This window comes from Leptolyngbya sp. 7M, from assembly GCF_018128485.1.
Genome location: NZ_CP070897.1, coordinates 804,457 through 1,035,142 on the forward strand (window position 1 = coordinate 804,457; position 230,686 = coordinate 1,035,142).

The following is a 230,686-nucleotide window of genomic DNA, read 5'->3' on the forward strand; positions in this document are numbered from 1 at the left end:
ATATTACGTTCTCCCATCCGATGGTGGCTGTAACCTCGCAGGAAGAAGCCGCGAAAACGGTTCCGGTTGAACTCAGTCCACAAGTTGATGGACGTTGGCGATGGCTTGGCACTCGGACATTGATGTTCGATACGGACAAACGCTTTCCTATGGCGACGGAATTTGTTGCTAGAGTGCCTGCCGGAACGCGTTCGGTCACAGGTTCGGCACTTCAGCGTGATTTTGTATGGAGATTTTCTACACCGCCGCCAAAAGCCATTCAGATGTTCCCGAGCAGCGGACAAACCACGCGACGCGACACCTTGATATTTGTTGCGTTCGATCAGGCGATCGATCCCAATTCGGTCATCTCCTCGATCACTGTCCGGTCAGGAAATGCGAAGATACCTGTCCGCCTAGCGACTCAAGATGAGATAGATCGTGACGGAAGCATTTCGTATTACTCGAAACAGGCTCAGCCGGGACGTTGGATGGCTTTTCGAGCTATCACAAAAGACGGACAAACTGACGACGCATTGCCTGGTGCGTCGCAGATAACAGTTACGATCGAAAAAGGAACAGCCTCTGCCGAGGGACCTTTGAAGACCACGGAAGCCCAAACATTCAGCTTTCAAACGTATGGGCAAATGCGGTTTATAGATGCAAAGTGCGGTTGGCGCACTGATAAAGAATGCTCACCGTTCGATCAGGTAATGATCCAGTTCTCTAATTCAATTGATAGCTCCGCGTTCAAAAAGGAGATGTTAAAGATAGAGCCAGCAATAGACGGGGCAAACATATATCCTTCAGGAAATTACATTTACATTCAGGGAGTAAAAAAAGGAAGGACGACATACAAGATCACGATCGATGGTTCCTTACCAGACGTTTTTGGGCAGACGCTTGGCCGCCCGGTGAACGCAACAATAAGGACTGGTTCGGCCGATTCCCAGATGTATTCGCAAGGCGGATCTATGACCGTAATGGATCCAACTGCAAAGCCTGCATTTTCCATTTACTCGACAAACCATTCCAACGCAAAAGTACGGATGTACCGCGTACGGCCGCAGGACTGGAATGCCTATCAGAAATTTGTTCGTTATCTGAATTATGAAGACGGCAGCCGTCCTGCAATGCCGGGAACGCTGATATCCGATTCGGTTATCCCGATCAAGAATATCGCAGACGAATTAGTAGAAACGCGCATAGATCTGGCTGCTGCATTGAATGGCGGCTATGGAAATGTCGTGCTCGACATTGAGCCTGTGGTACGCCGGGATAAGTACGACCGGACACGCATCGTAACTTGGGTTCAATCAACCGACATCGGTCTTGATGCGTTTGTGGACAACGAGGAACTTGTCGGATTTGCGACGGAACTTGCGACTGGAAAGCCGCTTTCCGGCGTCGAGTTGTCTATCTACCCCAACGACGGCGTTGCTGCTGAACGTTCATCTAACACCGGCGAAACAGGTACCAGCTTCTTTGGGGCCGTTTGGAATTGGATTTCCGGCTGGGGAAGCGCGGACGCGCATACCTATTCTGTTGGCTCCGATGGATCTCGAGTTGAGATGGAGAGTGTCGAACCCGCGCAGTCAAAACAAACCGGAGCAAATGGTGTCCTTCGGCTGAAGTTATCGGAGAAGGCCTCCGATAAAGGCCAAAACATTCTGATAGCTCGTCGCGGACGGGACATCGCTTTCTTGCCAGAGGATTCAGATTATTTTTGGAGGGACTACGGTACATGGCACAAAAAGGCCCAATCAGATAGCTTGCGTTGGTTCGTGTTTGATGATCGAAAAATGTACAAGCCCAAAGAAGAGGTATCAATAAAGGGCTACATCCGAAGACAGACCGCAGGCAAACTAGGCGATATAGAACCTCTCGGTGATGCTGCAGCAGGTATTACGTGGACTGCTCGTGACCCACGCAATAATGAGATAGCGAAAGGAACGGCAGACCTTAATGCCTTTGGAGCTTTCGACTTCAAATTCAAGCTGCCGGATAACGTCAATCTAGGCTATGCAAACGTGTTTATATCGACCAAGACCTCGCTCTTAGGTGAGAACTTTACACATCAGTTCCAGATACAGGAATTTCGACGGCCCGAATTCGAGGTTTCGGCTCGCGTAGAGAGCGAATCTCCGCATTTTGTGGGAGGCAAAGCAGATCTTTCGGTAGAGGCAAAATATTATTCCGGTGGCGGGCTTGCAAATGCCGAAACAAATTGGACGGTTACCGCGACACCGACAACTTATACACCACCAAATCGAAGCGAGTTTATTTTTGGAACATGGGTTCCTTGGTGGCGCGGCTGGAATTATTACGGCGGGCCCTCTGCACCGAGTACGACGCAATACTTCAAAGGCGTTACAGATGATAGTGGCAAGCATCTGCTGAAGATAGATTTCGAATCGGTTCGTCCGCCAAGACCCTATTCCGTCTCTGCCTCTGCATCCGTTCAAGATGTGAACCGCCAGACCTTTGCCGGAAGGACAAGCCTTTTGGTACATCCGGCCGATCTGTATGTCGGTATTAGAACGCCTCGGACGTTCGTGCAAAAGGGCGCGACATTTGATGTTGAAACTATCGTAACTGACATCGATGGCAAGCTCGTCGCCGGACGGGAAGTTGAGATCAAAGCGGTCCTTAAAGATTGGAGATTTGATGAAGGTTCGTGGAAAGAGGTTACGGTCGATGAACAGATGTGTACCGTAAGGTCAAATGACGCAGAGCCCTCTACAAAGAAGGTCGCGAAATGCCTTTTTAATGCAAAGGCCGGTGGACGTTATATCGTTACTGCAACCGTGATGGATGACCGCGAGAGGTTTAATGAAAGCGAATTTACCGTATGGGTGCCTGGCGGGAAGACCGCACCAAACCGAAATGTAGAGCAAGAACAGGTACAGATCATACCCAGCAAGGAGAATTACGAGCCGGGTGAGGTAGCAGAGCTTCTTGTTATTGCACCATTCACTCCGGCGGAAGGGATCTTGACGCTTCGCAGGGACGGTATTGTAAAGACGGAGCGCTTTTCGATGAAGGATTCGTCAATTACCCTGAAGATTCCGATCGATGAGAAATATTTGCCGAACATACATGCTCAGGTTGATCTTGTCGGGCGATCGGAGCGGTTGCCTGAAGTAGGAACTGACGGCAAAACGAAAACTGGACCGAACGCGGACAAGCCCCTGATGCGTCCTGCCTTCGCCACCGGATCGATGAATCTTCCTGTTTCTACCGCGTCGCGAAAACTTTCGGTAACGGCAGAGCCTCAGGATGCAACGCTTGCTCCGGGCGGCACTACCAAGGTCTCGGTCAATGTTGCTGATCATCGGGGAGAACCAGTAGCCAACAGCGAAGTGGCAATAGTTGTCGTGGATGAAAGTGTGCTTGCTTTGTCCAACTACAGCATCTCTGATCCCGCAGCGGTGTTCTATTCCGGTCGGGGTTCTGGGGTGACCGATTATCATTTGCGGAAGGATGTGCTTCTCGCAAACCCGGAAGACGTAAAGCCGCCTCCGCCAGTTGGGGATGTTGCATATGCTTCAGGCGCAGGAGAGGGCCGCGCTCTTCCTACAGCCGCGCCAGCAAAAATGATTCGATCTGAAATGGCACGCGAGGCAATGATGGACGCGGCCTCATCAGAAGATGCTCGAACTGGTGATACGCCGATAGAACTTAGGCAGAATTTTGACGCTCTTGCGTTTTGGTCACCTTCTGTGCGAACAGACGCAAGCGGAAGAGCGATAGTTGACCTGAAGTTACCCGACAATTTAACTAGATACAGGATAACTGCTGTTTCGGTCGATCAGGGTAAACGGTTCGGCAAGACCGAATCAAACATCACAGCCAAAAAGCCGCTCATGGTTCGCCCCTCGGCTCCACGGTTCATGAACTTTGGTGACAAGATCGAACTTCCCGTAGTTGTTCAGAATCAGACCGACCAGGATATGGCCGTAGATATCGGCATACGAGCCTCCAATGCCGTATTGTCCGGCAGCAGCGGCAAGCGTGTTTTGGTCAAGGCGAATAGCCGTGAAGAGGTCCGCTTCCCGGTATCGACGGAAAAAGCCGGAACGGCGAGATTCCAATTCGCTGTAAGTTCCGGAAAGCATTCGGACGCTGCGGAAATATCATTGCCCGTGTGGACTCCCACAACGACCGAGGCATTCGCGACTTATGGTTCCACCGATGCAAATGGAGCTATCTTTCAGCCCGTTCAAACTCCGGGTGAGGTCTGGAAAGACTTCGGCGGTTTAGAAGTGACAACCAGCTCGACCCAGCTCCAAGAGCTGACCGATGCATACATCTATCTTGCTCGATATCCGTATGCATGTTCCGAGCAGATCTCTTCGCGAATGATCTCTACAGCCGCATTGCGCGATGTTCTCATGGCATTCAAGGCCAAAGATATGCCAACGCCGCAAGAAATTGAGTCTCAATTCGCACGTGATATTCAGGTTCTGCAGTCACGTCAGCGTAACGACGGAAGTTTCGGACTTTGGAAACGTGACCGCGAGCGCTATGAATATCCGTTCCTGACGATCCATGTGGCTCACGCACTCGGACTTGCGAAAGCTAAAGGTTACAAGGTGCCGGATGAGATGCTTAACCGGACAAGGCCATATCTTAAGGACATAGAAAGCAAACTGCGCGATCAGTGGTATATGAGCTCTCCGCAGGTTCGTTGGACCATCTCCGCTTACGCTCTTTATGTCCGGAATCTTGTCGGCGATCGGGACGCCGGAAAGGCCAAAAAGCTGCTTGCCGAAGCAACGATCGAGAAGATAAATTTCGAAGCTCTCGGCTGGGTGCTTTCGGTTCTTGCGGACGACACGGGGTCCGTCGAGGAAGTCAAGCAGATCGTCCGTTTCCTTATGAATCGAACTGCCGAGACGGCGGCACATGCTAATTTTGTTACGAACTATGCCGACGGCGGTTGGTTGATAATGCATTCGAATCGACGTGCTGATGGCGTTCTCTTAGAAGCATTGATCAAGACGATCGGCAAGGGAAGTATGTCTGCGGCATCTGAAGACCTCGTGCCGAAGCTTGTTCGTGGGCTTCTTGCACATAGAAAGAAGGGGCATTGGGGTTCGACTCAGGAAAACGTGTTCATACTTCTCGCTCTGGACAAGTATTTCAACACATTTGAAAAGGTAACACCGGATTTTGTTGCAAAGGTCTGGCTAGGTGGGACGTATGCCGGAGAGCAGTTATTCAAGGGCAGGTCTGTTGATTCAAATGAGCTGACAATACCTATGTCATACCTGGTCGAACAGGGCGGGACATCGAATCTGATCATCGATAAACAAGGACCAGGTCGGCTCTATTATCGGATAGGTATGAAATATGCGCCTAAGGATCTAAAGCTTCAGCCGGCTGATTACGGTTTTACGGTGCTTAGGAAATATGAGGCCGTGGACAATGCTGATGATGTAAAACAGAATTCAGACGGGAGCTGGACGATAAAGTCCGGGGCACGAGTCCGTGTAAGGTTAACAATGATCGCACAGGCACGACGCTATCACGTTGCACTTGTCGACAACCTGCCTGCAGGGCTTGAGATACTTAATCCTGCTCTTGCAGTAACAGAAGCGGTCCCGCCTGACGCCGGCGGCACTACCGGTGTAGTTGAGGTCGGGGCTCCTTCGATCGGAAGGAACTATATCTGGTGGCGGCAATATTGGTTCGAACATCAAAATTTCCGCGACGAGCGAGCCGAAGCGTTTGCTTCTCTTCTCTGGGAAGGCGTTTACAACTATATATATGTTGCGCGTGCGACCACGCCCGGGCAATTCGTTGTCCCGCCCGCTAAGGCTGAGGAGATGTATCATCCGGAAACCTTTGGCCGAACCGGAACAGACATTGTTAGGATTGAATAGCTCTTTTAAGAATTTTCAATGACCACATCTTGCTATGCCATGTTCTAGGTAGTTGAAGTAAGTGTTGTGGGATTTGCAGGGAGACTATTCAAGTTGGGCCCAGACCGTAATGCTCTCGCGGTCTGGGCCGTTGTATTATCGATTCTCGAGCTTTCTATTAAGGCTACTGGATCCGGATATTGACCGTTATCGTAAGCGGTTTATCAGTGTTGTTCTGTACTTGGATAGTGTGATCCCCGTTCTTTGTTAGCCTGGCCAGAAAGTTGTTTATACCGTGCGTTACACTGGCATCATCTAGGAGCATCAATGAGGCGTCGTCTGAACTTACTGAAACAACAAGTTCCTGTCCGGCTCGCGCGCCAACTACGAAGCGTTTGCCTTCATCGCCCGGGATAGTTACAGTGAAGGTCTTTCCGGAGGTTCCGCGGGCGAATGTTACGCGTTCTACCGGATAGATCTCGCGGCGTGATGGAATGCCGATCCTGATCAAATTCTTTCCCGAAAGCCTATATTTGGAAGTGACTATATATTCAGGACAGCAGGCTCCACCCCACTCTCCGGTATCGTTACTCTCGATCACAAGTTGGCGGTTTACGACCTTAGCCGACCTCAGTCCCCCGTTCGCTCTATCGCCGCCAGGAAATCGAGCGATCAGTTCAGGCTTGCCATTTCGCACACCAAAAACATAGCCTTCGGTGAAATTTCCTGTTCCGCCCGTATTGCAGACGGCAATGATTACGGCTTCTTCCACACCATCGCCCGTCAGATCACCGTATTCTGGGGCATAAACCTTGAAATAAAAGCGGTCCACATAACCGTCCTCTTCTTTCTCATAAGAATATTCGCCGTCCTCGACCGTAACGTTCTCTGATTCGTCGCTTGCGCACGTAGCCGGATAGGTGAAGTTCTTAAAATCCACACGGCGAATGGCCGATTGTGACGTCACGGTCATTGCCGCTAAGAGAATGATCGAGAATGTTATTAGTGAGCGCATAGGTTAAGCCTCCGACGGCGTTCCGCCGCCCCCGTGGTATGCATCGTGCAGCTCCACCGGATTTTGCGACTTTCTCCTGAGCCGCATATTCAGGAATTCAACGAACACTGAGAATGCCATTGCGAAGTAGATATAGCCCTTCGGTATGTGCATATGAAGTCCTTCAACGACCAAAGTAAAGCCGATAAGTAAGAGGAAAGCGAGCGCAAGCATCTTTATGGTCGGATGACGTTGGACAAAAGCTCCGATAGAACCGGCGAATAGCATCATCGCAATGATTGAAACAACAACCGCGGCTACCATTACCGGAACCTTATCGACCATTCCGATCGCAGTTATCACCGAATCGAGCGAGAAGACTATGTCAAGCAAACCGATCTGGACGATGACCGCGCCGAAGGAAGCATAAACCTTTCGGATAGCATGACCTTCGGCCCCTTCGAGAGAGCCATGGATCTCATGCGTGGACTTTGCGATAAGAAAGAGTCCGCCGATGATCAGGATCAGATCTCTGCCCGAGACCTCCTGTCCAAAAACTCCAAAGAGCGGCGTCGTCAACCCCATTACCCATGACAGCGAAAAGAGCAGTACTACACGCATTATCAGAGCCAGCGAGAGTCCGATGAACCTGGCGCGTGGCTGCTGATCCGGTGGAAGCTTTCCCGCCAGGATCGAAATGAAGATTATGTTATCAATACCGAGCACAAGCTCGAGGAGTGTGAGTGTCGCAAAGGCGATCCAAACGTTAGGATCGGCAAGCAGTTCCATCTTGTTCAGTCTCCATTAGTACAAAGAGAAATTCGGACTTTTTGAGTTGTAACTCTGCAACATATGAAATGCAAGCGAAAATAGGGTTTTGGGAAAAATTATTTAACCTTACATGGGCTCGCAGCGGAACGGTCAGCGGCTTGGCGAGCCTGTATGTTCTGTGTGCGGCTGGGTCTAATGATGTCGGTAATACAGGTCTCGGCAGATGTGATCTTTGCGACGATCAGGTAAGACGTAGTTTTAGACGAATCCTCGGGATCCTCGCTTACGTTCAATCGAACGATCAATGCAATGGGTTTCTTGTTCTTTATTCGCCATTCTGCACGCGGTCCGAGGTATGAGAATGCGCTGAAGTGATTCCAAAATTGAAGCTCGCTGACGCCGCCATTCGGATCGACAATGTCCACGCTTTGCCTAAGATCGCCTTCCGTGACGTAGAGTTTGTATCCTGCTATACCACGACATTCACCCTTGTAAGAGCCGCCTTCGTCCTCGTTTAGTTCCAGCGTTTTACATTTCATATCAACGAGGTCAGTGTACTGACTGGTAACCTGAGCATCCGCCGCCAAGGCGATGGTCAACAGAAGAATAGATAGGAACAGGGGCCGGATAAAATGCATCATTTTGATCCCGATGTGTTACGCGAAACCCACCACCACGCGATAATGGAAAGGATAAGAAATTGGGCTATGGCTGCCGGGATGCCCGGCGCCATCGCAGCAGCGATGTATTCTCCGAAAGGCTGTTCGACCGAGCGGAAAAGGAAAACATAGGAAAGAAACACGAGCCTTCCAATAACTAGCGATATTGCGGCGGCCAAGAACCAGTTCAATTTGAAAATTTCCCGGGCGAAGCCTGCTGCGAAGCCATAAGCTGCGAGTTCGACGGTCATCGCCGGCAAAATGTGGGGCAGCGGCATTCCGGATATCAAATAGCTAGTCACCGGAGCGAGCAAACCAATTACCAAACCCGATCGCCAACCGTAACAAAGCCCCGCAAGTATCACGGGCCAGTGCATCGGAAGAATGCTGCGCACCGGAAGACCGAGTATATGCGAGGCAGCAGGCAGTAAAAACGATGCAAGTGCTAAAAGCGCAATGTGGACAACTGCAGAGCTTGCCGAAATAGTTGGAAGCACATAAATGTTTGATCGTTCGGCGGTGTCGGTTGGTCTCATAATTAGCAGATTGTATCGCCGGAATGCGGATTCGTCTAATTCTTCCTACCAGAATTTCAATCTACCTTGAATACCACTTTTCCACCCACCAGCGTCGCAACTGCGCGGCCCGTAAAGTTCCAGCTATCGAATGGCGAATTGCGTGATCTTGACCGCGAATCCGAATTACGGTAAGTCCATTCAAGATGTGGATCGATCAACGTAATGTCAGCAACTGAACCGGGCTTTAGAGTTCCCCTGCCTTCGAGGCCGAAGATGCGTGCAGGGCTGGCAGAACACATCTCGACGAGTCTTTCAAGCCCGACGATTCCTTTGTGAACCAATTGATCGAACGCAAGACCGACGGCGGTTTCCAGGCCGGTGATGCCGAATGGCGCACGATCGAATTCAAGAGCCTTCTCATCGTGGTGATGCGGGGCATGGTCAGTCGCGATAGCGTCGATCGTGCCGTCTTTAATGCCTTCGATGACTGCTTCCAGATGCTCTTCCGATCGCAGTGGCGGGGCCATTTTGTAATTGGTGTCGTAGCCTTCGACGTATTTGTCGGTCAACGTGAAATGATGCGGTGTTACCTCGCAGGTAACGTTGATACCCTCATTCTTCGCTCGCCTGACGGCCTCGATCGCACCTTTTGTCGAAACGTGCGCGATGTGAACATGAGCTCCGGTCTCTGCCGCCAGCAGAATATCGCGGACCGCGTCAATATCTTCAGCAAGAGCTGGCATTCCTTTGAGACCAAGCAGAAGCGATACTCGGCCTTCATGCATAACGCCGCCGCTAGATAATGATTTGTCCTCACAATGATCCACCACCGGCAGGCCAAAATCTTTTGCATACTGCAATGCTCGCCGCATAATACCGGCGTTCGGTAGATGACCAGGTCTGCTGATGAAGCGACGATCGTCACGCCGGCTTGGTAATTTGAGTAAGGATGCTTAGATAGAGATTATGTTAGCAATCAGTTTGATGAGAATGGGGGCGAAGGGCAAACCGTTCTATCGCCTTGTGGTAAAGGAAAAGCGTTCGAAACGCGACGGCAAATACATCGAGAACGTCGGAACATATAATCCGATGACGGATCCGGCCGAAGTTGTCTTAAAACACGACCGGATTCAGTACTGGATCGGAGTTGGAGCTAAACCGACCGAAACGGTAGCGAGTCTGATAAAGAACAATCCGGCTCAGATCGCGGAATAGTTCTGTGTTCTAACGGTCGCTGCCTTGTATATGCGTTTGAATGGCAGCTTTTACTGGCTTGTTCCGAGCAACTGCTCGGATTCGAGCAAGATCAATTGATGAAAGAAGCCCTTGAAACGATCGTAAGGTCTCTTGTTGGTTCGCCCGACGGAGTAGAACTGTCGGAAAGCGGCGACGGAAAGAACGTTAAGTTTCTCCTTCGTGTGGCTCCGGAGGATTATGGCCGTGTGATTGGTCGCGAAGGCAGAACTATAAAGGCGATTCGCAGCATCCTCTTTTATGCCGGCCAGAAACAGGGAAAACGCTTTCATCTGGATCTGATCGAAGATTAGAACTACAGAATAAATGGAAGATCTGGTGGCAATAGCTCGGATCGCCAGGCCACATGGCCTTAGAGGTGAGTTGCTGGCAGACATTTTGACCGATTTTCCCGAACGTTTTGAGGGACTGAGAAAGGTCACGGCCGTGATGCCGGGAGAAAGGAAACGCCAGCTTGAAATTGAGAGCTTTAGATATCGAAATGAGCGTATCCTATTGAAATTTTTGGGCATCGACCGGATCGAAGATGCCGAGGAGTTCAGGAACGCAGAGATCTGCATAACCGAGAACGAAACGGTTGCTCTTGACGACGACGAGTTCTTTGACTGGCAACTTGAAGGCTGTAAGGTATCCGGGATCGATGGGGATTTGATCGGTGAGGTCTCCTCTGTAATGAGGACAGGCGGGACCGAAGTGCTGGTAGTAAACGGAGCGAAGGAATACTTGATACCATTCGCAGCAACGATATGCGTAATGGTGGATATTCCGAATAAGCTCATCACTGTAGATCCACCGGAGGGCTTGTTAGAGTTCTAGGTTCTGCATAGACGACCTTTCTTTGGTTATTTTCGCACAGGCAGAGCTCTGACGTTCAGAATGCGGATCGACATTCTTACAATTTTCCCCGAATTTTTCGGGCAGGTCTTTGATTTTGGAATAATCCGCCGTGCTCGGCTTGCGAATATCGTGGAGATAAATGTCGTAGACATTAGAGAGTTTGCGACAGATAAACACCGGATGACCGACGACAGGCCTTTCGGGGGCGGCGATGGGATGGTGATGAAGGCCGAGCCGATATTTAACGCGATCGAACATCTGTTGGGCACCTCTGAACGAAAAAGTTTCCCGGTCGGCACCCGAGTTGTTTTACTTTCTCCACAAGGAAGACCTCTGAAACAAGCCGGTGTTAGAGAACTTGCTGATTCTACATCGTATCTTGTAATGATCTGTGGCCGATATGAAGGGGTTGACGAAAGGGTGAATGAGGCTCTTATTACAGATGAGATCTCGATCGGTGATTATGTACTTTCTGGTGGCGAACCAGCGGCGGTGGTGTTGGCCGACGTGGTCATTAGGCTTCTCCCAGACGCATTGGGGAGCGCGACTTCTGCTGAGAATGATTCATTCTCAAACGAATTGCTCGATTGTCCGCATTATACCCGGCCGGCAGAGTTTAGAGGAATGAGAGTTCCTGATGTACTTTTGAGCGGCGATCATGCCGAGATTGAAAAATGGCGCCGGCGAATGGCTCTCGAGAAAACAAAAAAGAATAGACCAGATCTATTAATAGGAGAAAATGGTGAAATGTGAGTCGGGCACGGTGTCCGGCTGACCTCTGGCCGAAAATGTTATGAACCGTTTAGATTCAATTGAGAAAACGCAGCTGCGGGATAATATTCCCGCGTTCCAAGCGGGCGATACCGTTAAGGTACACGTCCGGATAAAGGAAGGAAATAAGGAACGTATCCAGGTTTTTGAAGGCATTGTGATCGCTCGCAAACACGGCGGAGCGCGCGAATCCATTACCGTCCGTAAGGTCAGCTTTGGTGTTGGCGTTGAAAGGATATTCCCGCTACACGCTACGGTGATCGATCATATCGACGTTGTACGGCGAGGTAAGGTCCGACGGGCAAAGCTTTATTACCTTCGTAACTTACGAGGAAAAGCCGCCCGCATCAAGGAAAAAGACACAAGAAATAAGGCTCAAGCTGCCAAGTAGTTTTTACGGATATTATGAATTTAGGGCGTCGTGATTTCGTTGCAGCTTGGTTTGCAGCGGGCGCTTGCGCCCTTTTCCAGCCAGCGGGCAAAGCAAACGCTATGGGTAATATGTATGGCCTGATCGGCAAGATGATCGCCGTAGACGGAAAACGTGATGCATTGAGCGCTATCCTGCTCGAAGGCTTGGATAGCCTGCCGGGATGTTTGAGCTACGTCGTCGCAAACGACCCTAAGGACAAGAATGCTGTTTGGATAACCGAAGTTTGGGACTCTAAAGAGAGCCATGCAGCATCGCTTCAACTTCCTTCCGTTCAGTCGGCCATCGCAAGGGCACGTCCAATGATCGCAGGTTTTGGTGAACGATTTGAAACAGAACCACTAGGGGGCCTTGGCCTATCTAAAGGCAAGTCGTGATAAGATCACACTGTGAATGGATTTAAGCTAAAAGCCGATCGTTTTGATCTAACGATCGGCTTTGGTTTTGAAGAACAGGCACTTCTGGAAGGCTTCTGTCTTATTGCAGGGGTTGACGAAGTAGGACGCGGCTGTCTTGCAGGCCCGGTCGTCGCGGCCGCCTGTATCCTTGATCGATCAAAGTCAGTACCCGCTGGGCTCACAGATTCAAAAAAACTGAGCGAAAAGCGAAGAACTGAAATCGCCGCAGAACTTCGCGAATCAGCAATATCGTACGCCATCGGTGTGGTAGAAGCTGAGGAGATCGACCGCATAAATATCCTAGAAGCAACAAAAAAAGCAATGTCTATTGCTGTCAATTCCCTTTCACCGGCACCAGATCATTTGATAATCGACGCTCTGCATCTACGTGAGATTAATATTCCCCAAAAGGCCATTATAAAAGGAGATTCCATTTCCTATTCTATCGCTGCGGCCTCTGTAATAGCTAAAGTATATCGCGATGAGTTAATGTGCTCATTAGACCGAGAATTTCCTGGGTATGGTTTCGCCAGACACAAAGGCTACGGCACTTCGATCCATTTTGACGCTATTCGAAGACTTGGACCGACTCCCCTGCACAGAAAAACCTTTCGCGGGGCACAGCCAGCTATTTATACAGACATCCCAAAGCTTAACAAGTGACAAGTGCACCTCATGCTTGTTATCAGGTTTACTTGCGAACATCAGATCTATCATAAACTCTCGAATATGTGCTATCCGAATGATAGATAGAAGAGCTATACAACCCTGGCCATACCTTAGGGTTTGCAGACATTATATTTGCGGAACAGAAAAGTAATTATTCTACTCTGGCTGACCTTTACAGCCAGGGCCGTAAAGTGCGGGCTGCTTTGTGCTAATGATTGGGTAGTTCTCTGCCTCTTTATTGATCTCAAGCCAGGGCAGGTACTCTTCCGGGATCGACATATCCGAAAAGATCGCCTCGACCGGACATTCAGGAAGACAGGCATCACAATCTATGCAAGTGTCAGGGTTTATCAAGAGCCGATCCGGCAATTCATGGAATGCCTCTACGGGGCATACGGCAGCACAATCGGTATACTTACACTCAACACAAGGTTCGGCAACGATATAAGTCATATTCGATACTCTTGGAGCCTTATCTCTAACAGAAGCGGGCTCATTCTGGGTCGATCACGTAATTGCGAGCATCATTTAAGACGTACTCGACTCATCGAAATCAAAGTAAAACCGTAATATTCAAAGGAATACTTGTCAAACCCTCGCGAACAAGTGTTAGAATGCCATCATCAACAGTTCTAATTAAACCGATAAGTCTGGTTCAAAACAAATGACAAATTCAAGAGCTGAGCGCGAATTGGCGCTCGATTTTCTCCGCGTTACAGAAGCTGCCGCCATCGAATCGGCAAAAACTATGGGACAGGGCGACCGAAAGCACTCTGACCATGTCGCCGTCGAGGCAATGCGCGAGGTTATGGATTCCGTACCAATGCGGGGTCGGATTGTAATTGGCGAAGGTGAACGAGACGAAGCCCCTATGCTTTACATAGGGGAAGAGGTCGGCGGAGGGAATTTTTCTGACGAGGCCCGTGCCGAGTTCCCCGAAGTGGACATTGCGGTCGATCCGCTCGAGGGCACAAACCTCTGCGCTTTAGGCGCAAATAATGCGATAGCTGTCCTGGCCGCCTCGGAACGTGGTGGATTGCTGAATGCTCCCGATATATATATGGACAAGATAATAGTCGGGCCTTCTTGCAAAGGTGCCGTCGATATCGAAGCTCCGGTCGCCGACAATCTCAAGAATATCGCTCGCAGGCTCGGTCGAGATGTTGAAGACCTGACTGTTATTTGCCTTGATCGGCCTCGTCACAAACAGTTAGTTGCAGACGTACGAGCCGCAGGTGCCAGGATACGGCTTATCTCAGACGGCGACCTTTCTGCCGGGATATCGGCGGCGGTTGCAGGAACGAATATTCACGCACTAATGGGAATAGGCGGAGCCCCCGAAGGAGTTATTACGGCTGCCGCGATGAAGTGTTTGAACGGCGAGATCCTAGCAAAGTTTGTATTCGATCCTGAAAGGCTCGGCGTTGATAGAACCAAGGTTCCGCCAAAGGAAGAGGCAATTGAGCGAATAAAGGGAATGGGCATCACAGATCCGGATAAGATCTATGATACGAACGATCTGGCACCGGGCAGGAAAGTTATCTTCGCTGCTACGGGCGTCACCGATGGATCCCTGTTACGCGGTGTTAGATTCTTTGGGGAAGGAAAACGTACCCATTCCGTAGTTATGACAACAGACAATAAGAGCATTAGATTCGTGGATACCGTACATGTGGAAGGTGGCCCGGATGCGGTTATTCGATTCTAGGGCCGTATTTGTCATCTGATCGGTCAAAGAGAATTCCCCGTTGACCCCTTAGAAGTTATATGAATAGGAGGACTTGATGGCAGTAAATACGGAAGCATTGAATGCTAGGGCGTCGGTTGCTCTTGAAACCGGACAAGCCTTGACTAAAGGCGGGAAAAAGATCGTTTTGACGGCACCGTTGACCGAGGCGATCGACCACGCAGGCTATTTCATTCAAATGGCAATGGCGTCGCTTCCTATTTGGCTTGAAGGCATACTAAATCGCAAATATCCGAAATGGCGCGAAGTTGAACGCTACCAGGACGGTTCGGCAAAGTATATGCCTGCTGGAGTTCGCCTTGTCGAAACTTCGCTCGAACGTGTCTATTCGAAAGATGATATTGTTGCGTGCTATCCGGAGGACCTAGACAAATTCATCGGCCCCGAAACCCGTGTTGTTGCAGTATCCACCCACAACCCGCTTGGCGTAACCTTTGCCGCCGGTGTGTATACATCCATATTCGGCTCATCGAAGATGCCGATAAATTCACATTATGCGCGGCAGCTGTTCGCGCAGATCAAGAACAATAAGTATCGGAACAGCTTCAAGGTCATAGTCGGCGGTTCGGGCGGGTGGCAGATCATACAGACAGATATGTATGAGGAGCTCGGCATCGACTGCGTAGTAGAAGGACGCAGCGAATCGCAGGATACGATCGATCTATTCGAAAAGGCGATTCGCGGTGAGGAACTCCCGAAAGAGATTACCGTTGTCCATCCGAAAGAACGCGACGCAATACTTTTCCCAGATACTCGGACGACTTTTGGAGTCGTTGAGATGACCACAGGTTGCGGCCGCCGCTGCAAATTTTGCGTTCCCGACCTTAATCCTCAGATCGACCTTCCGAAAGAAAAAATAATGGAAGCTGTCCGGGCGAATGTTCGCGAAGGAAACAAACAGATCTCGTTGGCAACCGAGGATATGTTCATTTGGGGACAGGTGCATACCGATACGCCATTCTACTTCCCTAACCGCGAAGCACTGGTGGACCTTTACAGATCCGTAGTGGAAACGCCGGGTGTTGAACAACACGTTTTGAGCCACTCAACTATCGCACCTGCTGTCGTGGATCCAATAATGATCAAACAGCTCTCAGATATTCTATTGCCAAAAAGCCCGATACATTTCCCGTACCTTAGTTCGCATCCTGAAAAGAAAGCTTTAGCTCCGCTAATCGGCCTTGAGACAGGCTCCGTCCGTATGGCGAAAAAAATAATGCCCGGCAAGGGAGTTCCGTTCCCTATCGAACATTGGCCAAGCGTTGTTCTGGAGGGCCTGAAGGTATTGAACGAGAACAACTGGTTCCCGGCGATGACCTTGATCGTTGGAAATCCGGACGAGACTGACGAAGACATTAGAGAAACGCTTGACCTTGTTTACGAAATGGAGCGTCGTGGTCTTTTTGCGTTTCTTATCCCATCTATATTCACACCGCTCCACGACACTCGCATGGAGATGGAAAAAGGCGTTACTCAAACACGCGAACTATCGCCGCTGCAATGGCAGTTGATGATGAAATGCTGGAAGATGAACCTTCGCCCCGGACAGTATAGTTGGTGGGGGCCAACAGCATGGCGGATCGGCTCGTTGGGAATGTGGCTTTATAAACTGCGAAAGCTGAACGGTCCCAACTTTACTTATCCGTTGCTTATGTTCTCTGGTGCGTTAAGTGAAAGGCGGCTGGAGAAAATGGGCAAGATCTACATCGGAAAGCCATTGAAGACTCTAAGCCGAGCGGACCTTATCAAGACCGTAAATCCGAAGATGTGGAAACATTTCCGTGCTGATTGCGGCGATCTGCCCGAGGAGGAGAAGCAGAACTCAGAGATCAGCCGTTCGGCGATAAATTAGACATCGGATCAATTCGGAGCTAGAAGAAGTAGCTCTAAATTCATCTGTTTTGTGAAATGACAGACTCGCAACCATTTGTATTGGATCTAAGTCAGGTGGGTGCCGGCGACGTAGCCATCGTTGGCGGAAAATGCGCTTCGCTTGGCGAGCTTTTTCGTGAACTAACGGCGCACGGCGTTCGAGCGGTAGATGGGTTTTCGACCACTAGTCACGCGTATAACACCTTACTTGATACGGACAACCTTCGCGGGCGTTTGCAAAAACTGCTCAAGGGGTTGGACGTTAACGACCTGGACGAGCTTGCGCGTGTCGGCAGCGAAGCCCGCCGCATGATGATGGAAACTCCGTTCCCTTCCGAGGTCGAGACCGCGATAATTGACGCATACAAACGGCTCGGCGACCGAATCGGCAAACGGGCGTTTGAGGTTGCGGTGCGGTCCTCGGCAACCGCTGAGGACTTGCCGGATGCGTCTTTTGCCGGACAACAGGACACGATCTTGAATGTTCGCGGCGAAAAGCGTCTGATCGAAGCGTGCCGCGAATGCTACGCATCGCTCTGGACTGACCGTGCGATCTCTTACCGAACCGCGAAAGGATTCGATCATTTCGACGTCGCTTTGTCGATCGGCGTGCAGCCAATGGTTCGTTCGGATGCGGCGTGTTCGGGCGTTATGTTCACGCTAGATACTGAAAGCGGATTTCGCGATGCGGTCGTCATCAATGGTGCCTGGGGATTAGGTGAGGCCGTAGTCCAAGGAATGGCAACCCCGGATGAATGGATCGTTTTCAAACCAACTCTCAAACAAGGTTTCCGGCCGATCGTTACGCGCAAATTGGGCGTGAAAGAAGTAAAGATGGTATTTCACGACGACGGCACTGGGACAATGGTCCGGCCGGTCGTCGAATCGCAGCGAAAGCGTTTCTGCCTCGCCGGATTTGAAGTGCTTCAACTTGCAAATTGGGCCTGCGCTATCGAGGATCATTACTCGGCCCTTGCCGGAAAACATCAGCCGATGGACATCGAATGGGCGAAGGACGGCATCACCGGCGAACTCTATATTCTTCAGGCACGACCCGAGACTGTTCATACTCAAAAGACGGAGAATTTCATTGAGACCTACGAACTGACAGGAGCACATGGAGCACCGCTAACGTCGGGTGTTGCAGTTGGGCAGAAGATCGGACAGGGCAAGGCACACGTCCTGCTAGACCCGTCAAAGCTGAATACCTTCAAAGAAGGCGAGATCCTTGTTACAACCATGACTGACCCGGCTTGGGAGCCGATAATGAAACGTGCATCTGCAATCGTTACCGAACGTGGTGGTCGCACGTGTCATTCGGCGATAATTAGCCGCGAACTTGGCATCCCCTGTATTGTCGGAACTGGCGATGCTACCGAAAAGATCCGGAACGGCAGCGACATAACTGTTTCGTGTGCCGAAGGAGATGTCGGGAATGTGTATTACGGAAATATCGATTTCCGGGTAAAGAAACTCAAGATTACGGACACCGCCCGGCCGCGAACACAGATTATGATGAACGTCGGCGATCCCGACCATGCATTCATGCTTTCGAGATTGCCAAATGACGGCGTGGGTCTTGCCCGGCTTGAGTTCATTATCAACAATCATATCGGGATTCATCCGATGGCTTTGGTAAATTATCCAAACCTCAAACATCGTGACACGATCGAAACGATCGCAGCTCGCATTCTCGAGGAAGATCCCAAAGAATTTTTCGTTCGTTCATTAGCGGAAGGCGTCGCTCGGATCGCGGCCGCTTTCTATCCGAAGCCGGTAATTGTCCGAATGTCCGATTTCAAATCAAATGAATACGCAATGCTGATCGGCGGACGCGAATTTGAGCCTGAAGAGGAGAACCCGATGATCGGTTTCCGCGGAGCGTCTCGATATTACGACGACCGTTATAAGGCAGGATTTAAGTTGGAATGCTTGGCCCTACAGCGAGCCCGCGAAGACATGGGCTTGACCAACATCAAGCCAATGATCCCATTCGTAAGGACAGTCGAAGAAGGAGCAAAGGTCATTGCCCTAATGGCGGAATACGGTCTTGTTCAGGGTGAGAACGACCTTGAGATATACGCAATGTGCGAACTGCCGGCAAATGTCGTTTTTGCCGATGAGTTTCTAAAGGTATTTGATGGTTATTCGATCGGTTCAAATGACCTGACACAGCTTGCCCTCGGACTTGATCGTGATTCTGAGATGGTCGCCCATTTGTTCGACGAAAGGAATGGCGCGGTTGAGAAAATGGTCGCGATGGCCATCGATGCCGCCAAACGTGCCGGTAAGAAGATTGGTATTTGCGGCCAGGCTCCTTCTGATTATCCTGAATTCGCCGATTTTCTTGTCGAACGAGGGATCAATTCCATCTCACTGAATCCTGACACGGTGATCCAAACAACACAGCACATACTCGAAACAGAAAGCCGCACGGCCAAGGCAAGCGGAGCCGAACAATAGGAGCAGAGCCCGAACCATCATGAAGACGTTAAGTAGCTCTGCTTCTTCAAATTTCAATGTCAGCGAGTCCGCTATTAAACGACAAGCAAAGATCGTGTGGCTGGTCGCTCTTTTTGCTACGCTCATATGGCTGGTCCTGATTATTGCTCCTGCCCTGCTTAGGGCTCTCGATCTCAGTCCTGGAGCCGATGCCATTTTTGCCTTTTTCGGATCGCTTTGTCACCAAATACCGGAGCGTTCTTTCTATCTTAGCGGCCAACAGCTTGCGGTTTGTTCGCGTTGTTTCGGTGTATATTTCGGATTGTTCGTCAGCTTGCTGATCTATCCTCTTTGGAGAGTAATAGATGACATAGAACCGCTTCCCCGCAAATGGCTGCTGCTTTCTGTTCTGCCGATGTCGCTCGATTGGTCGCTTACGATCTTCAATATATGGGAGAACAATCACGCGTCTAGATTTATTACGGGCATGATCCTCGGCGGGGCATGTTCGATATATATCCTTCCGGCATTGGTAGAGATCTTCCGCAATCTATCGTTTTCTCGTCGTTGAGCTGCTTGAACGTTTTGCGTCCGAACATTCGTTGACTATCCGGCGTATTAGTAGGAAAATTGGAGAAACGGTTAACGATGAAGTTTGATAAGGAAACCGCGATCGAAAAAGCTAAAGGCGACCTGGCTAGTAGGCTTGGTGTAAGGGCTTCGGAGATCTCGGTGGTATCAGCGACCTCAAAAGAATTTCCCGACATGTCGCTCGGAGCCCCCGCAGAGGGTGAATTTGCAGCGCAAATGATCGCAAGCGGTTGGGAGATCCGGCTTGCCCATAACGGCAAAGAGTACGATTACCGCGGCGATAAATACCAATTGCGGCTTCGGGGGTTCAAAGGCAAGAATTATCTGATCGCGGGCTGAACCTAAGGTGTTTGGCGATAAGGAGTTGACGGCAATGAATAAAAGCAATATTTGGATACATCTGACAGTGGCGATAGTACTTGTAACATTTGCCGCGATCTTAGGACAGATAGACCGTTGGCGTGCCGCATTGCGTTCGATCAATACCGAAACGCAGAAAACCGTTCAAAAACCAAAGACTGTAAGACGTTCCGGTACTCAGGCCGAACCCGAAGTACTCGTCAGGTTCAAACCTCACGTTTCTTTGACCGAGAAACGCAAGATAACCGCAAGATTGAATGATCGCATAGAAGACCGGATCGAATTAGTGCGGGGAATGGTGGCCATAGACGACCTTGACGATGCCGATCCTTCGAAGGTCGCTGCTGAATATTCAGCTATGACTGAATTTGTCGAGTATGCCGAGCCAAACTATGAGATTAAGCCGGAACTTCCCGCGTTTCGAGAGGTTTTGCGCAGACCGGCAGATCAAGACACTCCGGTAAATACGCCCAATGATCCTCACTTCTCGGATCAATGGGCACTTTACAATTCTGGACAGAATGGTGGGAAAGCAAATGCTGACGTTTCGGCTTTGAAGGCGTGGCAAAAAAACCGTGGCAGTAAAGATGTTGTGGTCGCGGTACTCGACACCGGCGTTGACTACACCCACGCCGACCTCGCCGCAAATATGTGGTTTCGGCCCGAAACTGTCCCGTCTTACGTCGACGCTGAGCTTGGGACGTTCAATGATAGACGTGGATTTAATGCCGTTGACAATATCAGCGACCCAATGGACGATAATGGCCACGGCACGCATTGTGCCGGTGTCATCGGTGCCGAGGGCAATAATGAAATAGGCATCGCCGGCATAAATTGGAATGTCCAGATCATGCCGCTCAAGTTCCTCGGACGCGGAGGGTTCGGTTCGACCAAAGATGCGATCGAGGCCATAAACTATGCTGTGGATAGAAAAAAGAATGGCGTAAATGTCCGCGTGATAAGCGCTAGTTGGGGGTCAACCCAATATTCAAAAGCACTTGAGGACGCTATTCGTGCCGCTGGCGATGAAGGAATTCTTTTCGTAGCCGCTGCCGGAAATAATTCCGGGGATAACGACAAACGTCCGCATTACCCATCAAACTACGACCTGCCGAATGTGATCAGTGTTGCAGCCTTGGACAGCAGTGATCTGCTCGCATCTTTCTCGAATTTTGGTGCAAAGACGGTCCACGTCGCGGCCCCCGGTAAAGAGATTGTTTCTACCTGGCTAAATGACGGCTTCCGTGAAGCTTCGGGAACATCAATGGCAACACCTCACGTTGCGGGTATCGCCGCCCTGATAATAGCAAATGAGCCGGAGATCTCGGTCAAAGACCTTCGTGAAAAAATACTCAGTTCCGTCGATCGGATCGACGTGTTAAACGGCCGCATCTTTTCAGCAGGCCGCATAAACGCAGCAAAGGCTCTGGGTCATTGATCTAGTTTTAACCATCTCATTCAATCACTCTACGAAATGGGGCGTTCACCTAAGTGCGGGAACGCCCAAACTTTTTCAGCTAATCCCACAACTCACTCTAACCCCACTGATCGCAACATTTATAGAAATAGAGAGATTTTCATCCGGGATTGGCACGGGCATTGCCCTATACGCATACGGGCAATGGCATTCCATTGCGAGATTTTCAGTAAGGGGAGTACGAATATGAATAAAGTTAAAGGTTTTGTAGCAGTCAGCATTTTCTCGCTGGTGGTTTTGGTATTGCCTTCGGTCGCTTCAGCACAGTGGTTTCCGGGTGGTAATGACCCCTATTATCGCGGTGGACAGGACCGAGATCTTCGTGACGTCGCACGCAGATTAAAGGATGATGCAAGAAACTTCGAGCGTCTTGTTGAGAACGAGACCCGCTACAACGACCGAAATCGCAACCGCGGAAGATGGGGGAACTGGAGCAACAATAACGCTAGCCATTTGAGATCGCTTGCAAATGATTTCCGCAGAGCAGCGGATCATTTCGGCGGTGATGGTCGTGGCGTGAACGTCAACGTTGACGGCGGCGATAACAAGGATAACGTCGTCGGAAGTCTTCTTCAAAATTTCTCTTACGAATCAATTCAGGAGTTTCAGGTAAGCCAGCACCGATGGGGAGCTGACCAGGGCCGCGCCGTTGGTGGTGTGGTAAACGTGGTCACGAAAAGCGGAACGAACAGGCTCCGCGGTTCGTATTTTATGAACTTCCGGCACGATTCGCTTCAAAGACGCGACTTTTTCGATAAATTGAACAATCGTGACAATCCGAATTTCGAACGCCAAGAATTCGGCGGAAGCTTTGGCGGTCCGATCGTTAAAGAGAAGGCCTTTTACTTCTTCTCACTCGAAAAATTCCGTGAACGGCAGATCGTCCCTATCTTTGGTTCCGTCGCCAATGATATTCAGATAGTTGCGAATGCATTTCCGAACATATCGTTCGATCCGGAGATCCCAACACCTTATGATGACATAATGCTGACCGCCAAGATCGATCACAAGATAAGCAGCCGTCAGAGTATGTTCTATCGCTATTCATGGCAGGACAACGAATCTCCGAACGATCAGGTAGCGAATCCGCACAGAACGAATTTGAGCGGCGGAAACATCACCTCCAACAAACTGCATAGTTTTGTTGTGAATCATCAGTTCAATTTTTCGCCGAATGCTCTGAATACGTTCATTTTCCACTTCCAGGATTTCGTGAATGAGATACTTCCGAATCCGGCAGGTGTCGGGCTTACACTCAACTTCCCAGGCGGCATCACGTTTGGACAGAACGTCAATACGCCGCAGTCAACAAAAGAACGAAAATTCCAGTTCCGTGACGATATTAACTGGGTAAAGGGGAATCACACGATGAAGTTTGGTGTGAACTATATCCACACCAAATTGGACGGATATTTCTTCTTTGGAACGCAGGGTTATGCCCTAACCTTTAGACAAACCCCAAGCGCGATCTTGGCTGGTGGAGGATTCAACAGGCCGGATCTACTCCAGACCCTTCAGTACAGCGACGGTGCAAGTTCCCACCTGCAAACGATCGACCAATTGGCGTTCTATTTCCAGGATGACTGGAAGATCACTCCGAGATTCACCCTAAATCTCGGACTTCGCTGGGATGCGAACATCGGAAACCTCCCTGCTCAGGACAAGAACCGAACTATGATCATCCTAAGCCAGTTGAACCATCCTCTGGCCAGGGCATTGACGCAAGATCAGGACAAACTCCGTCGCAGAACACCAAGCTGGAACGAATATCAGCCGCGTTTCGGTTTCGCCTGGGATCCATGGGGAGATACGAAGACAGTTATCCGAGGTGGTTACGGAATATTCTACGATCAGTTATTCCAAAATCTGACGTTGTTCTCGGATGTTCAATCGCAGCCGTTCATCTTCCAGCCATCTGTCAATCTGTCAAGGCCGTGCGGTCCCACTGTTGACCCCTGCCTTCCTCAGACATATGCGTTGTACAACGTTATCTATAATGGAAGTACGACTGGACTTCCACAGCCTCCCCCAGGATTTACTTATAACAATCTGGCCGTAGGAACTGTTGGTCGTATCAACGATCCTGACGCAACAGAGCCTTATATTCAGAAATGGTCGATCGGCTTCCAGCGTGAGATCACACGAAATCTGTCGATCTCAAGTGACTATGTTCATACGCTTGGGCTGTTCGAGCCTCGCTTTCTGAACGTCAATCCGGAGATCGACAGGGTTTGTGATCCGAACTTCCCTGGTGCCCTTCAAACTAGTAATCCGGCATACGCGACAACTTGTCCTCGAGGAAATGCGACGAGAGTTCTGGATACCGCTTTCCTGGCTGCGGGACTCCCGGCAAACCGCTTGAATCAGATCAATATGTTCGCAACGAACAATCGATCTATATTCGACAGCCTTACGACCACGCTGAAGTACAGGACATCAAAGATGCTTCTTAACTTCGCCTATGTGCTTGCCAGCTCCCGAAGCTGGGGCGGGCAACCGACGGCTTCCTATTCTGGCAACGGAATTGTCGTAACTCCGGAGAACCAATTCAAGCCTGAAGAGTTCGGACCAACAAGGATCGATGAACGCCACCGAGTAGTTCTTAACGGTGTGTTCAGTTTGCCTTATGGCTTCCAGCTTTCGCCAATAATGCAGTTCGCGACCGCAAGGCCATTCTCAGCAATTGCAGGTATCGACCTCGATGGTGATGGATTGGCTGCAGTTGATCGACTTTGCGGCGGTGTTGACCCGGCCACGATCTTCCCTCTAACATTCCCGACCGTGAATGCGACGGCGATCAGGGCTCTTAACCCCGTCGGCTGCACGCAGGCACAGGTCAACAGCGTGCGAAAGGGATTTGTTCCGGATGGCTCGGGCGGATTCGAAGAGCGAAGCGGTAATTTCTTCAACTTCGACCTCCGTGCATCAAAGAACTTCAAGTTCGGCGAGCGGTTCGGACTCTCGACGTATATCGACCTGTACAACCTGTTCAACTATGAGAACTTGTCGTTCATGTCGAGAATTGGCCTAACCACGCCTGCAGCGACCGGAACCGCCGGAACCTTCCTCAGGCCGCAGTCATTGTTTGGCCCGGGATTTGGCCCACCGGTCGGACGTCCCCTTACGGCACAGCTCGGATTCAGATTTACTTTCTAGAATGATCTGTATCTGACATTTGGTGAGGCGTTCCTTTGGGGACGCCTCTTTCTAATTTTAGGGAAAGATGCAGCCGTATATGAGGGTACTCAGTCTGCGTTCCGCAGTTCATCTATTATTAGTATGTCCTCCACCAACAATTCATGCAGATAATCAGCGGCAAGGCGATGCGGCATAATGACGTCTGCATCGGTCTGCGTGCTCAACAGCTCAAAATCCTTCTCTAGTACCGCCGTCAAGATTATCCGACCTTCGTAATTGTGCTCTTTGAGCGTGTTGTAAAGTGTTAGCGAAAATGAACTGTCCGGCACGGTACTTATTATGCATTTGGAAGAATGGAATGGAAGATTCTCCAAGATGTCCGGATCCTCGATGTCGCCATACACTATTGCACGCTCACGTTCTTGCCAAGAGCTGACTACTTGAGGATCAAAATCAACGCCCAAAAACCGAAGATCGGCGTAGGATTCTAGCTTTGATGCGATAGAACCACCGAAACGGCCGAGCCCGAAAATGATCACATCGTAATCGCCTTCCTTCTTAAGCGGGGACATTTCACGATAGGGTGTCGAGCGTTCGAATACGGATAACACCGGTGACAGTAGTTCGTAAAGCTGATTTGAATACAGGATCATATACGTTGAAACACCGATCGTTATCAACCCGACAAGGGTTATAAGCCCAACTATCTCCTCATTCAAATGCCCGACCTGCAGTCCAAGCCCTGCGAAGATCAAGGAGAATTCGCTGATCTGTGCCACAGTAAGTCCTGCCAGAAAAGAGGTCCTCTTCCGATAACCCATCAATCCCATTATTACGAGAACGATAATGGGATTTCCTACCAAAACGAAAAGAGAAAAAAGTATCGCCGCTGGGACCTGTGCACCGATCACCGCCATATTAAGGTCCGAACCCAGCTTTACGAAAAAGAACAGAAGAAGAAAATCACGCAGGCTTACCAGCCGGCCGCTTATCGACTCCTTATACGGTGTCGTTGCAAGACACACACCCGCAAGGAACGCCCCAACTTCGCTGCTAAAACCGATCAGTGAACTAAATGATGCTAATGAAACCGCCCAAGCGATCGAGAACAATGTGAGGAGTTCCTGTGACCGTGCTAAAAACGTGCCGATCAATGGGATTATCCACTTGATCATTACGAACGTGATCAGCAATAGAACGCCGCCCGAAAGCAGCGTGCTTCCAATATCAGCGGCCAAGTTCGAACCTTCATTCCGCCCGATCGTCGATAGAACGATCATCACAAGTATTACGACGATATCCTGCACTATCAGAAATCCGATCGCTATCTGCCCATGAAGCGAATCGATCTCTTTCTTATCTGAAAGAAGTTTGACAATGATGATGGTGCTTGAGAACGTGAGGGCGACCGCGATGTAAAAACTGTGCAGATGCGAGAACCCCAGAGCGATCCCGATAAAATATCCGATAACGGAGGTAAATATGACCTGTCCCAAACCGGTCATCGCCGCGATCTTTCCGGTGGATCGGATCAGTCTGAGGTCCAGTTTCAGCCCAACGATGAACAGCAGCAATGAGATCCCTATCTCGGCAAGAAGATGGATGTTCTCCTTTGAATGAACGATGTTAAGCGCAGAAGGACCAACAATTATGCCAAGTGCTATGAAGACAACGATCAACGGTTGACGCAAAAACTGACCTGCCGCTCCCAGTATAGCCGCGAGAAAGAGTATCAAAGCCAATTCCAGGAAAGGACTTCCTGAAAATATGAGTTCCCAATTCATACTTTTTTGTTATCAGCGTTACGAACGGCTATTCGCTAAAGATCTGCGTCAAAACGTATCAGTCGGTTTAGATTCTAATATATCAGATATTGGCCCAACGTTTCGGAACATTGATTTTCTTTGGAATTACGGTAACAATGTTCGCGTTCAAACATTCACCAACGGAGGACAATAAATGAAACTATTCGCACTCGGTCTGCTCGGTATCGCACTTGCATTTTGCGGTATTACGGAAAGGCTTCAGAAAGGTATAGCGGACGTCGCTGATAAAGGCTCTAATTCCAGTAACACTTCGAGAACTAAAGACGATGACGTAAGCGCGGAAAAGGCAGAGATGACACCTGCGCAACAGGCGATCGCCGATGAGGCAACTGAAGTTAAATGGGCCGAACAGGAGATCACGTTCAAACTTCCAAAAGGCTGGAATAAAATGGACGTAAGAAAAGAATCCTTCAATTATGGCTCTCCGGCGACCGGTTTTCTTATCGCCTCCGTTTCGGTAATGGCCTCCGACTTCCCGTCCGATGCGAGCATCAAGGCTTACTATCAGAGCGCTCTCGAACAACTGAAACAAGGCAAATACGAGAAGGTTCGTTGGTTGGAGATCGACGGGATCAAAGGGGTCGAATGGGTCGAAGCCCCGCCCGAGGATAAAGATGGGATCCGCCGATTTCAATGGGTTGCCTATCGCAACTATCAGGGACAGAATCAATACCTGAACATCATCCAGTCAACAAAAAACACAAACTTTGACAAGCAGCGTGATGCCTTTGCCGCGATCTTGTATTCGATGAAGATCCCCAAAGGCTAGCAAAGAATCAAATAAATCTAAGGCCTGCCAAAACGGGCCTTTTTGATCATCACTTAACGGACTTCCGGAGAAGAATTTGAAGTATATTGCTCAGATTGATGAACTGTCGATATGCGGAACAAAACATCTGCGACATCGTGCCTCATATTTGTCGGCAGCTCCAACCTCAACACGATTCTCTGAGCCTTGAGTACGTTGGGAGTAGTTAGCAGTATTTCCGCAGCGTACGCAGATGGCGTGCGTTTTCGTGATGAACTCGGCAATACACAAAAGTTGGGGCATCGGTTCAAATGGCAGCCCTCTGTAATCCTGATCAAGGCCCGCGATGATCACACGTTTTCCGCTTCCGGCAAGGTCATTAGCGACCTGTACAAGACCCGGATCAAAGAACTGCCCTTCATCGATCCCAACGACCTGCGTTCCGTCTTCAATGGCTGCCATTAATTCATCGGACGTTGCAACCGCAACAGACTCGTGACGGTGTCCGGAATGGGAGGCGATATGTTCGACCGAGTAACGCTCATCGATCCGCGGCTTGAACACCTGAACTTTCTGCCTAGCTATACGGGCACGATTTAGGCGGCGGATCAGCTCCTCTGATTTACCGGAAAACATCGAACCAACTATCACCTCGATCCATCCGGTACCGTTCTGCCGGTTCCGGCGACGCTCTTCACTGTCGTCGAAAACAAATTCTTCGATCATAAAATGGAGATCTTATTGTTTAAGAAAATGAGATATTAACACGACGAAGCCGCCGTTGCTAACTAACGCATCGGCGGCTAAAAAAGTGATGACGATAACTTTACATTATCCGAAGATCATTTCCGGTCATGGACGAAGGAGCTTCAATTCCGATAATGCCAAGCACAGTTGGGGCTACATCGGACAGCGTGCCGCCATCCCGCAATTTTGTTGATCTGTTTGAGTGGTCGATAAGGTGAAATGGAACTGGATTTGCGGTTGCAAACCTGTCCACGTCTCCGTCTATAGTTAACATAGATTCGCAATTCCCATGGGTTGATGTTATCAACGTGACTCCGCCAAGTTGGCGCATTCGATCTACAATTCCGCCAAGACAAGTATCGATATACTGGACTGCTTCTACTGTGCGATCGATATTTCCAGTTTCAGCAAGCAGCCCCGGCGCCGGGAAGTTTGCGATGAAAACAGCCTGCGGGTCAGTTTTGGCAACACGCGTCAACGCATCCGTTATCTTGAATGATCGCATCTCTGGCTCTGATTCACGGTCGAACATCCGCTCCGAACGCGGAACCTGAATATGCATTTCGACCGGGTTCTCGCCGTCTCTGCGGCCATTGAAAAACATCGTAACGTGGGCGAATCGGTCCGGCTCGCTGATTCGGTAATTATGGATATCAGCCTTAGAGAAAACCGACCCGAGATCACCTTCCCGCGGCAATGGCGGAAACATTGTTTTAAGACGAAAATCTGGATCGTATTCCGTAATACACACTGCATCGATACGAGGTTTTATCAACGAAGAGCTTTCCCCAAGTTCAGGAACTGCGATCGAACGAACCAATTGCCTCATTGTGTCCGCGCGATGATTGAAAAATACAACCAGATCGCCGTTCCCTATTGTTGCGACCGGAACGCCAGGCTCGCGTTCGATAACTATCGGAGCAATAAATTCGTCGGTTATCCCACGCAAAAACGAGCTTCGAACTGCCGAAACGGGATCGCTTGCCCGTTCTCCTTCCGCGTGTACCATCATCGTAAAAGCTCTGGCAGTTCGTTCCCAGTGCTCGCTATGATCCATTCCAAAATGGCGTCCGCATATCGAAGCGATCCGTCCGAGGCCAATGTCGGCCATCTTTACCTCTAATGCTTCCAGATATACGTCGGCAGTTCTCTGAGGAACGTCCCGGCCATCAAGGATAGCGTGAACATAGACCTCTTTGACCCCGATATTGCGAGCAGCACGGAGCAGTGAATAGAGCGTGTCGGAAGATGAATGCACATCGCCATCACTAACAAGCCCTACGAAATGGACTTTTTGGTCATTTGCACGTGCGGATGAAAGTGCTCCTGTGAGAACTCGATTTGAAAAGAATGATCCATCGGTGATCGATTCGCGAATCCGTACGGCATCTGTTTTTACGACGCGGCCGGCACCCATATTTATGTGGCCGATCTCTGCATTTCCCGGGATCGAATCGTTCAATCCTACTGCTCGGCCCGAAGCCTCAAGAATAGTAAAAGGAAATTCATTACGAATGGCATCGTAATAAGGCGTGTGGGCTGCCGCTATGGCGTTTCCACGGGTTTCATAGGTAAAACCCCAGCCATCAAGGATTATGAGCGCAAGTGGACGTTTGATCGTCTGATTCATTGGGTTGGAAGTGAACTTTTATTCGGAAATTTCGAAAGTGTCCTAAACCGAGTGTGTTGGGATCATCAGCCGACGCATGCAGGATCGGCTCAAGATAATTATAACCGAAATGCAGAGTGTTCGCGCAACTATTTATTAGTATGCATTGGGCGCAGTTTTCTCCATCCAGCGTTCCGGATGACGCAGCGGAGCGAATTCGAATTGCTCGTACAGCCCGTGAGCGTCCGCAGTTGCCAATATCCAGCGGCGAAGCCCTTGTAATTCCGGGTGTTCGATGATCTTTTGCATCAGCACTTTACTTAGCCCTTTGCCTCGATATTCTTCGACAATAAAAACGTCGCCTAGATAGGCAAAAGTTGCTTTATCGCTAACAACGCGTGCAAAGCCGATCTGCCGATCGTCGTCATAAACGCCAAAGCATATCGAATGTTCGATAGCTGTTCGCGTTTGCTCAAGGGTGCGCTCCTTAGCCCAATAAGATTCCTCTCTAAGAAATCGATGTATCATATCGACTTCCAAACGATCCTTACTTTCATCGATCTCGATCGACATAGTGTCCTAATATTTGCAAATACTATAGCGAACATCTCCGAAGTGCCTACCTATTGTTCAGTCACCTTCTTTGACTTCTTTGTCCCTGCTGCCGCCCGATCTCAGTACTAGTGGCAGAATGTGAGCTATCGGAGCTGATAAAATGCTTTGCGCCCGGGATAGCGGGCCGAATCTCCGAGATCTTCTTCAATACGAAGAAGCTGATTGTATTTGGCGATGCGGTCGCTGCGGCTAAGGCTTCCGGTCTTTATTTGTCCGGCATTGGTAGCGACAGCCAGATCAGCAATAAATGTATCTTCGGTCTCGCCCGAACGATGCGAGATAACGGCCGTCATTCGATTCGTTTTCGCTAGCTCAATGGCGTCAAGCGTTTCGGTCAGCGTTCCGATCTGATTTACTTTGATCAGGATCGAATTTGCCGCACCTTCTTCTATACCTTTCTGCAAAAACTTTACATTTGTCACAAAAAGATCGTCGCCGACAAGCTGCACACGATCGCCGACCGAATCAGTCAATGTCTTCCACCCATCCCAATCGTTTTCGGCCATTCCGTCTTCGATCGAAATTATCGGATATTTGTCGCACCAATCCGTCCAAAATGCTGCCATCTCTTCGGACGAAAGCTCACGTTTGTCCGATTTCTTGAAAACATATTTTCCATCTATGTGGAACTCGCTAGTTGCCGGATCGAGCGCCAACATCACATTATCGCCCGCTGAATAACCGGCCTTGTCGATCGCTTCAAGTATCGTCTCTACGGCTTCTTCGTTTGATTTTAGATTCGGAGCAAAACCGCCTTCGTCGCCAACACTGGTCGAATACCCGCGAGACTTTAATACACCCTTCAAATTATGAAATATCTCAGCTCCCATTCGAAGAGCGTCCGCAAATGTTTCGGCACCAACGGGCATCACCATAAATTCCTGAAAATCTACGTTGTTGTCCGCATGTGCGCCGCCGTTCAAAATATTCATCATCGGAACCGGCAGCATCTTTGCGTTCGCTCCGCCGATATACCGATAAAGCGGTATTTCAAGCGCCGCCGCTGCTGCACGAGCGTTTGCCAAAGAAACAGCAAGAATGGCATTTGCACCAAGATTTGCCTTGTTCGAACTTCCGTCAAGGCCGATCATTGTCTCGTCAATAAGCGTTTGATCGAGACAATCCAAACCCTGGAGTTCATCATTTATCGCTCCATTCACGTGCTCAACCGCCTTCAACACGCCTTTTCCCAGATAACGAAGCTCATCACCATCGCGGAGTTCAACGGCTTCATTTTCTCCCGTAGAAGCTCCGCTGGGCACCGCTGCCCGGCCGGTCGTTCCGTCTTCCAATATCACCTCGGCTTCGATAGTCGGATTCCCTCTCGAATCCATTATTTCCCGTGCCCACACCTGTTCGATCAATGACATTTATGTTCTGCTCCAAATTAGATTTCGACCAAACCTGTATTTTACTTAAAACCCCGACAATAACAACCAAAGCCAAAAACCATCACGGAGCAAGCGCGCGCGTGCACTGGGCTGCCCGAACTTCTATTGTGGAAATGGGGGGGGATTAATAGGTCCGTAGCAGGCAACCTATGAAGATTCAATCGAGCGAGTCGCTATTTTTTCTTTTGTTTACTTTTAAGCGCGTCGAGCTGCTTTTTCGATTCGTCCAGCTTCTTCAATGAGGATTCAAGAAGGCCGAGCGAGAGACGCAGCCGGCTATGGCGCGAACTAATGTCTTTCATCGACGAGAATATCGCCATATCATCCGCTTCCAGCAGATCCGCGCTCAGTGAAACATAGTCTTCCATTGGAGCCCAATCCTTTTCCGGCAGCAGATCGGGATTGTCGTTGTCCGCTTTGTTTATGTGCTTGATCGCATTTCGAAACATAAGCTGGGATTCGGTTGGGGTTGTCTTCAGGTAAAATTCTGCTAGATCCAGATAAAGACGCGCCGCATCGTGCGAAGGAATTTCTATCGAATCCAATTCCTTTTGCATTTCATTCAGGTGTTCAATATACGTCTCTTCATCCTCACCTATTTTTTTATTCAATACCGCTCGCTTACGCACAAACGGTCGAAGCCGTTTTGGTACATCGTTTACGAACCTAAATGACGAAGGAATATCACCCACTTCAAACGCCGCAATAGCCGCACCGGATGCCGCCGAAACACGCCAGTTATCCCAACCGATCGGCGAGATCTCCTTATAAGCATCACCATCAAACCCATCGAGTAGCGATATCATCTGCTCGTATTTCTTCGCTTCAAGCAACTGCAGAAATACCTCCCGATAACGATTGATCTTCATGTCCGGACTTTTCGCCTCTCTCGCCGACTTTAACAATTCGTCAACTGTGTTCGGCACGTTTTCAATGTTCGCAGCGGTCCGCTCCCGATAATCCGGATGAAGGTTGGCGGTACAGACAAGAAGGAGTTCGCGGAACCGGGATAAGAGTTCCGGAAGGTATTCGCCAACTCGTCCAACTAAAAACGGGCCATAGTAAGAGATCGAGCATGCACGCGGATTTGTGTCACGCGTCGACACCGCAAATTCCAGTTTCCCAATAAAAGCGGTTAAGGCTTTTCGTTGCAAAATCGGTGAGAACGACTTTCCTTTATTTGATTCGGCTATGAACCTACTAAGATTGAAAAGCATTGTATCGCTTCCATACAAAGAGCTTTTACTAGCGGCGGCCAGTGCGACATTAAAAAGCTCTTCAGCGTAATCGGAGTTTTGCAAATTGAGATCGATCACTAACTGCGGCAACGAAAGTGCAAAACCAAATTTCAAGGATTCTTTCCCAATATCCAGTGCGAAACGAGGGTTAAATACGACGACCTCTAATCCAACTGCGGTATAAATATCAGCGAGCTTAGCATTTGGTTCGGCCTTTCCCGTAGCTGTATCGAGAAAGGTTTTCTCAAGTTCCTTAAGAATCCTTTGCGCGAATTTCGCATCTAAGCCAGATATAACTCGAAAGGTATTTGGGAAGTCGGATAGCTGCTCGTTAAGTTCGTTCTTCTCAGCGGACGATATGCCGTCGAGCAACTGCTTTCCCGCTCGGTCCAGATAAAGCCTTGCTTTAACCTCATCGAATTTCCACCAGATTTTTGCAAGATAGGCAATATACAAAGAACGCCGCCCCACGGGCAAAGACGCCGTATCGACTAGGCTCGCGTCGCTAATGTCGTCCACTCGGTTTTTCCACGATTGTACTTGGAGTTCAAGTTTCTCTAATTCTGAGAATTGAGGGGTCGTCTGCCCTTCAGCCATCAAGGTCGTCAAGCACGTCAAAATCATAAAAAGGCTCGTGCTCAATGGGAATGTGACCGTTTTTTTCATACACATCCTAAAAAAAGAATTAACGGGCAAGAATGCGACCAGTTTTAAGCCTGACGAACGAACTGCCATTCGTTCGTCAAGCCGATGCACTGACAAGAAGCCACTTAATCCAGAATCGGGACTTTCGGCTCGCACTTCTCAGTGGTTAAATTACAGTTTCCGCTTTGGCAATGATTGTCTGAACAGCAGGCACAACCGTTGGGTCGTGGCTGCTGAGCTGGACAATTAGCCCCTGGGTCGGCACAGGCAGAGACAGGCCGTTCCGGCATGAACCAGACGCCTACTAACATCAAAGTTAACGCAAACAAACGAAATACTTTCATCTATCCTCCCTTCTATTCTAATGGTGTCTCGAGAATATGCCTATATTTTTTTTACTAGGCCGACTAAATGGATTTGATAATTGACTATGACGAAATAGATCTAAGGACTTCCCGTTCCTTTTCCTTTGAAAGTTGCCCGATCCAGAAGTTTGTTACTTTGCCGCTTGCGTCAGTTAAAATGATCGTCGGAGTGCCATCAACTTCAAGTTCCTCAAGAGGTGCAAATAATACCGGCAAGGAATCAAGACCGAACTGCTTTAGATAGATCTCCGCCTCCTCGGTCTTCGGAGGAAAAACAGCGATAACATTGGTCTGCTGATCACTTCCGGCCCTGAGAATCTCTTTATAGAACTCCATGCTGCCCTCACAGAACCGACACCCCTTCATAAGAACAAGAAGAACATTCTTTTTGCTTGCTGTTGGATCGAATCCCTGAATATAAATAGCTCGTCCTACCGTTGGCGCCTTTCTGTCATTTGCGTTTGGCAGCAAGTACCTGTTAGCCAACACACCAATAAAAGCAATAGCGACAATAACCGTTAGAACATTGGCGAGAGTATCAAGTAGAGTTTTTCTCTGAGTCGGGATGCGTTTTTTGTATTGGGTGCCCCTGTCTTCTGAGGAGCCTTAGAATTATTCGCGGGCGCTTTAGCAGTAACTTTTGCTGCATCCTTTTTTGCCGTGGCCGCAGTCTTAGCTGCAGGCTTTGCGGCAGGTTTGGCGACGGGTTTCTTTGTCTGAGCAATGCCTGGGGCGGCAAACGCCAAAGAAAGATATATCGCAAACAACAATGCGTTAGCCAAACGCTTTTCGGGACGCATAAAATTCATGGTTTACCTCAAGTTATGGTTGCAAAACTAAAGATTTTCGAGGAGACTGTCGGTCCCGCAGGCAGAACATTTTTGGGCGAGACCTTGCGTAATTGCTAAGCGACACTATAACATTCGTTGATACCGTCCGCAAGTAAAAATTAAGCGCTTGCATAACAGATCCGTCCGGATGAACTTTTTCAATACATTTCGCGGGAGATTGCTGATAGTTTTCGCGTGGTTGCTTGTGGCGACGCTCGGAGTTCAGTTCTACCTGAATCTGAGAACACAGCGGGAGAATATTGAACGTCGCGAACGCCAGGAGCAAGCCCTCGTAGCAGCGTTTGCCGTCGGTGTAAGCGGCATTACTTCTCGTGATGAATACCTTGAAGACCTGATCGCGAAGCCCGGGCAGACATTTCTGGATGAATCTGCACGCGAACGCATCCGCGACATCATAATAATCAACGAACGGTGGCAAGTAGCTGACAGCCTTGATCCTGACCACTTTCCCAGGTCTGATGCGGAAGGGAACGTTGTCTTCAAACCGCTTTCCGAAGTTTCCGGGCTTCCGCCTTTGATGGAGTCAGGCAAGCTCGGTGAAGACCTTGCACGATTCCCGAACCGACCTCTTTCGGAACGTTCCGAGTATGATGATGAGGCTCACGCAATTCCCATTGAAACAAGCGATGGCCGTTACTATGTAATGGTCATTTTAAAGAACGATAAGCGAGAGGCCGCTTGGCGAGCTGCGGAGCCGCTTCTTTATACACTATGTATTTTTCTTGTTTCGACCGCCATAACCTTCATCCTTGTTTGGCGATTTACCCGTCCGATAACTGATCTGGCCGCCGGTGCAAAGCGTATTGCCGAGGGCGATCTAGCGTTTCGCGTTCCCAATCAAAGCAATGATGAGATGGGTATGCTGACGCAGCGATTCAATGAAATGGCCTCTGAACTCGAAAAATCGCGAGAACTGCAAGAACAGCTCAGACAGGCAGAGAAGAGCGCCGTAATAGGCAGGCTTGGTTCGGCGATCGCTCACGAGATAAGAAATCCTCTCAACTACATAAATCTTACGCTGGACCATTTGAGGTCAAAACTCGCTCCGGAAGACCCTGAAAAACAGGATGTTTTTAGGAAACTCGTCTCACAGATCAAGGATGAGGTTGCAAGGATAAATCAACAGATATCAGATTTTCTTAACTATTCGCGTCCGGCGAATGTGAATCTACGGCCCGTTGCAGCTCGGGAGGTAATCGCCGATTCACTTCGTATCATCGAGGGGCAGGCAGAAGAAAACGGCATTACGATAGGCATCATTGAGCACGAGGATGTTCCTCAGATCTTAGGAGACCCCGAATATTTACGTTCCGTGTTCAACAATCTTTTTATCAATGCACTGCAGGCAATGGGAGCTGAAGGCGGTAATCTTACTGTTAAGATAACGCGAGACGACCACGACGATATGGTTTCATTTGAAATAGCCGATACAGGTAGCGGCATAGCGGAAGAGAATCTGACAAAGATCTTTGAGCCTTATTTTTCAACAAAAGAAACGGGCACCGGATTGGGCCTGGCCATCGTCCAAAAGATAGTGGAGGTCCATAATGGATCTATCGAGGTTTCTTCGGTTGTGGGCGAAGGCACGCGATTCACTGTTAAGTTGCCTTCAGCAAAACATTAGTAAAGCAAATACGGAATATTCAGGCGGTATAGATCGACCACGATCACTAAAATATGGCACGTAAATCAATACTCGTCGTTGATGACGAAAAAAACCAACGAGAGATCCTTGAAACTATCCTTTCTGGAGAGGGTTACGATGTAACAACGGCAAGCTCGGGCGAAGCGGCAATGAAGTTTGTGGAGTCGCGAAGGTTCGATCTTGTTCTAACAGACCTAAAAATGACTGGAATGTCCGGTCTAGATCTTCTCAAGGAGCTTACGAATTTTGACAGATCGATCATCGTTATATTATTGACGGCCCACGGGTCGGTAGATTCTGCCGTGGATGCCTTGCGATTAGGAGCCTTCGATTACCTTCAAAAACCTTACGACAGCGAGAAACTACTGGAAACGGTGTCGCGCGCTTTGAACAAGCTGACCGCGCTTGATACAGAGATCGTTTCAGTCTCGCCGGAAATGGATAAGGTAAAGAAGCTTATCCTTAAGATCGCCAAGTCGAATTCGACCGTTCTGATCCGCGGCGAAAGCGGTACTGGAAAGGAATTGATCGCGCGTTCGATGCATAAGAACAGTCTGCGGGGAAACGAAACTTTCCAGGCTGTGAACTGCGCCGCTATTAACGAGAATCTCCTGGAATCTGAATTGTTCGGCCACGAGAAAGGTGCATTTACAGGAGCTGTCGGTGAAAAGAAAGGGCTTTTTGAGATCGCCAATAACGGAACGCTTTTTCTCGATGAAATAGGCGAACTCGACATCGCTCTACAGGCCAAGCTCCTTCGCGCCTTGCAGGAAAAGGAGATCCGTCGCGTCGGCGGTGTCAAAGAGATCCCGGTTGACGTGCGTGTGCTTGCGGCGACTAATCGGGATCTGCTAAAGATGACTGAAGAAAAACGATTCCGCGAAGATCTTTACTACCGTTTGAACGTGCTTTCAATAGAGATCCCGCCCCTTCGCGAACGACGAACGGACATCCCTGCATTGATAGAATATTTTGTGAAGAAACACACGCGCGGATCCGATCGAAAGATCGAGATAGATGCGTCTGCGAGAGAATTGCTCGAAAATTATCATTATCCCGGCAATGTCCGCCAGCTAGAATCGGCCATCGAAAGGGCGATATTGCTTTGCGAAAATGATCGAATTACGAGCGACGATCTTCCACCCGAAATGGTCCCGACCGGACGTGTCCCAAGCTCTTCAGAGAATGGTGATGAGTTGTTCAAATTGCCGCCCGAGGGCGTCAGCTTTGAGGACGTTGAAAAGAGCCTGATTATGCAGGCAATGGAACGAACCGACGGGAACATCACGAAATCTGCCAAGCTGCTAGGCCTCACCTTCAGGACGCTACAGTATCGCCTGGAAAAATTCGGTATAAAGAAGGATCAGACCGAAAATGAGGAAGATGGAGATTCTTAGAAGTCAACGAGCCCTCGTCGACCGGAAGCAGTAACTATTGATTCTTTCAAAAGATGATGCTATAACGCCAGCATTATGAAAAACGGAAGATCTATGTCTGGCCTCTTTGGGGCTTTCGTGTTGGTATTCGCTTCTGTAGTAGCGACCGCACAGGACGCAGTCGTTCGTTCAGATGGATCACCGGACAAGGCCCGACGAGCCGCGTTCGTTCCGATAACTGAAGTTCCGTCTCTGCTTGCGACTATAGTAGTCAATAACAACGGTGATGCTACGGATGCCACGCCCGGGGACGGGGTGTGCGAAACGGTGACCGGCAACGGCGTGTGCACACTGAGAGCTGCTGTTGCCGAAGCGAATGCTCTTGCTGGTAACGACGTGATCACCTTCGATCCTTCCGTGGCATTGATCCAGATCAACGGGCAGATCGCCATAAGCTCAAATTTGTCGATCGTCGGGCCGGGTCCGAATCTTCTCACAATCCAAAACACAGCTCCACTAGCTACGACGAGCAGGATATTCAATATCACGAATTTTGTCGTAGGTATCCATGGAGTTACGCTTGCGGGCGGCATCGTAACCGGAAACGGCGGTGCTATTCAGAATACCGGCACACTGACGATCACGAGCTGCGTGATCCGAAACAATAGCGCGAATGGGTCAACGGGCATCGGCGGCGGGATACGCAGCACAAATACCCTTCGTTTATATAATTCTGTGCTCCACGATAATTCTTCCGCTGCGAGCACGAGCGGCGGCATCAGTTTTGCCGGTGCAACTCTTGAGATACGAAACTCAACCATCCGCAATAACACATCTTTCGGCAACGGCGGCGGAATGAATATCTCGGCGACATCCTCCGTTTTGATCCGAAATTCGACGATAAGCAATAACACTGCGGGTGCGGCATCCGGCGGATTATTCTTGAATCGAGGCGAGATCGTGAACTCGACGATCAGCGGCAATACGGCGAACGGATCCCTTGCGACCGAAGGCGGCGGAGGCATCCGGATCCAGGCCGGGGCGAATACTGTGGCTATAATTTCCTCGACCATTACCAACAATTCAGCTCCGAATACAGCTGCCGGTGCTCGGGGCGGGATCTGGCATGAAACCGGAACACTGACGCTTTCAAATACGATCATTGCAGCCAACGTAACTCAAGACATTCAGCGGGATGGGACCGGAGTTATCACAAATAGCGGCCACAACCTGATCGGCAGAAATACAAGTGTAACTACGGAATTCCCTGCCGGACTTCCAAACGGAACGAATTATGTTGGAACATCGAAATCACCGCTAGATCCGCTTCTTGGTTCACTGGCAAACAATGGTGGCCCCACATTCACACATCTGCCTCAAACAGGGAGTCTGGCGATCGATAACGGTGTAGGGAACGCACTTGCGGGAGACCAACGCGATTTTATCCGTACCTTTGACGTGCCTGGAGTTCCAAATGCTCCTTCGGGAAATGGAACAGATATCGGTTCGGTCGAGGCACAGAGTATTCCGCGGCCTGCTGCAGTGTCAATATCAGGCTCTGTCGTAGACACTGCTGGTATCGGGATCCCACGCGTGCTTTTGGTGATGACTGATCCCAATGGCAACTCTCTTTCGGCGATAACGAACAACTTTGGCCGATTCACCATCTCAGGTCTGAACACCGAAGAAGTTTATGTCATATCGGCCTATGCGAAGGAATTACTGATATCGCCGTCTGTAATTCTTCTGCCGGGTCTTGCTGAGATGAATTTCCAATTGAATCGCTAATCGATGGCAGAACAAGCGTTATTGTTCTGACGTAATTCACACAGGAAATTACACCGATCGGAAAGTGGGGAGGCAATATAATGGAGTGGTTCTCAACTTTGACCCTTGCACTCGGTTCTGCGTGGACCAGCGGCATCAATCTTTATGCCACCGTGTCAGTTCTTGGCCTTCTCCAAAAATTCGGCTCGGTCAAACTGCCCGGCGGACTTGAGGTTCTTGATAATTGGTGGATCATCGGCATCTCTGGTTTTCTTTATACAGTAGAGTTTTTTGCTGACAAGATCCCATATGTGGACAGCGTCTGGGATGTCGTACATACATTCATCCGCGTACCCGCCGGAGCGATCGTAGCCTATGCGGCTGTTTCTGAAATGGATCCGAGTATTTCGATCCCGGCGGCTCTTGTTGGCGGCGGTTTTGCCTTTGCTTCACACGGAACAAAGGCAGCAGTTCGCGTCGGAGCCAATCTTTCACCAGAACCCGTTTCGAACTGGCTGCTATCGCTTTTTGAGGACGCGATAGCCTTTATAGGCACGCTTCTGTCGGTTTTCGCACCTGTCATAATTGCGATCGTGCTCGTATTGTTCGCCGTCTTCTTTTTCTGGTTCTTCCCAAAGATATACCGGGCATTTCGCAGAATGATCAATGCGGTCAAAGCATTTTCGCGCGGAGAAGGATTTAAAGAGATCGCACGCAAGGCGGGTTGATCTTGCGCGTTCAATACCAGACCGGATACTTTCCGAGCGAGGTGATGTTATGAGATCTCTTCTCACTTTTTTCTTTATTTCATTGATATTCATAACATCTTGTGGTGGCGGCTCTGAGGTCGCGATCCAAGATGGCTCCTCATCAGCGCCCGAGTTTGCACGAACTTCCGAAGATCCCGGAGACGCTGGCGCAAGGCAGGCGCCGGAAAGTTCACGAAGCGTTTCGCTAGATACGTCTTTGCAAACATCGCCTACGGCAAGAAAGGTCATTCGGAATGCAGAACTAACCCTCGAATCTGACGATCCGGAAAAGACCCAGAAACAGGTGTCGGCCATCGCCGAATCAAAGGGTGGTTTTGTTACCGAAACTCAGCAAAGCAGTAGCGACAGGCGGGGCACTGCAAGAGACACGATCCTGGTTTCGTTGAGAGTTCCCGCGGACAAGTTTGCCGAAACTGTTGAAGAGACACGAAGAACGGCCGGGCGGGTCGTTTTTGAGAACATAAAAGGCCAGGATGTTACAGAAGAATTCATCGATATCGAGGCACGCCTGAAAGCCCATCGAGCGCTTGAGGACCAATTCCTTGAAATAATGAAACGTGCGAACACTGTTGCTGACGCATTGAATGTCCAGCGTGAACTGGCGAATGTTCGTGCGGAGATCGAGAAGATCGAAGGCCGAAAGCGCTTCCTTGAAGATCAGGTAAGCCTTTCAACGATAAAGCTACGAATCCAAACGCCGGCAGCGATCTCGGCAAGCGGAGCAGATTTCGGCCAAAGACTGGTCGAGGCTGTCAGCACCGGTTTCGATGCGGCACTCGGTTTTGTGCTGGGAATGGTTACAGTAGTTATCGCTCTTATCCCGTTCTTGGTTTTCATTTGCTTGCCGATACTGCTTGTGCTTCGGTATTTTTGGAAGAGGCTGAAGCGAAGACGGACCGCCGCGGCGATCATAAAAGACGAACTTGTCGAAGTCTCGGAATGATATGGATCACATTTTCAGGGTAATGGCAATCGTGCTCGCCTGTATCGCCGTTTATCTATACTGGGTCGGGAGCAGCGATGGGCTTTACTTTGCGATCGTACTTGCATGCGTAGCATTCTTTCTGGGGATTCGGGTACAGGTCAAGCGCCGCAATGATGAGCGTCAAGGCTCCACTTTGGCCGATCAGGATAAAACATCAGGCTAAACAAGCACTATTTTCTCACAAATCAAATCTCTATTTCACTATTTGACCTCCTTTGGTGAAGCAACCGCTTCAGGTTGTCATCATCAGATTATAGAGACCGACCGCTAAATTTATTGAGACCTTGGCGTTCGGCCTGGCTGGCAATTTCGAATCAATTATTTGTCTGGTGGAACATGGATTGATAGGCTGATACTTCACTATCATCTCGGTGCTGAACTGTGGTTTGTTCTTTTTCCGTAAAAGGAGAGTAGGTATGCGCGGACTTACAGAAAAAAGAGATACGATCCTTGAAGTTCTCCGTAAGCGGAGTGTTTCAGAGATCCGTGCGTCAATAAGCGATCTGGCCCCGAATGAAATAGCTTCGCTCATACCGACGATCAGCACACCCGAAGATCGGGCTTTGCTTTTCCGCGTTCTTCCGCGAGAGATCGCAACAGAAACCTTTGAGTACCTTCCACATCGTGATCAAAAAGAACTCACCGAATCGCTTGCGAACGAGGAGGTTGCATTGATCCTTGAATCAATGGCTGATGACGACAGGACTCGGTTCTTCGAGGAATTACCGAGCGGGGTTGCGCAGCGTCTGCTTTTACTTCTTTCCGAATCGGAGCGTAGAAAGGCCACATTGCTTCTTGGTTATCCAGAGGATAGCGTAGGCCGGCTTATGACGCCGCACTATGTAATGGTGCGGCCGCATTGGACGGTCCAGCAAGCGCTCGAACACATAAGGAAGTTCGGTAAGGATAGTGAGACGCTCACGATGGTATATGTCGTGAACGAACGTGGGGTTCTGATCGATGATATTAGAATGCGGCTATTTTTGCTTGCTTCGCCCGAAACACGCGTTACCGATCTGATGAACAATCGATTTGTGGCACTAAAGGCCACCGATTCACAGGAAGACGCGGTATCTGTTTTTCGTGAAGCGGACCTGCCGGCATTGCCGGTAACGGATGCAGACGGAGCCTTGATAGGAGTTGTTACGGCTGACGATATCCTTGACATAGCCGAACAGGAAGCGACTGAAGACATCCAAAAATTTGGCGGTTTGGAAGCTCTTGAGCTTCCGTATGTTGAAACCCCATTCCTATCCCTGATAAAGAAAAGAGCCGGTTGGCTGGTGATCTTGTTCATCGGCGAAATGCTCACTGCATCCGCCATGGGTTACTTCGAACATGAGATAGCACAAGCCGTCGTTCTTGCACTGTTTGTACCCCTGATCATCTCATCAGGTGGTAATAGCGGCTCGCAGGCGGCCACGCTTGTCATACGTGCAATGGCTCTAAAGGAGATCTCGCTACGCGATTGGTTCTGGGTCATCCGGCGGGAGATCTTTTCAGGGCTTTCATTGGGAATTATCCTAGGAAGCATAGGGTATCTTCGGATCACGTTATGGCAAAAGCTGGGATTCTTCAATTATTCGGAACACTGGCCGCTAGTAGCCCTGACCATATTTTTGTCTCTGGTCGCGATCGTCATGTGGGGAACCGTTTCGGGCTCGATGATACCGTTCGTTATGCGGAGGGTTGGTTTGGATCCCGCGACGTCCTCAGCTCCTTTTGTTGCTACACTGGTAGATGTAACAGGGATCGTCATCTACTTTTCTATAGCTGCCATTGTGCTTCGCGGAACATTGCTTTGAGATGATATCCGATCTTGAACAGTCCAAAGCAGGGCATCCAAAATATTCTGATGGGCATCATTTTTATTTAATAGTAGTTCCTTGTATCTGATCAAAAATAGAGATTTCTTAATCATGCTTATTCGAAAAGCTTGTTTCCCTTTAACTTGTGTGATCGTCTTTCTCTGCTCTGTCTTACTGGGATTTGGCCAGATTCGCCCAGAGGCACCACCGAGAACCGATGGTGGCGAAGTGATCAAGAATGAATCCGCAACGCTGGAAAATTCGCTACCAAAGATAACTAGCGAGGCGGAATTCATCTCGATCGCGCGCACTTTCCATCCGAATACGCCATATTCGCTACCTCACGCAATGTTCGTATTGGATAGGAAAGAGGACAAGCTTTACTTCGTCAACTCACAGCGATTCCGCTTTCACAAGGACTTTTTGTTAGGCACTTATCTTGTCCCCCGAGGGGCTGATGTATTCAAGCCTGTCTATATCGATGAGGACCGGAGGTTCATCGTCGGTACGGTCGCTTGGCAACGAACCGTAGATAAATACACTTGGGAGATATGGGAGGGCGATATGGCCACGGCGGAACATTTGAAACTTGCTGATGAGGCGATCAACCGACATTTTTTCACGAAGGTATATTACAAGCCGAACTCGTCAAGACAGGAGGATATCTCCTCACAGATAAAGCTGGATCGTGTTCTGGTAAGCGAGATCAACGCCGGCCAGGAATATCTCGCGCTTAATCCAGGGAAGGCCGTCGGCCGAGTTCATATAATCGACAAACTGGATGATACCGTAGAGATCGGCGATAACGAGATTATCGTTCTTAATGAACTTCCGATGTCGCTTCCGCCGGTTCGCGGCATAATTGTTACTAAGCCATCATCACCGCTTTCCCACGTAAACATCCTTGCAAAAGGTTGGGGCATCCCGAATGTGTATATCAAAGATGCGGATAAGCTATTTCGTGACAAGCACACTTATGTATGGGAGCTTGATGCTACGCTGACCGAATATAAATGGCGTCCGATAGATGACCCGAACGAACTTGCTGTCAGGTTCGCATCGCCGAATCAGCAAGTGGCACCGAGCGATCTGAGCGTTACACGACTGACCGGACTCAAGGAAATGCGAGCGAAGGATAGCATTCTTTTCGGCGCAAAGGCAGCGAATCTTGGCGAGATAATAAATGCAAGGATCCCTGGTTTTACCGTGCCGGATGGATTCTCAATTCCATTCTATTGGTACGACAAATTCATGCGGGACAACGGCCTCGATGACGAGATCGAAGATCTTATGGATGACTATGATTTTGTCCATAATCCCCGATATCGCCGTCAAAAGCTCGAAGAATTTCGAAAGAAGATCCAGGCAGCCAAGATGGATCCCTTGCTTGAACGTCAGATCTATACGAAATGGCGCACCCAGCTTGGATTGCGTCCTGTATTCGTTAGGAGTTCGTCAAACGCGGAAGATCTTCCTAATTTTTCTGGTGCCGGACTTTACTCAAGTGTCTTCAACGTACGAACGCGTGCCGCTCTGATGAACGGCGTAAAGAAGGTTTGGGCGTCGCTCTGGAATTTTGAGGCTTACGAAGCTCGCGTGCGCAACTATGTGGATCAGGAAAAGGTCTTTATGTCGGCACTGATCCAAGTCGGCGTTGATATGGAACGCGGCGGGGTAATGATCACTAAGGATCCGTTTGATCGTGACAACTCAGAGCCTATCTTCATAAGTTCTGTCTGCGGACACAATTCGAATGTTGTCAACAACAAGGGAATGCCTGAGCAGTTGATCTACCTTCCGGAGCTTGACACGGTGTCGGTCATCACTCTCTCTGACCAAACAAGTGCCTTGCGTTTCAGCCTCGCCGGCGATATGAGGCAGGTCAATGACAGATGTGCAAACGCTCAAGGCCGGGTGGTGTCGGATGCAAACGCACGTGCTCTTGCAGAGATCGCAATGCGCATCGAGAAGGCATTTAGTGGTGTTCCGCAGGATATAGAGTGGGGAATGATCGGCCCTCGGATCTACATCGTGCAAACGCGTCCTTATATTGACGGCAAATGAATTTGCATACCAACGGCTAATTTGCGAATAATCTTCATATGATGAAGCTATTTGTCTTAGTATCATTAGCCGCGATTATTGCGGGATGTTCTAACAATACGGCTCGAACGGGATCTAATTCTCACGAACCCGTACGTGCCGAAAAACTCCAGTCAACAACCGTTCACACCACAGAGGGACAAGCCACGCCGACCGGAGCGAATGAAAAAGCGGCCGCCGCGGCAGATGAAGCAAAGGGCGGGAAATTCTCTGCGGGCGGGAACCCGATCGATACGGAGAAATTTGATAAGGCGATCTCCGAAGCAGAATCAGAGTTGGAAAAAAAGCCCAATGAATCAAGTGCGAAATTGGCCGCCGCAAACGCTTATTTCGAACGTGGATTCGCACTTACGGAAGCTAGGCAATATGCCGCTGCTCTTGCGGATTACAGAAAAGCGCTCAAGATCGATCCAAACCACGAAGAGTCCAAAAAATGGGAGCAACAGATCATCGGCATTTACAACATGATGAAGAAGGAATACCCAAAACCAGGCGAGGAGCCACCACCTTTGCCCTACAAGAAAGGCTCTTAAAATAAAGCTCAAGAACGATCGATCATAGACATTACCGGTTCGATGATTTTGATTTTTCGGGCCGGTAAATTATTTTAAAGAGTTCGGTTACAGCCCGATATTTAAACCGGACCTGTGGGGCATTTTTAGGATTATGGCTATTTCGGCAAACGATATAAGAAAAGGTATGGTGATCCTTCACGAGGGAGCACCTGTAAAAGTAATGGAATTTCATCACCATACGCCCGGAAATCTTCGGGCAATGGTGCAGGCACGATTACGCAATCTGCTTACCGGAAATTCTTTTGAATTTCGCTTTCGTTCGAACGACACGCTCGAAAAGGTAACGCTTGACCAGCAGAAAATGGAATATCTCTATTCAGATGGCACACACCATCATTTTATGAATCAAGAGAATTTTGAGCAGGTCGCATTGACAGAAGACGAACTCGGCGATGCCGCTCAATGGTTAATGCCGGGCTTGATAATTGAGGTAGAGTTCTATAATGGAACGCCGATAGGCGTCACGCTCCCTGCCTCAATGGAATTGACGGTAACCGAAACCGAGCCGCAATTAAAGGGAGCGACCGCCTCAAACTCGAACAAACCGGCAACGCTCGAGAACGGCGTAACATTGATGGTCCCGCCGTTCATATCGGAAGGCGAAAAGATCCGTGTAAACCCGGCCGAAGCGCGCTATATGGAACGGGTAAAATAGTTTGGATGGTTGCGAAAGTCTAAGAGGCCTGTAAAGTCATAAATGATAGACTTTCCAGGCTTCTATGCTTTCCGGACCTGCGGGATGAATGTTTTTTGTTTATTCAATCCTTCTAAGCTTGGGCTTTGCGGTAATGTCGCCGCTCTTCTTTTTGCGGCGTGAAAAATACGCATCAGGATTTTCAGAAAGGCTCGGAAATTACCCGGAATTCATACACGATGGCCGGAAAGTTATCTGGCTACACTGCGTTTCAGTAGGCGAGACCAATGCAGCCAGGTCTTTGGTAGACCAGCTCTGGTCCGAGCTCCCGGATCACCGGCTAATCGTTTCAACCACAACAAAAACAGGCCAAGAACTAGCGAAAAAGGTATTTGCAGAACATTGTCCATAAAACGGCGCAGAATGCTTTTTGAGAGTTTCGGAAATCAACCCAATTTAGGCATTTAATCAGTTTAAGGTCAAAAATTGGCCAGGAGGAAAGTGATGCCCGACAGAAAAGTGTGGAAAGCATCTGAAATTGAAGACGTTTTTCGTACTCTTCATTTATCTATAGGTTCGGCCTCGTCGTTCACGCAATTCGAAGCTGCAGAGGTTGCCGGTAAAGAAGTGCTTATTACCCGACTCTCGGATAGTTCAAATCCCCCACCGACCGGGAGAATGCCAGATGCCGACTTGGAAAGATCTTTTAACTGAGGTTCAAGCGGCTGGAAGCGTTTATGACGTCGTTCGACGCAAATACCTTCGAAGCTATACCGAACTCACAAATAGAAACGTAATCATATATTATTCGGGCTGGCTTCAGAAAGCTAGCCTTGCAAATCACGGATACGCCGGCTTCGGTGTTAACGACACTGACAAGAACGGCTTCATGGCGGCGATTCATCAACTGGATAGGTCGCGAGGTCTCGATCTCTTTCTCCATACCCCAGGCGGAGATACTGCTGCAACAGAGTCGTTGGTCGATTATCTTCGATCCATGTTCGACTCAGATATTAGAGCGATTGTCCCTCAAATTGCAATGTCTGCGGGTACGATGATTGCTCTTTCGGCCAAAGAAGTTGTCATGGGGAAGCATTCGTCACTTGGTCCAATTGATCCTCAAATCGGTGGCATTCCAGCGCATGGAATTCTAGAAGAGTTTACCAAAGCCGCAGAAGACATTTCTGCGAACCCAGCTATGATTCCGCTTTGGCAACCTATTATAGGTCGATATAACCCTACGCTAATTGGTGCCTGTCAAAAAGCAATTCAGTGGTGTGAAGAACTCGCAAGGGAATGGCTTGTAACAGGTATGTTTTGCGGCGATAAAGACAGAGTTACTAAGGCGAATACGATCATCGCCGAACTTGGCAGTCATTCGCTGACAAAATCACATGCACGTCACATTAGCAAAAAGAAAGCCGAAGATTTAGGTATTAGGATTGTATCGCTTGAAGACGATCAGGGTTTACAGGATGCTGTTCTGTCGGTGCATCACGCGACGATTCAGACACTATCAGCTACTCCTGCGTGCAAGATAATCGAGAATCAGCTTGGTGTTGCTTACGTAGAGACAGTCGGAAGATAGCCTAGACAACTTCGAGATCCGTATCAAATTCATCCAAACTGATGAACTCGTCCTCGCCATTTGCCAATGCGTTCTCACGGTTTGCCAGATAGCCGCGGTGGCATTCCGGAGCTTCGCTGTTGACGTTTCGCTCGGTCATACGCAAATTATAACATCGAGCCCAAATCTACCACCCCAAAATACAAGCAAACATCAACGGGGCGATGATCGAGGCGTCGCATAGATTCTTGCTACTTCGCCTTCAATTCTACCATGAGATCATAGAGGCTTTTGATCTCGATATCGTCGTTAGTTGAGTACGAATCAGCCTCGGCATGGACAACGATCTTTCTCGCAGGCCGAATGTCATTGCAAGCCTCGTGAAATCCGCGAGCGAGTGCGGCGGCGGGGTTGCGTTTGACTTCGATCGCCCACTTTTCTTTTCCGCCAAACGCGAGAAGAATATCGATCTCGGCTCCGCCCGCAGTTCGGTAATAAAATGCTTCGGCACCGAAAGGCAGCACCGACATTATGTTTTCCAGAACGAACCCTTCCCAGCTTTTTCCGACAATTGGGTGGCCCAATAGCTCGCTGAGATCACCAATATTCAGCAGAGCGTGCGTGATGCCGCTGTCGCGAACAAACACTCTGGGTGACCGAACCAGGCGCTTCTTGATGTTAGCCGTGTAGGGCTGTAGCTTTCTGATGAGCAGAAGGTCAGCTAATAGATCGACGTATCGGCTTACGCTTACATTTGATATCTCAAGAGACGTTCCCAGCTTGGATAGATTGATGTTTGTTCCCTGAGAATGAGCGAGCATCGTCCATAAACGTTCGAGCGTGACCGCCGGAATGCGCGGTCCGAATATTGGCACCTCGCGTTCAAGGTAGGTTTTGATGAAATCTCGCCGCCACCGAAGGCTGGCTTTGTCGCTGTCAGAAAGCAGGCTTTCGGGGAAGCCACCGCGAAGCCAAAGGCTATTCAATTCGTTCAACTCACTCGGAGCATCCAAGAACTCATCGGCACAAACCGGAAAAAGTTCGAGGTATGATATTCGTCCAGCGAGGCTCTCAGATGATTGGCGAAGCAGGTCGATCGACGCTGAGCCTAAGAATAAAAAATGTCCGGCCTTATTCCCGCGTCGCCTCTCGGCGTCGATCAGACCGCGGATCTCCCTAAACACCTCCGGCAGCCTCTGCACCTCGTCCAATATGATCAGCTTGTCCCGATTCTCCCGATGGAATGCTGCAATATTTTGGACTTTCTGGCGGTCGATCGAGTCTTCCAGGTCAAGATACACCGATGGGATCGATTCACTTATCGCAAATGCCAAGGTAGTCTTTCCGACCTGCCGCGGGCCCAACAACGCGACCGATGATGCATTTCGCAGCCGCTCGATCAGTTCTGATTGTAAGTTCCGCTCGATCATCTATGCAAATCTAACATAAAATATTAAATTTGCATACATAATTACCGCCCCAAAATATAAGCAAACATCAGCGGGGCGACAATCGAGGCGTCGGATTCGACGATGAATTTGGGTGTTGAGGCTTCGAGTTTGCCCCAGGTTATTTTTTCGTTGGGGACGGCGCCGGAGTAGCTGCCGTAAGACGTTGTCGAATCTGAGATCTGGCAGAAGTAGCCCCAGACGGGCACGTTCTCGCGCTGCAGGTCCTGGTGGAGCATGGGCACGACGCAGATCGGGAAATCGCCCGCGATACCGCCGCCGATCTGGAAAAATCCGATCGAGGCGTCTGCCGATTCGCGGGTGTACCAATCGGCGAGCATCGTCATGTACTCGATGCCGGTGCGCACCGTGTGGACGTTCTCGACGTCGCCGGTGATGACGTGGCCGGCGTACATATTGCCCATCGTCGAATCTTCCCAGCCGGGCACGACCATTGGCAGATTTTTCTCCGCCGCGGCGTACATCCAACTGTCTTTCACATCGATCTGGTAATACTCCTCGAGCGAGCCGTTACGCAGCACCTGATACATGAATTCGTGCGGGAAATAACGCTGTCCCTCGGCCTCGGCACGCGTCCAGACCTCGACCATCGCTTTCTCGAGCCGCCGCATCGCCTCGTGTTCCGGAATGCACGTATCGGTGACGCGGTTCATATGCCGTTCGAGCAACGCCTGCTCGTCCTCGGGCGTCAGATCGCGGTAATGCGGCACGCGTTCGTAAAAATCGTGAGCGACGAGATTGAACAGATCTTCCTCGAGGTTCGCGCCCGTACAAGAAATGATATGCACCTTGTCCTGCCGGATCATCTCCGCGAGTGAAAGCCCGAGCTCCGCCGTGGACATCGCACCCGCGAGGGTGATCATCATCTTTCCGCCGGCTTCAACGTGCCGCTTGTACGCCTCCGCCGCGTCAACGAGCGCCGCCGCATTAAAGTGCCGATAGTGATGCTTTATGAATTCAGTGATCTGTCCGTTCATATGTATTTCGCCCGCAAAAGAAAAACGCGAATAGGCAATTATACCTATTCGCGTCGTTTTCGTGCATTTCGCGGGCTGTTCGTTCAAAACGCTTCGCTGAAGCTGACCTCGCCGGCGACGGCGACCTGGTAGGCAGCGACGCGGCGTTCGAAGAAGTTCGTGAGTTCCTGAACATCCTGCAGGTCCATGAACGAGAACGGGTTCTTTGCTTTGTAAACCTTCGGGATGCCAAGCATGGCGAGCCGTTGGTCGGCGATGAATTCGAGATATTGCTTCATATCCGCGACCGAAAGGCCGGCGACGCCGCCAGAAAGAATGTCCTCGGCAAACTGTATCTCGCACTCGACCGCTTCATCAAGCATCATTGCGACCTGGCGTTCCATCTCAGAATCGAAAAGGTCCGGTTCTTCCGAACGAACCTTCTTGACCACCTCAAAGGCAAAGTTCATATGTGCGGACTCATCGCGAAAGACCCAGTTCGTACCCGACGCAAGCCCATGCAGCAGGCCCTTTGACCGCAGAAAATAAACATAAGCGAACGCCGCAAAGAAAAAGAGTCCCTCAATGCACGCCGCAAAACAGATCAGATTGAGCAGAAACTTGCGACGGTCCTCTTTCGTTTCGAGCGTGTGCAGATCATTGATCGAATCGATCCACTTCAGGCAGAACTCGCCCTTTTTGCGGATAGAGGGAATGTTTTCGATCGCGGCAAAGGCAGCTTCGCGTTCCTTGTGCTCCGGAATGTAGGTGTCAAGCAGCGTCAGATAGAACTGCACGTGCAATGCCTCTTCATAAAGCTGCCTTGAGAGGTACATCCGCGCCTCAGGAGCATTGATGTGCTTATATAGATTCAGCACCAGGTTGTTCGCGACGATCGAGTCGCCTGTCGCAAAAAAAGCAACCAGCCGGTTGATCAGGTGCCGTTCGGCCGGCGTCATCTTCGCACGCAGATCGGTCACGTCCATCGAGAAATCGACTTCCTCGACCGTCCAAGTGTTCTTGATGGCGTTCCGGTACATCTCATAGAAGTCCGGGTATTTCATCGGCCGAAGTGTGAGGTTAAATCCTGGATCTAACAGCATATTTTCCCCTTCAAATGAACATTCGTATATGTTAGGGCTGGGTTTATTTGACCGGTGCGGTCGTTATGAAGCCCTTGTTTATCTTTATCTGGTCCGCATTGGCGATAGGTGCATAAAGAGCTTTGCCGTTCGAACTATCTATCCTGAATTGCTCAAAGGTATAGTTCGAGGCTGAAAGCTTATGTGTATGTCCGTCAAACGACGTCTTTAAGCCGGTCAGTGATTTATCCAAGCCGCTTACGACCAGTTTTGAACCCGCCATCTCTTTCTGGAGTTGATCGACCTTTTTTTCTAATTCCTGCACGCGGGAAAGTAAAGCGTCATTGCCCGCAGGTGCCGCTGCACGCTGGGCCTGCGACGTAAAGGAAGTTGAGACAAGGGCGGTTATCGCTACCGCCAAGCATAGTACGAGCGTAAAGAGCAGATTCCTCATCTTTTTGACCTCCGTTTTCGAATTACTGACAAGCTTCGCACGCCTCAGGGTTTTCGAGCGAACATGCCAGAGCCTCCGCATCTGTATATTCTTTTTTCATTTCAGCCGGCACGAGATCCGAGACCTTGTAATCGGCAGTCACCTGATTGATCTTTGTTGCGGGCCGCGAACGCAGATAATAGGTCGTCTTCAAACCTTTCTGCCAGCAATACATATACATCGACGAGAGCTTGCCGATCGAAGGGCTTTCCATAAATAGATTCAGCGAGCCGGATTGATCGATAAACGCACCGCGGTCGGCCATCATATCAATGAGCGAACGCATAGGTATCTCCCACGCCGTGCGGTAAATTGCACGCAGCTCCTCTGGGATCTCGCTGATGCCCTGTATCGAGCCCTCCCCGAGCTTTATCTTTTGGCGGATCTCTTCCGTCCACAGCCCGGCGGCCTTCAGCTCATTTACCAGATATTTATTGACCTGTATGAAATCGCCGCTTAGCGTTTCGCGTTTGAACAAGTTCGAAACCTGCGGCTCGATACATTCATAAGAGCCGGCGATCGCAGCGATCGTCGCGGTCGGAGCAATTGCGATCATCAGCGAATTCCGGAGACCGTTCGCTTTTATCTTTTCGCGAAGCGCATCCCAGCGTTCGGTGTCCTCGGGAACAACACCCCAAAGATCGAATTGCAAAATACCTTGGGCGGCTCGTGTTTCCGGAAATGCCGGGTGGGCTCCTTTTTGACGGGCAAGGTCGCAAGAGGCATCAAGAGCCGCATAGTAGATCTCTTCTTGGATCTTTGCAGATATCTTCCGTGCCGGTTCGGAGTCGAACGGCAGCTGCATTTGAAAGAACACATCCTGCAGTCCCATTACGCCGAGCCCGATATTGCGCCAACGCATATTAGAATCTTTCGTGCTCGGTATGGCATAGAAGTTCAGATCTATTACGCGGTCAAGCTGCCGCACAGCGAGACGGACATTGTGCCGCAGCCGTTCGAAATCAAATTCTGCATCGCTGACGTATCGGGCGAGATTTACCGACCCCAGATTACAGACCGCGGTCTCATTTTCGCTTGTAACCTCAACGATCTCCGTACAGAGATTAGAAAGATGGATCACATTGCCGGCGTTTGCCGTTTGATTGGATTTTTTATTGCAGGCGTCCTTGAACGTCATCCAGCCGTTGCCGGTTTGAGCAAGCGTTCGCATCATCTTGGCGTAAAGCTCGCGAGCCTTTACCTGCGACTTGAAAAGTCCCTCAGCTTCGGCTTTCAAATATTCTCGCTCAAATTCTTCGCCGTAGATATCAGGAAAATGCGGCACGACCTTCGGATCGAACAGCGACCACATCTCATCCGCCTCGACACGACGCATAAAAATATCAGGGATCCAGTTGGCAATGTTTAGATTGTGGGTCCTTCGAGCCTCATCGCCGGTGTTGTCGCGGAGCTCAAGGAAATCTTCGATGTCAGCGTGCCATGTTTCAAGGTAAACACAGGCGGCGCCCTTTCGTTTGCCACCTTGATTTACGGCAGCTACCGATGAATCAAGCGTTTTCAGCCACGGAACGATGCCGTTCGAATGGCCGTTAGTTCCGCGGATAAGTGAACCCTGTGCACGAACGCGGTGATATGCGATACCGATGCCGCCGGAGAACTTCGAAAGCATCGCAACATCAGAATATTTCTTGTAGATACTCTCAAGACTGTCCTGCGGACTATCAAGCAAAAAGCAAGAAGAAAGCTGTTCGTGCTTTGTGCCGGAATTGAACAGAGTCGGTGTCGACGGAATATACTCCAGCGATGAGAAAAGATTGTAAAGCTCGATCGCCTCTTGCGGCGTTTCGGAGAGGCCGCAGGCTACGCGCATCCAGAAGAACTGCGGGGTCTCGATAACATCTCGCGTTACCGGATTCTTCAGTAGATAACGATCGTAGAGTGTGCGTAGGCCAAAAAATTCGAACAGATCGTTGCGGGTCTGGTCTATCGCGTCATTTAGCTTGCGGCTATTCTCCGAAACGAAATTGACGACACGTGGGGCGATGAGCCCTTCGCGTACGCCAAATGCGATCGATTGCGAAAATGAATGGATCTCCTGATTGCGGACCTCTTTTTCAATATATTGATTCAAAAGCCGAGCAGCTAACTTTGAATATTCGGGCTCTTCAAAAATCAGGCTTGCGGCAGTCTGAATGGAAAGCTTGTCAAGTTCCTTTGTCGTCGCTCCATCGTAAAGTCCGCTGATCGTCTTGGTCGCAATCCGCATGCTGTCAACATTCGGAAGTCCCGGGCAGCAGCGTGAGATCGCTCGCACGATCTTATTGATATCGACCGGCTCATGCGATCCATTGCGTTTGGTCACACGCATCTGCGTTTGTGCGGTCTCTTCTCTTCGGGCTGCGGCGGTTGAGGTTCCGGTAAGCATTTCCATGGTAAAAAAATCTCCCAAACTGATTAAGTGTGGATTTTTGAGGCCAAGAATCCCTTGAGCCCTATTGTCGTCTTTTGACGGCCAGCCGGCTCTGTTCCGCAATCCCGCCGTAAAGTTGCGGCGGGATCTATTGCGTGTGGATTTTTATGGGTTAGTTCGGGCCTTGAGCTAAGGCTTTCTTCCTAGTAACGAGCGTTCCTTCATGCACCAGATATTGTATGCAAGCCGCATTCGTTTTCGTTCCCCATTACTTCTTCGGGGCAATTAAGGCGTTTTGCCTTCGAAAAACTTTTCAATCCCAAAATCCTGTGCGCGTCCTAAGTGGATATAGACTATATTGTGTGCGAAGCGATTTGTCAACACTAAATCTAGTGGTTTTATGTTAAATTTATAACTGTTTTTACCACAACATTTAACGCGCCGCGTGTAACGTAACTTATTAACGAATGCATGTCTTTTCGTAAGTATTTGTTAACACAATATGTTGTGGTAGGCTAATGCGGCAACACCTATCGATTTTTATCCTCGGTCAAGGGGTCCGAATGCGGATCGGCCGGCGGTTGACCAGCCATAAATGTTTCATGTCAGAAGAAGCTGGGCGAAATATGTGTGCACTCAGATTACGCCATGTGTTCGAATGTTGAAGCAACAATGACAACAACTGACGCGATCGATTCGCACTTTCTAAGAAACATTTGGCATAATCCTACTTTCGATCCGCCATTCACGTATGACCGATCACCCAATGACACACGACCAGATCTTGGAGCATTTTAGGAGTGCAGGTGCATTGCTCGAAGGCCATTTTCTGCTTTCAAGCGGGCTGCACAGCCGAAGCTATCTTCAATGTGCACTTGCTTTACAGTTTCCCGCAGATGCGATGAGGTTCGGCCGAATGATCGCCGCGAAGTATCTGGATGACAACATTGAAACGGTCGCCTCGCCGGCGATCGGCGGCCTTATTATCGGTTATTCGGTTGCTGCGGCATTGAATATAAGATTTCTTTGGACTGAAAGGCAGGAAGGGGAAATGACCCTCCGTCGTGGTTTCACGCTAAAACCCGGCGAACGGATCTTGGTAGTAGAAGACGTCATAACGACGGGCGGCTCAACGCGGGAATGTATTGCGGCATTGAAAGGAGGTGGAGGTAATGTGGTTGCAGCCGCCTCGATAATTGATCGTTCGAACGGTGTCGCAGACGTCGGCGTTCCTCGAACGGCACTGGTCGAGCTCGATGTGCCGACCTATACCGAAGAGCAGTGTCCGATGTGCTACGCAGGCGACAGCCCTTACAAACCCGGGAGCCGTACGGCCGCAAGATGAAAAGACGCTGCTGTTTCCTTTCAATGGACGATCTGGCAGGTTATGTCAGCGATGATGAACTTGCGATCAACCCCCTCAATGATCTCGGATGGGAGGTGTCAACGATCTCTTGGCGCGATCCGACAGTTGGCTGGAGTCAGTTTGAAGCAGTAATTGTAAGGACGCCGTGGGATTACCAGGAACAGCCTGAAGAATTCTTACGCGTATTGCGGCTCATCGAAGACTCTTCCGCAAGACTCGAGAATCCCATTTCGATAATTGAATGGAATCTCGATAAAAAGTATTTACGTGATATTGAGCATAGAGGTGTTCGGATAGTGCCGACCATCTGGAGTGACGATTTAGTTTCTGCAGAGCGGTTTGTTGAATGGAAGCGAAAGCTTGCCTCAGATGAGCTAATAATAAAACCGACGATCAGCGCAACAGCAAAAGATACGTTCCGACTGGCAGAGTTTGATGAACACTTGATCGACTTGTTCGAGGCACGCAGTTTTATGGTTCAGCCTTTTGTTCGGCAGGTCATCGAAGAGGGCGAATTTTCGCTTTTTTATTTCAACGGCATCTACAGCCACACTATTCTGAAATCTCCCAGGAAAGGTGATTTTCGGGTTCAGGAAGAGCACGGTGGCCTGATATCTGCATTCAACCCGGAACCGAAAATGCTTAGAGCCGCAGAGATGATCAACGCGCTGATCAACCCAACTCCGCTCTATTCGCGAATAGATCTTGTCCGATGTGATGACGGCGGATTCGCATTGATGGAACTTGAGCTGATCGAACCAGCACTATATTTCCGGATGGACGAACGTTCACCCTATCTTTTCGCGCAAGAGTTTGACCGACGAATGAATGAACTATAAGCTCCTGATCCAATACGACGGTACGGATTTTCACGGTTGGCAGGTGCAGGCCGGCGATCGGACGATCCAGGGTGAGCTCGAACGCGTAATAGGGACGCTTGATAACGGTCCGGTCAAAGTCTTTGGGTCTGGGCGGACCGATGCCGGCGTTCACGCTGAGGGCCAGGTCGCAAGCGTTCAGATGCGGAAGACCTTCGAACCCGACCAACTTAAGAAGGCAATAAACGGAAATCTTTGGCGAGATATTCGGGTTATGAATGTTGAACGCGTACCGGACGACTTCCATGCCAGATTTTCGGCGATCAGTAAGACTTACGTCTATCGGATCATGAATGCCCCGGTGATGTCGCCGTTCTGGCGCCGTTTTGCTCATCATGAGGGGAAACCGCTGGATATTGCCGCGATGACCTTGGCCTCAAGATCAATGCTTGGTGAACACGACTGGACGGCATTCGCGTCTGCACAGGCTGACGGCGATAATCGGGTCAGAAATATTACCGAGATAGCGATCGATTCATACTGGGACGAACGGGCCAACGGGATGATGATAGAAATGCGCTTCACGGCCAATGGTTTTTTGCGTTATATGGTGCGTTCGCTTGCCGGAACATTGATCGAGGTAGGGCAGGGGAAAATGGATTCTGATACAATTCAAACTGCTATCGTCAGCGGTGACAGAACCCTTGTCGGAAAGACGGCTCCGGCACACGGACTCACATTGGCAAAAGTTTATTATTGACCGCTTAACCTAATGCTGGTGTATCACATTGTCTTGAAGGAAGATTTGGAGCGCCAGCTTGGAGCTCCGTCCTTTGTTGCTGGGAGTCTTGAAACTGAGGGCTTTATCCATTGCAGTTTTCAAGATCAGATCGATGCTGTGCTTCGGCGGTATTTCAACGGATATGCGAAGGTTATGGTCCTGACCATCGAGACGGATCATTTAACATCGAGGCTCATTGAAGAACCCTCAACCGGTGGCGAGATCTATCCGCACATCTATGGGCCCATAGATAGAGCGGCTATAGTCTCTGTAGAAGAACGGCGGCTTATTGCTTCACGATAGCGATAAAGAAAGAGCGAACTGCCTATTACTCTGTTTCAGTATGCATCCGAACTTTGAAGGCAAGATCGATCCCAGAACACGTGAAGCCAAGCTGCTGGCGTCGATCGATCTTAAACGCCTTCCGCGGCACATCGCCGTGATAATGGATGGAAACGGACGATGGGCAAAGATGCGCGGCCGTCCGCGTATTTTTGGGCACAGGGCCGGGGCGGAATCGGTCCGTTCGATCCTAGACACCTGTACACGGCTTGAGATCGAGGCGGTAACACTTTACGCGTTCTCCACTGAAAATTGGAAGCGGCCCAGATCGGAGGTATCGGGGCTTATGTCGATGCTCAAGAAGTACATTCGCAGCGAACTCCGTGAGGTGAAAGCTCATAATATCCGCTTTCAGGCTATCGGAAATATAAGCGGCTTGGCCGCGGACGTTCAGAAAGAGATACAGTGGGCAACTGAACAAACCGCAGGGAATTCAGGTACGGTTTTGAGCGTCGCGTTGAATTATGGCGGTCGGCTTGAGTTGGTAGAGGCAGCGAAGAACGCAGCGGCACAGCTGGTCGCGTCTGGGAGAGGTCTAGACCAGCTTTCCGAAGAGGACATCGAACGCAATCTCTACACCAAGGGCCTGCCGGACGTAGATCTTCTGATACGTACAAGCGGCGAGATGCGAATCTCGAATTTCCTGCTGTGGCAGATCGCCTATTCCGAGATCTACGTTACGCCGACCCTGTTCCCAGATTTCCGAAGGTCTGAGATCTTTGAGGCAATAATTGACTTCCAAAAGCGAGACAGACGTTACGGCGGCCTGAAGGAGGCAGCGAATAAATGAAGACACGCCTTCTGACCGCGGCCGTTGCCCTCCCTATCTTGCTCGGTTCAATAATACTCCCGCTCTGGATACCTGAAAGTATCTGGCTTTTTGTGTTTATCGCGGTATTGGCAATTGCTGCCGGTTTGTTCGAGTTCTATTCACTCACCAAGAAACTAGAGTTGAAAGCCGATGCTTCGGTTGGATACCTTGGAGCGACGGCACTGCTGGTCGCCTTTATTTTTGACGCTCCATCAAAGGCTCCTGATCTTTTGATGATTGCGATGGCATTGTTTATTGCTGCGGTGCTTGTAACGCAAACTTTTCGTTTTCAAAAGGACTTCACAAAAATGCTCACCGGGATAGGGGTAACCATTCTGGGAGTTTTTTATCTTTCCTTCCTTGGAGGGTTTCTGATAGCAACGCGTGTTGGCTTTGAACATGCTCCGGGCGTTTCGAGCAAATTGCTCCTGTTCTTCCTCGTAGTATTGTTCGGCTCAGATTCCGGAGCTTACTTCAGCGGAAAGGCTTTTGGTAAGCACAAATTGGCCCCAAATTAGACGGGAGACTTCGGGTTGTCAACCTTGATCTTGCGGTCGATCCCACCCATTGCCGCTCTGGCGTCCGCGGCGGAGCATTTCCCGTAATTCGAGGAGATGATCAGCGAGTTTCTGCAAGGCTTCAATTTGTTCTGTATCAAGTTGACGTCCGGCTCGGACGGTCCTAGAGATCTCATCGAGCGAGACGTCATCATCAAATAGCCCCGGAGATTCTATTTCAAGGTTCTCTAGTTCCGCTTCCTCAGGTTCCGGGCGAACTATCTTAAGTTTCGGTGCCTCAGAACGCATTTCCGCCTGCAGCTTTTTACGTGCGCCGGCAATAGTGTAGAGGTCATCATAGAGAAGCTCTTTGATCCTGAGCGATATCTCAACGTCTTTACGACGATAGCTCCGCTGACCGCTGCGATTCTTTTGCGGAGACAGTTGCGGAAACTCAGTCTCCCAATATCGGAGAACGTGAGCCTGAACGCCGACGATCTCACAAACTTCGCCGATCTTGAAATATAGCTTCTCCGGAATTGCGACAGCGGCCTGCCCCATTTCTGCCTCTCATTAAAGTGGATTGTGGTGTTACCCGAGCTATTCTATGTAATAATTCAACTTGTGTCAATATACTTAAAGTAATGAATGAATTTGAGTTCATCAACCGCATTAAGAAAAGCCACAGACTCGGCAAGATCGGAGACGACTGCGCAGTGTTGCCGATGAACGAACAGTTCGATCTTCTCTTAACTGCGGACATGCTCGTCGAAGATATTGACTTCCGAATAGAATGGACCAGGCCTGAATTTTTAGGACATAAAGCACTTGCCGTGTCCATCTCAGACGTAGTTGCAATGGGCGGTGCTCCAACGTTTTCTGTGCTTTCGATCGGTGTTCCAGAAAAACTTTGGAAAAATTCCTTTTTAGAAAGCTTTTACGCCGGCTGGCACATGCTTGCAAAGCAGGTCGGAGTCGAACTCGTTGGCGGCGACGTTTCACGAACCCCGGAAAGGCTTGTTATAGATTCGGTCGTTCTTGGCAAGGTCGAGAAAGAATCTGCGGTGTTACGAAGCGGTGCCAAACCCGGCGATAAGATATTTGTTTCCGGTTCGCTGGGCGGGGCTGCCGGTGGATTAAAACTGCTGGAAACAGGCCTTCGCCCTGGAATGGCCAACGCGGGGTGGCAAGAAAAGCTGATGAAGCGCCAGCTTTCCCCGTTTGTGAGAGTTGGTCTTCTTGCACGAATTCGAGAGCTACAGGCAACCTCAATGATCGATATAAGTGATGGGCTTTCATCAGATCTGGCGCATATATGCAGATCAAGCGGTGTAGGCGCGATCTTGTTTGCTGATAAGATCCCCGTTGCTCCGGAACTTGACCATCTACCCGGCACGACTGAGGATCATCTTGAATTAGCCTTACACGGAGGTGAGGATCTCGAATTGCTCTTTACCTCTGGGGCGAACGAAGAAATGATCGAAGCCTCCGATCGATTTACCTGTATCGGCGAGATCACCGAAGAACCTGAAGTGATAAAGATCCTGCGTTCGGGCAGGATAGAAACTTTGGGACCCAAGGGGTTTCTGCATTACGATTGATGCCAGACCTAACTCTGGTCACGACCGAGCCGGCTTAAACACAGTTCTCCACGCACTTAGATCACGGAATGCGAGTAAAAAAATTTAGATGCATACAATGCGGTGGACCAAAGATAAACCCGTATTCGACGCCGTATATAATGTGCGATTTTTGTGGATCGTTCACTGACATTGATTTTGCAATTGGTATGGAGACCTGGGCTGCGGATCACCAAAAGACGATGCACTACCAAGCGCGAAAGTTCGACCTCATGCAAAAGTCACAGGCGGCATTAGCTCTCGGAGACCGCCAAAAATATTACGAATTTCAACGGGAATTCTGGGACATATATTATCGAACCTTTCCGCCCTATCTACCTCCGACGATAGATACGCCTGAAAAATATGATCTTTACCTTGAGGTGTGCGCCGTCTCCAGTGTTGATTCTGGTTTCGATCCGAAGTGGCAAAAGTATGGATTGCATCAGCAGCAACTCCAGAATAGCCTGCGATATGTGAGTATAAACGGCCAGACCAAGGTCGAAACAATAAGCTTTTTCGCCCTCGCCGAGTTCTTCATACGAATAACACGCGAAGGGATGCGTGCATTTTATGAAGACCCTCGCTACACAGTGATGCACGAACTTTTACCTGAACCTGTGCATTTCAAGATGAAAACCTCGATGTTCGTACAGGCTTGGCTTCCTTACCTGTCAGATCAGGACGCTGATAGGCTTCTTAAGATGCTTGGATTTTCGAATGAATTCGAAGAGATAGAACGCCCTCCGGGCATAACTATCGATTGCGAGATATGCCAGGCAAAGCTTTTTGCTCCGGATGGAGCTTACAAGATATTCTGCGAAAGATGTCGAAAGACCTCTCGCGTCCGCTCACAATTCTTTTGTATGTCTTGCGGCTCGCCGAACGACGTTTCCGAGAATCCGGCAAAACCCATCGTATGCTCGATGTGTGGAATTGCGAATCGCATAGTTCATCCTTATTTCGGCCGTTGAGACCGCTTCAGCTTGTAGCCTTTATATCGGCGATAAGCTCATCCTTATCTTCGGGTGAGATCATTATCGCTTTACCGTTCGTGTATTCGATACGGACGCGATCTAGCGAAAGTGCCGGACTCGATAATGGGTTATTAGTAAGGGTGATACTGTGCATCTCGTCAACCGGCACCCGCCACCTGAACGGCCCGCTTTTAATGGTCAGGATCTTTCCATCCAAAACGTAATGAGTGCCGCACAAGATCCAAATGATGAAAAGGCTGAAAAATATTGTGATCGCGGCAGACCAAAGATAACGCCAACCACCAGCAGCGATGGCCGAAACCGTCGCGGCAACTGAGATAAGAATGCCTGAGCCTAGTATAACCTTCAGCCACCCATCAACTTTTGACCGATATATCTTTGTCATCGCAAACTTATACCAAGATGCACTGCATATCGGAAACTCTTAAGTTAAAGCAGTGTCGCTGTTGCGGAAAGTAATGCTCTAGGTAGCTAGACGCATTCAAGACCTTTTTCCGGCTTTGGCGAGACGTCCGCCGAGCCAAGCCATCGGAATGTACGCAAAGATCAGATCCAGCGCGTTGTACCACATCGGAGCTCCAAGCATTGATGCCGCGGCGATCCCGCCTAACAGAAAAAAGCAGCCGACCACCATCCCAACTAACATCTTTCGTTCCACAGCGATCATCGCGGCTGTCAATGCCCCAACAAGCGTGCCGATCGAATGAGCTAAGAACGGAAAAATAAAATGTTTGGCTTCGAATCGTGACATTGCGGCCCGGAGACCTTCCATGGTCTCCACATTCACGCCTTCGGGCGGCGGCACCACCATCGGGCCGACCATTACCAGAGCCATGTTAACAACGCTGCCGATAATGATCCCGACAATAACCGCAAGAATGTTTCTTAACATATTAAGTCTCCTGCATTTGAGCTAACGGATACTCAAAACCTGCCTTAATAGGTTTTTCGATAAGAGCGTGCAATTTATACACTCAAACAAGTTTCTGTGCAAATGCGGCAAAAGCAGGGCACTCAAATATATGGATCTGATAACTACATCAATATATGGCGTTAAATTTTGCTTAACGTCAATATATTGTGCTTGCCTAAACTACTGCTTTGATATTACATTACACGTTAGAGGCAGAGTTTCGTAGATTCTTTGATCCATTGTCCGAATATCGAAAGGAGGAGTAACGCTTGCTATCAGGAAGGGTATTGCTTTTGAACTTTTCTTACGAGCCGCTCGGTACGGTCGGTGTCGCGCGCTCTGTATGCCTTTATTTTCGCGGCGCGGTCTTCATCGAAGAATATGACGGGGACAATGTGCTTCGCTCCCCTTCAACAAGTTTTCGCGTGCCATCAGTAATTCGTCTGCGACATTACATAAATGTCCGCCGCAACCGTCGGGAGACGACGATGAAGCGTGCTCGAGTTTATATTCGCGACCGTTATCGCTGCCAGTATTGCGGCGAACACAAGCATGCAAAAGACCTAACGCTCGACCACATTCTGCCCCGTGCTCAGGGCGGCGAGAGCACTCCCGCAAATCTGGTTACGGCGTGTGTCAAATGCAACCAGAGAAAGGGCAACCGAACTCCGGAACAGGCCCGAATGCCTTTACTTACCTCGCAGAAGCTCCTTCGGCTTGGTCTCGATCATGTTTTGCTTTGTCATTACGCAGAATCACGTCCGGAGTGGAAGAAATACCTGTTCATTGATGACCACGTTGACGAGGAACAGATCGTCCGGGTTGCAGCCTGATCGTTCTTTAGGCTAAACTTTATCTTTATGGCGGCTGGTCAATGATGACCAGCCGCTTTCGTCATTGGACGGGTTTCCTGCTCGTGCGGGACTTCCGGTGGATAATGGAGCGGATCGGGTATTTTCCCGTTCCGTTTTTTGATTGCGTGAATAACTATGTCAAGAACATACAATACGATCGAAGAAATTGAAGAACTTGTGCGTTCGTTCGAGGAGGCAACTATCGAACGGGATAAATGGAAGCACGCCGAACATCTCGTCGTGGCTTTATATTATGTCGAAAAATACGGCCTCGTAACCGCAACGGAAAAAATGAAAAATGGCATCCTGAATCTGCTTAAGAACGGATTTGGCCTCGACCTTTCAAAGGAAATGCCCTATCACGAAACCCTAACAATATTTTGGATGCGAACCGTGGCAGATTTTAATACCTCAAGACCCGATATTCCCCTTCCGGCAAGGGCCTATGAACTCCACACAAATTATCATAAAGACCTTCCCCTTAGACACTACACACCGGAACGTCTATTCTCTGATGAGGCCCGATATCGGTTTATCGACGGAGACATTTAACTTCATTGATCCTCGATCGACTCTAGATCCAACTCCCAAGTTTCAGCAACTAGATCATGACCAAAGCTATTGTGTGGTTCGCTGTTGATCAGCTTATATCCTTCTTTGGTATAGATATGGCGTGCGGCCAACAAAGTGCTCTGAGTCCAAAGTGTGATCTTTTTGTATCCGGCCGAACGTGCAAATCTTGTACATTCATTTACTAGTCGCCTGCCAATGCCAAGACCGCGTGCCTTTGGATCAACTATCAACAGTCGCAACTTTGCCGTCTCTTGATCCCTCTTCACTAGAAATACACTTCCAACATTTTCTCCATTCTTTTCTGCGATCCAGCATCGTTCTCGAACCGGATCGAAATTCTTGATAAAATCGGCAACTATTTCCGCGACAAGGCCTTCGTAAGTTTCATCCCAGCCATATTCTTTTTTGTATAATTCACCATTAAACTGAATCACCCAACCGTAGTCGCCCGCCTGAGGCTGCCTTATCAGATAGGAATTTATTTCCTCCCTGTCCCGTGTCAGCAACCTCTCGATCAAATGCATTGCGCCGATCAATCTTCTTTGTTCCGAAGGCAAGAGAGTGTCCAGCAGGTCCTTGATTTGTGATTCCGATGCCGAATTGATGATCTCGAATTCCTTTCTGCCTTTTGACGTTAGACCCAAATGAACATTTCGCCGGTCTGATTCATCTCGTTTTTTTGATAGCAGGCCCTTTTTTTGAAAACCGGTGATTATACGGCTCAATTGCCCTGCGTCCATTTCGAGTTCCCGACTCAGTTCTGTTGTCGTGGGGGCATCTCTGTTCGCGAGCTCCCATAAAACCCTTGCTTCTGTTAGCGACAGCGAGGCTGAGTAAGTATGCTCCTTCAAGAAACCAAACTGCTTGGTGAAGAATCTGTTGAATTTTCTTATCTTTTCAACGTTAGAAGAGTTTTTATGCATCATATTATTTGTCATTATCAATGATATTGTTGACTATATCAAATATATGATAACTTAAACTTCTTTTTTGATTTCTTTGAGTTAATTGGTAATCATAAACTTTTATATAAATTCTATCGGGATCTGCTCACCTATGCTGAGATTTTTTAATACTTTAACCAGACAAATTGAGGATTTTCAGCCTATCGAAGACGGCAAGGTGCGGATGTATATCTGTGGGCCGACAGTGTGGAATTTTGCACACATCGGCAATTTCCGGACGTTTGTTTTCGGTGATATTCTGCGGCGGTACCTTAAATTCAAGGGCTACGAACTGACGCATGTAATGAATCTGACCGACATCGACGACCGGATCATCAACGAAGCGGCAGCGAGAAATATCTCGATAGATGAATTCACCGCACCATATACGCAATATTTTCTTGAAGATTTTGACGCCTTGGGCAACGAACGGCCTGAGATAATGCCGCGTGCGACACATCACATCGCCGAAATGATCGAGATCATCTCGAAACTGCTCGAAAACGGCCACGCTTACGAATCCGACGGCTCGATCTATTACCGAATTGCGGCGTTCCCTGAATACGGAAAACTGTCAAAGATCAAATTTGAAGGTAATATCGCCGGCGGCAGTGAACGCATCGACACCGACAAATACGACAAAGAGGACGCGCGCGACTTTGCTTTATGGAAACTTGTCGGCGAAAATGAACAGCCCGGTTGGGACGCTCCGTTCGGCCGAGGCCGTCCGGGCTGGCATATCGAATGCTCCGCGATGGCAATGAAATATCTTGGCCCTACGTTTGACTTACACGCCGGGGGCCAAGACCTGCAGTTCCCTCACCACGAGAACGAGATCGCCCAATCAGAAGGCTCGACCGGCAAGCAGTTCGCAAAGTATTGGATACACAGCGAATTCCTAAAGATCGACGACGTAACGATGTCGAAGTCGAAAGGAAACTTTTTCACGTTCCGCGATCTGACAAAGCAGGGCTATTCTCCGCTCGCTATCAGGTATCTCCTGCTCTCAGTGCCCTATCGGAAGCAGCTGAATTTTACTTTCGAAGGCCTTCACGGAGCGGAATCGACGGTCGAGCGGCTGAGAAACTTCCGTTCGCTTGTAAAAGAAAGCGGTGGCAGCGCCGATGAACGCGACGCGGTCGAGCTGGTCATACTGGCGTTGCGCAAATTCACCGCCGCGATGGACGACGACCTGAACACGGCCGCAGCATTGGCAGCCGTTCACGATCTGGTGCGCGAAGTGAACGTCATCATGAGCGAGCGTCCGCTGTCGCCCGAAGAACGAGATGCCGTTCTCGACGCAGTCGGGAAATTCAACATGGTTCTCGGGATCTTTGGCGAGGAAGATGATGCGATGCTGGATGCCGATATCGAAGCTCTTATCAAAGAACGTCAGCAGGCACGAGCAAACCGCGATTTCGCACGCTCTGACCATATCCGCGACGAACTCGCCGCAAAAGGCATCATTCTGGAGGACACGAAGGAAGGTGTTCGGTGGAAGAGAAAATGATCTTTAGTAAACTTTAACTATAAATGTTTTCTGCGAACGAGCATAGATCGATCCGACCGGCTTCCACTCGAACCCAATGTCGCTGAATACCTGCAGCAGCGGCCTTCGCTTCTTGTTGAATTGTGAATCCCTAAAAACAATGAACGATGGACTCTTTGCGACCTCCCCAATATCGATCCTTTTTACGCCGTCGAATCCGCGAGGAAGAAAATAAGCCTTGTCCTCTGAGATTCCATTGATGCCATCTATTTTAAACACCTGGAATCTTTCATCTCGCCGTAAAGCAAACCAAAGATGATAAGCCGATAAATCCTCGAATGTATATACAGGTGTAGGACCCGGGGCAGTTTGAGCGATCGTTTCAGCTGCCTTTTCCCAAGAACACCAGACATACTCGGCCCTAGGTCTCGCGAGTTGAAGAACTAATGCCGACGCGATAATGAACACGATAGTTATCAATACTATCCAACGTAATATCACGCCTGAAATGTCCGTCAGAAGCATCGCGATCAAGATCAAAGTCGGTGGATAAATAATTATCAGATGCCGTGAACCCCAAATTGAATGCGGCAGAAACCAGCTTGCGGTAAAAGCCATTAGGATCGGTGCTCCGATAAATATCGCCAGAAAATAGACCTCTTGTTTATCGTCAGCCTCTCTCCAATGTATGAAGTAGGTTATCTTGACAACTGCGATCAGCAACAGAAACGGTATCGAAATGTAATAAAGTGAGGCAGGCTCCGCATTGCTCGCTTGGAAATAGAATGGCTCGATAAGGTCAAAAACAAATTGTACGATCTGAGTTATCCCCGGACGTTCTATCCAACCTATATTCTGTTCGAGTTCGGAACCGGTGGTTGTCGCTCGGTAGATCGCGATCATCCAAGGCACGAATGAGGCAAAGGTCAGAGCAAACATCAAAAGTGTCTGTCGTATCTTTATTCGTTGAAAGATAAGGATCGCTACTACCTCAGAACCAACGACCAACCAACCGAAGTAATGTGTGTGAACAAGCAGGATGTTGACAAAGATCAAAGCGGTGAAGCTCTTTCCTTTGATAAAGTAACGCGAAAAAAGCCAGATCGACATCAGCGAAAAAAAGAGCAGCAGGCTGTACATCCTTACTTCCTGAGCATACTTTATAAGAGCTCCGTTCACTGCAAGTAAAAGAAGAGCAATGATAATCGTCTGCGTTTTAAGCTTCAGCTCTCTGCAAACCAACAAGAATGGAAAAAGAGCGAGTACTGAGAACAAGACCGGAAAGAGACGAAGCCAGAGCAAACTTTCGCCGCCGATCGCTATCCAAATTTTAAGAAGCAGATAGAATAATGGCGGATGGATAAGATCCTGAGCGATGAAAGACAGCAAACCTCTCCAGGTATGCTCAGCAGCATGAACCCCGAAGATCTCATCGAACCATAGGCAAGGATCGGTCAGGCCCCATAGCCTGACGCCGACATAGAATGCGCATACTCCTATTATCGCCGCACTAGATCTTTCGGATGAAAGAATACGTTTCACTTTGGATCACCGAAGGGGGTCGATCAAAGATTGATGGTTCAAAGCTTGACACCGTCGCACAACTTCCCGTCAACGCTTGTATAGAAAAGCTGCACTTCCTTGAAGGTATCTGTGTCTCGGCAGTATGAGAGACATCGGTCGTAGGGTTTAGAGTAAATATGGATACTGACCGCACGCTCATCGAATTCGGCAAGGTTAAGTATCTGGTGGATGGGTTCCTCCAATTCCACCTTGGCCGCAAGACAATCTGAAAGCTCGAATGAATCCGTTTCACGCAGTTTGCAGAGTCCTTTGCTCTCATCAATGGATTCAACGGCGAAATTCTGTCCCTTCAGCCGGCCGATCGGCACCATCATCCAACATCGCTGTTCGGAATGATTGTGGATACGCGAGACCTGGCCTTTATCCCAGCAGATCGCCATCATTTCAAAGCGGTCGTCCTTGTAGATAAGATTGCGTGTGTAAAATGTCGGGCTCCAGTAGAGAAATCTTTGGAGAGAATCTATCTGAACAGGATGCGAAGCAAGAAAATCGTAAACCGGTTCGCATTTGAACTCTTCGTCAGGGATCGACCTGAGTCCTTCTACCAATTCTGCTATTGGAATACGCTTTGCTTCGGCAACTTGCATCATGACCGCCTAATTTTCCTGTCCTTTTCTCAAAAAGTCAACGAATTCATCAACATTCCGTGTCAGTCCCGGGAAGGTCGCTTTTATCTTCCCTTCCGAATCCACTATTGCGTAAAACGGCAAAGCCACCGTCTTGAAGGTCGATTCCTGATACTTCTGCTGACGTTCGTAAACCTCACCCATCCCGTCCGTGTAGAGTGAGACCAGCACCATCTTCTTAAACTCCGCCTCAACATCCGGTTTTGGAAAAATATTCGCTTCCATCCAGCGGCAGTTCGTGCAGGTATAGCCCGTGAAATCCAGGAACACACGCTTATCCTCGGCTTTTGCCCTTTCGAACGCTCCTTCCAGGTCGTCCTTTATCCATTTGACGCCGGCACCGTTTCCACCCATTGTCTGAGCCGAGGCTTTATTTAGGTCAGGAGGAAGAAAGGCTTCAAGCTCGCCAAGTCTTGCCCCGAAAAGTCCTGTTATCAACCAAAAACTTATCGCCAGACTTACGATAGCGGAAGCCAGGCGTACCGCACCTATCCTTTCAGGCTTTGAATCATGGGCCAATTGAAACTTGCCAAGCAGATAGATCGCAAGAATGATCCCGATCGCGATCCATACTGAAAGAACCACTTCTCTCGTAAAGATCCCCCATTTCCAAACCAGATCAACGTTCGATAAAAACTTCATCGCCGCCGCCACTTCGAGAAAACCCATCGAGACCTTCACTGAGTTCATCCAACCGCCGGCCCGAGGCAAGCTTGACGCCCATTGCGGCACAAGCGCAAGCACAAAGAAAGGAAGGGCAAATACGGTGGAGAATGCGAGCATCCCGACAAGCGGCATTTGCCAATCGCCTTGTGACGCTGATACGAGAATCGTTCCAACGAAAGGCGATGTACATGTAAATGACGTAAGCGTAAACGTCAGTCCCATCAGCAGTGCACCGATTATTCCGCTGCCTTCTCCTTCATGCGAACGTGTTATGCTATCGAGCCTGCTCAATACGCTTGATGGGATCGTGATCTCATATGCGCCGAACAGATTAAACGCGAAGAACAAAAATATCGCCGTAATGAGAAGATTCACCCACGGATTCGCCGCAAAAAGGTTTATGCCAGCCGCCCCGACAAGGATCGCGAGCAACATCCCCAAAAGTGTGAATGTAGCGATTATTCCCAGCGAATAGATCGTCGCAAGTTTTACAGATTTCGCACGGCTACCCGATGCATGGTTAGTAAAATATGAGACCGTGATCGGGATCATCGGGAAGACACAAGGCGTCAGAAGCGACAGAGCTCCGAGGGTAACGGCAAGCCATATGAATGCCCAAAGGTCAGTTGGGCGCTGTCTTTCAAAAGGAACGGTAGTTCCGCTGCTATCGGGATCAATGTTCTCGGTTGGCGGTGAAGCAAACGGCCTGTTCTGTGCTTCTTCTCCTTCAAATGAGACTTTCTTTACACGCGGCGGAAGACAAAGCGTGTCATTACAAACCTGAAATCGGACATCGATCCGAAGTTCAGCGAGGGTCACTTCTTTTAGCGGTTTAACGACCAGGTCAAAGGCCGCGTGCTCCGTGTAGAACCGCGACTGCAGCGGCTTGCCATCGACGACGAAATTAGGATCAGCCTTTGCAAGCGGCTCTGCAGCCTGTGTTGAACGAACAAGTTCGAATGGTGAGGCGTCTGAAATACGTATGACCGTCGCGATCGGCCCACCCTGCGGCTGATCCATTGCATAGAGATACCAGCCCGGCTCGACGTTAACCTTTAACGTTACTTTAGACTCCGCGGAACTCAGGATATTTCGACCCGCAGCATCACTATCATTTTCAAGGATCCAGCGGGTCGGATCCTGCGCGCTGACCGAGAAAGAAAAAAGAATCAGCAGAAATATGGTCTTTAAGAGTCTTACTGGCATCACTGCTTTAAATCTTATTATTAAACGGTCAATTCCGACAAAGGTTATAAATACAATGCACACAAAACGCGAATTTTGCTTTTATTTCATTCGGTTCGCTATAATGAGAAGTTATTCTATTTCCGACAATCATGTTCGGAAATGTGTGGAGGAATAGGACTTGGCAAGATCCGCAACAGCAAATAAAGCCGAAAGCAAAAAGGTCCGATCAAACGGCAATGGTCAGGATAAAAGTTTGTCCAATGGACGCAGCGATCTGAAAGCCGTGGTCGATCTGATGCAGGCCGAATATGAGAAGCGTCGCAAATCTCAGATCGAAGCCATAAAACAAACGGACAAGAAGCTGCTCCGCGAGATGCTTTATCAAATGGTGCTCGGCCGCGTATTTGAAGAAAAGGCCGCTGAGGTCTATCGGATGGGTAAGATCGGCGGCTTCTGTCACCTTTACATCGGCCAGGAAGCCATTGCCATCGGCTCTATGATGGCGCTTGAGCCTACTGATATGGTTATCACGTCTTACCGCGACCACGTTCAGGCAATGGTCAAAGGTATCGCGCCAGAGGCTGTGATGGCTGAGCTCTACGGCAAAGAGGGCGGTTGCGTAAAGGGCAAAGGCGGCTCGATTGGTGCCGCAACCTGAGATCCGGTTGGCAGTCAGCGGTCAGCAGTCAGCAGTAAATTCGGATTCAGAGATCCGCAATGGTGTAATTTATTTCGGCACATCATCATACGCCGCTGAAGAAGCCCTCGAGTTGCTCGCCGCCGATGGCATTCACCTCGACGCAATGCGGGCTCGCGGTTTTCCGTTCGGCAAGTCATTCCGCGATTTCGTTGATTCGCACGCCACGCTGTTCGTCATCGAACAAAACCGCGACGCCCAATTCCGCAGCCTGATGATGATAGAGCTGGGTGTCGATCCGGCAAAGCTGGTTTCCATTTTGAACTACGACGGAATGCCCATTACCGCTGATAATATCCATCGGCAGATAAAGGCCGCGTTTTGATCGCGAGCGCAGTGCGGCCTTGTCATTTACTAGAGTGAAGAAACAGCCGCTGACAAAAGCATTGAGCATAGCAAACCTGTTCGGTTTGATCCTTTATGTCGTCATTCCGCTGGTCTTGTTGCTGGTATTCAGTGTTCTCTTGAGCGCGGCGTCCGTGCTGGATCCGTTGCACGCAAAGTCACACGTTTCATCTGTTTGGACAAGTCTCGCGATCGTCTCCGGTTTTCAGATAGTTTTTTCGGTTTTCGCATGCACGCTTACTGCTATTGCGGTACGTCAGGCCGCTGAACGGGTGGGAGGGGCTGCGGCGTATCTGCTTTCGGCCGCGGTGGGGCTTTCGATCCACTGGTTATTGATGGCCTTATTGGGTTTTCCGGTCTATGCGGTCAGCCGTGACGAACTTTTCACTTCGTTCGCACTGCTTTTTGCATTCTTCACAACCCCCTTGGGAACTGCACTCGGGCTTATATGTGCTGCGATCCTGAATAGTAATAAATTAGCATTGAATAAGGCGGGTTGATCGGCCGGAAATTTTGCCCAAGCGTGTGTAATTAGTAGGTTGTAAACCTAGTCAAAGTGCGCCGCAATCAAGGCCCACACATTCTAAATTCGAGGAGAAGTTATGAAGAGCACAAGCGTTCTAGGTGGTTTTCTAATCGTTTTCACGTTCATGTTCACACTTGCCGTCGCCGAGACTAGTGCCCAGGTCGAGGAACGTGCCATGGGCGGCATCGGTCTGACGGTGTTCGTTGACCGCGATTTCCGCGGGTCTAGCGCGACCTACACAAGCGATATGCCGAGCCTTGCAGGTGTCGGTTTCAACCGCAATATCTCCAGCCTTCGAGTCGGCCCGAATGAGCAATGGCAGATCTGCGATCAGCCGAACTACCGTGGCACCTGCGTGGTCGTTTATGGTGAAGAACGCGATCTTCGCAGAAACAACTGGGACAACCGTATCCAGTCTTTTCGTCGCGTCGGCGGTGGAGGCGGTGGAACGACCCCACCTACACCAAATCCCTATATCGTGCTCTACGATCAGCCAAACTATCGCGGTAACCCAGCAAATTACGACGGTCCGGCAACTAACCTGAATCGTCGTGCTCAAAGCGTTACTATTGGAAGGGGCACTTGGGAATTTTGTGATGGCTGGAACTTCACCGGAAGGTGCATTACCCTGGATCGCAGCACACCTAACCTTGCATCTGTTGGAATGAGCCGCCGCGTGGCTTCGGTCCGGCCGGTAGGATTCGACCAGCCGGAGCCGCCGTTGGGCTCTGATTGGTATATTGTTCTTTACACTCAGGCAAACTACCGCGGCACCCCGACCAATTACCGGAGTGCTCAGCCGCGTATCAGCAAAACTACGGGAAGCGTAACGATCGGTAAAGGAGTTTGGGAGATATGCAGCGGGAACAACTTTACGGGCCGTTGCCAAACCCTAAATTCAAGCGTCCCGAATATGACTATATTTGGTATCTTTGGCAGGACGATACGTTCGTTGCGTCCCGTAGTGCCGCAACCTCGTTAAAGTTGCGATAAGCAGATCAAGGGCGTTGGAATAGATCCAACGCCTTTTTTTGTTGACCAAAGGTGGGTACTTCCCTCCGAACTCTGAGCGGGCGCTGCTTCTAAACAAACGGAGGTAATATGAGATACATGATCAGTATTTTTACCGGCGGTATATTGTTGGCCCTTTTGGGTATGGCGATCTTTTTCCAAGTAAATGCGGCGGCTTCAGAACTTGAAGGTACTGCCTGGAAACTTGTCAGATTCGAGGGCGGTGATGATACCGTGCTGGTTCCAGAAGAAGGGGTTTCGTATGAGCTGAAATTCAGGGCGGAAGGCAAAGTTACGGCTCGGATAAACTGCAATAATGGCTCCGGCACTTGGTCGTCCGAGGGTCCGAACCGTATAAAGTTTGGCCCGATGGCGGTTACTATGATGGCCTGCCCAAAAGGGCAGAATCTGGAGCGCTTTGGGCGTGACCTTGCGAACATTACCTCATATGTGATCCGGGACGGGAATCTTTATCTCGCTCTGATGGCCGACGGTGGTATTTATGAGTTTGCTCCATTGATAAGCGGTCAAAACATTTCCGGGAAGATAACTTATCGCGAAAGGATCGCAGTGGCGTCGGGGGTTGTGACTGTAAAGCTAACCGAACGGAAAGCGACCGGCAGCGCGACGACAACCATTGCCGAACATAGCTATGAAACGGGCGGAAAACAGATCCCGTTTGAATACGCGCTTGCTTTCGACCCCGCGAAGGTCAATCCCGGTGCGCGTTACACTCTCATCGCGACAATAACCGTAAACGGTCGCGTCTGGTTCCGCGGGTCCAAACAGGTCAACCTTTCAGGCAGGCAACCTGTCGCAGCTGATATGGTGCTGCGGCGGATCATACGGTAAGAACCAACGGCAGTTTCTTTTTCTAATGAGAAATTTACTTCGGGCCGGTGAGGATAGTTGAGATACAACGCCCATAGCCGGCTTTTCTTGTCAGCAGCAGGTCCGTTTCTTGCTATTGAAGCCTCCCAATTGTGCTAGGATTATAGCTATGACCTACGTCAGATCGACATTCAGACATCCGGCATTGCCGAAGAACGACCTTGGGTACACGGTTGATTATTATGAGGGCTCGCTTTCAACGCTGTGTGCGGGGTGCGGGCATGATTCGATCAACGCGGCGATCGTCGAGGCGTGTTGGCAGATGAATATCGAACCGCACAAGGTAGCGAAGCTTTCGGGCATCGGATGTTCATCAAAGTCGCCTGCTTATTTTCTCACCAATTCGCACGGTTTCAATTCCGTACACGGAAGGATGCCGAGTGTCGCTACGGGTGCCAATCTTGCAAATCGCGACCTGATCTATTTTGGCGTTTCCGGCGATGGAGATACGGCTTCTATAGGCATGGGCCAGTTCGTTCACGTTATCCGCCGAAATCTGCGTATGGTCTATCTTGTGATGAATAATGGCTGCTACGGCCTGACGAAAGGACAAGATTCGGCGACCGCGGATGCAGGCTCAAAGAATAAGACCGGCGTTGAGAATCTATTTGCCGCTATAGATCTTGCGAGTCTCGCGATAGAACTTGGTGCCACCTTTGTAGGTCAAAGTTTTTCGGGAGACAAAGAGCAGCTTGTGCCGCTGTTGAAGGCGGCGATGCGGCACAATGGTTTTGCATTCCTGAATGTGATCTCCCCGTGCGTTACTTTCAATAACAATGTCGGCTCGACCAAATCCTACGATTACGTCCGCGAACATATGGCCGCCACCGCCACGATGGATTTCATACCAATGATGCGTGAGATAAAGACCAGCTACGAAGCGGGTTCGGTCAAAGATCTGACGATGCACGACGGTTCTGTTATCCATCTGAACAAGCTAGCAAAGGATTGGGACCCGACCGACCGGCTTTCCGCAACGAACGCCGTTCGAGAGGCGAAACGGCGCGATGAGATACTGACAGGCCTGCTCTATATTGATGAGAGTTCAGTAGATCTGCACGAATTACTTGAAACAAGCGATAGACCGCTAAACTCGCTCGGGAAAGAAGAACTTTGTCCTGGAAGGACAGCTTTAGATGAACTCAATGCACGGCTTCGCTAGGCATTCTGTAAGCGTCCCGCGGCATTCTATAAAAGCCTGCTTTAATTCGACTTTCTCATCGTTCCTTATTCAGAGGCAAGTATCGCTTCACGCACGTTGTTCCCGATAGCTAATGGCATAAATTGCGGTTCGGAATGATCAAAAACTGCATCTAGTTCCTTCTCTACTGAACCGTGCCCTGCCGGGATCTTCTTGATGAGCGGTTCAAAGTTGCGAAAATCGTAAAGCTCGTTATCAAGCAGATGGGAGCTTGTAACATTGGTCAGCGCGGTCAATATCGACTGCCGTAGCGATGGTATCTCTTCGGCGAGTTCGCTAACTAGCCTCTTTACCCGAGCGCGCTTCAAATTAGGCTGCGAGCCGCAAAGATCGCACGGGATTATCGGAAACTGCTTCTCTTCGGCATAAGCGGCAATATCCGTTTCCTGACAATATGCCAGCGGGCGGATCACCGTATTGCGTCCATCGTCGCTCCGGAGGATCGGCGGCATGGCCTTTAGCTGCCCGACATAGAAAAGGTTCAAAAGAAAGGTATTTATTATGTCATCGCCGTGATGGCCGAGAGCTATTTTTGTACAGCCTTCTTCGACGGCGATGTTATACAAAATGCCGCGTCGTAGACGGCTGCAAAGTGAACAATACGTTTTGCCTTCGGGAATGTGATGTTTGACGATCGAATATGTGTCTTCCTCCACGATGCGGAACGGTACGCCTATCTTTGTCAGATGATCCGGGAGGACATTCGCCGGGAACCCGGGCTGCTTCTGATCAAGATTGACCGCAAGTATCTCAAAGCCGACAGGCGCCCGCTTTTGTACATCCAAGAGAAGATCAAGGAGGGTGTAGCTATCCTTTCCGCCGGAAATGCAGACCATTACTCGGTCGCCGTCCGCGATCATGCCAAAATCAGCGATCGCGCGGCCCATACGTTTTAAGAGTCGTGTCTTGGTCTTGCTTTCTACGAACAAAATTCAGCCTCCGGTCGAAATCCCTAATTTTCCCACGCGCTCGGACGAAATTCAACCCTATCAAATAAACTAGACATCAGCCTTGGCTCTCGTTTATTATCGTTTGGCAGGTACGTTTTGACACGGTCGAACCAATTCCACGTATATGATCGAACAAGTTCGCTCATCCGCTCCGGAATGATCTGCCGCCAAAAGTAATAAAAGTTCTAAAGGAGACATTGTAGTATGATCAGAATGGGAAATAAGTCCAAGACCGATATTTCTGATGCCCCGGATCTTCAATCAGCTTCCCCCGCCCAACCCGCTCAGCCGAGTTCATACGGTTATGGTAACGATGCGCCAAGCACGGTCTCTAAACCAACGACCGATAGCGAGAACATCGCACGGGACATAAAAGAAGGAAAGCTTAGCGGATTTGTCGGCCACGGCACATCGCTGACCGGCGACACCAACTTTCAGATGATGCTGCGTGTTGACGGCCATCTGACGGGCACTGTTTCTTCGGACGGTGGAACCCTGATCGTAGGCAATAATGGCCAGCTTGATGCGAATGTTTCCGTCGGTGTGGCAAATGTGAATGGGGTTATCAATGGCGACGTTGTTGCGTCTGAAAAGGTACATCTGGGCCGCACGGCAAAATTGATCGGAAATATCACTACTCCTAAATTGATCATTGAAGAAGGAGCTATCTTTGAAGGCGGCTGTACGATGCTGAAGGCACGTGCTGACCAGGAAAAAACAACCGCGGCTTCCAGCAGTCCTTCATCTTACGGCAGTTCATCGACATCAACAGCTTCGAGCACATCAGGCTCGTCGTCGTATTCGGGCAGTTCGACTTCTACGGCCGCATCCTCAACAACAAGCTCGTCCTCAACAAAGGACGAGAACAAGGCAAAAACCGAAACGGCAAAGGTTTAAGACTTTTGATCGTCAGCAAGAAAAGAGCCTGTCAGGAATGGCAGGTTCTTTCTTTTTGTTTGGCAGGATCTAATTTGGCGGGCCAAAACGATAGGTCCGTGCCGGCGTGATGCAGATATCCAGCGGTACGTCTTTTTCTGAAACATCTCTTATCATCTCGACCGGAGGAAAACCGCTGAGTCCGACCTTTAGACTATCTCCGCGGCACCGCGACAAGAAACTGTCGTAAAATCCCTTGCCATATCCAACGCGATGGCCGAACAGATCGAAACAAAGCAACGGCACTAAAATGATATCGAGTTCTTCGGGTTCGGCCGTGTTACCGCTAGCGGGCTCACGAACGTTCCAGCCATTCTCTACAAGCGGCGTTTCCGCATCGAACTCGATCGATGTCAACTCTCCCGTTTCGGCGTCGCATCGCGGAGCAAAGGTCGCGATCCCTCGTAGCTGCTGCCAGATGCGAAAGTAGATATTTGATGTATCGACCTCATTGAACTTTGGTATGCGAATGAATGTATGCAGAGTGCGTACTTCGCTTAGATCTATCTCCTCAAAGAAGCGGGCAGCTATGCGTTGGCTGGCTGCGGACAGCTCAGTTGCGGTCAAAGACTGCCGCCTTCGCTTAAATTCTTTTCGGAGTTCGGATTTATACATCAGGAAGGTTCTCGCACGATCCATCCACCGCCGATTACTTCTTCACCCGTTTCTATATCGTAGAATATCGTTGCCTGTCCGGGAGTTATCGCACGTTGGGGAGCATCAAAAACGATTCGTGCTTTGGCATCCGGCAAAGCATGAATGGTGGCGGGAGCTGGTTCGTGACGGTAGCGGACCTTTACAAGAGCTCGGACCGGATCGGCAGGTTCATCAAAGGCGACCCAATTGACGCCTTTTGCCGTGAACTCAAGTGAATCAAGTTCGTCCGCCTCCCCGACAATTATTTGATTGCGTGCGCGCTCGATCTGCACAACATAGAGTGGTTTTTCATTCGCGATACCCAATCCGCGGCGCTGTCCGATCGTGTAGCGATGAATACCAGTGTGTGTGCCGACTACTTCGCCGGATATGTCAACTATCTCGCCGCCTTCGGGTATCTCACTTTCACGGCCTGCGTGTGAAAGAAATCGGTCTATGAACTCAGAATATTTGCCATCAGGGACAAAGCAGATCTCTTGCGATTCCTGCTTGTCCGCCGTATAGAGAGCGGCATTGCGCGCGATGTCGCGAACCGTGTCCTTCTGTAATTCACCCAGCGGGAACATCGCGCGCGAAAGCTGATCTTGTGTAAGTTCCCAAAGAAAATAGCTTTGATCCTTCCAATGATCCTTGCCGCGAAAGAGTCTATATCTATTTGCGTTGTTGTCATAATCAACTCGAGCGTAGTGTCCGGTCGCAACCTTATCGCAGCCCAGCGAGCGGGCCATTTTATCAAGTGATGCGAACTTCAAACGTGAATTGCACGCAACACACGGGATAGGCGTTTCGCCGGAAAGATAGCCCTGAATAAAGGGCTCGACCACGTCGCGGTCAAAATCCTTTTCAAGATTTAGAACGTAAAACGGAAAGCCGAGAGAATCAGCCACGCGGCGTGCATCGTAAACATCGTCAAGCGAGCAGCATCGAGAGGGAAGCGGATCCCCGTTTTCATCAACATTCACGTGCCGCCTCTGATCCCAAAGCTGCATCGTGAAGCCGACAAGCTCGTGCCCCTCTTCTTTTAACATCGCTGCAGCCGCCGAACTATCGACGCCGCCGCTCATTGCAACCGCTATCTTCACCGCAAATCGATCGTAAACAAGCTACTATTATACCGCACCCAGGGCCGGGTGCAGGAATACCGGCGTCTTGCAACGCCTACCTATTCTTTTTGCGGTCGTACTCGATGGCTTTTTGGCAAGTTTCTTTCCTTCTATCTTTGCCTTGCTGCTAAATCCATAGGTGAATTCAGGATACGGCTCTTGGCGAATGGTCCAGATCCGCCGCCCATCCACATTTGTGATCCAGGCCACGACGTCCCATTGCGCCATATCGATCGGATCCGGATCCTTTGCTTTACTTCGGATGCGGTCGTTTATCGAGGGCTGATGAGCATAGTCGTTCATCGCCATAGTTCCCTGAAGTATCCCATCAGCTTTCTTTTCCGAATCAACTAGCTCAAATCCGGTCTTTCCAAGCCAGCGTTTAAGGACTACCAAAAACTCAAGCCGTTCGGTCGAATATTTTTGGCACGGCAAGACCATACCGCCTACACGCGTGCCGCAGGAAGATAAGACGATCCTGAGAGAAGATTCGTCAACAAACACCTTTTTACACCCTTTAGTCGCTCAGCTGTTCCCGCCGATTGGGCAAAACTACCATGGCCATTGCAGGTACTAAAATTACCGGTCTCAATAAAGGGTTCATGTTCATCTATTCATACGATCTGACAACAAGAGGTCAGGTGAAAAGTCCTAAACGGGGAAAGCATCAGGTCTGTTTTTGACAAGCAGGTTTGTCGTAGATTGTCCAGAATTTGGCCAAGGCTTTGCGAATGTGTTCTGCCATAGGCGATCTTTATTGTCATTTCGTTAACTTAATTTAGAAAAAACACGTAAAGGTCGCTCTGAAGCGGACAAACATCACTTGGCTTGATCAGAGAGTAGAGGAGTCAAGCCTTCCCGGATCGAACGGGCGATCGCGGCCGAACCTTCCGGATTCGGGTGTCCGATGCTGGCAAGCTCGCAGAACCGCGTGCGATACCTTAGGCGCGTCTCGTTACGAAGTCCCCTTAGCGCGGGTGCACATTCTTGAAGTCTGATCTCGCCCTTCGGGTCGTCAGGCCTGCCTTTGCGTCCGGCTGTGAAAAGCAGAGATTCACGCGTTCCGAACGCCTGTCTCTCAGTGATCGGCGAAGGAACGAAGATGGCCCGCTCGCGGCCTGAGCTTGTGTTTAGTTCGTTTATGATCTCGCGAAATGTCTCATCAGAGCCCCGATGCCAAATGCGCGAGCGTTCGATCATCTTCCCTTTCCAAAGTCGCCAAAGATTTCTTTTAACAGGATTATTTATGAGCGGCTTTGCCCAACGCGGCCAATTGTAAAATTCTAAGATGTCGTTTACGATCCGCTTTATCGGCGTGTGGCGTGTGATGATCGGATAATAGCCGATCACCGCGATCTTCGCTGCAGGAAATTTCCGTGCTCCTTCAAGCAGCACCTCACGAAAATGTCCGCGAAGATAAAGGTCGATCCGTTCGCGGAGCCGTCGATTGCTTTCCAAAGGATTTATTATCTTCGCAACGCCGACGTCCGGGATGCCGCCGGAGATCAGAATAAGGTCCACTTGTTCAGGGTCCGCATAGTGTTCCGCGGCAGTTCTAAACTGCTTCTCTATGGTCGGAAAAGAGACGTTTATCTCAGGATGGAGTTCCTCAAATCCTGTTCTGTTAGCTCCTTCTAGTGCCGCCCGTTCTTCCGGATCAAGTTTTACCGTTGAGCCGGAGTGAGCCAAAACCTTTAGCTCGACCGGCAGCGAGCCTCCCAAGATCTCGCTCTCTATCCATTTTTTCGTAAGGTAATAGAATTTTTGGTCTTCGCGAAGTCCCTGTCCCCAGATTAGCGAATCACCTACAACGAGCATTTTGAACGCGCTGGGGGTTCCCGAAGGCGTTGACAATGATCTGCCCGCCAAGATCAGAGAGGCAAATGAACCGCCAAGTCCGCGGATGAATTCACGTCTTGAAAGTCCACTGTACATAAATGAATCCCGACAACTTAGATCAAATGATCTGATAAAAGCCCAAACGCAGATGAAACACTGTTACAGAAATACCCAGAGCCACAGTATGCTTAGCCGCGTTTCACGGCCCGAAACAGCATCAAATATACCTTCCGCGAATCGCCTGCGCTAAGCCGTTTTGCCCAACTGCTCTCGATCTTTGTCCATTCGCTTTTCTGCAATTCACGTATCTCGATCGGTTCAAATCCCGCACTTCGATATTTGGGAACTAGGTAAGAATGGATGAGGATCAGAGAAAGTACCGGAACGCCGAGCCGTTCAAGCTCTGCGCGGTCGCGCTCAGCGTCAACACCAAGAACGACCTCAAGCAAACAATCCCGTGCCGCTATCCGGCAAAGCGATGCAAGAGCTTCCGTATCGCCGATGGCTACCGCACGCAAAAGACTGCCCCACGGGAAATGAATGTGTATCTCGTCGGCAACGCCGTCAAACTCCTCGGGGAGCGTCTCGATGGCAGCCTCAACGAACATCACGTTCGGAAGTCCGCCCTTCGCCGGCTTCCGCGTTGCCCGCATCGCTGGCTTATCCAGCGGCTTTCTGTTCGCGTCCACGCCGATGAAGAACTTGTTCGGGTGGCTCTTGGCAACTGCGGACACAAAGCGACCGTCCCCCGTCCCGATGTCCATCACTATGCCTTCGCCGATACGGGGCGATACACTCTTCGAATTCTTTTCGCGTGAGTTATCAGACTGTGCTGCCACGGATACATCTGATCATAATAGATCTCCTATTAGAAGAATATTAGCACAAAAGAGATGCGGTCAGCTCTAATTCCCGACAAACGAAATGTCCGTTATCAATGTCGAAGGGCGTATTTGAATTTGGAGGCTTCTGGCTCGAAGTACCTCGAACTTTATGGCCAAAGGTGGCGTGTTTGATTTCGTATTCCTTTAGGCTTTGTGCTAGATTCGTAAGGTCATGAAAATCGAGCTTGTCTAATACATCCGCACTCGCTGTACCGAGATCGTCTGTTGATCGGCGGCTTTCTTCGGTCTTCGCGGCACGCTCCGTGCCATAGTTATTTTTGTTTTCATACAGTTAGGAGTTTTATATGTCTTTTGAAGGAGTGCGTCCGCTCTCAGAAGCGGGCGAGAAAAACTCATTCTTTTCTATTCTTCGCGAAGCGTTTCGCGGCACCGAACGCGACTTCACGAAAGGCTCCATCCCGATCGCTCTCGTGATCCTGGCAATACCGATGATCCTTGAGATGTCGATGGAGGCTCTTTTCGCGATCGTTGATACTTTTTTTGTGGCAAAGCTCGGAGCCTCTGCCGTGGCGGTCGTCGGACTCACCGAGTCCATCCTTGCATTGGTCTATGCTGTCGCCATCGGATTAAGTATCGGTGCCACAGCTACCGTTGCTCGCAGGTTTGGTGAAAAAGATCTTGACGGCGCCGCGCGTGCCGCAACGCATGTTGTCTATCTAGGCTTATTTGTTTCCGTGATAATGGGTGCAGCTGGTGTGATCTTTGCTCCGCAGATATACGCCTTGCTCGGAGCGGGCGAAGACGTTGTTTCGATCGGGCTGCCATTTATGCGGATCATGCTCGGGACGAACGGTGTGATACTTTTCCTGTTCCTGCTTAATGGCATATTTCGCGGAGCTGGTGATGCGGCGATCGCGTTGCGTGTCCTCGTAGTTGCGAACGGATTGAATATCATACTAGATCCGCTTTTTATCTTTGGCGTTTGGGTTTTTCCCGAACTCGGCGTAACCGGTGCCGCGGTTGCGACTGTTATCGGCCGCGGAGCCGGCGTGGCTTATGCAGGCTGGGCTCTTTTTCTACGGGATAATGGGCGGCTGCAGGTGCGAGCTGAACATTGGAAGTTCGATCCGCGTCTTTTGTGGAATCTTACGCGGCTTTCCGCGACTGCTGTTCTTCAGCTATTGGTTACTACCGCGACCTGGAGCGTCCTTGTCCGCATAATAGCTGTTTTTGGCAGCGTTGCAATCGCCGGATACCAGATCGGTTTGCGAGTAATTATCTTCCTTCTGCTTCCGGTCGTTGGGCTGGCGAATGCTGCTTCGGCACTTGTCGGACAAAATCTCGGTGCGGGGAAACCGGAACGGGCCGAACGTTCGGTCTGGATCGCCGGCGGGACAGCTGCATTCCTGCTCGGGTCGGTTGGACTTTTTTTCGTCCTTTTTTCCGATAACCTTGTCGGGATATTCACGCGCGATCCCGATATCGCGGCCTACGGAAGCGATTGCCTTCGGATCGTCGGCTATGGATACGCATTCTATGGCCTTGCGATAGTTACCGAAAGTGCGTTCAACGGAGCAGGCGACGTTTGGACTCCAACGTACATAAACGCCATCGTTCTTTGGCTTTTTGAGATACCGCTGGCGTCGCGAAAGATCGCATACCGTTACCGAGTGAAGTGCCGGATAATACATTGATTCTCCATTCATCACACCGCGATAGATCCTGTTAATGGGTGCGATATTGCGAAAATCGGCCGCAGTCGCTCCCTTGCGCCACTTTCTCATCGCAGGCAATGAGTTCGCAAAACCCTGTTCATCAGTTCGGATATAAGACGGCGTGTAAAAGATCAGTTTCTGGCCGATAAGTCGGCTGGCATAGTTTCGCGACGAATAATAATCGTTCGAACGAAGGTGATAGGTTGACTCATACACAAGTTCCCCTTCTCGCCCGATCCGGAAGAGTCCTATTTCTGTGCCTCCACGCTGATAGCTGTAACCAACGACCACGATCCGATCACCTGAGATCAGCATCTCGTCATACCACGTCCCAGAAGGATCGATGTCTGGGCCGAATGCATCTATTGCAGAAACAGGACTTAAGGTGTCGTCGCCGATACGGACGGTAAAGAGCCTGCCTCTCCGCAGTATGACGAGATGCTCTCCGTGAACCTTAACAATGCCGCCTTCGTCCACACCGGTATGCTGTACATTCGTTACAGATTCGCTATCCGCGGTGGTCCCTTTGGATTCCTGTACGACCGGCGAACTTGCCGCGGTATTCTGCGATGAACCTGAATCCTTTGCTAAGCGGTCATTCCGCTTTCGCATGATCGTCGCGAGAAACTCTTTAAGTTCGGCCTCTGACTTGAATGCTTCAAGTCCGCGTTTCTCAGCTCCAGGTAAATCCGGTTCTATTGGAGCGCCGTCCAAACCTGAAATATCCGAAACCGAACAGCCGACAAATACAAACGTCCAAATAAGCAACATCGAAAGTGTTATACGCCCCATCTCCAAGCTCCTTTGATTGCAGGATCCTGCATTTATCATGTAGGGAAGAACGATTCTTTATGAAGGGCTTGCAAAAATTATGAGAAAAAGGTTAGTTTGGCGATACTAAACTTTCCGCGATGTGCTTCTAAGCAAATATTCCTGTCTCCGAAGGCGATCATTTAGTATGGATACCTTATCTGCTGCACTACTGCTTTTCCTGGTGATGGATCCGCTTGGGAATATTCCGCTTTTTATGACCACTTTAAAGAAGGTCGAAGTATCCAGACAGCGATTCGTTGTGGTGCGCGAACTTCTGATCGCTCTTGTGGTCTTGATCGGCTTTCTTTTCCTCGGCCAATACCTTCTTCGTTTGTTGCAGCTTTCTGAAACAGCCCTTACGACGGCCGGCGGTATAATTTTGATGATCATTGCCTTAAAAATGATATTTCCGCGTCGCGATGCTTCACTACAAGAAGAGGTCGAGGGCGAGCCTTTCATCGTTCCGCTTGCGATACCTTATGTCGTCGGGCCGTCCGCGATGTCCACTGCAATACTCTTGATGAGCCGCGAACCGGGACGTTGGCCGGAATGGATGCTCGCCGTCCTGATAGCATGGTCTGTATCTGCAGTGATAATTTATTTTTCAGGGTATTTTGCGCGCTTTTTGGGCGAAAAAGGTCTGGTCGCGGTTGAAAGGCTTATGGGAATGCTCCTTATTACGGTTGCTGTTCAGATGCTTTTGAATGGCATTGGTGAATTCATCTCAAAGGTCGGCGTACAATGAAAGCTGTCATCATTCGTTCGATCATTTTCCTGCTGGTTTGCGTTGCTTACTACGGGGCTGCGGCGCAAGCGCCGGCATCTGCGGTTGAGCGCGGTTCACAGATAGCAAAAGCCGGTTTTAGGAATGAAAGCGAGATCCGCGATAAATTCAATGGTTGGCGGACTGATGAAGATGCCCGCGAATGGCTAGGCATAATGGGTTACGACCATTCATTGATCAGAAATGTAGTCGCCTTCAAGCCCAACGGCCAGAAAGCTGACGTTGTCGTTCTTGTTAGTGATGCAGATGGTCCGACCTATCGACACGGCATATCGATCAAGCTCGTCAGCACCGCGAACGGTTTCAATCAAATAGATAAACGATGGCTCAGGCAATATGCACGAATGTGGGATATGCCAGATAATGTTGTTTCAGCCCTCCGCCTGTTTCTTGGTGAAGACCTTCCCGTCGGCGTGTCGAAGCGACAAGATCGTATGTTTCTTAATGAACTTGCAGATGACCGCCAAAGAGCGGTCTTAGATTTCTTCAGAAGCAAAAAAGAGCGTATCGCTGCGGATGTCATCAAAGGAGAAGGAGATGGGCGGGCAGATTGGTTCATGGTCGCTTGGAAGATCGCCGGTAAAGATGAATGGAAACTAGTCCCATCGAATGTAGCGATAAACTTCTTCTCCGAGGGGCCGGTCGAGATCACACGGAGCGGAAATCTACGCATTGGCAGGATCACACTACAACGTAAGGGCGGAGATGGCGGTCGAGAAACAGCAAAGATGATGCAGTTCAAAATTAATCCTGTACAGCTTTTCGAGCTAAAATGATCGTAACAGGTCCGACAATATATCAGATCAAGAAAAATTAACGCCGAGAATGATCCGAAATGATAAGCCGATCTTTGCGATCTCCGGCCCGACATGTTCCGGCAAAACCGCTCTCGGCGTGCGGCTCGCGAAATATGTTGGCGGCGAGGTCATCAATTTCGATTCTGTCCAGATCTATCAAAAGATCAGGATCGCCACGGCAAAACCATCGATCGAGGAAATGGAGGGCATTCCGCATCACCTTATCGACTATGTTGATCCCAACATAAAATACACAGCTGCAGATTGGGCGCGCGACGCAACTAACAAGATCTTGGAGATCGAATCCCGAGCAAAAGTTCCGATTCTGGTCGGCGGTACCGGTTTCTATCTTCGAACTCTCCGAGTCCCGCTTTTCGATAGCCCAAAGACCGACCCGGCTTTACGCCAGAGACTGCAAGCGATGGCTAAGAGCCGAGGTGTCCATCACCTTTACCGTATGCTGAGGCGGCTCGACCCCGCTGCGGCTGAAAAATTGTTCCCGAATGATTCTGTCCGTGTGATCCGTGCATTGGAGGTTTTCTTCCAAACTGGCGAACCTATATCAAAAAAGCAGCCGAATAGGTCAGCCGCTCCCGAATTTTCGGGTCGTATCCGGCTCTTCGTTTTGCATCCGCCGCGTGAGATCCTTTATCAGAAAATAAATTCACGGACCAGGCATCATTTTCAGAATGGTCTTGTAAATGAAGTGATGGCACTACTTAATGAAGGAATTTCTCCTGAGGGAAGTGCCCTCGGAGCACATGGCTATCGGCGCGTTTGTGAGTATCTTCGCGGTGAACGCTCACTTGAAAGCGCTATCGAAAAAACCCAACAGGATGTAAGAAATTATGCGAAGCGACAATTGACGTGGTTCAGACGTGAGAAAGACGCCATTTGGCTATATGGATTCGGTACGGATGAAGATATCTGGGAAAAATTAAAACGACAGATCCGGCCAGCGGCAATGTAACGCATATCCCTGATTTTCATTGACAAATTTCGTTAAAACCTATTTAATGGTTGTAGGGATTTTCGGGAATTTCCCTTCAGAACTTCCTTCCATTGATTTTCAAGATACTTCGTAGATGACCTCCCACGGGGCATCGATCCTCTAGAATGACACTTCCCGTCGCAGCTAAGCGGCCTCTCAGGCAATTTCCTCACGTGGTCCAGGAGCCGGAAACTACGGTTGAGCTGAAGTTCATCTCAGAACTCGGCAGAAGCCTGCTTTTCATGATCCATCCGCGGAAGGTAGCCTTGCGCGTCGCTAGTGCGATCCGTGCCGGTGTTGATGCGGACCAATGTGTTTTTGTCGCGGAACTAGATAATATCGGTGTCGTAAGTTGTGGGTTCGATCGGAAAGGAGAACTTGAAACACACTATCTGGAGAAACAACGGTTCGAAAAATGGTTCGAACTGCTGCCACCCCAGATCGGCTATTGCGAAGAGGACCCCGATAAATTCCTGCTTACTTCGGCGCGGCATCGTCTTGAATACGTTTCTCCGCTACACATTAATGGGGAGACTAAGGGTGCGATTATCGCCGGCTTTGCCCGAAAACAGGATTTCACCGAATCTAAAGGAAGCCTGATCGAGGCGGCTACTACCATGGCTGCAATGAGCGTGAATCTTTCCGCCCATTATGAGTCTGCGATCAATAGGACCATAACTCGTGCTCGTGAAGAACATCGTAGATTCACCGAGGCCGTGCTTGACGCACTTCCAGTTTCTATTTATGTCGTAGATCGCGATTATCGGATCGTAACCTGGAATCGTCATCGCGAGATCGGCACTCAGGGCATCGCTCGGGATGAGGCGGTTGGCAGAAATGTTTTCCAAGTACTTGCACGTTACCCCGAAGGAAAGGTCCGGCAGGAATTTGAGCGGGCTTTCCGCACCGGAAAGATCGAACGCATTGAACAGCAGACGATCGCAGAGGATGGTTCGACCAAGCATTGGCTTGTAAGCAAAATACCGATGTTCGACCCGGAAACGGGCGAAGTAAGTCACGTAATAACCGTTGGTGAAGATGTTACGATGCGCGTTGAGGCGATCCATGCTGTTGGCCGGGCAGACAAACTTGCCGCTGTCGGGCGGCTCGCTGCGGGTGTGGTGCATGAGATCAATAATCCGTTAGCAACGATCTCTGCCTGCGCAGAAGCACTAGAGCAGCGACTCGAAGAGGGCGCGTTCGCAGGCTCCGACGCAGAGGATGACCTGAATGAATACCTGGAACTTATCAAGAACGAAGCTTTCCGCTGCAAGTCAATAACTACCGGACTGCTGGATTTCAGCCGATCAAGGACCGGCGATCGGCATCCGATAGATGTCAGCGAAATAATTCGATCTTCAGTCAACCTGATCTCGCATCAGAACCGAAGTAACAGAGTTGAAATAAAAGTTGACGCTGAAGATAACCTTCCAATGATCAATGCCGATGGGGGGCAGATACAGCAGGCATTGATCGCCCTTGCGACAAATGCGATCGATGCGATGCCCGAAGGAGGCACCCTAACATTTCAGGCCACGACCAATGGACGCCGAGTTTCGATCGAGGTACAGGACACAGGTGTTGGCATCGCAGCTGAGGACCTCTCGAAGATCTTCGAGCCCTTTTTTACCACCAAAGAAGTTGGCAAAGGAACAGGTCTCGGACTGGCGGTCTGTTACGGAATAATTACGGACCACGGAGGCCGGCTGAGCGTTAGATCGAACCCTGGTTCGGGAACGACCTTCACAATTTCGCTTCCGATAGTTGACTGATCGACGTGTTGTAATAGAGCGACCTAGGTCGATCAGGTGATCTTCAAAAAAGCTTATCTCCCACTGAGAAATGAACTATGGCAAAACTCCTAGTAGTAGACGACGAGAGAAACCTTAGATTGGTCATTCAAAAAGAGATGACCAGAAAGGGCCATGAAGTTGAGACCGCCGCAGACGGACATGCGGCGTGGGAAATACTCGAATCGCGTGACTTTGATGTCCTACTTTGTGATATCAATATGCCGCGCCTCGACGGAATGGGGCTTCTTCGCCGGATACGCGAAAAGGGACAAAATCCGCCGGAAGTGATAATGCTGACTGGACAAGGCTCGATCGAGACCGCTATTGAGTCGATGAAACTCGGTGCATACGATTACCTTACAAAGCCTTATCGGATCGCCGAACTCGCCGCACTCGTCGCACAGGCGGCAGAGAAAAAACAGCTTAAGTTGGATAATACTCGTCTCCGAGCCCAGATCGCACGCTCAACCCGTTCGACTCCGGACATTATTTCCGAATCGCCTCAAATGAAAGAGGTTCTTCGCTTGGTTCATCGTGTCGCTCCGTCTGAAACTTCTGTGCTGATAACCGGCGAATCTGGGACAGGAAAAGAACTGGTAGCACAGGCAATACATCGGTTTAGTCCACGTGCCGGAAAGGCTTTCATCGATCTTAATTGTGCCGCTCTTCAGGACACGCTTCTTGAATCCGAGCTTTTCGGACATGAGGCTGGGGCTTTTTCTGGTGCACGAACGCGAAAACTTGGACTTCTTGAACTAGCCGATGGCGGGACGCTTTTCCTTGACGAGATAATGGAAATGCCACATCAGCTTCAGTCAAAACTGCTTCGTGCATTGGAAACCGGAACTTTTTTCCGCGTTGGCGGTGTGAAGAAGGTCGAAGTTGATGTTAGGCTTATCGCGGCAACAAACCGAGATCCGAGCTTGGCGGTTGCAGAAAATACATTTCGCGCCGATCTTCTCTATCGTATAAACAGCTTTTCGATCCATATTCCGCCGCTGCGTGAACGCCGAGAGGATATCGAACCGGTCGCCCATCATTTGCTTAAACAGGTCGGCGGTGCGGAGCCGCCGGAACTTACCCCACCTGTGATCGAAGCAATAACTGCGTACTCCTGGCCAGGCAACGTGCGGCAACTCCGCAATTGTCTGGAGCGTGCTTCATTGCTTGCGGATAATGGACGCATCACGATCAAGGAACTTCCCCCTGAAGTCCTCCATAAAATAGAGCTTCCAAGCAACGTTTCGGTGAGCTACAATGGCGCATCTTCTGCAAGCATCGGGGCTTTCCATAATACCGGATCGACAAATCTGCGAGATGTTGAACGCCAGCAGATAATCAGCGCACTCGAACGCACTGGCTGGCATCGCGGGAAAACTGCCGAACTTCTCGGCATCTCGCCATCGACACTTTATCGACGGCTTCGTGAATATGATCTCGAAACAAGATAACGCCCGTTACTTATTCGTAGCTGTCGGCAATAAACCATTACGCTTAGACCGCTCTCGCTTACCGGCCCGTTCACACTATTTCCCGGACCCGATCACATACTTTACAACGTAGCTTCGTAGTTTTTCTTTGTTAGATCTAAGGTAGCCGGCGTGGTCCTGAACGATCCCCTCATCGGCCCTTGCTAAGAGTATAAAAGCTTCAAGAAGCCCATCATTATCCAACTTCGAAAGCATCTCGATCTGAGGATTAAGTTGCTTCGGTTTCATAGCTGTGGCCATTTTCACGACAGCCCGAAGTGCTTCTGCCTCTTCCATAAGGGTATGGCGATAGCTATTCTCTTTCGGAAATGCAGCAGTAAATTTGTCTTTCTTCCAGGTTTCACGTGTCGAAAAATAAGCTATCCAAGCCATCGACCCATCGTTAGCAAGTGGATCCACATTTATCTTGGTCGTGGGTTTACCGTCCGGCCCTATCTCTGTTTCAGGTACGTCGATACGCGGATGGCCGAGAGGCGTGTTAGTCACCTGCCCCCATTGGATGATCCCATTCAATGCAAATCGGCTGTATGGCTCTGTTATCCATGCCTCGATATATCGATCACGCGCCTCAGCGTATTTCCCCTGCCGCATAAGCGGCGTTGCGGAATAACGATATGCTGTCTCAATGTAAGGATCGATCACTATCGCTTTCTGATACCAGATCTCGGCATTCTTAAAGTCATTCTTTTTCAGGTACATATCCCCGCTAAAAAGAGCGGCATAATAATTCGTCGGATCCGCCTCAAGCGCCTGCTTGTAAAGATCGAGCGCTTCATCGATCTTGCCTTGGGTGAAGGCCTGTTCGCCCGCATAGGTCAGCGCATGCGATCTGGGGACATCTGAGAATGATCGTCCCTCACTTCCATCCATCGGAAGACTGCCGATCATCGCCTTTACAAAGTTCGTATCATTGCCGAGGTCCCTGGCCTTAACAAAAGATTGGCGAGCGGCAAGGCGGAGCCGCTTCTTCTCTTCGGCGTCATTTGTATTGACCGCGAGCCCAAGAAGAGCCGTTCCAAGAAGTTCATAGGCATTCGCATCTCGTGGATCCAGTTCAAGAATACGCTCCAGCACCGGGACGGCCTCGGTCATCTTACTTTCCTTCATCAGGTCGCCGGCTTTTGTCTTTAATTGCTCCAACTCGCCCTGCGCAGCGACTTGGCCGACCATTAGACAGAAGATCAACACAAGGAATGTAGATAATCGGGCTGCGTTGTTCCCGTTTCGAATGTTCATTGTTCTTTCTCCTTTTTGCGAGTTTGATGCACGTATTCCAGATTTGGTTCCGAAGACATGAAATCTTTGAGGACTATTCAACTGCTAATGATGCTCAGGCGCGCACTCATATTAAGACTCGGACACAAGCAAATATCGCTGTTCGGATAGCGGCAATAATATTGTTTCTACACGTATGCCCTTAGCGTTCATCGCATCACGGAGTGCAGGGCCACCAAATAGCAGAAGCTTAGCATCCCCCGACCACTTTAGGATCTGCGTAAGCTTCTCAGTAAATTTATCCAACGCTCGGCATGTAACAAACGATACGTCAGGACGTTGAACTTCCGCGAATTGTTTATTTATGACCTCAGCTCGATCAGACAGACCACACCGAGTTACCACATTGTCCAAAAATGCGGCTTTCTTTTGTTTTGATTCGATCAGATAACCAAAAAGATCCGGACGAACGATAAGACAAGGGATCAGCGGAAGGCCGGATCCTGTGCCAACATCCACTATCCGGGTATTCTCTGGCAGGAATTTGAGCAACGTAAGCGACTCTAAGACGTGCCTCGTGGCAAATTCATCAGGCGAACACGGAGCGACAAGATGGAGCCTATCATTGTCTTCTATAACTAGATCGTAGTGATCGGCAAGCGCAGTAACCTTGTCTTGAGACAACTGTATTCCGAAAGCGGCCTGGTGTTTAAATATTGCCGCTACAAAACTCTCTCGCATGAAAACAAGTCTTACCCAAAGCTGAGGCAAGCGCAATTAAGGATGCTATTTGTTGATTCCTGTAGCACGCTTTGAAAGACGCAGTGTGGTTGAATTGACGACGAGATCACTGAAGCAAAAGCCGCGATGGTGCTTTCAGAATCGGGGTTGTGCTCCTGTAAATAGGATATTCTTTGGTGCGGACGAGAAGAATCGAACTTCCACTCCCTTGCGGGAACAGGCTTCTGAGTCCTTTCACCCGGTCCTTGACTGTCAGCAACTTACGGTGATAAACTCCTTGTATAGAATGAGTTACAGTGACACAGACCGACAGTCAAAGACATTAACAGACGCTAGGATACGGTTAGTTCGGGTACGCCGTACCCGAAACGGTACCCGAAAATGATGATGCATGCGAAAGATACCTGATAAATACATTTCAGACGGATATTACGCCAAAGTGTTTCGGGAAGGCAAGCGAGCCAAAACCAAGGGCGAATACTACTACAGGGCACACCTACATATCTGGGACAACGGGCAATGGAAACCCTATAAACGCAAACCAGATGAAAAGGGGTATTTTTTCACAAAGGACGACGCCAAAAACTGGTTAAACTCTAAGGTTGACGAGTTAAAGAACAAGGGAAAGGAAATAATGCTGAACCCTGAAACCGTGCAGGGGTTCATTGAGGATCATTACAAGCCATACCTTAAAGACCATCAAAAAATTCAATACAAGTATGAATTTCGGAAGTTGGATGTCATATCTGAATTTTTGGGCGAAAAATTAATAAATGACGTATCGAAGTTAGACGTGCTCGCATTCAAGACGTGGTTGTTACAACGTCCATACAAGCGGGGTAAAGGGGAACGGAAACGCACGGAAGCATCCGCACATAGGTATCTATCGCGGTTGCGCGGGTTATTGAATTTTGCCGAATCAACGCCGAAGCGAAAATTTGAGAATCACGTCTCATTCAAAGACATCATCCGCAAAGGCGACGAAAAACCGAAAACGTCGTATATTTCGTTCGATGAGTTTATGCGGGTGCTCGAAGCCTGCTACGAAATCCCAAAGTGCAACCGATGGAAACGGGACCGTTCGCACATGCGGTTGACATTGATAGCGGGTTATACAACGGGCTTGCGGATAGACGAGCTTCGACACGTTACACGTGGTATGATTCGCACGGATGAAGTTGACCGCAAAGGGGTGATAAAACTCGAAATGAAAAATTCGCGGAATAAGATTCACAAGAAAACGGTTGATGTTTCGACGTGGCTTTATAACGAAATGGAAGCGGCCGGTGTGTTTGATAAGCGTGATGATGAGGCGGTCTTTAATACAACCAACTATTACAATTTAGTCAAAGACCTTTACCAACGTGCAGGGGTTAGTTCTGATGTTACGTTCCATACACTGCGCGCGGCTAATGCAACCGAGCGTGATGCGGCGGGTCAAGACCGTGATTCTTTGCAAGCAGGGTTAGGGCATTCAAAGGGTAGCAGTGTTACAGAGAAGCACTATCTGCGTTATCAAGACCGTCACGTAATCGAAAAGGGGACGATTTATAACGAATGGCTAGAGCGTCAGCTAAGCGAACATCGCAAAAAGGTTGAATCTGAACCAGGCGATGTGCTATGTGCGGAAACACTAAATTGAAATAGAGGCCATCCGAAAGAAGGGTGGCTTTTTAGTTTGAAGTACAACATACAATTCGAAGACGAAAGCCCACCCGTTCTGGTATGCAAACGATAAGGACTCATATCGTGTACAAATTCGACCTTAATTGCGGCGGATCGTTCGGAGCCAATGATAATCGACCACGCGTAAATTCATATCGTTCAGAATGGAGAGAAACCTGAAGGAAACGGATGATGCGCTGAATGCCGATCGCCTCGAGCAGCGGCAGTTACGGGTGATTTGCTCACCCACGAGCATTTTAGAGGCCGCTCGGAGCGCACAGGGGACCGTCCCTGCAAGTTGGAGTAGATCCAGCGGCCAGAGAAATACTCTGAGCTGGTCAAAATCAGAGTTCTCAAACCTATAGGTGACCTAGCTCGATGCGGAAACCGTGTGTCGTCTTGTACGCTTAAACTTGGTCGGTGGCATTAGTCGGACAATCTGACCAATCAGTGGTCTTCATCACACTCGAAGACGAGACCGGCCATTCTAATTTTGTCGTGATGCCGGACAAGTTCGAGGAATACCGGGCGATCATCAACCAAAGCGACTACATGATCATCCGCGGCATCCTCGACGAAAGCGGAATGCTGAAAGCCACCCACTTTCAAACCCTCGACGGCTTCACCGCCGAAGTTGTGTCACACAATTTTCGATAATGTTCGAAGTCTAGATGATTGATGTTTGTAATATTTATGGAAACGTAGCTCGACGTGTGAATCGGAGTCGAACCGATGAATAAATGTTTTCAGTTAGATATAGGCAGTTTTTACCGATTGTTATATATTGCCATAGGCCGATATTTATTGACTTTCCCGAAAATCGCGTTCAATCAAGATTACCGCATCCTAGCACGTACTTACGATAATTATACGATAATTCAGGAGTCGCCTCGCTGGCAATGGCCAAGTCGGAAGTGGCCGACATTTACAAAAATACTCTAACTCTAACACATTTGGCCGAGATAAGTCGGACGGCAGAGTCGCGGTCTCGTTGCTATCCACTGGTCTGCATAACTCGCTCCGCGACAGGCACCAAGGTAGAAGCGGAGCTTAGGCTTCTTTAGTGCGTAGCCCAAGCGACTAACGCAAAATGTTCTTCAGTTCATAAGGTGCTTGCTGTCGATGTAGCGGCAACTTGGAGCCTGAGTGCATCGTCGCCCGTGTCGAGCGTTACCGAAAGACCCACGGGAAACGGTGCATTGCCGACGACGACCAGGAGGAATCCCTTGAGCTCGTGAACCGACTGCCTCACGGCGGCACGAATATTCCGAAGATCCTCTATTGATGGCTGAGGAATCTGCGTCGGATGCGTGTGCCAGTCTCCGACATAGTGAAGGCCCCGCATAAACATCGTCTTGATCTCCAGTTGTTCCGACCGACGATCGGGCCGGAAGACGTATCTGGACCTGTGATCGGTCGGCCTTGGTCCTGTAGCGAGATCGATGTGAGCAACGCCGTCGTCGAAGGTCGCGAAGAGCTGGCCGCCCGCTTCGGCAGAAGAAGGTCGAAGTTGGCGGTTTCGTGCGAAGTGGTCGAGAGCAGCGGTGCCGAACACTATGGCGATGTCGGACCTTTCATTCTCGTACGTTAGCATGTTGCCATCTCGGTTCCACAGATTGGACATTCCGAGCTTTTCTCCCGATGCCGCCGGTGTCGTCGTAAACGGCACGCATCGAGGGCTGCAGGTCTTTCTTGATCTTCCGCGCCATCTCGACTATCTCCGGCTTGTTCTTTGCAAGCGGCAGAACCGCGACCTTGATCGGCGCCATCTCGGGTTTAAGTTTTAGAATGACGCGGGTCTCGCCTTTTTCGTTCGTACGCTCGGTGTAGGCGTCCATCATCACTGCAAGCAGCGTGCGGTTCACGCCGGTCGAAGGCTCGATTATATAGGGATAGAAACGCTCGTTCGTCTGCGGATCGAAATACGACAGGTCTTCGGTCGAGTCAGGATTCAGACGGTTGCCTTTGGCGTCTTCCGGTTTTTTCGAATGCACGCGGAGGTCATAATCCGTGCGGTTCGCGATGCCCATCAGCTCGTCCCACTGCTTCGCCTCGTCGTCGCGTTCGGGAAAAAATCGATAAAGAATATCGACCGTCCGCTCACTGTAATGTGCCAGCTCTTCCTTTGTCTGCTCGTAGTGTTTCAGATTCGCCGATGAGATACCGAGCGACTGCAGCCATTCGTCAAAACCGTCTATCCATTCCTGATGAACACGCGGTGCGTCCTCGGGCCGGCAGAAATACTCGATCTCCATCTGTTCAAATTCTCGCGTCCGGAATATGAAATTCCCCGGCGTCACTTCGTTGCGAAATGCTTTTCCGATCTGCGCGATGCCGAACGGCAGCTTTCGCCGCGAGGTGTCGAGCACGTTCTTGAAATTGATAAAGATCCCTTGTGCGGTCTCAGGCCTCAAGTAAGCCAATGCCGTCGGATCATCCTCAGCCGAGGCCGCACCGACGGTCGTACGGAACATCAGGTTGAACGCACGCGATTCGGTCAGGTTCGTTGAGCCGCAGTTGGAACAGACTAATTTGCCCTCTTCGTTCTTTTCCAGCTTATCCTCGCGCAGCCTCGTCTTACAGTCGCGGCAATCGACCAGCGGATCCGAAAACGTCGTCTCGTGTCCAGAATACTTCCAAACATTTCGGTTGAGGATTATCGATGAATCAAGCCCTTCGATGTCGTCGCGTTCGTAAACGGCCCAATTCCACCAGCTCTTTTTGATGTTGTTCGCCAACTCGACGCCGAGCGGTCCGTAATCCCACGACGAGCCCAACCCGCCGTAAATATCCGATGCCGGATAAACAAAACCTCTACGCTTTGAAAGCGAAACTATGGTCTCAATATTTGGTGCAGACATAAACAATGGCGGTTCTCTAAGGTCAATTCGTAAACTATCAATTAATGATCGTTGGTTGAGTTCAGCAAGAGTTAAATTCTACAATTAAAACAGGTTGATCCAAAAAAGGACGGCCGAAACCGTCCTTTTCAGTAGCAAGATCTTGGGTCTGGCTATTCTTCGCCACTGCCCGAAGCCTTGGCTTTCTCCTCAGCCAGGATCGCTTTGCGGGAAAGTTTGATCTTGTTGCCTTCTTTGCCAATGCACTTGACCATTATCTGTTGGCCTTCCTTGAGCTCATCGCGGACGTCCTTCACGCGTCGGTCAGATATCTCCGATATGTGCAGAAGCCCGTCAAGGCCCGGCATTATCTCAACGAACGCCCCGAAATCAACGATACGAGAGACAGTACCAAGATAGGTTTGGCCGATCTCCGCTTCTGCGGTTATTGCCTTGATGCGGGCAATCGCTTCCTCAGCTGCAGCACCATCCGCGGTCGCGATCAGAACCGTACCGTCATCTTCGATATCGATCTTCGCACCGGTCTCTTCCGTAAGAGCTCGGATGACCGAGCCGCCTTTACCAATAACGTCACGGATCTTGTCGGGATGGATTTTCAACGTGATGATCCGCGGAGCGTATTTTGAGATATCTTTTCGTGGCTCAGCGATCGCTTTTTCCATAATCCCTAAAATATGCATTCGGCCTTTGCGTGCTTGTTCAAGCGCTTCCTGGAGTATCATCGCGTTAATACCTGCGACTTTGATGTCCATCTGCAATGCCGTTATACCTTCGCTGGATCCGGTAACCTTAAAATCCATATCGCCATAGTGATCTTCGGCACCGGCAATGTCGGAAAGTATCGCATACCGATTTCCCTCCATAACAAGCCCCATTGCCACACCAGCAACCGGCCGCTTGATCGGCACCCCCGCGTCCATCAGGCTGAGAATTCCACCACAAACCGATGCCATTGACGACGAGCCATTTGATTCGGTTATGTCCGAAACAACACGCATCGTGTATGGAAATTCTTCCTCGGTAGGCAACACAGCTTCGATCGCCCGGCGGGCAAGATTGCCGTGTCCGGTCTCTCGACGCGAGGTGCCGCCAAATCGTCCTGCTTCACCCACGGAATATGGCGGAAAGTTATAATGGAGCATAAAGCGCCGCTTTACCTCGCCTTTCTCAATGTCGTCCAGATACTGCTCGTCCATCTTAGTGCCGAGCGTCGTGGTAACGATCGCCTGAGTCTCCCCACGGGTAAAAAGAGCCGAACCGTGAACACGCGGAAGCCAACCTACCTCACAGGAAATCGGCCTTATCTCAGAGAACTTGCGGCCATCAGGACGCCTGCGGTTTCCGAGCATATCCTCACGAAAGATCTTTTCTTTCAGATGTGAGAATGCTTTGCCGGCCATGTGGCGCTTCTCGATCTCCTCTTCCGGATAACTTTCAACAACTTCTTTTTTCAAGGCATCAACCGCAGCATAGCTCGTCAATTTATCTTTACCTGTCGTATCAAGGGCTTCGCGAAGCCGAGATCCAAAATTCGCTTCTACTTCGGCAATCAGAGATTCATCGATCGGCTGCGGAACAAACTCTCGTTTGGTTATAGCAAGAGCTTTTCCGAGTTCTTTCTGCCATAGACAAAGACGCTTTATCTCCTTATGGGCAAGCAAAAGAGCTTCAAGCATTATCTTTTCGGGAACTTCATTAGCTTCGGCCTCGACCATCACTATTGCCTCTTCCGTACCCGCAACCACTAGATTTAGATCCGAAACTCGACGCTCATCGTATGTCGGATTTACAACGTATTTTCCGTCAATAAGCCCAATGCGAACACCCGCGATAGGATTGTCGAACGGAATATCTGAGAGATAGAGAGCACATGATGCTCCTGTGATCGCGATCACGTCCGGATCGTTTTCCGAATCTGCAGAAATTACCGTCCCAACGATCTGAGTCTCAAAACTATAACCATCAGGAAAAAGCGGACGAACCGGCCGATCGATCAATCGACACGTCAGTATCTCTTTCTCGCTCGGGCGGCCTTCTCTTCGAAAATAATTTCCGGGGATCCGTCCGGCCGAATAGCTGGATTCACGATATTCAACAGTCAACGGAAAGAAATCCAATCCTTCCTTTGCCGACTTCATACTAACTGCCGTTACCAAGAGCATTGTATCTCCGTAACGGATAATGACCGAACCATCGGCCTGTTTGGCAACTTTGCCGGTTTCTACGATCAACTCTTCTCCACCGAGCTTGATCGATTCTTTCAAGTATTTTTTTGTCATATTCAAACTTTAAAGCCGAAAAGCGGCTGGTGCCGTGTCGTGAAGCACAAGCCGCTTTTGGCAAAAACCAAAAATGCGTACGTTTCGTTTTTGTGGTCTGATAATTTTGCTGTCACGTTCAGCATCCGCCAACAAATCCTTCGAGGAAACGTCTATGATCAAGGGCCCGAAGCGACCCGGATAATTTCATAAGCGTTGAGAGTTGAAAATCTCGCTTTGTATCATCAAGAACCTTAACGTTCTTTCTATTACTCATCGAGTCTGAAAGTTTATCTTCTTTCGGGATCCAACGCTCTCACGCTTTCGCATCTAACGACGCAAGCCAAGTTTCTTGATTATCTCGTGATATTCGTTAATATCCCGACGCTTTAAATAATCAAGCAATTTACGACGACGAGAGACCATCTTCAGCAAGCCGCGGCGCGAATGATTGTCTTTTTTATGCACCTTGAAATGCTCGGTCAATTCGTTTATGCGCTGTGTTAATAGCGCGACCTGAACCTGCGACGACCCCGTATCGGAGCCGTGCGTTTTGTAATCACCTACTATCTTCTCTTTTACTTCTTTTGCTGTTGCCATATTTTTTGGCCTGCCAAATTCAGCCTCTCCTTGCTCGCAGTAACTCCGCAAATATTGCGGTAACCACAAAAAATAAAAAACCGATAACTAATTGCTATACGTTATCCTAGTGATAATTATCAGCTATCGACCTTCAATTATCAACTGAGTAATCAAACTCTTCCATGAACTTCGTTGAAAAGTCGCCTTTTCGGAAACGTTTGTCCGCCATTATTTTCTTGTGCAGCGGGATGGTCGTCTTGATCCCCTCGACCACCATCATATCCAACGCACGCTGCATTCTTGCTATTGCAAGATCACGCGTCCGCGCGTGAACGATCAGCTTGGCGATCATTGAATCATAATACGGCGGAACCACATAACCAGGATAGACCGCTGTATCAACCCTAACTCCGGGGCCGCCCGGAATATTGAAGGCCGTGATCTTGCCGGGGCTTGGTGTGAATTTAACAGGGTCCTCCGCATTGATCCGGCATTCGATCGAATGCCCGGTCAACCTAACATCATTTTGCTGATATTGAAGATCCTCGCCAGATGCGATGCGTATCTGATTCCGGACAATGTCCGCAAGCGTTACCATCTCAGTAACAGGATGTTCGACCTGGATGCGGGTATTCATCTCCATAAAATAGAAATCTCCGCTCTCATCCATCAAAAATTCGAATGTTCCGGCACTCGAATAACCAATCTCTTTGCAGGCATTTACGGCGACAGCTCCCATCGCTTCACGCTGTTCCTTAGAGATCGCCGGTGATGGAGCCTCTTCCAATAGCTTTTGGTGCCGACGCTGGATGGAACACTCGCGTTCTCCAAGGTGGACAACGTTTCCGTGTTCATCAGCAAGAACCTGTATCTCTATATGCCGTGGGCGTTCAACATATCGTTCAATATAAACCGCTCCGTTCTTAAATGCCGCAAGAGCTTCGCTCTGGGCTGTTTCAAGATTCGGGGCAAGCTCGTCTTCTGTTCGAACGATGCGCATTCCTCGGCCTCCGCCGCCCGCCGCTGCCTTGATGATAACGGGAAATCCTATCTCGCGTGCAAGATCTGCCGCGTCCTCTGTTGATTCGATCGGATCCGGGCTTCCGGGAAGGATCGGGACACCGGCACCCTGCATTGTCCTGCGGGCCTCTACCTTATCGCCCATCATAGCGATAACTTCCGGACGTGGACCGATGAATTTGATGTTGCAATCACCGCAGATCTTCGCAAAGGTAGCAGATTCGGCAAGGAATCCATACCCTGGATGGATAGCATCGGCATTGGTGATCTCAGCGGCACTGATGATGGCGGGAATGTTTAAATAGCTTTCCGCCGAAGGATTACCACCGACACATATCGCCTCATCAGCGAAACGAACGTGAAGAGCTTCACGGTCAGCCTCCGAATGAACGGCAACCGTCTTGATACCCATCTCCTTGCACGTCCAGATGATCCTGCAGGCTATCTCCCCGCGGTTGGCGATCAAAATTTTGCGGATCTCACGCATCACAAAAATTTAGCCACGCAATTCACGAACTCGCAGATCTTTATCCTGCAATTCGTTTAATTCGTGGCGAAGATACTATTTTTTTATACCAAAAAGCGGTTGGCCATATTCTACCGGCTGGCCATTTTCCACGTAGATCTTTACAACCTCGCCGCTTGTCTCTGCTTGGATCTCGTTCATAAGCTTCATTGCCTCAACGATACAGACGACCGTTTCAGGCGAGACCAAGCTGCCTTCTTTAACATAAGGTTCCTTGTCCGGCCCGGGTGCACGATAGAATGTTCCGACGATCGGCGAGGTTATGACGTGGAGGTCGTCAGCAGGTGGCTGGCTTTTAATGTCTTCGACAGAAGCTTCACTTTGCGTAGCCTGAGATTGAGTCGAAGTAGCCGGCTGAGCAATTTGAGCCTGTGAAACAGCGGCCGGCATATACATTTGCTTGCTAAGCCTGACCTTGATCTTCTCATTCTCGAAACGAAAATCGGTAAATCCGTATTCGTTTACCAGCTCCGCGAGTTCGCGGATCTCTGAAAGATTCAGCGATGGTTCGTCAAAATCTCGCTCTTTTTCGTCTTTCTCAGACATCGATTCCGGCTCCTCGTCTTTGCCAAGCGCAGTTTGTTTGCTCATCGTAAATGGTCCCGCAAAAGACTCAACCCTTTGCTGCCATTTCGCGCGGGTTATCAACCAGTTCGATCACAGCCATCTCGGCATTATCACCTGAGCGGCGGCCAAGACGGATTATTCGCGTGTAACCGCCGTTCCTGTCCTTATAACGGACTCCAAGATCATCAAACAATCTTTGAACGGCCTTGACGCCCGCCGTGCGTTCGATCTCAGGCTTCGGATCACCCTTCTTGCCGCGAAAACGACTTTGGGCGAGCTTGAAGGTTGAGTTGCCGGCATGAAAAAACCGAGCGGCTTGCCGACGAAGATGCACTTCTTTCGCTTTTGCATCATCTCCATCAAGACCCTGTGCGTGCCGCGCTAGCGTGATCGCGCGCTCAACAAACGGCCTTAATTCCTTAGCCTTCGCTACTGTGGTAACTATGTATTCATTTTCCGAATTCACGAGCGATGTCGCCATATTGCGAAGCATAGAGATGCGATGTTCTGTCGTTCGCCCTAACTTTCGGTGTGCTTTCTTGTGTCTCATGTCAGTTTTTGATGCTCCGGTGAACTGGACTAATCCAGGTCTCTTCCCCCGGATCCGGGTATCGGGTTACCGTGTTCGTCAAAATCCATTCCAAAATCAAGCCCCATACCGTGAAGCATGTCCTTTATCTCGGTCAACGATTTCTTTCCGAAATTCTTTGTACCGAGCATTTCTTTTTCGCTTCGTTTGATAAGATCCCGGATCGAGCGAATATCGGCGTTCTTTAAGCAATTATAGGAACGGACCGAAAGTTCCAGCTCATCTACCGGCTTATCAAGAAGATCGTTCCTCATGAGCGGCGGACGCGCGATGTCTTCGTATTTATACTCTTCTTCCTCTTCCTCAAAATTGATGAAGATCGACATATGGTCTTTGACCAATTTTGCCGCAAGCCCTATCGAGTCTTCAGGCTTTACCGAACCGTCCGTCCAAACCTCGATGGTGAGCTTATCGAATTCAGTGTTAGAACCCTGGCGGGTCTTATCGACCGAATAATTCACTTTCTTGATAGGTGAATGCACAGAATCGACCGGAATGTATCCTACCGAAAGATCGTCGTCGTTATTAAACTCGGCGGAGACATAACCGCGGCCGCGCTTTAGACGCATTTCGATCTCCAATTTACCCGATCCATTTATGGTCGCGATATGAACATCAGTGTCAAGGATCTCAACATCTCCGTCCGCCTCGATATCCGCGCTGGTAACTTCACCCGGCCCCTTCTTGCTGATAGACAACGTCTTCGGTCCCGAGCCATTCATCCGAAACGGAACTTGTTTCAAATTCAAAATAACGTCGGTTGCATCTTCAACTACACCTTTGATCGGCGAAAATTCGTGTTCAACGCCTTCGATCTTTACGGCAGTAACGGCGGCTCCTTCGATCGAAGAAAGAAGTGCTCGGCGTATGGAATTGCCGATGGTTGTACCAAACCCGCGCTCAAATGGCTGAGCATAGAATTTTCCATAGCGCGGCGTTAAGGTATCTGATTCGACGTTTAGCCGGCTAGGCATTTGAAAATCTGTCCAATTGCTGCTTTGAGTCATAATTGTTCTTTTAAAGTTCGATAAGTTGGCCTTGTCCCCGTCGATTCCGGGGCAAGAACAGACCCCGTTCGGCGGCTACTTCGGCCAACCCGGTTATCACTACTTACTGTAAAGCTCAACGATCAGCTGCTCGTTGATATTAGATTCGATATCCTGTCGGGTCGGCAGCGACGATATGGAGACACTTAGGTCTTTACCCGCAGGTGTTATCCAGCTTGGCCGGCCACGGCCTGCCGAGGTTTGCCATGCCGCATCGACATGAGGATTTTTTATACTTTTATCTTTTACCGTTACCACGTCGCCAAGTTTTACTTGGAACGAGGGGATATTCACCTTTCGGCCATTGACCTCAATGTGCCCGTGATTAACTAACTGACGAGCCTGACGGCGAGACGTCGCAAAGCCTGAACGATAAACAACATTATCGAGCCGCTTTTCGAGCATGAACAGAAGATTCTCGCCGGTAACGCCTTTCTGCCGAAGGGCCTTTTCGAAATAATTCCGAAACTGCTTTTCGAGCACGAAGTACATTCGCTTTACCTTCTGCTTTTCACGGAGCTGCTCGCCATAACCGGCAAGCATCTTTCTCCGCGCGGCTCCGTGCTGTCCGGGAGGGTTCGTCCCTCGCTTTTCGATCGCACACGAGGGCTTAAAGCAACGATCGCCCTTAAGAAATAATTTCGCACCTTCGCGGCGGCACAGTCGGCACACCGCATCTCTGTATCTAGCCATATTGTTTTCTGCTTCCGCATTTCAAGCGGAAAAGTTTACAGGTCAGTGACCCTTCTTCCTTTCGATATTAAAATCAAATATCACACCCGTCTTCGCTTCGGCGGACGGCAACCGTTATGAGGGATGGGCGTGGTATCGCGTATCGAGGTTACACGGATCCCGGCCTGAGCAACCGCACGGATCGCCGATTCACGACCGCCACCGGGTCCTTTTACCCGGACCTCTGCCTCACGCATACCGGCCTCGATCGCCTTTCGGGCAACCTCGCCCGCCGCCTGCTGAGCTGCGAACGGAGTGCCTTTTCTAGAGCCGCGAAATCCGCGCGCACCAGACGAGGATTGAGCGACCAGATTTCCCTGGGTATCGGTTATCGAGATCAGCGTATTGTTGAACGACGCCGAAATATGGACGATGCCGACGGGAATATTCTTCCGCTCCTTTTTCTTGAATGTTTTTTTGCTTTTAGCTGCTGCTTTTGCCATTTCGATGATCTCGGTGCTCAGATCGAAATCTGCGATGAAAAGAATCATCATGCAGACCGTCGAGCGAACACAACAAATTCCTATTTCTTACCAGGAGCTTTCTTCTTAGCAACGGCGGCTTTTCTCGGCCCCTTACGAGTGCGTGCATTGGTCGATGTTCTTTGGCCCCGAACCGGAAGACTTCGCCTATGTCGAAGACCACGATAGCAACCAATATCCATCAGACGCTTGATATCCATTTGAACACGTTTCCGTAGATCACCTTCGATCTCACCTTCTTGATCAAGAATCGTCCTGATCTTGTTCAGTTCGTCTTCGGTTAGATCGCGGATCTTGGCGTCAATACTAACGCCGGCCTTGCCGAGTACTTCGGTCGCGCGCGACTTCCCGACGCCATAGATATACGTCAAACCGATTTGTGCCCTTTTATTGGGCGGCAGATCCACACCTGCTACACGAGCCATAATCTCTCCTATCCTTGCCGCTGCTTATGTTTCGGGTTGTCGCAAATAACGCGCACCACGCCCTTGCGATGAATTATCTTGCACTTATCGCAGATCTTTTTTACTGAAGGCCTTACTTTCATTGTCTTTCTTTGCCTCTAATAAGTCCGGCTTTCTCCCCGGCTCCGATCGATCAGCTATTTGTACCGGTATGTTATCCGGCCTCGCTTCAGGTCATAAGGAGAGAGTTCGACCAAAACCCGATCGCCGGGAAGGATACGAATGAAATTCTTTCGCATCTTACCCGAGATATGTGCCAATACCTCGTGCTGGTTTTCCTCTACCGCGACCTTGAACATCGCATTCGGCAGGGTCTCAAGCACGGTGGCCATTACCTCGATCGCCTCTTCCTTTGACATACTTCTGATGGTCCAAACTTTTGTTCAGTTGGACAAACCCTAAATGTTACCGCGTCAGCCTATGTTTATCAAGTCAGCCAGTGACGGTTTCGGCCTTCTTATTCCGCAAGGCGTCCTTTTGCGCTTTCGTAAGCGTCAAGATCTCCGGCCCTTCCGGCGTAACTGCGACGGTATGCTCCGCATGGGCGGAGGGCTTCCCATCCAAAGTTACAACGGTCCATTTATCTTCAAGCGTTTTGGTCTCATGCGTGCCGAGGTTCAACATCGGCTCGATAGCAAAACAATACCCTGCTCTTATCTTCTCTTTCGTCCCGGCTCGTCCATAATTGGGAATTTGCGGAGCCTCGTGCATCCGGCGTCCAATACCGTGGCCCGTATAATCTCTAACGATCCCGTAGCCGCCCTTCTCTGCGTGTGCCTGGATAGCCGCACTAATATCTCCGATACGGTTATTCGGCCTACATTGCTCGATGCCCAATGCCAAACATTCTTCCGTTGTGCGGATAAGCCGCATCAGCTCTTCAGAAACCTCACCAACCGGGGCCGTAAATGCTGTATCGCCAACAAATCCATCAAGGGTGCAGGCCATATCAAGCGAAACAATATCGCCTTCTTTAAGCGGAGTATCATTTGAAAAACCGTGTACGATAGCTTCGTTAACGGATGCGCAAATTGCGAACGGGAATGGAACCATTCCATGCGGCTTATATCCGATGAACGTAGGGATAGCTCCGGCATCTCTCATCATCTTCTCCGCCGCGGCATTCATCTCAAGTGTAGTTATGCCCGGCGCGATCATTGAACGAAGAGTTTCGCGGACGGTGGCAATAAGTTCACCTACTGCACGCATCTTCTCAAGTTCTTTTTGAGATTTCGCTATGATCATTCTCTTTCCCAACAAAAGTGCCGATGCCGCACTTACGATCTCGGCTGTCCTCGAATTACCAAACACCTCTCCTCAGATCAGCTTATCGAGCTGCGAATATATCTCTTCGAGCTCGCCGCTTCCGGAAACCTTTGCCAGGCGGCTGGAACGCTCATAGTAATCAATCAACGGTTTCGTTTGTTCATCATATGTCGCCAAGCGTGTAGCTACGCTCGCTTCGTTATCATCGGCACGATGGACCAATTCGGCCTCCGTATGATGATCACATCTGCCCTCCGCCTTAGGCGGCTTTGAATAGATGTTATATATCTCACCGCAAACTGGACACGAGCGCCGTCCCGTAAGCCGACGCATCAACTCCTCACGGGGAACATCGACCTCAATTGCCTGGATCTCCATCGATTGCTCAGCGGCCAATTGCTCAAGCTGCTCTGCCTGAACTGCAGTTCGTGGATAACCGTCAAGAATGTAACCATTCTTGCAATCTTCACGGGATGTGCGCTCCAGAACTATCCGATATGTAATGTCATCCGATATCAATTTTCCGGAAGCCATGATCTCCTGGACCTCGCGGGCAAGAGGAGTTTCCAGCGTCTTCATCTCGCGGAACATATCGCCAGTAGAAATTTGCGGAATGCCGCGGCGCTCTTGAAGCAGCCGAGCCTGAGTCCCTTTTCCCGCCCCAGGGGCACCTATGAGTACGATGATCTTATTCATCAAAACTTTTAACCACAGAGCCCGCGATCTTTACAGAGAAACATCCGCACCCCTGTTTGACCGCACACTCTGTGGTGAAAAAATCCTAGCCTCTTCGGCCCCGTAGTCGGGAGCCTGCACCAAGGAATCCTTCGTAATTCCTCATTACAAGCTGGGCTTCGATCTGGGCAACTGTATCCATTGCCACGCCGACAAGGATCAAAAGTGATGTACCGCCGAAAAAGAATTGATATCCCAGCCCCGTCGGTATCCAGCTCAGTCCCGGTGTCGATGTCAGAAACGCGTCAAGACTATCGCCGATGAACGGTAACCGTCCCACACGGAACCCGCTTAAAAGCACCTGAGGGGCAAACGCAACAAAAGCAAGGTAGATCGCACCGACGGTCGTCAGCCTCGTAAGGATACCATTCAAATACTCTGCGGTCGGAGCACATACTTGATATCTATATCGCGTTGACCGCGTGCTCTTAAACGCTGCTGTTCAAGCCCTGCACGGATACGGCGGGTTTCGGTGGCCAGTGCGTCCGGATCTATCGCAAGAGCCCGTTCGTGGATGATGTTGCGGATATCTGATTCTAGGATCTTGGCCATTTCCATTGCTCCACCGACTGCCCGCATCTTGACGAATGCAAGCAATTCCCAAATCGCTGCAGACACCTTCACATACTCGATGAAGGCACTGCGAGAGACTGCGAGAGGGCCATCCTTACCGTAAGGCCTAAGTCTAAGATCAACCCGGTATAGCGAGCCGTCCCGCGTAATGGCTGAAAGTGCATTTACGAAGACTTCCACTGCACGCGAGGCAAGCTCTTGGTCTGTTATCTGTTCGTCATAAACTAGAACAAGGTCAAGATCTGAATCATAATCGACGCCGGCCCCGCCAAGCTTCCCAAGTCCCATTACCGCGAGCCCAAGTTCCGCGGAAGCTCCGTTTCTTTTCTCGATCTCGGATCGGGCGATAGCAAGCCCGGCATTTATACTGGCTTCGGCAAGCTTCGTCTGCAAACGCTTTGCATCTTTGACGGAGATGCGTTCCAGTGCATCGCTGGCCATTATCATCGCAAGGAAATTCCGCCAATTTCGGCGAAGCCGGGCCAATTTATCACCAAGTTCAGTTGCCGTGGAGACGGCCTCCATCAATGCTTTGCCCGGATCGAAGGCTTCAAGAATTTGACCGGTTTCTAATAGCTCTGATAGTAAAGATCCGATCGCTGCATCAGTTCCCACAAGCTCGCCAAAACGCGGTGAGGTGCTGATGACCTTTTCCAATACCGGGTTTGTTTCTTTACCTTCGTCTAATCTTCCGGTATTCGCTGGAATTTCGGAAGAATACAGATCGGCTGATGCAGCGAGGGGTGTAGATGGTTCGAACGAGGCACCTTCCTCGTAAAAGATCCGGCGAAAGACCTTTTGAACTGACTGCATATGCTCTGCTAACGTGTCCGTAAACGCTATAAGATCAATGCAGTGCATTTTCACAGCCAATCTTTCGAGTTTTTCTTTGTCGTTAGGAATGATATGTGTTTGCAGCCCATGTTCCATCTGAAGAACGTGCTCTAGTTGACGAAGAAAAGCATAGCCTTCGACGAGTTTTGTGAGCTCGTCTTCTGTTATCAATGAGCGGTCGGCAAGCCTGGAAATGCATATCAGTGTATGAGGAGCGCGAAGCCATTTATCTCGTCCGCCATATGCAAGCTGAAGCGCCTGGGCGATGAATTCGATCTCACGAATACCACCTTTTCCCAGTTTAACGTTAATGCCTTTTGAGTTGATCAGTTCGATATCGATCCTTTGCTTTGATTCTCTTACGTTACGAAGAGCTTCCGAGACAGATTGGTCCTCAACGAACACAGACGGTTCGACGCGTTGAAAGAAATCCTTGAATAGATCTTCATTGCCGGCACTAGATCGTGAACGGATCAACACTTGCCTTTCCCAGGCTTGGGCCCTCTCAGTATAATATCGAGCAGTTTCCTTGACCGACATCGCAAGCGGGCCAACGCGGCCGTTGGGCCGGAGCCTTAGATCAACGCGGTATGCCGGCCCCTCGCCGGTTGCCTCGCCGACCATCTTTGCTACTAGCTCAGCAAGCTTAACGAAGTATTCACGGTTTGTTATTGGATCGCGCCTGCCTACGCCGGCGGTGGTCCCTTCGTCTGAATAAAGAAAAAGAAGATCGATGTCCGATGAATAGTTCAATTCCCGAGAGCCAAGTTTCCCGAGAGAGACAATGCAGAGATGCGATGGGACAAGACGGCCCTTGTCGTCGGATTCCTGCGGCGGACCAAAACGATTCTCTAATTCCTGGCGGCTGATGCGAAGAGCATGCTCCAAAATAGCATCGGCTAGGTTTGAAAGCTCTTCCGTTATCTCCGCGATCGTAGCTAATCGACGAATATCACGAAGATAGATGCGCAGAAGTTCTCGACGCCGAAACCTGGAAAGCACTCGGTGCGGATCTAGCTGGGAATTCGTCAGGGAGAAACGCGCCAGCGATTCAAGCATTTCCTGCTTGTCACGGACGGCCCCATCTTTTCGCTTTCGGCCTAACCATGCGATGTATTCGGGATGCTGTAGCATCGTCTCGGCCAAAAGCGGGCTGTAAGATACTAGCGTGAGCACATCGGAAAGAAGCGACCGGTCTTTCATCAGCCGTCGATACGGCCCGGGAGTTCTTTCTTCGAGCCTTGCCAGAAATCGACGAGCAGATTCCGGATCTGGAAGCTCCGAGATATTTATCAGGTCAACGCTCATTTTTTGAAACGCTTTGTGTCAATTCCGTATTTTCGGATCTTGTAGCCAATGATCCGCTCCGTCGAGCCTAGTGAGCGAGAAGCCTTCGCAATATTTCCGTTGTTTGATTTCAAGGCATCAAGTATGAGGTCACGTTCGAAAGATGCGACGGCGGATTCAAGTGTCAATTCCGTAACCGTGCCGGTGACCTCAGCGGTTTGAAGAGTTGGTGGCAGATGATGTCCGTGGATGACATTCGAATCGCAAACAAGCACGGCGCGTTCGATGGCATTCTCTAATTCGCGTACGTTCCCCGGAAAGTGATAGCTCATCAGCATATCTATCGCGGGCGTAGAAATTCGACGAATTCGCTTATTATGTTCCGCTTCATACTTCTCCAGAAAATGCTCTGCCAAAAGAAGGATGTCCGATCGGCGTTCGCGAAGCGGGGGTAAGAAGATACTGAACACGTTCAAACGGTAATAAAGATCTTCGCGGAATTCGCCTTTTGATATTGCTTTCTCAAGATCCTTGTTGGTGGCAGTTATCAGCCTGATATTGGTCTTGATGGTTTGCGCTCCGCCGATCCGTTCAAACTCGCGCTCTTGAAGAACCCGTAAAAGTTTTACCTGCGTCTGTAGCGGAAGGTCGCCGATCTCATCAAGAAAAAGCGTTCCGCCTTCGGCAAGTTCAAAACGCCCTTTCCTTGCCCGGTCGGCTCCGGTAAATGCACCTTTTTCATGGCCGAAAAGCTCTGTTTCGATAAGCGATTCCGGAAGCGCTGCACAGTTCACCTTTACCAATGGCTTTTTACCCCGGAGGCTGTTGTAATGGATAGCATTTGCGATCAGCTCCTTTCCGGTCCCGCTCTCGCCGCGCAGAAGGACGGTGGCATTCGATCTTGCCACCTGGCTTACCTGTTCGTAAACATGCCGGATCGCCCCGGAATTACCAATGATCTGATCAAACTCGTATTTCTCTTTAAGTTCGTGCTTTAGCAGCAGGTTTTCTTCACGCAGCCGCTCCCGCTCGCCCCGTACCGAATGCTCGATCCGAAGAGCCTGAGCGAACATCGTTGCTGCAAGTTCGATCACAGGAGTGTGAGTTATTTCTATGCCGAACACGGCAAGCATCCCTACCGGAGCCCCCGAGATCATAACCGGAACGGCTGCCAATGACGCCCCGTCCAGATCATTAAAGACGTCATTAAGCTCATAGTCATCTTTCATTGGCAGCGGGCCAAGCTTTTCACTAATAGAAAAGGCCTCACCGATTCTTGATCGAACAACTCTTGCATCAAGACGGCGAAATTCGCTAACTCCGATACCTGCCGACTCGGCTATCGATAAATTGTCTCCATTGTGGTCGTTTAGAAAAAGAACCGCCGCACGCAGTTCAAGTTCTTTTCTAAGAGCCTCAAGAGCTTTGCGTATTGCGTCCCGAACATCGTTTGCGGCGGTAAGCCGGTCTGCGATATAAGCTGCAATCTCTAAAGGGTCTGTCTTTTTTGTAGGAAATGCCATTATTGAAATTAAAGATGGTAACAGATTAAGCAGAATTGGTCATTCGGGAAATCCTACAATTATGTGGGTATGGTAAAAGACGTTAGAATCATTCCAATGGATGAACGCTTGGAGTTGATCGTTGAGACCGGGGTGAACAAGATACGGCTGGATGAGTATCTTTTTGAACGGTTCGCCGGACTCAGCAAAATGTACCTTCGGCGTATAGTGAAGACGGGGAAGTGTGAGGTCAATGGCCGCCACGAGAATGTCGGATTTCGCCTGCGGCCCAACGACTTTATCGAGATCGAACTTGACCGTACGCGAGAGACCGCAATGCTCCCGCAGGACATCCCGATCGATGTAGTTTATGAGGATGAATGGCTGTTAGCCATAAATAAACCTGCGGGAATGCTTGTCCATCCTAACAACCGAGATAAAAGTGGGACCCTATTGAATGCTCTTTCGTATTATCTTAACCACGGCGGTTACGCCATAAGACCCGGGCTGATACACCGTCTGGACAAAGATACTTCGGGTCTGTTGGTCGTCTCGAAGAATGCTAAAGCGCACCAGCGAATGATGGAGGCGTTCCGTCGGAAGTATGTTCAAAAAAGATATCTTGCTTTGGTCTCTGGGCGGCTTGCTGAGGATCATGGTGTGATAGAAGCACCGATCGGACGGCACGGCGATAGGAAACTCTGGGATATAAAAGATGACGGCAAAGCTTCTGTTACACGGTTCAATGTTCTGGAAAGATCGAATGATCGCACGCTGTTGGAGCTTGAACCGGTAACCGGCAGGACGAATCAATTACGGATACACTGTGCCCATATCGGTCATCCGATACTGGGCGATGTTGATCGAAGCGGTCCAGCATTCAAACGCCTCTGTCTCCATTCATGGAAGCTACAATTCCGCCACCCGATGACCAGACAAGACCTCAGATTAGTATGCGAACCTGACCACACATTTGATCAAAGAATAAGTTAGTCAACCACATTTCTGAAACACAAAGTTGAATATAATCAACTAACCTCCTTAGTTCCTCTTGGTAACAAAAACCACGATAATAAAAATTCTATTTGTGGATGAACTTTTACTACGCTTTTTATAGATGAACAATTAGAGGTCTTAAGGCTTTTGCTGTTAAAACTTGTTGACCGCTACGGCAATTCTGTATACAATCAATACTGGCGTGATTCCACGCTCCTGCCTTAATGTCCCAGAAACGCTTAAAAATTAGCCTTATTTATTTTGTTGTCTTTGCTCTACTACTTGTAGGGCTTGTGCCGATAATGCTTGTCGGGTGGTTCTTGGCAGGACGCAGCGCCACGGAGCTCCGTGCGGTTGAGAATCGCTACCAAATACAATTAGTTCAGGAAAAAGCTCGCCAGATCGAGATGTTCGGCCAACGATATCGAGATATGGTAACGGGTCTTGCAGATGCATTCGCTCTTTCTAACAACCCTGAGATCTTTGCCTCACCCCTTACCGACCAACAACTGAGTAACACCCTTAAAGAAAACCCGGATCTGGTGGCACTGTATGTAATGCCAAGGGATTCGGAGTCATTGGCTCTTTACCGACCAGGGAAGATAGCCCGTCAAGAGATCGATTCCATGGCGGGAAAAGCGATCGAGTCAATTTCGAATGCTGATGTTAATTTTGGCGAGCCGCAGATCGTTGCTTCAGGTGGCGAGCCGGTTATAACTATCTCGGCACCGGTGAACGTTGGGGAAACTCGGATCGCTTCGGTTGTGGCGATCGTTTCGCTCAAACGGATCGGGCGAGACGTTGTGGGAATGGATCAAACGTCGGAAAAAGATCTTTGGCTATCTGGATTGCCGATAGTTTTCGTAGTTGATTCAACAGGTCGAGCTGTATTTCATCCTGATTTTGCTCTTGTGAAGGAACGTCGTCCGTTATCTCATCTAAAGATCGTAGAGGAGTGGCGGGATAGCTATCAGCAGTTTCAGTCGGGGCTCGTTCCATTCAGCGCCGAGTTCGACGGAGTTTCGCATGATATGATCGGAGCCTACTCCACTGTTTCGATCGGGCCAAATACACAATTTGGTGTTTTAACCATGCAGGATGAGGCTCGAGCATTGGCTTCCGTCGGTGAGATGCGTACGCAGACGTGGTTGATAAGTCTTGCCTTCGCCCTGCTTGCGCTTTTGATCGGTTCCATCGCTGCTAGATCGCTGACAGCTCCGATACTGCATCTATCTGCGGCAGCAGAAAAGATCTCCGGTGGCGACCTTAGCACGCGAGTTGAGGCAAGGAACATCACGGAGATCGGTACGCTCGGTGAATCCTTCAATACTATGGCGGACAAGCTCGAAGAGCACATTGCGAAACTCGCAAAGGCTGCTGCTGAGAACAGAGAGCTTTTTGTCGGGACCGTGAAGGCACTTGCGGCCGCTATAGATGGCAAAGATAAATACACGCGGGGCCATTCGGAACGTGTCGCACGCATTTCGGTTGCCATCGGCAAACAAATGAATCTGCCCGAGGATGAACTTGAGACTCTTCGTATCAGCGCCTTGCTTCACGACGTCGGCAAAATTGCGATCGATGACAATATTCTCAAGAAACCGGCTGCCCTTACTCCGGAAGAGTTCGAGATAATGAAGACACATCCGGTAAAAGGCTACAAAATAATGTCGCAGATCCCGGCGATGCGCGAATTCCTTCCCGGTATGTATATGCATCACGAAATGGTCAACGGCGAAGGCTATCCACAAGGGCTAATTGGTGACCAGATACCTTTACAGGCTAAGATCGTTTCCGTCGCGGACACGTTTGACGCGATGACGATTGACCGTCCGTACTCAAAGGGAATGCAATTGCAGGAAGCATTGGACAGGATACGGCAGCTTGTTGGAACACGTTACGACGGAGCTGTGGTCGAGGCTTTGGTTCGCGGCTGTAACGCCGGTGAGATCGGTAGAGGTGTTGTTCAGTCAATGGCTGCTGCCGAAAAGGCAGGTGAGGTAACTATAAACGCTGGTGTGGCAAAGGGGCTTGGCTCAACATCGAAAGCTGATTTTACTGCTGAAAGCTCGAATATAATTCCCCCACCGCCACCAGATATAATCCAGCAAAACGATCTTTCGAATTAAGCGTTCCTTAAATTTGCCTAAATTTTTCGCGCGTTGTTAGACGCGCGATATTTTTTTATACTCGGTAATTTCACGTTTTTGCGTGATCTTTATATGGCATTATTCTGGCGACGAAAGAAAGAAGACAAATTCAGTTTATCAGTTCTAGGACTTGATAAATCAATAGAGGAGCTTAAAGAACAAGAAGCCGCGGTTGAACGGGAGCTTGGCGTAAGATTCTCAAATGCAATCGCAAAAACCCGCGACTCCATAAATACTCGGCTTGATTCGATCTTTGAAGGCCGAAAGCAGATCGATGATGCATTGCTTGATGAATTGGAAGAGATGCTTATCTCAACCGACATCGGCGTAAAAACAACAATGCAGGTACTTGAGGCTGTTCGAAAGGGCGTTTCCCGCCAAGAGATCAACGACCTAGATGCTTTGAAACGTGTAATGAAGGATGAATTGCTTGATATTCTTCAGCATTCCAGTGAAAAAGGTGTCGCCTCTGAAACTGTTGTCGATGATTCCATTAAGCCTTATGTATTGATGGTAGTTGGTGTCAATGGTGTTGGCAAAACAACTACCATCGGAAAACTTTCACAGCGAATAAAAGACGAGGGGAATGAGGTAATGATCTGCGCGGCCGACACTTTTAGAGCAGCGGCATCTGATCAGCTTGAGATATGGGCCGAGCGGGCGGGGGTGCCAATAATACAGCAGAAGCAGGGAACCGACCCGGCTGCGGTTTTATTTGATGCTCTGCAGTCCGCGAAGTCCCGCAATGCAGATGTTCTGATTGTCGATACTGCCGGTCGCCTTCACAATAAAGCTAATCTTATGGCCGAACTTGAGAAGATGAAGCGCGTTGCAGGCCGTGAGGTTGAAGGAGCTCCGCACGAAACTTTGCTTGTGATCGATGCTGTTACGGGGCAGAACGGACTTGAGCAGGCTCGACAATTCACAAAGGTGGCCAATGTTACTGGTATTGTGTTAACTAAGTTAGATGGAACTGCAAAAGGCGGGATCGCCGTCGCGATCTCCAAAGAACTTAGCCTTCCGATCCGCTATGTCGGTATCGGAGAACAGGTCAATGACCTAATGGTCTTCGATGCAGAGAATTACGTTAATGGGCTTTTCGAGTAAATGAGACCGAACAGCATCGACATTGAATTGACAGAGAGAGCCCTTGACCTCGCAGCGAAGGGCATCGGTATGGTCTCACCAAACCCGCTGGTCGGTTGTGTGATAGTATCACCGGAAGGTGATTTGATCGGCGAGGGCACATACCTAGCTGAAAACGTAACGCACGCCGAGATACTGGCTCTTGAGCAAGCCGGCGAACGTGCACGCGGAGGTACTGCATACGTATCTCTTGAGCCGCATGCTCATCACGGGCGAACACCTCCATGCACCGAAGCGCTAATAGACGCGGGTATCAAACGCGTTGTCTCTCCGATCGAGGATCCAAACCCATTGGTCTCAGGACGCGGATTTGAGCGTTTGCGGAGTGCCGGGATCGAGGTAGTAACAGGAATTCTTGCTGATAAAGCCGCAAGGCTGAATGAAAAATTTGTCTGCTGGCACAAAATGGAAAGACCTTTTGTTCATCTAAAGCTGGCTGTTTCGCTTGACGGCCGGATCTCATTAAAAGAAAGTGTTTCTACTGCTCTCTCCGGTGAGGCAGCTCTTAAGCGAGTCCATGAATTGAGGCACGAAAACGATGCGATCTTGATCGGCGGAACAACCGCACTAGTCGATAATCCTTCATTGACCGATCGCAGCGGACTTCCACGACGGCGACCTCTTGTACGTGTTGTTTTGGACAACAGACTACGTCTGCCGTGCAATTCGAAACTCGCACAAACGACGGCTGAGGCTCCCACGCTGGTCATGACAAACTGCATCGACCCACTCTTGACCGAACCGCTGATGAATTGCGGGGTTGAGATAATTCCCGTTGAACGCGGCGCACGCAACCTTGAAGGCGTGCTTGATGAATTAAAGCGTCGGGAGATCCAAAGCGTTCTGGTTGAAGGCGGAACGGCCGTCGCTGGTGCGTTTATCGATGCCGGGCTTGTCGATAAGATTACTTTGATGGTTGCCCCGATCATAATTGGCGGCTCAGATGCTCCGGTAGCGATCGGCGGCAAAGGAGCAGAAACTCTGGCGGGCGCACTTCGTTTAACTGATATTTCGATCGAGCGGCACGGCGAAGATATAGAAATAACTGCCTATCCGAACCGTCGGAAATGATAAGCGACACTTACCTAAACAGCAATGACAAAGGTCTATGCGAAGAAATCACTTGGTCAAAATTTCCTCGTTGATAGAAATTATATACGGAGGGTAATTAGTTCTGTTTCGCCGGATCCGGGAGACACGATCGTTGAGATCGGGCCCGGACGAGGTGCTCTTACAGAACATCTGGTCGCTAGCGGGGCACAAGTGATCGCGATCGAACTTGACAATGAGCTTGCAGACATTCTCGACGATCGGTTTTCGGGAAGCAGTAATTTCAAAGTTGTTCAGGGAAATGCGATTGAGATAGATCTGTCAAAATTGATCTCGCCAAACACCAAAGCTAAATTGGTCGCAAATCTTCCTTACTATATCTCGACCGCGATCCTCCAACACTTCATAAAGCAGCGAGAGCATCTGTCAGAACTTGTTCTTATGTTCCAGAAGGAGGTTGTCGAGCGTATTACGGCGGAACCAGGAAGCTCCGAACGCGGTTACCTGACCGTTCTGGTCGGTGCGGCCTTTGAGGTAGAGAAACTTTTTTATGTGCCGCCAGCGGCATTTCGACCAGTTCCAAAGGTACAAAGCTCAGTTGTACGTTTGCTGCCGAAACCTTTCTCTATCGCAGACACTAAAGGGTTCACAGATCTGATAAGCTTCGCTTTTGCTCATAAGCGGAAGACTCTTACGAACAATCTACGGGTTGCCTACAAAGATATTTCAAGAGCATTCGCGGCGGCCAATATAGACGGGCAAAGACGAGCTGAAACACTCACCCATGAGGAATGGACCAGGCTTTTGAGTCATCTCGGCCGCGAGATGTGATAACCTAATTTAATTCGTTAGTGGGGTAACCAGTTGCAAAAGATAGAGATAATACCACTTGGCGGGATCGGCGAATTCGGGATGAACTGTATGGGTGTTCGATGCGGCGATGAAATGATCGTCATCGATGCCGGTATGGGATTTCCGGAGGAGACCCCATATGGAGTAGATATATCAATTCCGAATTTCGATTTTCTTGAAGAGTATCGTGACGACCTGACCGCTATAATTCTTACACACGGCCACGAAGACCATATCGGAGCTCTTCCATATATCCTAAAGAAGTTCAATTTGCCTGTTTACGCATCGCGATTCACGATGGGTCTGATCGAACGAAAACTCGACGAGCATAATATGCTCGAAGAGGTTTTATTGCATCGCGTCAAGCCAAACGATGTTGCAGAAGTTGGTGTATTTAGTATTGAGTTCATACATGCTTCGCATTCACTTATTGATTGTTTCTCGCTTGCCATAAACACGCCCGTCGGGACTGTCATTCATACGGGTGATTACAAGATCGATGATACCCCGGTGATCGGGCCAACATATGATCTAAAGACCTTAAAGAATTACGGCGACAAGGGCGTCTTGGCATTGCTCGGTGATTCGACCAATGCGACCGTGCCGGGGCGGACCCCCTCCGAGCAAGATGTGATACCGGCATTTCGCGAGATATTTGAAGAGACCGAGGGGCGGCTATTTGTTTCGACCTTTTCCTCTTCGATCCATCGACTTCAGATCGTATTCGATCTTGCCTACGAATATGGCCGCAAAGTGTGCGTTCTTGGACGCTCAATGATGAAGAATGTAGAGATTGCCGAAGAACTGGGCCTATTAAAGATCCTGCCTGATGCACAGGTTCTTTTGTCAGATGCAAGGCGATATAACGATGACGAAATTTGTTTCATAGTTACGGGCTCTCAGGGTGAGATGCGTGCGGCCCTTTGGAACATGGCGACCTCGACTTACAAAGGACTTGAGATCGAAAAGGGAGATACGGTCGTTCTGTCGGCTCGGATAATACCCGGGAACGAGAAGAATATCAGCCGGCTGATCGGACATCTTTATAAACGCGGGGCAAACATCATCGAAGAAAAGCGAAGATTGGTACATGTTTCCGGGCACGCTTCGCAGGAAGATATTCGAATAATGGTGGAAACCGCACGTCCGAAATATCTTGTGCCGATACACGGCGAATATCGAATGCTGTTCCGGCACAAAGAATTCGTTAAGAACCATATACCAGGCTATACCGATGACAACATCATTCTTATTGAGAACGGCGATATGCTTGAGATAGATAAGTATGGTGCCCGCATCGTTGAGAAGCATGAACTTCACCGGACGTTCATCGACGAAGAGTCGCTCGGAGAGATAGAGTATGATGTTGTTCGCGAACGTAAGAAACTCGCATACGGCGGGGCTATATCGCTTGTTGTTACGGTGAACAGGAAAACGCATCAGTTGGTCGGCGAACCTCACATCACCTTCAACGGAGTAGCGGGTTTGTCAGAGGCGGGGACTGCATCGGCAGGGTCTATTGGGAATTGGCCGAACGGGTTCAGCAATGCGGCGCGACAAACCATTTCAAACGCAGTCGCTGAAATGAAACGCGAACAGATCGCTGATACAGTGGTTTTCCGTGAAAATCTTCGCCTTCATTTAAAGCGCTTCATCCAAAAAGAACTTGGGACAAAGCCGGTCATTGTTACCACTGTTGTTGAGGTCTAGAGCCTCTTCTCATATCTCCAAACCTTCAGATCAAACGGTCCCGAAGCGAGTTGGACAGGATTGTTGACAATACCGATGCGGTTCCAACCGCATTTTTCATAGAAGCGGTGATCAGCTGATAGAATTCATCGACGGGGTCGCTCATCGCGATGCAATTGTCGCGGTCCCAACAGGCGATGGCGTCATAGAATGCCCTCGAATCGGCGTTGGTGAACTGCAATTCCCAAGTTCTTCCGCCGTTGATCGTCTTATAGATCCGCGAGGCGGAGCCATTGCCAATGCTTAGAATGTATGCCGTGTTTCCGTCGAATGCCTCGATATCGCGGAAGTCTAAGTTCTCGGCATCGGGAATCGTTATTACATCCCATCTCCGGCCACCGTCTATCGTCCTTACCACCGTCCCGCCGTTACCGCTTGCCCAAATAACCTGCCGGCTTACGACAGAAAGCCCGCGGAACGATGCGGTCGTATCAACAGTTTGCCGGACCCACTGAGCCGGATTTTCATAACAGAGAAACAACAATAAGATTGTGGCAAACAGGTATCTCATAATTTCAAATCAAGAATACGGAATGGTTGGAGTCGTGATTATCATTCATAGGTAAGCGCGTGTCTGTCATCAGGTTACTCCGATCTTCATATTTGCGCACATCAGATGTTAGTCTATTATGAAACATACAGAGAAATTCTGACTACGGAGGCATGAAGCCCCGCGTGTATCTCGCCCCCGATAAAAGGAGGATCAGTATCGTGCCGAACTTTTTTATCAGATCATACGGCCTCAGGGTTGCCGTCGCTGTGTCGATAATTATCTTAATGGTCGGCTCCGATCACTTCAGTCAGAGCACGCCACAACCTGTTTCGGGGCCGCCCGCGAAACCGAAGGAATTTGTCTTCAGGAACCTTGAGATCATCGATAGACCCGCGCCCGGCTACACTGATTCTGCGCGCGAGAACAGGGTTCAGGGCCGTGTGCGCTTGCAAGTGGTCTTCCTGGCAAATGGCCAGATCGGCGACGTGACTGTTCTGGAGCCGCTTTCGCACGGACTCACCGAGCGCGCCGTTGATGCAGCGAAGCGGATCCGTTTTCGTCCAAAGATGATGAATGACCAGCCGATGGATGAGACCACCATTGTCGAATACGCCTTCAATCTTTATTACGACGACGACGATGACGATATCCGTACGCGGGTGGCTGTGACCGCAGCTCCGAAGCCGGCACTGGCAGCTTCTGAACTTCCTGCAACTTTTGGCGGCAAGATACGCGTCAAAGTATTTTTCTCCGCGCGCGGAAATGCCTCGGTTTTCGAGATGCCCGTTGGGTTACAGTCCGATGTGAAAGCGAAGATCGAAGATGCGGTCCGAAAGATCCGATTTCGTCCCGCAGTTCATCGTTCCGGCTCGCGCGTAAGCGTTGTCCGATCTATCGAATATGCGATTGATGAATAAGAATTCCGCCATTTTAGTGCTTATACTCACATTGTTCGCGATCCTGCCAGCGGTTTCTTTTGGCCAAAACGGAAAAACTTCGAAGGAAGCTGAAGCTGTCCTTGCCCGTTCGGTCGCGGCCCTTGGAGGGGAAAAGTATTTGAATGTTACCACCGCAGTCGGACGCGGAAGGTTCAGCATCATTCGCGATGGGGCTGTCATTTCTTTTCAATCATTTATCGATGTAATAGTTTTTCCGGACAAAGAACGAACGGAATTCAAGGGCGGGGGGATCAAGACCGTTCAAACAAACACCGGCGAGACCGGATGGATATTTGATGGAGATGCGGAAACGCTAAAGGACCAAACACCGACGCAGATCGAAAGTTTCCGCCGCGGAATGCGGGTCAGCATCGACTACTTGCTGCGTGGATATTGGCGCGGGCAAGCGGAACTCGAATATGTGGGGAAACGGCCGGCAACGTTGGGGAAAAGGAATGATGTCGTCCGGGTAACCTACGACGATGGATTAGTGGTCGAATTCGAATTCAGTGCGGATGACGCGCTTCCGGTAAAGGCTATCCACCGTCGAACCAATGCTGATGGTGAGGAGATAACCGAAGAGGACCGATATGCCCAGTTCGTAGAGGTCGGCGGCATCAGGTCTCCCTTCATTATTGATCGATTCACAGCCGGCAAGCATTCCTCACGTATCAACTTCCAATCTATCGAATACAATAAGCGAATTCCGGATTCGATCTTTGTTAAACCATCAAACCCGAAAGACCTCAAGCGAGATCTGAAACTGTAGTTTCAACTTCCGATAGATAGATCTCAGAAAGTTAAGATGGCGGGCATCGCAGAGCCAGTTTCGTCCGTTGCGGTTTTTCCGCAGACTCGCGCAATGCACCGCCAAATCCTAATCACGAAATATCACAAACTGATTATGGTGTGACAAAACGTGGGATAGGAGACCAGATACCGATTTATCTTACTCAGTCGTTTCTGCAATATTTAGATGCGGGCTTGATCTCACATATTATCTCCGTCAGATGATCTATACGATTCTTTTGTTCGTTTACGGTCAATTGAAGAGACTCGATCTGTTCTTGTTGCTGCTTGACCGCGCTGGCAAGGACGGCTGACATTCCGAAGTAATCCACACCGCGCACGATGTTCTCTTTCGACTTTGTTGCAAGCCTTGGTTCGATTTCGTTCACCTCCTCTGCAATAAAGCCGATGGACTTCTTGCCACTTCTGATCCACTCAAATGACACGGGACGGAGTTTGGTGATCAGATCTAGGCCAGAGGTTAAGGTTCCGATATTGGTCTTGTATTGTATGGACGAGAGACAGTCCATTATTCGGTCGCTTCCAGTATCCCAACATACGGCTTCACCCCCGTCGTTACCTGTATTCGCAAGATTGATAAAAACAGTACCTGGAAATCTGGCATTAAAGGATACCCTTAAGTTTCCATTTACCCGAACCTCATCTGAGCCGCGTCCGATCGACACGGTATTGCTATTGCTAACAGTTGATCCGGCTCCGATTGCGGTCGCGAACGTGAGGTTAGTAGCGGATGCATCTGCATTTGCTCCGATGAACGTATTGCTGCTGCCAGTTAAGTTATTCCGACCCGCATCAATACCGACTGCGGTGTTGTTGCTCCCAGTCGCCTCTCTTCCCGCACGGCGCCCGAAATAAGAGTTTCCGCTTCCTACTGTATTCAAGATGCCGGTATTGACGCCGAAGAATGCGTTATCGCTACCTTCGGTATTGCCGGCCCCGGCGGTCGTTCCGAAAAAGGAGTTTGCGGCTCCCGTCGTGTTCGCTCTTCCGGAACCGCTTCCGAAAAAAGAATTAAAACTGCTAGTCGCGTTGCGCCCTGCCTCAAAACCAAAATAAGAGTTCTCATTACCGTTCACGTTTGTAAAGCCCGCATGCCGACCAAAAAAGGAATTCTGTGTGCCGGTAGTGTTTGCTTGCCCTGCGGCCGTGCCAAAGAATGAATTGAAGTTGGCGGTGGTATTCGAATTTCCGGCGGATTGCCCAAAGAATGAGTTTCCACCGCCGGTCGTGTTCGCCTCGCCGGCCGTACTTCCGAAGAACGAGTTTCCGGTACCTGTATTGAGCCTTCCGGCACGATGGCCAAAGAAAGAATTTGAGCTTGAGTTAGTAGTGCTCTGACCGGCCGAATGGCCGAAGAATGTGTTGCCCGTGGAAGTTGTCAATGATGAACCTGCATTGATGCCGACCACCGTGTTCTCGATATTGGAAACCGAAAGAACTCGATTCCCGCCTATATTGTACTGAGTTGCCGCATTCACCGTGTTACCGGACAACGTCCCACCCGCAGTACCATTACCGCTGATGTTAAAATTCGACGAGGGCTGCTGTGTGTTAGTGTTCTGGATATAGTTGCCGCTCCCCGAAGGGATGCCGCCGACCGTTACGGCTTCCGCCGTCGCTGCAGTTAAGCTTCTTACCGCGTATGGGTTACTTGAGATGGGATGTCGAGGGCTAAGCGTTGTGTAAGCTCCGCCGCCTACCGGACGCACCCTGATCTCAATAAAGCGTGAGGAACCTGGAAATTGGTTCCCAAAATCCAAAGAAACCGAGAACATACCATTCGCCACCGAAACTCCGTTTCGTGAGACGGTGCTGCCAATTTGTGTTCCGCCACTTTCTGAACCAAACAACAGGAACTCAAAGTCAAAAGTGCCGGTCGCCGGAGCACCGTTGAGATCAAGACGGCCTTGGTACGTAAATGCAGTTGTTTGAGAGAGAAGGTTTGCCGCTCCCGTTAGTAGTATCCCGATCAATAAGAATTTGCTTGCCCGATTCATATTTCCAACTCTATTGCCTCATTACGATCAGTATCGAAAGATCAGAATGATTGGCCATAGCCAAGATCATTTTGGGGCCCTATTTTCGACCCGATCAGTCTCCGTGCTTTGACTGTTGGCCGCGTAGTCCGATCGGTCTTCAACTCCAATTCAGAGATATGTATCTCGTCCGGTGTATCGGCATAATGAATGCGTTCGCCCCATCTGCAATTGCTGCGTATCCGGATGATCTCCACTGTTTGAGTCGTAATAAGAAATTTCTTTGCAATTTCAGCCATTTGTCTTAAAATTCGGCTCATCATCTAGTGCTTGGCAGACCAGTGATCGCCGTCTATCCGCAGCAAGCTTTTGCCTGTGCGAGGAATATAGAGATGTGTTGAGAGTTATGTCTTGAAACTTTTATCAATTTTTTATGGATTGTTGATTCAATAGATATATGTCCTTTGATCTCAACAACTTAAGTGAGAGCGGACTTTTTAGGGAGTTCGGTTCTTTTAGGCTGGATCCGGTGAAGAAAGTCCTCTGGAGACACAACGAACCGGTACCCTTAGCACTCAAAGAGATCGAGATCCTTGGTGTTCTAACGGCAAAGCCGGGCGAGGTTGTTACCAAAGAGGAGTTGTTGGATCGCGTTTGGGGCGATTCCTTTGTCGAAGAAAGCAATTTGGCCCAGCACGTTTACCGAATAAGAAAAACCTTCCAAAAATTGGGCGAATCGAGCCAGCTGATCCAAACAATACCGAGACGAGGTTACAGATTCACCGGAACCACCAATGAAGTTGCTGTGGGTGATCTGCTGATCGAACGCCGATCGCTGACCCGCACGACAATTGAAGAAGTAACTTCGGTAGGTGATGACCATCGGTCTAAACCCGTAGCGAAGAACTTGTTGGCCGCTGCCGTGATTCGATGGCGGTATGCCGCACTAATTCTTGTCCTCGCAGGCCTGGGTATGTTCGGGTTGGTCTATTCATTTTCGAGTTCGGGCCGCGCGATCGATTCTGTTGCTGTTCTTCCTTTAAGGTGGCTTGACGATACGGGCTCTCAGGATCAACGTGCCCTTGGCCTCACCGATGCTCTGGTTTCTCAATTGGGAAAAGCTGATGGGCTTCGGGTAGTTTCGCTTAGAAGCCAGGGTGATCGGCAGGCCGGGAATGGAGACCCGGTCTCTATCGGACGCCAGATCGGGGTCGATGCAGTCCTAGAAGGTACGGTCCAGCAATATCAGGACGATATTCGTATCTCGCTACGCCTTGTTCGTACAAGTGACGGAGTTCAAATATGGACAACAGCTATCCATGAAAATTCCGAGAACATATTCAAACTTCAGGACCAGATAGCTCTGGAAAGTGCGCGGGCGATGTCGCGCACTCTCCGCCCCGATACTATAAAACACTTAACGGAAAACCGCGGTGCCTATGAAGCATATTTGAACGGTCGTTATATTTCGGACAAACGCAAAGCAGACGAATATCCGAATGCCATTGCTGAATTTGAGCGGGCGATCACATTCGACCCCGGTTTCGCAGCGGCGTATAGCGGTCTTGCAGACGTCTATGCTCTCCAGGCAAATATCAGCACGGGAAATAAACGCGACGCATTGTACAATCGTTCGAAGGAAATGGCTCTAAAGGCCTTGGAACTTGATCCACAGTCGGCAAACGCTTTGACTTCGCTTGCATGGGTAAAGCGGGTTCATGACTGGGACTGGAGAGGGGCTGAGGAGGATTTTCGTAAGGCGATCGAGATAGACCCCAACTATGTGACTGCGAGGCAATGGTATGCATTACTTTTGACGACACTGAAACGGCACGATGAGGCGCTGTTTCATATGGAACGAGCAAGGGAACTGGAGCCGCTATCAAGAAGCGTGGCAATGAACCTTTTTGCTGTAAGGCTTTACCGTGGTGAATACGAAAAATTGCATCCGATCGTAGAAGACCTCGATCGTCTTGCACGAAACGAACCTACAAATGTGCGGTTAAGGATAACAGCGCATTTTCGCAATGCCGATCCGAACGGCGCGGTCGCGGTGGGAAGCGGGGCGCTCGAGCGAGAAAAGGGCGAGATCAAGAGCGATTACCTTGCGGCATTCATGGCAATGTCGTATGCGGCAATTGCTGATAGCTCTAAAGCGCGGCAGTTTATCGAACACTTAGAGAGAAGAGCGAAGGAGAGTACGGAAGCGGCGTATAGACTTGCCCAAGCTTATTCTGTGATCGGTGAAAAAGACCGAGCTATTCAACTTCTTGAACACTGTTATCACGAGCGGGATGACCGGATGGTGTGGCTTGCGGTGGAACCCGAGTTCCAAAGTTTACGAGACGACCCTAGATTCAAGGTGATCCTAAGGCAAATGAACCTTTCTGAATAAAAAGAGCCGGTCGCATTGCCGGCCCTTTTACAATCTGGTTCTGGTCTAAATCTCAAACAAAAGCAAAATCGAACTGTGCCTGGTGGATATGCGGATCAGCAGTCAAGTCCACATTTTCCAGATAAGCTTCGATCTCCTCGAGAACCGTCCGTTCTGTTGATCTAAGAGCTGCGGCAACATCCGGATGAACACGCAGCGTAGTCTGACGGACATCTTCAAGCTCTTTTGACAATCTTCTGGACTCTGCAAGTATCTCATAGCAAACAGTTTGCGGCGATTTTACCCATCCGGCGCCTTCGCAGTATTCGCAAGGCGCGCACATTGTCCGTTCGAGCGATTGCTTTACACGTTTGCGGGTCATTATTATGAGCCCGAAATCGTTGAACGACAGCACCTTCGTTGGCGATCGGTCCGATGCAAGAGCCTCTTGAAGAGCCTGAGACACCTTATGGCGGTTTCGGCGGTCTTCCATATCGATCAGATCGAGCACGATTATCCCACCGAGGTCTCGCAGGCGTATCTGGCGTGCGATCTCTTCGACCGCTTCCATGTTGGTCTTAGTAATGGTGTCCTCAAGCCTGGCATTTCCCTTGCCAACGAACTTGCCCGTATTAACGTCGATGGCTACCAGAGCTTCGGTCTGATTGATAACAAGATATCCGCCGGATCTCAGCCAAACACGCGGCTTCAGGGCCTTGTCGATCTCCTCCTGAACACCGTATGCGTCGAGGATCGGTTGTTCGCGTGTGTAAAACTTGACGCGGTTTACCATGCGCGGCTGGATCCTATTTATGAATTCGACCGTTCGGAGATACTCTTCCTCACTGTCAACGCGGATCGCGGTAAAATCGTCAGAAAGCTGGTCGCGAAGCAGTCTTTGTACCAAGTCAAGGTCTTGATGAACGAGCGCCGGCGATTTCGCTTTCTCTGATGTTTTCTTGATGTCCTGCCAGGTTCGGACCAGGTAGCGTGCGTCCTGTCGCAGATCCTCTTCCGATATACCAATACCGGCTGTTCGGACGATGAATCCCCCGGACGGAATGTCTTCTTCGGCCCGGATCCTTTGAATAAGCGACCTTAGTCTGCCGCGTTCATTCGAAGACTCTATCTTTCGCGAAACGCCGAGATGTTCGATCGTCGGCATGTAAACGAGGAAGCGTCCGGGCAATGCAATATGGGAAGTAATACGTGCGCCCTTTTTAGCAATCGGTTCTTTTGCGATCTGGACAAGTATCTCTTGTCCTTCACGAAGCAGATCCGAAATGGTCGGGGTTGGCATCCTTTCACGTTTGTCTCCGCGGCCATTACGATTCTCATTTCGATCACGCTCGCGTCCCCGATTCTTGTTACGTCCAGAACCTTTCCTTCCGTTGCTTTCGCCGCTTGATCGCTCGTCGGTGACCTCTTGCTGACCATCTTGTTCTTCAGCGGATACTGATGAATTGAGTGCCGTTTCATCTTTGTGTTTATCACTTTCTTCTAATTCTTTGATCACATCATCAAATCCGAGAAGATGTTCTCCCGAATTTCCGTTCTCATCCTTTTTAGCTTTACTTCGTCTGCGTCCGCGGCCGCCTCTTCTGGCGGACATTGCGGAGGTATCCGGAGCTTCTCTAACTTCTGCCTCGGCATCCGGCAAGATCTCAGACCCTCCAGCAACTATATCTTCACTGTCTTTCTTCTTTGTTGTTTTTGATCTGGTGGTTGCCGCTTTTTTGCGAGTTGGTTTTTTCTTCGGGGCTTCTACTGCATCGCCATCTGATCCAGTCTCATCGTCCGGCTTGACCTTTTTCTTTGTTCGCGATCTTTTTTCGGTGGCCGCACCGGCTTTCTTTGTGGTGCGTTTCTTTGGTTTTTCAGGCTCTGTCTCGTCCTCATCGTCGGCGATACGCTCAAATGCAGCGCCTTCTGAAGAAACTTCAGTAAGTAGAGAGCCTACCTCGGCTTCATCGATGCTCTCCATATCAAATTCGACTGCCCTTACCTGATCCACGATCGCCTCTTGCATATAGGCGTCCTTGAAAAGTTCGCCGGTATCTTCATCGTCCACAATGCGTTCGAAACCAGAATCGTCAAACTCGATAAAGGTTTCACCTGCGGTCAGCTCTTGTTCTTCCTCAGTGTTCTTCCGATCTCGACCCCGCCTCGACCGTTTCTTTCCTGTCTCCTTAGATTCCCTCGGCATGGGCTCATCTATCGGCTCAGCAAGCTCGGCAAGCGGTTCGGAAATTTCCTGGGCAGATTCCATTTGCTTCTCACGTTCGATCCGTGCCCGTTCGATCTTCTCATTTGCCTCGCGTTTTGCATCTTCCTTTGAGCCTTTCTTGGATCGTTCCATTACGATACGTTCGATCTCTTCTTCTTCATCGAAGAAATCGGAGACATAAAGGAATGCATCGCGTTCCAAGCCAATAGATACAAATGCGGATTGCATGCCGGGTAAAACGCGCTGTACCCTTCCCTTGTAAATATTGCCGGCAATGCCTGAATTCTCTTCGCCGCGTTCGATATAGAACTCGGTCACCTTTCCGTTATCAAGAATGGCGATCTTCTTTTCGCGTCCATTGACGCTGATGATCATTTCTTTAGACATTTAGTCTTACTTTCCTTGTTATTGATTTTGTAGAGGTCGCAGGGCGGGTCGTTGGTGCAGTTTTTTCAAGCGCTCTGAGTGGAGCGCAGAGAGATCACACGCCTAATACACGTTCACTTCGATGCTTCGGGCTAGAGGCCCCATAGCAATAGGATTTGTTTTAGTCACGCAGGATCTTTGCAATCGGCACGGGCAAAATAGTTTGCCGTCCCTGATTCGGGGAGCGATCTAAAACCCATATCGGCAGATGCTCAACCCATTCGAAAAATCTGTTCTGTTCCGAAGCATTTCGGAAATTCTCAACGATCTGCCTGTAAATGTCATCGTATGTTCGGACATCCGACGCGGCGACCTGACAACTACTATAAGCGAATTCATTCGATTCGTAAACGAGAGAGGAGAGGTTCTATAAACTAATGTTGCTCACCGCGCTTTAGCGAGAGAAACGAATGAATTCAACTGCCCGCTCCAGTTGAGCATCTCGTCCGGCGAGGAGCGCTTCAGTTGCCTGGTCCACGGCGATGTCAGGCGAAACACCGGCTCCTTCCAGCGGCTGGTCTTTCGGGGTGCGATAATCTGAGATCGCGTACTGGAAAAGTGCTCCGGTCGGAAGCGTTTCAAAAACGGATGGAAGCACAGCTCCCGAGGATACACCGCCTATCAATGTTGCGCGTCCAATGTCCCGCATTCCCGCCGCGAAGACCTCGCTGGTCGAAGCTGTTCCGTGATCGGTCAATATAACAACTTTTCCGCGGAACGGATTGATTTGTGGATACACTAGGAATTGAATCGAGCGTTCGCGGGTTCGCATCGTGCCGAGCGATGCCTTTTCAGACACAAGGTAACCTGCCAACGAGGGCGCCATTGCCCCGATACCGCCCGGATTGCCGCGAAGATCGATGACCAGGCCGGAAACTGTCGATAGGTCTCGGACCGCATTTCTTAACTTGGCCAACTGCGGCATTACCCACATATTGAACCGTACGTAAACAATATCAGGTGCAATTGATCGGGATTCAAAGTGGACTTGCTGAGCAGGAAAGTTTCCAAATGGACGCGACATTTCTCCTTTGAATTCTTCCCGAGTGATCGTTGTCTGCTGGATCATCCGGTTTCCACCGATAAATTCAAGCGAAACAGTGGATCCGGGTTTTCCGTTTATCCTTGTCTCAAGATGGCGTTCAAGATAGACCTTGCGTGATTGTTCTGTTAGGGCTCTTCCGACTAGTGTTTTTTCATATGCGATGAGGATCTCAGAGGCCTTTTCGGCATCTATTCGGGAAATTACAAATCCCTTTCGCACTCCAGCCCGATCGCCGGGACTTCCCGGATCTACTCGGTTCACGACGGGCTCGCCGTCTATCATTATAATGTCGATGCCCACGTAGCCTGTTTCCCGGTTAACTTGCTCCGCGGTCAGGTTCATCGGATGAATTCCAAAATGGGAAAGCTTCAGTTCATTGAGCATTTGGCGAAGAATATTGTGAAGTTCTTCGTCGGAGGCGGCACGTTTGGTAACAGGTTCATATTTCAGCCGTATTTTTCCCCAATCAACCCCGCCAAAGGTCGGATCAAAATGCCGGTCATTCACGGTTTTCCAAACCTTCTCGAACGATGCGAGCCGACGGGAAGCAGCATCATCGGGCGGCGTAACAATAACTACAGGTGCCTGTGCGGGAGCCGCATAGAAAAAGAGGGCTATAAAAACCAGAAAAAGGCCAAATCCTCTAAGTTCTTTTGATAGGTGCTTGGTCATACTTGCTTGCCATTATGCGCGAGAGCATTTGGTCAGGCCGGATATTGAGTAAAGCGCGGCTAAGGGATATATTATCAGGTCATAAGACTGACTGATAAATATATGAAATTTTCTGAGAACGTACTTGAGCTGATCGGCAATACGCCGCTAGTGCGCATAAACAATCTTACCAAGCCGCACAAAATAAAAGCGCAGATCTTTGCGAAGATGGAAAGCCTTAACCCCGGATACTCGGTAAAGGATAGGATCGGGGTGTCAATGGTCAATTGGGCGGAAAAGGAAGGCGTGTTAAAAAAAGGCGGGACTTTGATCGAGGCAACTAGTGGTAATACAGGGATCGGACTTGCGCTCGTAGCTGCAGTTCGCGGATACAAATGCATTTTTGTTCTTACTGATAAAGTCTCGGTGGAGAAAATGAGGTATTTGAAGTCGCTCGGCGCGGATATAGTTGTATGTCCCGCTGCCGCAAAACCTGGAACGCCAGATCACTATGTAGAGACCGCGAAGCGCATCTCACATGAAACACCGAATTCATTCTATCCTGATCAATATAATCATCCCGCAAATCCCGCGGCACATTATGCAACGACCGGCCCCGAGATCTGGCGCGATACCGAGGGCAAGGTCACGCATTTTGTGTCGGGGGTCGGAACCGGCGGAACAATAAGCGGTACCGGAAGATTTTTGAAGGAGATGAATCCGAAGATAAAGGTGATCGGTGCGGACCCGTATGGATCGATATTCAAAACGTATAAAGATTCGGGCAGAGTGCCGGAAGCTACCCCGTATCTTGTCGAAGGCATCGGGCAGAGCCTGCCGGTCGGCAACGCTGATATGAGCGTCATTGATGAAATAATTAATGTTACGGACTCCGAATGTTCAGCCCCCGTCTCGAACAATGCGCTCCTATTCAAGCGGTAATTGGCTTAGAATGAGCGTTCCGTCAAATTGGCGCGAATTTGCCGGTCAGAATGAGGTAACGTTTGCTCCCGAAGGTGCTTACGGTGATCAGGGAATAACCCATGGGGCGATCGTTGGGATGTATCGCGGTCGCGGCGGAGACCTTATGAACGATACCCGTGACCTTGTAAACGGCTTGCTCCAGGCAAACGGCTATTTACAGGCGCGTACAAACCTTCAGAATGCCAGGATCGCTGGTCGTCAGGGTTATACGGTCGAACTTAGGGGCACGTCGCCGGTTACCCGTAGGGTAGAGAACGTTACGATCTTTACAGTTTCTCTCAGAAATGGGGATACGTTCTGGATCGCGGCCGTATCACCTGAAAATGAATCGTTCAATTACAACAACGCTTTCAGAACGATGATCAACTCGATACGTTTGAATGATTTCAGCTGATCGATGATGATCCCATCAAACCAGATCCGGCAGGCGGAAGCATGGCCGGATCTAGTTTTTTTGTTTTCGCTCTATTCTCAACGAAAGAAGCAACACCGCTGCGGCGATCGAAATACCCGCGCTAACGATAAAAGCCGCCTCCGCGCCGAAAAGTTGCCAAAGCCCACCGAACATAAGTGAGGCAGGAAGCACCGTGACACCGAACGCAAGATTATAAAGTCCGTATGCCGTGCCCCGTTTTTCGGCATCGACCATATCTGCGACGAGAGCTTTCTCCGCACCCTCGGTGAGACCAAAATAGCACCCGTATAGCACAAAGAGCATCCACGCCTGCCATTCAGCGTTGACGAAGGCAAATCCAAGATATACTGCCGAATAAACCACCCATCCGCTGATGATCATTGCTTTTCGGCCCACCGAGTCTGAAAGCTCGCCGCCAACCAGAGAGCTGAAGACCTTGCTAAAATGCAGGACCATCCAAAGAAGCGGCAGCATTGCGGGAGCAACTCCAGCCTGCTCCGCACGCAGCAAGAGGAACGCATCCGTAGAATTTGAAAGCGTGAACAGCGCAAGTATCAGGAGATATCGCTTGAAACTGCCGTCAAATCCGTCCAGGGAAAGTTTGGGCGATACGGCGGATTCTTCTGCTGGCTTCTTAGGCTCGTGAACAAAAAAAACAATAACGAAAAGGCCGACAGCGACAGGGATCGACGCGTAAAGAAAAACGCTTTGGTATTCGGCTAGGGTCGGATTTTCAGGGTCTGATGCGAGATATGTCAGCAACATAAATGCGACTATCGGCCCGACAACAGCTCCCAGATGGTCAGCAGCTCTGTTAAAGCCAAATGCCATTCCGCGCCGATCCTCAGGCACTTCTGCCGCGAGTAATGCGTCACGCGGTGCCCCACGTATTCCTTTTCCAACACGGTCAGTCATTCGGACGACAAGAACCTGCTGCCAACTGGTTACAAACGCGAGCAACGGACGCATTATCGCTGCCAGCGAATAACCCAAAAAGACCGGTAATTTTCGTTTAGCGAACTTGTCACTCAAATACCCCGAAAAAAGCTTTAGTATGCTTGCGAGCGATTCGGCAATGCCTTCGATAAGACCGATCGCGAATGGCGTAGCACCGAGTGCAAGGAAGAGAAAGGCGGGAAGAAGCGGATATATGATCTCACTTGATGTGTCATTCAAAAAGCTTACAAGGCTAAGTGCGAAAACGGTCGGCGGCAGCCCACGATAACGCTGCCAGAACCTCCTGATCGGGTTAGCTCTCTCGATATTCATCTAAATCGAAAACAGGCTTTACGCCTGTTCCATGATGCCCTCCGACCAACTTAAATGATCGATAGGATTTTCACTTTTTCCGGGAATTAGTCTCGCGGACCGGCTTTGCTGCATCGCCCTTGGAAACTAGAAAGAAAACGGTAATGACGGTCGCCATAACAGCAAACAATACTGTAGCTATTATGGTTAGTCGGATAGCCATTCTTACGCTCCGTTTTAGTAGCCGAAAAACAAAATAGATCAGAATTGCAAATATAAGGCACGCAAAGCCGATAGCAACGAATATGGCGGTTGGGATCTCGAACATAGCTGATCTATTTACGTAGCTGCTCTGCTTTCTGTAGTAACTCTAGGTCTTCTTCCGTCATCTCAACCGATTCAACGGGAAGTGCATACTCTTCATCGATCCATGCTCCAAAGTCGATCAATTTGCATCTTTCAGAACAAAAAGGGCGATGGTCATTATCTTCATATTGGGTTTGTTTTCCGCATGATGGACACTTTACGAACGTCATAATCGGAAAGGTTATCACAGCGAAATGCTGGGAGTTAGTCTGCCGACAGCATCAAAGCCATCAAAAATGTATTGTATGATGTCCTGAACGGTGCAATGATAAATTGCTAGACAGTGAACTTAACCCCGGAACGCATCGTATTCCGGTAAAGAAGGAAAGCCATGAATGATTATCGCGATAAATTTGAAAAGTGGCAGAAGGAAGCAAAAGAGAAGTTTGAAGAGATAGACAAACAGCTCGGTATTAAAGAAAAGATCGGCGAGGGAGCTAAGACCGTAATTGAAACCGCACAAAAAGGTGCGGAGAAGATCAAGTCCGAGGCGGAAAAAACCGAGGTCGGCCGACAAGCGGTCAAGGCGGCTGAGGAAACGCTGAAAACGGCTGGATCTACCGCGCGAAAGGTATGGGATGCAAGTGAGCCTGTCCGTGAGGTCGCTGAAGAAGTTGGGGAACGTGCAGGTGAAGTTGCCGCCGAAGCAGGTAAAACAGCAGGCGATGTTATCTCCAGCGCAGGTGAAAGGGCTACTGAATTTTTTGAAGACGCCAAGAATAAGGTTGGTGCGAACGTGAAGCGTGCCACCAAACTGCTCGACATCGGAGCCGGATGGACGCGAACGGTCGATTCTGCGATGCGGTCGCTATCAACAGCTTCAGATTGGATTCAGAGAGAGCCGATCCAGGCTGCAGCTACAGGTGCTTCGATGATCGTAGGAGCCGGATTAGGTGTGGTCTTCACCGGAATAAGTTCACATTGGCTTTTGAATTCCGCTCTGCCAGCCTGGTCAGTGAAAAAATTGAGCGAAGGCTTCAATGACTACCTCAAAAGTCAGGAAGAGAAGATAGCAGCCGGAAATCTTGACGAAGCAAAGGCCGAAAAGATCAAGTTCGAAGCAGATATCGCCAGGAAAATAGGAGCTCCGCTCCTTGGAGCATTTTCATTTGCATCCGGAGCAGTAATGATGACTAATGTTCTGAATCCGAAAACAGTGACTGGAGCTCCGATCGACTGGATACTTCGCGGCAATCCAATGCTTGAGGGTGTTTGGTTCTTTGGGAACGGAATGGTTTGTTTCAAAACAAGTTATGATCTTTTCATGATCGCGCTTGACGGCCAGAAAGACATTGAAAAGATGATCAAAGAGATCAGGGCTTTGCTGCCTGAAGGCTCAGGCCACTAAACGATCTTTATTGGAAATGGAACAAAACTGAGCGCAAAGATAATAAGCGTTACGAAAGCGATAAGTTTTCGTTTGCTATCCAACGGGCCAGTATCCCAAGGCCGTGGGTGGCCGACCCTCATCATTATTCCAAGCAGGATCGCTATCAGAAATCCACTCGGGCTGTTGAAGTAAAAGAATCCGACAACCGAAAGGATCGCCATAACGGCAAATGCGAGCCGTCCGATCCAATAATGTACTCGCTCACCAAAAACAGCGTACATTGTGTGTCCGCCGTCTAATTGTCCAGATGGGATGAGGTTCAGGGCCGTAACCAGCAGTCCGACCCACGACGCAAAATAGAATGGATTTCCAAATCCAAGATGCAGATCAGTCCCGAACACCGAAGCAATGATATAAAGAAGAAGCGGATTTGCAAAAACAAGCCCTCCGTGTCCGCCAGCGGAGGTGTCACCCATGACGACACCCAGGATCGCAACAGGTATCAGTGCGATAAAACCTGCGATCGGTCCGGCAACACCAATATCGAATACAGCTTTACGTGAGGGCATTGGAGACATGATCTTAATGAACGCTCCGAATGTTCCTGCGGGACCGATCATTGGTGGTGTTGGGATAAAGAAAGGGAGTGTCGCATCTACACCGTAGATTCGGCACGCAATGTAGTGTCCAAGTTCGTGGACGATCAAGATCAAAAGAAGTGAAATCGAAAAACTGAGTGAATAGAAAAGCGTTTCACCATCGGAGGCAAGTAGCGCCAGCACACTTGTTATCAAAGCTATGTAACGGCCAGGGAGCGAGGCGAGCAGTTCGATCAGTTCTGAAAGATTCTGCGGATCCGCATCAGGTAGTATTGGCACCTTGCCGAATGGATATAAAGTCCCTGCGATAGTTACAGTGATCAAAGTGACGAATAGTAAGAGCGAATGGCGAAAGTAGGCGCGTGATGTCGGCCGCATCGCACGTCGTTCAAAGATCACCGAGCGTTCAAATGAATGGAGTTCCTGCATAAAAAGATCGCAGGCATCAAGTGTATCAAATCCACACCTTCAACCTGCGATCTGTTCCAGAGTTATCTTGGTCTTAATCCATAACGGCCTGTGCCGTAAGCTCTTTGCCGGGCTTGAACCGAATGGTCTTACCTGCCGGGATCGGGACCTCGGTCCCTGTCCGGGGATTCCTGCCTACGCCTCTTTTGCGCGGCTTAACTACAAAAACGCCGAATCCGCGAAGTTCTATCCGCTTACCTGCGGCAAGTGCGTCCTTCATTGCGTTGAAAAGTGAATCGACAACCTGTTCCGCCTTTTGCTTTGAAACTCCCGTCCGATCAGCGACGTGGTTGACGATGTCCAGCTTGATCATCATTTCCTCCTATATATGTTTAACTGTGGAAAGAAACAACGTTAAGGCGACCGAATACAATGATAAGTCTCTAAATCTACTTATGTCAAGATTTAGAGGCAATAGGACGTTAGTCTCCCTGAATTTGACTGAATATTATGCATTGCAGGTTTGGCTGACCGGCACTTTTCTCAGCGAAGTGTTCGTCGCTTGGTTAAAGACCAAGGAAACAATTGGTGATTGTCCGATCGATCCTTAAGAAAGGATACGTCTTCTTTTTTATCCTGACGAATGTTACAATCCGAGAACTTTAACCTTAACGAACTGACGGGAGAGCCATATGCGTTGGAGAGATCAACGTCAAAGTGTAAATGTAGAGGATCGCAGAGGAATGGGTCGGGGTATCGCTTTTGGCGGTGGTGGCATAGGTGTGCTGATACTTGCGGTTATCGTATGCCTGCTTGGCGGTGATCCAAGGCAATTTCTTGAAACAGGCATTCCTCAGCAAACTACACAGGCACCGGCACCTGCGGACAACCAGACGAATAAACCCCCGGATCAAAACGAACAATTTGTACGTGCCGTTCTCGGAAGCACTGAAGATGCCTGGCGGACGATATTACCGCAGCAGGCAAGACAGAACTATAGGGATCCGGTGCTGGTTCTGTTTGATGGACAGGTATCCTCAGCCTGCGGCTATGCGAGCGCGGCAATGGGGCCTTTCTATTGTCCGGGCGACTATAAACTTTATCTTGATTTTGCCTTCTTTCGCGAACTTGATAGCGAATTTAAGGCGCCTGGCGATTTTGCCCAAGCGTATGTGATCGCCCATGAGGTTGGGCATCACGTCCAGAATCTTCTGGGCACGATGGCAAAGGTACAGAGGGCCGGGCAGAACAATCAACTGTCTGTAGCCCTGGAACTGCAGGCCGATTGTTATGCCGGCATCTGGGCAAACTTTGCTCAAAAGAAAGGGCTTGTAGAGACCGGAGACATCGAAGAAGCTCTACGCGCTGCGGCCGCAGTCGGCGATGATATGATCCAGCGACGCACACAAGGTTATGTTGTTCCGGAATCGTTTACTCACGGTTCGGCCGACCAACGCCAAAGGGCATTTGCAATCGGGATGCAATATGGAGAAATACGTCGGTGTGAGGTCTTTAAGTAGTTGGCGTAAAAGGCCGGCCAAAGGTCTCCTGATAGATCCAGCCCAAAACACGTGCCTCGGCGGTACAAAGAGTTTCTAGCCAACAACTTGTTAAATAAAGCCTTCGCTCGGCATTGGTGGTGAGGAAATCGGCTTTGTTTAGCCAGGACCGCTCTGGATCCTGATCGAGGTTATTCGATTCCGTGATCTCGCGTCTTGTTTCCCTAGCCTCGTGCAGGGCGGCGAGAACATCGTTAAGCCAAAGCCCTAGTAGCGGTTCAGACGTGTTTTCCTTGAAGGCTTGGTATGCGCCGAGTGCAAAACGCGCTTCTGCATTCTCAAACGGAAAGATCACCAAACCTTGGCTCTCATCGTCCCTTTGCTTCCAATTGAAAAGCTCCTCGGTCATCGGGTGACGCATTCTTGCTGTTCTTTCATCATAATTCAGAAACCATTCGATGACGTCAGCTACCCAAGAGTCGTCGATGCCGCCCGATCCATTTCTGCGGATCCCGGGCGGTCCCGACACTGCACTGGCAGAATTCTCCATACAGTCATTATTTCATCGGAGACTCACGATAGCAATCCTTTGTTTACTCCGCTTTGACAATGGCGCGCGCCAGAATATACTTATTCCGCCAAGACACCTCAGGAGATAAACCAGATATGGCCACAAATTATGTTTCCTGCCCTAACTGCCGCTCGCAGAATCCGGGCAATTTCACGACCTGCACGAATTGCGGAACGATGCTCCCGGTAAGTCCTATGCCAATGCAGCCTATGGGCGGACAGACCACATTGCCCGGAGCTGACAAGAAGATCGCTGCTGGTATTTGCGGCATCATTCTCGGCGGGCTCGGAATTCACAAGTTCGTCCTTGGATATCAGCAGGAAGGCATCATTATGCTGTCCGTTTATCTTGTCTCGTTCATCATCGCGATAGTTACGTGCGGGATAGGCACGCCGCTTATTTTGATAACAACGGTGGTAGGTATTATTGAGGGGATAATTTATCTCACCAAATCGGACGAGGAGTTTGTTCAGACCTATATACTGAACAAGAAACCTTGGTTCTAAAAGCGTGTTCACAGGGATAATTGAGGAACTCGGACGTGTTTCGGCATTGAATGAAAATGCCGGCGGCGTCCGAATTTCTATTGCTGCAAATTATATAACCGAGGATATTCACCCGGGTGACTCAATAGCTGTCAACGGCGTCTGCCTAACAGTTCTATGTCCCGACGCAGATGGTTTCTCTGCAGATGTGTCACCAGAAACCTTAAAGGTAACGACCATCGGTTCACTCGGTATCGGCTCGCTTGTGAACCTTGAGCGGGCTGTTGCCCCCTCCGGTCGGCTGGGCGGACATATCGTCCAAGGCCACGTTGATGGAATGGGTACCTTTCTCGGAGCGGTGCCATTCGGCGATTTCTGGACTGTTCACATCGGCTTCCCGTCTGAACTTGGTCGCTATTTTATCCATAAAGGATCCGTTGCCGTTGAGGGAATCAGCCTTACTATCGCCGCCCTAAGTAACGAAGCCTTTGAGATAGCAGTGATACCAAAAACTTGGGAAATGACCAACCTATCGGCTTTGAACGCCGGCGATCCGGTGAATCTCGAAGTAGATATGGTGGCTAAATATATTGAGAGACTGCTTGAACATAGAGGTGCTTGATCTCCTCCTTATCTTCGGCAATGCCAAACTTGAACCACCGATGTTCTTGGATATGTAGTTAGATCGATATTATGAGAACGGCACGTTGAATATTTGGAGTATCAGCCATCTACGGAGTCTTAGTTCTAATTCCGCAATACTTTCTGGAGCGCCAATACGGTATTGACAACCCGCCCGCAATAAATCATCCCGAATTTTTCCGGTTTCATCGGTGTCGCTCTTGCGTTTCAGATTGTGTTGGCACTAATAGCTTATGATCCAATAAGAAGGTATCGGCCAATTATGCTCGCGGGTGTCGCAGAAAAGTTCTCTTTTGGCATCGCAGCGGTTGCCTCATTTTCCTTGCGGCGTCTTTCAGACTCACTTATCTGGGCCGCAATGAATGATATCGTTTTCGGGATCTTGTTTGTTGTTGCGTCCATTCTTACCCGACGCAGGCAGGATGTATGAACCGTGGACAAATTTCAGCCTAATTATCCTAACCGTCGAACATAAGGCCGCAGAGAGCTTGAAAAATAAATACCTTTACCTTGGTCAAATTTACATATATTATTTTCTCAGGTCAGTGCAACCGTTAACTGGAGGTATCGCATCATAGCTGCCGACGAAGTCTTACAACCAGAGAACAACCTGTCTGGAGTGTTTATGGAGTCGAACTCTACCGTACTGCCTACTGAGGCAATAGGCGGGCTGGACCAGGAAAGCTTGAATGGAGCTAAGGTCCTAGCGTATTTCCCGACCGAGGATAAGACCGCCAAGGCGGACGCAACTGATATAGAACTGTGCCAATTGGCCACGGACGGCAATCTTTCGGCCTTCGAACTGTTGTATCAAAGATACAACCGACGTACCTATTCCTTATGTCTTAGAATGACCGGAAGCACTACAGAAGCAGAAGACCTGACGCAAGAGGTCTTCATTCAGCTATTCCGCAAAATCTCCAGTTTCCGAGGGGATTCGGCCTTTTCCACATGGCTTCATCGGCTAACCGTCAATCAGGTGTTAATGTTCTTTCGCAAGCGTAGCGTAAAGAATGAACGCGTCTCTGAAGACGGCGAGATGCCGGAACAGATCGCCATCGGGTCGGCAGATCCGGGCAAGATGCAGGTGATCGATCGCATAGCTCTCCGAAATGCGATTGCGGAGCTTCCGAAAGGCTACAAAAGAGTCTTTATTCTGCACGACATCGAAGGTTATGAGCATGAAGAGGTCGCGCGGCAGCTCGGAATTTCGGTCGGAACCTCAAAATCGCAGCTTCACAAAGCTCGGCTAAAACTGAGAGGTCTTCTGATCCAGCAAAAAGATCAACTCTAACAAAATAAGAAAAGGTCAACAGGGTAGCGGTTTTTGCCGGACTATTCATCTGGATAGATGCATCCTCGAATGTTTCGGGCAGGCAACTAATCGGGTTTAGCGTTAATCTATTAATTTGTCATTCAAGGGGAGATAAAGATCGATATTAAAGCCTTCGCTCACTTTCAGCCGAAGGATGGGTTTAAGAATGGACTGCAGCCTTTGCCAGGAGTTGATCAGTGAATACATTGACGGTGAGACCGATCAGGTGACGACCGCACTTGTCAGCGCCCATCTTGCCGAGTGCGGCGAATGCTCTCAGTTATTCGAAGATTTCTCTGCAATATTGGCAAATTGTGCAAAGCCCGATACCAAAGAGATCGTCCCGCCTAATCCGAAAGCTCTTTGGTGCCGCATAAATAACGTAATTGAATCGGACCTTAAACACCGAGAGAATAAAAAAGAGCAAACGCCCGTTGGGTTGTTCGGAAAGGGTCGTGCATTTTCCGTCCCTCAGGTCGTAACCGCAGCCATTGGTGTCGCATTGATCAGCTCTCTTCTGACTATTGTTGGCCTAAAGAATTACTTTGAGCCGACACTCGCCGACAACACAACCCGTTCTCGTGAAACAGAGACTACTGTCGAGAAGTTGCTTGGAAAGCTTGGGCTTATTGAGGGTATAGAGCAGGCGCGCGAACGGCGTATTCGTGAACAACAAGCCGTAATTGATTACTGGAATAAACGTGTTCAGGCAAAACGAATGCACTGGGACGAGCGTATGCGGGAGGCGTTCGATCGCAATGTCCGGGAGATCGACCAAGCTGTACACGAATATACGCTCATGTTAGAAAAAGACCCTGATGATCAACTCACTGGCGAGATGCTCGATTCCGCCTTGAATGAGAAAATGAATCTTCTTAGGGAATTTGCCGAGTTGTAAGGTCCTTGTTTGCGATGTCTTTTGCCCAAGATCATTTCAATTTCAAAACGACCGCGGCTTTTCGATGTCTGAGTGTCGCGTTTTTGTTTGTTTTTCTGCTTTCGCCCGTATTTGCCCAAAAGCGCTTTTCGAAGACTTATCCTGCCGGTCAAAATGTAACACTACAGCTAACTAACCGTTCAGGAACTGTAACGGTCGAGGGCTGGAACAAACAGGAGATCAGCATTTCTGCGTATCTTGAGGCTCCAGCCGCGAATATCGAACCGCAAAGTCTTAGCGGTACGATCTACATAAATTTGGTGCGCGATAATCAGGGTCGGATGGATGTCGGCAATGTCAATTTCAATATTAAAGTCCCCTTCGGTTCAAGTGTGGACATAGAAACAAAGATCGGAAATCTCTCCGTATCAAATGTGCGCGGAGCGCGTGTTCGAGCTCATATTACTAGCGAAGGGGACATTACGTTGACTAACATCGTTTCAACAAATGTGTCTGCACAGAACGGCATCGGCGATATCTTCTTCGATGGCCAGATACAGAACGGGGGAACATATAGATTTAGTTCCATTCGCGGCAACATTAATCTGCGAATTCCCTTCAACTCCTCATTTAGGTTGGTGGCGACAGCACCTTCTACTCGGAGCATCGACCTTGGGCCTTTTTCGGGCGGTGATCTGCGGATGGTCGGTGACGGACGTCGCATCGCCGGGCAGAACGGCGCTGGTGATGCAAGCATCAGTATAACCAACCAACGCGGGACCATAGCTTTTATACGCCGTTAGCACTGTAGCCCGGCCCGGCGAATCACCACAAAATAAATCCTTGCTTCCGTGGCAATGGAATGTGTATTCTAGTTGTGGCCGCGTTTCGCTCCCTATCCTTGCCTTTCTGGAACACTATGAAACCCAAAATTCTCTTGATCTCTATAGCCCTGTTCCTTATCTACGGAACTTCATTTTCACAGCAACCCTCATCGATAAAGCGAACCACCTATAAATCTGACGTGATACCTTTCGGTTCGGGGGGAACACTCTCGATAATTGGAGCTCCGAATGGTTCCATAAAGATCGAGGGCTGGCAACGCTCAGAGATAGAAATAAATGCTGAGATCGAGGTCGCCGCCGGCAATGATGCAGATCTGAAACGTCTGTCGTCCGTGGTTGGTTTCATTACGGAGGAAAGCCTCGGGCGCACCGCGATCCTAACCATCGGCCCGCATGATCGAAAGGCCATAATGAAACTCGATAAGAAGTTTCCTAAACATTTGATCGGATCGACCTATGCCGTAAATTACACTTTGAAAGTTCCGCGTTATATCGATTTGCAGATCGATGGCGGAAAAGGGGACCTGGTGGTTACAGGCGTCGATGGAATGATCAAACTAAATCATTTGGATGGCAATTCAACTATAGACCTTGTCGGAGGGAGCATTCTTGCAACGATCGGCAGCGGCACCGTGAATATCACCATACCGACCCGCAGTTGGCGAGGACGTTTTGCCGAAATCAATCTTGCAAAGGGAGAGATGAACATCAGTCTTCCTACTGGCTTGAACGCTTATTTTGACGCGTCGATACTGCGGTCAGGCAGGATCGATAATCAGTTCACTTCATTTGCGCCGCGTGATCGAAAAGGAGAATTCACCGAACGCTCTATCGTGGCCAAAACCGGTACTGGTTCAGTTCCATTGAAGTTCACGATTGGAGATGGAACGATGAGGATCCGCGAGATCGGCCCTCCCGGAGCATAGTCAGATTTCAATTCGGTATTTATTAGTGGTAACGTATCATTCGTTACCACTTTTTATGTCTATTAAATCCGATATTTGGCTCCGAAAGATGGTCGAAGAGCAGCAAATGATTCTAATTTAAAACGCAAGGTCCCCGTCCCACCGATCGAATGGTGCGACGAAGCGTGGGTACAGAACAAATTCGGTTTGCCGCCAGCGAAGATCATTGACCTGCTCGGGCTAATGGGAGATTCCATCGACAACATTCCCGGAGCTCCCGGCATTGGCGAAAAAGGTGCATTGAAACTGATACTCGAATTCGGTTCGGCCGAAGGGGCGATGGCGAATGCCGACAAGGTAACTCATAAAACCTATCGTGAAAGCCTGCAAAATAACCAGGACATCATTCGCCAGTCTTTAGAGCTCGCGACCGTACATTGTGAGGTACCGATAGAACTTGATCTTGATCAGCTAAGATTCCGCGAGCCCGACCGTGTGAAAGCATACGAAATTTTTCGCGAACTAGAGTTCAACACGCTGACAAAAGAATTCTCCGACGCCGCGACGCTGTTCAATATGCACGGCGGGGCCGACGATTCGCCCGGACGGGTCGAGCAGATATATGAGGTGATAAAAACCCGAGCCGAATTGGACAAACTAATTCGCACGGTATGGGAAAAGGAACGCTTCGCCTTTTATGTTGATGATTCGAATGAAGGCAAATGGCACAGTGCGTTTGATAAGCAGCCCCCATTGGGTGTGTCTATATCTTACGCACCGGGCGTTGCAGTTTTCATTGATCTTGAGAATTTTGAAGATGGACGTGAGACCGCCTTGCGCCCGATCGCTGATACCTTCGCAAATCCGTATATTGAAAAATGGACGCACGACCTGAAAAAGAACCTCGCCGTACTTCGGAAGATCGGTGCTGAGGTGGTCGGCGTTACGGAAGATCTGATGCTTGCGTCTTATCTGCTTGATTCGGGACGACCGCATCATGAGATCGAGTTCTTGGCACAGCACAATCTGAACGCTTATCCGAATGTCAAAGCTCCTGAAGCATTCTCGGCGTCCGGTTGGCAGGCCGCAACACGTGCCGATCAAATATTTCAGCTCGTGCCGGTGCTCCGCAAGAAAATAGCGGCGGATGGCCTTACCAAGGTCTATTCGGATATCGAAATACCGGTCAGCCCCGTGCTTGCTGATATCGAAACCGCAGGAATGAAGGTCGATGTCGATTCGCTTAGCACTTTCTCTGACTTCATTTCCAAAGAGCTTGCAGCTCTGCGAGAAAAGATCTTCAAGATCGCCGGACGCGAATTCAATATCGGTTCACCTAAACAGGTTGGCGAGGTCTTCGCGGAATTGAAAATCGCCACCGGGAAGAAGACAGCGACCGGGCAGGTTTCAACGAGCAAAGATGTACTTGCCGAGCTGGCTGTTGATTTTGAGATAGCTCAGTTAATAATCGACTATCGCGAACTCGATAAATTGAAAGCGACATATGCCGATTCGCTGCCGAAAATGGTGAATACGGACGGGCGAATTCATGGCGTTTTGAATCAAACAGTCGCCGCGACCGGGCGACTGAGTTCGACTGAGCCAAATCTACAGAACATTCCGGTTCGCACAGAACTTGGCCAGCGAATAAGGAAAGCATTCATTCCGGAAAAGGGGAACAAGCTCATCTCGGCGGACTATTCGCAGCTTGAATTGCGAATTCTCGCACACATCACGAAGGATCCCGTAATGCTTGAAGCCTATCAAAAGAATGAAGATATACACGCAAAAACGGCCAAGCTTGTTTTCGGGGCTGCTGACGAGAAGGACTTGAAGGAAAAACGTCGCTTGGCGAAGATAGTCAACTTCGGCATCGCCTATGCGGTCGAGGCTTTTGGGCTTTCGCAACGTGTCGGCATCTCGAAACAGGAAGCACGCAAGGTGATAGACGACTATTTCGAAACATACAAAGGCATCCGTGCATATATGGACCGAATTCCGGAAGAAGCCCGCGAGAAAGGTTATGTAACTTCGCTGTTCGGACGCAGGCGATATTTCCCGGGCATCAAGGATCGCAATTTTGCGGTCCGTTCGCGCGCCGAACGCGAGGCGATCAATATGCCGATCCAAGGGACTGCATCGGACATAGTTAAGATCGCGATGATCAATGTAGCGAGATGGCTTAAGGAAGCCGGACTGAGAACGCAAATGATAATGCAGGTGCACGATGAACTCCTTTTCGAGGCACCCGAGGAGGAGGTCTCCGCAGCTTCCGAAATAATCAAACGCGAAATGGAATCGGCAGCCGTTCTTGACGTTCCGCTCATCGCAGAGATCGGCGTCGGAGATGATTGGATGAGCACGAAATGATTTATGAAAGGCAGTGAACGAATTAAAGTAAAGCGCCTTCCGGCACGCGGTGCGTATGATCGCGATACGATCTATGCGATCCTCGATGAGGCATTCATCTGTCACGTTGGGTTTGCAGTTGACGGCCAGCCGTATGTGATCCCGACAGGATATGCGCGTATTGATGATCATCTGTATATTCACGGCTCTTCCGCCAGCCGGATGTTGCGGACGCTTTCGGAGGGTGTAGATGTTTGCGTCACAGTAACTTTGGTCGATGGGCTGGTGCTAGCTCGTTCGGCGTTTCATCATTCGATAAACTACCGCTCGGTCGTAGTGCTTGGTAAAGCTGAACTTGTCGCAAATCGTGAAGAAAAGGAAAGGGCTCTCGAGGCATTCACCGAACATATCATTCCGGGGCGCTGGCCTGAGATACGCTGGCCTAATGAACTGGAACTTAAAGCGACCTCTGTCCTGAAACTCCCTATCGAAGAAGCCTCAGCAAAAATAAGGACCGGCGACCCGAAAGATGACGACGAAGATTATGCAATGAACGTCTGGGCCGGTGTGCTGCCGATCTCAGAGACGATTGGCAGGCCAATACCTGATTCACGACTGGGAAACGGGATCGCTATCCCTCCTCATATAACCAGCTACCCTCGGAAAAAGTAAAAACCGCCGAAGCTGATCGGCGGTCTTGCAGAAACCTGGTGGAGATGAGGGGGATCGAACCCCTGACCTCGGCATTGCGAACGCCGCGCTCTCCCAGCTGAGCTACATCCCCAATGAAAATGACAGTTTAGAATCGATGGTTACGAATTTCAAGAGATCGGCGAAAGTTCACATAGCCCGAAGCAAATCCGATCTCATTGCGCTTTCAATTCACCGCTCCGGCTGGAAGAAGTGAACCCTTTGGGTCAGAAACATAAGCATATCCGTCTTCGATCTTCCCGATCATTCCGTGAAAATGAACCTCGGCGCCAGAAACGACGACAACCGAATCGCCGGGGCTTACTTTTTTCTCATCGACAGGGAATCTGATCGTCGTGGCATTGCCGTTCTCATGAGCGACCGCCTCGTATTCGAACGTTGCCGCGTCAAAGCTAAGAGTTTGTGAAAAAGAAACTTCCATTATTTTTCTCCGATAAATAGAGTTTATTAGTCATGGAGGCGAAAGTCCAAAGAGATAGCGTCGTGGTCCGAAAGCGGCGTGCCATCCTTGTCCCTAAGTTCGCCGATCGTTTTTGCCGCGCTCGGAGATGCGGGCACGATGCCCTTTCCGGCAAACCAGTCCAGCCTGCTTGAAACACTTCCGCCGACGCGGTTTGCGGCCCAAAAAATGAACGGGAAACACCATTCCGGCACCCAGTCGCGCAGGTTGGTATTCTTCTCGATGCTTTCAACGTGGTAGTGGAGCGTTCCGGTCCCGATGTTGTTGAGATCCCGAAAACGGTAGCCGCGGCCTTCGATAAGATCAAACAATGCCTTTTCGAAGAATCGCTCCGGGTGCGGCAGGTGGTTCTTAGCAACATTTTTAGGCCCCATAAAGACGCGTCGCCAATAGCCCATTATCGCACGCGTGGAACTTTGCGAATTGAATGTGGTGGTGTTCCAATCGCCGCCGATCAAAGTTGGCATCTCCGGAAGAGTATCAAGATGATCAAGAATTATCTGCATCTGAAGACGGCGATGAGCTCGCGAACAGTGAGCATCAAGATGAACGGTAACCGCCCGGAATATGCCGGCCGGATGCTGGACCTCAGCGACCAATGCGCGAAGCCAGCCGAGCCGTTTTTCCTTGCCCCACATCTTGTCTTTCCCATTCGGCAGCGGAACGGCCTGAATATTCCGCATTGGCCACTTTGAGAACATCGCCAGGCCGTGTATCGAATTCGTATTCTCTCCCTCAGCCATTGCTTCAACCCCGCTTCCCTTTTGTAGTGCAATGTAAACCGGAGCAAATGCGTAATTAAGCCTCAATTCGCGTGCGAGATCCTGTGCGACGAATCTATTTCCGCTTCGGGCCATTCCATGGTCAAGCTCTGTCAGGAGCAACACGTCCTTGCCGCTCAGGTTAGCGTTTTGCTTAAGTGCATCTAGGATACCTTCAAAAATGTTCCCGCGTTCGATGTTCCATGCCAGTGCGGATATATGGCTGCGGACTGCGGTTTCATTCCCGCAAGAAAACTCTTCATAAATGACCGAGTTCAAGATCCGCTCAGCCTCGTCCTTGATCTCCGCGTGGATCGGAGCGGATTCAAGCTCAGCGAGAGAATCAAACTTCAAAAGTTCATCGAACCTTTGGTTCAGATCGTGCTCTAGAAAGCTAGGCAGATACACCTGGTCAGAGATTCTAGGTCTCATAAAAAGAATCAGGATAACCACTCCTGCCTCAAATTAAAAGAGAAGTTCTTAACGCCGATCAAGGTCGGACTATTTCGGTTATGGGGAAGATCGTAAACATTGGGAACAAACTTGGGTGCCAGACTCAAAATTTAGAATTATCTTTCTAAAACCAACCACAGCCATACTATACAACCATGTCCGTACTATCATTATTTACCTTAATATGCACCTAATTGCGTTCATATATCGGTCATTGGCCAGCCTCTGAATGCGCCTATATCATTTAAGCAGCCTGTCTGCCTGATAGCTTTTCATACTCCTGATTGTTTTAGGTGCGCAGAATCTTAATCAGAATGCAATAGCTTTTTGCGGAGCCACTCGCCGAATAGATCAAGCAGCGTAACGAGTATAAGAATAAATAGCAGGACCGCAGAGAACTTGTCCCATTGGCCGAACTCCTGATAAGTATGCAAAAGCAGTCCAATGCCGCCGGCGCCGACATAGCCGATTATAGCGGCCGAGCGGATATTGTATTCAAGCATCCAAAGGACGTGGCTCGCGACAAGCGGCTTTACCTGAGGTAAAAGTCCATACTGAAATGCCTGTATCGCATTAGCACCGGACATTTTTAACCCGTCAGGGACTTCCGTATCAATAGATTCAAATGCGTCACTGAAAAACTTGCCTAAATATCCAACACTATAAAACGTCAACCCGATCACCCCTGCCAACGGATTGGGCCCTACTACTGCTACCGCTATCAGTGCCCAAATAAGGCTCGGAAGAGTTCTAACAATGTTCAATATCATCCTGACCGTTAAGTTCAGCCATCTTGGCGCAACGGTCTGAGCACCGGCAACTGCCAGCGGCATAGCAATGATCGCGGCGAACAGTGTGGCCATAACTGCGATCTGTATTGTTTCGCCGAGAGCGAATATGATCTGCGGCGCTGCTGAGAGATCAGGCGGAAAGAATTTTGCAGCGAAGCGTCTTAGATTCTCTAGATAATTAAGGTCTCGGCCCGAACCGGTCAATGCGGGCAAAGAAAACACCACCGCGACTGCAAAGAGCAGTAGGGTTGCACGAAAAGCTGTGAAGCGCTCGCGCCAACCAAGTGTAGGCATCGGTCCGGTTTTGGCCACTATCTTTTAATTTTACGTAGCGACCAGCCATCCGCAAAAGCAGATCCTATCTTCAGTTCAAAATCGGCAAAACGCTCTACAAGCTCAACATCGTGCAAAACAGCGATCACGGTCTTGCCACGTCCTGCACACAACAAGCGAAAGCGTGAAAGCACCTGTTCAGCAAGTTTAAGATCAAGGTTCGATGTCGGCTCGTCGGCAAGGATCACGCTCGGGTCTTGCATAAGCACACGGGCAATCGCCGTACGCTGCTGTTCCCCGCCCGAAATACTCCGAACGGGCTTATGACATAGATCAGCAAGGCCAAATTCTTTTATAAGCTCGAAGGCATTTTGTTTTTCGGGCGATCCAAACGCGAAGAGCGTCTTCCACCAAGGCTGACTCCCCAAACATCCGCACAAAACATTCGTCAACACGCTAAGTTCATTCGTAAGACGAAGATGTTGAAATACTGTACCGATGGAGGTTGGGAGATCATCTGCAAAATTCACACTTCCGTCAGTCGGCTGGATCTGGCCGCGAAGACAAGCAAGCAAACTTGTCTTGCCGGATCCGGATGGTCCTGTAACCGCGAGGAAACACCCTGCCGCAAGCTGCCAGGACATTCGCTCGAATAATCGCTTATCGCCGCGATCAAGCGAGAGCCCTTCAACTCCAACAGCTATTTCCCCGGGTGAGATCGTCGCCGTTCGGGTGGTCTCCATCTATTTAGGCATAATCGAGAGAGCTTCTTTCAGTGGCCTTAGGTGTTCTTGCTGATCCGCTTCAACGAGTTTGGAAGTAAATAGTTTGTCGCGGAGCTCCGTATTTGCGGGATCGTTCAATGAGAGCAATGCCTGCCTGAGCTTATTCCTTTCTTCACCGGTAAGCGTCTTGCGGACCGCAATGATATGCGTTGGGACATCTCCCTGCTCCTGCACCTTCTTCAGCTTTGAGCGCTGCTCTTCGGTCAAATGCTTGTTCTCATCCAGCACGTAATAACTTACGGCCGCGGCCTCAGATTGGCCATTCAAAACCCGTTCAACCGCTGATACATAACCGGTGCCAAAAAAGACATTCCCCGCCCCAAAAAACTCTTCAGGATCGGCTTTTTCTGATATCAAATTTCGCTTGCGTAGATCCCAGAGCGGTATTATGAAGCCCGAAGTGCTCGTCTTGCTGGCAAATGCAACGGGTTTTCCTTTAAGATCCTCGATCTTTGTGTAAGGCTTTTCCTTTAGCGACAGCCAATAACTTTTATAGGTGGTCTTGCCGTTGATCTCACCCACCAGCAGCAGTTCAGCATCCTTGGCGTTAATAAGATCATTAGCACTTAGATAGCCGATATCGATTGTTCCATTTGCGAACCCCTCATTTATCACCGCCGCTGAAAGAGGAATGATGATCTCTACCGGCTTCCCAAGCTTTTCCGATAAATATTTTTCAAGCGACCCACGCTCTGCTATCATCTGATCCGGGTTCTTATCCGGCTTAAGCGCAATAACGACCCTTGCCCCTTTGTTCGCAGAATTACTTGAAATGGATTCCGGCCGCGAACCACACGCGGCAAGCAGTGCGACAAAGATAACTGTTGCTATCAAAGTTATAATTTCTTGTTTCATAAACTAGTTATTGAATTTTTCGTGAGTTTCTGAACTGTTTGATACATCTTCGACAAGAGCAGCGCCTTCGGCGATCCTTATTGGGGCCAACCCGTCCAGATCCCACTCGGAATAGTTCAATTCGATCACACGATGCATGAGAAATTCAAATTCCCCACGATCGAAGCTTAGGCGAACATCACCTGCACGCATATGGGCAAGCCTGCAACCTCTACAATACCAAACCTCAAGTGGAGTTTTTGCTGATCTAACACTATCCATCTGTATGCTGTATGATAATTAGCCTTATTTGGCCTAAAAACTCATCTTTGCACCCACCTGAACTAATCGCGGACTTGAAGGCAAGATGCCGCGAACGCGATCGACGATGAAAAGGCGGTCAAATATATTCTTTGCTGTAACAAAAAAAGTTGTTCTGATACTTTCTACGCGATAATTCACAGTAGCATTCCAATATGTCTGTGCCTGGATCGCCCCGCTCTGTCCGTTTGGTGTCGGGTTGATAGTGTTCAGGTCATCGCCAAACTGTCGGCTGATGTAATTATTTTCAATAAATGCCTCAAACCCTTTTGAATGCGAATAACCTAAGCTTGTTGTTATTAAATGGTTTGGCACATACGGAAGACGGTTCCCTTTGATCGGGATAGAAGCGTTTAGTGAACTGTATCTAGTACCGCGGAACTCCGCGATCGGCAGCCATGTATATGCCGTTCGCATGAAAAAATTATGCTCGGAGAGAAAAACTGTGCCTGAATCAAACTGTCCTGAGAATTCAAACCCTTGTTGCAGAGTTTTTCCTCCATTAGTTAGCGTCGCTCCGATGCCGCCTGCCAGGCTCGCCGGAATAATTTGATTCTCGTAGTCCAACCGGAAAAAGGTGCCTTCAACCCGAAAACCTTTAATGACATCACCTCGAACACCAACCTCATAATTCCAGCTGCGCTCCGGATCCAGGTCGAGCACCCCACCATTATTTCCGATAATGTCTTCAGCACGCGGCGGAGAGAACCCGCGATGAAGCCCAGCAAAAATCCTTATTCGACCAGGGGCAGAGTAGGTGATCCCGACCCCTGGAATCACCTCGGTGATCGTTGTCCGTCCTTCTGCAATAGGGGATGCCAAGAGATTTCGTCGTAGAATATCTATCTGCTCAAACCGGACACCGGGCGTTACCGCAAAGCGGCCAAAGATAAACCTATTCTGTATGAACCCTGACTTTGCGAAATTCTTCCTTTGATTTACTTCGGATGGCACCCCATCACGGCTGGTCGGAAGATCACCATTCAATTGACGGCGGAACTGGTCTTCCCAATGAAGCCGAAATCCGCCCTGCAATTCACCGCGGACGATCTTGCCAATACCATAGCTATGATCGAAACGCGGAGCGACCCCGAACGTTTTGTACTCGCGCAACCGGCCCTCATTCCCGCAAGTTGTACTCAGATCAGCCATGCTGAGGCAATCCGGATCAATATTCAAACGGTTTGGCCGCTGTCCCGAATTCGATGATTGCCGCCACCAATGCCTTTTAAAGTGATTGAAGTAGAAATTGGTGGTGATGAAGGTTTGCGCTCCAAAAACACCTGTGTGAGAAGCAGATAGACCATAGCGGTCTCCATAGAAGAAGTCGTTACGAAAAGGATTAGCCCGCGGATCCGCAGCGAATTCTGCCTCGGTCAGTCCCGAATAGGTTACGTTCGAGTCTTCGCCATAATAGCTGAATTTAAAAGTAAGTGAATTTCTTGCATTTATCGTTTGGATCACCTTTGAAGATAAGTCATTCAGCCTAGCGTTTGTGTTCTCGCGAGCCCCATCGCCCTGTTTGCGAGTGTAGTTAACGAATAAACCTGTTCGCTTAATGGTCCCGCTTCCGGTAAAGCTTCCATTGAAGTAAGAACGGTTTCCGCCGATCAGTTTGATGGCAAATGAGGGCTTTGTGGTCGGGTTCGGTGTCAAATAATTTATTACTCCCGCGATCGTTTGGGGTCCATAAGCTATCTGACTTGAACCTTTTAACACTTCCACTGATGCGTAGCGCTCGATCGGCGGATGGTAGTAAGACGCATTGTCACCGTAAGGAGCATAGGCCAGCGGAATGCCATCTTCAAGAAGCAACACTTTTGTCGAGCGGGTGGGATTCGTCCCTCGTATCCCGATGTTCGGCCGCAGCCCAAAGCCCTCCTCTTCTTTCACATTTACACCGGAGATCTTTCTTAAAGCTTCGGAGAAGTTAAAAACGCGACTGTTCTCTAATGTGATCCGGTCAAGCTGCTCTATGGATCCAGGAGCACCGGACGATGCTCCGGCATCACCAACCAGATTTGCAGCCGTAATGGATACTTCCGCGGCAACTGCTTCCGGCGAAAGCTCAACTGCAAAAACCCCATCAAAAGGAGAGACTAAAGAAATCGTTTTCGATCCAAAACCTCTGCCGCCTGCCGTCAGCGAATATAACCCAGGCGGTAATGAGCGAATCTCGAACCAGCCTTCGTCGTCGCTAATGATCTCACGCCTGAGACGTATGTCCGCACGTTCAAGCACTATGGTCGCACCGGGAATCCCAGCATGAGCCTGATCTATCACCCGGCCCCTTATGCTCAAGACGGTCTGCCCAACCAACGTGCCGCAAAGGGAGGCGGCAATGAACAATATCGTAAGTATCCTTGCTAGTCTTATCTCTTTCATTTTCTCATTTGTATATTTTGGTGGCGTCAATAGTCCGACAAACTACTTACCTAGACTGGAACCATTAGGCCAGCGAAATCTTCATTATGTGCGTCTGATCAAAAATAAATTGATATTGAAACTGGATTTCATTTTCATTTAAGAAAAAGATAACCAATGAGACTGTATTTGTCAAAGTGATTGTGAAGAAAAGAAAAGGCGGAGCGAAACTCTCCTTTCTTTAGCTCTATTTTCCAGTGAATACCGGCGGGCGTTTGTCGAAGAAGGCCGCGAGGCCCTCTTTGAAATCAGATGATTGTCCGGATTTGATCTGACACTCAGCTTCAAGGACAAGCTGTGCGGTTAGGTCATTTGAAAACGAGGCGTTCAACATCCGTTTGATACGTCCGATGGAACCTGTCGGACCCATCGCCAGTTTTACTGCAAGTTTGGCTGACTCACTCATCAGACTGGCCGCTGGAACCACCCTATTGATCATTCCGATCTGGGCCGCTCTTTCCGATGAGATCGAGTCGCCTGTCATCAGAAGCTCCGCAGCGAGCTTTTCGCCTATCGCACGGGGGAGGAAAAATGTGCCGCCGCAATCAGGGGTCAAACCTATGCGGACGAAGGCTTCGCGAAATGCTGCGTCATCAGACGCGATGACAATATCGCACGCTAGGGCAAGATTAACACCAGCGCCTGCGCAAATGCCGTTAACAGCTGCGATAAAAGGAATAGGCGTCTCGCGGATCAGACGGATCAAACCGTGAAGCGATTTCAGCGGCGAGTCAAGAAATGCTTCAATGCGGCCCTCGGCCTCACCCATCTCCTGCATCTCTTTCAGGTCACCGCCGGATGAGAACGCGCGTCCAGCACCAGTAAGGACGACCGCCCTCACGCCTTCGGCTGCGGCTTTCTGGATAGCGCTTCTAAGGTCGTTACCCATCTGCATAGACAGAGCGTTAAGCGCATCTGGGCGGTTCATCGTGATCGTCGCGACTGTTCCGTTCAAGACGTAGTTAACTGTTTCAAAACTCATCGGGGTTTCCTCTTGCTGTATCTGATCTAGGTATGGTCTATGCGTAGCGTGCTCTGGATCTGCTCGCCTCGTGACATTCGCGACAAAGCACCGTTCGCCCTACTTTTGGTTGAAACGGGACTTGGTCATGCTTTCCGCAATTGTCACAAACTATCTCAAATCGTTTTGGGGCATCTTCTCCGATCGCCGCTTTTTTCGACCTGCATTTAGGACACCGCTGCGGCGGAGGCATATTGCGCTGGTAGAACATTTCCTGTTCCTTTTCGGTGAACAGGAACATTTCCTTACACTGAACGCAGGTTGTTTCTATATCCGGCATATCAGCAACTCCTAACAACAAATTTCGGTTGAGGATGCAAGCGATGATACCACACAGCGAGAGTTCTGAAAAACGCTATCCCATCGCAAGTTCTTCAACATGGCCGTGTACGGTCTCGCCGAGTGTCGCTAAATTGTATCCGCCTTCAAGACAAGAAACTATACGCCCTTCGCACACGTCATCAGCCCAATCCATCACAGTTCGTGTCATCGAGCGGTAATCGCGATCCTCCAGCTGGAGCTGGCCAAGCGATACAAGGAAAAACTGAAAGAGGCAGGCGTTATATTTTGCTCGTTCACCGAGGCCGTCGAGGAATATCCAGAGTTGATCCAAAAATATCTCGGATCGGTCGTACCCGTCGGCGACAATTATTACGCCGCCCTGAACTCGGCTGTATTTTCCGACGGTTCGTTCGTCTTTATACCGAAAGGAGTCCGCTGCCCGATGGAACTCTCGACGTATTTCCGCATCAATACCCAAGAATCGGGACAATTCGAGCGAACGCTGATCGTTGCAGAAGAAGGCGGTTATGTCGCCTACAACGAAGGCTGCACGGCACCGCAGTTCGATACGAATCAGCTTCACGCGGCAGTTGTTGAGCTTGTCGCTCTGGACAACGCCGAGATCAAATACTCGACCGTGCAGAACTGGTACGCCGGCGACGAAACGGGCAAAGGCGGCATTTATAACTTTGTAACGAAACGCGGTGCCTGTCGCGGCGTGAATTCGAAGATATCGTGGACGCAGGTCGAGACCGGCAGTGCGATCACGTGGAAATATCCAAGCGTGATACTGCAGGGCGACAATTCGATCGGCGAATTCTACTCCGTCGCTCTTACCAACAACGCACAGATCGCTGACACAGGAACGAAGATGATCCATTTGGGTAAGAACACCAAATCAACCATCGTCTCAAAAGGCATATCGGCTGGCCGTTCGAACAACTCATATCGCGGGTTGGTCAAAGTGATGCCGAAGGCCGAAGGAGCACGCAATTATACTCAGTGCGATTCGATGCTGATCGGCGGACGCTGCGAGGCGAATACCTTCCCCTATATCGAGGTGATGAACAATACCGCCCGAGTAGAACACGAGGCGACCACATCGAAAATATCAGAGGAGCAGCTTTTCTACCTTCAGCAGCGTGGGCTGTCGCAGGAAGACGCGGTTTCGCTGATCATCAACGGTTTCTGCAAAGAGGTCTTTCGCGAACTGCCGATGGAATATGCCGTTGAGGCTCAGAAGTTGTTAGGCCTAAAGCTTGAAGGCTCGGTCGGATAAGTCAATTGGCGCTACATAGCCAGTATGCATAGATAAATGAGGACAATTCAACCGCCAGACCAACCGAAACCAAAAGGCCATTACAGTCCGGGTGTTGAACATGGCGGATTGATATTTGTGTCGGGGCAGCTGCCGATGTCGCTCGATACGCGGGAGCCGTTTACGGGTGATATTGGCGAGCAGACGGAGCTGGCATTGAGGAATGTTGAACACGTTCTCAAAGCGGCAGGCAGTAGTCTATCGCAAGTGCTTCAGATGACGATCTATGTTTCGGACATGGAATTATGGGATGCGGTGAATAAGAAATACGCCGAGATCATGGGCGAGCACCGACCGGCGAGGGCGATCGTGCCGGTCAAAGATCTGCATTTTGGTACGAAGATCGAGATACAGGCGATCGCGGCGGTAAAAGAAGGTTAATCACAGAAAGCACAGAGGGTACAGAAGATGAAATTTGGTATTTTTGTAATTCTTTTGATCGCTTTGGCGAGTATTGCAAACGCTCAATCGCCGGTGAAACGTAGTGTCGAGTCGCCTGATGCGCCGAAGGTCGCCGGAGCGCCGTATTCGCAGGCGATAATTGCGAACGGATTCGTATTTGCGGCGGGGCAGATCGGAACAGACCCCAAGACAGGGTCGCTTGTAGAAGGATTTGAGGCCCAGACCGATCAGGTGCTTAAGAACATCGCGGCGGTCCTGAAGGCTTCAGGGAGTTCGATGGAAGGCGTGGTAAAGGCGACCGTTTTTCTTGCCGATATGAACGATTTCGCCAAGATGAACGAGATCTATTCAAAGCATTTCAAGGCACCATTCCCGGCCCGTTCTACGGTGCAGGTGGCCCGGCTGCCGCGCGATGCGCGGATCGAGATCGAGGTCGTGGCAATTGTGAAAGCAGATAAACCCGGCGAGAAGGTGCAAGACAAGAAATGAATCTCCTTCAATATTACGGCATCGATTGGTTGGCGACCGCGTGCGGGTTGACAGGTGTTTTTCTGCTCGGCAACAAAAATAAGCTAGGTTTTCTTGTCTTTATGATGGCTAGCGCCAGTTGGATAACATTTGGTTTTCTGACGGGCAGCCCGGCGGTTATCATCGGGAGTTCGATCTTCTTGATAATGCATCTTCGCGGTTGGCTTTCGTGGCGCCGAGACGAGCGAGAAAAACGATTTATTGAGACCCAGGAGGTCACCGTCGCGAAATGAGCTTGTGAATTGCCAGGGTCTGTGCATTCTCAAACGAGGCGATCTTTAGGTTGCACGGACATCATTCTGAGCCAGTGTCGAAGTATGAGAAGTGGAGTGTGCCCTAAATGTGGGAGGGTGAGTGAGATCTATTCTAAGCGTGAGAGCCAGCACATTGGGAATTCGCCGTTAGTTAAACGATCGGAATCTCCTTGCCATAAGAATGCTGGTTTGTGCGGACGTGGGTTAATCGAACAATACGTTCAGAATCGTGCGGATCTTGAGAATCTCCCAAGAAAGCAGTTACTCCGGAGGCTTAATCCCACAAACTAACGAAATATATGCTTTTAGAAGTAAAAGACCTGCATGCAGGCATTGACGGTAAAGAAATATTGAAGGGATTGAACCTTCAGGTTAAGAAGGGCGAGGTCCACGCCATAATGGGACCGAACGGCTCGGGCAAATCGACGTTGTCGAAAGTGCTGGCCGGGCATCCGTCGTATGAGGTGATGTCGGGTGAGGTGATCTACGACGGCAAGAACCTACTCGAGATGGAGCCCGATGAACGCGCCCGCGAAGGCGTCTTTATGGCGTTTCAGTATCCGGTCGAGGTGCCGGGGGTATCGAATTCGCAGTTTCTACGGCTCGCCTACAACGAGAAGATGAAACATCTCGGCTTGGAGGAACTCGACCCTCTTGAATTCAATGATTACTTGAAAGAGAAAGCGAAGATCGTCGATATGGACCCGCAGTTTTTCAAGCGTTCGGTCAATGAGGGCTTTTCCGGCGGAGAGAAAAAGCGGAACGAGATCTTGCAGATGGCGGTGCTCGAACCAAAGCTCGCGATCCTCGACGAAACCGATTCCGGCCTCGACATCGATGCCCTTCGCATAGTCGCAGAGGGCGTGAACAAGCTGCGCTCGAATGAGAACGGGATCATTTTGGTAACACATTATCAGCGACTTCTTAATTTTATAGTTCCGGATATGGTTCACGTTCTTGCCAACGGTCGCATCGTGAAAGAGGGTGGAAAAGAGCTTGCACTTGAACTGGAAGAAAAAGGCTACGACTGGGTGAAGGGAGCCACGAACTGAAATGAACCAGCTCATTGAAAAGCATATCGAAAACGAGATCGCAGAGGCTGAAAAACTTGCGGCGGCGGGTGATGCGGCGGGGGCGTTCCGGCATTTAGAGCGTGCTCACGTGCTTGGCCAATCGAGCACCTATCATCATACGCGTATTCATTGGCTGATGCTGAAACACGGAATTCGTGAACGGGATGCGAAGGAGATCGCGGGCCAAGTATTGCGCATTGGCGGTGCTGCGACGAAAACGCCGTTTGGGATCTATCCAAAAGGAAACACTGGCGGAGCGAACGTTAGCCCAATTAAGCCAATGCCGATCGTGCCAGATCTAGCGAAGATATTGGCTGAGGCGGAACGAGATTGAAGGAATTGAGCAAAGGTGAAACCAATTCAGTTGGGACCGCACTTCCCGGCTTGCTGATCGCATTGTGGGCGGTAGTTTTGCTTGTTGCGTTTATTGCGAATAGGAGTGAGGACGTCGGGCGGATCGCTTCCTTGTTTCCGCGACTTAACGGCGGGCCAATATTTGGTTACGGGATCTTTGACAGTTTGATCGGTGCGGTTGTTGCGGCCTTGGTCGCGGCATCATGGTTCGGTTTAGGCGGCATCCTCACGAAGTTCATTAGTGTCTCACGCGCTGATGACCATTCCCATGTTCTTGAATTCGCGATAAAAACTGCTGTTGGGGCGGCTGCATGGTCGCTGATCTGGTTCGTGTTGGGGCTTCTTGGGCTTTACGGCACTGCGAGTGCACTTATTTCGTTGTTATTCGGATTTGTTTTGACGCTGATAGGCCTCCGACGGCTTCGTGAAGCAAAAGAAGAAAGCCGCGTACCCGTTTCTGCGAGTTTATTTGATAAAGCGATCTTGTTTCTTATTGCCTTTCCTATTTTGCTTTCGTTCGCTGCGTCGCTTGCGCCGCCGACGGCGAAGGACGCACTGCTTTATCATTTTGCGTTGCCGAAAGCGTTTATAACACAGGCCAGCAATGCATTCGTTGAAGGTAACATTGCAAGCTATCTGGCACTTGGGACTGAAATGCAAACCGTGTGGGCAATGCTTCTCGGAAATATTTTCAGTCAGCGTGCGGGCGAGGCAGCGGGAGCCTCTGTAATCTGGATATTCTTTCCACTGCTTTTGGCTACGATCTTCGGTTTTGCACGAGAGATCGGGATCGATCGACGCTGGGCCTTGATATCGGTACTAATGGTCGCGACGGTTCCAACCGCATATCACGTAGCTTCAAGCGCATACATTGACGTCGCTCTTGGGCTCTTCATCACGCTCGCGATCTATTCACTAACGCGGTGGTGGAAAGAGCCTGAGACCGGTTGGCTTATCTTTGTTGCCATCTTTTTGGGTGCGGCTTTGTCCGCAAAGCTCACGACGCTCTTCGTTATCGCGGCATTCGCACTGGTCATCTTGCTGCGTACCAGGAAAGCTCAGAATAATGATCCCGATAGGTCGTTGAAGATCGCGGGATATGGTTTTGCCGCACTCTTGGCGGCAGGCATCGTTGCCTCGCCATGGTATCTGCGGACGTGGGTCAAAACAGGGAGCCCGATATTTCCTTTTTATATGAGCATCTGGCCCGGCAAGGCTGTTGGCTGGGACGTAGAAAGGTCGAATCTGTTCCAGGCAATGAATTCGCAGTATGGCGGTATCAACAAAACCCCGTTTGACTATGTGATTGCTCCGTGGAATTTGTCGGTAAATGCGCAGCCCGAGATCGCCATATATTTTGATGGTGTGCTGGGTGTAGCATTTTTGATCGGTTTGCCGGTCCTTTTGTTAGCTCTGTGGAAAGTTGATCTGCCCGTCGAGGCAAAGATAGGTGCGGGGATTGCGGGAATAATGTTCCTTTTCTGGTTATTCTCAAGCCAGCAGCTGCGGTATTTATTACCTATCTTGCCAATTCTTGCTATCAGCATCGCAGCGGCATTTCAGGGGCTTGACAGTGGAAAAGGCACTATCCGGAAGGTTGGATCATATGCTTTTGTGGCGGCAGGCTTGGCGGCGTTATTGACCGGCGCGGCGTGGTTTCTGCAAAAAGCACCGCTTCGCGTGATTCTTGGCGGCGAAAGCCGTGACCAATTTCTCACACGGAATATCGATTACTATCCGTACTATCAATGGCTTAACACGGAGACTGCCCCCGCAGCAAAGGTATGGCTTATAAATATGCGACGGGATACCTACAACCTAGACCGTCCATATTTTTCAGACTACCTATTTGAAGACTGGACACTGCGTCAGATGGTCTGGGAATCGCGTTCCGCTGAAGAATTGAAAGCAAAAGCCGCGGCAATGGGTGTGCAATACATTTTGACACGGCATGATTTTCTTTTTGACTACGCTCGGTCGCCGCTGGTTGATGATCAGAGACCGCGAACGGAGAACGAAGTGAAATTAAGGATCACGAAAGACCTCTTGTTGGATCCGTCCCAGACGATCAAGGCGGACAATAGGTTTAGTTTAGTAAAGGTACTTTAAAGATGGTTTTATCTACGGCCGTAATGCAGACAAATTTTGCGGAAGAGTTTAAGAAACGAATTATATCCGAGACGGATGTAGCGTTAAAGAAGTTGCGAGAAGAGGCGTTTGAGATCTTCACCTTTAAGGGCTTTCCAACCCCTCGGAACGAGGATTGGAAGTATACGAACGTTTCGTCGATAGCAAACGCACGATGGACGGTTGATAGTGGGCGTTCTAATCTTCCGGCTCAACTGAATATCAACGATCTGCGGCGTTTCAATTTTGAGCGTAACGGGTTTACGGCATTAAATCTTGCGTTTGCTGATCTTGCGGTCTTGAGGATCAAGAAAGACACAGTTGTTGATAAGCCGATTACATTAAACTTCGCTGCCGATGAGGGAACTGCGATCTTTCCACACATCATCCTTATTGCCGAATCTGGCAGTAAGGCAAGTATCGTTGAGTCTTACTCTGGCGGTCATAACAGCTTTACAAATACGGCAATACAGGTCTTCGTCGAGGACAATGCGCATCTTACACACTATCGTGTGCAGAAGGATGCGGACACCGCGTTTAGCTACGGCGTAACGGAAGTATCGCTAGCAGTCGGGCTTTATGATTCTACAAATATCAATCTCGGAGGGGCTATATCGCGCCACGATGTCGAAGTAAAGTTCACAAAAGAAGGCGGTGAAGCATGGATCGACGGACTTTATATGCTCAATGGCCGACAGCATCACGATACGCATTCCTCGATCGATCATAAGGTGCCGAACTGTAATTCGTATCAGACATACAAAGGCGTGCTTGACGGTAATTCGCGGGGCGTTTTCAATGGCAAAGTGTTCGTCCGCGAAGGAGCTCACGGTACTGATGCGCAGCAGCAAAACAAGAACTTGCTGCTTTCAAACGAAGCCCGAGTCGATACAAAGCCGCAGCTTGAGATATTTAACGACGACGTTAAATGCTCGCACGGTGCTACGGTCGGCCAACTTGAGGAAGAAGAGCTGTTCTATCTACTCACCCGCGGCCTGCCCGGAACGCTCGCTCGCAACCTGCTGACATACGGCTTTGCCGAGGAGATCATTAACAAGATCGGTGTCGAAGCAATAAAGGCGGACCTGGACAGTATAGTGCTAAACCGATTGGGGACGGAGATCTAAAATGAAGGCTTTAAGAATGATGAGTACTTGGGACGCAGAAAAGATCAGAGCGGATTTTCCTATACTTCAAACTGAGGTGAATGGAAAGCCGTTGGTATATTTGGATAATGCGGCGTCATCGCAGGTGCCGCAGGCCGTCATCGACCGAACGTCGAAATACCTGGCGGAAGAACATTCGAATATTCACCGAGGAGTTCATTATCTTTCACAGCACGCGACCACCGCATACGAAGCCGCACGTGAAAAGGTAAAACGCTTTATCAGCGCGCCTGATGTTAATTGCTGCATCTTCGTTCGAGGCACGACCGAGGGCATTAACCTGGTTGCGCAATCTTACGGGAAAGGCTTTATCAATGAAGGTGACGAGATACTTGTCTCGCAGATGGAGCACCATTCGAACATCATTCCTTGGCAGGTCGTTGCCGAAGAACGAAAGGCAGTTCTTCGCGTGATCCCGATGAATGAACGAGGCGAGCTTGTCATCGAGGAGTACGACAAGCTGCTGAACGAGCGGACAAAGATCGTTGCGGTCGGGCATGTTTCGAATGCGCTTGGAACGGTCAACCCGGTCAAGGAAATGATCGCGACCGCACATAAATTCGGCGTGCCGGTGTGCGTCGATGCCGCGCAAAGCGTGCCACATTTTCCAGTCGACGTTCAGGATCTTGATGCCGATTTCTTCGTGTTTTCCGGCCACAAGATGTTTGCACCGACCGGCAGCGGCGTGGTTTACGGCAAACGAGAATGGCTCGATAAAATGCCGCCTTATCAAACCGGCGGAAGCCAGATACGAACTGTTAGTTTTGAAAAGACGACCTATGCACCGCTACCCGCGAAGTTCGAGGCCGGAACTCCGGCGATAGCTGCGGGCATTGGACTTGGTGCGGCGATCGATTATCTGAACTCCATCGATTTCGAAGCCGCCGCGAGATATGAACACGAGTTGCTGGAATATGCCACAGAAAGGCTGGGTGATATTCCTGAAGTAACGATAATTGGAAATGCCGCGCATAAGGCAAGCGTGCTTTCATTCACTATTGAAGGCATTCATCCGCACGACATCGGAACTATTCTCGACCAACAAGGAATTGCAGTCCGAGCAGGTCATCATTGCGCACAGCCCGTAATGCAGTTTTTCGATGTTCCGGCTACCGCTCGTGCTTCCTTTGCGTTCTACAACACACGCGAAGAGGTTGATAAACTTGTCGATGCCGTGCAGAAAGTAATAGAGGTATTCGCATAGATGGAAAGAATAAGTCTTTAGATCTGAGTATGTCGGAATTGAATGAGCTTTACCAGGAGACCATCCTGGAACACAACAAAAATCCGCGGAATTTTCGTGAGATCGAGGATGCGGACAAATTGGCGGATGGCAACAACCCACTTTGCGGAGATGCCTTGCGCGTGTATGTGAAGATGGACGGAGATCGCGTGGCCGATGTTGCCTTCAAAGGTTCCGGATGCGCGATCTCAAAGGCGTCGGCCTCGATGATGACGCAATCCGTCCGGGGAAAGACAATAAAAGAAGCGGAACAGCTATTCGAAGAGTTCCACAGAATGGTCACGGGCGGCCTTGATGTAGGATCTCAGGAGAATCATCTAGGAAAACTCAGGATCTTTGCGGGCGTCCTTGAGTTTCCTGCTCGCGTAAAATGCGCATCGCTTAGCTGGCATACGCTGAATGCCGCACTTCACGGCGAGGGCGAGATCTCCACGGAATAGTATCACCTAGCAAAAAACAGACCTGAAGATCAGCCTGGCGTGCCTGCTTCACCACCACTCGATCGGTCCGAAGACGGTTGTTAACAATTGCAAAATATGCTGCAGGAAGAGAGTCCTAAAGTTCGGATCGATCCGATACCTATCGCCCTAAGCGCTATCACTGGTGCACTGATGATCGCGGTGCTTTGGTGGCTTGGACGCGTTTGGTGGTGCAAACTCAGCGATCGGGCAATCTATGTTAACGAAGCTTGGAACAGCAGCCACACGTCTCAGCATCTATTCGATCCTTATACTTTCACCCATGTTCTGCATGGAGTGCTGTTCTTCTGGCTGACCGGTATATTATTCGCCAAGCTTGTGATCGAGTGGCGTTTCCTGATAGCGATCATCGTGGAGGCCGCGTGGGAAGTGCTTGAAAATACCAACTTTATCATCGAAAAATATCGCGAGAATACTGCATCACTGGATTATTTCGGTGATTCGATCTCAAATTCTATCGGCGATCTGATAGCCTGTGCCCTGGGCTTTTGGGTTGCCGTGAAGTTCGGATGGTGGCGTTCGCTTGTGTTTTTCTTTCTAACCGAACTCGTTCTGCTTTGGTGGATCAGGGACAGCCTGCTTCTCAACATCGTAATGCTTATTTACCCGCTTGATGGTATAAAGCAATGGCAGATGGCCCCTTTACCTTAAATCTAAATTAAATTATGATCTCACGTTAAACCTGCCTGAAAAGATGCCGTAAAAAGTTGTTCGAATACTTGACAGCATAAAGAATCATAGCGAGGTAGAAACATTTCGCTATGGATGAAGCTCTTCAGACTAAACTTACATTCAGCAGCGATCAAGGCATTCGAGATAGGCTTTTTAACGGCTGGTCATTCTCTTTGATCTTGTTATTGCTGACGATCTTGTGGCTTGTGCTATCGGGCGGCGATACGTGGGGTGAGACCAATATCTACTGGCCTTTGTCGGCAGAGGTGTGGAGCAGGCAGAACTCACAGCATCCGATCGATCCATATACTCTGACGCATATACTGCACGGTATCTTATGTTACTGGCTAATAATGCTGACGGATCCAAAATTGCCGCTTAATCGGCAATTTTTTTTTGCCATTGCATTAGCGTGCGCTTGGGAATTGGTTGAGAACTCCACTTTTGTTATCGAACGATACAGGATGGTAACGGCTTCTACAGATTATATCGGCGATGCGGTGATCAATTCATTTGTGGACATCTTGGCGTGTGGGCTTGGGTTCTTTTTTGCACGGTCAGTTCATTTGATTCTTTCCATTGGGTTCTTCGTTGCGATAGAGCTGATCACGCTTCTGTGGATAAAAGACAATCTCTTCTTAAACGTACTTATGATCGTGTTGCCTTTAGATGAGATCAGGAGATGGCAATTGGGCGTTTGAACTAGAATATGCGACAGGACCTTTGGCAGCGAATGACTGCAAATAAGATGGTCACAAACATGGCAAATAAAAGAAGGATCGCCAAAACGCTTGGCGAGATCGAATTTTTTGCTAGCACTGTGGTCGCAACCACGATGATAACAATACATATCCCGCCAAACATCATATCTCTGCCAAAGCGATGGTTGGCTTCGTACCAAAGGGTCTTATCCGCGAGCGTCTTATTTGTCCTGACTCCATAGAAGCTGTTGGGTCCGATCTTTCTATAGACAAGCGGCAAAGCGATCAAAACAAACAGCATTCCGACGCCAGCAAAAATAGCCAATAGAAATTCGTTCTCACTCATAACCGCAAAAATCTTTGACCTTACCGTTCGCCGCGAGCCGCTTCTATCTGGGTCTCAAGATCGACCGCAAGTTTTCTTGAGCCGGGCTGGTCAAATGTCTCGATCCAGCGCGACGATTCATCAAGAACCCGTAACTGATATTCCCGCCAATTCGGTTTCCCGGCTACCGAGCCGAACTCACCGTCGTAGTATGCCGTTCGCGGAGCCCTCACCATGTCTGTTACCGAACGATCGACCGAGATCAACATCGAAGGTATCCCACTTGCGTCAATAGCCCGGGCTAGAATACCGAGCGTTTGGTGACAAAGCCGCGAGGCCGGGATCAGCAATGCTGCTTGTACCTCATATCGGTGCAGGCGCTCGACGAGTTTTGGTGCCATTTCTTCTGCAACTCTGGCCGCATTCGGTATCCACGGACTAAGGCTCCACCAAACGTCGTTCAGGCTGCCGATAACATTGTTTGCATCGTACTCATTCAAGCGCTCGATCGGTATCTGCGCGTTCCTATCTTCCCGTATTGCCCGCACATCATAGCCTTTTGCGGCATACTTCATATCTCCCGGTTCGATCTCTTTCGGGAATTCTCTAAATTCCAGGTCACCATCCTTTGAACTGATGTCGAACGAATCAGTGCCGTCAACGTAAGCCCCCGCGGAGGAAATAAGAGCAAGGTTAAGCATTGGTAGGGCCCTCCTTGCCGGCGAGAATGGAGCTCGTTCATTTTCGACGAAAGGATATCCTTTAAGGTCCTCGTTTACATTCCAGGAAGAGAAACGACGTTTCAGTTCAGGCAACTTTTCGATAAGTTCCATATACTCTATATCTTAAACTCTTTTTCAAAATTATAAGGATCGCTGGAGGCACTATCCTTTGAGGGGACAAAGTTCCGGCTCGCAATAATGAAAAAGACTATCAGAGCTGCCGCAATCCCCGCTAACAATACCCAAACAGAATACTCATGCAAAGTGTTGAATTGTACCCGTAGCGGATCGTCTATAGCCAATTCATCTATTGGCCTTCCGGCCATCTGAGCCCGAACAGACATCAACATTAAACCGATAACGAACTCCCCGACCGCACAAGCTGAAGCTACGATCAGCAACAGGAAACGTTCTATCCAAAGCCAAAACTTGCTGGCAAACGCGCTTCCGACGCATCAGCCAAAGCCCCATACGCACCCCAATCTTTGCCGGACTGAAGTAATGCGAACTTTTCCTGTATATGATGGGAACGAATTACCTCATCGTGCCGGGTAGTAAACAGGGCCCCGTAATCCTTCCTAAACTTCTCAAAAAGCAAACCTGCCTCCCGATTCCTGGCTTCAGACGGATCGCCAATGCAAAGCTCCGCAGCTTCAATGGTCTTGATCCTAAGAGCCTCAATAACGGGATCTGATGTGTACTGAGCGAGGGAAGTATAAGAAAGAATACGGGAGCGTATCTCGCTGCCCTTTACAAAATGTCGGATCGTTTCTAGCTCTGACGTCCGCCTGGCATATTCTTCGTCCGAATCAGAAAAGATAGCTGCGATCCTTACGACACACTCTTCGGGATTTACGTCGCCCTCTATCGTCTGGGATACTACATCAGCATAGGCGTTGAATGTTTTAGCCGCCGCTGAGCCGATCCGCCATATGCGCGTGTTAAAGACCTCATCTGCCAGAAGTTCGAATCTGTCTATGATCCTTTCCCGTCGCCATTCGCCATACCATTTCTCCAGCGACTTCCGAAAGCGTGTAGCATCTTCTTTAGCTGAAAGAGCCTTAAATGTCTCACCGACAGCTATTCTTGAAGCCCATTCATTGACGCGGTCATTTGTGAGCGAACGTTCGACCGATCGTGCGATACCTACAATGTCGTCCCAAATGATGCGAAGGTCCAGCGAACGCCGATTGATACGATCACCTTTTGAAGTTACGAAATCAAGTTTTCTAGCTGATACGAGGGCCGTCAATGCTAATCGCTGAGCCTCTCGTACCAATCCAAACGGTTCAGAGCTGAGCGTCTCACCTGCTTTTACCAGGTCGATCGTTGCATTGCCAGAACTCTCTACCAGCTTCATCAAATTCGCAATGTATGGAAGCTGGACAAGCTGTTCAAAACTATTCGGCTCAAAGCGCCCCTCAACATTCCGTACCAGACCAAGTGGAACGGCAAAATTCTGTACGAGATCTTCAAATCCAGGCGTCTCGCTTCCTCCGTACAAACCTGAGATCAAGTTATTAGTCTCCGACGCTCCCATCAATGCACCGAACTCTGGATGGTCTGGATATTTGGTCTCAAAGTGAGTTTCAAGCATCAGAGAGAGGAGTTCAGTCAATGATTGCGACTCCCTTGCATCATCAGAAAAATTGAAATCGTAACCGCTAATTACAAGTTTTCCATCATCAAGAAAACTTCGTTTCAAGATTCGTGCGGCTGCCACACTGTGTGATTGTCTCGGGGCATGTATCTGATCGGAGAATTGGGTTCTTATTGCGTTGTCAGTCGTCAGAATGAAAAACCGCTTCAGCGTGTCTCTTTCCGACAACGAAAGAACATCCGGCCGCCAGATAAGCGTCTCCGCAGAATGATTTGAACCGCCGCCTAATGAGCTTTCCTCATTATTGAACAGTTCGACCTTAAGCCCCCAGTCGATACTCGGATCATTTTTTGATGACTTATTTCCCGGCTGATCCTCGAACATGAAGCTGATCCGCCCTCGACGAAGACTTCCCCGCCATTTAACAATGCACTCTACAGATCTTTGATTTACGTCCTCGGTCAGCGCGGTGGCATCAGGATATCGGTCAAGGAAAAGCTTGACCAGAACCTCTCCTACCACTCGTTCCGGACAGGCCGCCGCAGCCTTATCTAAGGCAACGTTCAGCTCATCCTTACTTGTCATCCGGAAACCGAACTTCTGCTCTCGGCCCTCGGCGGACACTTGCCTTATCTCGTCGGGTAATGCCTTATTGAACTTCGATATGATCTCTTCGATGGTACGGATGGCTTTCGGTGGGTCCGCCTCATCGAATATCAACATTGATTCGGCAATCTCCGCCGCCGAGGCTCCGCGTCCATCAAGCGACAGCAAAAGAAGGGCCTTTAAAATAAGCTTTGCCTGAAGCCGCTGGATTATGGGTATCTTTGAAACCACCTCAGCATTCAGTTTGTCATAGGCTGCAAACGCTTCGGTAAGATCACCGATGGCCCTCAGGCTCGGTTCAACTTTGTCAAAAACCTCATCCAAGGCAATAAGTGACATCGCCGGACGGCCAAGAACCCTCTGGCCAGCCTCAGAAGCAAACCCGAGAAGTGCGAAATCATGCACATGGAGACGAATGAACGGAGCTACTTCAAGTATTGACGGGTGAAGAGGGTATAAAGAAACGAACTTTTGTTCGCTCCACCGAAAATTTGGAAGAACTCTTCTAAAATACTCGTAAACGTCGTGAAGAACATCCTGTTTGTTGGCATGTTTTGGAAAAACATACCGATTTACAACGGTATAAAGATGTTCGTGGTCTAGATAATCGATCTCATATGTTCTTGAAATATCTACATTTACGCCGTCTGCACCTGCAATATCATCATCGAGTGCCAGCCCGACAAAAATATTCCGCTCGCGTGTTGCCTGAGCTAATTTAGCTAACACAGCTCCGTCATCGCGTGAAACCCGAACGCCGCGTTCGAACGCCGTATCAACCAAGATTATCGCCGGCATATCGCCGATCGCGCCGTCAATGAATGTAAGTATCGACTCAATTGTACCGTCAAAACGAAACTCTTTGTTCGGGAAAGCGGCCTTCGCAGCAAAAGCGAATTCATCAAGCAATGTGTCCGCGGTTCCACGACGCACATATATCACAGGATAATGACGTCTAAGAAGCCTTTGTGCTCCGGCAGCAACATGTGGATCGGCAACCGCCGCACGTAACTCAGTATGCGAAACTATTGCTCCGAGCACAGCCAGGAAGTGGCTCTTACCAACCCCTCGGTAGCCGGCTAGAGCAAATGCCGCACTTCCGCGGGCGTGAACCATAGATATGCGGTCAAGCCATCGGCCCATCATTGTCGATGTAATGTCCGTAAATCTATAGCTGCTTAAAGTTTCGCGAGGATCAGAGTCAAAGTCTTTTATGCTCTTATAGTTGAGGACTTCGACGATGTCTTTTACTTTTTCGGAAATCGGATTCATTTTTGGCCAGTGAAAGTGGTAAACAGGGGATCTTGAGATTTACTTTTGGAATGAGGGATCGGCAGGCAATGCGCGCCAAACACAGTTTAACAATTATTGTTAACAAAATAAACCCTTTTTTTGCTCAAGGAATTCACGTTATGATATGGCTTGTTGGATATCCCGTTAATGGAAGTTATTCCTTACCGGTTTTTACACCTTACAACTTATAACAACTTAAGATCCGGATCGTGCATCATAGATCCATTGATTCGTTCCACTCAAACGATTACTATGTAACTACGTATCAGAGGGGGATCTAAGTTTTCACGGAGGATTGAATGTTCGTAAGGTTTGCAAAGGATTTGGCGTCTTTATTGCTTGTCGCTGCGATGTTTTTTGGTTCGTTCTCTTTCTTCCCGCTGGCGGCATACGCTCAAACTAACAATAAAAGCTCAAAGAAAGAATCATCTTCAAAAAAACCTAAAACGGCTCCAACGCCTGAGCCGTCAAAGAGTCTTTCCGTGAAGGAAGATCCTTCACAGATCGGAAAACGGAAGATAAACAGCGGCACTGATAAGCTTTTCGGATGGCTAGGTGGGTCGCAGGAGAAAGAAGTAGCCATTGGAAGGCAGCTGGCGATGGAAGTTGAGCAGCAGGCCAAAATGGTCACGGATCCGATCGTTACGGAATACATCAACCGTGTCGGACAAAATCTTGTGCTTCATTCCGATGCCAAGATCCCCTTTACTATCAAGGTTATTGACAGCGATGAAGTGAATGCATTCGCACTTCCGGGCGGCTTTTTCTTCGTTAATCGCGGGCTTATACTTGCCGCTGATAATGAGGCCGAACTTGCTGGTGTAATGGCCCACGAGATCGCGCATGTAGCCGCACGTCATGCGATGGAGAACCAAGGGAAGCTTCAGGCGATCAATTATGGGCTTCTTGCAACGATAATCTTTGGCGGCGGAATTGCCGGTGCGGTCGCGCAAAATGCCGGAGGCTTTGGACAATTGCTTAGTTTTCTGCAGTTCAGTCGAAATGCAGAGCGCGAGGCCGATACGCTTGGCGTTCAATATCTCTACGCAGCTGGTTATGACCCGACCGCGATGGCGACGATGTTTGAGAAATTAAATGAGAAGAATAGGAAAAAACCGGGCACTCTCGCGAAGATCTTTTCAACACACCCACAATCCATCGATCGCCGAGACGCAAGCCTTTCGCTTGTGGCAAGATTCCCTGAACGTGAAGAATACGTTATAACATCGTCCGAATTTCAGCGGGTCAAGGCACATCTGATGCGGTTAACTAATGCCCGAGCAGGTATTGTCGGTGATGTCGAAGAAGAAGGTGATGGCAGGCCGACACTCAAACGCAGACAACCGGCAGAAGCTGATCAAGGTAACGAAAGCGGTTCATCCAGTTCAAACGACGCCCCGCAATTGAAGCGGAGGAATCCAGAACCATCGCCAAGCCCATCGCCGGAGATGTAAAAAGAGTGAATCGAACAGCCCCGTTCGAAAACTCGCTAAGGCCCTGAGGTTTAAGATAAAAAGGCATTGGGAACAGTTCCCAATGCCTTTTTTATCATTTATCTATACCCTAAACCCAAGCCTAACGTTCAGGGTCTGTTCGCGGCTGTGCCGTGTTCGGACGCACCTGCGCCTGCCGCTGTGATATGACGGTGGTAAAGGCTTGCGGGATCTGATTGACGAGGATATCACCCTGGTTCTCAATGATCTGATCGATCAATTCGAATTTTTCGCGGTCGAAATTCCTTGTCATAAGGACACCGTCCTTATCGATCGTCATCGGATAAATGCCGAAGAGCTGATTCCTGAAATTTCTGAAGAAACTCTCTTTTTCCGGCGGTAACACATTCATTCGTTCCGGGTTCGGTTCCGGAATAGATGCACCGATCAATCCGAGCTGCTCCTTGGACTTGGCAAGATACTCACTATTCGGATAATCGCTCACGATCCGTTGAAAATAACGCGCGGCCTGATCAGTTTCTTCCTCGACAAGATATGTGTTTGCAAGCTTGAATAAAGCTTCGTCCATGTTCCCGAAGTTCGGATATTTTTCCAGTATCTCTAGATAGCGCGATTGTGCCCCTTTAAGGCCTCCTTTGCCTTGGCCTACCGACTGTGTGTAATAGTAATTCGCTATCAAAAGGTTGTGCATTCCGATGTTATCCTGAACTTCTATCAACCGTTTCTCGGCATCCGGCTTTAGGATCGAATTCGGATAGTTCTGCAAAAGAGCCTTCAAGCGGACCTCAGCCCGCTTCGCGCGCGTTACATCTCGATCCGGAAGTCCGATCTGACGCATTTCTGATTCCGCGATCTTCATTACCACACGGTCCGCCAACGGATGCGTTGGGAAGAAGGTTAGCCAGTCCTGATAGGCCGCGATAGCCTGTATCAAGGCGCTGGTCGAACCTTCAAGAAAGAATGAATCAGCTATTGCCAGCTTAGACATTGGAAGATAGGGCGAATCCGGATATGTCGTTACTATTGTTTGGAAAAGCAGACGTCCGACATCAAAGTTCTTCTTTCGTATCTCTCGCGTAGCAACAACAAATAATTCGCGATCCCGTCCGGGACTTACCGAACCGATCAATTCATCATATTCATCGGTGCCACCGCCACCGAAGATCCCAAGGAACTTCTTTTTCTTCTTTGGCTGACGCGGCTGCCCAACGGTCGAGGTCGGATTAGCACGCGCAGCAGCAGTCTCTACCAACACTCTTTCAGCACGCGACTGAAGATCGGCGACTCTCTGCTCGAGTTGATCAACGTCCGAAGCTTCGTATTTTTCCGCTCGGTCTATCCTTCCGCGCAAATTATTAACCTCAGATTGAAGACCGGATGCTTCCTTCTCGATAGATCGAAGTCGATTCAGTGCCGAATCTGGATTGTCGCGGGCCGCCTTATCACCTTCCCCTTCTTCACGCAGGACAGAGATCGAGCTTGAAGCCGAACGCCTTACGGTCTCCAGCTTCTGTTTCATTACCTCAAGTCGCTGAGCGAGCGTTCCATCTCCTGGCCGAACCTGCGAAAACCCGGTAGAAGCCGCCAAAGTCAGCACAAAAATTGATGAAAGAAGTCTTGAATATCGGAATTTCATAGTTAGATCTCGTTGGACTATATCACACCCAGGCAGTTGCTCTGTTCAACATCGTTCGAACCGCCTCCGCCGGATTGCTTTTCCCAAATATTGCTGAGCCGGCAACAATGATCTCCGCTCCCGCCTCAACAACGTCTAGAACGTTGTGTTCGTCGATCCCTCCGTCGATCTCGATCCTCGTTTCAAGCCCACGCTCTCGAATCATTTCTCTCAATCGCCGTACTTTTGCGATTGATGTGGGAATGAATGCCTGGCCCCCGAAGCCCGGATTAACGGACATTACCAGTACGAAATCGGCATAAGGCAGAGCCTCTTCAAGAGCGAAAAGCGGCGTCGCAGGATTTATCGCAATACCCGCTTTTGCTCCGGCATTACGTATCGCCGAGAGAGTACGATGAAGATGCGGATCAGCTTCGACGTGAATTGACACCATATCTGCTCCGGCCTCAACAAATTGGGCGGCATAACGCCCTGGCTCAGAGATCATCAAATGTGTGTCAATTATCAATGATGTCGCCTTCCGAAGCGATCGAACGACCGGCAATCCGATGGTAATATTCGGAACAAAATGCCCGTCCATCACGTCCACATGCAGTACCGTGGCACCGCCGCTTTCAACTTTTCTGATGCCGTCCTCTAAATTTGCAAAGTCGGCAGACAATATTGAAGGTGCGAGCTCAAACATGCGATCTGGTAACAAATTATTAGTTGCCAATGGTTTATATTCAGTTGTCCGCTGGTCAAGGACGTGTAGGCGGACGCTGTTCCCCAGTTCCTGGACTCCTATCCCGCGGCTGTGTATTCACCCCTGGCCGTGTAGAAGTATTCCTGTTCCGCTCTGGTTGAGTTCCCGTATCCTGCGGTTTTGATTGATCAGCTGTTTTTGGCTTATCAGCGTCTTCTGATTTATTCGCCGGAGCATCTGATGAAGTACTCGAATTCGCTATTACGTCGCGGCGTGTATCGGCGGTCTTTTTAGCCGTGTTTGAATTCGTCGCCGTCTTAGATCTTTTCGGTTTATCAGAGATCAATTCCTCGATCTTTTCCGTGTCGTCCGATTGAATGTCTTCAATCAAGGATTTTGGCGTGTCTGCATCCACTCCGGCTTTGCTTGTAACAACCAATATCAATTGACCAGTCTTCACAGTTTCGCCGGGTCGTGGAAGCTGTTCGAGCACCGTATTTATAGGCTCGGAACTAGGCCGGTCGGCTCTTCGCTTGATCTTCAAACCCAATGCAGCAAGTTCTTTTTCACTCGCGACAAAATCCTTACCAACGAGATCGGGGACCTTTATCTCACTTCCTGCCAACGACATATAGACGACGCCAGCCATTCCCCCAAGAAATGCAGCAAGCAACAGCACCAAGAATAAAAGCTTTCCGGTAGCATTAAAAATTCCCGACGCAACATTCATTCCGAATAACTCCTAAACAATGAAGGATTTTATCATTTTGTCTTGCTTAAACGAACCCGAAACAGCAAGTTCAACCTTAAAGAAAATTTATCTCCGCAATAATTTCGCCACGAAAAAACCGTCCGTTCCATCACGGTGTGGGAACGTACGAGCAAATCCCTCAATGGTCCTAAACCTTTCCGGCAACGCAATGTCGTCAATCTTAAATCCAGAGTTCGAACGTTGAAACTCCTTTATTACGTTTTCATTTTCATCACGTTCAAGAGAGCAAGTTGAATAGTAGATAGCCCCACCTTTCCTGACATAATTCGATGCCACAGTCAGCATTCTTAGTTGCTGATCATGTTTCGTTCTGATCTCGTCTTCTGTGATCCGATACCTAAGTTCCGGATTGTGCCTAATTGTTCCTGTTCCTGTACACGGAGCATCAATAAAAACGACATCGAAAGAGCTTTCAGGAAATGACAATGCTCTCTCTGCATCCAGTTGCACAATGGGAATGTGCTCGAGCCCCTGTTTTTCAAGCACTCGCCTCATCGTCTCAATACGACGAGGCGAGACGTCGCATGCGATAATGAACGCTTCATAACCTGAAGCCGCTATCTGACCGGTTTTCCCACCTGGTGCCGCACAAAGATCCAAGATGCGAGCTGCGTCCTGATGCCGAATACATGATCCGACCAATTGAGAGCCTTCATCCTGCAAATAGATGCTGCCGGAATCTATTAAGAGTTTCAGCTTGCCTATATCCTCTGTAATGAAACAATCTGGGACTATTTCTGAACGACGGATGCCTGTTATACCAGCGAGGATACCTTCATCGGCATTATGGGTTAGCCGGAATGTCATGGACGGCTTTTCATTGTTTGCATTAGCGAGTTTCATCGCTTCATCCCGGCCAAACTGATCTGACCAGCGTTCAATAAGCCAAGGAGGGTGCGATGTTTCTACAGATATTCGAAGAAGCTCGTCTGCAACATCGACCGATAGAGGTATCTTAGAATGTCTTCGAAGAAAGGCATTCACAAATCCTGTAGCTGATGATCTCCTTGCTCGCCGCACAAGTTCCACCGAATCATTCACGATCGCGTGCAGCGGAACGCGGTCTAGGTGCTGTGATTGATAAAGTCCGATCCGGCAGGCAATTCGAACTTCGGGATCGAGACGTTTTCCGCCAGAGAATTTATCAATAGCATGATCAAACAAAAGCTGACGTCGTAATACCCCTAAAACTATTTCGTGGCATAGAAATCGATCACGAGCTTCGAGAGAAGCTTCAAATTCCGGAAGGAGCATTGACGAAAGCTCTCCGTTCACTTCGATCCGCAGAAGTATGTCAAATGCCGCCTTTCTGGCTGGTGAGATCGTCATTGACCTCCGTTTGGTTTTTCGTCAGAAACCTTAGATTTTCCTTTGTAGAAAGAATGATCCGTAGAGGACCCGGGTTGCAGATCAGCGTCCACAGATATCCGCTCGTCAAACACAAAACACTCGCCTTGCCACAGCTGCTCTTCTTTCGGGACCGATGCAAGGTAGTTCAGGATGCCACCCTCTAGCTGATAAACATTTTCAAACCCCTTCGCGATCAGATATGGAGCAAACTTTTCGCATCTTACTCCTCCCGTACAAAACATGGCGACGTTCTTGTGGCGATCCGGATCAAGATTCTTCTCGACAAACTTAGGAAGATCGCTGAATCGTTCGGTTGCGGGATTAACAGCTCCCTCAAAAGTTCCGATCTTAAATTCGTAATCGTTTCGCGTATCGATCAGCACCACACCGTCTTTCTTGATAATATCGTTCCACTCCTCCGGGCTTATATGCGTTCCGGAGGCCGCAGAAAAGTCAACATTGTGGCCGAACGTAACGATCTCTTGGCGTACCTTAACTTTCGCAGCTTTGAATGGCAGGACCTTAGAAAAGGTCGATCGAGCTTCCAGTTTGATGCCAAGAATTGCATCCAAAGACTTGATGAATGCCCTCATCTGCTCGGGCGAGGAGGCAACGGTCGCGTTGATACCTTCTGGGGCAAGTATGATCGTTCCGCGGATCGATAAAACTACCATTTGATCCAAAATATTGGCTTTTAAGGCTTGCAGATCCGAACCGGAAAGATCAAGAAACTTGTAGAATGTCGTTATTTCGTACATTTGTTGAATAGGTTTTGCTTTCCTTATTATAGAGCTTTCTCGCCAATGCTTAGAACTCACTTTGATATTGTGGTGATGTCTTTAACCTAACCAAATTAGGTAATCTTCTCTTTTTAACTTAATATGGGATGGACGATTTGCCTTACGTCAAAGTGACTAACGACATCATAACCCCCATATATTCAGTATCGTTCACAGAACGCGAGGAAATACTCCGTGCTCTTATAGAAGGCGAAACAGCCAATTTTGATATCGCAAAACGATATTGGCAGGATATAGCAAGGGCAGCTATCGAAGGTAACTTCAAGCGTCTGCTGGTTATTGAGAATGTACCCGAAGCGATCTCCATAGCCGAAGTACATCAGCTTGTCTCAGAAATGGCCGACCTACCTGTCCGCAACATAAAGGTTGCGTTTGTTGACCTTTTTCCTGAGCACAAGAGCCTGAATGAGTTTGGAACGCTTGTTGCCGAGAATCGCGGACTTCGGATCAAGATCTTCGAGGACGAATCTGTTGCCACCGAATGGCTTTTATCCGAGTAAATCCAGTTCAGCCGAGTATAAGGCCCATTTTGATATTGTGTCCGTTCAGAAATTCGCGTGCTGCCATTCTTCTTTTCCCTTCTATCTGAAGCTCGTCAATGTATAGGATCGAGTCTCGACATTGGACAGCTATCTCGCCTCCTTTGACTGCCACAATGGTTCCTGGCTCCTTCTGCTCTGTATCCTCCAGAGAACTGCCTTCATGCGCTTTCCAGATGGTCAGCTTTTTTTCGTTGAAATAGGTGAATGCTGTCGGAAACGGCTGGAAACCTCTGATCCTTCTTGCCACTTCATCCGCATTCATCTCCCAGTCTATGCGACCATCTTCTTTGTGAAGAATGGGTGCGTAGGTAGCTGCAGAATCATCCTGCTTACGCGGCTCTATAACATCGATAGAATCCAATGTTTCGGAAAGCAGATCCGCTCCAAGCTCGGATAAACGTAACATTAGCTCGATAGAAGTTTCATCGTGTCCTATATGTGTTTCCCGCTGCATCAGGATATCACCCGTATCTAAACCAGCATCCATTTTCATCGTTGTAACACCGGTTCTCGTCTCGCCATTCACGATGGCCCAGTTCACCGGTGCGGCACCGCGATATTTCGGTAACAATGAAAAGTGTAAGTTTATCGCACCATACGGAAATGCATTCAAGAAACCCGCCGGAAGAATTCGTCCGTATGCGACAACGACTGCGACCTCCGCTTCAAGAGACTTAAAATCTGACAGTGCTTCTTCCGTCTTGAGTTTAACGGGCTGAAAGAGAGGGATCCCGGCCTCGACAGCTAACTGTTTGACAGGTGAATGTATCAGCTTCTTTCCGCGTCCGGACGGCCTATCAGGCTGAGTGTAAGCCCCTACCACCTCGTGACCATCTGCAAGCAGCCGTGAAAGACTAGTCGCTGCAGCCTCTGGCGTACCCATGAATACGATCTTCATCACACAAAAAAGCAACGGCAACCATTGTCGCCGTCGCAATACGATCTGGGAAAACCTAAAAACCGCAATGATAGTTGGAGCCTTCAAACACGTTGCCCCATTTACCATCCGAACGCATATAGACATTGAAAGCCGCGCCTTCAAAACCCTGAACGTACGTAAATATCTCGCTAACACCATCGCCGTCGATATCAAAAATATCGAGCAAAAGCTCGTGATAAACGCCTTCATCTAAGGTCTTTATGTCTCCGTCCATCACGTTATCTTCTTCAAAGGTGTTGTACTTACCAAAACTTATGCGGTATTTTCCATCAGATCCGCGGTCAGCGATAAAGAAAAGCAAGTTGCGCTTCTTTTCATCCGGTTTGACCTGTGAAACATCAGCGAAAGGCTCGACGGACAAGCCCGCTACGGCATCGCCCGCCGCATTTCCCCGCCAAAAGATGTCAACGCCGGAATATACTCCGTCGAATCGCACCTCGGCATAGTTCGGTACCTCCGTCCGCCAGTTTTCCTGACGGCCCTTAAAATAATTCGTCCGATGCTCAAGCTGCCGACTGCCCTCTGATGCCGCAAACTCATTCCCGCCAACCAGACTCATATACACAGCCACCGCCCGCCGCGGCGCCCGCGTTTCACGCTCCGCGATCAGATCGTCGATCGGCGATTTTCGGCCTTTGCCTTCGTTTTTTATGCCGTCTGGATTCTGACTACTGACTTCTTCCAGTACATAAACCGCATCCGTCGGCGTCAGATACAAAGTATGGCCATTTGTCCCGCGGGCCATATAACTGACATTTTTGTGAAACTGGCCGCGGTTTTCCTCAAAATACACCATCACATTGGAGTGGTCGTTCATAGTCTCGCCGCCCTGTTTATCCGTAATGCGATTAGGTAACGATCCTGATGCGTGCTGCACAGTCTCTAACCATGTGCCACCTAGGGCGGCCCAAACAAATGTCGGTAATGTTACTGTGGCAAGTATTTTTCTGAACTTCATTGTGTGTCTCCTGATCGCTAAGAGCCCTATTTTGCAAACGTGGGACGAATTTTCATAAAAAGTCTTTGATTCCGGCAAGGTGCACAGTTACCAGGGGCGCTTTTGGTAATAGGTAACAAATGCATCGCCATCGACTATCAGCATCGGGTCGCCGGTTCGTGGGTGATTTCGGCGTTCAAGCGTATATGTGGTCGTCTTTCCGCTGTTTGAGCGCGCAGTTAGCGTGGTAGCCGTTGCACTCCATCTTCCGTAATCCCAGCTTTGTGAGTTCGCACCGCCGTATGGATTCGTAGTTGTGGCCTCGCCGTAGTATTCGTATGTACCATCAGCCTTTAATGTGAAACATATGTCGGACTGACGGCCGCCGCCCTGTGCCTGTACATTTGCCTGGTAACACCACTTACCGACAAGATCCTGTGGATTGCTGCCGCCTTCTCCGCCATCGTCATTTCGGCCTCCGGAACCCCCACCTCTTCGGCGCGCAAGCTGCGCCATCGCCTCTTCGGCTCCTTCTTTATCTGTCCGGGAATAGACCACCTTCCGACCTTCGACCCAAACAGTGAGCGTGTCTCCCTTTAACTCGAATGGGAAATCGGCATAATCATCACCCTGCGAGACAACCAATGTCTTGCCAAGGATCGCCCATTCATAACGATCACCATTGATCGTGATCTGATTTTTCGGACGTATCTCGACGACCGCTTCGCTGCTTATCCAATAGCCGATAAGGGCAGCCTCAGTTTCTTTGCGCGTTTGCGAGAAAGAGACAGCCGCGACCAATAACATCAGGCTTGTCAGATAGATAGCTCTGTTCATAATTACTCAAATGTCGAACGGATGATCCGTGACACTCTACCCTCCTATCTGTTAACGCCAGAAACGCTGGAGAATCCCATCAAAATAATTATCGGCTTGTGGGAAAATGTTCTAGAATGTGCGTGTATCCCTTTATGAGTGGAGTGTATGGTTGATGATGCTGGGCACATAACCAGACTGTTGCGCGATTATGAAGCCGGTGATCGTACAGTCCTGGACGAACTACTTCCGCTTGTCTATGACGAGTTGCGCCAGATAGCGGGTTCATATTTTGCAAATGAGCGCCGTAACCACACGCTGCAACCCACCGCGCTGGTACACGAAGCTTATATGCGGCTGGTTGATCAGAGGAATGTTGATTGGCAGAATCGGGCTCAATTCTACGGCCTCGCAGCAAAGATGATGCGGCGGATATTAGTAAACCACGCCGCCGCTAAGAGATCAGAGAAAAGAGGCGGCCAAAAAGATCACATTTCTATTGAAGAGGTGACGATCGCATTTGATGACACAAACTTCGATCTTTTGGATCTGAATGAAGTTCTTGAACGACTTTCGCAACGCGACGCGGAAAAGGCAGAGATCGTCGAAATGAAGTTTTTTGGTGGAATGACAACAGAAGAGATAGCGGACGCGCTCGGACGTTCTACCGCAACGATAGAAAGGGGCTGGACTTTTGCACGCAGTTGGTTGTATAAGGAACTCGCGGAGGCACGAGATGCCTGATTCAGAAAAGCACAACTCACAAGATCAATGGGAGCGGCTCAATTCGGCATTTGATGAGATCTACGCACTCTCTGCGGAAGACCGGGTGTTGGCTCTCGAGCGCTTAAGTGTCGAAGAACCTGCCGTGATCGATGAACTTCGATCGATGCTAAAAGCATCTGAAAGGGCAAAGCAGGAGCGATTTCTTGATGCGGGTCTGTTGCCGCGCGAAACCGATCTGTTTGCCGACCGCGAAGAACCTTCGATAGAAGCTATAGGGAACTACAAGATATTGAAAGAGATAGGCCGGGGAGGTATGGGCTTGGTCTATCTGGGTGAACATCGTGAGCTAAAACGAAAAGTAGCTATCAAGGTGATCAAACGCGGTATGGATTCTGACGAGATCTTGCGAAGGTTTCGTTTGGAGCGACATCTCCTTGCAACACTGGACCACCCGAACATTGCGAAACTTCTTGACGGTGGCACGACGGAGGACGGCCGTCCCTATTTTGTCCTTGAATTTGTCGATGGTTTGCCAGTAACGGAGTTTTGCGACCGCAATAAACTTCGAATCGAGAATAGACTATTAGTCTTTCAGAAGATCTGCTCAGCCGTTGCCTATGCTCATCGTCATCTTGTCGTTCATCGCGATATAAAGCCCTCAAACATAATTGTCGATTCCTCCGGAGAGCCTAAACTTCTCGATTTCGGGATCTCAAAACTGCTTGACCCTGCGGGTTCGGGGGTCTCCATAGCCGATACCGCGCTCGGTATGCGGCTCTTAACACCGGAATATGCGTCACCCGAACAACTTCAGGGCGGTACTGTTTCTACTGCGTCTGATATCTACAGTCTAGGAGTAGTTTTATACGAGTTAATGACTGGTCAACGGCCGGTCCAGCTAGAAGGGAAACCCATCATCGAGTTCTCAAAGCTGGTAATGGCGACGGATCCGCGTGCGCCTTCAACGGTTATTGCAAAGCCCATAACCGACTTGCGCAAAGGGGCGACTGGAGGCCAGATTTCTCCTGACACTCTTGCAGAGCATCGAGGTGACAGACCGGATAAATTGATCCGGCGTCTTCGTGGCGATCTGGACAAAATTGTTTTGATGGCCCTCAGGAAAGAACCGGACGATCGATATCTTGCGGCAGAGCAATTGTCGGAGGACATCGATCGACATCTCTCCGGACTGCCGGTGATGGCTCGGCCGGCATCGATCGGGTATCTAGCTGCAAAGTTTGCTCGTAGGCATCGTCCGCAAGTTGCCGCCGCCGCGGCTGCCCTATTGGCGATCGTAACAGGTTTCGGCGTCGCTATTTGGCAAGCCAAGGTCGCAACCGATGAAAGGAATCGAGCCGAAGCAAGATTCGAAGAGGTGAGGAAACTTTCGAACCTTTTGGTCTCCGGTTGGGACGAGGGACTCGGAGAAACTGCCGTCAGTCATGAGGCTCGTGCCAGGCTCGCAGGGCTTTCGGCCCGGTTTCTCGACAGCCTTTCCGCGGAGGCAAATGACCCCGCGTTGCTTAAAGAGCTTGCCGAAGCTCACATCAAACTTGGTCACGAATTTGCTTATCAATTGATCGATACCAAGAGTGCCGAGGAAAGTATCTCAAAGGCTGAAAGTATTGCACGGCGGTTGGTCGCTGATGCTCCACAGGAAAACACTTACAAGGACGTATTAGCTAGGGCTCTATTCAAGAAGGACGAGTTCTTTGGCCATCTGAATATGAATGATTCGCTTGCTAATCGGACGGAGCGCCTACAGCTTCGCGAGGCGATCTTCACGCTTGAGCCTAACAGCGAATCTGCCACACGTGGTTACGGAATGGCGCTTGCGGATGTTGCAAATGGGTATCTTGAGCTGGGTGATGTTACATCATCTAATGAGTATTTCCGTAGGTCCATCGATGCTTATCGCCAACGGATCGAGCTTCTTTCTACATTGTCCGATTCTCCCGATCGCGACCGCAAGATCGCGGGCAGCTATGCTGTAATCACGGATCATTTCGCAAGCCGACTTGGTGATATTGCATCTGCCTATGAAGCAGCCGCAGAAGGATATGCCGCAGGCAAACGCGCGTATGAGGGTAACGCCGAAGAACACGATAACATTGTTGTTCGTCTAATGACTGGATTTTTGTTTGGCCAGGTGCTGCAAAACATGGGGCGGCTTAGTGAGGCCGAGAGGATGTTTTCTGAGATCGCGGTGGTAGCCAAATTGCGAAACGATCAGAAACCCACATCCTACTTCGCGAGAAAGGAATACGACGCATATCTCGAGCTGGCAGAAATTGCTTTTCTTTCGAATGAACGCACAAAAGCATTTGAGCTGGTCCAGGCCTCGGACGAAGTGCGTAGAAGATGGGAATCCGGTGATAGCCATCGGAGTCGTAGCCGAAGCACTTATGGCGGGGCTGTTCATTTGACCGTCTCGGGGAAACTTTTGGTTACAATGGGGGCGGTCAAAGAGGGCCGTGAAAGGCTGTTGGCGGCGGCTCAGATATTTGATGAGATCACTCAGCGTGAGCCACAGAACAACTTGCGTAGTGCGAACCTTTTGGCTTCTTTGTATGTAACACTCGGGGACGTAGAATCCGGCATTGGTGTTTGTGGGCCGACCGAGAGACCTTTTGGTGGCGTGTCCGAGCAGGCCGGCTACTGCCTTCCCGGATCGGTTTCTAGGCCACGAGTTAAGATGGCGACCGGATCGGGCGGAACCGCTCATTATCGAAAAGCTGAGCAGCTGTATTCAAAGCTTGAGCGTGAGAATATGCTCACTCGAAGGGAAGTGGGCGAACTGGAGCTCGTTCGTTCTCGTCTGTTGAGTAATGGAAGCCTGCTCGCTCGCCAGGCTTTGAATGCGAATTGAGAATGAAAGAGCGAATATCAACTTACAAAGATTTTTGGGACTTTTATGTTCGGGAACACTCGCTGCCGATGACCCGTCTTCTTCATTTCGTCGGTACAACGCTCGGTCTGCTTCTCCTTGTCTGGTTCATATGGCGGGGGACTTGGTATTACTTTCCGCTATCGCTCGTCATCGGTTATGCATTCGCCTGGTTCGCTCATTTTGTCATTGAAAAGAATCGCCCCGCGACGTTCAAGTACCCGTTTTGGTCGTTCATATCTGACTATAAAATGATGTGGTACATGATCACGGGTAGGATGTCCGCAGAGGTTGATCGCATTACTGCAAGACACACCCCTCATTGATAATGCGATATAGCTGACGCTCTATCTTTCGTACCCCTGGTAAGGTAGAATCTCGAATTATGTTCGCTGGACGTGAAATTGTCGATGTTGACCCCAAGGCTCTTAGCTCGACGATCGAGTTTCTTACGGCGATGATCACGCCCGCGCTTCTCATCTCGGCGACCGGCTCCCTTGTGCTTTCCACATCAACTCGGCTGGGCCGTGTTGTCGATCGCGTTCGAGCTCTTGAAGTGCGAATCGGGGAGCTGATCTATTCTGAGAACAAAGATGAGATACCGCTTTATGACAAACGGGTAGAGGTGGTGGTCGATCTGCTTGATTTTGTTACCAGTCGCGCACGGATACTCCAGCGCGCACTTGGGGCTTTCTATTACGGGCTGATGCTATTCGTTCTTACTAGCGTGAGTATCGCAGTTGCTGGATTGGTCGATATTTACAAATGGATACCTATACCGCTTGGAATAGTTGGTATCATATTTCTCTTTTACGGCAGCATCCTGATGCTGAAGGAAACGCGAATGGCCACCGCTACCATTAATGAAGAAATGGATTTTACCTGGGAGCTTGCGAGGAAGCTTTCACCGCAGGACATCGCAATAAAATACGATGCCAAGGGTAAAAAGAAACGATACAATGGGCGCAAAGTATCTAATACTCTTGGCGGAGAATAGACTCGAAGAAAGGGTCCAAGCTCTGGAAGAGATGTTGCGCTCCTGCAACATTTGCCCGAAAGACTGCGGCAACGATCGCCTAAATGAGGAGATCGCCGCGTGCTATTCCGGGCGACTGCCTATAGTCTCCAGTTACACTGCGCATTTCGGTGAAGAACCTTGCCTGAGTGGAACACGCGGCGCCGGAAATATCTTCTTCGGTAATTGCAATCTTCGATGTGTGTATTGCCAGAATTATCAGATCTCGCAAACGTGGAGAGAGCAGCGTAAGAACGAGATAACACACGAACGCCTTGCCGAAATGATGCTCGAACTGCAGGAACGTGGCTGCCACAATATCGGCTTTGTCTCGCCGACACATTTTGCACCGCAGATGGCCCGGGCCATATATATTGCAGCTAGGAACGGATTGCGATTACCCATCATTTACAACACGAATGCATACGATTCGGTCGAGGTATTGAAGTTGCTTGAGGGCATAGTTGATATCTATTTGCCCGACCTGAAGTATGCTGATGCCGACGCCGGTTTTCAGTATTCGAAGGTCCGTGATTATCCGAAATTCGCTCGTGCTGCCGTAAAGGAGATGCAGCGCCAAATGGGCGATGGACTCATATTCGATGACGAAGGACTATTGCAACACGGGCTATTGATACGCCTGCTCGTATTGCCGAATGACATTGCCGGGCTTGAAGAAAACCTTCGCTGGATACACGATGAACTCGGCCCGAAAACCGCCATATCGCTAATGGCGCAGTACTACGCCACAAATAAAGCTGCAACTGATCCACGCTATATTTTGCTCTCACGCCGGATCTCTGAAGGCGAGTGGTTCGATGCCGTTTCTTTGCTCGAACACTTAGGCATGGAAGAGGGCTTTATGCAGGAATACGAATCTTCGTCGTATTATTATCGCCCGGATTTCAACGATAAAGATGAGCCTTTTAAGGATATTCGTGATTTTCGGCCATGATGGAATGTATGGTACGTTGCGCGGATTTGTCATAAATCTTAATTGCTATATCCTTGAAAAGGTAACTATATGATCAGGGCGTTTCTGTTTGTTTTATTGGTGTTCGCGTTGATCTCGTCGTGTTCTAGCGATGGGAACGGCGTAGCGGACGATGGGGTAAGTAATGACTCAGGTAAACTCGATGATGTGATGGCTCGTGCCGAGGTGTTGTGTAAAGAAAAAGGCGATTGCGAGCAGGCGATAAAGATCTATACCGAGGCGATCGCTTCGGATTCGAATAATGCCGAGCTTTATAAGAAGCGCGCGATGGTCTTTTACGCGACGAAGCGATTCGAGCAGGCTCTTAACGATCTTGACTCCGCTCTTGAACACGATCCGCCAAATCCCGGAGAGCTTCATTACTTCCGCGGACTTACGAAAAGCTTTAAGCGCAAAGAGGACAAAGAAGGAGCGTGCAGGGACCTCAAAGAAGCAAAAAAACTTGGCTATAAACCCAATGATCCGGGAACAATAAACAAATGGATCGTTAACTATTGCAGGACAAACACTTTGCAGTTCTAATGCTGGGGATGGCCTGATCAACCCGTCAGCTCAGATCATTTAGGCGACTATAATTTTGATCTGAGGCCTGTCATAATCATTATTGTAATGGGAATATTTGGAGATAAATTCAAATGTGTCCGCTGTGGACAAAAAAGCGAACCTTTGGGTTACGCGCCTGTGCCCACCGAACTTGGACAGAAGATCGGGACCGAGGCCTGCAAAGATTGTTGGGGCGAATGGCAGAAAAAGCAGATGCAGCTTATCAATCATTTCGGGCTTGATGTTTCGAATCCGGAATCTCACGAATTTCTGTTCGACAATATGAAGATCTTCTTCTATGACGATGGGTCAGGCCTGGCGCAGATCGATACGTCGAAAGAGGGAAGCGTCAATTGGTAAGGCCGCCATCGGGGTTCGGAAATGCTCAGCAAAGAATTCCGCCTGATCAATGAAGAGTTCTACGCAGAGAGTGTTCTTCCTGAACAGATGGATTCTTTATGGGCGAACGGCTGGCGTCATTTCGGAAAGCACTTTTTCAGGTACAATGTTGGCTTCTTTCGTAACGAACTCAGATACGTCCTACCTTTAAGGATCGATCTTGCAAGATTCGAATTCTCAAAAGGCCAGCGTCGAAACTTAAGACGCAACAGTGATCTTTCGGTCGTGATAGGTCCGATAGATCTCACACCAGAGGCTAATAACCTTTTCGAACTCCACAAAACTCGGTTTGAATACGGTGCCCCGGATTCGATCTTTACCTTTCTTTCTTCCGAACCCGCGAACTCGCCATGTGCTGCAAAGGAGATCTGCGTGTATGAAGAAGACCGGCTTTTAGCCGTTAGCTATTTTGATGTTGGAAGCAGATCGGTCTCAGGTGTTTATGCGATGTTCGATCCGGCAATTACCCATCGTGGACTAGGGATCTTTACGATGTTGAAGGAGATCGAATATTCGATAGAAACAAACCGTCAATACTACTATCAGGGCTATGCTTACGAGGGCGAATCCTTTTACGACTACAAAAAAAGATTTCGAGCAACAGAGGTTTTCGACTGGGATGGCAGTTGGGTCGATTTCTGAAATTGATGACTTGAGCGTTATTGACGAGATGGCTGAGTCTGTACTCAGCACATCCCGCCTTTGATGTACACCATCATCAGCCGATAAGGCTCAGATCGTTCTGTAAAACACGATCCCTTGCCGGATAGTGCTGTTGAAGTACCTCGGCGAACGCGGCTTCCATAGCCTTCGGATCGGTTATCTCAATGTATCGCTTGGTCTGCTGGGGTGTCATTACTTCAAGCATTAAAGTATTCTCAATCCAGACCTCGACAAGCTGAAAAAGCCCGCCTCCGCGGTTGCATACCAGAACGCGCCAACCCTCTCGCTTGGCCATTTTGCGGATCTCATCGATTCCTTTTTCCGTGTTGATGTTGATATGCGTTGCTACATACCTTGGGACGACCTCGCTTCGGACAAACTGAGCCTCGTGTTCTTCGGTAACGGCGTTCAGATCATTCTCGTCCGGAAGTCCTTCGCCGGGGACGAGCACTGTGCCGGCCGGCGTTATCTCGATGGCAGTTCCTTTGCCATCGTTTGCAAGAACAAAAAATGAGTTAGGCGCCGGAGGGAAGGGATACACATACCCGTCCCAAAGCTCGGCGATAAAGTTTGCCACCCGTTCGGGATCATTAACTGCGATAGAAAGATGATTTATCATTGCGACGATTCTCCTGGATTAAACTTTGCAGAAGTTTTACTTCTCCGCTATCAATACGCGAAGAAGGTGCGTGATCCATATCACCAGGTGCGCTCGCAATGAAGAAGAATTCGACGCGATCGCGCCGTCAAAGCATTTTTGTCCACTGAATATATTTCTTTGAATCAAATTTCTTGCCCGTGCTGCCGCTAGTCATATAACGTATCTGGCCGAATACGGGACGTTCCATCCACGGCCGATCGTGTTTGCCAAAGCACCACAGAATACCCGCATAGGAATTAGGGTTGCGGCCATCAAGGCAATACTTGTTGTTTAGATGAACGAGTGTCGCAAAGGCTTCTTCATAACTTCGCGACCAGGCGATCACGTTCTTCCCCCAAAGCATCCGAACGTAATTGTGCATCTCGCCGGTCATCACCATTTCGCGTTGGCACGCATTCCAGAGTTCGTCATGCGTCTCGCCAGCTTCTAACTGCTCGAGAGAGTATATGAACTGCCGTTCGTCATCGGCGTGGGCTCGCATAGTTTTATGAATCCACGCCGGCAAAGCCTCAAGTGAATCATATTTGGGATTGTGCCGCGTCATATTATATGAAAGCTCGCGACGGACGATAAGTTCTTCAAGATACGCGTCTTTTGATCCCTGAGGAGCATCGGCATCTTGAACCGCCAAGGCTATTTCTAGGGGAGACAAAAAGCCGAAATGTAAGTATGCTGAAAGCCGTGATGAACCATCGCGATCCGGTTTGTTTCTTGCGTTTTCGTAATCATGCAATATCTCCTCGACAAATTTTTTTAGGCGTTTGCGACCTTCGGTCGAGCCGCCCCGGTATTGGCGTGAAGGCTTTACGGAATGATCGATGTCGCATTCGGCGACGAGGTCCGGAATGTTTTTCGACGTTATAAGTGTCTCGAAAGCCGCGTCGAGCTCGATCTTTGTGCTGTCCATCGTAACCGTTTCTTCTGCAAACGGTTTCAGATAATTAGGTAATAACTTGTTGATCTTGGGCCGGATCGTATATGCGGCGTATTCTTCTTTGTTAAATTTTGAAATCGGAATGATCCCGTTCGAATCTACAGCGTGAATGGCGATCTGTGCTCGCACAGCAATGCGTCGATTGTGTTCGGGAATTATGAAGCATGGAAAATCATCGGTAACGATCAGAGCGGCGTCTTTTGCCAAAGCCGCGACCGTATTTTTTGGCGAGCTTTCATCTTTCTGCAGATAGAAGATGTACCTTATGCCAAGCCGTTCAAATTCTTTCTTTTTTTCCTCAACGCCTTCGAGGATGAATGTGTGAATTCGATCGCTGGCCCATGGGTAGTAGTATTTCAGCCCTTCGTAAACGACCAGCGGAAGCTTCAACTCGTTTGCCTTTCGTATCGCCCACACAAGCGCGTGATTATTCGATGTTCGCTTGAACATCTGCATCCAATAGAGCACATAACGCGCCTTTTCGTTTATCGGCTTGTCGTTTAACGAGACGACCCTTTCGTTGATCCTCATATGCTCTAGTATATAGATTGTGCTCCGACATTGTTCCTAAACTTACACGTCAAATAATGGCTTTTTCGATAGGCCATCCGCTGAACGAAAGGATTTGGGTTTTTGAATCACGATCCTAATTTCCAGAATTACGATGCACTAATTATTTGAGAGGGGCTAACAAAACAAAACAGAAAAGTCTCTTATAAGGAAGGAATTATCCAGAGATACGACCAGGGTTCAAGAGGGGCATGATCAAGAGATTCGTGATGGGGAGACGGTGGCGGTGTTGGTGTGCGAGACGGAGCCAACAAGCAAATGCTGTGCAGATAGAAAGGCGAGATCGTACGGCCGGAGGACGGTGAGGTTGATGAAAAGAAGCTCCAGATGGTAAAGGAACTGTGGGAGCTGCGAACGGAAGCAGGGATCTTAAAAAGCCGCACTAATCTTCGGGCGAAGTAAGGGAAGTGATATGGAATATTTGACGCGATCAGGGAGGAGCGAAGCGAAGCATCGATCACATCGATTCCTCTTATGACCGCGTCAGGCGGCAGTCCACGCTCAGGGCTGTTATTTCTGTTCTGAAAGAATACCTGTCGTTGCAGAATACTCACAAGCTACAGTCACTTCAGCAGGGCGGTTGCGATGTTGAAATAAACGATGAGCGTAAAGATATCGGCGGCGGCAAGCGTTATCGGGCCGGCGGCGATCTTTGAGTCCTCGTGGATCGCGTGCAGCAGCGTTGGGATGCTCATTCCTATCACGCCGGCAGCAAAAACGGAGAACATCACACCTGCGTGTTCGGCCTGTTCGATCATGTATCGCGTTATGGCTGCGTTGTCGTTAACGGGATTTGTGTTCGGCATAGGGCATACGCTTGTCCATCCGCCTGCAACAGCCGCCGCACAACCCGACGCGATCGTTTCTTTGTGTTCCTGGCCTGGTTCGCGTAAATGCACGTGAAGATCAATAAATCCAGGGGCGACCAGCAAACCGCTTGCATCAAAAATTTCACATCCCTCCGGCGGAGTTTCATTCTGTCGAAGCCATGCAGACACCCTGCCATCTTCAACAAGAACGTTCATTCCCGTATTCTCATTCGCGGCCGGATCTATAAGATGGCCGTTTGCGATAAGTAACCTCATATGACTTAAGCTTGTGTAGAACCTCCGGTGGCGAGGTAAAGCACCGCCATTCGGACGGCGACGCCATATTTGACCTGATCTAAGATCAACGAACGCGAGCTATCGGCAACCTCTGAAGCGATCTCAATACCGCGGTTCATCGGACCTGGATGTAGTACGATAGCATCTTTTTTCGCTAGGTCGAGACGTTCGTTTGTTAACCCATAGTGGATCGAGTATTCGCGCAGTGTCGGAAAATAGGCTGAATTCTGACGTTCACGCTGGATGCGTAAGATCATTACTACGTCTGCATTCTCGATCGCGTCCTCAACATGGTCGCAAACCGTAAGTGATGTTCGTTCTTCAGTCTTTGAACTTTTATTTTTTTTCTTCTTGCAGGGTTCGCGGGCTATCAAATATTCGAAATCGCGTGGAACGAGAGTACCTGGGCCGGCAACACGTACGTTGGCCCCGAGCTTTGTCAGCAAGTGAATGTTGGAACGTGCGACGCGGCTGTGAAGAATATCTCCGATTATCGCAACCTCAAGCCCCTCGATCTTTTTTTTATGCTCACGAATGGTCATCGCATCGAGCAATGCTTGCGTCGGATGTTCGTTCGCACCGTCACCGGCGTTGATTATCGCTGCCCGGCTCACTTTTGCTAGCTGATGCGGCACACCCGCAGAACCGTGCCTAACGACAATACAATCCGGATCCATCGCATCCAAGTTAAGCGCAGTATCAACCAACGTTTCACCTTTGGCTAGGCTCGACGACGAAACACTTATATTTATTGCATCGGCAGACAGCCTTTTTGCCGCGAGCTCGAATGAGGTCCGTGTTCGGGTGGAGTTCTCAAAAAAGAGATTGATCACGGTCTTGCCGCGTAACGTCGGCACTTTTTTGATCTCGCGGGCATTTATCTCGCGGAAATTCTCTGCTGTGTCTAAAATTCCGCGGATCTCTTCCGCACTAAGATCGCGGATACCAAGAAGGTCACTTCGGCGAAAAGGTTTTTCCATCAGCACAAAAAAAGCAAGGCAGTTAACCTTGCTTTCGGATCTTAATCATCTCGTTCGAAAATTCCGACGGCTTCAAGGCCGTCATACTCTTTCAGCATCACTTTAATTATCTCAGACTTCTTTGTTGGTACGGTTTTCCCGACAAAATCGGCCTGGATCGGCAATTCACGGTGTTCGCGACCGCGATCTATCAGTACGGCGAGTTGTACCTTTTTTGGCCGTCCGAAATCCATTAGCTGGTCAAGAGCCGCGCGTATCGTTCGGCCTGTGTAAAGTACGTCGTCAACCAAAACTACGATCTTATCCTCGATATCGGCGTCGAGTTCTGTTCGATTCACAATCGGGCTTGCACCGACGGTCGAAAGATCATCTCTATACAGCGTTATATCAATTATACCGAAAAGCGGTGGATGCCCCTCTAGTTCACCTATCTTGTCAACTATTTTTTCGGCGAGCGGGACCCCGCGGCGGCGTATCCCGACAATATAAAGATCGCTCGACCCTTGATTCTCCTCGACGATCTCTGATGCGAGTCGAGAAATGGCGCGCTTCATTCGAGCGCTGTCCATTATCCGGGATTTCTCCAGCAGTTTTGCTTCGTCTGCCATTCGATGCAAATCCTAACAAACATACTGCAAAACATCAAAGAATGGCTTCGGAAGTTTTCGAATGCTGGGGAGATACACTAACATTAGCGCTTCGAATATGGCATTTTTTTGGGAAAAAGTCGTTCGCCCGGTGATGTTCGCTCTTGATGCTGAGCGGGCACACGATCTCGGGATCGCTGCACTTCGCACCGGTCTAACGGCACCATTTTCAAGAGCGGATTTAGAAGATCTATCTGACGGGCTCTCGATGGAATGCTTCGGGCTAAAATTCAAGAATCCGGTTGGGATCGCAGCCGGATTCGATAAGAACGGTGTCGTTGTCGATCAGCTTGCATCGCTTGGATTCGGTTTCGTAGAGGTAGGGACGGTCACAAATAAGCCTCAGAAGGGAAATCCACGCCCCAGATTGTTCAGGCTCCCCGAGGATAAAGCGCTTATAAATAGGCTAGGCTTTAATAATGACGGTGTTGATGCGGTTGTCGAAAGGCTCGGTAAGATCGAGCGGAGATGTATTGTCGGTGTCAACATTGGAAAGAATCGTGATGTGCCGAATGAGAATGCGGTAGAGGACTACGTTCGAGCATTTGGAGCAGTTCACCAGGTTGCTGATTACGTCGCGGTAAACATCTCTTCGCCGAACACGCCTGGATTGCGCGATCTTCAGTCTGCTGAAAATGTTTCAGAGCTCCTTCGGGCCCTTTCGGATAGAAGAGAGCAACTCGGCAGTAAACCATTGCTTGTGAAGATCGCTCCTGACCTCGACGAATCCTCTATTAAGGATATCGTGGATGTATGCTTGTCGCTTAGGATCGACGGGGTTATAGCAACGAACACAACGGTTTCAAGGGACGGGCTCAAAACACCCAAGGTTGGCCGATTTGGAGCGGGCGGGCTGAGCGGAAAGCCGCTTCTCAACCGCTCTGACCGAGTGATTTCGTCGATATACAAGAATTCAGGCGGAAAACTCCCAATTATCGGGGTCGGCGGCATCTTTACAGCGGCGGATGCGTTCGCGAAGATCGCAGCGGGAGCCTCGCTTGTTCAAGCCTATACCGGTTTTGTTTACGGCGGTCCCAGCTTTGCCGCGGATGTCTTATCGGGCCTTCGCAGATTGATCGCTAAACACGGATTTAGCTCGCTCAAAGATGCCGTCGGCTCCGTTCATCGAGCATGAATACGGACCCTCTTCTCGTATACAATGATGTTTGACACAGTCACCTGAGAGGCTATAATAAAAAATTTGCGTTTGGGCAACGATGCTGTCCATTTGCATTTTTTGAAATGATAGTCGAGCTAAACAGCCTTGCTGGTCGAAGAGGAAGGTTTCGGTTCGAAGTGGATCCGGTCATAGCAGAATTTGCTCAGATCGGGATCGTTCCTGAGAAACCGTTAGTGGCTGATATCGAGATCGTTGAGAAAGTAGATTCCATTTCGATCGCAGGAGTTCTTAATGGCTCTGTTCTGCTCGCCTGCACAAGGTGTTTAGGGCAGGCGCTCCACAATGTTGCAATTGATTTCTCTGCGGAGTATGTAACCGAGGAAAATTTTCCATCGGAAGCGGAGCTGGAAGTTACCGAAGAAGCGTTTGATCTCGGACTTTATGACGGCACTTCGATCGATCTGGCCGAAGTCGTGCGGGAGCAAATACTGCTCGACATTCCTGAACGAGTCCTATGCAGGGATGATTGCGGGGGCATTTGTCAGAAATGCGGCAGCGATCTTAACGTTGAAAGTTGTGGCTGCGAAGAGGTTCAGGCTGACCCTCGATGGTCAGCGTTAAAAGAACTGAAGAATTAGATATTTAGTATTTATCGGCGGGCTGCGTCGGTAATAAATGAGGTAAAGATGCCAAATCCAAAACGAAGACATTCAAAATCGCGCACGCGTCAGCGTCGCGCCCACGACGCACTGCCGATGCCGCAGTTCTATTTGGACAAAGAAACCGGAGAGGCGAAACGTCCGCACCGGATCGATCTTGAGACCGGCACCTACAAGGGCCGGCAAGTGATCGAGGTGAAAGACGCCGAATAGCCTTTTGAGTTTACACTCTCTTTAAGTTCTAATTCACCAAATGGCAGAAAAGAACGCTGGCATTCTAGGGATGGGACATTCTTACCCGGAAGGCATTTTGACAAATGCCGACCTGGAGAAGATCGTTGAAACGTCCGACGAATGGATCACAACCCGCACAGGCATAAAGCAACGCCACAAAGCAGCGGAAAACGAATATACTTCGCAGTTCGGTACTGCGGCCGCTAAACAAGCGCTCGAGCGGGCCGGTTTGAAGCCCGAAGACATCGATATCATTGTTTGCGCCACGACCACGCCCGATCAGATAATGCCTTCGACTGGGGCATTGATTCAGGCTCAGCTCGGAGCGACCAATGCCGCAGGGATGGATGTGTTCGCGGCGTGTTCAGGATTTCTTTACGGCCTCACGATGGTCGAATCAATGATCCGGACCGAGCAGATCAAATATGCTCTTGTTATCGGCGCTGAGGTACTTACAAAATACGTCGATTATACAGACAGGACCACCTGCGTGATTTTCGGGGATGGAGCAGGTGCCGCGGTCATCGGTCCTGTTAACTCAGGAAAAGGCATATTGGCCACAAAGATCCGCTCAGATGGTCGCTACGAAGAACAGCTTTACGCTCCAGGTGGCGGAACTAAGCTGGGAACAACACACGAAACCATAGATAATCGAATGCACTTTTTCAAGATGAAAGGCAATGAGCTTTTCAAGGTTGCCGTGCGCTCGATGGCAGACATCTCAGCGGAAATGCTGGAAAAAGCTGGTTTCTCTGTTGATGATGTGGATCTTGTTATCCCGCACCAAGCTAACCAGCGGATCACGGATGCAGTTGCCTCGCGTCTCGGCATTCCCGAAGAAAAGGTTTATTCGAACATTGCTTACCACGGCAATACCTCGTCTGCTTCCATACCGATCGCACTTGATGAATGTATCGAATCGGGAAAGATCACGGAAGGCAGCCTTGTCCTTCTGACGGCGTTCGGTGGCGGCGTTACATGGGGCGGAACGGTCATTAGATTTTAGAACTGTCATATGCGGTGTGTCGGTTTGTCCGATAGTATCGCATCCAATTTTGATCGATGTCGGAATTTGATTCGTCGGAGATCGGCGGGCCAATATCAACAATAGCCTACATTTTTCCCGGACAGGGAAGTCAGGCCGTCGGGATGGGAAAGGATCTATTTGATAATTTCCCCGCGGCCCGGCAGGTTTTTGAAGAGGCAGACGACGCTCTAGGTATTGCACTTTCGAGAATGTGTTTTTCCGGAACGGAAGAAGAACTTGCGTTGACCGAAAACACACAGCCGGCGATCTTAACGGCTTCCATAGCTGCCTATAGGGCAATGCGGTCGGAGGGTATTGCTGCACCAAGGTTCGTTGCCGGACACTCTTTGGGTGAGTATTCGGCACTGGTTGCAGCGGGCGTCATTGCACTCTCGGATGCGGTCAGGACCGTGCGGAAACGGGGCAAATATATGCAAGAAGCGGTGCCGGTCGGTGTCGGTGCAATGGCTGCTATCCTTGGTGCGGATCTGGAAACGATAGAGCAAGCTTGTAGCGAAGCCGCGCAAGGCGAGGTATGCAGCCCCGCTAATATAAATTCGCCATCGCAGATCGTTATAGCTGGAAATTTGGATGCAGTTGATCGCGCATGTGAACTTCTGAAAGGACGCGGTGCCAAACGTGCGATCCGCTTGAATGTGTCCGCCCCGTTTCACTGTGAGCTGATGATGCCTGCACAGGAAAACTTAGCAAATGATCTTTCGAATCTGGAATATGCGGAACCAAGCGCACCTATAGTTCACAACGTCGATGCAGCCATCAATAGTGGTGCCTCGAAGGTTTGCGATGCTCTCACGCGGCAGGTATCATCTCCTGTTAAGTGGCTTCAATCTGTTCAGACACTTGTTGCTGCGGGTGTCGATACATTTATCGAGGTCGGGCCCGGAAAGGTGCTTTCGGGCTTGGTTAAACAAATAGATCGCGACGTTCGCGTTTTGAATGTTGCTGACACGGAAAGCTTGAGCAATACAAAAGTAACTTTATAAAGAACAAAAGGAGAATATATGTCAGACGTTCAGGATAAGATCAAACAGATCATCGTAGATGAATTAGGTGTTGATGAGGCAGAGGTCACGGAAAACGCCCGCTTTATTGAAGACCTTGGAGCGGATTCGCTTGACCTAGTCGAACTAGTAATGCGTTTTGAAGAGGAGTTTGATATTGAGATCCCTGATGAGGATGCGGAAAAGATCCAGTCGGTCCGCGATGCTTACGCTTACGTAGAGCAGCACAAAGGATAGTTATAAAGGACAACGGACGATGGGTAGTGGGGCATAGGGCTTCATTATCCATCGTCGATTTTCCATTATCCGATCAATTATGAAACGTCGAGTTGTAGTAACCGGAGTAGGGCTGGTAACGCCTATCGGGAATGATGTGCCCACAACGTGGAACGGCCTGATGACCGGTGCCAATGGCGCGGACTACATTAAGAAGTTCGACCCGGACAAATTTTCGGTAAAGTTTGCCTGTGAAGTAAAAGACTTCGATCCGCTAAACTTTCTTGACAAGAAAGAAGCTCGCCGCATGGGAGCCTTTACCCATTTCGCTCTTGCGGCCTCAGATGAGGCGATCAAGAACAGCGGACTTGCAATAGACGAATCGAACGCCGAGATGGTCGGAACATACATCAGTTCCGGCATCGGTGATTTCTGGGCGATCGAACGCGAACACGAAAAACTCTTGAATTCAGGTCCGGATCGTGTTTCGCCATTCTTTATAGTTTCAGCCATCGTAAATCTTGCAGCCGGAAACGTATCCATCCGCCACGGGGCAAAGGGCCCAAACTCGGCTACTGCAACAGCCTGTTCTGCAGGTGCACACGCGATCGGCGATAGTTTTCGCCTTATTGAACGCGGTGACGCGGATGCGATGATATGCGGCGGAGCGGAAAGCGCGATAACGCCAATGTCTGTCGCCGGATTTGCCTCAATGCGTGCGCTCTCGACTCGCAATGATGATCCCCAAAAGGCATCGCGCCCATTTGATGCTGAGCGCGATGGATTCGTCATCGGCGAAGGTGCGGGCATTATGATCCTCGAGGAGCTGGAATTTGCGAAGGCACGGGGTGCAAATATCCTGGCGGAGATCGTTGGTTATGGGATGAGCGGCGATGCTTTTCACGTAACCATGCCGGATGAGAGCGGCTCAGGAGCTATTCGCGTGATGCAGCGAGCCATCAAAGATGCTGATGTTTCACCAGAACGAATCGGCTACGTAAATGCGCACGGGACCTCAACGCCGTACAACGACAAATTTGAATCACTCGCGATAAAGCAGGTCTTTGGTGATCACGCGAAGAACGGCTTGGCAGTAAGTTCGACAAAATCAATGACCGGTCACGCACTTGGAGCTGCCGGCGGAATAGAGGCAGTTTTCTCGGTTCTTGCGATCAAAGAAGGTAAATTGCCGCCGACGATCAATTATGAACACCCCGATCCGGATTGCGATCTGGATTACGTGCCGAACGTGGCTCGTGAAGCTGACATCGAGTACGCCCTGTCGAACAGTTTCGGTTTTGGGGGCACTAATGCAAGTTTGATATTTAAGCGATACTCTGAGTAGCTCAGGCTAATGCCGGTTTAGTTCTGCCTTGCGGGTGAAAGTCTTCGCATTTATGGGCAATGAGCTGCAATTTGAGGAACAAGACACTTGTTATGAAAATTATCGTTCTAATGAAGCAGGTCGCTAACAAGGACGCGGTCCTTCGCATCGGTCCAGATGAGAAATGGATAAACGAGACCGACATCGCGATGCAGACCAACGAATCTGACGGTTACGCTCTTGAAGAGGCACTCCGTTTGAAGGAAGCAAAGGGCGAAGGTGAGGTAGTGGTCTGTTCACTTGGGCCGCAGTCGGCAAAGACTGTAATAAAGGATGCGCTAGCTCGCGGAGCCGATCGGGCTATTCACGTGGTAGCAGAGAATTCGAACAAGCTTTCACCTTACCAGATCGCAAAGGCCATCGCCGATGCGATCCGTGATGAAAAGCCGGACCTTATTTTTACAGGTCTCCAGTCAGACGATACAAGTTACGGACAGACGGGCGTGTTGCTCGCTGAATTGCTCGGGATACCTCACGGGACGATCGTTATAGAGGTCGATCGCGGAAGTCTCGGAGATAGCCTTCGGATCAAGCGTGAGTTAGAAAGCGGTTGGTATCAATGGTTTACGTATAAGCTCCCGGCACTATTCACGATCCAATCCGGCATTTCTCAGATACGTTATGCTTCGCTAAAAGGCATAATGGCCGCGAAGAAAAAGGAGATACGTGACGTTGATGCATCGATAGAAGCCTTTGCCGGTGCCCAGAATATTCAAAAGGTATATATGCCGCTTAAAACAAAACAGACCCAAATTCTTGGCAACGGCGACGCAAAGGCCGGTGCTGTTGAATTAGTCGAAAAGCTTAGGAACGAGGCTCGTGTGATCTAAAGCGATTGATTACTCCGGAATCGGTCATGGCGTGCAGCAAATTGGGCTGCACGCCATTTTTGCTTTTTCCTTTACTTTAGTTTACGATTTTCGCCATTCCTACCGGATCTATGATTTGTTCTGATTTCCGACGTCGGAATTTGTATGAATTTCTCTGAAAAAAGGAGGGTATATGAAGTTTTCTCGATTGCGCTTTGTGGCGATAAGCTTTTTTGTGATTGTTTTGATTACCGAAAGCGTTAGCTCACAAGTTATCTACAATAACGGCAACTTACTTAGCGGTGCCACATCGAAGAGCGGTGTGGCTGCTCCGGTTGGAACTCAATGGAGTGAGGCACAAAATGACTTTGGCGTTACTAATTACGCTAACACTCTGGCAGGGGTTTCATGTTCGGTAACGGCCACCGTATTTCGATGTGCTGATGATTTCAATGTTCCTGTAGGACAAACCTGGACCATCAATCAGGTTGTTACGTACGCGTATCAAACCGGTTTTGCCGGCTCTACGAGCCCGATCTCTGCAGCAACGCTTCAGATATGGCAGGGAAGACCTGGAGATCTGGGCAGCACAGTAGTGTTTGGTGATACGACAACTAACAGACTGGCCAGCTCGACGAATGCTAACGGTTTCAGGATCTTTAATTCGATCGTCGGTGCAGGGGCCAATCCGCCGACCGCGCCTGCGACTAACAGGATCATTTGGCAGAATAACATCAATGTTAATCCACCGGCGGTTTTGACAGCGGGACATTATTGGATATCTTGGAATACTCAGATCGGTACGACAACAGCTCATTTTGCTCCTCCGATGACCGTAGTCGGAACGCGAAATACCCCATTCAATAACGCACGTCAATTTACCGGAACAGCTTGGCAGGACGTTGTTGATGCCGGACAAACACCAACCGGGAACCCAACACCTCTTCCAATGCCGCAGGAGTTTCCGTTTCAATTGATCGGGTCAATCACTGGTGCTCCATTAGCTCCGCGTTCGAGAACACTCGATCTTAACGGGGACAATCGTACGGACTATGTAGTAGTACGCGCCGCCTCAGCGTCCGGACAAAGTACATGGTGGACACAGCTTAATGGAGGTGGCGTCTCTGTAATTGAATGGGGACTCGGTGCAGGTATTCCGGCTGGCGATGTGCCTACGCCTGCAGATTTTGATGGCGATGGAAAGACCGATATTGCGGTGTGGAGATCGGGACCGCCGACCCAGGCCGCATTCTTCATTTTGAATAGCTCGAATGGTACGGTTCGTGTTGAATATTTTGGTCAAACGGGTGACGACCCGACCATTGTCGGTGATTATGACGGTGACGGAAAGGCAGATCCAGCAGTTTACCGTAATGGTACCGGAGGCGGACAAAGCACTTTCTTCTACAGAGGTTCGCTCGGCAATCCGGGTGGTAATACGACCTATGCGCCGTGGGGAATTGATGGAGATGTGGCCGTTCCGGGAGATTTTGACGGAGACGGCAGGTTCGATCTGCACGTTGCAAGGAACGTGGGCGGCCAAATGCTTCATTGGCAATTGCTTAGCACCGCCGGGCAGCGTGTACTTCAGTATGGTTTGAACACAGATAAGTTTATCACCGGTGATTTTGATGCCGATGGTAGGACGGATGTGGCTGCTGTAAGGGTGAATGGTGCGAACTTTGATTGGTATTTCCTAAGAAGTTCGGACTTTCGTATCGTTGTTGAGAAATTTGGTTTGTCGGCCACGGATTACCTGGTTCCGGGCGATTATGATGGAGATGGGAAGACCGACATGGCAGTTTGGCGTAGCGGTCAGGCAGCGGATAACACAAACTTCATTGTCCGCAATACCTTTGCGTCGCCGGTTCAGGTTGAGTGGGGACAGTCTGCGGGAACTTTGACACCTCCAGATTATCCCGTCGCGAATTTCTCCGTTAAGTAATAGAAAAACTTGAAATAGTTAAGGCTGCCCTTGAACATCGTGTTCAAGGGCAGCTTCTGTTTGCTTGTTCCTACGGATTTGTTATCCGATAGGCAGAGGTCGCAGGTTGATCTGTCGAGCTTCCCCAGTTGTAAATGTTGAATGAATCATAAGCTCCGTTATTGCTGTTGGATATGAACCACTCACCGCTTGAGGGGCGGAAAACCGCAAAATCTGTGCGCCTATCTCCGTCGTAGTCTGCGGGTTGCGGAATATCCCCGGGAAGCCCAAATTTATAGGTTGAGGTTACTGTTCCTATAGCATTCGCAGCATTGCTTTGGATCGTGTACCAGTAACCGTCGGAAGGTCGAAAGACGGTAATATCTGTTTTACATTTCCATCGTAATCGCCGGGAACGATCCTGTCTCCGGCGGTTCCCCAGAATGTGAAAAGGGGAAATCCGAAATTGAAGTTAGAGCCCTGCAGAAGCCAGAGATACCTCGGAGCAAATTCATCCGTTCTGACCACGACATAGTCGGACCGAAGATCGCCGTCAAAGTCACCTACCACCGGAGTATCACCGTTCCTTCCCCACTTAAAGTACGATACGGTCCAGTTAGACGACTGCAGCACGTGCCAAATACCGTTACTCGGCCTCCAAATGGCGATATCGGTTTTGCCGTCACCGTCGTAATCACCCGGCACCGGTATGTCTCCTGCAAGTCCCCAAGGAATGTAAGCGACGTCGGACCCCGGGTTGACCTGATTCAAGCCATAAAACCAGGTGTTCGCGGACGGACGATAGGTGCTGACGTCAGTTTGACCATACCTGTGTAATCACCGGCAGTGATAATGTCGTTACTCAGTCCGAATAACAGGCTGTTGGTGCCGCCTGCAGAATTCAGAATATTCCATGTGCCGGTTGAAGAACGGAAGTATGTAGGGTCCGCCTTGCCGTCATTCGTGCGGTCATAACCTGGCTGTCGGCAACCGGTGCGATATGAAACGGTAAACGTATAGTTCGTGCACAGCACATTGGTCGGAGTTTCGAGAATGTCGTGCACAACAACCGTGAAATTCTGTCCTGCAGTACTGGGAAAGAGTATCGGGCATTCCCAAGGCGAGGGCGTAGGTTGTGCAGCGACGGTGGCATTTTCAGCTCCATCCAGCTCTCTTATCAGTGATCCATTCCTTATATCGATCTCCGCCTTTCTTATCGTTGCCGGCATTTGCCAATCACCGTTCCATTCCGGGTGCAGGTCAAGTGCGGCTTTCATAAAGTCAGCCCAAATGGGCATTGCAGAATCGCTTCCCTTCATTCCTAGATCGGCGTTATCGTCGAAACCAACGTAAACTACGCAAACAAGCTCCGGCGTGAAACCAGCAAACCAACCATCCCGTGATGTGCCTGTCTTCCCGGCATAGGCTCGCTTGCCTGCCTCATTGCGAAAACCCCACCCTTGAACCTGCGCCGCTGTGCCTCGATTAACGATGTCCTTCATTATGTCGTTAAGAATGTAGGCAACATCGGATCTTACGACCTGTTTACGGTCGGGTTGCGGTTCGATCTTCGTCGTACCATCGCCGGCTGTGACCCGCGTTATAGGCATCGGAAGAACCCTTTCTCCGAGATTTGCGAACATAGTGTAACCAGTGGCTACGTTCAAAGGGGTTGCTTCCGCCGTACCGAGTGCCATTGAAGGATATGCTCTTTCAACCTTTGGTAACCCAGCCTTATGTGCAAGATTCATCACCCTTCCGATATTCACCTGCATTCCGACATCTACTGCAATGGTATTCTTGCTTTTTACTAGGGCATCACGGAGCGTGGTTTCCTTATTCGTGAACGTGTCTCCGTAATTGTTAGGGGCATATGTGTCGCGGCCGGAAGTGAAGATCTTTTTTTCATCCTTGATCACAGTTGCTGCCGTAAAAACACGCGAAGAAGTATCGTATGCCGAGTTGATGGCCGCAGTGTAAACAAACGGTTTGAATACAGAGCCGGGTTGTCGCATCGCGCTTGTCGCACGATTGAACTGTGTTTCCAGGTAGTCACGGCCGCCAACCATGGCAACTATCTCGCCGGTCTTTGGACGCATTGCGACAAGTGCGGCATTCAGGTTTCCCGGCGGCTGTTTCGGGAAGAACTTGTCCAGCCGTTCTAGCCGTTTTACTACGGTCTCATAAGCGATGCGCTGCAGGTCCGGATCGATCGAGGTGTAAACACGAAGATGTTGGAGAGCTTCCGGATCGCTAACGATGCTTGGCAGCGTATCTACTACATACTGTGAAAAATAGGGCATTCCCTGTAGATCTTGTTTGCTTGATATCTGCTTCAGTTCGAGCTTGGTATTTCTTGCTGACTCGAACTCGGCAGCCGTTATCTCACCAACCTCCAGCATCGACATAAGAACCTGGTTTCGCCTTTCAGTAACTTTTTCCGGATTCTTATATGGACCGTATCTGTTTGGGCTGCGAACGATCCCTGCGATGAATGCCGATTCGGCCAGAGTTAATTGTGAAACATCTTTGCCAAAATAAATGTTCGCGGCTTCGCCAACACCATAGATAGAAACACCAGCCTGCTGGCCGAGATATATTTGATTGACGTAAAGCGTAAAGATCTCCTGTTTGCTTAGCCGGGTTTCCAGGATGATCGACATATACGCTTCGGTTATTTTTCTTTCCCACGTAGGGTCGCGCGTCAGAAGCAGGTTCTTTACCAATTGCTGCGTTATCGAAGACCCGCCTTGATTAGCAAGAGCCGCATTATCCTCACCTTCGTATCGGCTCCAGAGAGCGCGTGCGATACCGCGTATGTTCACGCCATAATGCTCGAAGAACGCGCGGTCTTCCGTAACAATGATCGCCTTGACGAGATGTTGCGGAAGGTCCGCAAAGGCGACGGTCTTTCGACGGCCGTCACCCTCGCGTGCGATGGTGCTTAGGATCCGCGGTTCTAGTTGCACACGGTCCACCTCCTTTCCGACACGCTGATCGGCTATCGACGCGATGGATTTTCCATCCTTTGCAAACTTTACGAGAACAGGCGGAAAAACATTCTCGCCATCAATGGTGCCGGTGATCCCGGGCTCGATGCTAATGCCGTTCTCCGAAATCGAATAACGACTTCGTGTATGATCGGCCTTCACATTCTTATCGATATAACCGGCCGCGCGTAGATAATCCAGCAAGGTTTGCTGCGTGATCGCTTCACCTTTTCTAAGTGTTTTCGGAGCTGAATATATCCCGGCAGACGCCGTAAAAACATCGCCGCTCAGCAAACGACGATCGATCCTGTCAGAGAATTCAAACCAGTAATAGCCGAGAGTAAGGAATGATCCAAGAAGAATTAGCAAAAACGCGGTTAGCGTCCAATAATTGAAGATCTTTCCGAGAACGCGTTTCCAAAGCGGTTTCGGCGGCTCCTTAAATGTGTATATACGCCGAGCGCGAACCCAGCCTTTCGGCGGCATCTTTGAGCGCGTGGTGCGAACTGTTAGGTTCTCGGGCATTTTAAAACTATGAAGGAATTAAGACAGGTTTCGGATAAATGCGGTTGCCCTGTAAAATTCTAATTGTTTTCGGCGGCATATGTCCAACAATTTATCGGTATGAAAACAATAGTTACGGGCGGCAGCGGTTATCTTGGGACGCATCTTCGCACATTTTTTCATGCGGATGATCTATCACGCCGTTCCGGGCGAGACATTCTTAATACACAGGATGCCCAAATTGTTAGTGAATATGACGTTGTTATCCATTTAGCGGCTTATCTCGATAAATCGCCGGAAGCGTCCGAGCAGGTCTTTTTGACCAATGTAGAAGGAACGATAAATCTTCTTCGCAATATAAAAAAGGATGCGGTATTTATTTTTGCCTCTACCAAGGACGTTTACGGACGCTTTGCAGATAACTATGCCGAAGTTCCCGAGACCTGCCCGACTGTTTATTCCGGCCAATCGGGATTGGAATGGTCAAAATTGATCGCCGAACGTTACGTTGAATATTATGCTCATCAGAATGGCTTCCGATCATGTATCTTCCGGCTGTCTACGGTATATGCGCCGAAAAGCGAAGGGAATATGCCAAATTTCGTAGGCCACTATGCCGATGCGATCAATTTCGGTGAGTGTCTCGCTCTACCTGGGCGAGGAACTCCTCGTCGAGATCTACTCCACGTCAATGACCTTGCCGTTGCGTGTCAGGCATTTATCGGCTCAGTCATCCGCCATGGACTTTACAACATCGGCGGTGGGTCACAAAATGCCGTTTCTCTGCGAGAATTGGTCAGATTAATGGAAGAGGTTTCCGGTCTCCAGGCGGTTCTGGATGAAGAAACTGAGATCCCGGTCCCGACCCCGCTGAATTACGTCTCCGATCTGACACTTGTCACGCAGGAACTTGGTTGGAGACCAAATATTCCAATAATAAAAGGGCTAAACGATCTATGGGGTTAAACAGAATATAAAATTGACACGAAAGACCCATGAATTTAGGTCACGAAATCCGGAATCAATCTGCTGAGTATTCCATCGTCAAGTGCGAGCAGTGGCGGATCATGGCCGGCGTTTATATAACTAACCTTACCGGTTACAAGATCTAGCTAACCGATAGAGAGGGTTATGTGGACCGGTTCGGGAAATCTCTGTGAAGTCTATTTATATCACTACTTCAACCAGTGTAGTTTCGTTATAATCTTACCCGATGTCTCCGGAGCGATGGCGAAAACTTGAATCTATCTTCGACAAAGCAATAGAGATGCCGGTCGGGGAGAGAAAAGCTTTTCTTGATTCCGAATGCGGAGATGATGACGAAATAAAAGAAAAAGTAGAAGAACTTTTGCGTGCTGAGGCATCTGTCGAGAACTTCATCGAGTCGCCCGTCTGGACGGATAGTGGAGTTATCAGTACGCGAACAAGACGCGATCTTTCGCGCTCTGTGGACAACGGTTTCGAGAATCTCGAGCGAGATCTTCTTATCGGCACAAAGATCGGTCGATTTGAATTGAAGCAGGAGTTGGGTCGTGGCGGAATGGGAGCCGTGTACCTAGCCGAAAGGGTTGATGGCGAATTCCGCCAGCGCGTAGCGATAAAGCTGATAAAACGCGGAATGGATTCTGATTTCGTTATCCGTCGATTTCGGCACGAAAGGCAAATCCTCGCATCATTTGAACACCCGTATATCGCTCGATTGATCGATGGCGGAACACGTGAAGACGGAACTCCTTATTTCATAATGGAGTTCATCGAGGGGGAAACTCTTTACAATTTTGCAGATAAAGTCTGTTTAGGCATTGAAGAAAGGCTTCAACTATTTGCCCGCATTTGTTCCGCCATCGAATATGCCCACCAGCGAAAGATAGTCCATCGCGATATTAAGCCAAGCAATATTCTTGTAAATAAAGACGGTGATCCAAAGTTGCTTGATTTCGGTATCGCAAAAGTTCTTGACCCTAACCTGGTACATGAATCTGTTAATCCGACCGCATCGATGTTGCGGTTGATGACGCCGGATTATGCGAGCCCAGAACAAGTCAAAGGCGAATCGGTAACGCAAGCATCTGATATTTATTCTCTTGGCATACTTCTCTACGAGCTGATATCCGGCCATCGACCTTATGATCTTTCCGGTAAGGCCCTGCATGAGATCACGTATGCGATCTGCGAAGAAGAACCGCTTCCGCCAAGCCGAGCCATTGGGCTAGCGGCACACCTTCAAGCTAGATATGCCGGTATAGGTAATTCCTTTGCCTCTGTTCGCTCGTCTGATGCGGCTTCGCTCGTCGAGGCGATATCGGGAAACCTCGACAACATCGTCATGAAGGCGATCGCTAAGAATCCGGGGCAGCGATACGGTAGTGTAGGGGCCCTTCTTGATGATGTTGCAAAACATCTAGCTGGAAGACCGGTATCAGCCGATCGTTTTGATCTGAGAACCACGCGAAGCCGGCTTTTCTCTGCCCGTGATGATGGCGATGGACGTTCGCTGGCTGTGCTTCCATTTAGCTTTGTGAATCTTGCCGCCGATGAGGACACGGCTGACAAGTTTCTGGGTATCGGCATTGCCGATGCGGTAACTATGCGTCTCAGCAAGATCCGGCGGCTTATCGTAAGGCCTACAAGCTCCGTTCTGCCTTTTGCTGATAGTGCAGTTGATCCGCAGAGAGCCGGGGAAGAACTCGGCGTTGAATTTATTCTCACAGGCAACATAAAAAAGGCATCTGACCGTTTGCGCGTAACTGTGCAACTTCTGAATGTTAAGGAGAACGCTGCGGTTTGGGCAACCTCCATCGACGAAGGCCTTGCCGATGTGCTCTCGCTTGAAGACACTCTATCTACGCGTGTTGCTGAAGCGTTGCTGCCGCAACTAACCGGTCGCGAGTTGGCCGATCTTGCGAAACGCGGAACCGACATCCCAGAGGCATATGAACACTATATTCGCGGAAAATTTCATTTCAATAGTTTTACAGAAGACGGATTCGCCAAGGCATTCGTCTGCTTTCACTCTGCAATAACAGCGGACCCCGAATACGCTCTCGCTTATATCGGACTTGCGGACTACTATTCCTGGCTGGGCATCATGGGTATTCTCCCGCCGCAGGAGTGTTTCCAGCCTGCGATCAAGGCGGCATCCACGGCGGTGCAGCTTGATGATGAGTTATCAGAGGCCCATGCTACGCTCGGCTTTGCCCTTCATGCCGGAAACTATGATAGCGTCGAATCGGTTAGGCACCTTCGGCGTGCGTTGATCCTCAATCCGTCAAATGCGAAAGCATCCGTATGGTACTCGATAGTCCTTTTCACGCTTGGGAGGTTTGAAGAAGGTCTGCAATTCGCCCGTGAAGGTCTCGAACTGGATCCTTTAACACCGTTCAATCATCACAATCTTGCATGGGGTCTTTATTACGCTCGGCGTTTTCAGGAATCAGCAGACGAATACCGCCGCGTCATTGCAAATTTTCCTGAATATCCTTTTGGTTACTTCGGTTTAAGCAAGGTTCTCCGAGTGAGCGGTCACACCGAAGAAGCTTTACAGATAAGCCGAAAAGCCAGAGATGTAATGGGTGACAGCATTCTTGCCCAATTTGGCTATGCGGAGTCGCTTGCCGCGAATGCGGAAATAACCAAAGCAGAAGCTGAGCTGAAACGTATCGTATCGCTCGAGAATGACCGCTATATTTCGGCATATTATATAGCACTTGTTCGATGCCATTTGGCAGCTAAAGATACCGACCGTTCTTCTGAACACGTTGAGGCCGCATTTTCAGCCCTGAAGACCTCATATCTAATGAATGATGCCTGGCTGAACTGGCTCTCGGTGGAACCGGTATTTGATATTCTCAGAGATGATGACCGATATCGTCAGTTAGTTGATGATCTAGGATATTCTGATCCGGACCTTGCCAAGCTTGGAACACGCATCGCGAATGATACGGCTTTTGGTCCGGTAACAAGCATCCACGACCGTCCGACGATCCTGGTTGCCGAGGGCCAGAATACTGACGCTCCCAATTTTGAAGGTGAGAAAAACTTAGTTGGCATTCGGCGAAGGTGGCTGGCGGTGGCAGTTGCCTCAGTATTTCTTTTAGGTATTTTAACTTTACTTTACTACCGTCCATGGATGGAGGAAACGACAGGCAGGAGCGTAACCCAGCCGATCGGATACCAACGGCCCTCTCTGATAATCGCTCCTTTTCGCTCAACGCAAAGTCCCGGACTTGGCATAGGCTTGGCTGATGCATTATCCCAGCGTCTGGGCGTGGTAAATGAACTTGAGGTCATATCCTCAAACACGTCGCGTGCGATCGCAAAAGGCGACTTAATGAGCGAGGCAAAGGCGATCGGCGTTAGCTTCGTTGTTAATGGAACATTAGGGAATGCGAACAGCGATCTGTTCCTTGATGCAGAATTGATAGATATATTCGGTGGCAGAAAGATATGGAGTGAAAGATTCTTTGCAAATGGAGGCGGACACCATTCGCTACAAAAACAAGTCTCACTAAAGATCCTTGAAACAGTAGGTATCCAGCCTCAGCCGCTCGAATTAAGACAGATCGAGAAATCACAAACGGACAACGCTGCTGCATATCAAGAATTCCTTATTGGGCGTTCACAGATGGCGATGCGGACTAGCTCGGGACTTAGAGATGCGATAATCAGTTTTTCGAATGCCGTAAGCTCCGATCCTGAGTTCGCACTTGCCTATGTTGGGCTTTCAGATGCCTATTCACTCTTAAATCTTTACGACACGTCACCCCCTCCCAATGCCTATGATCGAGCCCGGGAATATGTCTCTAAAGCGCTGAAGATCGACGATGAGCTCGCGGAAGCCCATGCTTCTCTTGCCTATATAAAGTTTTTTGACGAGCGTGATCGAGCGGCGGCGGAACTAGAGTTTAGGCGTGCGATCCAGATGAACCCGTCCTATGCCCAAGCCCACCATTGGTTTGCACTTACTCTCGGCGCGATGAGAAAACCAATGGACGCAATAGGTGAAATTCGTATGGCCGAAAAGCTAGACCCGCGTTCACTCTCGGTAAGAACGGCGGCGGCGATGGTGCTATTCTTTGATGAAAAATATCAGGACGCGATGGATCAGGTCGAGCGGGTGCTTGCGGATGATCCCGCGTTCGTTCCAGCTCTAAAAGTTAAGCGATGGATACTTTCAGCTACCGGAAAACACAGAGAAGCCGCAACGGTTTTAGAGGATGAACTGGAAAATGCAGGTGGCTCAAAAGAAGATCCAAGCTGGCATATAATTTATGCACAGGTAGCAGATCCTGTAACAGAAAAAGATCTGACATTATCAATGCTTGAGCGTGCGGTGTTATCTCCGTCCGTAAGCAGCAATGATCGGGCTTTTGCCTTTGAGACCGCGCTTGCGTTCAACCATCTTGGGATGACACAGAAGGCTCTTGAATTTCTTGAACGGGCCGAGAAAGCCGGTTCGCATAGCTTTAACTTGATGGACGCTGATCCGCGATTTAAGAATCTGCGCTCAGAACCGCGATATCAACGCCTTCTCGAAAAACTGGGGGTGGTAAAATAGCCTTGCTAGTTTGACGCGTTCTGCCATAAGGTAATCACTGCCTCCGACGCCGAATCGCTTTGATTCCTAAGAACTATCTTCCACCTTCCCGGCTTGATATTATTTTCAACGAAGATCGACCTAAACCACCCGATTGACTGTGGTGATCCGTCTCTGATCGGTAAAGCGCCTGGTTGGAAACCGGGGATTGTAAAGTCGTTCTTGGTGGAGATGTCAGGATTTAGAAGCAACTACAGAAATCGATACTTCGCTTTGAATAGATACTTCACTTCCCTATAATTAGGCGTCACCTATGGCTAAAGAAGGCGAGATCACTCAGATGCTGCTTGAACTGACGGACGGCAATCGCGACGTTGTCGATCAGATCCTGCCTCACATTTATGACGAGCTTCGACGGTTGGCAGGCACATATCTTCGACGTGAACGCAGCGACCATACGCTTCAGCCAACAGCACTTGTGCATGAAGCCTATATGAAGCTTATCGATCAAAACCGTGTTAAATGGCAGAATCGAGCGCACTTCTTCGGCATTGCTGCTCAGGTTATGAGGCGGATCCTTATGGATCACGCACGCAAACATACCGCCGAGAAGCGTGGCGGCGATGCAGAGTTGCTACCGATAGAGGATGAGATACTCGTCGTTTCACACGACCGATCATCCGACCTAGTTGCTCTTGACGACGCGCTTCTCGAACTTGCGAAAATGGATCCTGACAAGGCAAAGATCGTTGAACTCCGCTATTTCGGCGGACTATCAATAGAGGAGACGGCGGAGGTAATGGGCGTTAGCGTTCCAACAATAAACCGTCACTGGAAATTGGCAAAGACTTGGCTTTACACCGAACTTACTCGCAATTAGTGTTTTCGAGCGTTTAATTATCTCCCTGAGAACCCTAACTAACCCTAACTAAATGCGTTTTGCAATTACGAGCGTGATATCGTCATTTGCCGGAGCGGTTTGTGTAAAGGATGAAAGGGCCGATTCGACCTTATCCCGGATCCCGGCTGCAGAAGCCGTCCTGTTATTTATTATTACCTCAGTTAGCCGTTCCATCCCGAACTCTTCATCAAGCGGGTTCACGGCTTCTGAAACGCCGTCCGAATAAACAACAAGGGTATCTCCGCTCTCGAGCGATAGTTCGCCTTCTTCATATTGAGCAACGGACATAAGTCCTAATGGAAGACCGCCGGAATCAAGCTGCTGAGTACTTCCATCGGCAAGTGCGAGAAGTGGCGGATTATGGCCGGCGTTTATATAACGAACCTTGCCGGTCACAGGATCCAGCTCACCGATAAAGAGGGTTACAAATCGATTCGCCGGAGTATTCTCCGAAAGATACTCATTGACTGACATCACCGTTTGCCAGAGCGAGCTCTTTGCGGCAATCTGCGCGTGAATTGCCGCATGAAGACTTGACATCAAGAGCGCTGCCGCAGTTCCTTTGCCGGATACATCGCCTAATGCGATCATCAGCTTTCCGTCGGGACGTTTAATGAAATCGTAGTAGTCGCCCCCGATCTCATAGCAAGAGAACGATATACCCTGAAACTCATAGCCTTCAATGATCGGAGGGGCAGAAGGTTGAAATCTTTGCTGGATCTCGGTCGCTAATTCAAGTTCCCGCTCCATCCGTTCACGCTGCATCCGTTCCTCAAGCAGGGTCGCATTTTCTACCCTGATCGATGCGACAGAGGCGAGCGTGGTGAGAATGTTAAGGTGCTCTTCGGTAAATGTTGTCTCGTATGTCGGCGAATCCGCATAGATCAAGCCGAAGATGTTGCGTTCATCGACGCTAAGCGGGACGGCAAGTACAGACCTGATCCCCTGCAACATCACCGTTTGTGTTGCAAATCGCGGGTCCTGCTGTGCGTCGGCTGTTAGAACGGACTTGCCATTCTTAAGCACTTCATTCATTACACTGTGGCTGATCCTTACTTCGCTAAGTTGCTCTTTCTGGCCGCGTATCCTCGCAACCATTATCTTCATTCCGTCAGCAGCTTTGTCATCACGCAGCATTATGACGCAGCGTTCGGCAGGAACTGCTTCAAACACCAAGGAAGCAACCTGATCAAGCGTTTCTTCAAGGCCACTCGCGGAAAGCAATGCAACACCGACTTTGCTTATAAGACCAAGCAGGTCGTTTCTTGAAGAAAACTGGCCTTTAAGTAGGTCTGTAGTCGGAATTCTGCGACTCTGGAAAGAAATGGTCTTCGAAGGATCAAGGGCCTCGGTTCTATCCGCAATGAGCGTTGCTCCACCCGCGATCGGCAGAATATCAGCATCAAAGACCATCGTCGTCTCGCCGATCTGAATCTCGTCACCGGTCATAAGTGGGACCGCGTGTTTTATTACATTCCCGTTGTGGCGGGTGCCATTGGCAGAGCCAAGATCCTGCAGCCAATAGGAGTCACCTTCAAGCCTCACCTCAGCATGTAGTCTTGATGCGAATGCATCGGGGATACACACATCGCTACGAGCCGAGCGGCCGATCGTCGTGCGGATACGGCTAAGGTCGATATTCTCAGGTATCCCTGACGAATTCTTAAGTAACAGTCTAGCCATAGTCTATATCGATCTAATCACGTATTCGCCTAGATGCGTAGATCACCATGGTCCCAGCCAGAATATCGTGAAGTGAGCGATTTAGCGGGCTGAACGCGGACCAGAAGAATGAGATGCCTAATGTCAACGGAAATAACAAGATCGCCACCACCTGCCGAAGGATCATTCTCCCGATGGAAATATCAGCTCCGTCAGTTTTTACTATTTGTATTCCGGCAAGCATCTTCCCGATAGTCTTTCCGGTCGCTACAGGAAGCAGAACGCCGCTCACCAGAGCAAGAAGGACACCAAGAAGCCAGCCGATATCGTTCAAACCGCTATTCAAGAGCCCGGCACCATCATTACCAGAGGCGCGGCTAATGACCATGAATAATGCTGGCATAAAGACGATGATGAGGTAATCCATTATCAACGCTCCGCAGCGAAGCGAGAACGGAGCCGTGACCTCTTCGGGTGTAAAGCCTACCAATTTTACTTGTGGCGATACGAGCGCCGGCGAATTTTTGTCCGTTGTGGTTGACGACATATCAGATCAATTGACGATAAAATGAAGGACCGTATCGCCTATCTTTATTTTGTCGCCATTTGCGAGGGTATGCGGCGTATGCGGCGGCAGACGGAACGGATCTTTAGTAACCGGTGTCAAAACTGTCCCATTCGATGAACCAAGGTCCTCGACCATGAACTCACTGCCTGTCTTCCAGATACGGGCATGCCGCCGCGATATCTTCGTCTGCGGGTCGTATTTCGATAGATCGACCTCTGGAAATATATTTGACATCGGGTCGCGCCGTCCTACGAGGTTCTCCTGTTTTTCCAAAAGATAGGTTGGTGTAGAAAGTTCACTTGTGCCCTCAATAAGCAATCGGGCGGTCTTAGGAGCTGAAGATGAGTATATCTCCGAATGAACTCCTTGTTGTGCGATCGGCTGCTTTGCCCCGCAAAAAGCACAAAACAGATCGGTCGCCACAATACGTTGGCCGCAGAACAAGTCCGAGCGACACGGGAGAGATCCCATCAAAGCACCGCAGGCAAACATAGCCCGCAGTAAAAGCCGAGACGAACATTATTGCTGCATTCAAAAGTAGCGAGGCAGAAGCTGACCCTGGACCTGGCGTCATTAGTGATGGAAGAAAAATTGCTGCCGCCGAGCCAAGGAAGACCATCAGAAATAAAAAGAGAAATAGAAAAAAAAGGACCCGCCAACCGCTCCGAAGAATGTTGGTTTCATCAAAAAATATCAGCCGAATATTGGTCATTCCGCTAGAGTTTAGCGGAGCGGTCTGCCGCCATCAAACGGGCGCATAGCAATGGTCATTGTGCTAAACTTGGGTTTCTGAGATGACGACCGGCTCGCCAAAACGTATCAGGCTTTCTCTTTGGCTTCTTGGAGCATTCGTTCTATTTCTCCTGACGATACTTCTTCTTCTTCAAACCTCAAATATTTGGAAGGATTTTTCGGTCGAATCGGCGGGAGACACACTCTTGCTTTACGGGCTGTCCTCACTGAATTTTGCCGCATTCGTTGTTTTTGGGTTCATCTTTTTACGGAGTATCGTGCGGCTTATTCGCGAGCGAAAGGCATTGCAGCTCGGGTCGAAACTGAAGACCCGTCTGCTTTTTTATTTCGTGATGATAAGCATCTTGCCGATAATCGCGATGGCCGGCTTTTCCATTCTTTTTATGAATCGGGCGATCGATCGCTGGTTCACGCAGATACCCGAGAATATCGTTCGCCTTCCGCAGGACCTTCAAAAACGAGCTATTGAGAACGAACGGGATCGGATGAATGAGCTTGCGGCGGTAGCGGCGCGTTCATTGGGACAAGATGTCCCGACCGAATCCGATCTGCGAGCACTTCTTTCGGACGGCGGCCTAGTCTTTGCCGGAGTGATCGGCGAGGATGGACGGTACGCAATAAAAGCAGTGTCTAAAGCGTTAGATGATGCCGGCCTCTCAAGTCTTGGTTCCGGCGAGCTGAGTTCTCCAACGCTCTCGGATGGTTACGGTGTAGATGCCTTTGTAGCAACGCTTCCTGACGGGCGGAGATTGGTCATTGGCACGGTAATGTCCGGTGACCCGAATATCGATCAGGCAGTGGTAGGATCGCTTCAGCAATATGATCGACTGAAGGCTTCGCAGATCACGGTTCGGCAAGTCGGTTTTCTTACGCTGGGCGTCCTTACCTTTATGCTGATCTTTGCGGCGATGTGGACAGCATTTTACATTGCCCGGGGACTTGCGACGCCTCTTCGTTCTCTAGCCGAGGGAGCACAAAAGATCGCAGAGGGGGAACTTGGGTATCGCGTTGATGTAATGGCCGAGGACGAATTGGCTCTGCTCGTTTCTACATTCAACGAGATGTCGGCCAAGCTTGAAGCAAATTCCGCTGAGCTTACCGAAAGGCGACGGTACATAGAAACTGTCTTGCTTTCATTGCCTACGGGTGTGATATCGCTCAACGCCGGTGGACTTATCAGCACGATCAATCCTGCTGCGCGAAAAATACTTGGGGTCAATACGCGAAATCTCACCGGAACGCCGTTTTCCGATCTTTTGGGTGAGGCGGACCGCATGCTGTTTGACCGCATCATTTCAAGGGCCCGGCGGGTTGGCCACGCCTCGGATCAATCAAGGCTAATGGCAGATGCCGGCGAGAAGGACGGAGCCTCCGGCGGACTTGCCGTTTCCATAGTGGCAACAGCATTGCCTGAGGGCTCCGGCGTAGTTCTGGTATTGGAAGATCTCTCCGAATTGATCGCGGCCCAACGTGCGTCTGCTTGGCAGGAAGTTGCCCGGCGAATGGCTCACGAGATCAAAAACCCCTTAACGCCGATTCAGCTCTCCGCCGAACGCATTGCACGCAGATTTGCCGTTCCCGATAATGGGAATGAATCGATCCACCGATCGGTTACTCCCAATGTGGATGATAAAACTCAGTTAGTCGTAAAGGAAGGAACCGCCACTATAATCCGGGAGGTGCAGTCATTAAAATCAATGGTCGATGAATTTTCACGGTTTGCACGCCTACCGGAAACATCGCCTGTATCAGGAAATATTAATGAGGTTATCGAACAGGCAGCTGAGCTTTACGCTGGAAGGTCAAGCGAATTGACGCTTGAAATGAAGCTCGCCGGCAGTCTTCCCAATGCCTTTGTTGATGCAGAACAACTTAAACGCGTGTTTGTAAACCTGATAGACAATGCTATTGAAGCTCCTGGCCCTGAAGAAAAGGTCGTAACTATATCGTCACGTCATGATACTGCCCGCGATATAATAGTCATTGAGGTTGCGGACAACGGAAAGGGTATCGATCCGCCCGATCTTCAAAAGCTGTTCCAGCCTTACTTCTCGACCAAGGGCCGAGGAACCGGTTTGGGATTAGCGATCGTCCAAAGAATAATTGCCGAGCATCAGGGTAAGATCAAAGCGGTAGCAAACCAACCGCGAGGTGCGAAATTTATTGTGGAGATTCCTGTAAAGGGATAGATGAATTCAATTCTTATAGTTGATGACGAGCCCGGCATACGCGAGACGCTTCGTGGAGTGTTAGAGGATGAAGGGTTTGCGGTCGACCTGGCCGCCACGGGCGAGGAATGTTTGAAGCTTGTTGAAGAGAATACTTATTCATGCATTCTTCTCGATATCTGGCTCGGAAAGGGAATTGATGGTTTAAACACGCTGAAAAAGCTTCGGGAAGAAGGTAATGATTCGGCGGTGATTATGATTTCCGGCCATGGGAATATTGAATCGGCAGTAAAGTCCACAAAACTCGGTGCGTTCGATTTTATTGAAAAGCCTTTGAGCTTGGAGAGAACCATCGTTACCGTAAAGAATGCAGTCCGCCAACGAGAGCTTGAGCGGGCAAATGAACAGCTTCAACAAGAGCTCGCTGACGAATATGTAATGGTCGGCGAATCGATCGCGATGCGTGCCCTTCGTAAACAGATCTCGATCGTTGCCCCATCGGACGGACGCGTTCTTATTTCAGGTGAAAGCGGAACCGGAAAGGAATTGGTTGCCCGTGCGATACATTCGCAGTCTAAACGAAAAAACTCTCCATTCGTTGAAATAAACTCTGCGGCGATACCTGAAGAGCTTGTTGAATCGGAATTATTTGGACACTCAAAAGGTGCTTTTTCAGGTGCGAACTCGGCAAAAAAAGGGAAGTTTGAAATTGCAGATGGGGCGACGCTTTTCCTCGATGAGATCGGTGATATGTCGTCTCGGGTACAGGCCAAAATGCTGCGGGTTTTGGAAGAGCAGCGGTTCGAACCAGTTGGGAGCAATAAGCCAATTAAGGTCGATGTACGCGTTATCTCCGCAACGAATAAACGCTTGGATGAGCTGATCGAAAACGGAAATTTCCGTCACGATCTTTTTTATCGTCTTAATGTTATACCGTTTCAGGTGCCTCCGCTTCGCGAACGGCTCGAAGATGTCCCTGCCCTTATAGATCATTTCAACCGTAAATTCTCATCAGACAATGGCAAGAAAGTGAAGGTGTTTACCGAAGCCGCTATCGAAAAGCTTTCAAACCACATCTGGCCCGGAAACGTTCGCGAACTCCGCAACACGATCGAACGTGTGATAATTATGACAACGAAGCAAAAGATCGACGTTGGCGATCTGCCGGAACTCGGATTTACTGAAGAAAAGCCGTCATCAAGCTTTCGCTTTCCCTCATTCAAAGAGGCCACCGATGCCTATCAACGCGAATTCATTCTTCATAAGCTTGCCGAATTTGACGGCAACGTTTCAAAGGCCGCTGAAGATATGGGCGTTGACCGCAGCCATCTCTATCGCCGTATGCGGAATCTGGGAATTCACGGAAGATAGATCGTTTCCTGAAAAGCTTGGATGCTAATAAACCTAATCACCGGACAGGCTTCTCGCCAGGGCGGTATTTAAGCTTTGCCCGTTTTTGAATATCAGATCTTGTAAATGCGATCGGCTTCATTTCCCCCCGCGCGAACATTGCAGCTTGATCTGAATAGTAAGGAGATTCCGGTTTATTGCTTTGTCCGTACGCAAGGATTGAGTAGCCGCGTGGCACGTCCCCGAATTCCACTGCAAAGACCCAGCAGTCGCCGCCAGTCGCGGCAAATTTGCCGTCCGACTGTCGCGTGTAGTTCATTATCCGAAAACAGCCGAGGTCATTTCCGCAGCCGCCGACCGGCACATCAACATTGCCGCGCCGAACACGATGGACATCACCCCAGGCAACATCGATCTGACCATATCGTTTCTTGACTTCCTCAACCGCCCAGACAAATGATTCGACCGCTCGGGTCCAGTTTGCCAATCCGCGCGGTGTGGAGAATGGTTCGTCTTTGGACCAAACGGCTGCATATCGCTCTCCATCAGGCAATGGCTGCCTCTCGTTATCGCGAATACCGGAGTAATGCCGCCACCATTCCTGAAAGATCACCGAGCCGCGACTTCCGGGAGAGGTCGTATTGTCCCATTGTTCAAGAAGATCAACCGCATTTGCGACATCACCTGTCGGCGAGGTCTTACGGACTGCTGTGAGCAGATCGCTCTTGACCCGGTCGGCAAGCAATGCACGATAGTTATGCTTGAGCTCCACAATATCTTCCAGACTGAATTTGTCATCGCCGTTGACAAATTGGATCGCCAGCTGGCTGCGTAGTGATAGCCGGGGCTCTTCGAAATTTGGGTAGGAATTTGAAGTATCTACCGGAGTTCGAATGTTGGTATAGTGATGCGAACTATTCTCATTATGAACATATCCGCCCGGAGGATTTAGCACTTGAGGAAGAGATTCGAATGGAACGTATTCGGTCCAAACATCTTTGATGCCTTTGGCAGGCACAGCGGTCAAGTCGTTGACCGGCGGGTGGGGAAGCTTTGGCAAGGCAGCGTTCCAAAGATAAAGAATGTTGCCCGCCCTGTCTGCATAAGTGAAGTTTGAGGTCATACGAGCCCGCATCTTCATCGCGTCCAACCATTCTTTGAGTGACGTGGCCCGCATCATTTTCAAGAATTGTTCCCCTGCACGTATCTCCCCGTCGCCAGCGTACTTCATTATGTAGATCTTTCCGTTTGCACGGTGAACCACCGGACCGAGATCGGTTGACCAAAATTCACGTGTTTCGGTAGAAATGCTCTCACCATTTCGAAAGGGTGCTGTTAGCAATTCGCGCTTCAACGGGACACTTTTGCCATCAAACAAATAGTGGTTCACATTCTTCGGGTCGGCGTCGAGAGCATAAAACTCGTCTAGATCTTGTTGGTTGTTGGTTGTCGAAAACCCAAGATCTTTATTGAATCCGCCGATAACTATGAAAGCCCCGCCAATTCGAAAATCGCCATAGAAATCTATTTTCCCTGGAACGGTAAGATGTGCTTCGTAATATCCCGCACTCCATTGCAGATGGGGGTTTCGCATCAAGATCGACTTTCCACTTTTGGTCCGGGTCGGCGCAAAAGCCCAGGCATTTGAACCGTCATCTGGATGAGAGCCTTCGTCGTCAGCGTCCGGATCATCGGATTGTGGTCTTGTGCTGTTGGATCGCGGAGAAACGGCTTCGATAAATCGCCGTATTTTCCCTTCATTGGGTTGCACAAGCTCAGCTGATGCCACGTCGAAACCTGTAAAATCAGTTGGCATATTGGGTGAAAACTCGTTCGGATGAAGCTTGATGAATCGATTAATGCCAGCTGCAAAACCTTCGTAAACATCGAGCACATCAACAGAAAGTGTCGGGTATTTATGCTTGACCTTTTCTCTTAAACGCCGCATCGCTAGATCAGATCCTATACGTTCATAACCAAGCACGGAAGCTGCTCTTCCGCTCGCTGACAATATGTTCATCGCTGTTCGCGGTCCGTGATCTTCAAGCTGAAGCCATGCGAGAGCGAAGCCGGCTGACTTGAAGTTTTCGGCTTGTATATGCGGAACGCCAAAGTCCGTGCGGATCACCTCGACCTGCTGCCATAATTCGGCCGGGTCGCTTATCTGAGGTGAAACAAGGTTAAACGAGCCGGCAAACGTAATTGAGGTGGCGAGTAATAAATGAAGAATCGTAATGCGCATTTAGATCGGACAAACCTTTGAAAGATCAGTTAAATTTATCATTGTGGGCTTGTCAGGTCTAATTTTGACAGTGTCACAGATATGGGGATAAGCAAAGGCCCGCGAACGATTATCGTTCACGGGCCTAAGATAATGGTTTGTATTTGGTTAAGCAGTTAGTCCGACCAAACGTGGATTTGCCTTTTTCTGCAATAGTTTTCGAAGCTTCAATCGAGCCTTATGCAGTTGCGATTTGGAAGTTCCAACCGAGCATCCAAGTATTCGCGCAACCTCTTCGTGCTCAAAGCCTTCGATATCGTGCAGGACGAACACATTTTTGTAGCCGTCCGGCAATTGGTCAATCGCGTTTTCGAGGGCGATCTTATCTACTATCGGCATCCGATCGGGATCGTCAGTACCGTTTACGATCTGATCTGGCGTCTCGCCCTCCTCGGTTACTTTCTCATATTTAACATTCCGTTTTCGGAAGTGCATCAACACTTGATTAACGGTCATTCTATGAAGCCAGGTCGTGAAGGCCGAATCACCTCTGAAGCTCCCGATCTTCCGATACAGCTGAATGAACACATCCTGCGTTAGATCCTCCGCTTCATAGGCATTCTGGAGCATCCTTAAACATATCGAATAAACTCTGCGATGATGACGCTGATAGATCTCTTCAAACGCTGCCATGTCGCCTTTTGATGCGAGCTTTGTTAATTCAAAGTCCGGAGCGGTAGCTAGATCGATAGTGCCTTTGACTGCGCCGCCAGATGTCTTGGACGAACTTCCAGCTTCGGTGTTAAGTATTGGATAGCTAAGTGTCTCAGTGGTCATTTGCTTGTACCCCCGCAGAGTAAGGAATCAATCACTGTGCCAAAACTGATCGTATTGATACTATCGACGTTAAGAAGGCTGTTTTGTTCCCAAATTGTGGGCATACCTTTGTTTTCGAGAAACATCAAAAATGAGATTCAAACCAAACCGTATAGACCGATAAATAACCGACACACGATTTGGTGTGTATTCGATCCATACGGTTTATCAGCTTTTGTGCGAATAATGCTATCATCTCTATTCAATTCGAAAACGATGATATTCAGCAGTACATTGATAAATCTAAAGACGGTTCGTGCTGTTTTCATCCTGATACTTTCTTTCGTTGGGCCAGCGTTCGCACAGCAGAACAGTGCGGAATTCCGAAGTCAGGAGGTTTCCGAAGAGGATGGTGTACCGGTTTTGCTGAAACATCTGCCAGATTGGCGATCGGTCCAGGGATATGCCCTGATAACAGACAAACGCTCGGATCTTCTGGCCAACACTGGCGATCAGCCCCTTATTAGTGCCATTGACTTTATTCCGGGTACAGAAGCGGTTTCGGCAACATATCCTGCCGGTAAGCTAGTTATCGTTGAGCATACTTCGCCGCAGTCCGCCAGCGACGCCGACGTGCGCATAAGGAACGTCATCGAACTGGGCAACGGCGGCGATAACAATATTTACCGTAGGATCGGGAATTATTCCGCTTTCGTATTGGGGACAACCGACTTAAACGCAGCCAATGAGCTTCTCGATCAAATAAAGTATGAAAAGACAGTTCAATGGCTCGGCGAGGATCCGTATCTTCTACAAAAACTTGAGCGTTACTTTGCCACCACGGGTAAAGAGGTCGCTCTTTCGACGATCTTATTTATCTCAACAGTTTTGCTCACTGCCCTCGTTTTGGGTGTCATTTCAGGTATTGTTTATTTTCGACGACGAGAAAATCTTAGGGCCAACACTACTGCCTTTTCAGATGCCGGGGGATTGACCCGCCTTAACCTCGATGATCTGTCTGAGCCGCTCTAAAATGTGCCGTATGATACAAAAAATCACGGAAGGCCCTCGAGCAGACGGTCGATGTCAGTTATCGTATTGTAAAAATGAGGCGATATCCTTAGTCGATCACCCCGAGAGCTAACAATTATTTTCTTGGCCTTGAGCTTCTCAAATATTTCCGAAGATGGGATGTTTCCGCGGTGTTTGATACAGACGATAGCTGACGCCTCGCCCTCACGACGTGAACTTATGATCTCATAATTCAGATTGCCCAAACCCTCACAAAGATGCTCAGAGAGTTTGCTCAGGTGGGCTTCGATCTTGGGGAGCCCAACGTTATTCAAAAGCATTAAGCTTTGTTCTAAGCCATAAAACAGTGAAGAGGTGCCTGTTCCGCTTTCCCATGCAAGGGCATTTGGTCGAAATCTCTGTTCACGGTCGGTGAAGTCCCAAGGATTCTCAACACTTATCCATCCGACAAACGCCGGCCGTATCAGTTCGCGCGCCCGGTCAGAAATGTAAACGAATCCGCAACCTTCCGGAGCACAAAGCCATTTATGGCTTGCACCAGCGGCGACATCGACCAGTTGGCTCGGCAGGTCGTATCCGAACTGGCCAAGTCCCTGGATAATGTCAACCACAAAAAGAGCCCCCACTTCGCGCGCGGCTGTTCCGACAAATTCCAGATCCGCTCTGAATCCTGAGTCAAATTGGACAGAACTCAGTGCCACGATTTTTGTGTTTTCATCAATCAAGGACACCAATTCTTCCAGATCGATGCGGCCATCACGTTCCGGACAAAACCTGATTTCTGCACCGAAACGATCTCGTACCATCTTCCAAGCGTAGTAGTTCGAGGGAAATTCGCGTTCGAAAGAAACAATATTATCGGTTGCCGACCAATCCAGGCCGCAGGCGACAGATGCGATACCGTCCGAAGTGTTCCGCATAAATGCGACTTGTTCCGGACGGACATTCATCATTCCTGCGAGAAGAGCTCTCGCTCGATTTTTCATTTCAACCCACGCCGGGTATTGTTCTGAACCATATCGGCCAACATCATTTAGCTGTGAAACGACGGCATCTTTCGATCTTTTAGGTATCGGAGAAACGGCTGCACTATTCAGGTAGGTGTATTGGTCAAGGGCGGCAAACTCTTTTCTAATCTCCGCATTCATCCGGTCAATGATATCTCAAATGGTTGCAAAAGTAAGCCGCCTGAGGCATTGGTGAAAAATACTTTGACAAAGAGCGTTACTGGTTATACGTTCTTATTTGGGAGGCACGAAATTTCGCGAACCGCCCCCTTCTCAAGAGCATCTAAGAACAGCATGTTCAGAAAAAGGAAGAAAAATGAATTCTCATTTGGCACTTGGAGGCCTGAGGATGATCGTGATATTTCGATCTCGTATCCTAGCGGCGATCGTGTGGGGCGTTATTGGTTTGGTGAGAGTGTTCGTTTAATACGCGATCTTTTTCTGATAATGGCTGTATTTGTCCTCTTAGGCGTATTTGCGGTCCAGCCAGTTGTCGTAGAGGGATCATCAATGCTTCCTCACCTTCACGATGGCGAGCGTCTCTTGGTCAATAAGCTCGTTTATTACAACATCAAAAGCGTTAGCTGGGGACATCTTGAAAGGGGTGATATCGTGGTTTTCTGGTACCCGAAAGAGCCCGATAAGAGTTACGTGAAGCGGATAATCGGAATGCCGGGTGAGACCGTTGAACTAAAGGACGGAAAAGTGTTGATCAATGATCGTGAATTGATCGAACCTTATCTTGACAACATTCACAACAAAGGCTTGCCGAATATGGCCGCGAAAAAGGTTGAGGCTCACCATTATTTCGTAATGGGTGATAACCGCGATAACTCTTCTGATTCACGATACTGGGGGCTTGTTCCTGAGAAGTACATTTATGGAAAGGCGTTCTTCAGGTATTGGAAGCCTGAAAAAATGGGATTTCTGGAGCACGGGCAGTATCCGGATGAGCCCGTTCCGCCGTTGAACGACTTCCGTGCGAAGGAGCCCTGATCATTGGTCCATAATTCCTGACTTATGTTCCTGACTGCATTACGATAAAATAACCGCTTTATGAGTCATCTGATCAAGGCGATACTGGTACTTGAGGACGGACGCACCTTTTCCGGTGCGTCTTTTGGCGCTAAAGGCGAAGTTTTTGGTGAAATGGTGTTCAATACATCCATGACCGGTTATCAGGAGATACTGACCGATCCGAGCTACGCGGGACAGATCGTCTGTATGACCTATCCGCTCATTGGGAACTACGGAGTTAATGAATCTGACGTCGAATCAAGAAGCCCTTGGGCCGCGGGCTTCGTCGTCCGCGAGGCAAGCCGGATATACTCAAATCATCGTGCTACGGGCTCGCTGCAAGGCTATCTTCAAGCCAATAATATTGTCGGTATCGAACACATCGATACGCGAGCGCTAGTCCGCCATATACGTGACAAGGGTGCGATGCGTTCCGTTATATCATCCGAAGACCTCGACGTGAAAAGCCTACTCGAACGAGTCCGGACGTCGCCCGATATGAAAGGCCGTGAGCTTGCGACCGAAGTTACGGTTGATGAGAAGTTTGAATTTCCTGCGTCAGTTAAAGAGAGATTTCACATCGTGGCGTACGATTTTGGAGTGAAAACAAACAGCCTGCGTGAGTTTGCACGCCGTGGCTGTAGAGTTACGGTAGTGCCGGCGACCGCTTCAGCGGAAGAGGTGCTTGCTTTACAACCGGACGGGATATTTTTATCGAATGGACCCGGTGATCCTGCATCAATGAACAAAGTGATCCAGGAAATAAGAAAACTCGTCGCGTCGCAGAAACCAATATTTGGGATTTGTCTCGGTCACCAACTGATCGGACAGGCGTTCGGTGGCAAAACCTTCAAGATGAAATTCGGCCACCGCGGTGGAAACCAGCCGATAAAGGATCTAGAAAGCGGAAAGGTTGAGATAACATCACACAATCATGGTTTTGCAGTAGATCCAGATTCGCTCTCCGCTGATGTTGAAATAACGCATATAAATTTGAACGACAACACTGTTGCTGGCCTCCGTCATAAAACACTGCCCGTCTTCTCTGTACAATATCACCCTGAATCGGCACCAGGTCCGCACGACTCTAAGTATTTGTTTGAAAGATTTATTGAGCTGCTAAAAAAATAGTAATATGACTCACCTCGCACTATTGATGCATATGTGGGTGGATAGGTGGGGAAGTCTTGCCAGGCTCAAGATAGATTCAGTTTGATGCTTGGTTAATTAGGAGGGCTCGGGGCAATCCCTTCAGCTATATGCAAGGAGGTTCGAATAAATGGGTATTGTTAGCTTTGTTAGCTGAGGATCAAATGACCTGAGAGATTCTAGCTGATCATCGATTTGACAATAATGAAATTTAGAATTATTATAATCAGTGGTAATCACATATATATATTAAAATTCATTACTAAATTAGTTTTATTTGGTTTTATAAGGAAGTGAATACGATAGCGATAGAAGATTTGAAATTAACGCGGCAACGCGAGGTTGTCCTAAGGGTAATCCGCGAGCGACACGAACACCTGACCGCAAATGAGGTTTTTACGGACCTCACGAGTAATATTCACGCAATCAACCCGTGTTTTAGACCGCGTATCGAAAACCGAGACATTTTCTCCTGCGTCGACTCGGATAATAAATGAGCCGATCTGAATCTCGTCCGATATCGCTACGCCCGCTTTGTTTATTCGGGAACCATTCAGAAATACGCCATTTGTGGATCCCAGATCCTCAACCACGATCCCTGATTCCGTTCTCTGTAATCTTGCGTGAAACTTGGAGATCTGGAGCCCATCTAGACGAATATCGTTTGTCTCATCCCTGCCGATCCGAATGATGCCGGCATCTCCGAACGTAACCGATAATAAAAGCTGTGGTGCCGTCTGCCGTGTAACTGCACGCGAGTCCGCTGTAGCCCTATCCATTTTGAAAACAATGGTTTTAGGGCCGGCTTCGTTTGCCGCGAATCCTAAAGGAGATCGAGCAAACGAACGCTGTCCCGCAAGAGCTGCCTCGGCCGTCGGTGGGCGACCTGGACATAAAAATTTGACGATCGGCCCTCCAAGACCGAGCCGGATCTCATCACCATCATAGAGTGGGACATCTGTTGCTATTCTTTGGTCATTGACAAGTGTCCCATTGAAGCTGTTATTGTCCGACAGAAAATAGTCGGCTTTCACCGAACGAATGACCGCATGTTTTCGAGAAACTGTCGCCGCTGATGCATCAAAGATCACTTGGCATGAAAGGTCACGCCCAAGCCATGTCTCGCCTGGTTTTACATCAGTGCTTGTTTGCGGGCCATCGATACGCTCCAAACGCGCGGGCGGGAGTATCGGTCGTATAGGATCTGACACGGATAGATCTGGTTTGCCGGAATGGCCGGTTTTTGGCTGGTGCTCTGCATCAGTAGCCATTAGAGAATCAGGATGTCTGCCCGATTGCGAAACACGCCCGCTTTCGACAAATTCCTCAAACCAAACGACTTTTATTATAGGACCATCGGTCCCAAACTGTAGTTGCGACCCTGCTGATACAGGACGCGGCTTGATCAGCCTCTCACCATCTAAAAATGTCCCATAACTTGACCCCAGGTCGATCAGGTACCACTTTCCGTTTTGCCAACGGAGTTCGGCATGACGACGTGAGACCATCGGATATCGAGCTCCATCGAAGCTCACGTCGCATACACGCGCATCTCGTCCAACAACAATACAGCTTTTACTGAACTCTTTCTCAGGTGAAAAATTGCCTGGTGTGTATTCTTCAGAAAGGATGATATTCATTCTGTCCTGTCAGATATACCTATCTGTGAATCATATCTTATTGATATAGAGCGCAAAAATCATTGTTCAAAGCATAACAAAAGTATTGTCGTGGTAACCTGTGATATGCTAATTTGGAAATGGAAAGGTTACGTGACCCATTCTTTCCTCTCAATACAAAAATTTTAGAGCTTCTATTGAAAACATCACTTCCCATTCTAATGAGTACTTACCAATATAATCCTCGATAGAAATTTATTATATGAGTATTTTTCAGTATTTAAGATGTTGCACCACCAAATAACCTAGATAACACGGATTGGTAATTTCTCTCGCTGTGCCCAACAACACAACAACTCCCATTTCTGCCGCAACCAAGCGCCTCCCTCATCCAATGGACTATTCATTCCAAATGGGTGGATCGGGCAGATCATCTCGCATTCTGCTGGTTGATGACTCTCCTGTTGTACGTAAGGTATTTCGTAAGTATCTTTCAACTTCTTATGAATGCATTGAATCTGATTCGGTCGGAAATGCATTGGCAGAGCTAAGGAAGACCCGGTTTGATCTGGTGATCACAGATGTAATGATGCCGGGGCTTTCGGGGGTCGAGCTTCTAAGAAAGATAATCGAAGTTTATCCGGAAACTGCTGTGATAGTCGTAACTGGGGTCGATCGTCCACAAAGGGCTTTGGACGCAGTTCGTTTAGGAGCTAGCGATTATCTGATCAAGCCCTGTGAACCAGAAGTTCTGCAACTTGCAGTAGAGCGAGCCCTTGAACGCAGCAAACTCATACGGCAAGCGAATCAATACAAACTCGACCTCGAAAAGCAAAACGAGGAACTTGCACGAGGTAAAGCACAACTTGAACGCCTTCAGGCACAAATAGTCCATAGTGAAAAAATGGCGTCACTTGGGCAGCTTGCAGCCGGCATTGCACATGAGATAAATAATCCGGTCGGTTTTGTCTATGGAAATCTTGATCTTTTGGAAAGGACCATCTCAGATCTTTTGAGGCTGCTCGACCTCTATGATTCTCAACAACTTCCTGCCGAGATTGAGGCCAAAGTTTGGGATCTGAAAAAAGAGATATCTTACGAAAACGCGAAGACTGATCTTGGTTCTATCTTTGAAGACTGCCGCCATGGCACTGAGCGGATCCGTGATATCGTCCAAAATCTCAGAACCTTCTCCAGACTAGATGAGGCTGAGTTCAAAAAAACTGATATCAACGAAGGAATAGAATCCACAATTAGGCTATTGTCGCGGTATTTCAGCGGCGGCAACGTTCGCCTCTTGCGGGATTATGGCGAGCTTCCAATCGTTGAAGCTTATTCTGCACAGCTCAATCAAGTGTGGACAAATCTTCTCGTGAACGCGGCTCAGGCAATAAAAAATGGTCCGGGCAGCGTTTGGGTAAATACATCTTGTGATTCACAAAGTGTATGTGTCAGGATCAGCGATGACGGCGTCGGTATAGCAAAGGATGATCTCGGACGGATCTTTGATCCGTTCTTTACCACCAAACCGGTTGGTGAAGGTACGGGGCTTGGCCTTTCTATCTCCTTTGGCATCATTGAAAAGCATGGTGGGAAAATAGATGTTATTTCCGCCCCCGGAAAAGGAAGTGAGTTCATTGTAACATTGCCGATAAGTCGATAACAGGCTCCCTATACATTGAACGAACCAGGGTAATTCTAAATCTAAATATATGCAGTACAAGATATTAGTAGTTGACGACGAAATGGCAAATCTGAGGCTTCTTGAACGTCTATTCCGCGGGACCTATGAAGTTATAACCGCCGGAAGTGGCGAGGAGGCCATCCATCAGCTCTTGCTTCATGATATAGCCTTGATAATCTCTGACCAGCGAATGCCTGGCATCAGTGGCATAGAGCTTCTGAAGCGTTCTGCGGAGTTGCGACCACAGACAGTAAGGATAATGTTAACTGGATATTCCGACGCAGAGGCACTTGTCGAAGCGGTTAACTCAGGGGTGGTTTATAAATATCTAACAAAACCATGGGTAAACGAAGAGCTCTTGCAAACAACAAAGAGAGCTCTACAACACTATGAGACTTTGCGAGCCCAGCGCCAGCTACAGGCAAATTATGAGCGCATGCAGATCCGTCTTTCCTCACTCAAGCAACTTGCACTTGCAGTTTCAGGCTCAGTGTATGATTCTATCGATCCTGGCATATCTACAAGAGCATCTGTTGTTCGGGAAAACGCCGTCCGGATAGCCAGGAAATTTGATGTAGACTCTGTCGATCTTGAGTTGCTGGGCAATGCTGCATACCTTGCCGTTCTGAAATTTTATTCTTCTCAAAAAAAGACTGGTATCAAGAATAGCTTAGATATTATTAGTCATTCGCCTGAATTTGAAGAGATTTTCGACCTAGCAGAACATATCTGGGAAAATTTTGATGGTACTGGTTCGCCAAATGCGTTACATGGGGAGGAGATCCCACTTCCCGCAAGGATCATTGCGGTCATATTAGAGTTTGAACGGGCAAAGGATCGATTCGCCGTCAAGGATGATACAACCGATAGTAATGCACTAGAACAGTTACGTTGGCTGGCAGGAACAAGATTAGATCCAGCTATTGTTGATGCTCTCTGTGAGCAAGACCATATCTGGGGGGGCCAGACTTCGTCAACACAATCTGCGGAGAGCTACGTGCCATAATCGTCATGGATCACGGACTAGCCTGAAACCCAGAACCGCTGCCCGCGTGGTTAACGGAGTCTCTAAACGAAATGTGGATGTGATCTTGTTATCTCCCGTCGATCGATACTCTGCACTTCCGCCGCGAAGCATGAGCTTTCTATCAGCGTCCGCCGTCACAGTGTGAGGACTCCCCGGATAAACCCAAGGATGAGAACTTGTCCATTCGAGTACATTACCGATCAGATCATGAACTCCCCAATCATTCGGACAGGAAGCCGTGCCTACCGGAGCAGGGTCTGAATTCGGCTTGTCAACATATGCGCACTTGCTTTCGAATTTGTCACCCCAAGGATAAAGATTCTGTTTAGCTCCGTTTCTGGCCGCGTACTCCCATTCTTCTTCAGTTGGAAGCCGATAAAGGGTGTTGTCACGCTTTGAACGCCAAGCTGCAAATGCTGCAATATCGTCGCGGTTAACAAAGCGAACAGGCATTTTTTCCTCACCGGCAATCGGGCGCTCATTAATCCAGTGTGCAAGAAATCTGTCGGGTATCTGCGGCGTGTAACCGGTAGCGAGCATGAATTCAAGGAATTCTGCGTTGGTAACCTCTGTCTTGTCCATCAGAAAATCTTTTACGGTTACCTGATGTTCCGGCTTCTCGATCTCACTGCCATTATTCCGTCCCATTATGAATGTGCCGCCCTTGATGAGAGCTAGGTCGGGCTTGGTTTGTTCGGGAGTTGGGCCGTCGGGAGTAGGTGTCCCCTGTCCATTGATGTTTCCCTGAGATTTAGCACCGCCGAACCAACCCAGGTAATAAGCTCCCCCGATGCCGCCGATACCAAATATACCGAGGATCAAAAGTGCAGCCGCGCCAAGAAGGACCGGCGACAAGAACGAACGACGGGGCGTCTCAGAAGAAACCAATATCTGTTGGTCTCCGGTATTTTGATGCTGAACCTGAGTCTTCTGCATCTCGCTCACCGTTCTGAGCGTTTGAGAAAGGTTCTGTGGTGTATTGGGTGAGACGCCTCCTGATATAGCCACAGTCGGGCCCGGGACGGACACACCCGTGTTGAGATCCGCGACGATCTGCTGTGGACGTCCGTCGCATATTACCTCACCAAACCAATCACTGAAGCCTTCCTTCGATACACGCAGCTTGTGATTGCCACTCTGGATCCCATTAAGTGTTATCCACCCGTCCTCGCGGCTTTCTCCGACAGCTACATTGTCAATGAAAACACGAGAGCGTGGAGGATTAGTGCGAACATTCAATGTTGAAACAGGAAGCGGCTGTCCGCCAGATGTGGTATGAATACCCAATGCCTGCGGATATATGGCCTCTTTTAACTCTTCGATCATCCGCTCGACCGTCGGGGTCCGCTTATCTTTTTCTTTTTCCAGGGTGTGTAGGACTGCCGCCTCAAGCTCAGGTGAAATTGCGATGCCTGCTTCGAGAAACCTTGGCGCAGGGTCAGAGATATGCTTTTTCATTATCGCCGGTATTGACGAGCCCTTGAACGGCACGTCCCCCGTAAGCATCTGATAAAGCATCACACCGAGGCTGTAGATATCCGAACGCGAATCCGGCTCGTCATCGGCCCACTGTTCAGGGGCCATATAATACGGAGATCCCATTAGGCCGGTGGTTTGTGCCTGAATAAAAGATCCAAGCAATTCACCGGATTTGATCTTAGCGAGGCCGAAATCAAGTATCTTGACCGCCTGAGAGATGCTCGGCTTGTCCGAGCAGATCATTATATTAAGAGGTTTAAGGTCGCGATGCACAATGCCCTGATGATGGGCCGCACCGACACCTGAACATATCGCCGACATCAGTTCGAATGCTCTTTCCGGATCAAGACGCTTCTCCCGGGCAAGTAGATCATGAAGCGATTCACCCTCGACATATTCCATCACCAGAAATGGGATCGAACCCTGAATAACGCCGTAATCTGTGACTGCGACAACATTCTGATGCCTTATAGCCGCTGCGGCCAAGGCCTCCTGACGAAATCGCGTTACGAGCTGAGGATCGTTTCCGACCAGGTCAGGAAGAATTATCTTTATAGCGAGCTGGGTCTTTAGATATGCGTGCCGAGCTTTATATACAACCCCCATACCGCCTTGGCCAAGGCGGCTTTCGAGTTGGTATTTGCCTTCTAACACGGGCTCCCCTGCGATGGTGTGCATCGTCGGCATCCCGTCTTTCGGGCACGTTGCCACTTCATCAGTGAAGCAACTCTTACAAAGCTGGCACTCCTTCATCTATTCTTCACGACCGACATGCGAAGTGGGAAAGCCATCGCCTAAAATATTGACCCTTTTTTCGGTGAACTTTGCCGAACGCAGAGCTTTTTTATTTTAGTTCGTTTACTTTTCACAAGCAAGGTTTGAACATTTTACATTGCGACTAAGTTGCAGCTTCACAAACTTTACGGTCATCCACGCACAACAACATTTACAAGCCGGCCGGGCACAACAATTACTTTTAAGATATGCTTTCCAGCAATATTTTCGCTTATTTTCATATCAGCCAATGCAAGGCGTTCGATCTCTTCATTCGAGGCCGAGGGAGCAGCAAACACCCTTGATCGTAGTTTCCCATTTACCTGAACGGCGATCTCGATCTCATCTGCCGCTGCAAGGTCAGAGTTAAATTCCGGGAAACGGGCGCCGTCCGCGATCATGCCCGAATCGCTTCCCGTTATAAAGGAATAAAGCTCTTCTGCAGTATGAGGTGCGAACGGTGTAAGCATTCTTACTAAACAGCTTATCGCTTCAGACATTGCCGCCTTTTCAGCATCGTTAGATGAAGCTGGCTCTAGCTGGGACTCATAGATCGCATTGGTGAATTCCATCAGTGCAGCGATCGGCGTGTTGAATTGAAGCGTCGTGAGAGCTTCATCAACTCGCTTTATCGTTTGATGTGTCTTCTGCAAAAGCTTCTTGGCGGCTGCTGATCCGGCAATTGATGTCGCGGGGTCCTTGCGCTCTTGTGAAAGTATGGGAACAAGCACTTCGCGCCATTTGTAAACTAGTCGCCAGACTCGCTGCAAAAACCTGACAGCCCCTTCGATCCCGGCCTCCTGCCAAACAAGTTCGTTATCTACAGGTGCTGCAAAAAGTACAAACATACGCGATGCATCGGCCCCGTAGATATCGACCATTTCGTCCGGATCAACCCCATTGCCTTTGGACTTGGACATCCTCTCGATGGCAAATTTCAGATCGGATCCATCAACTCCCTTTGCAGAGATGATCCTCCCTTTCGCGTCGCGTTCGACCTCTACTTGGTTCGGTGGGAAGTATTTCCGTTTGCCCGTAGAATCATCGTAAAACGTTTCACCGACAACCATTCCTTGTGTCAGGAGTCGATCGAACGGCTCTCCAAAGGCAACAAGCCCGAGATCACGCATCACCTTTGTCCAGAAACGGGCATAGATCAAATGCATCACAGCATGATCATCTCCGCCGATATATTGATCCACTGGCGTCCAATAAGCTGCCTTCTCAGGGCCAAAAGCTTCCTCCGAATTTTTGGGATCAAGGTATCGGAAGAAGTACCACGATGAATCAACAAAAGTATCCATCGTGTCCGTTTCACGGGATGCCGGCGCGCTGCATTGCGGACAGGTAGTTTGAACAAATTCCTCGACCTTAGCCAATGGAGATTCCCCCGTTCCAGTAATTGGAGCATTTTCGGGCAATTCAACCGGCAATTTATCGATCGGTACAGGGACGGTCCCGCAGCCGTC

At 49.5% G+C, this 230,686-nt stretch carries 222 protein-coding genes, 1 tRNA gene and 2 pseudogenes (2 of these 225 running past the window's edge); 121 read left to right on the forward strand and 104 right to left on the reverse strand.

The genetic code is table 11. The annotated features are described in order from the left end of the window. Positions 1 to 5,867, forward strand: partial view of an alpha-2-macroglobulin family protein gene (locus JVX88_RS03795; protein WP_211625893.1) — the 3' portion only. The gene continues 451 nt to the left of window position 1, outside the view; only the last 5,867 of its 6,318 coding nucleotides appear in the window; its start codon lies beyond the left edge, outside the window; its stop codon occupies positions 5,865 to 5,867. A 163-nt stretch (positions 5,868 to 6,030) separates the two neighbouring features. Here the strand turns inward: JVX88_RS03795 and JVX88_RS03800 are convergent, their stop codons facing one another. From JVX88_RS03800 to JVX88_RS03820, 5 genes are all read right to left on the reverse strand, one after another. Continuing rightward, positions 6,031 to 6,861: a hypothetical protein gene (locus tag JVX88_RS03800; RefSeq protein WP_211625895.1), complete on the reverse strand. Its 831-nt coding sequence runs from the start codon at positions 6,859 to 6,861 to the stop codon at positions 6,031 to 6,033. Positions 6,862 to 6,864: 3 nt separating this feature from the next. Beyond that, complete coding sequence (locus tag JVX88_RS03805) at positions 6,865 to 7,629, reverse strand: TerC family protein (protein ID WP_211625897.1); 765 nt, start codon at positions 7,627 to 7,629, stop codon at positions 6,865 to 6,867. 98 nt (positions 7,630 to 7,727) lie between these two features. Continuing rightward, complete coding sequence (locus tag JVX88_RS03810) at positions 7,728 to 8,252, reverse strand: hypothetical protein (protein ID WP_211625899.1); 525 nt, start codon at positions 8,250 to 8,252, stop codon at positions 7,728 to 7,730. Further along, positions 8,249 to 8,806 (reverse strand): ECF transporter S component, encoded by a 558-nt coding sequence (locus JVX88_RS03815; protein ID WP_211625901.1) that lies wholly within the window; start codon positions 8,804 to 8,806, stop codon positions 8,249 to 8,251. The genes JVX88_RS03810 and JVX88_RS03815 overlap by 4 nt, the downstream gene beginning before the upstream one ends. 56 nt (positions 8,807 to 8,862) lie before the next feature. Next, positions 8,863 to 9,696, reverse strand: coding sequence for a dihydroorotase (locus JVX88_RS03820; protein ID WP_225931456.1), 834 nt, complete (start codon positions 9,694 to 9,696; stop codon positions 8,863 to 8,865). 58 nt (positions 9,697 to 9,754) lie between these two features. Between JVX88_RS03820 and rpsP the strand changes: the two genes are divergently transcribed. From rpsP to JVX88_RS03855, 7 genes are all read left to right on the forward strand, one after another. Beyond that, positions 9,755 to 10,003: a 30S ribosomal protein S16 gene (rpsP, locus tag JVX88_RS03825; RefSeq protein ID WP_263975468.1), complete on the forward strand. Its 249-nt coding sequence runs from the start codon at positions 9,755 to 9,757 to the stop codon at positions 10,001 to 10,003. A gap of 98 nt (positions 10,004 to 10,101) precedes the next feature. Next, the gene (locus JVX88_RS03830; RefSeq protein WP_211625905.1) at positions 10,102 to 10,335 is read left to right on the forward strand and encodes a KH domain-containing protein; all 234 of its coding nucleotides are present in this window, start codon (positions 10,102 to 10,104) and stop codon (positions 10,333 to 10,335) included. 13 nt (positions 10,336 to 10,348) lie between these two features. Then, positions 10,349 to 10,858 (forward strand): ribosome maturation factor RimM, encoded by a 510-nt coding sequence (gene rimM, locus JVX88_RS03835; protein WP_211625907.1) that lies wholly within the window; start codon positions 10,349 to 10,351, stop codon positions 10,856 to 10,858. Between the two features lie 60 nt (positions 10,859 to 10,918). Then, complete coding sequence (gene trmD / locus JVX88_RS03840) at positions 10,919 to 11,632, forward strand: tRNA (guanosine(37)-N1)-methyltransferase TrmD (RefSeq protein ID WP_211625908.1); 714 nt, start codon at positions 10,919 to 10,921, stop codon at positions 11,630 to 11,632. A gap of 40 nt (positions 11,633 to 11,672) precedes the next feature. Continuing rightward, positions 11,673 to 12,041, forward strand: coding sequence for a 50S ribosomal protein L19 (rplS, locus tag JVX88_RS03845; protein WP_211625910.1), 369 nt, complete (start codon positions 11,673 to 11,675; stop codon positions 12,039 to 12,041). Between the two features lie 14 nt (positions 12,042 to 12,055). Then, complete coding sequence (locus JVX88_RS03850) at positions 12,056 to 12,457, forward strand: putative quinol monooxygenase (RefSeq protein ID WP_211625912.1); 402 nt, start codon at positions 12,056 to 12,058, stop codon at positions 12,455 to 12,457. A gap of 12 nt (positions 12,458 to 12,469) precedes the next feature. Beyond that, complete coding sequence (locus tag JVX88_RS03855; RefSeq protein WP_225931332.1) at positions 12,470 to 13,141, forward strand: ribonuclease HII; 672 nt, start codon at positions 12,470 to 12,472, stop codon at positions 13,139 to 13,141. 162 nt (positions 13,142 to 13,303) lie between these two features. Here the strand turns inward: JVX88_RS03855 and JVX88_RS03860 are convergent, their stop codons facing one another. Beyond that, positions 13,304 to 13,600 carry an indolepyruvate ferredoxin oxidoreductase subunit alpha gene (locus tag JVX88_RS03860; RefSeq protein ID WP_211625914.1) on the reverse strand — a complete coding sequence of 99 codons (297 nt, stop codon included), beginning with the start codon at positions 13,598 to 13,600 and terminating at the stop codon, positions 13,304 to 13,306. Positions 13,601 to 13,811: 211 nt separating this feature from the next. On the opposite strand from JVX88_RS03860, the gene glpX reads away from it, so the two are divergent. The 7 genes from glpX to JVX88_RS03895 all read left to right on the forward strand — a co-directional run bounded on the left by glpX (position 13,812) and on the right by JVX88_RS03895 (position 24,792). Continuing rightward, complete coding sequence (glpX, locus tag JVX88_RS03865; RefSeq protein WP_211625916.1) at positions 13,812 to 14,855, forward strand: class II fructose-bisphosphatase; 1,044 nt, start codon at positions 13,812 to 13,814, stop codon at positions 14,853 to 14,855. Positions 14,856 to 14,931: 76 nt separating this feature from the next. Further along, positions 14,932 to 16,746 (forward strand): B12-binding domain-containing radical SAM protein, encoded by a 1,815-nt coding sequence (locus JVX88_RS03870; protein WP_211625918.1) that lies wholly within the window; start codon positions 14,932 to 14,934, stop codon positions 16,744 to 16,746. 56 nt (positions 16,747 to 16,802) lie between these two features. Continuing rightward, the gene (ppsA, locus tag JVX88_RS03875) at positions 16,803 to 19,229 is read left to right on the forward strand and encodes a phosphoenolpyruvate synthase (protein WP_211625919.1); all 2,427 of its coding nucleotides are present in this window, start codon (positions 16,803 to 16,805) and stop codon (positions 19,227 to 19,229) included. 19 nt (positions 19,230 to 19,248) lie between these two features. After that, positions 19,249 to 19,779 carry a DUF2085 domain-containing protein gene (locus JVX88_RS03880; protein ID WP_211625921.1) on the forward strand — a complete coding sequence of 177 codons (531 nt, stop codon included), beginning with the start codon at positions 19,249 to 19,251 and terminating at the stop codon, positions 19,777 to 19,779. Between the two features lie 77 nt (positions 19,780 to 19,856). After that, positions 19,857 to 20,138, forward strand: coding sequence for a hypothetical protein (locus tag JVX88_RS03885; protein ID WP_211625923.1), 282 nt, complete (start codon positions 19,857 to 19,859; stop codon positions 20,136 to 20,138). Positions 20,139 to 20,172: 34 nt separating this feature from the next. Next, positions 20,173 to 21,597: a S8 family serine peptidase gene (locus JVX88_RS03890; protein ID WP_211625925.1), complete on the forward strand. Its 1,425-nt coding sequence runs from the start codon at positions 20,173 to 20,175 to the stop codon at positions 21,595 to 21,597. 225 nt (positions 21,598 to 21,822) lie between these two features. Then, positions 21,823 to 24,792 (forward strand): TonB-dependent receptor domain-containing protein, encoded by a 2,970-nt coding sequence (locus JVX88_RS03895; RefSeq protein ID WP_211625927.1) that lies wholly within the window; start codon positions 21,823 to 21,825, stop codon positions 24,790 to 24,792. Positions 24,793 to 24,881: 89 nt separating this feature from the next. On the opposite strand, the gene JVX88_RS03900 is transcribed toward JVX88_RS03895, so the two are convergent. After that, entirely contained in the window at positions 24,882 to 26,558 is a 1,677-nt protein-coding gene (locus JVX88_RS03900; RefSeq protein ID WP_211625928.1) for a cation:proton antiporter, read from the reverse strand. A gap of 175 nt (positions 26,559 to 26,733) precedes the next feature. Here JVX88_RS03900 and JVX88_RS03905 point away from each other — a divergent pair, with 175 nt between their 5' ends. After that, positions 26,734 to 27,369: a hypothetical protein gene (locus JVX88_RS03905; protein WP_211625930.1), complete on the forward strand. Its 636-nt coding sequence runs from the start codon at positions 26,734 to 26,736 to the stop codon at positions 27,367 to 27,369. 90 nt (positions 27,370 to 27,459) lie between these two features. Here the strand turns inward: JVX88_RS03905 and JVX88_RS03910 are convergent, their stop codons facing one another. The 7 genes from JVX88_RS03910 to JVX88_RS03940 form a co-directional block, all read right to left on the reverse strand. After that, positions 27,460 to 28,074, reverse strand: a complete 615-nt coding sequence (locus JVX88_RS03910) for a thymidine kinase (protein ID WP_211625932.1) — start codon at positions 28,072 to 28,074, stop codon at positions 27,460 to 27,462. Positions 28,075 to 28,174: 100 nt separating this feature from the next. After that, positions 28,175 to 29,725: a 2,3-bisphosphoglycerate-independent phosphoglycerate mutase gene (gene gpmI / locus JVX88_RS03915; protein ID WP_211625934.1), complete on the reverse strand. Its 1,551-nt coding sequence runs from the start codon at positions 29,723 to 29,725 to the stop codon at positions 28,175 to 28,177. 135 nt (positions 29,726 to 29,860) lie between these two features. Then, positions 29,861 to 30,277, reverse strand: coding sequence for a GNAT family N-acetyltransferase (locus JVX88_RS03920; RefSeq protein ID WP_211625936.1), 417 nt, complete (start codon positions 30,275 to 30,277; stop codon positions 29,861 to 29,863). 125 nt (positions 30,278 to 30,402) lie between these two features. Then, the gene (gene eno, locus JVX88_RS03925; protein ID WP_211625938.1) at positions 30,403 to 31,689 is read right to left on the reverse strand and encodes a phosphopyruvate hydratase; all 1,287 of its coding nucleotides are present in this window, start codon (positions 31,687 to 31,689) and stop codon (positions 30,403 to 30,405) included. A gap of 194 nt (positions 31,690 to 31,883) precedes the next feature. Beyond that, positions 31,884 to 33,467, reverse strand: a complete 1,584-nt coding sequence (locus JVX88_RS03930; RefSeq protein WP_211625940.1) for a hypothetical protein — start codon at positions 33,465 to 33,467, stop codon at positions 31,884 to 31,886. Between the two features lie 554 nt (positions 33,468 to 34,021). After that, entirely contained in the window at positions 34,022 to 34,294 is a 273-nt protein-coding gene (locus JVX88_RS03935; RefSeq protein ID WP_211625942.1) for a TlpA family protein disulfide reductase, read from the reverse strand. 182 nt (positions 34,295 to 34,476) lie between these two features. Beyond that, positions 34,477 to 34,767, reverse strand: coding sequence for a hypothetical protein (locus JVX88_RS03940; protein ID WP_211625944.1), 291 nt, complete (start codon positions 34,765 to 34,767; stop codon positions 34,477 to 34,479). 169 nt (positions 34,768 to 34,936) lie between these two features. Between JVX88_RS03940 and JVX88_RS03945 the strand changes: the two genes are divergently transcribed. The 13 genes from JVX88_RS03945 (at position 34,937) to JVX88_RS04005 (ending at position 48,060) form a co-directional block, all read left to right on the forward strand. Continuing rightward, the gene (locus tag JVX88_RS03945) at positions 34,937 to 36,433 is read left to right on the forward strand and encodes a sensor histidine kinase (protein ID WP_211625946.1); all 1,497 of its coding nucleotides are present in this window, start codon (positions 34,937 to 34,939) and stop codon (positions 36,431 to 36,433) included. Positions 36,434 to 36,486: 53 nt separating this feature from the next. Then, on the forward strand, positions 36,487 to 37,851 hold the full coding sequence (locus tag JVX88_RS03950) for a sigma-54-dependent transcriptional regulator (protein WP_211625948.1): 1,365 nt from the start codon (positions 36,487 to 36,489) through the stop codon (positions 37,849 to 37,851). Between the two features lie 93 nt (positions 37,852 to 37,944). After that, positions 37,945 to 39,618 (forward strand): right-handed parallel beta-helix repeat-containing protein, encoded by a 1,674-nt coding sequence (locus JVX88_RS03955; protein ID WP_211625950.1) that lies wholly within the window; start codon positions 37,945 to 37,947, stop codon positions 39,616 to 39,618. Between the two features lie 80 nt (positions 39,619 to 39,698). Then, positions 39,699 to 40,325 carry a DUF4126 domain-containing protein gene (locus JVX88_RS03960; protein ID WP_211625952.1) on the forward strand — a complete coding sequence of 209 codons (627 nt, stop codon included), beginning with the start codon at positions 39,699 to 39,701 and terminating at the stop codon, positions 40,323 to 40,325. A 49-nt stretch (positions 40,326 to 40,374) separates the two neighbouring features. Next, positions 40,375 to 41,310 (forward strand): DUF4349 domain-containing protein, encoded by a 936-nt coding sequence (locus JVX88_RS03965; RefSeq protein WP_211625953.1) that lies wholly within the window; start codon positions 40,375 to 40,377, stop codon positions 41,308 to 41,310. Between the two features lies 1 nt (position 41,311). Then, positions 41,312 to 41,515: a hypothetical protein gene (locus JVX88_RS03970; RefSeq protein ID WP_211625955.1), complete on the forward strand. Its 204-nt coding sequence runs from the start codon at positions 41,312 to 41,314 to the stop codon at positions 41,513 to 41,515. A gap of 253 nt (positions 41,516 to 41,768) precedes the next feature. Beyond that, complete coding sequence (gene mgtE, locus JVX88_RS03975; RefSeq protein WP_211625957.1) at positions 41,769 to 43,157, forward strand: magnesium transporter; 1,389 nt, start codon at positions 41,769 to 41,771, stop codon at positions 43,155 to 43,157. Between the two features lie 114 nt (positions 43,158 to 43,271). Beyond that, positions 43,272 to 45,224 (forward strand): PEP/pyruvate-binding domain-containing protein, encoded by a 1,953-nt coding sequence (locus JVX88_RS03980; RefSeq protein ID WP_211625958.1) that lies wholly within the window; start codon positions 43,272 to 43,274, stop codon positions 45,222 to 45,224. Positions 45,225 to 45,262: 38 nt separating this feature from the next. Beyond that, on the forward strand, positions 45,263 to 45,796 hold the full coding sequence (locus JVX88_RS03985; RefSeq protein WP_211625959.1) for a tetratricopeptide repeat protein: 534 nt from the start codon (positions 45,263 to 45,265) through the stop codon (positions 45,794 to 45,796). A 133-nt stretch (positions 45,797 to 45,929) separates the two neighbouring features. Beyond that, a complete protein-coding gene (gene efp, locus JVX88_RS03990; protein WP_211625960.1) occupies positions 45,930 to 46,493 on the forward strand; it encodes an elongation factor P in 564 nt (187 codons plus the stop codon). Positions 46,494 to 46,626: 133 nt separating this feature from the next. Next, positions 46,627 to 46,884 (forward strand): glycosyltransferase N-terminal domain-containing protein, encoded by a 258-nt coding sequence (locus JVX88_RS43875; protein ID WP_225931458.1) that lies wholly within the window; start codon positions 46,627 to 46,629, stop codon positions 46,882 to 46,884. A 92-nt stretch (positions 46,885 to 46,976) separates the two neighbouring features. Next, a complete protein-coding gene (locus tag JVX88_RS04000) occupies positions 46,977 to 47,186 on the forward strand; it encodes a hypothetical protein (RefSeq protein ID WP_211625962.1) in 210 nt (69 codons plus the stop codon). Continuing rightward, the gene (locus JVX88_RS04005; RefSeq protein WP_211625963.1) at positions 47,158 to 48,060 is read left to right on the forward strand and encodes an SDH family Clp fold serine proteinase; all 903 of its coding nucleotides are present in this window, start codon (positions 47,158 to 47,160) and stop codon (positions 48,058 to 48,060) included. Before JVX88_RS04000 ends, JVX88_RS04005 begins: the two co-directional genes overlap by 29 nt. A 1-nt stretch (position 48,061) precedes the next feature. Here JVX88_RS04005 and JVX88_RS04010 read toward each other — a convergent pair whose 3' ends face one another. The 6 genes from JVX88_RS04010 to JVX88_RS04035 all read right to left on the reverse strand — a co-directional run bounded on the left by JVX88_RS04010 (position 48,062) and on the right by JVX88_RS04035 (position 54,431). Next, positions 48,062 to 48,199 carry a hypothetical protein gene (locus tag JVX88_RS04010; RefSeq protein ID WP_211625965.1) on the reverse strand — a complete coding sequence of 46 codons (138 nt, stop codon included), beginning with the start codon at positions 48,197 to 48,199 and terminating at the stop codon, positions 48,062 to 48,064. A gap of 91 nt (positions 48,200 to 48,290) precedes the next feature. Then, positions 48,291 to 49,469: an ATP-binding protein gene (locus JVX88_RS04015; protein WP_211625967.1), complete on the reverse strand. Its 1,179-nt coding sequence runs from the start codon at positions 49,467 to 49,469 to the stop codon at positions 48,291 to 48,293. 41 nt (positions 49,470 to 49,510) lie between these two features. Further along, positions 49,511 to 50,485: a deoxyhypusine synthase family protein gene (locus tag JVX88_RS04020; protein ID WP_211625969.1), complete on the reverse strand. Its 975-nt coding sequence runs from the start codon at positions 50,483 to 50,485 to the stop codon at positions 49,511 to 49,513. 83 nt (positions 50,486 to 50,568) lie between these two features. Then, positions 50,569 to 51,528, reverse strand: coding sequence for a ribonucleotide-diphosphate reductase subunit beta (locus JVX88_RS04025; RefSeq protein WP_211625971.1), 960 nt, complete (start codon positions 51,526 to 51,528; stop codon positions 50,569 to 50,571). A gap of 82 nt (positions 51,529 to 51,610) precedes the next feature. Beyond that, on the reverse strand, positions 51,611 to 52,000 hold the full coding sequence (locus tag JVX88_RS04030) for a hypothetical protein (RefSeq protein ID WP_211625973.1): 390 nt from the start codon (positions 51,998 to 52,000) through the stop codon (positions 51,611 to 51,613). 22 nt (positions 52,001 to 52,022) lie between these two features. Then, positions 52,023 to 54,431: a ribonucleoside-diphosphate reductase subunit alpha gene (locus JVX88_RS04035; protein ID WP_211625975.1), complete on the reverse strand. Its 2,409-nt coding sequence runs from the start codon at positions 54,429 to 54,431 to the stop codon at positions 52,023 to 52,025. Positions 54,432 to 55,161: 730 nt separating this feature from the next. Between JVX88_RS04035 and pyrE the strand changes: the two genes are divergently transcribed. The 6 genes from pyrE to JVX88_RS04065 are packed head-to-tail and all read left to right on the forward strand — an operon-like array spanning position 55,162 to position 59,046. Beyond that, entirely contained in the window at positions 55,162 to 55,755 is a 594-nt protein-coding gene (gene pyrE / locus JVX88_RS04040; RefSeq protein WP_211625977.1) for an orotate phosphoribosyltransferase, read from the forward strand. Then, positions 55,752 to 56,615, forward strand: coding sequence for a RimK family alpha-L-glutamate ligase (locus JVX88_RS04045; protein ID WP_211625979.1), 864 nt, complete (start codon positions 55,752 to 55,754; stop codon positions 56,613 to 56,615). The genes pyrE and JVX88_RS04045 overlap by 4 nt, the downstream gene beginning before the upstream one ends. Further along, positions 56,605 to 57,354, forward strand: a complete 750-nt coding sequence (gene truA / locus JVX88_RS04050) for a tRNA pseudouridine(38-40) synthase TruA (protein ID WP_211625981.1) — start codon at positions 56,605 to 56,607, stop codon at positions 57,352 to 57,354. Before JVX88_RS04045 ends, truA begins: the two co-directional genes overlap by 11 nt. A gap of 12 nt (positions 57,355 to 57,366) precedes the next feature. After that, positions 57,367 to 57,678, forward strand: a complete 312-nt coding sequence (locus JVX88_RS04055; protein WP_211625982.1) for a DUF952 domain-containing protein — start codon at positions 57,367 to 57,369, stop codon at positions 57,676 to 57,678. A gap of 40 nt (positions 57,679 to 57,718) precedes the next feature. Beyond that, on the forward strand, positions 57,719 to 58,507 hold the full coding sequence (locus JVX88_RS04060) for an isoprenyl transferase (protein WP_211625984.1): 789 nt from the start codon (positions 57,719 to 57,721) through the stop codon (positions 58,505 to 58,507). Beyond that, the gene (locus JVX88_RS04065; RefSeq protein ID WP_211625987.1) at positions 58,504 to 59,046 is read left to right on the forward strand and encodes a phosphatidate cytidylyltransferase; all 543 of its coding nucleotides are present in this window, start codon (positions 58,504 to 58,506) and stop codon (positions 59,044 to 59,046) included. The genes JVX88_RS04060 and JVX88_RS04065 overlap by 4 nt, the downstream gene beginning before the upstream one ends. Positions 59,047 to 59,064: 18 nt before the next feature. Here JVX88_RS04065 and JVX88_RS04070 read toward each other — a convergent pair whose 3' ends face one another. Further along, positions 59,065 to 59,586 carry a MerR family transcriptional regulator gene (locus tag JVX88_RS04070; RefSeq protein WP_211625989.1) on the reverse strand — a complete coding sequence of 174 codons (522 nt, stop codon included), beginning with the start codon at positions 59,584 to 59,586 and terminating at the stop codon, positions 59,065 to 59,067. An 83-nt stretch (positions 59,587 to 59,669) separates the two neighbouring features. On the opposite strand from JVX88_RS04070, the gene thiL reads away from it, so the two are divergent. Beyond that, entirely contained in the window at positions 59,670 to 60,626 is a 957-nt protein-coding gene (thiL, locus tag JVX88_RS04075; protein ID WP_211625990.1) for a thiamine-phosphate kinase, read from the forward strand. 188 nt (positions 60,627 to 60,814) lie between these two features. Further along, positions 60,815 to 61,618: a hypothetical protein gene (locus JVX88_RS04080; RefSeq protein WP_211625992.1), complete on the forward strand. Its 804-nt coding sequence runs from the start codon at positions 60,815 to 60,817 to the stop codon at positions 61,616 to 61,618. A gap of 7 nt (positions 61,619 to 61,625) precedes the next feature. On the opposite strand, the gene JVX88_RS04085 is transcribed toward JVX88_RS04080, so the two are convergent. Further along, a complete protein-coding gene (locus JVX88_RS04085) occupies positions 61,626 to 62,027 on the reverse strand; it encodes a PH domain-containing protein (protein ID WP_211625994.1) in 402 nt (133 codons plus the stop codon). Between the two features lie 96 nt (positions 62,028 to 62,123). Then, complete coding sequence (locus JVX88_RS04090) at positions 62,124 to 62,534, reverse strand: hypothetical protein (RefSeq protein ID WP_211625996.1); 411 nt, start codon at positions 62,532 to 62,534, stop codon at positions 62,124 to 62,126. A 314-nt stretch (positions 62,535 to 62,848) separates the two neighbouring features. Here JVX88_RS04090 and JVX88_RS04095 point away from each other — a divergent pair, with 314 nt between their 5' ends. Further along, positions 62,849 to 63,388, forward strand: coding sequence for an HNH endonuclease (locus JVX88_RS04095; RefSeq protein ID WP_211625998.1), 540 nt, complete (start codon positions 62,849 to 62,851; stop codon positions 63,386 to 63,388). A gap of 156 nt (positions 63,389 to 63,544) precedes the next feature. Beyond that, positions 63,545 to 63,961 carry a hypothetical protein gene (locus tag JVX88_RS04100; RefSeq protein ID WP_211626000.1) on the forward strand — a complete coding sequence of 139 codons (417 nt, stop codon included), beginning with the start codon at positions 63,545 to 63,547 and terminating at the stop codon, positions 63,959 to 63,961. Positions 63,962 to 63,963: 2 nt separating this feature from the next. On the opposite strand, the gene JVX88_RS04105 is transcribed toward JVX88_RS04100, so the two are convergent. Continuing rightward, positions 63,964 to 64,908, reverse strand: a complete 945-nt coding sequence (locus JVX88_RS04105; protein WP_211626002.1) for a helix-turn-helix domain-containing GNAT family N-acetyltransferase — start codon at positions 64,906 to 64,908, stop codon at positions 63,964 to 63,966. Positions 64,909 to 65,038: 130 nt separating this feature from the next. Here JVX88_RS04105 and cysS point away from each other — a divergent pair, with 130 nt between their 5' ends. Then, positions 65,039 to 66,436 carry a cysteine--tRNA ligase gene (gene cysS / locus JVX88_RS04110; protein WP_211626004.1) on the forward strand — a complete coding sequence of 466 codons (1,398 nt, stop codon included), beginning with the start codon at positions 65,039 to 65,041 and terminating at the stop codon, positions 66,434 to 66,436. 3 nt (positions 66,437 to 66,439) lie between these two features. Here cysS and JVX88_RS04115 read toward each other — a convergent pair whose 3' ends face one another. From JVX88_RS04115 to JVX88_RS04125, 3 genes are read right to left on the reverse strand one after another with little or no spacing between them, the layout of a single operon-like run. Continuing rightward, positions 66,440 to 67,957, reverse strand: a complete 1,518-nt coding sequence (locus JVX88_RS04115) for a glycosyltransferase family 39 protein (RefSeq protein WP_211626006.1) — start codon at positions 67,955 to 67,957, stop codon at positions 66,440 to 66,442. A gap of 38 nt (positions 67,958 to 67,995) precedes the next feature. Beyond that, positions 67,996 to 68,589 (reverse strand): cysteine dioxygenase, encoded by a 594-nt coding sequence (locus JVX88_RS04120; RefSeq protein ID WP_211626008.1) that lies wholly within the window; start codon positions 68,587 to 68,589, stop codon positions 67,996 to 67,998. 6 nt (positions 68,590 to 68,595) lie between these two features. Continuing rightward, on the reverse strand, positions 68,596 to 70,497 hold the full coding sequence (locus JVX88_RS04125) for a protein-disulfide reductase DsbD family protein (RefSeq protein WP_225931460.1): 1,902 nt from the start codon (positions 70,495 to 70,497) through the stop codon (positions 68,596 to 68,598). A 160-nt stretch (positions 70,498 to 70,657) separates the two neighbouring features. On the opposite strand from JVX88_RS04125, the gene JVX88_RS38060 reads away from it, so the two are divergent. The 6 genes from JVX88_RS38060 (at position 70,658) to JVX88_RS04155 (ending at position 75,111) form a co-directional block, all read left to right on the forward strand. Then, positions 70,658 to 71,137: a thiamine pyrophosphate-dependent enzyme gene (locus JVX88_RS38060; RefSeq protein ID WP_225931334.1), complete on the forward strand. Its 480-nt coding sequence runs from the start codon at positions 70,658 to 70,660 to the stop codon at positions 71,135 to 71,137. After that, the gene (locus JVX88_RS04135; RefSeq protein ID WP_211626011.1) at positions 71,124 to 71,501 is read left to right on the forward strand and encodes a hypothetical protein; all 378 of its coding nucleotides are present in this window, start codon (positions 71,124 to 71,126) and stop codon (positions 71,499 to 71,501) included. The genes JVX88_RS38060 and JVX88_RS04135 overlap by 14 nt, the downstream gene beginning before the upstream one ends. A gap of 19 nt (positions 71,502 to 71,520) precedes the next feature. Next, on the forward strand, positions 71,521 to 72,021 hold the full coding sequence (locus JVX88_RS04140) for a hypothetical protein (RefSeq protein ID WP_211626013.1): 501 nt from the start codon (positions 71,521 to 71,523) through the stop codon (positions 72,019 to 72,021). Between the two features lie 102 nt (positions 72,022 to 72,123). Further along, a complete protein-coding gene (locus JVX88_RS04145; RefSeq protein ID WP_211626015.1) occupies positions 72,124 to 73,029 on the forward strand; it encodes a beta/gamma crystallin-related protein in 906 nt (301 codons plus the stop codon). Between the two features lie 119 nt (positions 73,030 to 73,148). After that, entirely contained in the window at positions 73,149 to 73,910 is a 762-nt protein-coding gene (locus JVX88_RS04150) for a YbaY family lipoprotein (protein WP_211626017.1), read from the forward strand. Between the two features lie 148 nt (positions 73,911 to 74,058). Beyond that, entirely contained in the window at positions 74,059 to 75,111 is a 1,053-nt protein-coding gene (locus JVX88_RS04155) for a 2-oxoacid:ferredoxin oxidoreductase subunit beta (protein WP_211626019.1), read from the forward strand. Between the two features lie 65 nt (positions 75,112 to 75,176). Here JVX88_RS04155 and ttcA read toward each other — a convergent pair whose 3' ends face one another. Continuing rightward, complete coding sequence (ttcA, locus tag JVX88_RS04160; protein ID WP_225931335.1) at positions 75,177 to 76,079, reverse strand: tRNA 2-thiocytidine(32) synthetase TtcA; 903 nt, start codon at positions 76,077 to 76,079, stop codon at positions 75,177 to 75,179. A 234-nt stretch (positions 76,080 to 76,313) separates the two neighbouring features. On the opposite strand from ttcA, the gene JVX88_RS04165 reads away from it, so the two are divergent. Next, complete coding sequence (locus tag JVX88_RS04165; protein ID WP_211626021.1) at positions 76,314 to 76,997, forward strand: polymer-forming cytoskeletal protein; 684 nt, start codon at positions 76,314 to 76,316, stop codon at positions 76,995 to 76,997. 69 nt (positions 76,998 to 77,066) lie between these two features. On the opposite strand, the gene JVX88_RS04170 is transcribed toward JVX88_RS04165, so the two are convergent. From JVX88_RS04170 to JVX88_RS04190, 5 genes are all read right to left on the reverse strand, one after another. Next, positions 77,067 to 77,651: a 5-formyltetrahydrofolate cyclo-ligase gene (locus JVX88_RS04170; RefSeq protein ID WP_211626022.1), complete on the reverse strand. Its 585-nt coding sequence runs from the start codon at positions 77,649 to 77,651 to the stop codon at positions 77,067 to 77,069. Then, positions 77,651 to 78,775 carry a tRNA 2-thiouridine(34) synthase MnmA gene (mnmA, locus tag JVX88_RS04175; protein ID WP_211626024.1) on the reverse strand — a complete coding sequence of 375 codons (1,125 nt, stop codon included), beginning with the start codon at positions 78,773 to 78,775 and terminating at the stop codon, positions 77,651 to 77,653. Before mnmA ends, JVX88_RS04170 begins: the two co-directional genes overlap by 1 nt. Before the next feature lie 27 nt (positions 78,776 to 78,802). Continuing rightward, positions 78,803 to 79,300, reverse strand: a complete 498-nt coding sequence (locus JVX88_RS04180) for a hypothetical protein (protein WP_211626026.1) — start codon at positions 79,298 to 79,300, stop codon at positions 78,803 to 78,805. A 315-nt stretch (positions 79,301 to 79,615) separates the two neighbouring features. Then, entirely contained in the window at positions 79,616 to 80,731 is a 1,116-nt protein-coding gene (locus tag JVX88_RS04185; protein WP_211626028.1) for a hypothetical protein, read from the reverse strand. Positions 80,732 to 80,823: 92 nt separating this feature from the next. Continuing rightward, the gene (locus JVX88_RS04190) at positions 80,824 to 81,474 is read right to left on the reverse strand and encodes a methyltransferase domain-containing protein (protein ID WP_211626030.1); all 651 of its coding nucleotides are present in this window, start codon (positions 81,472 to 81,474) and stop codon (positions 80,824 to 80,826) included. Positions 81,475 to 81,824: 350 nt separating this feature from the next. Between JVX88_RS04190 and JVX88_RS04195 the strand changes: the two genes are divergently transcribed. The 6 genes from JVX88_RS04195 (at position 81,825) to JVX88_RS04220 (ending at position 89,824) form a co-directional block, all read left to right on the forward strand. Continuing rightward, on the forward strand, positions 81,825 to 83,174 hold the full coding sequence (locus tag JVX88_RS04195) for an MATE family efflux transporter (RefSeq protein ID WP_211626032.1): 1,350 nt from the start codon (positions 81,825 to 81,827) through the stop codon (positions 83,172 to 83,174). Between the two features lie 979 nt (positions 83,175 to 84,153). After that, positions 84,154 to 84,753 carry a MarC family protein gene (locus JVX88_RS04200; RefSeq protein WP_211626033.1) on the forward strand — a complete coding sequence of 200 codons (600 nt, stop codon included), beginning with the start codon at positions 84,154 to 84,156 and terminating at the stop codon, positions 84,751 to 84,753. Next, on the forward strand, positions 84,750 to 85,568 hold the full coding sequence (locus JVX88_RS04205; protein ID WP_211626034.1) for a hypothetical protein: 819 nt from the start codon (positions 84,750 to 84,752) through the stop codon (positions 85,566 to 85,568). Before JVX88_RS04200 ends, JVX88_RS04205 begins: the two co-directional genes overlap by 4 nt. A gap of 49 nt (positions 85,569 to 85,617) precedes the next feature. After that, positions 85,618 to 86,559 carry a tRNA (adenosine(37)-N6)-dimethylallyltransferase MiaA gene (gene miaA / locus JVX88_RS04210; protein WP_211626035.1) on the forward strand — a complete coding sequence of 314 codons (942 nt, stop codon included), beginning with the start codon at positions 85,618 to 85,620 and terminating at the stop codon, positions 86,557 to 86,559. A 146-nt stretch (positions 86,560 to 86,705) separates the two neighbouring features. Next, entirely contained in the window at positions 86,706 to 88,352 is a 1,647-nt protein-coding gene (locus JVX88_RS04215; RefSeq protein WP_211626036.1) for a two-component system sensor histidine kinase NtrB, read from the forward strand. A gap of 77 nt (positions 88,353 to 88,429) precedes the next feature. Then, the gene (locus tag JVX88_RS04220; protein ID WP_211626037.1) at positions 88,430 to 89,824 is read left to right on the forward strand and encodes a sigma-54-dependent transcriptional regulator; all 1,395 of its coding nucleotides are present in this window, start codon (positions 88,430 to 88,432) and stop codon (positions 89,822 to 89,824) included. A 75-nt stretch (positions 89,825 to 89,899) separates the two neighbouring features. Here JVX88_RS04220 and JVX88_RS04225 read toward each other — a convergent pair whose 3' ends face one another. Together JVX88_RS04225 and JVX88_RS04230 are read right to left on the reverse strand one after the other, a co-directional pair. Beyond that, positions 89,900 to 91,099 carry a tetratricopeptide repeat protein gene (locus tag JVX88_RS04225; RefSeq protein WP_211626038.1) on the reverse strand — a complete coding sequence of 400 codons (1,200 nt, stop codon included), beginning with the start codon at positions 91,097 to 91,099 and terminating at the stop codon, positions 89,900 to 89,902. Between the two features lie 111 nt (positions 91,100 to 91,210). After that, positions 91,211 to 91,762: a 16S rRNA (guanine(527)-N(7))-methyltransferase RsmG gene (locus JVX88_RS04230; RefSeq protein WP_211626039.1), complete on the reverse strand. Its 552-nt coding sequence runs from the start codon at positions 91,760 to 91,762 to the stop codon at positions 91,211 to 91,213. A 448-nt stretch (positions 91,763 to 92,210) separates the two neighbouring features. Here JVX88_RS04230 and JVX88_RS04235 point away from each other — a divergent pair, with 448 nt between their 5' ends. Both JVX88_RS04235 and JVX88_RS04240 read left to right on the forward strand, forming a co-directional pair. Continuing rightward, positions 92,211 to 93,461 (forward strand): tyrosine-type recombinase/integrase, encoded by a 1,251-nt coding sequence (locus JVX88_RS04235; protein WP_211626041.1) that lies wholly within the window; start codon positions 92,211 to 92,213, stop codon positions 93,459 to 93,461. Between the two features lie 443 nt (positions 93,462 to 93,904). Then, positions 93,905 to 94,141, forward strand: a complete 237-nt coding sequence (locus tag JVX88_RS04240; RefSeq protein WP_211626043.1) for a hypothetical protein — start codon at positions 93,905 to 93,907, stop codon at positions 94,139 to 94,141. Between the two features lie 445 nt (positions 94,142 to 94,586). Here JVX88_RS04240 and JVX88_RS04245 read toward each other — a convergent pair whose 3' ends face one another. The 18 genes from JVX88_RS04245 to JVX88_RS04330 all read right to left on the reverse strand — a co-directional run bounded on the left by JVX88_RS04245 (position 94,587) and on the right by JVX88_RS04330 (position 110,829). Next, positions 94,587 to 95,078 carry a Mov34/MPN/PAD-1 family protein gene (locus tag JVX88_RS04245; RefSeq protein ID WP_211626045.1) on the reverse strand — a complete coding sequence of 164 codons (492 nt, stop codon included), beginning with the start codon at positions 95,076 to 95,078 and terminating at the stop codon, positions 94,587 to 94,589. Beyond that, on the reverse strand, positions 95,059 to 96,345 hold the full coding sequence (locus tag JVX88_RS04250; protein ID WP_211626047.1) for a glycine--tRNA ligase: 1,287 nt from the start codon (positions 96,343 to 96,345) through the stop codon (positions 95,059 to 95,061). Before JVX88_RS04250 ends, JVX88_RS04245 begins: the two co-directional genes overlap by 20 nt. 152 nt (positions 96,346 to 96,497) lie before the next feature. After that, the gene (gene pnp, locus JVX88_RS04255; protein WP_211626049.1) at positions 96,498 to 98,624 is read right to left on the reverse strand and encodes a polyribonucleotide nucleotidyltransferase; all 2,127 of its coding nucleotides are present in this window, start codon (positions 98,622 to 98,624) and stop codon (positions 96,498 to 96,500) included. 309 nt (positions 98,625 to 98,933) lie between these two features. Further along, positions 98,934 to 99,203 (reverse strand): 30S ribosomal protein S15, encoded by a 270-nt coding sequence (rpsO, locus tag JVX88_RS04260; RefSeq protein WP_211626051.1) that lies wholly within the window; start codon positions 99,201 to 99,203, stop codon positions 98,934 to 98,936. 133 nt (positions 99,204 to 99,336) lie between these two features. After that, on the reverse strand, positions 99,337 to 100,692 hold the full coding sequence (accC, locus tag JVX88_RS04265) for an acetyl-CoA carboxylase biotin carboxylase subunit (RefSeq protein ID WP_211628615.1): 1,356 nt from the start codon (positions 100,690 to 100,692) through the stop codon (positions 99,337 to 99,339). A gap of 75 nt (positions 100,693 to 100,767) precedes the next feature. Beyond that, positions 100,768 to 101,322 carry an acetyl-CoA carboxylase biotin carboxyl carrier protein gene (gene accB, locus JVX88_RS04270; RefSeq protein ID WP_211626053.1) on the reverse strand — a complete coding sequence of 185 codons (555 nt, stop codon included), beginning with the start codon at positions 101,320 to 101,322 and terminating at the stop codon, positions 100,768 to 100,770. A 22-nt stretch (positions 101,323 to 101,344) separates the two neighbouring features. Then, a complete protein-coding gene (rplQ, locus tag JVX88_RS04275) occupies positions 101,345 to 101,848 on the reverse strand; it encodes a 50S ribosomal protein L17 (protein WP_211626055.1) in 504 nt (167 codons plus the stop codon). A 29-nt stretch (positions 101,849 to 101,877) separates the two neighbouring features. After that, on the reverse strand, positions 101,878 to 102,894 hold the full coding sequence (locus JVX88_RS04280; RefSeq protein ID WP_225931336.1) for a DNA-directed RNA polymerase subunit alpha: 1,017 nt from the start codon (positions 102,892 to 102,894) through the stop codon (positions 101,878 to 101,880). Positions 102,895 to 102,993: 99 nt separating this feature from the next. Continuing rightward, positions 102,994 to 103,626, reverse strand: a complete 633-nt coding sequence (gene rpsD / locus JVX88_RS04285; RefSeq protein ID WP_211626059.1) for a 30S ribosomal protein S4 — start codon at positions 103,624 to 103,626, stop codon at positions 102,994 to 102,996. 80 nt (positions 103,627 to 103,706) lie between these two features. After that, the gene (gene rpsK / locus JVX88_RS04290) at positions 103,707 to 104,108 is read right to left on the reverse strand and encodes a 30S ribosomal protein S11 (protein WP_211628616.1); all 402 of its coding nucleotides are present in this window, start codon (positions 104,106 to 104,108) and stop codon (positions 103,707 to 103,709) included. A gap of 80 nt (positions 104,109 to 104,188) precedes the next feature. Next, on the reverse strand, positions 104,189 to 104,572 hold the full coding sequence (gene rpsM / locus JVX88_RS04295) for a 30S ribosomal protein S13 (RefSeq protein WP_211626061.1): 384 nt from the start codon (positions 104,570 to 104,572) through the stop codon (positions 104,189 to 104,191). An 8-nt stretch (positions 104,573 to 104,580) separates the two neighbouring features. Then, positions 104,581 to 104,694: a 50S ribosomal protein L36 gene (gene rpmJ, locus JVX88_RS04300; protein WP_211626063.1), complete on the reverse strand. Its 114-nt coding sequence runs from the start codon at positions 104,692 to 104,694 to the stop codon at positions 104,581 to 104,583. Positions 104,695 to 104,748: 54 nt separating this feature from the next. Next, positions 104,749 to 104,970 (reverse strand): translation initiation factor IF-1, encoded by a 222-nt coding sequence (infA, locus tag JVX88_RS04305; protein WP_211626064.1) that lies wholly within the window; start codon positions 104,968 to 104,970, stop codon positions 104,749 to 104,751. Between the two features lie 73 nt (positions 104,971 to 105,043). Then, positions 105,044 to 105,856: a type I methionyl aminopeptidase gene (gene map, locus JVX88_RS04310; protein ID WP_211626065.1), complete on the reverse strand. Its 813-nt coding sequence runs from the start codon at positions 105,854 to 105,856 to the stop codon at positions 105,044 to 105,046. A 72-nt stretch (positions 105,857 to 105,928) separates the two neighbouring features. Continuing rightward, positions 105,929 to 106,573, reverse strand: a complete 645-nt coding sequence (locus tag JVX88_RS04315; protein WP_211626066.1) for an adenylate kinase — start codon at positions 106,571 to 106,573, stop codon at positions 105,929 to 105,931. Between the two features lie 85 nt (positions 106,574 to 106,658). Then, a complete protein-coding gene (locus JVX88_RS04320) occupies positions 106,659 to 106,985 on the reverse strand; it encodes a hypothetical protein (RefSeq protein WP_211626067.1) in 327 nt (108 codons plus the stop codon). Continuing rightward, on the reverse strand, positions 106,982 to 109,327 hold the full coding sequence (locus JVX88_RS04325) for a hypothetical protein (RefSeq protein ID WP_211626068.1): 2,346 nt from the start codon (positions 109,325 to 109,327) through the stop codon (positions 106,982 to 106,984). The genes JVX88_RS04320 and JVX88_RS04325 overlap by 4 nt, the downstream gene beginning before the upstream one ends. After that, complete coding sequence (locus JVX88_RS04330) at positions 109,324 to 110,829, reverse strand: sigma 54-interacting transcriptional regulator (RefSeq protein WP_211626070.1); 1,506 nt, start codon at positions 110,827 to 110,829, stop codon at positions 109,324 to 109,326. The genes JVX88_RS04325 and JVX88_RS04330 overlap by 4 nt, the downstream gene beginning before the upstream one ends. Before the next feature lie 96 nt (positions 110,830 to 110,925). Here JVX88_RS04330 and JVX88_RS04335 point away from each other — a divergent pair, with 96 nt between their 5' ends. From JVX88_RS04335 to JVX88_RS04360, 6 genes are all read left to right on the forward strand, one after another. Further along, positions 110,926 to 111,801, forward strand: coding sequence for an RluA family pseudouridine synthase (locus JVX88_RS04335; RefSeq protein ID WP_211626071.1), 876 nt, complete (start codon positions 110,926 to 110,928; stop codon positions 111,799 to 111,801). A 227-nt stretch (positions 111,802 to 112,028) separates the two neighbouring features. Beyond that, the gene (locus JVX88_RS04340; protein ID WP_211626072.1) at positions 112,029 to 113,933 is read left to right on the forward strand and encodes an HD domain-containing phosphohydrolase; all 1,905 of its coding nucleotides are present in this window, start codon (positions 112,029 to 112,031) and stop codon (positions 113,931 to 113,933) included. A 93-nt stretch (positions 113,934 to 114,026) separates the two neighbouring features. Beyond that, entirely contained in the window at positions 114,027 to 115,061 is a 1,035-nt protein-coding gene (ftsY, locus tag JVX88_RS04345) for a signal recognition particle-docking protein FtsY (protein ID WP_211626073.1), read from the forward strand. Beyond that, positions 115,062 to 116,171: a bifunctional diaminohydroxyphosphoribosylaminopyrimidine deaminase/5-amino-6-(5-phosphoribosylamino)uracil reductase RibD gene (gene ribD, locus JVX88_RS04350; RefSeq protein ID WP_211626074.1), complete on the forward strand. Its 1,110-nt coding sequence runs from the start codon at positions 115,062 to 115,064 to the stop codon at positions 116,169 to 116,171. 24 nt (positions 116,172 to 116,195) lie between these two features. Beyond that, complete coding sequence (gene rsmA, locus JVX88_RS04355; RefSeq protein WP_211626075.1) at positions 116,196 to 116,981, forward strand: 16S rRNA (adenine(1518)-N(6)/adenine(1519)-N(6))-dimethyltransferase RsmA; 786 nt, start codon at positions 116,196 to 116,198, stop codon at positions 116,979 to 116,981. Between the two features lie 33 nt (positions 116,982 to 117,014). Continuing rightward, positions 117,015 to 118,712, forward strand: a complete 1,698-nt coding sequence (locus JVX88_RS04360) for a ribonuclease J (RefSeq protein ID WP_211626077.1) — start codon at positions 117,015 to 117,017, stop codon at positions 118,710 to 118,712. A 25-nt stretch (positions 118,713 to 118,737) separates the two neighbouring features. Here JVX88_RS04360 and JVX88_RS04365 read toward each other — a convergent pair whose 3' ends face one another. Continuing rightward, entirely contained in the window at positions 118,738 to 119,262 is a 525-nt protein-coding gene (locus JVX88_RS04365) for a WD40/YVTN/BNR-like repeat-containing protein (RefSeq protein ID WP_211626079.1), read from the reverse strand. A gap of 200 nt (positions 119,263 to 119,462) precedes the next feature. Here JVX88_RS04365 and JVX88_RS04370 point away from each other — a divergent pair, with 200 nt between their 5' ends. Beyond that, positions 119,463 to 120,161, forward strand: coding sequence for an energy transducer TonB (locus tag JVX88_RS04370; RefSeq protein WP_211626081.1), 699 nt, complete (start codon positions 119,463 to 119,465; stop codon positions 120,159 to 120,161). After that, positions 120,154 to 120,951 (forward strand): hypothetical protein, encoded by a 798-nt coding sequence (locus tag JVX88_RS04375; RefSeq protein WP_211626083.1) that lies wholly within the window; start codon positions 120,154 to 120,156, stop codon positions 120,949 to 120,951. Before JVX88_RS04370 ends, JVX88_RS04375 begins: the two co-directional genes overlap by 8 nt. 184 nt (positions 120,952 to 121,135) lie before the next feature. On the opposite strand, the gene JVX88_RS04380 is transcribed toward JVX88_RS04375, so the two are convergent. After that, a complete protein-coding gene (locus tag JVX88_RS04380; RefSeq protein ID WP_211626085.1) occupies positions 121,136 to 122,989 on the reverse strand; it encodes a tail fiber domain-containing protein in 1,854 nt (617 codons plus the stop codon). A gap of 41 nt (positions 122,990 to 123,030) precedes the next feature. After that, positions 123,031 to 123,267 carry a hypothetical protein gene (locus tag JVX88_RS04385; protein WP_211626087.1) on the reverse strand — a complete coding sequence of 79 codons (237 nt, stop codon included), beginning with the start codon at positions 123,265 to 123,267 and terminating at the stop codon, positions 123,031 to 123,033. Positions 123,268 to 123,497: 230 nt separating this feature from the next. Between JVX88_RS04385 and JVX88_RS04390 the strand changes: the two genes are divergently transcribed. Then, entirely contained in the window at positions 123,498 to 125,363 is a 1,866-nt protein-coding gene (locus tag JVX88_RS04390; RefSeq protein WP_211626089.1) for a winged helix-turn-helix domain-containing protein, read from the forward strand. 52 nt (positions 125,364 to 125,415) lie between these two features. Here the strand turns inward: JVX88_RS04390 and JVX88_RS04395 are convergent, their stop codons facing one another. Continuing rightward, the gene (locus JVX88_RS04395) at positions 125,416 to 127,956 is read right to left on the reverse strand and encodes an Rne/Rng family ribonuclease (protein WP_211626091.1); all 2,541 of its coding nucleotides are present in this window, start codon (positions 127,954 to 127,956) and stop codon (positions 125,416 to 125,418) included. Positions 127,957 to 128,389: 433 nt separating this feature from the next. After that, complete coding sequence (locus JVX88_RS04400; RefSeq protein WP_211626093.1) at positions 128,390 to 129,712, reverse strand: S41 family peptidase; 1,323 nt, start codon at positions 129,710 to 129,712, stop codon at positions 128,390 to 128,392. A 102-nt stretch (positions 129,713 to 129,814) separates the two neighbouring features. Between JVX88_RS04400 and JVX88_RS04405 the strand changes: the two genes are divergently transcribed. Then, positions 129,815 to 130,633, forward strand: coding sequence for a PLP-dependent cysteine synthase family protein (locus JVX88_RS04405; protein WP_211626095.1), 819 nt, complete (start codon positions 129,815 to 129,817; stop codon positions 130,631 to 130,633). A gap of 10 nt (positions 130,634 to 130,643) precedes the next feature. Beyond that, positions 130,644 to 131,069, forward strand: a complete 426-nt coding sequence (locus tag JVX88_RS04410; protein ID WP_211626096.1) for a hypothetical protein — start codon at positions 130,644 to 130,646, stop codon at positions 131,067 to 131,069. Positions 131,070 to 131,120: 51 nt separating this feature from the next. Here the strand turns inward: JVX88_RS04410 and JVX88_RS04415 are convergent, their stop codons facing one another. From JVX88_RS04415 to JVX88_RS41725, 3 genes are all read right to left on the reverse strand, one after another. After that, positions 131,121 to 132,359, reverse strand: coding sequence for an MFS transporter (locus JVX88_RS04415; RefSeq protein ID WP_211626097.1), 1,239 nt, complete (start codon positions 132,357 to 132,359; stop codon positions 131,121 to 131,123). A 70-nt stretch (positions 132,360 to 132,429) separates the two neighbouring features. Then, positions 132,430 to 132,666, reverse strand: coding sequence for a hypothetical protein (locus tag JVX88_RS04420; RefSeq protein WP_211626098.1), 237 nt, complete (start codon positions 132,664 to 132,666; stop codon positions 132,430 to 132,432). Positions 132,667 to 132,673: 7 nt separating this feature from the next. Then, on the reverse strand, positions 132,674 to 132,874 hold the full coding sequence (locus JVX88_RS41725; RefSeq protein WP_211626099.1) for a DNA gyrase inhibitor YacG: 201 nt from the start codon (positions 132,872 to 132,874) through the stop codon (positions 132,674 to 132,676). 161 nt (positions 132,875 to 133,035) lie between these two features. On the opposite strand from JVX88_RS41725, the gene JVX88_RS04430 reads away from it, so the two are divergent. Then, positions 133,036 to 134,052: a hypothetical protein gene (locus tag JVX88_RS04430; protein ID WP_211626100.1), complete on the forward strand. Its 1,017-nt coding sequence runs from the start codon at positions 133,036 to 133,038 to the stop codon at positions 134,050 to 134,052. On the opposite strand, the gene JVX88_RS04435 is transcribed toward JVX88_RS04430, so the two are convergent. Both JVX88_RS04435 and JVX88_RS04440 read right to left on the reverse strand, forming a co-directional pair. Beyond that, positions 134,049 to 135,062 carry a site-2 protease family protein gene (locus JVX88_RS04435; RefSeq protein ID WP_211626101.1) on the reverse strand — a complete coding sequence of 338 codons (1,014 nt, stop codon included), beginning with the start codon at positions 135,060 to 135,062 and terminating at the stop codon, positions 134,049 to 134,051. The two genes, JVX88_RS04430 and JVX88_RS04435, sit on opposite strands and share 4 nt — an antisense overlap. A gap of 73 nt (positions 135,063 to 135,135) precedes the next feature. After that, on the reverse strand, positions 135,136 to 135,417 hold the full coding sequence (locus JVX88_RS04440; protein WP_211626102.1) for an HU family DNA-binding protein: 282 nt from the start codon (positions 135,415 to 135,417) through the stop codon (positions 135,136 to 135,138). A 79-nt stretch (positions 135,418 to 135,496) separates the two neighbouring features. On the opposite strand from JVX88_RS04440, the gene JVX88_RS04445 reads away from it, so the two are divergent. Together JVX88_RS04445 and JVX88_RS04450 are read left to right on the forward strand one after the other, a co-directional pair. After that, positions 135,497 to 135,652, forward strand: coding sequence for a hypothetical protein (locus JVX88_RS04445; protein WP_211626103.1), 156 nt, complete (start codon positions 135,497 to 135,499; stop codon positions 135,650 to 135,652). Positions 135,653 to 135,733: 81 nt separating this feature from the next. After that, the gene (locus JVX88_RS04450; protein ID WP_211626105.1) at positions 135,734 to 136,561 is read left to right on the forward strand and encodes a neutral zinc metallopeptidase; all 828 of its coding nucleotides are present in this window, start codon (positions 135,734 to 135,736) and stop codon (positions 136,559 to 136,561) included. On the opposite strand, the gene JVX88_RS04455 is transcribed toward JVX88_RS04450, so the two are convergent. Then, positions 136,554 to 137,090 (reverse strand): hypothetical protein, encoded by a 537-nt coding sequence (locus JVX88_RS04455; RefSeq protein WP_211626107.1) that lies wholly within the window; start codon positions 137,088 to 137,090, stop codon positions 136,554 to 136,556. The two genes, JVX88_RS04450 and JVX88_RS04455, sit on opposite strands and share 8 nt — an antisense overlap. Positions 137,091 to 137,206: 116 nt before the next feature. Between JVX88_RS04455 and JVX88_RS04460 the strand changes: the two genes are divergently transcribed. The 9 genes from JVX88_RS04460 to JVX88_RS04500 all read left to right on the forward strand — a co-directional run bounded on the left by JVX88_RS04460 (position 137,207) and on the right by JVX88_RS04500 (position 145,201). Continuing rightward, positions 137,207 to 137,617, forward strand: a complete 411-nt coding sequence (locus JVX88_RS04460; RefSeq protein ID WP_263975469.1) for a zinc-ribbon domain and TM2 domain-containing protein — start codon at positions 137,207 to 137,209, stop codon at positions 137,615 to 137,617. Between the two features lie 4 nt (positions 137,618 to 137,621). Continuing rightward, entirely contained in the window at positions 137,622 to 138,218 is a 597-nt protein-coding gene (locus JVX88_RS04465) for a riboflavin synthase (RefSeq protein WP_211626109.1), read from the forward strand. A 282-nt stretch (positions 138,219 to 138,500) separates the two neighbouring features. Further along, entirely contained in the window at positions 138,501 to 138,668 is a 168-nt protein-coding gene (locus JVX88_RS04470; protein ID WP_211626111.1) for a hypothetical protein, read from the forward strand. A 195-nt stretch (positions 138,669 to 138,863) separates the two neighbouring features. Next, positions 138,864 to 139,532, forward strand: coding sequence for an RNA polymerase sigma factor (locus JVX88_RS04475; protein WP_211626112.1), 669 nt, complete (start codon positions 138,864 to 138,866; stop codon positions 139,530 to 139,532). A 187-nt stretch (positions 139,533 to 139,719) separates the two neighbouring features. Further along, positions 139,720 to 140,451 carry a zf-HC2 domain-containing protein gene (locus tag JVX88_RS04480; protein ID WP_211626114.1) on the forward strand — a complete coding sequence of 244 codons (732 nt, stop codon included), beginning with the start codon at positions 139,720 to 139,722 and terminating at the stop codon, positions 140,449 to 140,451. 14 nt (positions 140,452 to 140,465) lie between these two features. Further along, positions 140,466 to 141,233: a DUF4097 family beta strand repeat-containing protein gene (locus JVX88_RS04485; protein WP_211626116.1), complete on the forward strand. Its 768-nt coding sequence runs from the start codon at positions 140,466 to 140,468 to the stop codon at positions 141,231 to 141,233. Positions 141,234 to 141,349: 116 nt separating this feature from the next. Further along, the gene (locus JVX88_RS04490; RefSeq protein WP_211626118.1) at positions 141,350 to 142,201 is read left to right on the forward strand and encodes a hypothetical protein; all 852 of its coding nucleotides are present in this window, start codon (positions 141,350 to 141,352) and stop codon (positions 142,199 to 142,201) included. 75 nt (positions 142,202 to 142,276) lie between these two features. Next, a complete protein-coding gene (gene polA / locus JVX88_RS04495; protein ID WP_211626119.1) occupies positions 142,277 to 144,550 on the forward strand; it encodes a DNA polymerase I in 2,274 nt (757 codons plus the stop codon). 3 nt (positions 144,551 to 144,553) lie between these two features. Continuing rightward, complete coding sequence (locus JVX88_RS04500) at positions 144,554 to 145,201, forward strand: pyridoxamine 5'-phosphate oxidase family protein (RefSeq protein ID WP_211626120.1); 648 nt, start codon at positions 144,554 to 144,556, stop codon at positions 145,199 to 145,201. Positions 145,202 to 145,237: 36 nt separating this feature from the next. Here JVX88_RS04500 and JVX88_RS04505 read toward each other — a convergent pair. The 11 genes from JVX88_RS04505 to JVX88_RS42945 all read right to left on the reverse strand — a co-directional run bounded on the left by JVX88_RS04505 (position 145,238) and on the right by JVX88_RS42945 (position 153,853). Further along, positions 145,238 to 145,313: transfer RNA gene (locus JVX88_RS04505), tRNA-Ala, on the reverse strand. Positions 145,314 to 145,406: 93 nt separating this feature from the next. Further along, positions 145,407 to 145,661, reverse strand: a complete 255-nt coding sequence (locus tag JVX88_RS04510) for a hypothetical protein (protein ID WP_211626121.1) — start codon at positions 145,659 to 145,661, stop codon at positions 145,407 to 145,409. Positions 145,662 to 145,687: 26 nt separating this feature from the next. Beyond that, on the reverse strand, positions 145,688 to 146,893 hold the full coding sequence (locus JVX88_RS04515) for an endonuclease/exonuclease/phosphatase family protein (protein ID WP_211626122.1): 1,206 nt from the start codon (positions 146,891 to 146,893) through the stop codon (positions 145,688 to 145,690). A 326-nt stretch (positions 146,894 to 147,219) separates the two neighbouring features. Beyond that, entirely contained in the window at positions 147,220 to 147,999 is a 780-nt protein-coding gene (gene phnE, locus JVX88_RS04520) for a phosphonate ABC transporter, permease protein PhnE (protein WP_211626123.1), read from the reverse strand. Between the two features lie 17 nt (positions 148,000 to 148,016). After that, the gene (locus tag JVX88_RS04525) at positions 148,017 to 148,721 is read right to left on the reverse strand and encodes a phosphonate ABC transporter ATP-binding protein (protein WP_211626125.1); all 705 of its coding nucleotides are present in this window, start codon (positions 148,719 to 148,721) and stop codon (positions 148,017 to 148,019) included. Beyond that, positions 148,722 to 149,618 carry a phosphate/phosphite/phosphonate ABC transporter substrate-binding protein gene (phnD, locus tag JVX88_RS04530; RefSeq protein ID WP_211626127.1) on the reverse strand — a complete coding sequence of 299 codons (897 nt, stop codon included), beginning with the start codon at positions 149,616 to 149,618 and terminating at the stop codon, positions 148,722 to 148,724. It abuts the gene before it with no gap. 3 nt (positions 149,619 to 149,621) lie between these two features. Beyond that, on the reverse strand, positions 149,622 to 149,810 hold the full coding sequence (locus JVX88_RS04535) for a hypothetical protein (protein WP_211626129.1): 189 nt from the start codon (positions 149,808 to 149,810) through the stop codon (positions 149,622 to 149,624). Positions 149,811 to 149,912: 102 nt separating this feature from the next. Next, a complete protein-coding gene (locus JVX88_RS04540) occupies positions 149,913 to 152,303 on the reverse strand; it encodes a TonB-dependent receptor plug domain-containing protein (RefSeq protein WP_211626130.1) in 2,391 nt (796 codons plus the stop codon). 226 nt (positions 152,304 to 152,529) lie between these two features. After that, positions 152,530 to 153,324, reverse strand: a complete 795-nt coding sequence (locus tag JVX88_RS04545; RefSeq protein ID WP_211626132.1) for an enoyl-CoA hydratase-related protein — start codon at positions 153,322 to 153,324, stop codon at positions 152,530 to 152,532. A 37-nt stretch (positions 153,325 to 153,361) separates the two neighbouring features. Next, on the reverse strand, positions 153,362 to 153,643 hold the full coding sequence (locus tag JVX88_RS04550; RefSeq protein ID WP_211626134.1) for a CxxC-x17-CxxC domain-containing protein: 282 nt from the start codon (positions 153,641 to 153,643) through the stop codon (positions 153,362 to 153,364). Positions 153,644 to 153,718: 75 nt separating this feature from the next. After that, on the reverse strand, positions 153,719 to 153,853 hold the full coding sequence (locus JVX88_RS42945) for a hypothetical protein (protein ID WP_317134656.1): 135 nt from the start codon (positions 153,851 to 153,853) through the stop codon (positions 153,719 to 153,721). A 3-nt stretch (positions 153,854 to 153,856) separates the two neighbouring features. Between JVX88_RS42945 and sufB the strand changes: the two are divergent. The 12 genes and pseudogenes from sufB to JVX88_RS04615 form a co-directional block, all read left to right on the forward strand. Beyond that, positions 153,857 to 154,924, forward strand: a pseudogene (gene sufB, locus JVX88_RS04560) (Fe-S cluster assembly protein SufB); the annotation flags it as partial. 36 nt (positions 154,925 to 154,960) lie between these two features. Beyond that, positions 154,961 to 155,344, forward strand: a complete 384-nt coding sequence (locus JVX88_RS04565; protein ID WP_211626138.1) for a RidA family protein — start codon at positions 154,961 to 154,963, stop codon at positions 155,342 to 155,344. 27 nt (positions 155,345 to 155,371) lie between these two features. Further along, entirely contained in the window at positions 155,372 to 155,854 is a 483-nt protein-coding gene (locus JVX88_RS04570) for a RidA family protein (protein WP_211626140.1), read from the forward strand. Next, positions 155,851 to 156,126 (forward strand): nicotinamide mononucleotide transporter, encoded by a 276-nt coding sequence (locus JVX88_RS04575; protein ID WP_211626142.1) that lies wholly within the window; start codon positions 155,851 to 155,853, stop codon positions 156,124 to 156,126. The genes JVX88_RS04570 and JVX88_RS04575 overlap by 4 nt, the downstream gene beginning before the upstream one ends. Before the next feature lie 320 nt (positions 156,127 to 156,446). Further along, positions 156,447 to 157,199 (forward strand): Fe-S cluster assembly ATPase SufC, encoded by a 753-nt coding sequence (sufC, locus tag JVX88_RS04580; protein WP_211626144.1) that lies wholly within the window; start codon positions 156,447 to 156,449, stop codon positions 157,197 to 157,199. 1 nt (position 157,200) lies between these two features. After that, positions 157,201 to 157,554: a DUF3703 domain-containing protein gene (locus tag JVX88_RS04585; RefSeq protein ID WP_211626146.1), complete on the forward strand. Its 354-nt coding sequence runs from the start codon at positions 157,201 to 157,203 to the stop codon at positions 157,552 to 157,554. A 5-nt stretch (positions 157,555 to 157,559) separates the two neighbouring features. Next, positions 157,560 to 159,683 carry an ArnT family glycosyltransferase gene (locus JVX88_RS04590; protein ID WP_211626148.1) on the forward strand — a complete coding sequence of 708 codons (2,124 nt, stop codon included), beginning with the start codon at positions 157,560 to 157,562 and terminating at the stop codon, positions 159,681 to 159,683. A 2-nt stretch (positions 159,684 to 159,685) separates the two neighbouring features. Further along, on the forward strand, positions 159,686 to 160,828 hold the full coding sequence (gene sufD / locus JVX88_RS04595; RefSeq protein WP_211626150.1) for a Fe-S cluster assembly protein SufD: 1,143 nt from the start codon (positions 159,686 to 159,688) through the stop codon (positions 160,826 to 160,828). A gap of 16 nt (positions 160,829 to 160,844) precedes the next feature. Further along, positions 160,845 to 162,071: a SufS family cysteine desulfurase gene (locus tag JVX88_RS04600; RefSeq protein WP_263975566.1), complete on the forward strand. Its 1,227-nt coding sequence runs from the start codon at positions 160,845 to 160,847 to the stop codon at positions 162,069 to 162,071. 29 nt (positions 162,072 to 162,100) lie between these two features. Next, positions 162,101 to 162,550 carry a Fe-S cluster assembly sulfur transfer protein SufU gene (gene sufU, locus JVX88_RS04605; protein ID WP_211626152.1) on the forward strand — a complete coding sequence of 150 codons (450 nt, stop codon included), beginning with the start codon at positions 162,101 to 162,103 and terminating at the stop codon, positions 162,548 to 162,550. Between the two features lie 96 nt (positions 162,551 to 162,646). Next, positions 162,647 to 163,240, forward strand: a complete 594-nt coding sequence (locus tag JVX88_RS04610) for a DUF2585 family protein (RefSeq protein ID WP_211626154.1) — start codon at positions 162,647 to 162,649, stop codon at positions 163,238 to 163,240. Between the two features lie 110 nt (positions 163,241 to 163,350). Then, complete coding sequence (locus tag JVX88_RS04615) at positions 163,351 to 163,962, forward strand: DUF2585 family protein (protein ID WP_211626155.1); 612 nt, start codon at positions 163,351 to 163,353, stop codon at positions 163,960 to 163,962. A 1-nt stretch (position 163,963) separates the two neighbouring features. Here JVX88_RS04615 and JVX88_RS04620 read toward each other — a convergent pair whose 3' ends face one another. The 4 genes from JVX88_RS04620 to JVX88_RS04635 are packed head-to-tail and all read right to left on the reverse strand — an operon-like array spanning position 163,964 to position 168,487. After that, the gene (locus tag JVX88_RS04620) at positions 163,964 to 164,308 is read right to left on the reverse strand and encodes an SdpI family protein (protein WP_211626157.1); all 345 of its coding nucleotides are present in this window, start codon (positions 164,306 to 164,308) and stop codon (positions 163,964 to 163,966) included. A 20-nt stretch (positions 164,309 to 164,328) separates the two neighbouring features. Continuing rightward, the gene (locus JVX88_RS04625; RefSeq protein ID WP_211626159.1) at positions 164,329 to 165,120 is read right to left on the reverse strand and encodes a glycine/sarcosine/betaine reductase selenoprotein B family protein; all 792 of its coding nucleotides are present in this window, start codon (positions 165,118 to 165,120) and stop codon (positions 164,329 to 164,331) included. A gap of 5 nt (positions 165,121 to 165,125) precedes the next feature. Further along, positions 165,126 to 165,410 (reverse strand): hypothetical protein, encoded by a 285-nt coding sequence (locus tag JVX88_RS04630; RefSeq protein ID WP_211626161.1) that lies wholly within the window; start codon positions 165,408 to 165,410, stop codon positions 165,126 to 165,128. A gap of 11 nt (positions 165,411 to 165,421) precedes the next feature. Beyond that, positions 165,422 to 168,487, reverse strand: coding sequence for a hypothetical protein (locus JVX88_RS04635; protein WP_211626163.1), 3,066 nt, complete (start codon positions 168,485 to 168,487; stop codon positions 165,422 to 165,424). 320 nt (positions 168,488 to 168,807) lie between these two features. Between JVX88_RS04635 and JVX88_RS04640 the strand changes: the two genes are divergently transcribed. Continuing rightward, positions 168,808 to 169,962: a M48 family metallopeptidase gene (locus JVX88_RS04640; RefSeq protein ID WP_211626164.1), complete on the forward strand. Its 1,155-nt coding sequence runs from the start codon at positions 168,808 to 168,810 to the stop codon at positions 169,960 to 169,962. Between the two features lie 121 nt (positions 169,963 to 170,083). Here the strand turns inward: JVX88_RS04640 and bamD are convergent, their stop codons facing one another. The 5 genes from bamD to JVX88_RS04665 form a co-directional block, all read right to left on the reverse strand. Next, positions 170,084 to 171,598: an outer membrane protein assembly factor BamD gene (gene bamD / locus JVX88_RS04645; protein ID WP_211626165.1), complete on the reverse strand. Its 1,515-nt coding sequence runs from the start codon at positions 171,596 to 171,598 to the stop codon at positions 170,084 to 170,086. 22 nt (positions 171,599 to 171,620) lie between these two features. After that, positions 171,621 to 172,283 carry a ribulose-phosphate 3-epimerase gene (gene rpe / locus JVX88_RS04650; protein ID WP_211626166.1) on the reverse strand — a complete coding sequence of 221 codons (663 nt, stop codon included), beginning with the start codon at positions 172,281 to 172,283 and terminating at the stop codon, positions 171,621 to 171,623. A 55-nt stretch (positions 172,284 to 172,338) separates the two neighbouring features. Beyond that, positions 172,339 to 173,013, reverse strand: coding sequence for a PASTA domain-containing protein (locus JVX88_RS04655; RefSeq protein WP_211626167.1), 675 nt, complete (start codon positions 173,011 to 173,013; stop codon positions 172,339 to 172,341). Positions 173,014 to 173,100: 87 nt separating this feature from the next. Then, positions 173,101 to 174,384, reverse strand: a complete 1,284-nt coding sequence (rsmB, locus tag JVX88_RS04660; protein WP_211626168.1) for a 16S rRNA (cytosine(967)-C(5))-methyltransferase RsmB — start codon at positions 174,382 to 174,384, stop codon at positions 173,101 to 173,103. Further along, on the reverse strand, positions 174,381 to 175,163 hold the full coding sequence (locus JVX88_RS04665) for a rhodanese-related sulfurtransferase (RefSeq protein ID WP_211626169.1): 783 nt from the start codon (positions 175,161 to 175,163) through the stop codon (positions 174,381 to 174,383). The genes rsmB and JVX88_RS04665 overlap by 4 nt, the downstream gene beginning before the upstream one ends. A 128-nt stretch (positions 175,164 to 175,291) precedes the next feature. Here JVX88_RS04665 and JVX88_RS04670 point away from each other — a divergent pair, with 128 nt between their 5' ends. Further along, a complete protein-coding gene (locus tag JVX88_RS04670) occupies positions 175,292 to 175,705 on the forward strand; it encodes a hypothetical protein (protein ID WP_211626170.1) in 414 nt (137 codons plus the stop codon). 7 nt (positions 175,706 to 175,712) lie between these two features. Here JVX88_RS04670 and fmt read toward each other — a convergent pair whose 3' ends face one another. The 3 genes from fmt to JVX88_RS04685 form a co-directional block, all read right to left on the reverse strand. Next, the gene (gene fmt / locus JVX88_RS04675) at positions 175,713 to 176,645 is read right to left on the reverse strand and encodes a methionyl-tRNA formyltransferase (protein ID WP_211626171.1); all 933 of its coding nucleotides are present in this window, start codon (positions 176,643 to 176,645) and stop codon (positions 175,713 to 175,715) included. A gap of 55 nt (positions 176,646 to 176,700) precedes the next feature. Continuing rightward, the gene (locus tag JVX88_RS04680) at positions 176,701 to 177,645 is read right to left on the reverse strand and encodes a hypothetical protein (RefSeq protein ID WP_211626172.1); all 945 of its coding nucleotides are present in this window, start codon (positions 177,643 to 177,645) and stop codon (positions 176,701 to 176,703) included. Positions 177,646 to 177,732: 87 nt separating this feature from the next. Then, positions 177,733 to 178,461, reverse strand: coding sequence for a hypothetical protein (locus JVX88_RS04685; protein ID WP_211626173.1), 729 nt, complete (start codon positions 178,459 to 178,461; stop codon positions 177,733 to 177,735). A gap of 147 nt (positions 178,462 to 178,608) precedes the next feature. On the opposite strand from JVX88_RS04685, the gene JVX88_RS04690 reads away from it, so the two are divergent. The 8 genes from JVX88_RS04690 to JVX88_RS04725 all read left to right on the forward strand — a co-directional run bounded on the left by JVX88_RS04690 (position 178,609) and on the right by JVX88_RS04725 (position 185,646). Continuing rightward, entirely contained in the window at positions 178,609 to 179,184 is a 576-nt protein-coding gene (locus tag JVX88_RS04690; protein WP_211626174.1) for a sigma-70 family RNA polymerase sigma factor, read from the forward strand. Further along, positions 179,177 to 182,035 (forward strand): serine/threonine protein kinase, encoded by a 2,859-nt coding sequence (locus JVX88_RS04695; RefSeq protein WP_211626175.1) that lies wholly within the window; start codon positions 179,177 to 179,179, stop codon positions 182,033 to 182,035. Before JVX88_RS04690 ends, JVX88_RS04695 begins: the two co-directional genes overlap by 8 nt. 2 nt (positions 182,036 to 182,037) lie before the next feature. Continuing rightward, a complete protein-coding gene (locus JVX88_RS04700) occupies positions 182,038 to 182,379 on the forward strand; it encodes a DUF962 domain-containing protein (RefSeq protein ID WP_211626176.1) in 342 nt (113 codons plus the stop codon). A 59-nt stretch (positions 182,380 to 182,438) separates the two neighbouring features. Further along, positions 182,439 to 183,050 (forward strand): DUF2721 domain-containing protein, encoded by a 612-nt coding sequence (locus JVX88_RS04705; RefSeq protein ID WP_211626177.1) that lies wholly within the window; start codon positions 182,439 to 182,441, stop codon positions 183,048 to 183,050. Next, entirely contained in the window at positions 182,986 to 184,023 is a 1,038-nt protein-coding gene (locus JVX88_RS04710; RefSeq protein WP_211626178.1) for a radical SAM protein, read from the forward strand. The genes JVX88_RS04705 and JVX88_RS04710 overlap by 65 nt, the downstream gene beginning before the upstream one ends. 69 nt (positions 184,024 to 184,092) lie before the next feature. Further along, complete coding sequence (locus JVX88_RS04715; RefSeq protein WP_211626179.1) at positions 184,093 to 184,584, forward strand: tetratricopeptide repeat protein; 492 nt, start codon at positions 184,093 to 184,095, stop codon at positions 184,582 to 184,584. An 87-nt stretch (positions 184,585 to 184,671) separates the two neighbouring features. Continuing rightward, positions 184,672 to 184,965, forward strand: coding sequence for a Fe(2+)-trafficking protein (locus JVX88_RS04720; RefSeq protein ID WP_211626180.1), 294 nt, complete (start codon positions 184,672 to 184,674; stop codon positions 184,963 to 184,965). A gap of 21 nt (positions 184,966 to 184,986) precedes the next feature. After that, positions 184,987 to 185,646: a hypothetical protein gene (locus tag JVX88_RS04725; protein WP_211626181.1), complete on the forward strand. Its 660-nt coding sequence runs from the start codon at positions 184,987 to 184,989 to the stop codon at positions 185,644 to 185,646. Between the two features lie 76 nt (positions 185,647 to 185,722). On the opposite strand, the gene JVX88_RS04730 is transcribed toward JVX88_RS04725, so the two are convergent. From JVX88_RS04730 to pyrR, 6 genes are all read right to left on the reverse strand, one after another. Beyond that, entirely contained in the window at positions 185,723 to 186,286 is a 564-nt protein-coding gene (locus tag JVX88_RS04730; protein WP_211626182.1) for a hypothetical protein, read from the reverse strand. 127 nt (positions 186,287 to 186,413) lie between these two features. Further along, positions 186,414 to 187,793: a deoxyribodipyrimidine photo-lyase gene (locus tag JVX88_RS04735; RefSeq protein ID WP_211626183.1), complete on the reverse strand. Its 1,380-nt coding sequence runs from the start codon at positions 187,791 to 187,793 to the stop codon at positions 186,414 to 186,416. 182 nt (positions 187,794 to 187,975) lie between these two features. After that, positions 187,976 to 188,386 carry a hypothetical protein gene (locus JVX88_RS04740; RefSeq protein WP_211626184.1) on the reverse strand — a complete coding sequence of 137 codons (411 nt, stop codon included), beginning with the start codon at positions 188,384 to 188,386 and terminating at the stop codon, positions 187,976 to 187,978. Between the two features lie 9 nt (positions 188,387 to 188,395). Then, positions 188,396 to 188,917, reverse strand: coding sequence for an amidohydrolase family protein (locus JVX88_RS04745; RefSeq protein WP_211626185.1), 522 nt, complete (start codon positions 188,915 to 188,917; stop codon positions 188,396 to 188,398). Positions 188,918 to 188,922: 5 nt separating this feature from the next. Continuing rightward, positions 188,923 to 189,918, reverse strand: a complete 996-nt coding sequence (locus JVX88_RS04750) for an aspartate carbamoyltransferase catalytic subunit (RefSeq protein WP_211626186.1) — start codon at positions 189,916 to 189,918, stop codon at positions 188,923 to 188,925. Between the two features lie 41 nt (positions 189,919 to 189,959). Continuing rightward, positions 189,960 to 190,526, reverse strand: a complete 567-nt coding sequence (gene pyrR / locus JVX88_RS04755) for a bifunctional pyr operon transcriptional regulator/uracil phosphoribosyltransferase PyrR (protein ID WP_263975470.1) — start codon at positions 190,524 to 190,526, stop codon at positions 189,960 to 189,962. Positions 190,527 to 190,623: 97 nt separating this feature from the next. Between pyrR and JVX88_RS04760 the strand changes: the two genes are divergently transcribed. From JVX88_RS04760 to JVX88_RS04800, 9 genes are all read left to right on the forward strand, one after another. Further along, complete coding sequence (locus JVX88_RS04760) at positions 190,624 to 191,700, forward strand: quinone-dependent dihydroorotate dehydrogenase (protein WP_211626187.1); 1,077 nt, start codon at positions 190,624 to 190,626, stop codon at positions 191,698 to 191,700. A 161-nt stretch (positions 191,701 to 191,861) separates the two neighbouring features. Further along, entirely contained in the window at positions 191,862 to 192,323 is a 462-nt protein-coding gene (locus JVX88_RS04765; protein WP_211626188.1) for a YceD family protein, read from the forward strand. A 48-nt stretch (positions 192,324 to 192,371) separates the two neighbouring features. Continuing rightward, the gene (gene rpmF, locus JVX88_RS04770) at positions 192,372 to 192,557 is read left to right on the forward strand and encodes a 50S ribosomal protein L32 (protein WP_211626189.1); all 186 of its coding nucleotides are present in this window, start codon (positions 192,372 to 192,374) and stop codon (positions 192,555 to 192,557) included. Positions 192,558 to 192,597: 40 nt separating this feature from the next. After that, positions 192,598 to 193,584 (forward strand): beta-ketoacyl-ACP synthase III, encoded by a 987-nt coding sequence (locus tag JVX88_RS04775; protein WP_211626190.1) that lies wholly within the window; start codon positions 192,598 to 192,600, stop codon positions 193,582 to 193,584. Positions 193,585 to 193,640: 56 nt separating this feature from the next. Beyond that, entirely contained in the window at positions 193,641 to 194,609 is a 969-nt protein-coding gene (gene fabD, locus JVX88_RS04780; protein WP_211626191.1) for an ACP S-malonyltransferase, read from the forward strand. A gap of 18 nt (positions 194,610 to 194,627) precedes the next feature. After that, entirely contained in the window at positions 194,628 to 194,864 is a 237-nt protein-coding gene (locus JVX88_RS04785) for an acyl carrier protein (protein WP_211626192.1), read from the forward strand. Positions 194,865 to 194,940: 76 nt separating this feature from the next. Then, entirely contained in the window at positions 194,941 to 196,188 is a 1,248-nt protein-coding gene (fabF, locus tag JVX88_RS04790; protein WP_410503774.1) for a beta-ketoacyl-ACP synthase II, read from the forward strand. A gap of 92 nt (positions 196,189 to 196,280) precedes the next feature. Continuing rightward, positions 196,281 to 197,057 carry an electron transfer flavoprotein subunit beta/FixA family protein gene (locus JVX88_RS04795; RefSeq protein ID WP_211626193.1) on the forward strand — a complete coding sequence of 259 codons (777 nt, stop codon included), beginning with the start codon at positions 196,281 to 196,283 and terminating at the stop codon, positions 197,055 to 197,057. 172 nt (positions 197,058 to 197,229) lie between these two features. Next, positions 197,230 to 198,981 carry an FG-GAP repeat domain-containing protein gene (locus JVX88_RS04800; RefSeq protein WP_211626194.1) on the forward strand — a complete coding sequence of 584 codons (1,752 nt, stop codon included), beginning with the start codon at positions 197,230 to 197,232 and terminating at the stop codon, positions 198,979 to 198,981. Positions 198,982 to 199,275: 294 nt separating this feature from the next. On the opposite strand, the gene JVX88_RS04805 is transcribed toward JVX88_RS04800, so the two are convergent. Both JVX88_RS04805 and JVX88_RS04810 read right to left on the reverse strand, forming a co-directional pair. Beyond that, positions 199,276 to 199,731: an FG-GAP repeat domain-containing protein gene (locus JVX88_RS04805; protein ID WP_211626195.1), complete on the reverse strand. Its 456-nt coding sequence runs from the start codon at positions 199,729 to 199,731 to the stop codon at positions 199,276 to 199,278. After that, complete coding sequence (locus JVX88_RS04810) at positions 199,728 to 202,475, reverse strand: transglycosylase domain-containing protein (RefSeq protein ID WP_211626196.1); 2,748 nt, start codon at positions 202,473 to 202,475, stop codon at positions 199,728 to 199,730. Before JVX88_RS04810 ends, JVX88_RS04805 begins: the two co-directional genes overlap by 4 nt. A 99-nt stretch (positions 202,476 to 202,574) precedes the next feature. On the opposite strand from JVX88_RS04810, the gene JVX88_RS04815 reads away from it, so the two are divergent. From JVX88_RS04815 to JVX88_RS04825, 3 genes are all read left to right on the forward strand, one after another. Continuing rightward, positions 202,575 to 203,420 (forward strand): NAD-dependent epimerase/dehydratase family protein, encoded by an 846-nt coding sequence (locus JVX88_RS04815; protein ID WP_211626197.1) that lies wholly within the window; start codon positions 202,575 to 202,577, stop codon positions 203,418 to 203,420. 247 nt (positions 203,421 to 203,667) lie between these two features. Further along, positions 203,668 to 208,011 carry a protein kinase domain-containing protein gene (locus JVX88_RS04820; protein WP_211626198.1) on the forward strand — a complete coding sequence of 1,448 codons (4,344 nt, stop codon included), beginning with the start codon at positions 203,668 to 203,670 and terminating at the stop codon, positions 208,009 to 208,011. A gap of 292 nt (positions 208,012 to 208,303) precedes the next feature. Continuing rightward, positions 208,304 to 208,870: a sigma-70 family RNA polymerase sigma factor gene (locus tag JVX88_RS04825; RefSeq protein ID WP_211626199.1), complete on the forward strand. Its 567-nt coding sequence runs from the start codon at positions 208,304 to 208,306 to the stop codon at positions 208,868 to 208,870. Between the two features lie 48 nt (positions 208,871 to 208,918). Here the strand turns inward: JVX88_RS04825 and JVX88_RS04830 are convergent, their stop codons facing one another. Genes JVX88_RS04830 through JVX88_RS04840 form a run of 3 tightly spaced genes read right to left on the reverse strand, consistent with a single transcriptional unit; the run spans position 208,919 to position 211,592 of the window. Beyond that, positions 208,919 to 210,574, reverse strand: coding sequence for a SpoIIE family protein phosphatase (locus JVX88_RS04830; RefSeq protein ID WP_211626200.1), 1,656 nt, complete (start codon positions 210,572 to 210,574; stop codon positions 208,919 to 208,921). A gap of 13 nt (positions 210,575 to 210,587) precedes the next feature. Further along, positions 210,588 to 211,100 carry an RDD family protein gene (locus tag JVX88_RS04835; RefSeq protein ID WP_211626201.1) on the reverse strand — a complete coding sequence of 171 codons (513 nt, stop codon included), beginning with the start codon at positions 211,098 to 211,100 and terminating at the stop codon, positions 210,588 to 210,590. Between the two features lie 6 nt (positions 211,101 to 211,106). Continuing rightward, positions 211,107 to 211,592 carry an FHA domain-containing protein gene (locus tag JVX88_RS04840; protein ID WP_211626202.1) on the reverse strand — a complete coding sequence of 162 codons (486 nt, stop codon included), beginning with the start codon at positions 211,590 to 211,592 and terminating at the stop codon, positions 211,107 to 211,109. Positions 211,593 to 211,643: 51 nt separating this feature from the next. Between JVX88_RS04840 and JVX88_RS04845 the strand changes: the two genes are divergently transcribed. The 3 genes from JVX88_RS04845 to JVX88_RS04855 all read left to right on the forward strand — a co-directional run bounded on the left by JVX88_RS04845 (position 211,644) and on the right by JVX88_RS04855 (position 215,413). Continuing rightward, positions 211,644 to 211,841, forward strand: coding sequence for a hypothetical protein (locus JVX88_RS04845; protein ID WP_211626203.1), 198 nt, complete (start codon positions 211,644 to 211,646; stop codon positions 211,839 to 211,841). Positions 211,842 to 211,915: 74 nt separating this feature from the next. Then, entirely contained in the window at positions 211,916 to 214,063 is a 2,148-nt protein-coding gene (locus JVX88_RS04850; protein WP_211626204.1) for a sensor histidine kinase, read from the forward strand. Further along, complete coding sequence (locus JVX88_RS04855; RefSeq protein ID WP_211626205.1) at positions 214,064 to 215,413, forward strand: sigma-54-dependent transcriptional regulator; 1,350 nt, start codon at positions 214,064 to 214,066, stop codon at positions 215,411 to 215,413. Positions 215,414 to 215,450: 37 nt separating this feature from the next. On the opposite strand, the gene JVX88_RS04860 is transcribed toward JVX88_RS04855, so the two are convergent. Together JVX88_RS04860 and JVX88_RS04865 are read right to left on the reverse strand one after the other, a co-directional pair. Then, positions 215,451 to 217,634 (reverse strand): penicillin acylase family protein, encoded by a 2,184-nt coding sequence (locus JVX88_RS04860; RefSeq protein WP_211626206.1) that lies wholly within the window; start codon positions 217,632 to 217,634, stop codon positions 215,451 to 215,453. A gap of 147 nt (positions 217,635 to 217,781) precedes the next feature. Next, the gene (locus tag JVX88_RS04865; RefSeq protein WP_211626207.1) at positions 217,782 to 218,450 is read right to left on the reverse strand and encodes an RNA polymerase sigma factor; all 669 of its coding nucleotides are present in this window, start codon (positions 218,448 to 218,450) and stop codon (positions 217,782 to 217,784) included. A 255-nt stretch (positions 218,451 to 218,705) separates the two neighbouring features. On the opposite strand from JVX88_RS04865, the gene JVX88_RS04870 reads away from it, so the two are divergent. After that, complete coding sequence (locus JVX88_RS04870; RefSeq protein WP_211626208.1) at positions 218,706 to 219,461, forward strand: hypothetical protein; 756 nt, start codon at positions 218,706 to 218,708, stop codon at positions 219,459 to 219,461. 23 nt (positions 219,462 to 219,484) lie between these two features. Here JVX88_RS04870 and JVX88_RS04875 read toward each other — a convergent pair whose 3' ends face one another. Beyond that, positions 219,485 to 220,609, reverse strand: coding sequence for an aminotransferase class V-fold PLP-dependent enzyme (locus JVX88_RS04875; RefSeq protein ID WP_211626209.1), 1,125 nt, complete (start codon positions 220,607 to 220,609; stop codon positions 219,485 to 219,487). Positions 220,610 to 220,762: 153 nt separating this feature from the next. Here JVX88_RS04875 and lepB point away from each other — a divergent pair, with 153 nt between their 5' ends. The 3 genes from lepB to JVX88_RS43880 all read left to right on the forward strand — a co-directional run bounded on the left by lepB (position 220,763) and on the right by JVX88_RS43880 (position 223,131). Continuing rightward, a complete protein-coding gene (lepB, locus tag JVX88_RS04880) occupies positions 220,763 to 221,464 on the forward strand; it encodes a signal peptidase I (protein ID WP_211626210.1) in 702 nt (233 codons plus the stop codon). Between the two features lie 60 nt (positions 221,465 to 221,524). Then, positions 221,525 to 222,616 (forward strand): glutamine-hydrolyzing carbamoyl-phosphate synthase small subunit, encoded by a 1,092-nt coding sequence (gene carA / locus JVX88_RS04885; protein ID WP_211626211.1) that lies wholly within the window; start codon positions 221,525 to 221,527, stop codon positions 222,614 to 222,616. Between the two features lie 311 nt (positions 222,617 to 222,927). Beyond that, positions 222,928 to 223,131, forward strand: a complete 204-nt coding sequence (locus tag JVX88_RS43880; RefSeq protein WP_225931339.1) for a transcriptional repressor — start codon at positions 222,928 to 222,930, stop codon at positions 223,129 to 223,131. On the opposite strand, the pseudogene JVX88_RS04890 reads toward JVX88_RS43880, so the two are convergent. Beyond that, positions 223,126 to 224,274 (reverse strand): annotated as a pseudogene (locus JVX88_RS04890) (FHA domain-containing protein); the annotation flags it as partial. The gene JVX88_RS43880 and the pseudogene JVX88_RS04890 overlap by 6 nt on opposite strands. Before the next feature lie 373 nt (positions 224,275 to 224,647). Between JVX88_RS04890 and JVX88_RS04895 the strand changes: the two are divergent. Together JVX88_RS04895 and JVX88_RS04900 are read left to right on the forward strand one after the other, a co-directional pair. Further along, the gene (locus JVX88_RS04895) at positions 224,648 to 225,916 is read left to right on the forward strand and encodes a sensor histidine kinase (RefSeq protein ID WP_211626213.1); all 1,269 of its coding nucleotides are present in this window, start codon (positions 224,648 to 224,650) and stop codon (positions 225,914 to 225,916) included. Between the two features lie 49 nt (positions 225,917 to 225,965). Next, a complete protein-coding gene (locus JVX88_RS04900) occupies positions 225,966 to 226,943 on the forward strand; it encodes a response regulator (RefSeq protein WP_211626214.1) in 978 nt (325 codons plus the stop codon). A 3-nt stretch (positions 226,944 to 226,946) separates the two neighbouring features. Here the strand turns inward: JVX88_RS04900 and JVX88_RS04905 are convergent, their stop codons facing one another. Beyond that, complete coding sequence (locus tag JVX88_RS04905; RefSeq protein WP_211626215.1) at positions 226,947 to 229,154, reverse strand: bifunctional serine/threonine-protein kinase/formylglycine-generating enzyme family protein; 2,208 nt, start codon at positions 229,152 to 229,154, stop codon at positions 226,947 to 226,949. 215 nt (positions 229,155 to 229,369) lie between these two features. Continuing rightward, a protein-coding gene (gene leuS / locus JVX88_RS04910; protein WP_211626216.1) for a leucine--tRNA ligase crosses the window boundary here: on the reverse strand, positions 229,370 to 230,686 show its 3' end. The gene runs 1,338 nt beyond the window's last position; 1,317 of the gene's 2,655 nt are visible here — the last part of the coding sequence; its start codon lies beyond the right edge, outside the window; it ends in the stop codon at positions 229,370 to 229,372.

Bases quoted from the DNA above. Each gene is read 5' to 3' on its own strand.
- glpX (WP_211625916.1), top strand. From the start codon at position 13,812: ATGACAAATTCAAGAGCTGAGCGCGAATTGGCGCTCGATTTTCTCCGC.
- JVX88_RS04245 (WP_211626045.1), bottom strand. From the start codon at position 95,078: ATGCTAACGTACGAGAATGAAAGGTCCGACATCGCCATAGTGTTCGGC.
- JVX88_RS03890 (WP_211625925.1), top strand. From the start codon at position 20,173: ATGAATAAAAGCAATATTTGGATACATCTGACAGTGGCGATAGTACTT.
- JVX88_RS04685 (WP_211626173.1), bottom strand. From the start codon at position 178,461: ATGAACAGAGCTATCTATCTGACAAGCCTGATGTTATTGGTCGCGGCT.
- JVX88_RS03800 (WP_211625895.1), bottom strand. From the start codon at position 6,861: ATGCGCTCACTAATAACATTCTCGATCATTCTCTTAGCGGCAATGACC.
- JVX88_RS04870 (WP_211626208.1), top strand. From the start codon at position 218,706: ATGATATTCAGCAGTACATTGATAAATCTAAAGACGGTTCGTGCTGTT.
- JVX88_RS04850 (WP_211626204.1), top strand. From the start codon at position 211,916: ATGACGACCGGCTCGCCAAAACGTATCAGGCTTTCTCTTTGGCTTCTT.
- JVX88_RS04570 (WP_211626140.1), top strand. From the start codon at position 155,372: ATGAAATTTGGTATTTTTGTAATTCTTTTGATCGCTTTGGCGAGTATT.
- JVX88_RS03900 (WP_211625928.1), bottom strand. From the start codon at position 26,558: ATGAATTGGGAACTCATATTTTCAGGAAGTCCTTTCCTGGAATTGGCT.
- JVX88_RS04280 (WP_225931336.1), bottom strand. From the start codon at position 102,894: ATGACTCAAAGCAGCAATTGGACAGATTTTCAAATGCCTAGCCGGCTA.
- JVX88_RS04840 (WP_211626202.1), bottom strand. From the start codon at position 211,592: ATGGGATCTCTCCCGTGTCGCTCGGACTTGTTCTGCGGCCAACGTATT.
- JVX88_RS04715 (WP_211626179.1), top strand. From the start codon at position 184,093: ATGATCAGGGCGTTTCTGTTTGTTTTATTGGTGTTCGCGTTGATCTCG.
- mgtE (WP_211625957.1), top strand. From the start codon at position 41,769: ATGCGCGGACTTACAGAAAAAAGAGATACGATCCTTGAAGTTCTCCGT.
- JVX88_RS43875 (WP_225931458.1), top strand. From the start codon at position 46,627: ATGTCGCCGCTCTTCTTTTTGCGGCGTGAAAAATACGCATCAGGATTT.
- rpe (WP_211626166.1), bottom strand. From the start codon at position 172,283: ATGTTTGAGCTCGCACCTTCAATATTGTCTGCCGACTTTGCAAATTTA.
- JVX88_RS03830 (WP_211625905.1), top strand. From the start codon at position 10,102: ATGAAAGAAGCCCTTGAAACGATCGTAAGGTCTCTTGTTGGTTCGCCC.
- JVX88_RS03980 (WP_211625958.1), top strand. From the start codon at position 43,272: ATGCTTATTCGAAAAGCTTGTTTCCCTTTAACTTGTGTGATCGTCTTT.
- JVX88_RS04775 (WP_211626190.1), top strand. From the start codon at position 192,598: ATGGCAGAAAAGAACGCTGGCATTCTAGGGATGGGACATTCTTACCCG.
- trmD (WP_211625908.1), top strand. From the start codon at position 10,919: ATGCGGATCGACATTCTTACAATTTTCCCCGAATTTTTCGGGCAGGTC.
- JVX88_RS04745 (WP_211626185.1), bottom strand. From the start codon at position 188,917: ATGAGGTTACTTATCGCAAACGGCCATCTTATAGATCCGGCCGCGAAT.
- rsmA (WP_211626075.1), top strand. From the start codon at position 116,196: ATGACAAAGGTCTATGCGAAGAAATCACTTGGTCAAAATTTCCTCGTT.
- JVX88_RS04205 (WP_211626034.1), top strand. From the start codon at position 84,750: ATGAAAGCTGTCATCATTCGTTCGATCATTTTCCTGCTGGTTTGCGTT.
- JVX88_RS04620 (WP_211626157.1), bottom strand. From the start codon at position 164,308: ATGAGTGAGAACGAATTTCTATTGGCTATTTTTGCTGGCGTCGGAATG.
- rpmJ (WP_211626063.1), bottom strand. From the start codon at position 104,694: ATGAAAGTAAGGCCTTCAGTAAAAAAGATCTGCGATAAGTGCAAGATA.
- JVX88_RS03945 (WP_211625946.1), top strand. From the start codon at position 34,937: ATGAACTTTTTCAATACATTTCGCGGGAGATTGCTGATAGTTTTCGCG.
- map (WP_211626065.1), bottom strand. From the start codon at position 105,856: ATGATCATAGCGAAATCTCAAAAAGAACTTGAGAAGATGCGTGCAGTA.
- fabD (WP_211626191.1), top strand. From the start codon at position 193,641: ATGTCGGAATTTGATTCGTCGGAGATCGGCGGGCCAATATCAACAATA.
- thiL (WP_211625990.1), top strand. From the start codon at position 59,670: ATGAATGAATTTGAGTTCATCAACCGCATTAAGAAAAGCCACAGACTC.
- rplQ (WP_211626055.1), bottom strand. From the start codon at position 101,848: ATGAGACACAAGAAAGCACACCGAAAGTTAGGGCGAACGACAGAACAT.
- JVX88_RS04025 (WP_211625971.1), bottom strand. From the start codon at position 51,528: ATGAAATACCCGGACTTCTATGAGATGTACCGGAACGCCATCAAGAAC.
- JVX88_RS04510 (WP_211626121.1), bottom strand. From the start codon at position 145,661: ATGGAAGTTTCTTTTTCACAAACTCTTAGCTTTGACGCGGCAACGTTC.
- JVX88_RS03870 (WP_211625918.1), top strand. From the start codon at position 14,932: ATGGCAGTAAATACGGAAGCATTGAATGCTAGGGCGTCGGTTGCTCTT.
- JVX88_RS04030 (WP_211625973.1), bottom strand. From the start codon at position 52,000: ATGAGGAATCTGCTCTTTACGCTCGTACTATGCTTGGCGGTAGCGATA.
- JVX88_RS04065 (WP_211625987.1), top strand. From the start codon at position 58,504: ATGAAGACACGCCTTCTGACCGCGGCCGTTGCCCTCCCTATCTTGCTC.
- JVX88_RS04875 (WP_211626209.1), bottom strand. From the start codon at position 220,609: ATGAATGCGGAGATTAGAAAAGAGTTTGCCGCCCTTGACCAATACACC.
- JVX88_RS04550 (WP_211626134.1), bottom strand. From the start codon at position 153,643: ATGCCGGATATAGAAACAACCTGCGTTCAGTGTAAGGAAATGTTCCTG.
- phnE (WP_211626123.1), bottom strand. From the start codon at position 147,999: ATGCCTACACTTGGTTGGCGCGAGCGCTTCACAGCTTTTCGTGCAACC.
- JVX88_RS04450 (WP_211626105.1), top strand. From the start codon at position 135,734: ATGCGTTGGAGAGATCAACGTCAAAGTGTAAATGTAGAGGATCGCAGA.
- JVX88_RS04325 (WP_211626068.1), bottom strand. From the start codon at position 109,327: ATGAGCGTTGACCTGATAAATATCTCGGAGCTTCCAGATCCGGAATCT.
- JVX88_RS04415 (WP_211626097.1), bottom strand. From the start codon at position 132,359: ATGAATATCGAGAGAGCTAACCCGATCAGGAGGTTCTGGCAGCGTTAT.
- JVX88_RS04005 (WP_211625963.1), top strand. From the start codon at position 47,158: ATGCCGACTTGGAAAGATCTTTTAACTGAGGTTCAAGCGGCTGGAAGC.
- JVX88_RS04800 (WP_211626194.1), top strand. From the start codon at position 197,230: ATGAAGTTTTCTCGATTGCGCTTTGTGGCGATAAGCTTTTTTGTGATT.
- JVX88_RS04015 (WP_211625967.1), bottom strand. From the start codon at position 49,469: ATGATCGAGCGGAACTTACAATCAGAACTGATCGAGCGGCTGCGAAAT.
- ribD (WP_211626074.1), top strand. From the start codon at position 115,062: ATGAGACCGAACAGCATCGACATTGAATTGACAGAGAGAGCCCTTGAC.
- JVX88_RS04430 (WP_211626100.1), top strand. From the start codon at position 133,036: ATGAATGATTATCGCGATAAATTTGAAAAGTGGCAGAAGGAAGCAAAA.
- JVX88_RS04225 (WP_211626038.1), bottom strand. From the start codon at position 91,099: ATGAACATTCGAAACGGGAACAACGCAGCCCGATTATCTACATTCCTT.
- JVX88_RS04420 (WP_211626098.1), bottom strand. From the start codon at position 132,666: ATGTTCGAGATCCCAACCGCCATATTCGTTGCTATCGGCTTTGCGTGC.
- JVX88_RS04655 (WP_211626167.1), bottom strand. From the start codon at position 173,013: ATGAATGTTGCGTCGGGAATTTTTAATGCTACCGGAAAGCTTTTATTC.
- JVX88_RS04090 (WP_211625996.1), bottom strand. From the start codon at position 62,534: ATGTTAAGAAACATTCTTGCGGTTATTGTCGGGATCATTATCGGCAGC.
- JVX88_RS04215 (WP_211626036.1), top strand. From the start codon at position 86,706: ATGACACTTCCCGTCGCAGCTAAGCGGCCTCTCAGGCAATTTCCTCAC.
- JVX88_RS04330 (WP_211626070.1), bottom strand. From the start codon at position 110,829: ATGGCATTTCCTACAAAAAAGACAGACCCTTTAGAGATTGCAGCTTAT.
- JVX88_RS04070 (WP_211625989.1), bottom strand. From the start codon at position 59,586: ATGGGGCAGGCCGCTGTCGCAATTCCGGAGAAGCTATATTTCAAGATC.
- rpsO (WP_211626051.1), bottom strand. From the start codon at position 99,203: ATGGCAACAGCAAAAGAAGTAAAAGAGAAGATAGTAGGTGATTACAAA.
- JVX88_RS04670 (WP_211626170.1), top strand. From the start codon at position 175,292: ATGGACGATTTGCCTTACGTCAAAGTGACTAACGACATCATAACCCCC.
- JVX88_RS04690 (WP_211626174.1), top strand. From the start codon at position 178,609: ATGGTTGATGATGCTGGGCACATAACCAGACTGTTGCGCGATTATGAA.
- JVX88_RS04785 (WP_211626192.1), top strand. From the start codon at position 194,628: ATGTCAGACGTTCAGGATAAGATCAAACAGATCATCGTAGATGAATTA.
- JVX88_RS04435 (WP_211626101.1), bottom strand. From the start codon at position 135,062: ATGCAGGAACTCCATTCATTTGAACGCTCGGTGATCTTTGAACGACGT.
- JVX88_RS04665 (WP_211626169.1), bottom strand. From the start codon at position 175,163: ATGTACGAAATAACGACATTCTACAAGTTTCTTGATCTTTCCGGTTCG.
- JVX88_RS03905 (WP_211625930.1), top strand. From the start codon at position 26,734: ATGAAACTATTCGCACTCGGTCTGCTCGGTATCGCACTTGCATTTTGC.
- JVX88_RS04155 (WP_211626019.1), top strand. From the start codon at position 74,059: ATGACCTACGTCAGATCGACATTCAGACATCCGGCATTGCCGAAGAAC.
- JVX88_RS04515 (WP_211626122.1), bottom strand. From the start codon at position 146,893: ATGAGACCTAGAATCTCTGACCAGGTGTATCTGCCTAGCTTTCTAGAG.
- JVX88_RS03910 (WP_211625932.1), bottom strand. From the start codon at position 28,074: ATGATCGAAGAATTTGTTTTCGACGACAGTGAAGAGCGTCGCCGGAAC.
- JVX88_RS04830 (WP_211626200.1), bottom strand. From the start codon at position 210,574: ATGGCTAGACTGTTACTTAAGAATTCGTCAGGGATACCTGAGAATATC.
- rsmB (WP_211626168.1), bottom strand. From the start codon at position 174,384: ATGACGATCTCACCAGCCAGAAAGGCGGCATTTGACATACTTCTGCGG.
- JVX88_RS03805 (WP_211625897.1), bottom strand. From the start codon at position 7,629: ATGGAACTGCTTGCCGATCCTAACGTTTGGATCGCCTTTGCGACACTC.
- JVX88_RS04470 (WP_211626111.1), top strand. From the start codon at position 138,501: ATGCTCGCGGGTGTCGCAGAAAAGTTCTCTTTTGGCATCGCAGCGGTT.
- rpsK (WP_211628616.1), bottom strand. From the start codon at position 104,108: ATGGCAAAAGCAGCAGCTAAAAGCAAAAAAACATTCAAGAAAAAGGAG.
- eno (WP_211625938.1), bottom strand. From the start codon at position 31,689: ATGTCATTGATCGAACAGGTGTGGGCACGGGAAATAATGGATTCGAGA.
- JVX88_RS03970 (WP_211625955.1), top strand. From the start codon at position 41,312: ATGGATCACATTTTCAGGGTAATGGCAATCGTGCTCGCCTGTATCGCC.
- JVX88_RS04710 (WP_211626178.1), top strand. From the start codon at position 182,986: ATGCCAAGGGTAAAAAGAAACGATACAATGGGCGCAAAGTATCTAATA.
- JVX88_RS04020 (WP_211625969.1), bottom strand. From the start codon at position 50,485: ATGAACGGACAGATCACTGAATTCATAAAGCATCACTATCGGCACTTT.
- JVX88_RS04200 (WP_211626033.1), top strand. From the start codon at position 84,154: ATGGATACCTTATCTGCTGCACTACTGCTTTTCCTGGTGATGGATCCG.
- JVX88_RS04705 (WP_211626177.1), top strand. From the start codon at position 182,439: ATGTTCGCTGGACGTGAAATTGTCGATGTTGACCCCAAGGCTCTTAGC.
- JVX88_RS04410 (WP_211626096.1), top strand. From the start codon at position 130,644: ATGAGCGTTCCGTCAAATTGGCGCGAATTTGCCGGTCAGAATGAGGTA.
- JVX88_RS04500 (WP_211626120.1), top strand. From the start codon at position 144,554: ATGAAAGGCAGTGAACGAATTAAAGTAAAGCGCCTTCCGGCACGCGGT.
- JVX88_RS04440 (WP_211626102.1), bottom strand. From the start codon at position 135,417: ATGATGATCAAGCTGGACATCGTCAACCACGTCGCTGATCGGACGGGA.
- JVX88_RS04145 (WP_211626015.1), top strand. From the start codon at position 72,124: ATGAAGAGCACAAGCGTTCTAGGTGGTTTTCTAATCGTTTTCACGTTC.
- JVX88_RS04105 (WP_211626002.1), bottom strand. From the start codon at position 64,908: ATGATGCATAAAAACTCTTCTAACGTTGAAAAGATAAGAAAATTCAAC.
- JVX88_RS04810 (WP_211626196.1), bottom strand. From the start codon at position 202,475: ATGCCCGAGAACCTAACAGTTCGCACCACGCGCTCAAAGATGCCGCCG.
- JVX88_RS04000 (WP_211625962.1), top strand. From the start codon at position 46,977: ATGCCCGACAGAAAAGTGTGGAAAGCATCTGAAATTGAAGACGTTTTT.
- JVX88_RS04365 (WP_211626079.1), bottom strand. From the start codon at position 119,262: ATGAGATACCTGTTTGCCACAATCTTATTGTTGTTTCTCTGTTATGAA.
- JVX88_RS04060 (WP_211625984.1), top strand. From the start codon at position 57,719: ATGCATCCGAACTTTGAAGGCAAGATCGATCCCAGAACACGTGAAGCC.
- efp (WP_211625960.1), top strand. From the start codon at position 45,930: ATGGCTATTTCGGCAAACGATATAAGAAAAGGTATGGTGATCCTTCAC.
- JVX88_RS04615 (WP_211626155.1), top strand. From the start codon at position 163,351: ATGGATGAAGCTCTTCAGACTAAACTTACATTCAGCAGCGATCAAGGC.
- JVX88_RS04545 (WP_211626132.1), bottom strand. From the start codon at position 153,324: ATGAGTTTTGAAACAGTTAACTACGTCTTGAACGGAACAGTCGCGACG.
- JVX88_RS04695 (WP_211626175.1), top strand. From the start codon at position 179,177: ATGCCTGATTCAGAAAAGCACAACTCACAAGATCAATGGGAGCGGCTC.
- infA (WP_211626064.1), bottom strand. From the start codon at position 104,970: ATGTCAAAGGAAGAGGCGATCGAGGTAATGGCCACCGTGCTTGAGACC.
- JVX88_RS04525 (WP_211626125.1), bottom strand. From the start codon at position 148,721: ATGGAGACCACCCGAACGGCGACGATCTCACCCGGGGAAATAGCTGTT.
- rpsM (WP_211626061.1), bottom strand. From the start codon at position 104,572: ATGGCTCGTGTAGCAGGTGTGGATCTGCCGCCCAATAAAAGGGCACAA.
- JVX88_RS04235 (WP_211626041.1), top strand. From the start codon at position 92,211: ATGCGAAAGATACCTGATAAATACATTTCAGACGGATATTACGCCAAA.
- JVX88_RS04565 (WP_211626138.1), top strand. From the start codon at position 154,961: ATGAGGACAATTCAACCGCCAGACCAACCGAAACCAAAAGGCCATTAC.
- JVX88_RS04335 (WP_211626071.1), top strand. From the start codon at position 110,926: ATGGATGAACGCTTGGAGTTGATCGTTGAGACCGGGGTGAACAAGATA.
- JVX88_RS04080 (WP_211625992.1), top strand. From the start codon at position 60,815: ATGGAGACCTGGGCTGCGGATCACCAAAAGACGATGCACTACCAAGCG.
- JVX88_RS04820 (WP_211626198.1), top strand. From the start codon at position 203,668: ATGTCTCCGGAGCGATGGCGAAAACTTGAATCTATCTTCGACAAAGCA.
- JVX88_RS04480 (WP_211626114.1), top strand. From the start codon at position 139,720: ATGGACTGCAGCCTTTGCCAGGAGTTGATCAGTGAATACATTGACGGT.
- JVX88_RS04375 (WP_211626083.1), top strand. From the start codon at position 120,154: ATGAATAAGAATTCCGCCATTTTAGTGCTTATACTCACATTGTTCGCG.
- JVX88_RS04395 (WP_211626091.1), bottom strand. From the start codon at position 127,956: ATGTCTAAAGAAATGATCATCAGCGTCAATGGACGCGAAAAGAAGATC.
- ppsA (WP_211625919.1), top strand. From the start codon at position 16,803: ATGACAGACTCGCAACCATTTGTATTGGATCTAAGTCAGGTGGGTGCC.
- JVX88_RS04730 (WP_211626182.1), bottom strand. From the start codon at position 186,286: ATGATAAATCATCTTTCTATCGCAGTTAATGATCCCGAACGGGTGGCA.
- gpmI (WP_211625934.1), bottom strand. From the start codon at position 29,725: ATGAATCAGACGATCAAACGTCCACTTGCGCTCATAATCCTTGATGGC.
- truA (WP_211625981.1), top strand. From the start codon at position 56,605: ATGAACTATAAGCTCCTGATCCAATACGACGGTACGGATTTTCACGGT.
- JVX88_RS04220 (WP_211626037.1), top strand. From the start codon at position 88,430: ATGGCAAAACTCCTAGTAGTAGACGACGAGAGAAACCTTAGATTGGTC.
- JVX88_RS03985 (WP_211625959.1), top strand. From the start codon at position 45,263: ATGATGAAGCTATTTGTCTTAGTATCATTAGCCGCGATTATTGCGGGA.
- JVX88_RS04575 (WP_211626142.1), top strand. From the start codon at position 155,851: ATGAATCTCCTTCAATATTACGGCATCGATTGGTTGGCGACCGCGTGC.
- JVX88_RS04725 (WP_211626181.1), top strand. From the start codon at position 184,987: ATGCTCAGCAAAGAATTCCGCCTGATCAATGAAGAGTTCTACGCAGAG.
- JVX88_RS04125 (WP_225931460.1), bottom strand. From the start codon at position 70,497: ATGCCAGTAAGACTCTTAAAGACCATATTTCTGCTGATTCTTTTTTCT.
- JVX88_RS04865 (WP_211626207.1), bottom strand. From the start codon at position 218,450: ATGACCACTGAGACACTTAGCTATCCAATACTTAACACCGAAGCTGGA.
- JVX88_RS04120 (WP_211626008.1), bottom strand. From the start codon at position 68,589: ATGATGCAAGTTGCCGAAGCAAAGCGTATTCCAATAGCAGAATTGGTA.
- JVX88_RS04445 (WP_211626103.1), top strand. From the start codon at position 135,497: ATGTCAAGATTTAGAGGCAATAGGACGTTAGTCTCCCTGAATTTGACT.
- JVX88_RS04455 (WP_211626107.1), bottom strand. From the start codon at position 137,090: ATGGAGAATTCTGCCAGTGCAGTGTCGGGACCGCCCGGGATCCGCAGA.
- JVX88_RS04400 (WP_211626093.1), bottom strand. From the start codon at position 129,712: ATGACCAAGCACCTATCAAAAGAACTTAGAGGATTTGGCCTTTTTCTG.
- JVX88_RS42945 (WP_317134656.1), bottom strand. From the start codon at position 153,853: ATGACACGAACTGTGATGGATTGGGCTGATGACGTGTGCGAAGGGCGT.
- miaA (WP_211626035.1), top strand. From the start codon at position 85,618: ATGATCCGAAATGATAAGCCGATCTTTGCGATCTCCGGCCCGACATGT.
- JVX88_RS04625 (WP_211626159.1), bottom strand. From the start codon at position 165,120: ATGGAACTTATCGAAAAGTTGCCTGAACTGAAACGTCGTTTCTCTTCC.
- JVX88_RS04825 (WP_211626199.1), top strand. From the start codon at position 208,304: ATGGCTAAAGAAGGCGAGATCACTCAGATGCTGCTTGAACTGACGGAC.
- rplS (WP_211625910.1), top strand. From the start codon at position 11,673: ATGAACCGTTTAGATTCAATTGAGAAAACGCAGCTGCGGGATAATATT.
- JVX88_RS04535 (WP_211626129.1), bottom strand. From the start codon at position 149,810: ATGCGTGCAGGTGATGTTCGCCTAAGCTTCGATCGTGGGGAATTTGAA.
- JVX88_RS03935 (WP_211625942.1), bottom strand. From the start codon at position 34,294: ATGGAGTTCTATAAAGAGATTCTCAGGGCCGGAAGTGATCAGCAGACC.
- carA (WP_211626211.1), top strand. From the start codon at position 221,525: ATGAGTCATCTGATCAAGGCGATACTGGTACTTGAGGACGGACGCACC.
- fmt (WP_211626171.1), bottom strand. From the start codon at position 176,645: ATGAAGATCGTATTCATGGGTACGCCAGAGGCTGCAGCGACTAGTCTT.
- rpsD (WP_211626059.1), bottom strand. From the start codon at position 103,626: ATGGCTAGATACAGAGATGCGGTGTGCCGACTGTGCCGCCGCGAAGGT.
- JVX88_RS04700 (WP_211626176.1), top strand. From the start codon at position 182,038: ATGAAAGAGCGAATATCAACTTACAAAGATTTTTGGGACTTTTATGTT.
- JVX88_RS04475 (WP_211626112.1), top strand. From the start codon at position 138,864: ATGGAGTCGAACTCTACCGTACTGCCTACTGAGGCAATAGGCGGGCTG.
- JVX88_RS04250 (WP_211626047.1), bottom strand. From the start codon at position 96,345: ATGTCTGCACCAAATATTGAGACCATAGTTTCGCTTTCAAAGCGTAGA.
- JVX88_RS04185 (WP_211626028.1), bottom strand. From the start codon at position 80,731: ATGTACAGTGGACTTTCAAGACGTGAATTCATCCGCGGACTTGGCGGT.
- JVX88_RS04835 (WP_211626201.1), bottom strand. From the start codon at position 211,100: ATGTCGTCAACCACAACGGACAAAAATTCGCCGGCGCTCGTATCGCCA.
- JVX88_RS03815 (WP_211625901.1), bottom strand. From the start codon at position 8,806: ATGAGACCAACCGACACCGCCGAACGATCAAACATTTATGTGCTTCCA.
- JVX88_RS03940 (WP_211625944.1), bottom strand. From the start codon at position 34,767: ATGAATTTTATGCGTCCCGAAAAGCGTTTGGCTAACGCATTGTTGTTT.
- JVX88_RS03810 (WP_211625899.1), bottom strand. From the start codon at position 8,252: ATGATGCATTTTATCCGGCCCCTGTTCCTATCTATTCTTCTGTTGACC.
- JVX88_RS04720 (WP_211626180.1), top strand. From the start codon at position 184,672: ATGGGAATATTTGGAGATAAATTCAAATGTGTCCGCTGTGGACAAAAA.
- JVX88_RS04340 (WP_211626072.1), top strand. From the start codon at position 112,029: ATGTCCCAGAAACGCTTAAAAATTAGCCTTATTTATTTTGTTGTCTTT.
- JVX88_RS03880 (WP_211625921.1), top strand. From the start codon at position 19,249: ATGAAGACGTTAAGTAGCTCTGCTTCTTCAAATTTCAATGTCAGCGAG.
- JVX88_RS04085 (WP_211625994.1), bottom strand. From the start codon at position 62,027: ATGACAAAGATATATCGGTCAAAAGTTGATGGGTGGCTGAAGGTTATA.
- accB (WP_211626053.1), bottom strand. From the start codon at position 101,322: ATGAGCAAACAAACTGCGCTTGGCAAAGACGAGGAGCCGGAATCGATG.
- rpsP (WP_263975468.1), top strand. From the start codon at position 9,755: ATGTTAGCAATCAGTTTGATGAGAATGGGGGCGAAGGGCAAACCGTTC.
- JVX88_RS04760 (WP_211626187.1), top strand. From the start codon at position 190,624: ATGGCATTTTTTTGGGAAAAAGTCGTTCGCCCGGTGATGTTCGCTCTT.
- JVX88_RS03885 (WP_211625923.1), top strand. From the start codon at position 19,857: ATGAAGTTTGATAAGGAAACCGCGATCGAAAAAGCTAAAGGCGACCTG.
- JVX88_RS04735 (WP_211626183.1), bottom strand. From the start codon at position 187,793: ATGAGGATCAACGAAAGGGTCGTCTCGTTAAACGACAAGCCGATAAAC.
- JVX88_RS04490 (WP_211626118.1), top strand. From the start codon at position 141,350: ATGAAACCCAAAATTCTCTTGATCTCTATAGCCCTGTTCCTTATCTAC.
- phnD (WP_211626127.1), bottom strand. From the start codon at position 149,618: ATGAAACAAGAAATTATAACTTTGATAGCAACAGTTATCTTTGTCGCA.
- JVX88_RS04895 (WP_211626213.1), top strand. From the start codon at position 224,648: ATGGACTATTCATTCCAAATGGGTGGATCGGGCAGATCATCTCGCATT.
- JVX88_RS04855 (WP_211626205.1), top strand. From the start codon at position 214,064: ATGAATTCAATTCTTATAGTTGATGACGAGCCCGGCATACGCGAGACG.
- JVX88_RS04150 (WP_211626017.1), top strand. From the start codon at position 73,149: ATGAGATACATGATCAGTATTTTTACCGGCGGTATATTGTTGGCCCTT.
- JVX88_RS03950 (WP_211625948.1), top strand. From the start codon at position 36,487: ATGGCACGTAAATCAATACTCGTCGTTGATGACGAAAAAAACCAACGA.
- JVX88_RS04600 (WP_263975566.1), top strand. From the start codon at position 160,845: ATGATGAGTACTTGGGACGCAGAAAAGATCAGAGCGGATTTTCCTATA.
- JVX88_RS04900 (WP_211626214.1), top strand. From the start codon at position 225,966: ATGCAGTACAAGATATTAGTAGTTGACGACGAAATGGCAAATCTGAGG.
- JVX88_RS03895 (WP_211625927.1), top strand. From the start codon at position 21,823: ATGAATAAAGTTAAAGGTTTTGTAGCAGTCAGCATTTTCTCGCTGGTG.
- cysS (WP_211626004.1), top strand. From the start codon at position 65,039: ATGCTGAGATTTTTTAATACTTTAACCAGACAAATTGAGGATTTTCAG.
- JVX88_RS04750 (WP_211626186.1), bottom strand. From the start codon at position 189,918: ATGGAAAAACCTTTTCGCCGAAGTGACCTTCTTGGTATCCGCGATCTT.
- JVX88_RS03965 (WP_211625953.1), top strand. From the start codon at position 40,375: ATGAGATCTCTTCTCACTTTTTTCTTTATTTCATTGATATTCATAACA.
- sufC (WP_211626144.1), top strand. From the start codon at position 156,447: ATGCTTTTAGAAGTAAAAGACCTGCATGCAGGCATTGACGGTAAAGAA.
- JVX88_RS04100 (WP_211626000.1), top strand. From the start codon at position 63,545: ATGTCAAGAACATACAATACGATCGAAGAAATTGAAGAACTTGTGCGT.
- pyrR (WP_263975470.1), bottom strand. From the start codon at position 190,526: ATGGCAGACGAAGCAAAACTGCTGGAGAAATCCCGGATAATGGACAGC.
- JVX88_RS04540 (WP_211626130.1), bottom strand. From the start codon at position 152,303: ATGAAAGAGATAAGACTAGCAAGGATACTTACGATATTGTTCATTGCC.
- JVX88_RS04460 (WP_263975469.1), top strand. From the start codon at position 137,207: ATGGCCACAAATTATGTTTCCTGCCCTAACTGCCGCTCGCAGAATCCG.
- JVX88_RS04380 (WP_211626085.1), bottom strand. From the start codon at position 122,989: ATGAATCGGGCAAGCAAATTCTTATTGATCGGGATACTACTAACGGGA.
- JVX88_RS04170 (WP_211626022.1), bottom strand. From the start codon at position 77,651: ATGTATAAATCCGAACTCCGAAAAGAATTTAAGCGAAGGCGGCAGTCT.
- bamD (WP_211626165.1), bottom strand. From the start codon at position 171,598: ATGAAATTCCGATATTCAAGACTTCTTTCATCAATTTTTGTGCTGACT.
- JVX88_RS04815 (WP_211626197.1), top strand. From the start codon at position 202,575: ATGAAAACAATAGTTACGGGCGGCAGCGGTTATCTTGGGACGCATCTT.
- JVX88_RS04385 (WP_211626087.1), bottom strand. From the start codon at position 123,267: ATGGCTGAAATTGCAAAGAAATTTCTTATTACGACTCAAACAGTGGAG.
- JVX88_RS03920 (WP_211625936.1), bottom strand. From the start codon at position 30,277: ATGTCGATCGAGATCGATGAAAGTAAGGATCGTTTGGAAGTCGATATG.
- JVX88_RS04635 (WP_211626163.1), bottom strand. From the start codon at position 168,487: ATGAATCCGATTTCCGAAAAAGTAAAAGACATCGTCGAAGTCCTCAAC.
- lepB (WP_211626210.1), top strand. From the start codon at position 220,763: ATGTTCAGAAAAAGGAAGAAAAATGAATTCTCATTTGGCACTTGGAGG.
- JVX88_RS04640 (WP_211626164.1), top strand. From the start codon at position 168,808: ATGTTCGTAAGGTTTGCAAAGGATTTGGCGTCTTTATTGCTTGTCGCT.
- JVX88_RS04860 (WP_211626206.1), bottom strand. From the start codon at position 217,634: ATGCGCATTACGATTCTTCATTTATTACTCGCCACCTCAATTACGTTT.
- rpmF (WP_211626189.1), top strand. From the start codon at position 192,372: ATGCCAAATCCAAAACGAAGACATTCAAAATCGCGCACGCGTCAGCGT.
- JVX88_RS03860 (WP_211625914.1), bottom strand. From the start codon at position 13,600: ATGACTTATATCGTTGCCGAACCTTGTGTTGAGTGTAAGTATACCGAT.
- pnp (WP_211626049.1), bottom strand. From the start codon at position 98,624: ATGACAAAAAAATACTTGAAAGAATCGATCAAGCTCGGTGGAGAAGAG.
- JVX88_RS04195 (WP_211626032.1), top strand. From the start codon at position 81,825: ATGTCTTTTGAAGGAGTGCGTCCGCTCTCAGAAGCGGGCGAGAAAAAC.
- JVX88_RS04035 (WP_211625975.1), bottom strand. From the start codon at position 54,431: ATGGAAATGCTTACCGGAACCTCAACCGCCGCAGCCCGAAGAGAAGAG.
- JVX88_RS41725 (WP_211626099.1), bottom strand. From the start codon at position 132,874: ATGACGTTCGTAAAGTGTCCATCATGCGGAAAACAAACCCAATATGAA.
- sufU (WP_211626152.1), top strand. From the start codon at position 162,101: ATGTCGGAATTGAATGAGCTTTACCAGGAGACCATCCTGGAACACAAC.
- JVX88_RS03955 (WP_211625950.1), top strand. From the start codon at position 37,945: ATGTCTGGCCTCTTTGGGGCTTTCGTGTTGGTATTCGCTTCTGTAGTA.
- JVX88_RS04610 (WP_211626154.1), top strand. From the start codon at position 162,647: ATGCTGCAGGAAGAGAGTCCTAAAGTTCGGATCGATCCGATACCTATC.
- JVX88_RS04315 (WP_211626066.1), bottom strand. From the start codon at position 106,573: ATGAATAAGATCATCGTACTCATAGGTGCCCCTGGGGCGGGAAAAGGG.
- JVX88_RS04485 (WP_211626116.1), top strand. From the start codon at position 140,466: ATGTCTTTTGCCCAAGATCATTTCAATTTCAAAACGACCGCGGCTTTT.
- JVX88_RS04585 (WP_211626146.1), top strand. From the start codon at position 157,201: ATGAACCAGCTCATTGAAAAGCATATCGAAAACGAGATCGCAGAGGCT.
- accC (WP_211628615.1), bottom strand. From the start codon at position 100,692: ATGCGTGAGATCCGCAAAATTTTGATCGCCAACCGCGGGGAGATAGCC.
- JVX88_RS04045 (WP_211625979.1), top strand. From the start codon at position 55,752: ATGAAAAGACGCTGCTGTTTCCTTTCAATGGACGATCTGGCAGGTTAT.
- JVX88_RS04680 (WP_211626172.1), bottom strand. From the start codon at position 177,645: ATGAAGTTCAGAAAAATACTTGCCACAGTAACATTACCGACATTTGTT.
- sufD (WP_211626150.1), top strand. From the start codon at position 159,686: ATGGTTTTATCTACGGCCGTAATGCAGACAAATTTTGCGGAAGAGTTT.
- JVX88_RS04010 (WP_211625965.1), bottom strand. From the start codon at position 48,199: ATGACCGAGCGAAACGTCAACAGCGAAGCTCCGGAATGCCACCGCGGC.
- rimM (WP_211625907.1), top strand. From the start codon at position 10,349: ATGGAAGATCTGGTGGCAATAGCTCGGATCGCCAGGCCACATGGCCTT.
- JVX88_RS03960 (WP_211625952.1), top strand. From the start codon at position 39,699: ATGGAGTGGTTCTCAACTTTGACCCTTGCACTCGGTTCTGCGTGGACC.
- pyrE (WP_211625977.1), top strand. From the start codon at position 55,162: ATGACCGATCACCCAATGACACACGACCAGATCTTGGAGCATTTTAGG.
- JVX88_RS04795 (WP_211626193.1), top strand. From the start codon at position 196,281: ATGAAAATTATCGTTCTAATGAAGCAGGTCGCTAACAAGGACGCGGTC.
- JVX88_RS04055 (WP_211625982.1), top strand. From the start codon at position 57,367: ATGCTGGTGTATCACATTGTCTTGAAGGAAGATTTGGAGCGCCAGCTT.
- ftsY (WP_211626073.1), top strand. From the start codon at position 114,027: ATGGCATTATTCTGGCGACGAAAGAAAGAAGACAAATTCAGTTTATCA.
- JVX88_RS04165 (WP_211626021.1), top strand. From the start codon at position 76,314: ATGGGAAATAAGTCCAAGACCGATATTTCTGATGCCCCGGATCTTCAA.
- JVX88_RS03850 (WP_211625912.1), top strand. From the start codon at position 12,056: ATGAATTTAGGGCGTCGTGATTTCGTTGCAGCTTGGTTTGCAGCGGGC.
- JVX88_RS04405 (WP_211626095.1), top strand. From the start codon at position 129,815: ATGAAATTTTCTGAGAACGTACTTGAGCTGATCGGCAATACGCCGCTA.